This is a genomic window from Symbiobacterium turbinis, from assembly GCF_055383075.1.
In genome coordinates, this window is sequence record NZ_AP042433.1 from 2,575,345 (window position 1) to 2,801,931 (window position 226,587).

The 226,587-nt window shown below is 67.3% G+C and carries 233 protein-coding genes, 10 tRNA genes, 2 rRNA genes, 2 pseudogenes and 1 other annotated feature (2 of these 248 cut by a window edge); of the genes and pseudogenes, 51 read left to right on the forward strand and 196 right to left on the reverse strand.

Annotated features, from left to right (window positions below; translation table 11 throughout):
• Both ACZ45O_RS12305 and ACZ45O_RS12310 read right to left on the reverse strand, forming a co-directional pair.
• Positions 1-1,374, reverse strand: partial view of a long-chain-fatty-acid--CoA ligase gene (locus ACZ45O_RS12305; RefSeq protein WP_464853339.1) — the 5' portion only. The gene continues 294 nt to the left of window position 1, outside the view; only the first 1,374 of its 1,668 coding nucleotides appear in the window; the start codon lies at positions 1,372-1,374; its stop codon lies off the left edge, out of view.
• Positions 1,375-1,601: 227 nt separating this feature from the next.
• Complete coding sequence (locus ACZ45O_RS12310; protein ID WP_464857739.1) at positions 1,602-1,988, reverse strand: DUF362 domain-containing protein; 387 nt, start codon at positions 1,986-1,988, stop codon at positions 1,602-1,604.
• A gap of 187 nt (positions 1,989-2,175) precedes the next feature.
• On the opposite strand from ACZ45O_RS12310, the gene ACZ45O_RS12315 reads away from it, so the two are divergent.
• Entirely contained in the window at positions 2,176-2,700 is a 525-nt protein-coding gene (locus ACZ45O_RS12315) for a DoxX family membrane protein (protein WP_464853340.1), read from the forward strand.
• 65 nt (positions 2,701-2,765) lie between these two features.
• Here the strand turns inward: ACZ45O_RS12315 and argF are convergent, their stop codons facing one another.
• The 3 genes from argF to ACZ45O_RS12330 form a co-directional block, all read right to left on the reverse strand.
• Positions 2,766-3,695: an ornithine carbamoyltransferase gene (gene argF, locus ACZ45O_RS12320; RefSeq protein WP_464857741.1), complete on the reverse strand. Its 930-nt coding sequence runs from the start codon at positions 3,693-3,695 to the stop codon at positions 2,766-2,768.
• A gap of 124 nt (positions 3,696-3,819) precedes the next feature.
• Entirely contained in the window at positions 3,820-4,662 is an 843-nt protein-coding gene (locus ACZ45O_RS12325; RefSeq protein ID WP_464853342.1) for a hypothetical protein, read from the reverse strand.
• Positions 4,663-4,674: 12 nt separating this feature from the next.
• Positions 4,675-5,262: a hypothetical protein gene (locus ACZ45O_RS12330; RefSeq protein WP_464853344.1), complete on the reverse strand. Its 588-nt coding sequence runs from the start codon at positions 5,260-5,262 to the stop codon at positions 4,675-4,677.
• Between the two features lie 251 nt (positions 5,263-5,513).
• Between ACZ45O_RS12330 and ACZ45O_RS12335 the strand changes: the two genes are divergently transcribed.
• The 3 genes from ACZ45O_RS12335 (at position 5,514) to ACZ45O_RS12345 (ending at position 8,323) form a co-directional block, all read left to right on the forward strand.
• Positions 5,514-6,389, forward strand: coding sequence for an ABC transporter permease (locus ACZ45O_RS12335; RefSeq protein WP_464853345.1), 876 nt, complete (start codon positions 5,514-5,516; stop codon positions 6,387-6,389).
• Positions 6,386-7,189: an ABC transporter ATP-binding protein gene (locus tag ACZ45O_RS12340; RefSeq protein ID WP_464853347.1), complete on the forward strand. Its 804-nt coding sequence runs from the start codon at positions 6,386-6,388 to the stop codon at positions 7,187-7,189. The genes ACZ45O_RS12335 and ACZ45O_RS12340 overlap by 4 nt, the downstream gene beginning before the upstream one ends.
• A gap of 72 nt (positions 7,190-7,261) precedes the next feature.
• A complete protein-coding gene (locus ACZ45O_RS12345; protein ID WP_464853348.1) occupies positions 7,262-8,323 on the forward strand; it encodes an ABC transporter substrate-binding protein in 1,062 nt (353 codons plus the stop codon).
• A gap of 70 nt (positions 8,324-8,393) precedes the next feature.
• On the opposite strand, the gene ACZ45O_RS12350 is transcribed toward ACZ45O_RS12345, so the two are convergent.
• The 3 genes from ACZ45O_RS12350 to ACZ45O_RS12360 are packed head-to-tail and all read right to left on the reverse strand — an operon-like array spanning position 8,394 to position 12,110.
• Positions 8,394-9,641, reverse strand: coding sequence for a serpin family protein (locus tag ACZ45O_RS12350; RefSeq protein WP_464853350.1), 1,248 nt, complete (start codon positions 9,639-9,641; stop codon positions 8,394-8,396).
• 11 nt (positions 9,642-9,652) lie between these two features.
• The gene (locus tag ACZ45O_RS12355; RefSeq protein WP_464853352.1) at positions 9,653-10,888 is read right to left on the reverse strand and encodes a serpin family protein; all 1,236 of its coding nucleotides are present in this window, start codon (positions 10,886-10,888) and stop codon (positions 9,653-9,655) included.
• Between the two features lie 13 nt (positions 10,889-10,901).
• Entirely contained in the window at positions 10,902-12,110 is a 1,209-nt protein-coding gene (locus ACZ45O_RS12360; RefSeq protein ID WP_464853354.1) for a serpin family protein, read from the reverse strand.
• Between the two features lie 132 nt (positions 12,111-12,242).
• Between ACZ45O_RS12360 and ACZ45O_RS12365 the strand changes: the two genes are divergently transcribed.
• Positions 12,243-12,728: a DinB family protein gene (locus ACZ45O_RS12365; protein ID WP_464853355.1), complete on the forward strand. Its 486-nt coding sequence runs from the start codon at positions 12,243-12,245 to the stop codon at positions 12,726-12,728.
• A 68-nt stretch (positions 12,729-12,796) separates the two neighbouring features.
• Here ACZ45O_RS12365 and ACZ45O_RS12370 read toward each other — a convergent pair whose 3' ends face one another.
• Positions 12,797-13,225 (reverse strand): BphX family protein, encoded by a 429-nt coding sequence (locus ACZ45O_RS12370; RefSeq protein ID WP_464853356.1) that lies wholly within the window; start codon positions 13,223-13,225, stop codon positions 12,797-12,799.
• A 139-nt stretch (positions 13,226-13,364) separates the two neighbouring features.
• Positions 13,365-13,868, reverse strand: coding sequence for a VUT family protein (locus tag ACZ45O_RS12375; protein WP_464853357.1), 504 nt, complete (start codon positions 13,866-13,868; stop codon positions 13,365-13,367).
• Positions 13,869-13,974: 106 nt separating this feature from the next.
• Between ACZ45O_RS12375 and ACZ45O_RS12380 the strand changes: the two genes are divergently transcribed.
• Genes ACZ45O_RS12380 through ACZ45O_RS12395 form a run of 4 tightly spaced genes read left to right on the forward strand, consistent with a single transcriptional unit; the run spans position 13,975 to position 16,015 of the window.
• A complete protein-coding gene (locus ACZ45O_RS12380) occupies positions 13,975-14,514 on the forward strand; it encodes an RNA polymerase sigma factor (protein ID WP_464853358.1) in 540 nt (179 codons plus the stop codon).
• Complete coding sequence (locus ACZ45O_RS12385; protein WP_464853360.1) at positions 14,505-14,948, forward strand: anti-sigma factor family protein; 444 nt, start codon at positions 14,505-14,507, stop codon at positions 14,946-14,948. The genes ACZ45O_RS12380 and ACZ45O_RS12385 overlap by 10 nt, the downstream gene beginning before the upstream one ends.
• Before the next feature lie 22 nt (positions 14,949-14,970).
• Positions 14,971-15,702 (forward strand): hypothetical protein, encoded by a 732-nt coding sequence (locus ACZ45O_RS12390; RefSeq protein WP_464853362.1) that lies wholly within the window; start codon positions 14,971-14,973, stop codon positions 15,700-15,702.
• Between the two features lies 1 nt (position 15,703).
• Complete coding sequence (locus ACZ45O_RS12395; protein WP_464853364.1) at positions 15,704-16,015, forward strand: spore germination protein GerW family protein; 312 nt, start codon at positions 15,704-15,706, stop codon at positions 16,013-16,015.
• Between the two features lie 92 nt (positions 16,016-16,107).
• Here the strand turns inward: ACZ45O_RS12395 and leuB are convergent, their stop codons facing one another.
• Entirely contained in the window at positions 16,108-17,214 is a 1,107-nt protein-coding gene (leuB, locus tag ACZ45O_RS12400; protein WP_464853366.1) for a 3-isopropylmalate dehydrogenase, read from the reverse strand.
• 50 nt (positions 17,215-17,264) lie between these two features.
• The gene (locus tag ACZ45O_RS12405) at positions 17,265-17,657 is read right to left on the reverse strand and encodes a thioesterase family protein (RefSeq protein ID WP_464853368.1); all 393 of its coding nucleotides are present in this window, start codon (positions 17,655-17,657) and stop codon (positions 17,265-17,267) included.
• Between the two features lie 71 nt (positions 17,658-17,728).
• On the opposite strand from ACZ45O_RS12405, the gene ACZ45O_RS12410 reads away from it, so the two are divergent.
• Positions 17,729-18,265, forward strand: a complete 537-nt coding sequence (locus ACZ45O_RS12410; protein ID WP_464853370.1) for a class I SAM-dependent methyltransferase — start codon at positions 17,729-17,731, stop codon at positions 18,263-18,265.
• Positions 18,266-18,290: 25 nt separating this feature from the next.
• Here the strand turns inward: ACZ45O_RS12410 and ACZ45O_RS12415 are convergent, their stop codons facing one another.
• The 58 genes and pseudogenes from ACZ45O_RS12415 to ACZ45O_RS12700 form a co-directional block, all read right to left on the reverse strand.
• Complete coding sequence (locus tag ACZ45O_RS12415) at positions 18,291-18,875, reverse strand: thymidine kinase (protein ID WP_464853372.1); 585 nt, start codon at positions 18,873-18,875, stop codon at positions 18,291-18,293.
• A gap of 83 nt (positions 18,876-18,958) precedes the next feature.
• Positions 18,959-19,723: an N-acetylmuramoyl-L-alanine amidase gene (locus ACZ45O_RS12420; protein WP_464853374.1), complete on the reverse strand. Its 765-nt coding sequence runs from the start codon at positions 19,721-19,723 to the stop codon at positions 18,959-18,961.
• A 108-nt stretch (positions 19,724-19,831) separates the two neighbouring features.
• Positions 19,832-20,227 (reverse strand): 30S ribosomal protein S9, encoded by a 396-nt coding sequence (gene rpsI, locus ACZ45O_RS12425; RefSeq protein ID WP_464853376.1) that lies wholly within the window; start codon positions 20,225-20,227, stop codon positions 19,832-19,834.
• A gap of 22 nt (positions 20,228-20,249) precedes the next feature.
• Positions 20,250-20,681 (reverse strand): 50S ribosomal protein L13, encoded by a 432-nt coding sequence (rplM, locus tag ACZ45O_RS12430; RefSeq protein ID WP_464853378.1) that lies wholly within the window; start codon positions 20,679-20,681, stop codon positions 20,250-20,252.
• 183 nt (positions 20,682-20,864) lie between these two features.
• Positions 20,865-21,668 carry a tRNA pseudouridine(38-40) synthase TruA gene (gene truA / locus ACZ45O_RS12435; protein ID WP_464853380.1) on the reverse strand — a complete coding sequence of 268 codons (804 nt, stop codon included), beginning with the start codon at positions 21,666-21,668 and terminating at the stop codon, positions 20,865-20,867.
• A gap of 22 nt (positions 21,669-21,690) precedes the next feature.
• Positions 21,691-22,497: an energy-coupling factor transporter transmembrane component T family protein gene (locus ACZ45O_RS12440; protein ID WP_464853382.1), complete on the reverse strand. Its 807-nt coding sequence runs from the start codon at positions 22,495-22,497 to the stop codon at positions 21,691-21,693.
• Positions 22,494-23,360 carry an energy-coupling factor transporter ATPase gene (locus ACZ45O_RS12445; RefSeq protein WP_464853383.1) on the reverse strand — a complete coding sequence of 289 codons (867 nt, stop codon included), beginning with the start codon at positions 23,358-23,360 and terminating at the stop codon, positions 22,494-22,496. Before ACZ45O_RS12445 ends, ACZ45O_RS12440 begins: the two co-directional genes overlap by 4 nt.
• A complete protein-coding gene (locus tag ACZ45O_RS12450; RefSeq protein WP_464853385.1) occupies positions 23,336-24,199 on the reverse strand; it encodes an energy-coupling factor transporter ATPase in 864 nt (287 codons plus the stop codon). Before ACZ45O_RS12450 ends, ACZ45O_RS12445 begins: the two co-directional genes overlap by 25 nt.
• 71 nt (positions 24,200-24,270) lie before the next feature.
• Positions 24,271-24,612: a 50S ribosomal protein L17 gene (gene rplQ, locus ACZ45O_RS12455; protein WP_464853387.1), complete on the reverse strand. Its 342-nt coding sequence runs from the start codon at positions 24,610-24,612 to the stop codon at positions 24,271-24,273.
• A gap of 46 nt (positions 24,613-24,658) precedes the next feature.
• Positions 24,659-25,606: a DNA-directed RNA polymerase subunit alpha gene (locus ACZ45O_RS12460; RefSeq protein WP_464853389.1), complete on the reverse strand. Its 948-nt coding sequence runs from the start codon at positions 25,604-25,606 to the stop codon at positions 24,659-24,661.
• A gap of 110 nt (positions 25,607-25,716) precedes the next feature.
• The gene (rpsD, locus tag ACZ45O_RS12465; protein WP_464853391.1) at positions 25,717-26,343 is read right to left on the reverse strand and encodes a 30S ribosomal protein S4; all 627 of its coding nucleotides are present in this window, start codon (positions 26,341-26,343) and stop codon (positions 25,717-25,719) included.
• 23 nt (positions 26,344-26,366) lie between these two features.
• Positions 26,367-26,756, reverse strand: a complete 390-nt coding sequence (gene rpsK, locus ACZ45O_RS12470; RefSeq protein ID WP_464853392.1) for a 30S ribosomal protein S11 — start codon at positions 26,754-26,756, stop codon at positions 26,367-26,369.
• Between the two features lie 16 nt (positions 26,757-26,772).
• The gene (gene rpsM, locus ACZ45O_RS12475) at positions 26,773-27,147 is read right to left on the reverse strand and encodes a 30S ribosomal protein S13 (protein ID WP_464853394.1); all 375 of its coding nucleotides are present in this window, start codon (positions 27,145-27,147) and stop codon (positions 26,773-26,775) included.
• Positions 27,148-27,460: 313 nt separating this feature from the next.
• Positions 27,461-27,574, reverse strand: a complete 114-nt coding sequence (gene rpmJ / locus ACZ45O_RS12480) for a 50S ribosomal protein L36 (protein WP_011197166.1) — start codon at positions 27,572-27,574, stop codon at positions 27,461-27,463.
• 114 nt (positions 27,575-27,688) lie between these two features.
• A complete protein-coding gene (infA, locus tag ACZ45O_RS12485; protein WP_011197167.1) occupies positions 27,689-27,907 on the reverse strand; it encodes a translation initiation factor IF-1 in 219 nt (72 codons plus the stop codon).
• Between the two features lie 9 nt (positions 27,908-27,916).
• Complete coding sequence (locus tag ACZ45O_RS12490; protein WP_464853396.1) at positions 27,917-28,207, reverse strand: KOW domain-containing RNA-binding protein; 291 nt, start codon at positions 28,205-28,207, stop codon at positions 27,917-27,919.
• A gap of 214 nt (positions 28,208-28,421) precedes the next feature.
• Positions 28,422-29,072 (reverse strand): adenylate kinase, encoded by a 651-nt coding sequence (locus ACZ45O_RS12495; protein ID WP_464853398.1) that lies wholly within the window; start codon positions 29,070-29,072, stop codon positions 28,422-28,424.
• Positions 29,073-29,181: 109 nt separating this feature from the next.
• Positions 29,182-30,447 carry a preprotein translocase subunit SecY gene (secY, locus tag ACZ45O_RS12500; RefSeq protein ID WP_464857743.1) on the reverse strand — a complete coding sequence of 422 codons (1,266 nt, stop codon included), beginning with the start codon at positions 30,445-30,447 and terminating at the stop codon, positions 29,182-29,184.
• 11 nt (positions 30,448-30,458) lie between these two features.
• Complete coding sequence (gene rplO, locus ACZ45O_RS12505) at positions 30,459-30,926, reverse strand: 50S ribosomal protein L15 (RefSeq protein WP_464853400.1); 468 nt, start codon at positions 30,924-30,926, stop codon at positions 30,459-30,461.
• Between the two features lie 84 nt (positions 30,927-31,010).
• A complete protein-coding gene (gene rpmD, locus ACZ45O_RS12510; RefSeq protein WP_464853401.1) occupies positions 31,011-31,193 on the reverse strand; it encodes a 50S ribosomal protein L30 in 183 nt (60 codons plus the stop codon).
• A gap of 14 nt (positions 31,194-31,207) precedes the next feature.
• Positions 31,208-31,708 carry a 30S ribosomal protein S5 gene (gene rpsE / locus ACZ45O_RS12515; RefSeq protein WP_464853402.1) on the reverse strand — a complete coding sequence of 167 codons (501 nt, stop codon included), beginning with the start codon at positions 31,706-31,708 and terminating at the stop codon, positions 31,208-31,210.
• Between the two features lie 22 nt (positions 31,709-31,730).
• Complete coding sequence (gene rplR, locus ACZ45O_RS12520) at positions 31,731-32,102, reverse strand: 50S ribosomal protein L18 (protein WP_464853404.1); 372 nt, start codon at positions 32,100-32,102, stop codon at positions 31,731-31,733.
• A gap of 14 nt (positions 32,103-32,116) precedes the next feature.
• The gene (gene rplF / locus ACZ45O_RS12525) at positions 32,117-32,653 is read right to left on the reverse strand and encodes a 50S ribosomal protein L6 (protein WP_464853405.1); all 537 of its coding nucleotides are present in this window, start codon (positions 32,651-32,653) and stop codon (positions 32,117-32,119) included.
• A gap of 16 nt (positions 32,654-32,669) precedes the next feature.
• A complete protein-coding gene (gene rpsH, locus ACZ45O_RS12530; protein ID WP_464853407.1) occupies positions 32,670-33,068 on the reverse strand; it encodes a 30S ribosomal protein S8 in 399 nt (132 codons plus the stop codon).
• 166 nt (positions 33,069-33,234) lie between these two features.
• Positions 33,235-33,420 (reverse strand): type Z 30S ribosomal protein S14, encoded by a 186-nt coding sequence (locus tag ACZ45O_RS12535; protein ID WP_464853409.1) that lies wholly within the window; start codon positions 33,418-33,420, stop codon positions 33,235-33,237.
• Positions 33,421-33,432: 12 nt separating this feature from the next.
• A complete protein-coding gene (rplE, locus tag ACZ45O_RS12540) occupies positions 33,433-33,975 on the reverse strand; it encodes a 50S ribosomal protein L5 (protein ID WP_464853411.1) in 543 nt (180 codons plus the stop codon).
• A gap of 44 nt (positions 33,976-34,019) precedes the next feature.
• A pseudogene (gene rplX / locus ACZ45O_RS12545) lies at positions 34,020-34,277 on the reverse strand (50S ribosomal protein L24); the annotation flags it as partial.
• Between the two features lie 18 nt (positions 34,278-34,295).
• Positions 34,296-34,664 carry a 50S ribosomal protein L14 gene (gene rplN, locus ACZ45O_RS12550; protein ID WP_464853413.1) on the reverse strand — a complete coding sequence of 123 codons (369 nt, stop codon included), beginning with the start codon at positions 34,662-34,664 and terminating at the stop codon, positions 34,296-34,298.
• A gap of 67 nt (positions 34,665-34,731) precedes the next feature.
• Positions 34,732-34,998 (reverse strand): 30S ribosomal protein S17, encoded by a 267-nt coding sequence (gene rpsQ / locus ACZ45O_RS12555; RefSeq protein WP_464853414.1) that lies wholly within the window; start codon positions 34,996-34,998, stop codon positions 34,732-34,734.
• Complete coding sequence (rpmC, locus tag ACZ45O_RS12560; protein ID WP_464853416.1) at positions 34,995-35,216, reverse strand: 50S ribosomal protein L29; 222 nt, start codon at positions 35,214-35,216, stop codon at positions 34,995-34,997. Before rpmC ends, rpsQ begins: the two co-directional genes overlap by 4 nt.
• Positions 35,206-35,673, reverse strand: a complete 468-nt coding sequence (rplP, locus tag ACZ45O_RS12565; RefSeq protein WP_464853418.1) for a 50S ribosomal protein L16 — start codon at positions 35,671-35,673, stop codon at positions 35,206-35,208. The genes rpmC and rplP overlap by 11 nt, the downstream gene beginning before the upstream one ends.
• A 3-nt stretch (positions 35,674-35,676) precedes the next feature.
• Positions 35,677-36,462, reverse strand: a complete 786-nt coding sequence (gene rpsC, locus ACZ45O_RS12570) for a 30S ribosomal protein S3 (protein ID WP_464853419.1) — start codon at positions 36,460-36,462, stop codon at positions 35,677-35,679.
• A 2-nt stretch (positions 36,463-36,464) separates the two neighbouring features.
• A complete protein-coding gene (rplV, locus tag ACZ45O_RS12575) occupies positions 36,465-36,806 on the reverse strand; it encodes a 50S ribosomal protein L22 (RefSeq protein ID WP_464853421.1) in 342 nt (113 codons plus the stop codon).
• A gap of 41 nt (positions 36,807-36,847) precedes the next feature.
• On the reverse strand, positions 36,848-37,129 hold the full coding sequence (gene rpsS, locus ACZ45O_RS12580; RefSeq protein WP_464853423.1) for a 30S ribosomal protein S19: 282 nt from the start codon (positions 37,127-37,129) through the stop codon (positions 36,848-36,850).
• An 18-nt stretch (positions 37,130-37,147) separates the two neighbouring features.
• A complete protein-coding gene (gene rplB / locus ACZ45O_RS12585) occupies positions 37,148-37,981 on the reverse strand; it encodes a 50S ribosomal protein L2 (RefSeq protein WP_464853424.1) in 834 nt (277 codons plus the stop codon).
• Between the two features lie 12 nt (positions 37,982-37,993).
• Positions 37,994-38,281 (reverse strand): 50S ribosomal protein L23, encoded by a 288-nt coding sequence (rplW, locus tag ACZ45O_RS12590; protein ID WP_464857745.1) that lies wholly within the window; start codon positions 38,279-38,281, stop codon positions 37,994-37,996.
• Positions 38,278-38,901, reverse strand: coding sequence for a 50S ribosomal protein L4 (gene rplD, locus ACZ45O_RS12595; RefSeq protein WP_464853426.1), 624 nt, complete (start codon positions 38,899-38,901; stop codon positions 38,278-38,280). Before rplD ends, rplW begins: the two co-directional genes overlap by 4 nt.
• Positions 38,902-38,924: 23 nt before the next feature.
• The gene (gene rplC / locus ACZ45O_RS12600) at positions 38,925-39,569 is read right to left on the reverse strand and encodes a 50S ribosomal protein L3 (protein WP_464853428.1); all 645 of its coding nucleotides are present in this window, start codon (positions 39,567-39,569) and stop codon (positions 38,925-38,927) included.
• Between the two features lie 173 nt (positions 39,570-39,742).
• The gene (gene rpsJ / locus ACZ45O_RS12605) at positions 39,743-40,051 is read right to left on the reverse strand and encodes a 30S ribosomal protein S10 (protein WP_464853429.1); all 309 of its coding nucleotides are present in this window, start codon (positions 40,049-40,051) and stop codon (positions 39,743-39,745) included.
• 111 nt (positions 40,052-40,162) lie between these two features.
• Complete coding sequence (gene tuf / locus ACZ45O_RS12610) at positions 40,163-41,350, reverse strand: elongation factor Tu (protein WP_464853430.1); 1,188 nt, start codon at positions 41,348-41,350, stop codon at positions 40,163-40,165.
• A gap of 39 nt (positions 41,351-41,389) precedes the next feature.
• A complete protein-coding gene (gene fusA / locus ACZ45O_RS12615) occupies positions 41,390-43,474 on the reverse strand; it encodes an elongation factor G (protein WP_464853431.1) in 2,085 nt (694 codons plus the stop codon).
• A 38-nt stretch (positions 43,475-43,512) separates the two neighbouring features.
• The gene (gene rpsG / locus ACZ45O_RS12620; protein ID WP_464853432.1) at positions 43,513-43,983 is read right to left on the reverse strand and encodes a 30S ribosomal protein S7; all 471 of its coding nucleotides are present in this window, start codon (positions 43,981-43,983) and stop codon (positions 43,513-43,515) included.
• Positions 43,984-44,097: 114 nt separating this feature from the next.
• Positions 44,098-44,475 (reverse strand): 30S ribosomal protein S12, encoded by a 378-nt coding sequence (gene rpsL / locus ACZ45O_RS12625; RefSeq protein WP_464853434.1) that lies wholly within the window; start codon positions 44,473-44,475, stop codon positions 44,098-44,100.
• A 48-nt stretch (positions 44,476-44,523) separates the two neighbouring features.
• Complete coding sequence (locus ACZ45O_RS12630) at positions 44,524-44,775, reverse strand: ribosomal L7Ae/L30e/S12e/Gadd45 family protein (protein WP_464853436.1); 252 nt, start codon at positions 44,773-44,775, stop codon at positions 44,524-44,526.
• Positions 44,776-44,909: 134 nt separating this feature from the next.
• Positions 44,910-45,512 carry a class I SAM-dependent methyltransferase gene (locus tag ACZ45O_RS12635; RefSeq protein WP_464853437.1) on the reverse strand — a complete coding sequence of 201 codons (603 nt, stop codon included), beginning with the start codon at positions 45,510-45,512 and terminating at the stop codon, positions 44,910-44,912.
• Positions 45,513-45,707: 195 nt separating this feature from the next.
• Positions 45,708-46,229 carry a Uma2 family endonuclease gene (locus ACZ45O_RS12640; protein ID WP_464853439.1) on the reverse strand — a complete coding sequence of 174 codons (522 nt, stop codon included), beginning with the start codon at positions 46,227-46,229 and terminating at the stop codon, positions 45,708-45,710.
• 178 nt (positions 46,230-46,407) lie between these two features.
• A complete protein-coding gene (rpoC, locus tag ACZ45O_RS12645; RefSeq protein ID WP_464853441.1) occupies positions 46,408-49,947 on the reverse strand; it encodes a DNA-directed RNA polymerase subunit beta' in 3,540 nt (1,179 codons plus the stop codon).
• A 16-nt stretch (positions 49,948-49,963) separates the two neighbouring features.
• Positions 49,964-53,716: a DNA-directed RNA polymerase subunit beta gene (rpoB, locus tag ACZ45O_RS12650; RefSeq protein ID WP_464853443.1), complete on the reverse strand. Its 3,753-nt coding sequence runs from the start codon at positions 53,714-53,716 to the stop codon at positions 49,964-49,966.
• 476 nt (positions 53,717-54,192) lie between these two features.
• A complete protein-coding gene (rplL, locus tag ACZ45O_RS12655) occupies positions 54,193-54,573 on the reverse strand; it encodes a 50S ribosomal protein L7/L12 (protein WP_464853445.1) in 381 nt (126 codons plus the stop codon).
• A 54-nt stretch (positions 54,574-54,627) separates the two neighbouring features.
• On the reverse strand, positions 54,628-55,167 hold the full coding sequence (gene rplJ, locus ACZ45O_RS12660) for a 50S ribosomal protein L10 (protein WP_464853447.1): 540 nt from the start codon (positions 55,165-55,167) through the stop codon (positions 54,628-54,630).
• A gap of 18 nt (positions 55,168-55,185) precedes the next feature.
• Positions 55,186-55,352, reverse strand: a sequence feature (ribosomal protein L10 leader region).
• 61 nt (positions 55,353-55,413) lie between these two features.
• A complete protein-coding gene (locus tag ACZ45O_RS12665) occupies positions 55,414-55,548 on the reverse strand; it encodes a hypothetical protein (RefSeq protein WP_464853449.1) in 135 nt (44 codons plus the stop codon).
• A 190-nt stretch (positions 55,549-55,738) separates the two neighbouring features.
• The gene (rplA, locus tag ACZ45O_RS12670; RefSeq protein WP_464853450.1) at positions 55,739-56,449 is read right to left on the reverse strand and encodes a 50S ribosomal protein L1; all 711 of its coding nucleotides are present in this window, start codon (positions 56,447-56,449) and stop codon (positions 55,739-55,741) included.
• Between the two features lie 76 nt (positions 56,450-56,525).
• The gene (gene rplK / locus ACZ45O_RS12675; RefSeq protein WP_464853451.1) at positions 56,526-56,948 is read right to left on the reverse strand and encodes a 50S ribosomal protein L11; all 423 of its coding nucleotides are present in this window, start codon (positions 56,946-56,948) and stop codon (positions 56,526-56,528) included.
• Positions 56,949-57,096: 148 nt separating this feature from the next.
• On the reverse strand, positions 57,097-57,627 hold the full coding sequence (gene nusG, locus ACZ45O_RS12680; protein WP_464853453.1) for a transcription termination/antitermination protein NusG: 531 nt from the start codon (positions 57,625-57,627) through the stop codon (positions 57,097-57,099).
• 52 nt (positions 57,628-57,679) lie between these two features.
• Positions 57,680-57,862, reverse strand: a complete 183-nt coding sequence (gene secE, locus ACZ45O_RS12685) for a preprotein translocase subunit SecE (RefSeq protein WP_464853455.1) — start codon at positions 57,860-57,862, stop codon at positions 57,680-57,682.
• Positions 57,863-58,047: 185 nt separating this feature from the next.
• Positions 58,048-58,123: transfer RNA gene (locus ACZ45O_RS12690), tRNA-Trp, on the reverse strand.
• 42 nt (positions 58,124-58,165) lie between these two features.
• Positions 58,166-58,330, reverse strand: a complete 165-nt coding sequence (gene rpmG / locus ACZ45O_RS12695; RefSeq protein WP_464853457.1) for a 50S ribosomal protein L33 — start codon at positions 58,328-58,330, stop codon at positions 58,166-58,168.
• Positions 58,331-58,473: 143 nt separating this feature from the next.
• A tRNA-Met gene (locus ACZ45O_RS12700) sits at positions 58,474-58,550 on the reverse strand.
• Between the two features lie 256 nt (positions 58,551-58,806).
• Between ACZ45O_RS12700 and fdhD the strand changes: the two genes are divergently transcribed.
• A complete protein-coding gene (gene fdhD, locus ACZ45O_RS12705; protein ID WP_464853458.1) occupies positions 58,807-59,523 on the forward strand; it encodes a formate dehydrogenase accessory sulfurtransferase FdhD in 717 nt (238 codons plus the stop codon).
• 20 nt (positions 59,524-59,543) lie between these two features.
• The gene (locus ACZ45O_RS12710) at positions 59,544-61,469 is read left to right on the forward strand and encodes a cache domain-containing protein (RefSeq protein ID WP_464853459.1); all 1,926 of its coding nucleotides are present in this window, start codon (positions 59,544-59,546) and stop codon (positions 61,467-61,469) included.
• A 95-nt stretch (positions 61,470-61,564) separates the two neighbouring features.
• On the opposite strand, the gene ACZ45O_RS12715 is transcribed toward ACZ45O_RS12710, so the two are convergent.
• Entirely contained in the window at positions 61,565-62,203 is a 639-nt protein-coding gene (locus tag ACZ45O_RS12715) for a response regulator (protein ID WP_464853461.1), read from the reverse strand.
• Positions 62,169-63,251 (reverse strand): sensor histidine kinase, encoded by a 1,083-nt coding sequence (locus tag ACZ45O_RS12720; RefSeq protein ID WP_464853463.1) that lies wholly within the window; start codon positions 63,249-63,251, stop codon positions 62,169-62,171. The genes ACZ45O_RS12715 and ACZ45O_RS12720 overlap by 35 nt, the downstream gene beginning before the upstream one ends.
• A 222-nt stretch (positions 63,252-63,473) precedes the next feature.
• On the opposite strand from ACZ45O_RS12720, the gene ACZ45O_RS12725 reads away from it, so the two are divergent.
• The 8 genes from ACZ45O_RS12725 (at position 63,474) to ACZ45O_RS12760 (ending at position 71,288) form a co-directional block, all read left to right on the forward strand.
• Positions 63,474-64,163 carry a formate dehydrogenase accessory sulfurtransferase FdhD gene (locus ACZ45O_RS12725; protein ID WP_464853465.1) on the forward strand — a complete coding sequence of 230 codons (690 nt, stop codon included), beginning with the start codon at positions 63,474-63,476 and terminating at the stop codon, positions 64,161-64,163.
• Positions 64,160-64,744 (forward strand): hypothetical protein, encoded by a 585-nt coding sequence (locus ACZ45O_RS12730; RefSeq protein ID WP_464853467.1) that lies wholly within the window; start codon positions 64,160-64,162, stop codon positions 64,742-64,744. Before ACZ45O_RS12725 ends, ACZ45O_RS12730 begins: the two co-directional genes overlap by 4 nt.
• Positions 64,745-64,756: 12 nt before the next feature.
• The gene (gene fdnG, locus ACZ45O_RS12735; RefSeq protein WP_464853469.1) at positions 64,757-67,225 is read left to right on the forward strand and encodes a formate dehydrogenase-N subunit alpha; all 2,469 of its coding nucleotides are present in this window, start codon (positions 64,757-64,759) and stop codon (positions 67,223-67,225) included.
• 6 nt (positions 67,226-67,231) lie between these two features.
• Complete coding sequence (locus tag ACZ45O_RS12740; RefSeq protein ID WP_464853471.1) at positions 67,232-68,107, forward strand: 4Fe-4S dicluster domain-containing protein; 876 nt, start codon at positions 67,232-67,234, stop codon at positions 68,105-68,107.
• A gap of 15 nt (positions 68,108-68,122) precedes the next feature.
• A complete protein-coding gene (locus tag ACZ45O_RS12745; protein ID WP_464853473.1) occupies positions 68,123-68,842 on the forward strand; it encodes a formate dehydrogenase subunit gamma in 720 nt (239 codons plus the stop codon).
• A 108-nt stretch (positions 68,843-68,950) separates the two neighbouring features.
• Entirely contained in the window at positions 68,951-69,745 is a 795-nt protein-coding gene (locus ACZ45O_RS12750) for a formate dehydrogenase accessory protein FdhE (RefSeq protein WP_464853475.1), read from the forward strand.
• Positions 69,742-70,926 (forward strand): SLBB domain-containing protein, encoded by a 1,185-nt coding sequence (locus ACZ45O_RS12755; RefSeq protein ID WP_464853477.1) that lies wholly within the window; start codon positions 69,742-69,744, stop codon positions 70,924-70,926. Before ACZ45O_RS12750 ends, ACZ45O_RS12755 begins: the two co-directional genes overlap by 4 nt.
• A 215-nt stretch (positions 70,927-71,141) precedes the next feature.
• On the forward strand, positions 71,142-71,288 hold the full coding sequence (locus ACZ45O_RS12760) for a hypothetical protein (RefSeq protein WP_464853478.1): 147 nt from the start codon (positions 71,142-71,144) through the stop codon (positions 71,286-71,288).
• A 90-nt stretch (positions 71,289-71,378) separates the two neighbouring features.
• On the opposite strand, the gene ACZ45O_RS12765 is transcribed toward ACZ45O_RS12760, so the two are convergent.
• Positions 71,379-71,516: a hypothetical protein gene (locus ACZ45O_RS12765; protein ID WP_464853480.1), complete on the reverse strand. Its 138-nt coding sequence runs from the start codon at positions 71,514-71,516 to the stop codon at positions 71,379-71,381.
• A gap of 164 nt (positions 71,517-71,680) precedes the next feature.
• Positions 71,681-72,541, reverse strand: coding sequence for an alpha/beta fold hydrolase (locus tag ACZ45O_RS12770; RefSeq protein ID WP_464853482.1), 861 nt, complete (start codon positions 72,539-72,541; stop codon positions 71,681-71,683).
• Positions 72,542-72,732: 191 nt separating this feature from the next.
• Here ACZ45O_RS12770 and ACZ45O_RS12775 point away from each other — a divergent pair, with 191 nt between their 5' ends.
• Positions 72,733-73,293, forward strand: a complete 561-nt coding sequence (locus ACZ45O_RS12775; RefSeq protein ID WP_464853484.1) for a thioredoxin family protein — start codon at positions 72,733-72,735, stop codon at positions 73,291-73,293.
• Positions 73,294-73,374: 81 nt separating this feature from the next.
• Here the strand turns inward: ACZ45O_RS12775 and ACZ45O_RS12780 are convergent, their stop codons facing one another.
• A complete protein-coding gene (locus tag ACZ45O_RS12780; protein WP_464853485.1) occupies positions 73,375-74,130 on the reverse strand; it encodes a 2-hydroxyacid dehydrogenase in 756 nt (251 codons plus the stop codon).
• Positions 74,131-74,455: 325 nt separating this feature from the next.
• On the opposite strand from ACZ45O_RS12780, the gene ACZ45O_RS12785 reads away from it, so the two are divergent.
• The 3 genes from ACZ45O_RS12785 (at position 74,456) to ACZ45O_RS12795 (ending at position 76,953) form a co-directional block, all read left to right on the forward strand.
• Complete coding sequence (locus tag ACZ45O_RS12785; RefSeq protein WP_464853487.1) at positions 74,456-74,980, forward strand: V4R domain-containing protein; 525 nt, start codon at positions 74,456-74,458, stop codon at positions 74,978-74,980.
• Complete coding sequence (locus ACZ45O_RS12790; RefSeq protein ID WP_464853489.1) at positions 74,977-76,206, forward strand: sensor domain-containing diguanylate cyclase; 1,230 nt, start codon at positions 74,977-74,979, stop codon at positions 76,204-76,206. The genes ACZ45O_RS12785 and ACZ45O_RS12790 overlap by 4 nt, the downstream gene beginning before the upstream one ends.
• Before the next feature lie 63 nt (positions 76,207-76,269).
• Entirely contained in the window at positions 76,270-76,953 is a 684-nt protein-coding gene (locus ACZ45O_RS12795; RefSeq protein ID WP_464853490.1) for a DUF554 domain-containing protein, read from the forward strand.
• 470 nt (positions 76,954-77,423) lie between these two features.
• Here the strand turns inward: ACZ45O_RS12795 and ACZ45O_RS12800 are convergent.
• The 14 genes from ACZ45O_RS12800 to ACZ45O_RS12865 form a co-directional block, all read right to left on the reverse strand.
• Positions 77,424-77,499 (reverse strand) — tRNA-Thr (locus tag ACZ45O_RS12800).
• An 85-nt stretch (positions 77,500-77,584) separates the two neighbouring features.
• A complete protein-coding gene (locus ACZ45O_RS12805; protein WP_464853491.1) occupies positions 77,585-77,977 on the reverse strand; it encodes a hypothetical protein in 393 nt (130 codons plus the stop codon).
• 79 nt (positions 77,978-78,056) lie between these two features.
• Entirely contained in the window at positions 78,057-78,719 is a 663-nt protein-coding gene (gene sigH / locus ACZ45O_RS12810; RefSeq protein WP_464853493.1) for an RNA polymerase sporulation sigma factor SigH, read from the reverse strand.
• Between the two features lie 341 nt (positions 78,720-79,060).
• Positions 79,061-79,864, reverse strand: coding sequence for a VanW family protein (locus ACZ45O_RS12815; RefSeq protein WP_464853495.1), 804 nt, complete (start codon positions 79,862-79,864; stop codon positions 79,061-79,063).
• A gap of 71 nt (positions 79,865-79,935) precedes the next feature.
• Positions 79,936-80,676 carry a 23S rRNA (guanosine(2251)-2'-O)-methyltransferase RlmB gene (gene rlmB, locus ACZ45O_RS12820; protein ID WP_464853497.1) on the reverse strand — a complete coding sequence of 247 codons (741 nt, stop codon included), beginning with the start codon at positions 80,674-80,676 and terminating at the stop codon, positions 79,936-79,938.
• A 20-nt stretch (positions 80,677-80,696) separates the two neighbouring features.
• The gene (locus ACZ45O_RS12825) at positions 80,697-81,200 is read right to left on the reverse strand and encodes a dihydrofolate reductase (RefSeq protein WP_464853498.1); all 504 of its coding nucleotides are present in this window, start codon (positions 81,198-81,200) and stop codon (positions 80,697-80,699) included.
• Positions 81,197-82,048, reverse strand: coding sequence for a thymidylate synthase (locus tag ACZ45O_RS12830; RefSeq protein WP_464853500.1), 852 nt, complete (start codon positions 82,046-82,048; stop codon positions 81,197-81,199). Before ACZ45O_RS12830 ends, ACZ45O_RS12825 begins: the two co-directional genes overlap by 4 nt.
• Before the next feature lie 91 nt (positions 82,049-82,139).
• On the reverse strand, positions 82,140-82,532 hold the full coding sequence (locus ACZ45O_RS12835; RefSeq protein WP_464853501.1) for a Mini-ribonuclease 3: 393 nt from the start codon (positions 82,530-82,532) through the stop codon (positions 82,140-82,142).
• Positions 82,529-83,938, reverse strand: coding sequence for a cysteine--tRNA ligase (gene cysS, locus ACZ45O_RS12840; RefSeq protein ID WP_464857747.1), 1,410 nt, complete (start codon positions 83,936-83,938; stop codon positions 82,529-82,531). The genes ACZ45O_RS12835 and cysS overlap by 4 nt, the downstream gene beginning before the upstream one ends.
• On the reverse strand, positions 83,922-84,614 hold the full coding sequence (cysE, locus tag ACZ45O_RS12845; protein ID WP_464853503.1) for a serine O-acetyltransferase: 693 nt from the start codon (positions 84,612-84,614) through the stop codon (positions 83,922-83,924). Before cysE ends, cysS begins: the two co-directional genes overlap by 17 nt.
• Before the next feature lie 376 nt (positions 84,615-84,990).
• Positions 84,991-85,464: a 2-C-methyl-D-erythritol 2,4-cyclodiphosphate synthase gene (gene ispF, locus ACZ45O_RS12850; RefSeq protein ID WP_464857749.1), complete on the reverse strand. Its 474-nt coding sequence runs from the start codon at positions 85,462-85,464 to the stop codon at positions 84,991-84,993.
• A 2-nt stretch (positions 85,465-85,466) separates the two neighbouring features.
• The gene (gene ispD, locus ACZ45O_RS12855) at positions 85,467-86,168 is read right to left on the reverse strand and encodes a 2-C-methyl-D-erythritol 4-phosphate cytidylyltransferase (protein WP_464853504.1); all 702 of its coding nucleotides are present in this window, start codon (positions 86,166-86,168) and stop codon (positions 85,467-85,469) included.
• A complete protein-coding gene (locus ACZ45O_RS12860; RefSeq protein ID WP_464853506.1) occupies positions 86,165-87,271 on the reverse strand; it encodes a PIN/TRAM domain-containing protein in 1,107 nt (368 codons plus the stop codon). The genes ispD and ACZ45O_RS12860 overlap by 4 nt, the downstream gene beginning before the upstream one ends.
• 136 nt (positions 87,272-87,407) lie before the next feature.
• Positions 87,408-87,887: a CarD family transcriptional regulator gene (locus tag ACZ45O_RS12865; protein ID WP_464853507.1), complete on the reverse strand. Its 480-nt coding sequence runs from the start codon at positions 87,885-87,887 to the stop codon at positions 87,408-87,410.
• A 224-nt stretch (positions 87,888-88,111) separates the two neighbouring features.
• Here ACZ45O_RS12865 and ACZ45O_RS12870 point away from each other — a divergent pair.
• Positions 88,112-88,187 (forward strand) — tRNA-Ala (locus ACZ45O_RS12870).
• Positions 88,188-88,376: 189 nt separating this feature from the next.
• A complete protein-coding gene (locus ACZ45O_RS12875) occupies positions 88,377-88,775 on the forward strand; it encodes a nucleoside triphosphate pyrophosphohydrolase family protein (protein WP_464857751.1) in 399 nt (132 codons plus the stop codon).
• Positions 88,776-88,835: 60 nt separating this feature from the next.
• On the opposite strand, the gene disA is transcribed toward ACZ45O_RS12875, so the two are convergent.
• From disA to ACZ45O_RS12930, 11 genes are all read right to left on the reverse strand, one after another.
• On the reverse strand, positions 88,836-89,891 hold the full coding sequence (disA, locus tag ACZ45O_RS12880; RefSeq protein ID WP_464853509.1) for a DNA integrity scanning diadenylate cyclase DisA: 1,056 nt from the start codon (positions 89,889-89,891) through the stop codon (positions 88,836-88,838).
• Between the two features lie 24 nt (positions 89,892-89,915).
• Entirely contained in the window at positions 89,916-91,286 is a 1,371-nt protein-coding gene (radA, locus tag ACZ45O_RS12885; RefSeq protein WP_464853511.1) for a DNA repair protein RadA, read from the reverse strand.
• Between the two features lie 165 nt (positions 91,287-91,451).
• Positions 91,452-92,516 (reverse strand): bifunctional 3-deoxy-7-phosphoheptulonate synthase/chorismate mutase, encoded by a 1,065-nt coding sequence (locus ACZ45O_RS12890; RefSeq protein ID WP_464853512.1) that lies wholly within the window; start codon positions 92,514-92,516, stop codon positions 91,452-91,454.
• Positions 92,517-92,934: 418 nt separating this feature from the next.
• Positions 92,935-93,153, reverse strand: coding sequence for a putative Se/S carrier protein (locus ACZ45O_RS12895; protein WP_464853513.1), 219 nt, complete (start codon positions 93,151-93,153; stop codon positions 92,935-92,937).
• 5 nt (positions 93,154-93,158) lie between these two features.
• Positions 93,159-94,328, reverse strand: coding sequence for an aminotransferase class V-fold PLP-dependent enzyme (locus ACZ45O_RS12900; protein ID WP_464853515.1), 1,170 nt, complete (start codon positions 94,326-94,328; stop codon positions 93,159-93,161).
• The gene (yedE, locus tag ACZ45O_RS12905) at positions 94,325-95,452 is read right to left on the reverse strand and encodes a YedE family putative selenium transporter (protein WP_464853516.1); all 1,128 of its coding nucleotides are present in this window, start codon (positions 95,450-95,452) and stop codon (positions 94,325-94,327) included. The genes ACZ45O_RS12900 and yedE overlap by 4 nt, the downstream gene beginning before the upstream one ends.
• A gap of 139 nt (positions 95,453-95,591) precedes the next feature.
• A complete protein-coding gene (locus tag ACZ45O_RS12910) occupies positions 95,592-98,093 on the reverse strand; it encodes an ATP-dependent Clp protease ATP-binding subunit (RefSeq protein ID WP_464853517.1) in 2,502 nt (833 codons plus the stop codon).
• A 41-nt stretch (positions 98,094-98,134) separates the two neighbouring features.
• Positions 98,135-99,196 carry a protein arginine kinase gene (locus ACZ45O_RS12915; RefSeq protein WP_464853519.1) on the reverse strand — a complete coding sequence of 354 codons (1,062 nt, stop codon included), beginning with the start codon at positions 99,194-99,196 and terminating at the stop codon, positions 98,135-98,137.
• Entirely contained in the window at positions 99,183-99,725 is a 543-nt protein-coding gene (locus tag ACZ45O_RS12920) for a UvrB/UvrC motif-containing protein (RefSeq protein WP_464853521.1), read from the reverse strand. The genes ACZ45O_RS12915 and ACZ45O_RS12920 overlap by 14 nt, the downstream gene beginning before the upstream one ends.
• 13 nt (positions 99,726-99,738) lie before the next feature.
• Positions 99,739-100,194, reverse strand: coding sequence for a CtsR family transcriptional regulator (locus tag ACZ45O_RS12925; protein WP_464853523.1), 456 nt, complete (start codon positions 100,192-100,194; stop codon positions 99,739-99,741).
• 191 nt (positions 100,195-100,385) lie between these two features.
• Positions 100,386-101,558: a class I SAM-dependent rRNA methyltransferase gene (locus ACZ45O_RS12930; protein WP_464853524.1), complete on the reverse strand. Its 1,173-nt coding sequence runs from the start codon at positions 101,556-101,558 to the stop codon at positions 100,386-100,388.
• Between the two features lie 119 nt (positions 101,559-101,677).
• Here ACZ45O_RS12930 and ACZ45O_RS12935 point away from each other — a divergent pair, with 119 nt between their 5' ends.
• Together ACZ45O_RS12935 and ACZ45O_RS12940 are read left to right on the forward strand one after the other, a co-directional pair.
• Positions 101,678-101,929: a hypothetical protein gene (locus ACZ45O_RS12935; protein ID WP_464853526.1), complete on the forward strand. Its 252-nt coding sequence runs from the start codon at positions 101,678-101,680 to the stop codon at positions 101,927-101,929.
• The gene (locus tag ACZ45O_RS12940; protein WP_464853527.1) at positions 101,916-102,743 is read left to right on the forward strand and encodes a hypothetical protein; all 828 of its coding nucleotides are present in this window, start codon (positions 101,916-101,918) and stop codon (positions 102,741-102,743) included. Before ACZ45O_RS12935 ends, ACZ45O_RS12940 begins: the two co-directional genes overlap by 14 nt.
• Positions 102,744-102,759: 16 nt before the next feature.
• On the opposite strand, the gene fusA (ACZ45O_RS12945) is transcribed toward ACZ45O_RS12940, so the two are convergent.
• The 15 genes from fusA (ACZ45O_RS12945) to ACZ45O_RS13015 form a co-directional block, all read right to left on the reverse strand.
• Positions 102,760-104,847: an elongation factor G gene (gene fusA, locus ACZ45O_RS12945; protein WP_464853528.1), complete on the reverse strand. Its 2,088-nt coding sequence runs from the start codon at positions 104,845-104,847 to the stop codon at positions 102,760-102,762.
• A 312-nt stretch (positions 104,848-105,159) separates the two neighbouring features.
• Entirely contained in the window at positions 105,160-105,816 is a 657-nt protein-coding gene (gene ppaX, locus ACZ45O_RS12950) for a pyrophosphatase PpaX (RefSeq protein WP_464853530.1), read from the reverse strand.
• A 119-nt stretch (positions 105,817-105,935) separates the two neighbouring features.
• Positions 105,936-106,385 (reverse strand): 4Fe-4S binding protein, encoded by a 450-nt coding sequence (locus tag ACZ45O_RS12955; RefSeq protein ID WP_464853532.1) that lies wholly within the window; start codon positions 106,383-106,385, stop codon positions 105,936-105,938.
• A gap of 23 nt (positions 106,386-106,408) precedes the next feature.
• Entirely contained in the window at positions 106,409-107,032 is a 624-nt protein-coding gene (locus ACZ45O_RS12960) for a hypothetical protein (protein WP_464853533.1), read from the reverse strand.
• A gap of 24 nt (positions 107,033-107,056) precedes the next feature.
• Complete coding sequence (locus tag ACZ45O_RS12965; protein ID WP_464853535.1) at positions 107,057-107,995, reverse strand: c-type cytochrome; 939 nt, start codon at positions 107,993-107,995, stop codon at positions 107,057-107,059.
• 29 nt (positions 107,996-108,024) lie between these two features.
• On the reverse strand, positions 108,025-108,189 hold the full coding sequence (locus ACZ45O_RS12970; protein ID WP_464853537.1) for a hypothetical protein: 165 nt from the start codon (positions 108,187-108,189) through the stop codon (positions 108,025-108,027).
• Positions 108,190-108,207: 18 nt separating this feature from the next.
• Positions 108,208-108,741, reverse strand: coding sequence for a QcrA and Rieske domain-containing protein (locus ACZ45O_RS12975; protein ID WP_464853539.1), 534 nt, complete (start codon positions 108,739-108,741; stop codon positions 108,208-108,210).
• Between the two features lie 47 nt (positions 108,742-108,788).
• On the reverse strand, positions 108,789-109,550 hold the full coding sequence (locus tag ACZ45O_RS12980) for a menaquinol-cytochrome C reductase (protein ID WP_464853541.1): 762 nt from the start codon (positions 109,548-109,550) through the stop codon (positions 108,789-108,791).
• Positions 109,551-109,563: 13 nt separating this feature from the next.
• The gene (gene extP, locus ACZ45O_RS12985) at positions 109,564-110,343 is read right to left on the reverse strand and encodes a selenite/tellurite reduction operon b-type cytochrome ExtP (protein ID WP_464853543.1); all 780 of its coding nucleotides are present in this window, start codon (positions 110,341-110,343) and stop codon (positions 109,564-109,566) included.
• 231 nt (positions 110,344-110,574) lie between these two features.
• Entirely contained in the window at positions 110,575-111,801 is a 1,227-nt protein-coding gene (locus ACZ45O_RS12990; protein WP_464853544.1) for a 4Fe-4S dicluster domain-containing protein, read from the reverse strand.
• A gap of 66 nt (positions 111,802-111,867) precedes the next feature.
• Positions 111,868-112,029: a hypothetical protein gene (locus ACZ45O_RS12995; protein WP_464853545.1), complete on the reverse strand. Its 162-nt coding sequence runs from the start codon at positions 112,027-112,029 to the stop codon at positions 111,868-111,870.
• 13 nt (positions 112,030-112,042) lie between these two features.
• The gene (locus ACZ45O_RS13000; protein WP_464853547.1) at positions 112,043-112,228 is read right to left on the reverse strand and encodes a hypothetical protein; all 186 of its coding nucleotides are present in this window, start codon (positions 112,226-112,228) and stop codon (positions 112,043-112,045) included.
• A 24-nt stretch (positions 112,229-112,252) separates the two neighbouring features.
• Entirely contained in the window at positions 112,253-113,215 is a 963-nt protein-coding gene (locus ACZ45O_RS13005) for a cbb3-type cytochrome c oxidase subunit II (protein WP_464853548.1), read from the reverse strand.
• Between the two features lie 17 nt (positions 113,216-113,232).
• Entirely contained in the window at positions 113,233-114,636 is a 1,404-nt protein-coding gene (locus ACZ45O_RS13010) for a cbb3-type cytochrome c oxidase subunit I (RefSeq protein ID WP_464853550.1), read from the reverse strand.
• A 40-nt stretch (positions 114,637-114,676) separates the two neighbouring features.
• Positions 114,677-115,282, reverse strand: a complete 606-nt coding sequence (locus ACZ45O_RS13015; protein ID WP_464853551.1) for a hypothetical protein — start codon at positions 115,280-115,282, stop codon at positions 114,677-114,679.
• Positions 115,283-115,621: 339 nt separating this feature from the next.
• Between ACZ45O_RS13015 and ACZ45O_RS13020 the strand changes: the two genes are divergently transcribed.
• The gene (locus tag ACZ45O_RS13020; protein ID WP_464853553.1) at positions 115,622-115,993 is read left to right on the forward strand and encodes a cupredoxin domain-containing protein; all 372 of its coding nucleotides are present in this window, start codon (positions 115,622-115,624) and stop codon (positions 115,991-115,993) included.
• A 242-nt stretch (positions 115,994-116,235) separates the two neighbouring features.
• Here the strand turns inward: ACZ45O_RS13020 and ACZ45O_RS13025 are convergent.
• Positions 116,236-116,311 (reverse strand) — tRNA-Ala (locus tag ACZ45O_RS13025).
• 129 nt (positions 116,312-116,440) lie between these two features.
• On the opposite strand from ACZ45O_RS13025, the gene ACZ45O_RS13030 reads away from it, so the two are divergent.
• Positions 116,441-116,671, forward strand: coding sequence for a hypothetical protein (locus ACZ45O_RS13030; RefSeq protein WP_464853554.1), 231 nt, complete (start codon positions 116,441-116,443; stop codon positions 116,669-116,671).
• A 23-nt stretch (positions 116,672-116,694) separates the two neighbouring features.
• Here ACZ45O_RS13030 and greA read toward each other — a convergent pair whose 3' ends face one another.
• The 3 genes from greA to ACZ45O_RS13045 all read right to left on the reverse strand — a co-directional run bounded on the left by greA (position 116,695) and on the right by ACZ45O_RS13045 (position 119,813).
• On the reverse strand, positions 116,695-117,168 hold the full coding sequence (gene greA, locus ACZ45O_RS13035; RefSeq protein ID WP_464853556.1) for a transcription elongation factor GreA: 474 nt from the start codon (positions 117,166-117,168) through the stop codon (positions 116,695-116,697).
• Positions 117,169-117,384: 216 nt separating this feature from the next.
• A complete protein-coding gene (gene dusB / locus ACZ45O_RS13040; protein ID WP_464853557.1) occupies positions 117,385-118,422 on the reverse strand; it encodes a tRNA dihydrouridine synthase DusB in 1,038 nt (345 codons plus the stop codon).
• 68 nt (positions 118,423-118,490) lie between these two features.
• A complete protein-coding gene (locus tag ACZ45O_RS13045; protein WP_464853559.1) occupies positions 118,491-119,813 on the reverse strand; it encodes an alpha/beta hydrolase in 1,323 nt (440 codons plus the stop codon).
• 158 nt (positions 119,814-119,971) lie between these two features.
• On the opposite strand from ACZ45O_RS13045, the gene ACZ45O_RS13050 reads away from it, so the two are divergent.
• On the forward strand, positions 119,972-120,646 hold the full coding sequence (locus ACZ45O_RS13050; protein WP_464853561.1) for a metal-dependent hydrolase: 675 nt from the start codon (positions 119,972-119,974) through the stop codon (positions 120,644-120,646).
• A 65-nt stretch (positions 120,647-120,711) separates the two neighbouring features.
• On the opposite strand, the gene ACZ45O_RS13055 is transcribed toward ACZ45O_RS13050, so the two are convergent.
• From ACZ45O_RS13055 to ACZ45O_RS13065, 3 genes are all read right to left on the reverse strand, one after another.
• The gene (locus tag ACZ45O_RS13055; RefSeq protein WP_464853563.1) at positions 120,712-121,611 is read right to left on the reverse strand and encodes a DegV family protein; all 900 of its coding nucleotides are present in this window, start codon (positions 121,609-121,611) and stop codon (positions 120,712-120,714) included.
• A gap of 182 nt (positions 121,612-121,793) precedes the next feature.
• Complete coding sequence (locus ACZ45O_RS13060) at positions 121,794-122,459, reverse strand: response regulator (protein ID WP_464853565.1); 666 nt, start codon at positions 122,457-122,459, stop codon at positions 121,794-121,796.
• Between the two features lie 13 nt (positions 122,460-122,472).
• Positions 122,473-124,473 carry a sensor histidine kinase gene (locus ACZ45O_RS13065; RefSeq protein ID WP_464853567.1) on the reverse strand — a complete coding sequence of 667 codons (2,001 nt, stop codon included), beginning with the start codon at positions 124,471-124,473 and terminating at the stop codon, positions 122,473-122,475.
• A gap of 326 nt (positions 124,474-124,799) precedes the next feature.
• Between ACZ45O_RS13065 and acnA the strand changes: the two genes are divergently transcribed.
• A complete protein-coding gene (acnA, locus tag ACZ45O_RS13070) occupies positions 124,800-127,472 on the forward strand; it encodes an aconitate hydratase AcnA (RefSeq protein WP_464853568.1) in 2,673 nt (890 codons plus the stop codon).
• A 436-nt stretch (positions 127,473-127,908) separates the two neighbouring features.
• Positions 127,909-129,660 (forward strand): S-layer homology domain-containing protein, encoded by a 1,752-nt coding sequence (locus tag ACZ45O_RS13075; protein ID WP_464853569.1) that lies wholly within the window; start codon positions 127,909-127,911, stop codon positions 129,658-129,660.
• Positions 129,661-129,751: 91 nt separating this feature from the next.
• On the opposite strand, the gene ACZ45O_RS13080 is transcribed toward ACZ45O_RS13075, so the two are convergent.
• Complete coding sequence (locus ACZ45O_RS13080; RefSeq protein ID WP_464853571.1) at positions 129,752-130,084, reverse strand: hypothetical protein; 333 nt, start codon at positions 130,082-130,084, stop codon at positions 129,752-129,754.
• 191 nt (positions 130,085-130,275) lie between these two features.
• On the opposite strand from ACZ45O_RS13080, the gene ACZ45O_RS13085 reads away from it, so the two are divergent.
• The 3 genes from ACZ45O_RS13085 to nifJ all read left to right on the forward strand — a co-directional run bounded on the left by ACZ45O_RS13085 (position 130,276) and on the right by nifJ (position 136,412).
• Positions 130,276-130,977, forward strand: a complete 702-nt coding sequence (locus ACZ45O_RS13085; protein ID WP_464853573.1) for a DUF2161 domain-containing phosphodiesterase — start codon at positions 130,276-130,278, stop codon at positions 130,975-130,977.
• 89 nt (positions 130,978-131,066) lie between these two features.
• Positions 131,067-132,674 carry a gamma-glutamyltransferase family protein gene (locus ACZ45O_RS13090; protein WP_464853574.1) on the forward strand — a complete coding sequence of 536 codons (1,608 nt, stop codon included), beginning with the start codon at positions 131,067-131,069 and terminating at the stop codon, positions 132,672-132,674.
• Positions 132,675-132,857: 183 nt separating this feature from the next.
• A complete protein-coding gene (gene nifJ, locus ACZ45O_RS13095; protein WP_464853575.1) occupies positions 132,858-136,412 on the forward strand; it encodes a pyruvate:ferredoxin (flavodoxin) oxidoreductase in 3,555 nt (1,184 codons plus the stop codon).
• A gap of 115 nt (positions 136,413-136,527) precedes the next feature.
• Here the strand turns inward: nifJ and ACZ45O_RS13100 are convergent, their stop codons facing one another.
• The 3 genes from ACZ45O_RS13100 to ACZ45O_RS13110 all read right to left on the reverse strand — a co-directional run bounded on the left by ACZ45O_RS13100 (position 136,528) and on the right by ACZ45O_RS13110 (position 142,178).
• Positions 136,528-139,968, reverse strand: a complete 3,441-nt coding sequence (locus ACZ45O_RS13100; protein ID WP_464853577.1) for an S-layer homology domain-containing protein — start codon at positions 139,966-139,968, stop codon at positions 136,528-136,530.
• A 234-nt stretch (positions 139,969-140,202) separates the two neighbouring features.
• The gene (locus tag ACZ45O_RS13105) at positions 140,203-140,622 is read right to left on the reverse strand and encodes an EVE domain-containing protein (RefSeq protein WP_464853579.1); all 420 of its coding nucleotides are present in this window, start codon (positions 140,620-140,622) and stop codon (positions 140,203-140,205) included.
• Positions 140,623-140,648: 26 nt separating this feature from the next.
• Positions 140,649-142,178 (reverse strand): N-acyl-D-amino-acid deacylase family protein, encoded by a 1,530-nt coding sequence (locus ACZ45O_RS13110; RefSeq protein ID WP_464853580.1) that lies wholly within the window; start codon positions 142,176-142,178, stop codon positions 140,649-140,651.
• A 231-nt stretch (positions 142,179-142,409) separates the two neighbouring features.
• Between ACZ45O_RS13110 and ACZ45O_RS13115 the strand changes: the two genes are divergently transcribed.
• The 3 genes from ACZ45O_RS13115 (at position 142,410) to ACZ45O_RS13125 (ending at position 144,562) form a co-directional block, all read left to right on the forward strand.
• Positions 142,410-142,706 (forward strand): RNA recognition motif domain-containing protein, encoded by a 297-nt coding sequence (locus ACZ45O_RS13115; RefSeq protein WP_464853581.1) that lies wholly within the window; start codon positions 142,410-142,412, stop codon positions 142,704-142,706.
• A 182-nt stretch (positions 142,707-142,888) separates the two neighbouring features.
• A complete protein-coding gene (rodA, locus tag ACZ45O_RS13120; protein WP_464853583.1) occupies positions 142,889-143,992 on the forward strand; it encodes a rod shape-determining protein RodA in 1,104 nt (367 codons plus the stop codon).
• A 24-nt stretch (positions 143,993-144,016) separates the two neighbouring features.
• A complete protein-coding gene (locus tag ACZ45O_RS13125; protein ID WP_464853585.1) occupies positions 144,017-144,562 on the forward strand; it encodes a hypothetical protein in 546 nt (181 codons plus the stop codon).
• Positions 144,563-144,673: 111 nt separating this feature from the next.
• Here ACZ45O_RS13125 and sdhB read toward each other — a convergent pair whose 3' ends face one another.
• Genes sdhB through ACZ45O_RS13140 form a run of 3 tightly spaced genes read right to left on the reverse strand, consistent with a single transcriptional unit; the run spans position 144,674 to position 147,880 of the window.
• The gene (gene sdhB / locus ACZ45O_RS13130) at positions 144,674-145,426 is read right to left on the reverse strand and encodes a succinate dehydrogenase iron-sulfur subunit (protein ID WP_464853586.1); all 753 of its coding nucleotides are present in this window, start codon (positions 145,424-145,426) and stop codon (positions 144,674-144,676) included.
• A gap of 15 nt (positions 145,427-145,441) precedes the next feature.
• A complete protein-coding gene (gene sdhA / locus ACZ45O_RS13135) occupies positions 145,442-147,220 on the reverse strand; it encodes a succinate dehydrogenase flavoprotein subunit (protein ID WP_464853588.1) in 1,779 nt (592 codons plus the stop codon).
• A 12-nt stretch (positions 147,221-147,232) separates the two neighbouring features.
• Positions 147,233-147,880, reverse strand: a complete 648-nt coding sequence (locus tag ACZ45O_RS13140) for a succinate dehydrogenase cytochrome b558 subunit (protein WP_464853590.1) — start codon at positions 147,878-147,880, stop codon at positions 147,233-147,235.
• A gap of 355 nt (positions 147,881-148,235) precedes the next feature.
• Between ACZ45O_RS13140 and ACZ45O_RS13145 the strand changes: the two genes are divergently transcribed.
• Positions 148,236-148,937 carry a hypothetical protein gene (locus ACZ45O_RS13145; protein ID WP_464853591.1) on the forward strand — a complete coding sequence of 234 codons (702 nt, stop codon included), beginning with the start codon at positions 148,236-148,238 and terminating at the stop codon, positions 148,935-148,937.
• Positions 148,938-150,235: 1,298 nt separating this feature from the next.
• Here ACZ45O_RS13145 and ACZ45O_RS13150 read toward each other — a convergent pair.
• Both ACZ45O_RS13150 and ACZ45O_RS13155 read right to left on the reverse strand, forming a co-directional pair.
• The gene (locus tag ACZ45O_RS13150; protein WP_464857753.1) at positions 150,236-151,411 is read right to left on the reverse strand and encodes a pyridoxal-phosphate-dependent aminotransferase family protein; all 1,176 of its coding nucleotides are present in this window, start codon (positions 151,409-151,411) and stop codon (positions 150,236-150,238) included.
• 57 nt (positions 151,412-151,468) lie between these two features.
• Positions 151,469-151,945, reverse strand: coding sequence for a bifunctional nuclease family protein (locus ACZ45O_RS13155; protein ID WP_464853593.1), 477 nt, complete (start codon positions 151,943-151,945; stop codon positions 151,469-151,471).
• Positions 151,946-152,105: 160 nt separating this feature from the next.
• Here ACZ45O_RS13155 and ACZ45O_RS13160 point away from each other — a divergent pair, with 160 nt between their 5' ends.
• Positions 152,106-152,876, forward strand: a complete 771-nt coding sequence (locus ACZ45O_RS13160) for a molybdenum cofactor biosynthesis protein MoaE (RefSeq protein ID WP_464857755.1) — start codon at positions 152,106-152,108, stop codon at positions 152,874-152,876.
• 62 nt (positions 152,877-152,938) lie between these two features.
• Here the strand turns inward: ACZ45O_RS13160 and ACZ45O_RS13165 are convergent, their stop codons facing one another.
• The 23 genes from ACZ45O_RS13165 to mobB form a co-directional block, all read right to left on the reverse strand.
• Positions 152,939-155,032 carry a hypothetical protein gene (locus ACZ45O_RS13165; protein ID WP_464853595.1) on the reverse strand — a complete coding sequence of 698 codons (2,094 nt, stop codon included), beginning with the start codon at positions 155,030-155,032 and terminating at the stop codon, positions 152,939-152,941.
• A gap of 84 nt (positions 155,033-155,116) precedes the next feature.
• Positions 155,117-155,923: a type III pantothenate kinase gene (locus ACZ45O_RS13170; RefSeq protein ID WP_464853597.1), complete on the reverse strand. Its 807-nt coding sequence runs from the start codon at positions 155,921-155,923 to the stop codon at positions 155,117-155,119.
• Between the two features lie 4 nt (positions 155,924-155,927).
• A complete protein-coding gene (locus ACZ45O_RS13175) occupies positions 155,928-156,722 on the reverse strand; it encodes a type III pantothenate kinase (RefSeq protein WP_464853599.1) in 795 nt (264 codons plus the stop codon).
• Between the two features lie 300 nt (positions 156,723-157,022).
• Positions 157,023-157,892 carry a carboxylating nicotinate-nucleotide diphosphorylase gene (gene nadC, locus ACZ45O_RS13180; RefSeq protein WP_464853601.1) on the reverse strand — a complete coding sequence of 290 codons (870 nt, stop codon included), beginning with the start codon at positions 157,890-157,892 and terminating at the stop codon, positions 157,023-157,025.
• Between the two features lie 58 nt (positions 157,893-157,950).
• Positions 157,951-158,478, reverse strand: a complete 528-nt coding sequence (folK, locus tag ACZ45O_RS13185) for a 2-amino-4-hydroxy-6-hydroxymethyldihydropteridine diphosphokinase (RefSeq protein ID WP_464853603.1) — start codon at positions 158,476-158,478, stop codon at positions 157,951-157,953.
• The gene (folB, locus tag ACZ45O_RS13190) at positions 158,475-158,840 is read right to left on the reverse strand and encodes a dihydroneopterin aldolase (RefSeq protein ID WP_464853604.1); all 366 of its coding nucleotides are present in this window, start codon (positions 158,838-158,840) and stop codon (positions 158,475-158,477) included. The genes folK and folB overlap by 4 nt, the downstream gene beginning before the upstream one ends.
• Before the next feature lie 8 nt (positions 158,841-158,848).
• Positions 158,849-159,691, reverse strand: coding sequence for a dihydropteroate synthase (folP, locus tag ACZ45O_RS13195; protein WP_464853606.1), 843 nt, complete (start codon positions 159,689-159,691; stop codon positions 158,849-158,851).
• A 101-nt stretch (positions 159,692-159,792) separates the two neighbouring features.
• A complete protein-coding gene (locus ACZ45O_RS13200; protein WP_464853608.1) occupies positions 159,793-161,463 on the reverse strand; it encodes a formate--tetrahydrofolate ligase in 1,671 nt (556 codons plus the stop codon).
• Positions 161,464-161,497: 34 nt separating this feature from the next.
• Positions 161,498-162,145, reverse strand: coding sequence for a cyclodeaminase/cyclohydrolase family protein (locus tag ACZ45O_RS13205; RefSeq protein ID WP_464853610.1), 648 nt, complete (start codon positions 162,143-162,145; stop codon positions 161,498-161,500).
• A gap of 9 nt (positions 162,146-162,154) precedes the next feature.
• Positions 162,155-163,432 (reverse strand): imidazolonepropionase, encoded by a 1,278-nt coding sequence (gene hutI, locus ACZ45O_RS13210; RefSeq protein WP_464853612.1) that lies wholly within the window; start codon positions 163,430-163,432, stop codon positions 162,155-162,157.
• 41 nt (positions 163,433-163,473) lie between these two features.
• On the reverse strand, positions 163,474-164,373 hold the full coding sequence (ftcD, locus tag ACZ45O_RS13215) for a glutamate formimidoyltransferase (protein ID WP_464853614.1): 900 nt from the start codon (positions 164,371-164,373) through the stop codon (positions 163,474-163,476).
• 32 nt (positions 164,374-164,405) lie between these two features.
• Complete coding sequence (gene hutU, locus ACZ45O_RS13220) at positions 164,406-166,055, reverse strand: urocanate hydratase (protein ID WP_464853615.1); 1,650 nt, start codon at positions 166,053-166,055, stop codon at positions 164,406-164,408.
• A gap of 27 nt (positions 166,056-166,082) precedes the next feature.
• Positions 166,083-167,606, reverse strand: a complete 1,524-nt coding sequence (gene hutH / locus ACZ45O_RS13225; protein ID WP_464853617.1) for a histidine ammonia-lyase — start codon at positions 167,604-167,606, stop codon at positions 166,083-166,085.
• Between the two features lie 465 nt (positions 167,607-168,071).
• Positions 168,072-169,358 (reverse strand): EF-P 5-aminopentanol modification-associated protein YfmH, encoded by a 1,287-nt coding sequence (gene yfmH / locus ACZ45O_RS13230; RefSeq protein ID WP_464853619.1) that lies wholly within the window; start codon positions 169,356-169,358, stop codon positions 168,072-168,074.
• Positions 169,359-169,361: 3 nt separating this feature from the next.
• On the reverse strand, positions 169,362-170,645 hold the full coding sequence (gene yfmF / locus ACZ45O_RS13235; RefSeq protein ID WP_464853620.1) for an EF-P 5-aminopentanol modification-associated protein YfmF: 1,284 nt from the start codon (positions 170,643-170,645) through the stop codon (positions 169,362-169,364).
• 21 nt (positions 170,646-170,666) lie between these two features.
• A complete protein-coding gene (locus ACZ45O_RS13240; protein WP_464853622.1) occupies positions 170,667-171,113 on the reverse strand; it encodes an NUDIX hydrolase in 447 nt (148 codons plus the stop codon).
• 63 nt (positions 171,114-171,176) lie between these two features.
• Positions 171,177-173,057, reverse strand: coding sequence for an ATP-dependent zinc metalloprotease FtsH (gene ftsH, locus ACZ45O_RS13245; RefSeq protein WP_464853624.1), 1,881 nt, complete (start codon positions 173,055-173,057; stop codon positions 171,177-171,179).
• Between the two features lie 157 nt (positions 173,058-173,214).
• Positions 173,215-174,657 carry a tRNA lysidine(34) synthetase TilS gene (gene tilS, locus ACZ45O_RS13250; protein WP_464853625.1) on the reverse strand — a complete coding sequence of 481 codons (1,443 nt, stop codon included), beginning with the start codon at positions 174,655-174,657 and terminating at the stop codon, positions 173,215-173,217.
• A 114-nt stretch (positions 174,658-174,771) separates the two neighbouring features.
• Positions 174,772-177,081, reverse strand: coding sequence for a SpoIIE family protein phosphatase (locus ACZ45O_RS13255; protein WP_464853626.1), 2,310 nt, complete (start codon positions 177,079-177,081; stop codon positions 174,772-174,774).
• A 153-nt stretch (positions 177,082-177,234) separates the two neighbouring features.
• A tRNA-Glu gene (locus ACZ45O_RS13260) sits at positions 177,235-177,310 on the reverse strand.
• Positions 177,311-177,387: 77 nt separating this feature from the next.
• A complete protein-coding gene (locus ACZ45O_RS13265) occupies positions 177,388-178,635 on the reverse strand; it encodes a molybdopterin molybdotransferase MoeA (RefSeq protein WP_464853627.1) in 1,248 nt (415 codons plus the stop codon).
• Positions 178,636-178,647: 12 nt separating this feature from the next.
• Positions 178,648-178,845 carry a twin-arginine translocase TatA/TatE family subunit gene (gene tatA / locus ACZ45O_RS13270; RefSeq protein WP_464853628.1) on the reverse strand — a complete coding sequence of 66 codons (198 nt, stop codon included), beginning with the start codon at positions 178,843-178,845 and terminating at the stop codon, positions 178,648-178,650.
• Positions 178,846-178,857: 12 nt separating this feature from the next.
• On the reverse strand, positions 178,858-179,346 hold the full coding sequence (mobB, locus tag ACZ45O_RS13275; RefSeq protein WP_464853630.1) for a molybdopterin-guanine dinucleotide biosynthesis protein B: 489 nt from the start codon (positions 179,344-179,346) through the stop codon (positions 178,858-178,860).
• A gap of 179 nt (positions 179,347-179,525) precedes the next feature.
• On the opposite strand from mobB, the gene ACZ45O_RS13280 reads away from it, so the two are divergent.
• A complete protein-coding gene (locus tag ACZ45O_RS13280; RefSeq protein WP_464853632.1) occupies positions 179,526-179,690 on the forward strand; it encodes a hypothetical protein in 165 nt (54 codons plus the stop codon).
• 66 nt (positions 179,691-179,756) lie between these two features.
• On the opposite strand, the gene ACZ45O_RS13285 is transcribed toward ACZ45O_RS13280, so the two are convergent.
• Positions 179,757-180,566 (reverse strand): ABC transporter permease, encoded by an 810-nt coding sequence (locus tag ACZ45O_RS13285; RefSeq protein WP_464853634.1) that lies wholly within the window; start codon positions 180,564-180,566, stop codon positions 179,757-179,759.
• Between the two features lie 2 nt (positions 180,567-180,568).
• The gene (locus tag ACZ45O_RS13290) at positions 180,569-181,339 is read right to left on the reverse strand and encodes an ABC transporter permease (protein ID WP_464853635.1); all 771 of its coding nucleotides are present in this window, start codon (positions 181,337-181,339) and stop codon (positions 180,569-180,571) included.
• 144 nt (positions 181,340-181,483) lie between these two features.
• On the opposite strand from ACZ45O_RS13290, the gene ACZ45O_RS13295 reads away from it, so the two are divergent.
• The 5 genes and pseudogenes from ACZ45O_RS13295 to ACZ45O_RS13315 all read left to right on the forward strand — a co-directional run bounded on the left by ACZ45O_RS13295 (position 181,484) and on the right by ACZ45O_RS13315 (position 186,928).
• Complete coding sequence (locus ACZ45O_RS13295; RefSeq protein ID WP_464853637.1) at positions 181,484-181,948, forward strand: chemotaxis protein CheX; 465 nt, start codon at positions 181,484-181,486, stop codon at positions 181,946-181,948.
• 29 nt (positions 181,949-181,977) lie between these two features.
• Positions 181,978-182,406 (forward strand): CBS domain-containing protein, encoded by a 429-nt coding sequence (locus ACZ45O_RS13300; RefSeq protein WP_464853639.1) that lies wholly within the window; start codon positions 181,978-181,980, stop codon positions 182,404-182,406.
• A 287-nt stretch (positions 182,407-182,693) separates the two neighbouring features.
• Positions 182,694-183,251, forward strand: a complete 558-nt coding sequence (locus tag ACZ45O_RS13305) for an NADH-quinone oxidoreductase subunit NuoE family protein (RefSeq protein WP_464853641.1) — start codon at positions 182,694-182,696, stop codon at positions 183,249-183,251.
• A complete protein-coding gene (locus ACZ45O_RS13310; RefSeq protein WP_464853643.1) occupies positions 183,248-185,158 on the forward strand; it encodes an NADH-ubiquinone oxidoreductase-F iron-sulfur binding region domain-containing protein in 1,911 nt (636 codons plus the stop codon). The genes ACZ45O_RS13305 and ACZ45O_RS13310 overlap by 4 nt, the downstream gene beginning before the upstream one ends.
• A gap of 8 nt (positions 185,159-185,166) precedes the next feature.
• Positions 185,167-186,928 (forward strand): annotated as a pseudogene (locus ACZ45O_RS13315) (NADH-dependent [FeFe] hydrogenase, group A6).
• 342 nt (positions 186,929-187,270) lie between these two features.
• On the opposite strand, the gene ACZ45O_RS13320 reads toward ACZ45O_RS13315, so the two are convergent.
• From ACZ45O_RS13320 to ACZ45O_RS13345, 6 genes are all read right to left on the reverse strand, one after another.
• Positions 187,271-188,080, reverse strand: coding sequence for a CPBP family intramembrane glutamic endopeptidase (locus ACZ45O_RS13320; protein WP_464853645.1), 810 nt, complete (start codon positions 188,078-188,080; stop codon positions 187,271-187,273).
• A gap of 12 nt (positions 188,081-188,092) precedes the next feature.
• The gene (locus tag ACZ45O_RS13325; protein WP_464853647.1) at positions 188,093-190,021 is read right to left on the reverse strand and encodes an FtsX-like permease family protein; all 1,929 of its coding nucleotides are present in this window, start codon (positions 190,019-190,021) and stop codon (positions 188,093-188,095) included.
• Positions 189,996-190,772 carry an ABC transporter ATP-binding protein gene (locus ACZ45O_RS13330; protein ID WP_464853648.1) on the reverse strand — a complete coding sequence of 259 codons (777 nt, stop codon included), beginning with the start codon at positions 190,770-190,772 and terminating at the stop codon, positions 189,996-189,998. Before ACZ45O_RS13330 ends, ACZ45O_RS13325 begins: the two co-directional genes overlap by 26 nt.
• A 310-nt stretch (positions 190,773-191,082) precedes the next feature.
• The gene (locus ACZ45O_RS13335) at positions 191,083-192,195 is read right to left on the reverse strand and encodes a sensor histidine kinase (RefSeq protein WP_464853650.1); all 1,113 of its coding nucleotides are present in this window, start codon (positions 192,193-192,195) and stop codon (positions 191,083-191,085) included.
• A 1-nt stretch (position 192,196) separates the two neighbouring features.
• Positions 192,197-192,880 (reverse strand): response regulator transcription factor, encoded by a 684-nt coding sequence (locus tag ACZ45O_RS13340; RefSeq protein ID WP_464857757.1) that lies wholly within the window; start codon positions 192,878-192,880, stop codon positions 192,197-192,199.
• A gap of 23 nt (positions 192,881-192,903) precedes the next feature.
• On the reverse strand, positions 192,904-193,908 hold the full coding sequence (locus tag ACZ45O_RS13345) for a 2-hydroxyacid dehydrogenase (RefSeq protein ID WP_464853652.1): 1,005 nt from the start codon (positions 193,906-193,908) through the stop codon (positions 192,904-192,906).
• A 165-nt stretch (positions 193,909-194,073) separates the two neighbouring features.
• On the opposite strand from ACZ45O_RS13345, the gene ACZ45O_RS13350 reads away from it, so the two are divergent.
• From ACZ45O_RS13350 to ACZ45O_RS13360, 3 genes are all read left to right on the forward strand, one after another.
• On the forward strand, positions 194,074-194,592 hold the full coding sequence (locus tag ACZ45O_RS13350; RefSeq protein ID WP_464853654.1) for a histidine phosphatase family protein: 519 nt from the start codon (positions 194,074-194,076) through the stop codon (positions 194,590-194,592).
• Between the two features lie 125 nt (positions 194,593-194,717).
• Positions 194,718-196,292 (forward strand): 4-hydroxyphenylacetate 3-hydroxylase N-terminal domain-containing protein, encoded by a 1,575-nt coding sequence (locus tag ACZ45O_RS13355; protein ID WP_464853656.1) that lies wholly within the window; start codon positions 194,718-194,720, stop codon positions 196,290-196,292.
• 15 nt (positions 196,293-196,307) lie between these two features.
• Complete coding sequence (locus ACZ45O_RS13360) at positions 196,308-197,276, forward strand: catechol 2,3-dioxygenase (RefSeq protein ID WP_464853658.1); 969 nt, start codon at positions 196,308-196,310, stop codon at positions 197,274-197,276.
• 81 nt (positions 197,277-197,357) lie between these two features.
• Here ACZ45O_RS13360 and ACZ45O_RS13365 read toward each other — a convergent pair whose 3' ends face one another.
• Positions 197,358-197,927, reverse strand: coding sequence for a restriction endonuclease (locus ACZ45O_RS13365; RefSeq protein WP_464853659.1), 570 nt, complete (start codon positions 197,925-197,927; stop codon positions 197,358-197,360).
• A 194-nt stretch (positions 197,928-198,121) separates the two neighbouring features.
• On the opposite strand from ACZ45O_RS13365, the gene ACZ45O_RS13370 reads away from it, so the two are divergent.
• The gene (locus ACZ45O_RS13370) at positions 198,122-199,741 is read left to right on the forward strand and encodes an Eco57I restriction-modification methylase domain-containing protein (RefSeq protein ID WP_464853660.1); all 1,620 of its coding nucleotides are present in this window, start codon (positions 198,122-198,124) and stop codon (positions 199,739-199,741) included.
• Here ACZ45O_RS13370 and ACZ45O_RS13375 read toward each other — a convergent pair.
• The 33 genes from ACZ45O_RS13375 to ACZ45O_RS13535 all read right to left on the reverse strand — a co-directional run.
• On the reverse strand, positions 199,714-201,513 hold the full coding sequence (locus tag ACZ45O_RS13375) for a methyl-accepting chemotaxis protein (RefSeq protein WP_464853661.1): 1,800 nt from the start codon (positions 201,511-201,513) through the stop codon (positions 199,714-199,716). The genes ACZ45O_RS13370 and ACZ45O_RS13375 overlap by 28 nt on opposite strands.
• Before the next feature lie 307 nt (positions 201,514-201,820).
• A tRNA-Leu gene (locus tag ACZ45O_RS13380) sits at positions 201,821-201,907 on the reverse strand.
• Between the two features lie 97 nt (positions 201,908-202,004).
• Positions 202,005-202,367: a septum formation initiator family protein gene (locus ACZ45O_RS13385; RefSeq protein ID WP_464853662.1), complete on the reverse strand. Its 363-nt coding sequence runs from the start codon at positions 202,365-202,367 to the stop codon at positions 202,005-202,007.
• A complete protein-coding gene (locus ACZ45O_RS13390) occupies positions 202,364-202,597 on the reverse strand; it encodes a sigma factor-like helix-turn-helix DNA-binding protein (protein WP_464853663.1) in 234 nt (77 codons plus the stop codon). Before ACZ45O_RS13390 ends, ACZ45O_RS13385 begins: the two co-directional genes overlap by 4 nt.
• A gap of 143 nt (positions 202,598-202,740) precedes the next feature.
• Positions 202,741-203,259: a spore cortex biosynthesis protein YabQ gene (gene yabQ / locus ACZ45O_RS13395; RefSeq protein WP_464857759.1), complete on the reverse strand. Its 519-nt coding sequence runs from the start codon at positions 203,257-203,259 to the stop codon at positions 202,741-202,743.
• A gap of 47 nt (positions 203,260-203,306) precedes the next feature.
• Positions 203,307-203,642, reverse strand: a complete 336-nt coding sequence (gene yabP / locus ACZ45O_RS13400) for a sporulation protein YabP (RefSeq protein WP_464853665.1) — start codon at positions 203,640-203,642, stop codon at positions 203,307-203,309.
• A gap of 118 nt (positions 203,643-203,760) precedes the next feature.
• Entirely contained in the window at positions 203,761-204,054 is a 294-nt protein-coding gene (locus tag ACZ45O_RS13405) for an RNA-binding S4 domain-containing protein (protein WP_464853667.1), read from the reverse strand.
• A gap of 61 nt (positions 204,055-204,115) precedes the next feature.
• Positions 204,116-204,385, reverse strand: coding sequence for an HU family DNA-binding protein (locus tag ACZ45O_RS13410; protein WP_011197343.1), 270 nt, complete (start codon positions 204,383-204,385; stop codon positions 204,116-204,118).
• 89 nt (positions 204,386-204,474) lie between these two features.
• Positions 204,475-205,575 (reverse strand): nucleoside triphosphate pyrophosphohydrolase, encoded by a 1,101-nt coding sequence (mazG, locus tag ACZ45O_RS13415; protein WP_464853668.1) that lies wholly within the window; start codon positions 205,573-205,575, stop codon positions 204,475-204,477.
• A gap of 14 nt (positions 205,576-205,589) precedes the next feature.
• Positions 205,590-207,200 carry a putative polysaccharide biosynthesis protein gene (locus ACZ45O_RS13420; RefSeq protein WP_464853670.1) on the reverse strand — a complete coding sequence of 537 codons (1,611 nt, stop codon included), beginning with the start codon at positions 207,198-207,200 and terminating at the stop codon, positions 205,590-205,592.
• 11 nt (positions 207,201-207,211) lie between these two features.
• The gene (locus ACZ45O_RS13425; RefSeq protein WP_464853672.1) at positions 207,212-208,885 is read right to left on the reverse strand and encodes a putative polysaccharide biosynthesis protein; all 1,674 of its coding nucleotides are present in this window, start codon (positions 208,883-208,885) and stop codon (positions 207,212-207,214) included.
• 148 nt (positions 208,886-209,033) lie between these two features.
• Complete coding sequence (spoVT, locus tag ACZ45O_RS13430; protein WP_464853674.1) at positions 209,034-209,594, reverse strand: stage V sporulation protein T; 561 nt, start codon at positions 209,592-209,594, stop codon at positions 209,034-209,036.
• A gap of 204 nt (positions 209,595-209,798) precedes the next feature.
• Positions 209,799-213,497, reverse strand: a complete 3,699-nt coding sequence (mfd, locus tag ACZ45O_RS13435) for a transcription-repair coupling factor (protein ID WP_464853676.1) — start codon at positions 213,495-213,497, stop codon at positions 209,799-209,801.
• Between the two features lie 159 nt (positions 213,498-213,656).
• On the reverse strand, positions 213,657-214,136 hold the full coding sequence (locus ACZ45O_RS13440; RefSeq protein ID WP_464853678.1) for a nucleoside recognition domain-containing protein: 480 nt from the start codon (positions 214,134-214,136) through the stop codon (positions 213,657-213,659).
• A complete protein-coding gene (locus tag ACZ45O_RS13445; protein WP_464857761.1) occupies positions 214,133-214,564 on the reverse strand; it encodes a nucleoside recognition domain-containing protein in 432 nt (143 codons plus the stop codon). The genes ACZ45O_RS13440 and ACZ45O_RS13445 overlap by 4 nt, the downstream gene beginning before the upstream one ends.
• 23 nt (positions 214,565-214,587) lie before the next feature.
• A complete protein-coding gene (pth, locus tag ACZ45O_RS13450; RefSeq protein WP_464853680.1) occupies positions 214,588-215,157 on the reverse strand; it encodes an aminoacyl-tRNA hydrolase in 570 nt (189 codons plus the stop codon).
• A 125-nt stretch (positions 215,158-215,282) separates the two neighbouring features.
• Positions 215,283-216,248, reverse strand: coding sequence for a ribose-phosphate diphosphokinase (locus ACZ45O_RS13455; RefSeq protein ID WP_464853682.1), 966 nt, complete (start codon positions 216,246-216,248; stop codon positions 215,283-215,285).
• 2 nt (positions 216,249-216,250) lie between these two features.
• Positions 216,251-217,666, reverse strand: a complete 1,416-nt coding sequence (gene glmU, locus ACZ45O_RS13460) for a bifunctional UDP-N-acetylglucosamine diphosphorylase/glucosamine-1-phosphate N-acetyltransferase GlmU (protein ID WP_464853683.1) — start codon at positions 217,664-217,666, stop codon at positions 216,251-216,253.
• Positions 217,667-217,777: 111 nt separating this feature from the next.
• A complete protein-coding gene (locus tag ACZ45O_RS13465) occupies positions 217,778-218,332 on the reverse strand; it encodes a SpoVG family protein (RefSeq protein WP_464853685.1) in 555 nt (184 codons plus the stop codon).
• Positions 218,333-218,528: 196 nt separating this feature from the next.
• Complete coding sequence (locus ACZ45O_RS13470; RefSeq protein WP_464853687.1) at positions 218,529-218,759, reverse strand: hypothetical protein; 231 nt, start codon at positions 218,757-218,759, stop codon at positions 218,529-218,531.
• 12 nt (positions 218,760-218,771) lie between these two features.
• Positions 218,772-220,004, reverse strand: a complete 1,233-nt coding sequence (ilvA, locus tag ACZ45O_RS13475) for a threonine ammonia-lyase (protein WP_464853689.1) — start codon at positions 220,002-220,004, stop codon at positions 218,772-218,774.
• 7 nt (positions 220,005-220,011) lie between these two features.
• A complete protein-coding gene (purR, locus tag ACZ45O_RS13480; protein WP_464853690.1) occupies positions 220,012-220,827 on the reverse strand; it encodes a pur operon repressor in 816 nt (271 codons plus the stop codon).
• A 42-nt stretch (positions 220,828-220,869) separates the two neighbouring features.
• Positions 220,870-221,625 (reverse strand): NTP transferase domain-containing protein, encoded by a 756-nt coding sequence (locus ACZ45O_RS13485; protein WP_464853691.1) that lies wholly within the window; start codon positions 221,623-221,625, stop codon positions 220,870-220,872.
• A 97-nt stretch (positions 221,626-221,722) separates the two neighbouring features.
• On the reverse strand, positions 221,723-222,574 hold the full coding sequence (gene ispE / locus ACZ45O_RS13490; RefSeq protein WP_464853693.1) for a 4-(cytidine 5'-diphospho)-2-C-methyl-D-erythritol kinase: 852 nt from the start codon (positions 222,572-222,574) through the stop codon (positions 221,723-221,725).
• 68 nt (positions 222,575-222,642) lie between these two features.
• Positions 222,643-222,921: a Veg family protein gene (locus ACZ45O_RS13495; RefSeq protein WP_464853694.1), complete on the reverse strand. Its 279-nt coding sequence runs from the start codon at positions 222,919-222,921 to the stop codon at positions 222,643-222,645.
• A gap of 176 nt (positions 222,922-223,097) precedes the next feature.
• Positions 223,098-223,577 (reverse strand): ribonuclease H-like YkuK family protein, encoded by a 480-nt coding sequence (locus tag ACZ45O_RS13500; protein ID WP_464853695.1) that lies wholly within the window; start codon positions 223,575-223,577, stop codon positions 223,098-223,100.
• Positions 223,564-224,445, reverse strand: coding sequence for a 16S rRNA (adenine(1518)-N(6)/adenine(1519)-N(6))-dimethyltransferase RsmA (rsmA, locus tag ACZ45O_RS13505; RefSeq protein ID WP_464853696.1), 882 nt, complete (start codon positions 224,443-224,445; stop codon positions 223,564-223,566). Before rsmA ends, ACZ45O_RS13500 begins: the two co-directional genes overlap by 14 nt.
• Positions 224,446-224,510: 65 nt before the next feature.
• The gene (locus tag ACZ45O_RS13510; RefSeq protein ID WP_464853697.1) at positions 224,511-225,509 is read right to left on the reverse strand and encodes a ubiquitin-like domain-containing protein; all 999 of its coding nucleotides are present in this window, start codon (positions 225,507-225,509) and stop codon (positions 224,511-224,513) included.
• A gap of 136 nt (positions 225,510-225,645) precedes the next feature.
• Positions 225,646-225,721 (reverse strand) — tRNA-Arg (locus ACZ45O_RS13515).
• Between the two features lie 114 nt (positions 225,722-225,835).
• Positions 225,836-225,911, reverse strand: a tRNA-Glu gene (locus ACZ45O_RS13520).
• 6 nt (positions 225,912-225,917) lie between these two features.
• Positions 225,918-225,992: transfer RNA gene (locus tag ACZ45O_RS13525), tRNA-Val, on the reverse strand.
• A 66-nt stretch (positions 225,993-226,058) separates the two neighbouring features.
• A 5S ribosomal RNA gene (gene rrf / locus ACZ45O_RS13530) occupies positions 226,059-226,166 on the reverse strand.
• Between the two features lie 56 nt (positions 226,167-226,222).
• Positions 226,223-226,587, reverse strand: a 23S ribosomal RNA gene (locus ACZ45O_RS13535) (it continues 2,988 nt past the right edge of the window).

Consider the following 226,587-nt stretch of genomic DNA (forward strand, 5'->3'; position numbering starts at 1 on the left):
GTTGAAGCCGCCGGCGATGATCATGTCCTTCTTGCGGTCGGCGATATAGAAGTAGCCCTCCTCGTCCATGCGGGCCATGTCCCCGGTGTGCAGCCAGCCGTTCCGCAGGGCCTCGGCCGTGGCCTCCGGCAGGTTCCAGTACCCCTTCATGACCTGCGGGCCCCGCACCAGGAGCTCACCCACCTCGCCGACCGGCACGTCCTCGCCGGTTTCGGGGTCCACGATGCGGCACTCCGTATCCGGCCACGGCAGGCCGATCGACCCCTCCTTCCGCCGGCCCCAGATGGGGTTGGCGTGGGTTACCGGCGACGCCTCCGTGAGCCCGTAGCCCTCCACCAGCCGGCCGCCGGTCAGCCGCTCGAACTCGGACTGCACCTCCACCGGCAGCGGCGCGGCGCCCGAGATGCAGGCCTCAATGGAATCCAGCCGGTACTTCGCCACGTCGGGCACGTTGTTGAGGGCAACGTACATCGTGGGAGCGCCGGGGAAGATGGAGGGACGGTACTTCTGGATGAGCTTCAGCGCCTCGCGGGGCTCGAACTTGGGCTGCAGGACCATCGTTCCGCCCATGTGAATCGTGAAGTTCATCAAGGTGGTCATGCCGTAGACGTGAAAGAAGGGCAGCGAGGCCAGGGTGACCAGCTCGGGACCGCGCCTGGCCCGGTAGAGCCAGGCCTCGGTCTGGATCACGTTGGCGACCAGGTTGCGGTGCGTGAGCATGCAGCCCTTGGCCAGGCCGGTAGTGGCGCCGGTGTACTGAAGCAGGGCCAGGTCTTCCCGCGGGTCGACCGGCACCGGCTCCGCGAGCGGCTCGGCATCCAGGAGGCGCGCCCACGGCAGCGCACCCTTCCGGTAGTCGATGCGGGGCGGCTTCAGCTTCAGCGGGGCGATCCACCGGAGCGGCGCCGGCATGTAGTCCTGCATCCCCGTATACACCACGTGCTCCAGGTTCAGCTGGTTCACTTTCGGGTACGCCAGGTCGATGGCAATCATGATCCTGGCGCCGCTGTCGGTCACCTGGTGCCTGAGCTCGCGGGGCATGTAGAGCGGGTTGACCTGCACCACGATGGCGCCGGCCATCAGCGCGCCGTAATAGGCGATCACCGCCTGCGGGCAGTTGGGCAGCATGATGGCCACGCGGTCGCCCTTCTGCACGCCGAGCCGGATCAGCCCTGCGGCGAGGCGGCGGGCCTGCTCATGCAGCTGGCGGTAGGTCAGCCGCGCCCCGTAGAACACCGTCGCCGTCGCGTCGCCGTGCCTTGCAGCGGTCCGCGCCAGCAGGTCGTAAAGGGCCATATCTTCGTACACAAGCTCAGGCGGGACCTCGGGCGGATAGGCCTTCAGCCAGGGCTTTGCGGCGTATCCGTTCGACACTTCCTCCCCTCCCCCTCACGTGCTGTTCCGGTTCCCCCACGGAGGACTGAATGAATGGCCATTCATCCTGTGGGCCATTGTATTCTGAATGTCCTCCCATAACTCCTCCTTTCGTTCTATGCAAAGACTAGTTATTTTTCTCACATTCAGTTATTTGTTCGGGACACAAAATAAGCCGGCCCTTCTGCAAGGCCGGCTGACACAATTTATGCCGAGATAGTTTTCAATTAATTAATCCTGGGGCAAGCGGAAAGACAATAACGGCATCCTAGACAGATGGAGAGGTCGAGCCGCCAGACGTTGCCCTCGTACGTGAGCGCGCCGGACGGGCAGGCCGCCACGCACACCAGGCACTGGCCGCACGGGCGCCTCTCCTCTTCGGGTTCGGCGGGGAGCTGGGAACGCTTGGGTGCGAGCAATTTAATGAATGACAGTAATCCGGCGATGGTGGTCACCCCCAGCTGCATCTCCTGCAATGAGGGTAACATACCCCCGAACTGGCAGCCATGAGCGAAAATCACCGCGATGGCAGTAGGGTCCGGACCCGGGTCAACCCGGTGCTGCGGTCGAGCCGCGGCCCTCGGAACGGTACCGGTCTGACGCTCAGGGGACATTTCGTCACCCAGAGATAGCACCAAAGTACTACCCGCACAATAATCAAATCGAAGGATGGCGGAGACCCGCGCCCCGATGCTACAGTGTGGCTGTAAGAAGTTCGAAAGAAACCTGAGGACGACTTGCAACACACCGTCAGATTTCTATCATGCCTTGTGTGTTATTCATAGGGAGGAGAAGAAAATTATGACCGAGTACTTCAAGGGCGCCAAGGGCTCCTGGATTTGGCTCGTGATCCGTCTGTACGTCGGTTACCAGTGGCTGACCGCCGGCTGGGGCAAGATCGTGAACGGCTTCGACGCCTCCGGCTTCCTGAAGGGGGCCATCGCCAAGGCTGTACCTGCCAGCGAGGGCGCCAAGCCCGTCGTTCAGGGCTGGTGGGCGGCCTTCCTGGAGAACTTTGCGCTTCCCAACGTGGGCCTGTTCAACTTCCTGGTCCCCTGGGGCGAGTTCCTGGTGGGCCTGGCGCTGATCGTCGGCTTCGCCACCATCTTCGCCGCCGTGATGGGCATGGTGATGAACTTCGCCTTCATCCTCAGCGGCACCATCAGCAGCAACCCCAACCTGCTCATCCTCGAATTCGTCCTGGTTGCCCTGGGCGGCGCCTACGCCGGCTATATCGGTGTGGACTACTGGTTCCGTCCGATGTTCCGCAACCTCCTCTCCCGGATCACCGGCGGGGAGGCCGCCACGGCCAAGGCAACAGTCTAGTGCCATATACGTCGAGCAGCCAGCACGGCCACCGTGCTGGCTGCTTGCTTTCTGTTGTAGCCGGCCTAAGCCATCGTGAGGGTCATGATCGCCTTCTGGGCGTGCAGGCGGTTCTCGGCCTCGTCGAACACCGCGGACTGCGGGCCGTCGATCACCTCTGCCGCGACCTCCTCGCCCCGGTGGGCAGGGAGGCAGTGCATGAAGATCGCCTCCGGCGCCGCGTGGCGCATCAGCTCCGCCGTCACCTGGTAGCCGGCGAAGGCCGCCTTCCGCTTCTCGGCCTCGTCCTCCTGGCCCATGCTCGCCCACACGTCGGTGTAAACGACGTGCGCCCCCGACACCGCCACGACCGGGTCGGTGACCACCTCGACCTTGCCGCCGTGCTGGGCCGCCGTCATCTGCGCCCGGAGGACCCGGGCCGGACCGGGCTTGTAGCCTTCGGGGCTGGCAACGACCACGTGCATGCCGAACTTGGCGCCGCCGTCCATCAGGCTGTGGGCCATGTTGTTGCCGTCGCCCACGTAGGCCAGCTTCAGCCCCTCCAGGCGGCCGAACCGCTCCAGAATCGTCAGCAGGTCGGCCACCACCTGGCAGGGGTGCTCCTCGTCGGTCAGGCCGTTGATCACCGGGATGGTCGCCCACTCGGCCAGCTCCACCACCTCCTGGTGGGAGAAGGTGCGGATCATGATGCCGTCGAGGTAGCGGCTCATCACCCTGGCCGTATCCGCGATCGACTCCCCGCGCCGCACCTGCAGGTCCTGAGCCGAGAGGAAGAGCCCCTGGCCCCCCAGCTGCCGGATGCCCACCTCAAAGGAGAGCCGCGTGCGGGTCGAGGGCTTGGCAAAGTACATGCCCAACTGTTTCCCCTTCAGCGGCTCGTCCCGGATGCCTGCTTTCAGGCGGGCCTTCTGCCACTGGGCCAGTTCCAGCACCTCTGCAAGTTCGTCCCGGCTCCAGTCATGGAGCGAGATAAAGTCCCTCCCTTTCAGGGTCATCACCCTCACGTACACGCGCCCCCTTCCTCGATTGGAAAAGAGTGTAGCGCATATCTATGCAGATTGCAAGCATAAAAATACACGGCGCACCCCGGAAAGTGCGCCGTGAAATCGCGAATCCACCTTAATGAGGTCCCCAGGGGCCGCGCACTGTCTTGCCGTACACCACCCGGCGCCTCCCCCGCCCCGGGCCCGACGGCCGGATGGTCCGCATGCGATTCAGTTCAAGCCACAGCAGCACAGCGGCCGGCACCGCCGACACCACCAGCAGCCCCAACTGGCTGTACGTCAGTCCCAGCACGGTCCGGCCCAGGTAGAGCCCAATGTGCACGCCCGCCACCAGCCAGACGGACTGGGTCTGCAGGAAGAGCAGGCTCAGCAGGACGGAGAAGGCAAGGCCCGCCAGTCCCCCGAAGTGCGCCCGGATGGCCGGGTCCGGCCAGCCCAGGCCGAACATCGCGGTCAGGACCACCCAGACCACGGGCGCCGCCAGGGCCAGGATGAGCACATCCCTGCCCGACAGGTCCTGCTGAAACCGGGAGATCGCGATGCCCCGCAGGGCGAGCTCGACGCCGAAGAGGGCCGCCGACATCAGGGCGGCCCGCAGCAGCGGCGCCGCGGCCAGGTTGAGCTCCGGCGCGCGGCCCCACCCGCCGATCAGGAAGGCCACTCCGGCGAGGGCCAGCCCCCCGGCCAGACCGGGCAGCAGCCAGAAGCCGGCCGCCGGGGTGAGTCTGAGCCCGGCGTTGTCGGACTTCCAGCCCCAGCGCCAGTTGACGTAGGTCAGGGCGCCGATGATCGGCACCACGGCGTGGCTGATGCCCAGGACCCACTGCCTGGCGGCGGGCGCCAGATCGAGAAGCCCGAAGAGCGTCACGATCGTGTCGGCCAGCATCTGCAGGAGGGTGATGAGCAGCAGGAAGCCGCCCACCGTCCAGACGGAGGACCAGAACCTGTTCGGGGGCATGGCGCTCCTCCTCTACTCCGTACTCGTCCCGGCGCCGGGCGGGCTGATCAGCCGGATCAGTTCCGCCGCGGGGAACCCGACGGCGGCGGGGTGAATCCGGCTTGCCACGAACGATTCCAGCTCGTCCCACTGCACCAGGGTCGCCTCGGGATCGGTCCCCAGGCATCGGGCCGGACCGGCGGTGAACACCACCACAGGCTCCAGGGCGATGCCCCGGGCGTGGCCGCTGAAGGCCAGCCGGTCGCAGAAGAGCCGGGCCCTGCGGTCCGGCCGGCCCAGATCCACCTTTCCCCCTGCGCCCCGCCACTCGCCCTTCGGCCCCGGGGCGATGTCGCCGGCCCAGTGCAGGGCGCTCATGACCAGCGCCCGGCCGGGACCGACGAGGCAGAGATCGGCCGACAGGAAGCCCAGGGTGGGCCGCACCACCAGCACGGCCCGGTCGCCCAGGTCCATACTTGACAGCCGCTCGGTCAGAAGGCGGAGCCCCACGCCTTCCTCCAGTTCGGCCACCTGCCGGGCGAAGGCGGAAAGGGGCGCCGTCAGCCTGTGCCGCCACTTGCGCGGCTTCGTCTCGGGAATGGCTCCAATGCGCTTGACCATGGAATTAGTATAACTTGTCTCGCCTGCCACAGCCAACCTTGAGCCGATTGCCCGTTTCCTATTGACACACTTCATCTTGGTAAAGTATCATAATCCCCAAGTCTGTAGACTTGCATAGCGTTTCGCTGTAAGGGCACAAGTCGAGGATACACCTTCACCACGCCGGAACTTCAACCCTGGGCCGCCCGCGTCTTCGGGGGGCCTTCTCAATTTCCGAACCCGAAAGTGCGTTCCCGATGGGAGGCGTCATCATGGAATTCGTCCTCAACTTTCTGCTGCCGGTCCTCCAACAAGGCCTGGTCTGGGGGCTGGTCGCCCTCGGGGTCTGGATGACCTTCCGGGTGGTGAACGTTCCGGACCTGACGGTGGACGGCACCCTGACCACGGGCGCGGCCACGGCGGCCCGCCTGCTGACGATGGGCGTCCACCCGGTGGCCGCCACCCTCGCCGGGTTCTTCACCGGGGCCGCGGGCGGCGCGATCACGGGACTCATCCACACCCGCCTGCGCGTGCAGCCGCTCCTGGCCAGCATCATCACCATGACGGGACTTTACTCAGTCAACCTGCGCATCATGGGGCGCTCCAACATCGCCCTCTTCACGCTGGAGACCCTGGTGCCGGACAACCCCTGGGGGAAGCTGGCCCTGTTCGCCGCCACCGCCGCGCTGCTGGTGCTCCTGATGAACCTCTTCTTCCGCACCGAGCTCGGGCTCTCGCTGAGGGCGACGGGCGATAACGACGGCATGGTCCGCATGCTCGGGGTCAGCAGCGACAGCATGCGGCTCCTGGCCTTCACGCTCTCCAACGGCATCGTGGGGCTGGGCGGCGCCCTCGTGGCCCAGTACAGCGGCTTCGCGGACGCCCAGATGGGCATCGGCACCATCGTGGCGGCCCTGGCGGCGCTCATCATCGGCGAGGCGCTCTTCGGCGCCCCCACCGTCTTCCGGGCCACCATTTCTGCGCTGCTGGGCTCCATCATCTACCGGACCATCTTCGCGCTGGCCCTGCGGGCCGGCTTCCAGGCCAGCGACCTGAAGCTGGTCACCGCCGCACTCGTCGTGCTGGCCCTCTCCATCCCGCACATCAAGCGGACGGTGCGGCTGCCGGAAGGGAGTGAAGCCAGGTGACCGGTCTGACCATCGAAGGCGTGCACAAGACCTTCTTCCCGGGCACCGTCAACGAGGTCAGGGCGCTGCGCGGCATCGATCTCACCCTGGAGCCCGGCGAGTTCGTCACCGTCGTGGGCTCCAACGGGGCCGGGAAGTCGACCCTGCTCAACTCGGTGGCCGGGGTGATTGCGCCGGACCGCGGCCGTATCCTGCTGGGGGGCGTCGACGTCACCCGCCAAAGCGAGGTGCAGCGCGCCGCCCGCATCGGGCGGGTGCTGCAGAACCCGCTGGCCGGCACCGCCCCGAGCCTGACGGTGGCCGAGAACCTCGCCCTGGCCGCTGCGCGCGGCCGCTCCCGGGGCCTGCGCTGGGCCCTTACGGCGGCCAAGCGCAGACAGTTTGCGGAGGAGCTGGCCCAGCTGGGCCTCGGCCTGGAGAACCGCCTGAACGACAAGGTCGGGCTGCTCTCGGGCGGCCAGCGCCAGGCCCTGAGCCTGCTGATGGCCACCCTGCAGCGGCCGGACATCCTGCTGCTCGACGAGCACACCGCGGCCCTGGATCCGCGGGCGGCGGCGCTCATCGCCGACCTGACCAACCGCTGGGTGCGGCAGCACCGCCTGACCACCCTGATGATCACGCACAACCTGGAGCAGGCCATCCGCCTCGGCGACCGGCTGGTGATGATGCACGAGGGGCGCATCCTCTTCACCGTCGGCGGCGCCGAGAAGCAGGGTCTGACCATCGACGGGCTGCGCCAGGCCTTCGAGCGGGTGCGGGGCGAGGAGTTTACCTACGACCGGGCCGTGCTGGCCAACTAGGCGGCTCCCCCTGTCAGGAGGGGTTCGCATACAGAGAGAAGGATGGAACGCAACAGAGGAGGGCGATCTGCCGTGCGTCGCGTACTAGCGGTTCTTCTGACCGCCGCGCTCGTGCTGGCCGGGTGTGGCGGTGGCGGTGGGTCCACGACCCAACCGCAGGGTCCCAGCGGTTCCCCTTCCGGGACGACCAGTTCCCCGTCCGATTCCGGCAGCTCCGGTTCCGAAACGGCTGCTGAGCCGATCAAGATCGGCCTCACGCAGATCGTGGAGCACCCGGCCCTGGACGCCACCCGTCAGGGCATCATCGACGGGCTGCGGGAGGCCGGGTATGAGGACGGCAAGGAGATCGTAATCGACTTCCAGTCGGCTCAGGGCGAGCAGCCCCTGGCACAGCAGATCGCGGAGAAGTTCGTCGCCGACAAGAAGGACCTGATCATCGCCATCGCCACGCCGAGCGCGCAGGCCGCGGTGAATGCCACCAAGAACAACCCGATCCCGATCGTGTTCAGCGCCGTCACCGACCCCCTCAGCGCCGGCCTGGTGGCTGACCTGGAGAAGCCCGGCGCCCACGTCACCGGAACCTCCGACCTGGTGCCGGTGAAGATCCAGATGGAGCTGTTCGACCGGCTGGGCCTCGACGTGACCAATGTCGGCATCATCTACAACGCCGGCGAGGCCAACTCCGTGGCCCTGATGAACGACATCCGGGTCGCTGCGGACGAGCTGGGCCTGAACATCGTGGAAGCGACGGTGGCCAACGCCGCGGAGGTGCAGCAGGCGGCCCAGTCGCTGGTGGGCCGGGTCGACGGGCTCTACCTCATCACCGACAACACCCTCGCGCAGGGGGTCATGGCGGTGATCGACGTGGCCAACAGCAACAAGATCCCTGCCATCTCGTCGGTGGACAGCTACGTGAACCAGGGCGCCCTGGCCACCTTCGGCCTCGACTACTACCGGCACGGCCTGCTGACCGCCCAGGTGGTCGTCGACGTACTGGAGGGCAAGAATCCGGGCGAGCTGCCGGTGCGCTACAACGAGGACCTGAGCCTGATCATCAACACCAGGACGGTGGAGACGCTCGGCCTCGACATTCCGGCGGCGGTGCTGGAGGAGGCCCAGAAGATCGGCGACTAGGAGAGACGACGAAGAAAAGGCGCTCCCCCTGGCCCGGAATGGGCCGGGGGAGCGCTGTTTTTTCCGCTGTCTACGACGGGTCCAGGATCGCGCCCATAAACAGCGTGACGCCGGTGCGGTCGTCCCGGATCGCCAGGAGGAAGGGCCTGTCCAGCACCACCTCAGGGGGTGCGGCAAGCGGCGCGCTGCCGGCCCTCATTTCCACGGCGGTGGCGCCGACCGCCTCGGTGCCCTTCTCGTGGATCTCCAGGTAGGTCTTCTGGATCACCCGGTCCACGTACAGCGGCTCAGGGGTGTCCAGCAGCCCGCTGAAATCCGCCTGCTCGGCGTCGAACGCCCGCTCCATGCCCAGCGCGCGGAGAGGATCCTGAAGTTCGTGGGCGTCCTCCAGCCGCACCTTCGGCAAGGCCAGCCGGATCCGTTCCTCCGCCATTCCGTCGATCCACCCCCGGAACCGCCCGGGGGTGAGCCCCTCCACGAAGCCGTCCCACTCGTCCGGCATGAAGGCGTAGAGCGCCAGGTCGCCCTCGCCGTAGGGCAGCCGCACCCCCACCAGCCCATCTTCCGCCAGGTAGCCGAAGGTCTCCGTCTGGCGCATGAACGGAACCTGCACCACGCTGCCGTCCGGCCGGTGGAAGGGCCCGGGTTCCGTGCGGTCGGGGTTGAACGGCTCCTGCCACTCGCCCTTGAAGTAGAGAGCGTTCACCAGCACCATGCGGGTGTCCTCGGAGGTCTTGTCGATCAACGCGGGGATGCGATCCCGGGTCCGGCGCGCCACCCAGCGGTTGATGGCCTCGGCCGCCTGTGGCCTGCCGAACTCGGTCTCGTACAGCTCCGCACCGTAATGCTCCCGGGCCACCTCCCGGAAGGCCGGCACCACCTCGAACCCCTTGTGGTACCAGACGGCGTTGGCCGTGGTGAGCTCCACCTGCTCGCCGGGATGGGCCATGATACCCCACACGTCCCGCATGGCCTCGTTCACGGCGCCGGTGTCCGCCTCCCCGTACCCCAGGGCGGCGAGCATCTCCCGCTGCGTCTCGCCCCGGGCGCCGTTGGCGGTCAGGCTGAGGATCACCTGGGCGCTGACGGGCGACAGGAACAGGTTCTCACCCGGCCGGTCCGCGTACACCGCCTGGAGCAGCCCGATCCCGAAGCGGTCGGCAGCCTCCGCCAGGGCCGGGTCCACCGACTCCGGCCGGGGAGGCGCCGCGGCCAGGCCCTGGCCACCGGGCAGCAGGCCGCCGCAGCCCTGGAGCAGGAGCCCGGCCAGCAGCACGGCGGGCAGGATGAGCCGCTTACGCATGGCTGACATCCGCATGCAGCACCCCCCTACGACGGATCCACGATCGCGCCCAGGAAGAGGGTCACGCCGGTCCGGTCGTCCCGGATCGCCAGCAGGAACGGCCTGTTCAGCACCACCTCGGGCGGTTGTTCGGCCGGGGCGCTGGTCAGGGTCACGCCCACGCCGGTGGCGGCCGCGGCCTCGGTCCCCTCCTCGTGGATCTCCAGGAAGGTCTTCTGGATCACCCGGCTGATGTAGAGCTCCGGGCCCTCCGTGAACAGGCCGCCCAGGTCAGCCTGGCCGGGGGTGAACGCCCGCTCCATGCCCATCGCCGCCAGCGGCTCCTTCAGCTCCGCCTGATCGGTGAGCTTCACCTTGGGCATGGCGAGGCGGATCTCCCGCAGGCCCATCCCGGCGATCCACTCCGCATAGCGCTCGGGGGTCAGCCCCTCCACAAAGCCTTCCCACGCGTCCGGCATGAAGGCATAAAGGGCCAGGTCGCCCTCGCCGTAGGGCAGCCGCACGCCCACCAGCCCCTCCTCCGCCAGGTAGCCGAAGGTGGCCGTCTGGTGCATGAAGGGGACCTGCACGCTCCGGCCGTCCGGCAGGGTGAAGGGGCGGTCATGGGTGCGGTGGGGATCGAAGGGCTTCTGCCACTCGCCCTTGAAGTACAGGGCGTTGACGAGCCACATCACGTCGTCGGGCCGCGTCTGGTCGACCAGCCGCGGGATGCGGCCGCGGGTCTGATCCGACACCCAGCGGTTGATGGCCTCCGCCGCGGCCGGCTCCCCGAAGATGGTCTCGTTCACCTGCGCCCCGTACCGCTGCGCGGCCACTTCCAGGAAGGCCGGGGCCACCGCCATGCCCTTCTGGTGCCAGATGGCGTTGGCGGCGCTCAGCTCGACCCCCTTGCCGGGGTGGGCCAGGATGCCCCGCAAATCGCGGATGGCCTGGTTGACCGCGTCCAGATCCATGCCCGCGTACCCCAGGGCCTCCAGCATTTCCTGCCGGGTCTCGCCCCGGGCGCCGTTGGCCGTGAGGCTGAGGATGATCTGGGCGCTGGCGGGCGACAGGAAGAGGTTCTCGCTCTGCCGCTCAGCGTGCACCGCCTGGAGCAGGTGGATCCCGAACCGGTCCTTGGCCTGCGCCAGGCCCGGGTCTACCGCCTCCGGCCGGGGAGGCGGCGCCGCCATGCCCGTGCCTCCCGGGCCGCCGGCGCCGGGCAGTGCGCCGCCGCAGCCGGTCAGAAAGAAGCCCACGAGCAGAAGCGTGAGCAACTTCATCGTACGCACCTCCTTACACCGGGTCCGTCACGGCCCCCAGGAAGAGCAGGGCGCCGCTCTCGTCGTCGCAGATCGCCAGCAGAAACGGGCGGTCGACCTCCACCAGCGGCAGCCGGGCGCTCTCCCGCATGGCCACTCCGGTGGCGGCCGCCGCCTCCGTCCCCTCCTCGTTGACCTCCATGAACGTCTTCTGAACCACATCCGATATCTCCACGCCGCGCCGGCCCTCGCCGAAGATGCCCGTGAAGTCGGCCTGGCTCCCATCGAACGCCCGCACCAGCCCCAGGGCCTGCAGCGGCTCGTTCAGCTCGTGGGTCGCCTCCAGCTTGAACTTCGGCACCCGCACCAGCCCGTGCTGGGGGGCAAAGCCTTCCATGATCTCGGCCCAGGCCTCGGGCGTCAGGTCGGCGAGAAAGCTGTCCAGGTCATCGGGCACAAAGAGGTACATCGCCACCCGGCCTTCGCCGTAGGGGAGCCGCACGCCCCGCACCGTGCGTTCGCTGCCTTCCGCCTGCCCGGTTGCCAGCACCTCCCACTCGCCGTCCCGCTCCATGAAGAAAACGGTGCGTTCGGCGCCACTTGCCGTGGTGAAAGTGCCGCCCCGGGTCTGCTGCGGGTCGAAGGCCTCGCTCCACGCCCCCTTGAAGTAGAGGGCATTGGCCAGCACCATGACGGTGTTGCGGCTGGTCTCCTCAAATAGTTTCTCAATCTTACCCCTGGTCTGTTCAGCCGTCCAGTCGTTGATCTTGTCCGTGCCGGCCCGTGTGCCAAACTCGGCCTCGTCCACCGCCGCGCCGTAGTACTTCCCGGCCAGGTCGACGAAGGCCTCCTCCACCGCCACGTCCGGGCGGTGCCATACGGCGTTGGCCAGGTTGACCTCCACCTTCGGGTCCGGCCGGGTGAGCACCGCGTGCAAGGCGCGGTTGCCCGCCTGGATCTCGTCGGGCGTCAGCCCGTCCAGCCGCAGGGCCTGCCAGAACTCCGCCTGGGTCTCGCCCCGTGCTCCGGCCCCGGTCAGGCTGAGCACCACGCTCGCGCTCACGGGGGAGAGCAGGGCGTTCTCGCCGGTGTAGACCTCCTTCAACAGGTCGATCCCGAACGCCACCGTGGCCTGACCCACGCGCGGGTCCACCTCCGGCAGTTCGGCGGCCGGGTTCGGCGCCAGGCCGCCGCAGCCGGCCAGTAGGGCCGTCAGCAGCAGCGCGCTTGCCATCCGTCTCATGGGGTCATCACCTCCTACCCCTCAGACGTGCGCACAGCGGCCCGCCGTTTCAGCGGAGGGTGCGCGCAGGCTGAACCGCCGCCGTGCGCCCTTCGTTTATCTGGGTAAGTACGATAAGGAGGGGATCGTGCAGTGCTCACCAGCCTCGCCGACTTCGCCCGCTACTTTGAGTCGGTCCGCGGCCGCACCCTCTCGTTCATCCAGGCGGTTCCGGCCGACCAGATCGACTTCGCCCCCCGCCCCGGCAAGTTCTCCTTTGGCGACCTGATCCGCCACATCGCCGCCACGGAGCGGATGTTCGTGGACGGCGTCCTCGACGGACACTGGCGCTACCCCGGCCACGCCCGTGAGCTCGGCCCCACCAAGGAGGAGGCCGTCGACCACCTGGTGCGCACCCATGCGGAGGCGATGGCCAGACTGCAGGCGGCCGACCCCGGCGTGTTGAAAATGAGACGCACCACGCCCTTCGGCATGGCCGTGAGCGCGTGGCGCCTGCTGATGACGATGACCGAGCACGAGATTCACCACCGGTCGCAGATCGGGCAGTACCTGGTCCTCCTCGGCATGGAGCCGCCCCAGGTGTTTGGCCGGAGACTGGAGGAGTTGTTGCAACAGTGACCGCCGGCGGTCCGGCTCCCCCACGAAGAACCCCGAAGGCGGCTCCGCCTTCGGGGCTTCCGATGTTTTCAGCTTGCCCGCTTCAGGGGCTTCACCGCCGTCAGGTGCCGCCGGCAGGTGACCAGGGCGTGCCGGCCCACCAGGGCGATGGCCCCGTGCAGCAGCGCGAAGGCCACCAGGGCGAGCGGATGGCCGTAGCCGCGCAGCGCCAGGTAAATGTTGAGCACCAGGCCGGCGATCAGCTCCACCCAGATGACCAGCTTGACCAGCTCCCGGTTCAGATGCGGCCGGCTGGCCCCACGCAGCAGGAAGACGCCCAGCACCGCCACGATGGCGCCGATGAAGAAGACGCCGTCCGCCAGCACCCGCTGCCCGCCCGGCTCCAGGCTCAGCCCGATGGTCGGGATGGCATAGGAGAGCAGCAGCGGGTTGAACAGAAAGGCCATGGCCAGGTACAGGGCCCCCACCCCGTACATCCAGCCGCTCAGGTAGCGCATCCCCCACATCCCCCTCAACTTCGCGCAAAAGTTTGTCTCTTAACTATAGCAGAAGAATCTTGCGATGTCGAGAGGAAAATAGGGCGAACGCCCTAGACCGTTCGCCCTATACGCGGGTGATGCCACCCAGACCCATGGATTACCGCTCCTGGGTCTGCGCCCGGCGCCAAAACAGCCGGTTCAGGACCAGGGCCCACACGTAGCCGCCGGCGACCTTGGCGAGGATCTGGCCGGCCACGATCACCGGCATCAAGGTTCCGAAGGCAACGAACGTGAAGACGACGGAATCCACCGTGGAAGAGACGACGTTGGAGCCGTTCACCCGCCACAGCTTGGGCCGGTGGCGCAGCAGGTGGTACACGATGGTGTCCGCCGCGCCGGAGGCCGCAAAGGCCGCAAACGAGGCGAGGGCGATGCGGCCGGCGTCGCGGTTGAGCAGCCAGGAAAGCACCGACCCGGACAGGATGAGCAGGGCCATCTTGCCCCACAGGTTCTTCCCTTCCCACCGCTCGTGCAGGGCGTCGCGGGTGGTGATGTCCAGGCCGATGAAGACGAACGAGTTGATGATGCTGGCGTAAGGGCCGAAGTAGGCCACGGAGAGGTTGGCGGCGACGATGGCCGCCAGGTACAGGGCAACAAGCATGCTGTGTCTGTCTCCTTCGGAAATGTCGGTATGCCTGCCGCACAACTGAAACTTTCTGCGGCGCCCCATGGTATTGGAGAGTAGAGGGGCGGAGGGAGGCTCGCAGATGGACCGCGACGCGTCGATCATCCAGCTGTGCCGGCAGGGTCACAGGGCGGGCTTCGCCCGCCTGGTGGAAGCCTACCAGGAGAGAGTCTACCGCACTGCATACACCTTCGTCCAGCACCGGGAGGATGCGCAGGACCTGACCCAGGAGGTGTTCCTGCGCACGGTGCGGGCGATTGACTCCCTGGACAGCTCCCGCCCCCTCTGGCCCTGGCTCCGGCGGGTGACCACCAATCTGGCCCTGACCTACCTGAAGCAGCGGAAGGGCCACCTGTCGCTGGGCGAGTTGCCGGAGGCCGCGCTCCCCACAAGCGGCCCCTCCGAACCCTCCTGGACCCGGGTGGACCTTCAGCGAGCCATGGCCGAGCTTCCTCCGCTCTGGCGCATGGTCCTCACCCTGAGGCACCAGGAGGACCTCACCTACGACGAGATCGCCCGGCTGCTGGAGCTGCCTGTGGGCACCGTGAAGACGTACCTGTTCCGGGCCCGGCGGGCGCTGCGGGCCCGGCTGGGCAGCGAGGGGGGAGACGGATGGCGCTGATGCGCTGCGATGAGGAACTGATCCAGCTCTATGTCGACGGCGTCCTGCACCCGGCCGAGGCGGCCCTGGTCGAGGCGCACCTGCAGGAGTGCCGGGCCTGCCGGCGCCAGGCGGGCTTCTACAAGAGCCTGTACTGGGACCTGGGCCGCGCGGCGGGCCTCGCGCCCGAGCCCCCGCAGGAGCCGGAGGCCCTTGCTGACCTGCTGCTGGCCGAGCACCGGCGCGGAGAGGAGCCCGAGGCGCCGCCGGCGACGACCTGGGATTTCGCCACGCTGTGGCTGAGGGCCAACCCGGCCTTCACCAGACCCGCCAGGGCGGTCAGCAGCCTGGGCCACATCGGGGCAGAGGGATTGCGGCGGGCTGAAGGGCTGCGGGAAGGGCTGCGGCGGCCGGGGAAGTGGCCCCGGTGGCTGTGGCGGAAGGGAGGCGGTTGACCTGCTGACGATCGCGGGAGCAGTGGGCGCGGCGCTGCTCCGGATTCTGCTCGTGCTCCTGGGGCTGGCCGTGCTCGTCGTCCTCCTCCTGCTCTTCGTCCCCTTCGACGTGCGCCTGCGGGCGGACTCGGAGTTGGCGGCCGACGGCTGGGAGAGCCGGCTGACCGGCCGGGCGGATGTGAGCTTCCGCCTCCGCTGGGGCCTGCTGTTCCTGACGGGCCGCGGGGTCTGGACAGAGGACGGGATGCAGTGGTCAGCGCTCCGACTGATGGGACTCCCACTCCGCGGCAGCCGGAAGGGCGCCGGCCGGAAGGCCGGCGGACCGGAGGCAGGGAAACCGGAGGGCGGGCAGCACGGCCGGGAATCCGGACGAAAGCGGCGCCGATCCCCACGGGCCGACCCCGCCCTCGTGCTGACCATCGCCCGCGAGGCGGTGCGCCTGCCCGGCCGCCTCTGGCGCTCGCTCGGCGTCCGCCTGACGGCCGAGGCCACCTACGGCTTCCCCGATCCCTCGCTGACAGGCTTCTGTGAGGCGGTCCGCTGGAGCACCGGCCTCGGGCGCTCCCTGCACCTCACCCCCGACTTTCAGCGCCCTTGTCTGATCGGGCGGGGCGAGCTGACCGGGCGACTCTACGGCTTCCGGCTGCTGGCCATCGCCTGGCAGGTGGTGCGCCAGCCGGCGATCTGGAACCATCTCGTGAGCAAGATCCGATTCAGGCCCCTGCGACGAATTCTACTGGGAGGAGGAGTCTGATATGGCTTTGGAGATGATGGCCCCTCTGCTGGAGACCCTCGAGAAGCACCTGCACACCAGGACGATCTTCGGCGAGCCGATGACGGTGGGCAACGTGACCCTGATTCCGGTGATGGACCTGACCTTCGGCTTCGGCGCCGGCGGCGGCGAGGGCCGCGATGACAAGCACGGCGGCTCGGGCCAGGGCGGCGGCGGCGGCGCCCGCCTGGCCGCCAAGGCAGTTATGTCTCGGTCCTGCCGCTGGGCCGGGGCATGGCCATCGACAAGATCGTCGACGCGATTCCCGGCATCCTGGAGAAGGTCGGGCCGGTGAACGTGAAGGTGCAGTCCGGGAAGAAGGAAGAGAAAAAGGACGGGGAGGAATAAGCACTGGGGTCCACCCGCAGGGGTGGACCCTCTCGCGCGTTATCCCACCCGCCTGGCGACCTCCGCCGCCATGGCGGCGGTGCCGAGGACGGCGGTGCCGGGCACCGTGATGTCGCCGGTGCGGAAGCCCTCCTCCAGCACCTCGGCCACCGCCCGCTCCACGGCCAGGGCCGCCTGCTCCTGGCCCAGCGAGTACCGGAGCAGCATGGCGCCGCACAGGATGGCCGCCAGGGGATTGGCCCGGTCCTGGCCGGCGATGTCCGGCGCAGAGCCGTGGATGGGCTCGTAGAAGCCCTTGGGCAGGTCGTGCCGGTTCCGGGCCGCGCCCAGCGAGGCCGAGGGGAGCAGCCCGATGGAGCCGGTGAGCATGGCCGCCTCGTCAGAGAGGAAGTCGCCGAACAAGTTGGAGGCCAGCATCACGTCGAAGTCGCCGGGGCGCCGCAGGATCTGCATGGCGGCGTTGTCCGCCAGGAGATGTTCCACCTCTACGTCGGGGAACTCCCGGGCAACCTCGTCGACCACGGTGCGCCACAGCCGGCCGGCCTCCATCACGTTGGCCTTGTCCACCGAGGTGAGCTTCCTCCTCCGCCCCCGGGCGATCTCGAAGCCCATGCGCGCAATGCGGGCGATCTCGGCGTCGGTGTAGACCTCGGTGTTCACGCCCCGGCGGGTGCCGTCGGGCAGCGTCGTGATGCCCCGGGGCTCGCCAAAGTAGATGCCGCCCACCAGCTCGCGCACGATGATGAAGTCGACCCCGCCGCCAATGATGTCGTTCTTCAGGGGCGAAGCGTCCTTCAGCGGCGGGTAGAGCAGGATGGGCCGCAGGTTCGCATACAGGTCGTAGCGCTTGCGAATGGCCAGCAGACCCGCCTCGGGGCGCAAGTCCCACGGGAGCCCCTCGTACTGGGGGCCGCCCACGGCGCCGAAGAGGATGGCGTCGGCCCGGTCGCAGGCGTCGCGCGTTTCGTCGGGAAAGGGAGTTCCCACGGCATCGTACGCGGCTCCGCCCACCAGGTGGTCCGAAAACTCCAGGCGGAATCCGTGGGCAGCCGCTGCTGCCTGCAGTACCGTCACTGCTCCCCGGGTGACCTCGGGACCGATGCCGTCACCGGGGAGACAGGCAATGTGGTAGGTAGGCTGAGCCAAGACTGGAACACCTCCGAGTGGTTTGGAGGAAGTTTAGCACGTTAAAGCGTTCAAGACAACTCCTTTTCCCGCGCCCGCTGGAGAAACTTCGCCGCGCGGACGATGAACCGCTCGTGGGTGCCGCTGCCGATCTGCTCCCGGTCGTCGAAGGCTTCAACCCGGAACACCAGGCGACGCCCGTCCACCCGCTCCAGCACCGCGGTGGCCCGCACCGTCATCCCCGGCGGCGTGGCAGCCAGGTGCTGCACGTCGACCCGGGTGCCCACGGTGGTCTCGCCTTCGGCCAGGTGCGGCTCGACCGCCCTGGCTGCCGCCTGCTCCATCAGCGCGATCATCATCGGCGTCGCAAAGACCTCGACCGCGCCGCTGCCGACGGCCTGGGCGCAGTTATCCGGGGTCACCGCCATCTTGGCCTCTGCCCTGAGACCTGGGCTAAGCGACATGGAATCTCCTCCCGTGCTTCCCTGCTTGCTGGTTTCGTCCAAACTCCAGACAGGCGAAGGAGTGATGCGCGGTGGCCCACCCGTTCGACCCGTCCCTGATCCTGCGCCATCTGGACCTTCCCCGCTGTACCGCCCTGGCCGACGTGGGCTGCGGCACGGGCCGGTTCGCGTTGCCGGCGGCGGCGGCGCTGCCCCCGGGAGGGGTGGTGTACGGCATCGACATCAGCGAGGAGATGCTGGAGCGCCTGCGCCGGCGGGCGCGAGAGCACGGGCTCGGCAACATCCTGCCCGTCCTGGCCGAGGAGGCCGACGAGTGGCCGGTGCCCACGGAGTCGTGCAGCGCCGCACTGATCGCCGACGTGTACCACGAGGTCGATCCGGCCTCGATGTTCATCGGCGAGGTCAAGCGCATCCTGCAGCCCGGCGGCATCTGCCTGCTGGTGGACTGGAAGCCGGAGGCGACCCCGGAGGGGCCGCCCCTGGACGTTCGGCTGGACCCGCAGGACGTCATCCTCGAGTTCACCGCCGCAGGCTTCCGGTTCCTGGAAAGCTGCGATGTGGGGCCGTACTGCTACGGGCTGAAGTTCGTCAAGCCGCCGCGCGGGTGAGCCCGCGGGCAACCCCGCCGCGCGCTCAGCACTCGCCCCGCGCCCGGCGGCCCTCGAGCCAGCACTTGCGGCAGCGTGCCTCGTACCGCTCGCCGCCGCCCACCGCCACGTCCTGGGTCTTCACGGTGAGCGAGAAGGGCTTCGTGGCCGGCTCGCCGCAGACCACGCAGACGCCGTACACGGACGTGATGCTGTCCGCCAGGGCCAGCAGCTGGGGCATGCAGCCGAAGGGCTTGCCCTCGGACGTCTGCGAGAGCCCGGCCACGATGACGTAGTGGCCGCGGTTGGCCAGCTCCTGCACGATGTCCACCAGCGACTGGTCGTAAAACTGCGCCTCGTCGATGGCGATCACGTCCGGTTTGTGCATCTCGGCATACCAGAGGATCTCCAGCGGGCTGTCGGTGTGAATCGCCTCAAACCGCAGCCCGTCGTGCGTCACGATCACCTCGTCGTCGGTGAACCGCCTGGCCATGCGCGGCTGAAAGACGACGGCGGTCCGCTTGGCCAGGATGTAGGTCCGCACCCGCCGGATGAGTTCCGTCGTCTTGCCGGCATACATGGTGCCCGAGGTGATGACATCGATCCAACCATAGTTGAGATTCCGGTGCAACGTCGGCGCCTCCCCTGGCTGCTACGGTTCCTACAGGGGTTTCGAGGCGCCGACCGGCGATTCCTCCGCCCAGCCATGAATCTTTAGGACCCGGGGCGGGAAGGGCTCGGGTCCGCCGGGTTTTCTGGTGCGACGTCGGGCTGGCGGGCGATGTGCTCGCGATAGGCCTCGATGCCCTCGGCGATCGCCAGGGCGAGCGTCCGCTGATACTCCGGCTGCTGCAGCTTCTCCCGCTCTGCGCCGTTGGAGAGGAAACCCATCTCCACGATGGCCGCGGGCACCTCGGTGGTGCGGAGCACGTAGTAGTCGCCCGGCAGCGCGTAGCGGGTGGTGTCCGTCCGCTCCCGCAGCCGGTTCTGGATGGAGATGGCGAGGGTCTTCCCCGCCGGCGAGCCGCCCTTCTGGTAGAAGGTCTGCGCCCCCCAGCAGTTGCAGCGGTCCTGGTTCGCGTGCACCGACACGAACAGGTCGGCCCCGTGCTCCGCCACCAGAGCCACCCGCTGCCGCAGGTCCTCCCGGACCGTGCGCGAGAAGTGGGTGTCATCCGTGCGGGTCAGAATCACCCGCGCGCCCCGCTCCTCCAACAGTGCCTTCAGTTCCTGGCTCACCTGCAGGGTGAGGTCCTTCTCCTTCACGCCGCCCACCACCGCCCCCGGATCCCACCCGCCGTGGCCCGGGTCAACCACGATCACCATGCCCGCCAGCGGGCCTGGCGGCGTCTCGGGGGCCTCAGGCTCACCCCCGGGCCTGGCGGTTCGCTCCCCCGCCCAAAGCGGCCACAGCGCTGCCAGCACGACGACAGCGGCCAGGCCGATCAGCACGACCTGAGCCAGCGGAAACCTGCGCACGTTCCTCCCCCCCTACGGAGGAAGGGTATGCGCCGGCTTGTCTGACATGCTGGTCCGGGGAAGCAGAAAAACAGCCCGTGGCGACGCTCGCCACGGGCCTGTCCGCTATTAGCGCTTGGAGAACTGCGGAGCCTTGCGGGCCTTCTTCAGGCCGTACTTCTTGCGTTCCTTCATCCGCGGGTCGCGGGTCAGGAAGCCGGCCTGCTTCAGGGCCGGGCGGAACTCAGGGTCCGCCTTCAGCAGGGCCCGGGAGATGGCGTGCCGGCAGGCGCCGGCCTGGCCGGAGATTCCGCCGCCGACCACGTTCAGGTACACGTCGAACTTGCCGGTCGTGCCGGTCACGGTGAAGGGGCTCTCCACCAGCATCTGCAGGGTCTGGAGACCGAAGTATTCAGAAAGGGAGCGGCCGTTCACCACGAAGTTGCCGGTGCCGGGCACCAGACGGGCCCGGGCAACGGCCTTCTTGCGGCGGCCGGTACCCCAGTACTGCGTCACGGTCGACATCGATCAACACGCCTCCTTTCGATTAGATCTCGAGCGGCTCGGGCTTCTGTGCCGCATGCGGGTGCTCCGGCCCCGCGTAGACCTTCAGCTTGCGGTACATCTGCCGGCCCAGCCGGTTGTGGGGAAGCATGCCTTTGATGGCGAGCTCGAGAACGCGCACCGGCCGCTTCGCGATCATCTGCTCGAAGGAGATGGCCTTCTGACCGCCCGGGTAGCCGGAATGGCGGTAGTAGATCTTGTCTGTGTACTTCTTGCCGGTGACCTTGATCTTCTCAGCATTCACGATAATGACATAATCGCCGCAGTCCACGTGCGGGGTGAAAGTGGGCTTATGCTTGCCGCGCAGAATGGCGGCCACCTGGCTGGCCAACCGCCCGAGAGTCTTGCCCTCAGCGTCGACCACGTACCACTTCCGCTCAACATTCTGCGGATTGGCCATGAACGTCGTTCTCACGGGGTTCCCTCCTACGGAATGGGTCATTGAGGGTGAATCTATGGAATCGGTCGGCGCCTGGCGTACACGCCCTACTCGGGGAAAAGGCGTGAGGTCCAGGTCGCTCCTGGTTTCAACCTCTTCTTTCCTTTCGGATGTGGCGAGGTCAACGCTCCTTAGTATACATTGGCGGCTGAACCACTGTCAAGGCTCCAAATCCGCGTCCGGCGCGGTCTCGCGGGCCCACGGCGGGCGGACGGGGCCGTCGCCGTACACCACCTCTTCCAGGCAGAGCCCGTGGGGCGGCAGGGTCCTCCCGGCATCCCGCCGGTCGCCGGTCCGCAGCGCCTGTTCCACCCTGGCGATGGTGCGCCGGCCGGCGCCCACCTCCAGCAGTGTGCCGGCGATGATCCGCACCATGTTGTAGAGGAAGCCGTCCGCCGCGATGTCCATGTGGAGGAAGGGCGGCTCCTCTGTCAGGGTCAGCCGGGTGATGGTCCGCACCGACGTGCGGGCCGACCCGCCGGTCGCCCGGAACGCGGCGAAGTCATGCCGGCCCACCAGCAGCGCCGCCGCTTCACGCATTGCGGCCACGTTCACAGGCCGCGGCCAGTGGTAGCTGTACAGGCGGGCCAGGGGGAGCCGGTGCGGGGAGATGCAGAACGTGTACCGGTACCGCTTCTCCCGGGCCCAGTACCGGGCGTGGAACTCGGGGGGCACCGCCTCCGCCGCGACCACAGCGATGTCGTCAGGGAGGTGGCTGTTGACGGCCGCAGGCCAGCGCTCGATGGGAATCGCCGCGCGGGTGTGCAGGTGCACCACCTGGCCCCGGGCGTGGACACCGGCGTCGGTGCGGCCGGCCGCCGCGCCGATGCGCAGCTCCGGCTCGCCGGTGACGCTTCTCAGGGCCTCCTCCAGCCGCTGCTGAACGGTGATGCCGTTGGGCTGCCGCTGAAAGCCGGCGTAGGCCGTGCCGTCGTATGCGAGGATGAGCTTTATCGACCGCATCGCGCACCTCCCCTGTGGGACGTTACCCGACGCCGGTAACCCGCATCCCGAGAATCAGCGCCACGAAGCCGACCAGCACCGCGAGGGCCACGCCGTCGCGCGCGGCGAAGGTCAGCTCCCGCATGCGGGTCCTCCCCTCGCCGCCCCGGTAGCCCCGGGCCTCCATGGCGGTGGCCAGCTCGTCGGCCCGCCGGAAGGCGGCCACGAACAGGGGCACCAGCACGGGCACGAGACTCCGCACCCGCGAGACGACGGAACCCGTGGCGAAGCTGGCGCCGCGCGCCTGCTGCGCCCGCATGATCCGGTCGGCCTCCTCCGCCAGGGTGGGGATGAAGCGCAGCGCAATGGTCATCATGAGTGCCAGTTCGTGGGCGGGAACGCCGATGGGCCTCAGCGGCCGCAGCATCATCTCCAGCCCGTCGGTCAGCCGGATCGGCGACGTGGTCAGGGTGAGAATCGACGCGATGGTCACCAGCAGGATCAGCCGGGTGGAGGTCACGCCCACGAGCCTCAGCCCTTCCCGCGTGGCGACCAGGGGGCCGATGCGGAACAGCTCCTCCCCCGGCGTCAGAAACAGGTTGAAGAGCGCGGTGATCACCAGGAAGATGAGAATGGGCCTCAGGCCCCGGAAAATCTGTTTCAGGGGCACCTGCCCCAGCGCCACCATCGCCAGGGTGAACAGGACAGTCGCGAGGTAGCCCGGCCAGGCCCGGGGCAGGAAGATGGCCACCGACAGGAGGAACACCCCGGTGATCTTCACCCGCGGATCAAGCCTGTGCAGGAGCGAGTTTCCCGGGTAGTATTGCCCGATGGTCACCTGGAAGCTCACAGGCCCTGCGCCTCCTTCCTGCCCACCAGAACGGCCTTGATGGCGGCCACGGCCTCGTCCATCGTCACCACGTCGGGCGGCAGGGGCCAGCCCCGCTCACGGAGCTTGTCGGCCAGCACGACGGCCGCGGGCACGCCGAGGCCGATGGCCTCAAGCTCGGCCCGCCGGGCGAAGAGCTCCCGCGGCGTGCCCAGCATGTGGACCCGCCCCCGGTGCATCACCAGCACCTTGTCCGCGTACTCGGCCACGTCGTCCATCGAGTGGGACACCAGCACGACCGTCATGCCCATCTCCGGGAACCGGCCCACCAGGTTCAGGATCTCCCTGCGCCCCTGGGGGTCGAGGCCAGCCGTGGGCTCGTCCAGGATCAGCACCCGGGGCTCCATGGCCAGCACGCCGGCCAGGGCCACACGGCGGGCCTGGCCTCCCGAGAGGCCGAAGGGCGACCGGTCCTTCATCTCCTTGGGAAGCCCGACCCGCTCCAGGGCCGTCATCACCCGCCGCTCCACCTCTTCGGCATCGAGCTGCATGTTGCGCGGCCCGAAGGCGACGTCCTCGAAGATCGTCTCACCGAACAACTGGTGTTCCGGGTACTGAAAGACCAGGCCCACCCGCTGCCGCACCTTGCGCAGGTCCGTCTTCCGGTCCGACAGGTCGAGACCGTCGACCAGGACCCGGCCCGAAGTGGGCCGCAGCAGGCCGTTCATGTGCTGGATCAGGGTCGACTTCCCCGATCCCGTGGGGCCAATGATGCCCCAGAACTCGCCGTCGGGAATGGTGAGCGAGACGTCTTCCAGCGCCTTCCATTCAAACGGGGTCCCAGGCTGATAGATGTGGCTTACGGCCTCGAATACAATTGGCATAGCGCCTCCACCAGCTCATCCAGCGTAAGTATCGTTTCCGGAACCGGCACCCCCTCCGCGCGCAGCCGCTCGGCGGCCAGCACGGCCGGGGGCACGTCCAGCCGCAGGGCCCGCAGCCGGTCGGCCTGGCTGAAGACCTCGCGCGGGGTGCCGACCATCTGTACCTTGCCGTCGGCCATCACCATCACCCGGTCGGCAACGGCCGCCTCCTCCATGAAGTGGGTGATCCAGACCACGGCCATGTCCAGTTCACGGTTGAGGCGGCGCACCACCGCCAGCACCTCCGCCCGCCCCGACGGGTCGAGCATCGCCGTGGGCTCGTCCAGCACGAGGCAGGCGGGCCGCAGGGCCAGGGCGCCGGCAATGGCCACCCGCTGCTTCTGGCCGCCCGAAAGCAGGTGCGGCGACCGCTCCCGGTGGGCGGTCATGCCGACGGCCTCCAGGGCCTGCGCCACGCGGGCGCGGATCTCGGCCGGGGGCAGCCCCTGGTTCTCGGGGCCGAAAGCGACGTCCTCCTCCACCACCGCCGCGACGATCTGGTTGTCGGGGTTCTGGAATACCATGCCCACCCGGTCGCGAATCTGCCAGAGGTTCTGTTCCTCCCGGGTGTCCAGGCCGTCCACCAGCACCCGGCCCGAGCGCGGAAGCAAGAGGGCATTCAGATGCCTCGCCAGGGTGGACTTGCCCGAACCGTTCATGCCGAGAATGGCCAGGAACTCGCCCCGGCGAACCTCGGCGTCGACACCGTCGAGGGCCAGCCTGACCGGCGGGGCCTCGGCGGCCTCCTCACGGCCGTAGGCGTAGGAGACCCCCTCGATGACGATGTAAGGGTTGGCCACGGCGCATCGCCCCTCCCGCTTCGCTGAAACGCCCGAGCGCTCTCGCGCCCGGGCGTTTCGCACCAGTTGGTTTAGACCAGTTCGAGAATCGCCATGGGGGCCGCATCGCCCTTCCGAACGCCGGTCCTGATCACCCGGGTGTAGCCGCCGTTGCGATCGGCGTACCGGGGTGCAATCTGGTTGAACAGCTTGGTCACGACCGACTCGTCGTAGATGTAGGCGAGGGCCTGCCGACGGGCGTGCAGATCGCCACGCTTGGCCAGGGTGATCATCTCCTCGGCGATGGGCTGAACCGCCTTCGCCTTGCCCTCGGTCGTCTCGATGCGCTCCTTCTCGAACAGGGCCGTCACCACGGCCCGGAACAAGGCCTTTCGGGCGGAGCTGTCCCGGCCGAGCTTCTGATATTTGGCCATTTCCCTCATTCACCCCTATCCTGTCCAGATCAAAAGCGCCTCGGGGCTAGTCGTCAGGTTGCCGCAGCGAAAGGCCGAAGGCCGCCAGCTTGGTCTTGACCTCTTCCAACGACTTCTTGCCCAGGTTGCGGACCTTCATCATCTCTTCGTCGGTCTTCGCGGTCAACTCCGCGATGGTGTTGATACCCGCCCGCTTCAGGCAGTTGTAAGACCGCACCGACAGATCGAGCTCTTCGATGGTCATCTCCATCAGCTTGTTGCGCTCGTCGTCTTCCTTCTCCTGCATGACCTCGATCTCGTCGGCGTCCTCGGTCAGCCCGATGAAGAGCTCCAGGTGCTCCTTGAGGATCTTCGCCGCCCAGGAGCAGGCCTCGTCAGGCCGCACGGCCCCGTTGGTCCAGACCTCCAGGGTCAGCTTGTCGAAGTTCGTCTTGTTGCCGACGCGGGTGTGCTCGATGGTGTAGTTCACCCGGCGGATCGGAGAGAAGATCGAGTCCACGGGGATCACGCCGATCGGCATGTCCGGGGTCTTGTTCTGGTCGGCCGGCACGTAGCCCCGCCCCTTGCCCACGGTGATTTCGGCGATGAGCCGGCCGCCCTTGTCAAGGGTGGCGATGTGCAGGTCCGGGTTGAGGATCTCCACATCGGCGTCCGTATGAATATCCCCCGCGGTGACGACGCCTTCACCTTCCGCCTGGAGGCGCAGGACCTTGGGTTCGTCGCTGTGCACCTTCAGCGAAAGCTGCTTGAGGTTGAGGATGATGTCGGTCACATCCTCGACCACACCGGGGAGCGTGGAAAACTCATGCAGCACGCCGTCGATCTTCACAGATGTAACTGCGGCGCCCGGCAGCGAAGAGAGCAGAATCCGCCGCAGCGAATTGCCAAGGGTGATGCCGTAGCCGCGCTCCAGAGGTTCCACCACGAACTTGCCGTAGCTGTTGTCCTCGGCCAGCACCACGGTCTCAATCTTGGGCTTTTCCATTCCGATCATCTGGTAGATACCCCCAATTCCCTGTCTCACTCGTGTGAGCGCCCTACGCCACCGCCCAAGAACCCAGCTCTGCCCACCATCTGCGGCCTACGCCACAGCCGGCGCGACCGTTACCGGGAGTAGTACTCGACAATGAGCTGCTCCTGCACCGGCGTGTCGATCTCCTCGCGATTGGGCAGCCGGACCACGGTGCCCCGCATGGCCTCGTGATCGACCGACAGCCAGGCTGGCACCGTGCGGGTGGCGGCCGCGGCGGCGAGCTCCTTGATCCGCTTGTGGTCGCGGGAGCCCTCGCGCACGGCGATGACATCGCCCTCACGCACCAGGTAAGAGGGGATATTGACCTTGCGGCCGTTGACCTCGATGTGCGAATGCTTCACGATCTGGCGGGCTTCCGCACGGCTGGCCCCAAAGCCCATCCGGTAGACGATGTTGTCCAGACGGCGCTCCAGGGTCTGCAGGAGCACTTCGCCGGTGACGCCCTTCTTGCGCACCGCCATGTCGAAGTAGCGCTCGAACTGCTTCTCCATCACGCCGTAGAACCGGCGGGCCTTCTGCTTCTCACGCAGCTGCAGAGCGTACTCGGACGGCTTGCGCCGCGAGACGCCGTGCTGCCCGGGCGGCGCGGGCCGCTTCACGACCGGGCACTTGTCGGTGTAGCACTTCTCGCCTTTCAGGTAGAGCTTAACGCCCTCACGCCGGCAAAGCCGGCAGACGGCACCAGTGTATCGCGCCATTGGTTAGTTCTCCCCTCCTCGTCCTACACGCGGCGCCGCTTCGGCGGACGGCAGCCATTGTGGGGAATCGGGGTCACGTCCTTGATCGTCGTGACCTCCAGGCCGGCGGCCTGCAGCTGGCGGATGGCCGCCTCGCGGCCGGAACCCGGCCCCTTAACCATCACTTCGACCTCACGCACGCCGTGCTCCATGGCATCCTTGGCCGCCTTCTCGGCCGCCATCTGCGCGGCGAACGGGGTGGACTTCCGGGACCCCTTGAAGCCCATGGCGCCGGAAGTCGCCCAGGCCAGCGCGTTGCCATGCACGTCGGTGATGGTGACAATCGTGTTGTTAAAGGTAGAACGGATGTGGGCCACGCCCTTATCTACGTTCTTCCGCTCCCTCCGCTTCACGCGGGCAGTGCGCTTCGCCATTCAGACGTGTCCCTCCTTACCTTGCCTTCTTCTTGCCGGCAACCGTGCGCCGCGGGCCCTTCCGGGTGCGGGCGTTCGTCTTGGTGCGCTGCCCGCGCACAGGCAGACCGCGCCGGTGGCGCAGACCCCGGTAGGAGCCGATCTCGATCAGCCGCTTGATGTTGAGCTGAACCTCGCGCTGAAGGTCGCCCTCGACCCGATACTCATGGTCAATGACCTCGCGAAGCTTGGCCACCTGCTCCTCGGTCAGGTCGCGCACGCGAGTGTCCGGATCAATGCCGGTCTTCTGCAGGATCTCACGAGAAAGCGACCAGCCGATGCCGTAGATATACGGCAGGGCGGCCTCAATGCGCTTGTCACGAGGCAGGTCGACACCTGCAATACGCGCCATGCTGCTGAAATACCCTCCTCATTCGAAAGACCAAGGTGTTGGACGAAATTGCACGACCCGTCCCAAACGGACAACTCCGCAGGAAATGTGGCGAGGGAAGAGGGACCTCGGCCACCAGCCGCTCCCTGAGGGGAAGCCGCCGGGTTCCAGTTCGGGTTTTGCACGCCTCCCGGCAGTGTCCGAACCTCGAGCCCATGCGTAAACGCCGGTGCTCCCCCTGCGGCCGCAGGGGGCGCGCCAGCCAAAAGTGAGCAAGACTTGTCTGGTTCCCGGCTTCCGGCAGCTGTCCACCGCGCCGGGCGTGTCAGTGGGACTATCCCTGCTTCTGCTTATGCTTGGGATTCTCGCAGATCACCATCACGTGACCGTGCCGCTTGATGACCTTGCACTTCTCGCAGATCGGCTTCACCGATGGGCGAACCTTCACGAGCAGCCCCTCCTCTCTTCGCGCGCTCGTTTGGCCCGAAACGGTCCAGGTCAAGCGCAGGGATGCAGACCAATGCAGGATTGGTGTAAAGGGTGAACGGCTGCGAACAGCCGACTATTTGTACCGGTATACGATTCTACCACGAGTCAGGTCGTAAGGCGATAGTTCAACCGTGACGCGGTCTCCAGGGAGTATCCGGATAAAGTGCATCCTAATCTTTCCCGACACATGTGCCAGTACCCGATGCCCATTGGGCAGCTCCACGCGGAACATGGCGTTGGGCAGATTCTCGACGACGGTGCCCTCAACCTCAATGACGTCGTCCTTGGACATACGCCGGTTCTAAACCCCCTCGCAGACTCTCGCAGGAATGGTCTCCAGGGCTTTGGCAATCTGCTCGTCGGTGACCTTGGCGCCTCGTTCCAGTCGGAGAGCCAGAGAGGCATCCGCCCAGCCGAGTACCTCTAGGTGCCGCCGATTCTTCACTTTGGGACGGGATACCGGGCGGCGCTGGCCGTTGGCCACGGCCACGAACCGCTCATCCAGCACCCGCACCACGACGTAACACGTTCCCAGGTCGCGTCCGGCCAGAGATCGCACGATAGCGCCGGGCCTTAGACCCGGTTGATCCACGTTCGTGCACCTCCGTCATCACTCTCGCAAGTGGGGCTTACACGGTGAAAGGCCAATACCATTATTATAGCACAGAACCGGGTGATTATTCCTCGGATGTTGGTAAGCTTCGCCGGTCCATGCGCTCCCAGCCGATTGCCAGGATAGCACCGCAGCGCCGCGTTTTCAAGCGCGGCCTGCGTTGCAGCCCGCCGCGGCGCCACCCGGCACAGGCTCATCGCGAAGCCCTGACGGCCTCCTTGATGGCAGCCGTGACCTGCTCCATGGGCTGGTCTCCCTGCACGGTGCGCACCAGCCCCCGCTCCTGGTAGAACTGGAGCAGCGGCGCCGTCTGGGAGTGGTACAGGTTCAGGCGCACCGCAACCTTCTCGGCCTGATCGTCGCTGCGCTGGTACAGCTCGCCGCCGCACTTGTCGCAGCGACCGGCCTCCCGGGGCGGGTTGAACCGCACGTGGTAGGTGGCGCCGCAGGAGCGGCACACCCGTCGACCCACCGCACGCTCGACCAGCAGCTCGTCCGGCACGTCGATGTTGATGACGGCGTCAAGCGAGAGGCCCAGCTCCGCCAGCATGCCGTCCAGCGCCCTGGCCTGCTCGGGGGTACGCGGATACCCGTCGAGGATGAACCCCTTCTTACAGTCGGGCTGCGCGAGCCGGTCCCGGACCATGCCGTTGGTCACGTCATCCGGCACATACTTGCCAGCATCCACATACTCCTTGGCCAGCTTGCCGAGGGGGGTCCCCTGGCTCATGTTCGCCCGGAAGATGTCGCCGGTGGAGATGTGTGGAATGCCTTCCTGCTCCGCCAGCAGCACGGCCTGGGTGCCCTTGCCCGCTCCCGGCGGTCCCATCAGAATAATGTGCATCCCCTTACCTCACTTTCACGGACGCGGGGCGCAGGCGGCTGATCCGCGAGGACCGGCGACGTCCCCGCGGCGGGGGACGGCCCGGTCCTCTGCGCACCCAGCGTATCACCTAGCTTCGCATGAATCCCTGGTAATGCCGCATCACGAGCTGCGCCTCGATCTGCTTCGTCGTCTCCAGCGCAACGCTGACCACGATGAGCAGCGAGGAGCCGCCGATGTACGCATTCTGAACGCCGGCGAGGCCCATCAAGGTGATCGGCAGGATGGTCACCGTCGCCAGGAACAGGCCGCCCACCAGCGTGAGCCGGCTGGAAACCCGCTCCAGGTACTCGGCCGTGGGTCGGCCCGGGCGGTAGCCCGGAATGAACCCGCCGTTCTTCTTGAGGTTGTCAGCGACGTTCTCAGGGTTGAAGGTAATGGCCGTGTAGAAGTAGGTGAAGAAGATGATCAGGAGCGCGTTGATCAGCATGAACCACCACGAACTCATGTCGTAGTGCTGCGCCACCCAGCGGCCGAAGGTCGAGTTCGGGAAGAACCCGGCGATCGTGCTGGGGAAGTACATCAGCGACGAGGCGAAGATCAAGGGAATCACGCCCGCCTGGTTGATGCGGATGGGCAGGTGCGTGCGCTGCCCGCCGTACACCCGCCTGCCGACCACGCGCTTGGCATACTCCACCGGAATCTTCCGTACGCCTTCGTTGATGATGACCACGAAGACCACCATGATGAGGGCGATCACAGCCACCAGCAGAGGCTGGAAGATGTTGTGCTGGCCGAGCCGGAGCAGCTGGATCTCACCGCTGATGGAGTAGGGCAGCCGCGAGACGATGTTCGCGAAGATGATCAGCGAGATGCCGTTGCCGATGCCCTTCTCGGTGATCTCCTCGCCGATCCACATCACCAGCGCGGTGCCGGCGGTCAGGCTGACCATGATCACGAAGAGGGTCGTCCAGCTGTTGTTGTAGAAGGCGCCCGCGTTCCGCAGGGCCATCCCGATGCCGAAGGCCTGAACGAGGCCCAGCACCACCGCCCCGTAGCGCACGTACTGCTGGATCTTCTTCCGGCCCTCCTCGCCCTCCTTCTGCAGCTCCTCCAGCCGCGGAATCACGACTGTCAAGAGCTGCATGATGATGGACGAGTTGATGTACGGCGTGACGCCCATCGCGACGATGGCGAACTTGGCGAAAGCGCCGCCGGCGAAGATGTCAAAGAACTGGAAGAGACCCGCGCCGAAAAGGGCGGACAGCGTCTCCAGGTCGACCCCAGGGACGGGAATATGCGCGCAGATTCGGATGACCACCAGCATCCCGATGGTGAAGAGCAGTCTTTTCCTCAGCCCGGGCACGCGCATCGAATTGCGCAGCGTCTCCAGCATTGCCATGGCTGTTACTTCACCTCTTCGGTGGCTTCTCCGATAACCTCAACCTTTCCGCCCGCGGCCTCGATCTTCTGCCGGGCCGACGCGCTCACCTTGTGCGCCCGAACGGTCAGCGCCTTGGTGAGCTCGCCCGTGCCCAGGATCTTGACGCCCTTCACGGCATTCTTGCAGACCCGCGTCTCCTCCAGCAGCTCGGGGGTCACGACGGTGCCGGCGTCAAACCGCTCCAGGTCGGCCACGTTGACGACCTCGTACGTCACCTTGAACGGGGCGTTGGAGAACCCCCGCTTGGGCAGGCGACGCAGGAGGGGCATCTGGCCGCCCTCGAAGCCGGGGCGCACGCCGCCGCCGGACCGGGACTTCTGGCCCTTGTGACCCCTGCCGGACGTCTTCCCGTGCCCGGAACCGATGCCGCGGCCCAGACGCTTGCGCTCCTGCCGGGCGCCGGGGTTGGGAGCCAGCTCATGCAGTTTCATGCGTGTGTCACCTCAATTCGTCTGGGCTGTTGCGGGGGCGCCGGCAGGGACCGGCGCCAACCCGGGAGAGTTCCTCAGGCGACCCTACCCCTCCTGCACCTCAACCAGGTGCGCGATGCGGGCAATCATGCCGCGCACGGCGGGGTTGTCGGGCCGCTCCACAGTCGCGTTCAGCTTGGTCAGGCCCAGGGACTTGCAGGTGGCCACCACCCGCTTGTTCCGCCCGGCCAGACCCTTCTTCAGGGTGATCTTCAGCGTGCCAGCCACGTCTCATCCCTCCTCTAACCGAGGATCTGCTCGACGGGCTTGCCGCGCAGCTTGGCGACTTCCTCCGCGCTCTTCAGCTGGCGCAGCCCCTCAATCGTGGCGAGCACCTGGTTGGCCGCATTGTTGGAGCCCAGGCTCTTGGTGAGGATGTCACGCACACCGGCTGCCTCCAGCACGGCACGAACTGCGCCGCCGGCGATAACGCCCGTACCTTCGGAGGCCGGCTTCAAGAGCACCTTCCCGGCGCCAAACCGGCCGATGACCTCATGGGGAATGGTGGTCCCGGTCAGCGGAACCGTAATCATCCGCTTCTTGGCGTCCTCAGTCCCCTTGCGCACAGCCTCGGGGATCTCGGCCGCCTTGCCCAGACCTGCGCCCACGCGGCCGTTGCCGTCGCCGACGACCACCACGGCGGAGAAGCTCATGCGCCGACCGCCCTTGACGGTCTTGGCCACGCGCCGCAGATCCACCATCTTCTCTTTCAGTTCGCCCTGATTGCTCTCGTTGCGAGCCACGATCGTGTTTCCCTCCCTCGACTTAGAACTCCAGGCCGGCTTCACGGGCGGCCTCGGCGAGGGCGGCAACCCGGCCGTGGTACAGGTACCCGGCCCGGTCGAAGACCACCTTCGTCACGCCGGCAGCCAGCGCCCGCTTCGCGACGACTTCGCCTACGATCGCGGCGGCGGCCTTGTTGCCACCGCTGCCCTCGAGCCGGCCCTTCACCTCGGGGTCGAGGGTGGAGGCAGAAACCAGGGTCCTGCCGACCGTGTCGTCTATGACCTGAGCGTAGATGTTATGGTTGGAACGGAAGACGTTAAGCCGCGGCCGCTCGGGCGTGCCGTGGACGGTCTTCCGCACACGCAGCTGGCGCTTCCGCCGCGCCTTGTTGCGATCCTGCTTCTTGATCATCCTCGGTCACCCCCTTACTTGCCGGCCTTGCCTTCCTTGCGCCTGATATGCTCACCGGCGTACTTGATGCCCTTGCCCAGATACGGCTCGGGCGGCCGTACAGCCCGAATGTCCGCCGCCACCTGGCCGACCAGCTCCTTGTCGATGCCGCTCACGACGACCTGGTTGGGAGCCGGAACCTGAAACTCGATGCCAGCAGGCGGATCGAACACCACCGGGTGCGAATAGCCGACCGACAGCGTCAGCTTGTTCCCGGTCTTCGCGGCGCGGTAGCCGGTGCCCACCAGCTCCAGCGCCCGGGTATAGCCATTCGTCACACCCTCGACCATGTTGGCGATCAGGGTGCGGGTCAGGCCATGCAGCGCCTTGTGCTCCCGCTCATCTGAAGGACGGGACACACGGAGGGCGCCGTTCTCAATCGTGATGCTCATTGCAGGGTTGATCTCACGGGAGAGCTCACCCTTGGGCCCCTTGACGCGCACCAGGTTGCCCTCCACGGTGACCTCCACCCCCGCGGGAATCTCGATGGGAGCCTTGCCAATGCGAGACACGGCAGCACCTCCTTCCTTACCAGACGTAGCAGAGAACCTCGCCGCCGAGGCCCTCCTGGCGGGCCTGCTTGTCGGTCATGACGCCCTTCGAGGTGGACAGGATGGCGATCCCCAGACCGCCGAGCACCCGGGGAATCTGATCGCGCTTGGCGTACACCCGGAGGCCGGGCCGGGAAATCCGCCGCAGACCCGAAATGACCTTCGTCTTATTGGGACCGTACTTCAGGTAGATCCGGATCACGCCCTGGTGACCGTTGTCGATCCACTCGAAGTCACGGATAAAGCCTTCATCCTTCAAGATCTGTACGATGGCCTTCTTCATCTTCGATCCGGGAACATCGACACGGTCGTGGTAGGCCGTGTTGGCGTTCCGGATGCGGGTCAGAAGGTCAGCAATCGGATCGGAGACGACCATGCTCACTTTTCCTCCTTTCACAATCGGGCGGTTGGAGTCGGATCTGCGAGGGGATTCCCCTCACACCGCCGGCGCGGAGGTATTTCACTCGCCGGCTGAACCCACCGGGCCTCCGGGCGCGGCCCTCGGCGCTACCGGTGCCCAACTCCCCTTCCCGATTCTCCGCTTACCAGCTCGCCTTGCGAACGCCGGGGATCTGGCCCTCGTGCGCCAGCCTGCGGAAGCAGTGCCGGCAGATGCCGAACTTCCGCATGTACGCCCGGGGACGGCCGCAAAGCTTGCAGCGGTTGTAGGTCCGCACCTTGAACTTCTGCGGACGCGCCGCCTTGACCCTCAGGGAAGTCTTTGCCACTCTCGTCCCTCCTTAGCGCTCAGCGAAGGGCATGCCCAGACCTTTCAGCAAGGCCTTTGCCTCTTCGTCGGTCTTCGCCGTTGTGACGATGATCACGTCCATGCCGCGAATCTTGTCAATCTTGTCATAGTCGATCTCCGGAAACAGGAGCTGCTCCTTCAGACCGAGAGCGTAGTTCCCGCGGCCGTCAAAGGACTTGGACGAGACGCCGCGGAAGTCGCGCACACGGGGCAGCGCAACGTAGATCAGCTTCTCCAGGAAGTCCCACATGCGCTCGCCCCGCAGGGTCACCTTGCAGCCAATGGGCATTCCCGTTCGAATCTTGAAGGATGCGATGGACTTCTTCGCCCGCGTGATGATCGGCCGCTGGCCGGTGATTGCGGCAATGTCGGCGACGGCGGCGTCCAGCGCCTTGGCGTTCTGCACGGCCTCGCCAAGGCCGACGTTGACGACAATCTTCTCCAGCCGGGGGACCATCATGACGTTCTTGTAGTTGAACTGCTTTTGAAGCGCAGGAGCGACTTCCTCCTGGTACTTCGTCTTCAGGTTGGCCAAGTGCCACAAGCCTCCTTTCTAGAGCCGCCGCCGGGCTAGCCCTGTTTCTTCGCCTTCTTCGCTTCGATCTTCGCCAGCGACATCACGTTCGAGGCGTGAATCGGCGCCTCCACCTCGATGATGCCGCCCTGCGGATTCTTGGCAGAAGGCTTGGTGTGCTTCTTGACCATGTTCACGCCCTCGACCACCACGCGGTTCGTCTTGGGGAACACCCGCAGGACCTTTCCCTGCTTGCCCTTGTCCTTACCGCTGATGACGACGACGACTTCATCTTTCCTCACGTGTACCTTGCCGTTATGCATCTTGCTACCCCCTCCCGGCTACAGGACCTCAGGAGCCAGGGAGATGATCTTCATGAACTCCCGGTCGCGCAGCTCGCGCGCCACCGGGCCGAAGATGCGGGTGCCCCGGGGCTCCTTGTCGTCCTTCAGGATTACGGCAGCGTTTTCGTCGAAGCGAATATAGGAACCGTCCTCGCGGCGCAGCCCCTTGCGGGTGCGCACCACGACGGCCCGCACGATGTCGCCCTTCTTCACCACGCCGCCCGGGCTGGCCTCTTTCACCGAGCAGACGATCACATCGCCGATGTTGGCGTACCGCCGCCAGGAGCCGCCGAGGACCTTGATGCACTGGAGTTCCTTGGCGCCGGTGTTGTCGGCGACCCCCAGGCGGGTCTGAACCTGAATCACGGCCGAACCTCCTCTCGTAAGCTAGCCGGTTTCCCCTCAGTTGAGGACCTGGCTAACCGGCCCTCTGCTAGTAAACCTTGGCGGCCTCGATGATCTCGACCACGCGCCAGCGCTTGTCCTTGGAGAGCGGCCGGGTCTCCATGATCCGGACCTTGTCGCCCACCTTGCACTGGTTGTGCTCGTCGTGGGCCTTGAAGGTCTTGGTCCGGCGGATGCGCTTCTTGTACAGCGGGTGCTGGACCAGCGTCTCGACGGCGACCACGACGGTCTTGTCCATCTTATCGCTGGTGACCACACCGACGCGGGTCTTGCGGAGATTGCGCTCTGCGGTCATGCCCTAACCTCCCCCTGGGCCTTGGCCTGCTCGAGCTCGCGCTCGCGGATGATGGTCTTGCACTGTGCGATGGCCCTGCGCACCTCGCGAATGCGGGCGGTGTTCTCGAGATTGTTGACCGCCAACTGGAACCGGAGGTTAAAGAGCTCCTCCTTGAGCTCAGCCACCTTGGCGCGAATCTCCTCGGTGGACATTTCGCGGATTTCCTTAACCTTCATTGGCTTCACCACCCGTCTCAGCAGCGGCAGCCGTGACGGCCTTCTCCCGCTTCACGAACTTGCACTTGATGGGCAGCTTGTGCGCTGCAAGCCGCATGGCCTCCTGCGCGACTTCCTCGGACACGCCGGCCAGCTCGAAGAGGATGCGGCCCGGCTTGACGACGGCGACCCACGTCTCGGGGGCGCCCTTACCGGAGCCCATGCGCACCTCGGCGGGCTTGCGGGTCAGCGCCTTGTGGGGGAAGATCTTGATCCAAACCTTACCGCCGCGCTTGATGAAACGGGTCATGGCGACACGGGCGGCCTCGATCTGCCGGTCGGTGATGAAAGCGGCCTCCAGGGCCTGCAGACCGTAGTCGCCGAACACAACCTCATTGCCGGCCTTGGACCGGCCCTTGTGCAGCTTCGCCACCGCCTTGTGGGGGCGGCGCCACTTCACGCGCTTCGGTGCGAGCACTGGCTATTGCCCCCCTTCCCGATTGACAGGCTTCGGGCCGGCCTCGATCGCAGCCCGCTCCAGGGCCGCCCGCTCCTCACGGCTCAGCCGCTGGCCGCCGCGACCGCGCCCGCCGCGCCGGCCGCGCTCACGCCGATCACGCCGGTCGCTGGCTGCGGCCTTCTGCGCGGCCTCGCCGACGTACATCCACACCTTGACGCCGATCTTGCCGAAGGTGGTGTCGGCCTCCGCGAAGCCGTAGTCGATGTCCGCCCGGAGGGTGTGCAGGGGCACGGTGCCCTCCCAGGCACGCTCCGTGCGGGCGATCTCCGCACCGCCGATGCGGCCGCTAATGATGATGCGCACGCCCTGGGCGCCCAGCCGCATGGCCCGCTGGATCGCCTGCTTCATGGCGCGGCGGAAGGACATGCGCTTCTCGAGCTGCTGCGCGATGGACTCCGCCACCAGCTGCGCATCGAGCTCGGCCACGCGGATCTCCTTCACGTCCAGGGAGATCTGCTTGCCGGTCATCTCGGCGAGCCGGTTCTGCAGCTCGGCAATGCCCTGCCCCTGGCGGCCGATCACCATGCCCGGCTTGGCGGTGTGCGCGGTGATGCGGATACGGTTCGCCGCCCGCTCGATCTCGATGCGGGAAATGCCCGCAGCGTAGAGCGTCTTCTTGATGTAATTCCGGATCTTGACGTCCTCCACCAGCAGATCGCTGAAGTTCCGCTTGTCCGCATACCAGCGGGTGTCCCAGCCCTTCACGATGCCAATGCGGAGGCCCTTCGGGTGTACTTTCTGACCCACTGCTACTTAGCCTCCTTTTCCTTCACCATCACGGTGATGTGGGAGGTGCGCTTCAGGATCGGGAACGCCTGGCCCCGCGCGCGCGGACGATAGCGCTTCAGCGTGGGACCCTGATCGACGTACGCCTGGGAGATGATCAGGTTATCCCTGTTCAGGTTGAAATTGTGCTCGGCGTTAGCCGCGGCGCTGGCGATGACCTTGGCAACGGGCTCGCTGGCCCGCTTCGGAACGAACTTGAGAAGCGCGAGCGCCTCGTTCACACTCTTGCCCCGAACGAGATCGATCACCACACGCACCTTACGCGGGGCAATGCGAACGTAGCGAGCGCTGGCCTTGACTTCCACGTGCGTTTACCTCCTTCACTCAGACTTCCAAGGGTTAGATGCTACCGCACACGGCTGGACCTCTCGTCCCCACCGTGACCCCTGAAGGTCCGGGTCGGAGCGAACTCACCCAGCTTGTGGCCAACCATCTCCTCGGTGATGTACACCGGGACATGGGTCTTGCCGTTGTGGACCGCGATCGTGTGGCCGACCATCTCCGGGAAGATGGTGCAGTCACGGGCCCACGTCTTGAAGACCTTCTTCTCGCCCTTGGCTTCCATGGCGAGGATCTTCTTCTCAACAGAAGGGTCAATGTACGGACCCTTTTTGAGCGAACGACCCATTCAGCTTACACCCCTTCCCTACTTCTTGCGGCGGCTGACGATCAGCCGGTCAGACTTCTTCTTGGTCTTGCGGGTCTTGTAGCCCAGCGTCGGCTTGCCCCACGGGGTGACCGGGCTCGGCATGCCGATCGGAGACCGGCCTTCACCACCGCCGTGCGGGTGGTCGACCGGGTTCATCACGACGCCGCGCACAGACGGGCGGAAGCCCATGTGACGCCGGCGGCCGGCCTTGCCGATGACGATGTTCTCGTGCTCGACGTTGCCCACCTGACCGATGGTGGCCCGGCAGGCGAGGAGCACCTTGCGCTGCTCGCCCGACGGCAGACGGAGCAGGGCGTAGCCGCCCTCCTTCGCCATGATCTGGGCGGAGGCGCCGGCGGAGCGGACCAGCTGCCCGCCGCGGCCGGGATACAGCTCGACGTTGTGCACGACGGAGCCAACCGGGATGTTCTCCAGCGGCAGGGCGTTGCCCACCTTGATGTCGGCGTCGGGGCCGGAGACGATGGTGTCGCCGACGTTCAGGCCGACGGGGTGGAGAATATACCGCTTGGCGCCGTTGGCGTAGACCACCAGCGCGATGCGGCAGGTGCGGTTCGGGTCGTACTCGATGGAGACCACCTTGGCGGGGATCCCATCGAACTCGTTGCGCTTGAAGTCGATAATCCGGTACATCCGCTTGTGGCCACCACCGCGATGACGGACGGTGATGCGCCCATAGACGTTGCGCCCGCCCTTCCTGGTGAGGCGCTGCAGCAGGGACTTCTCGGGCCGCTTGCTGGTCAGCTCCTCAAAGGTGGACCGCGTCATCTGGCGGATACCCGGGGAAGTGGGCTTATAATGCTTGATTCCCATCGTGTACCCTCCTTACAGGCCCTCGAAGATCTGGATGCTGTCGCCTTCCTTGAGCTGCACGATCGCCTTCTTCCAGTCGGAACGGCGCCCGATGTACTTGCCCTGGCGGCGCAGCTTGCCCCGCATGCGCATCGTGTTCACACGGGTGACCGTCACGCCGAAGATCTCCTCGATCGCCTGCTTGATCTGCGTCTTATTCGCGTCCAGGCGGACCTTGAAGGCGTACTTGCCCTCACTCATCTTGGCCACGCTCTTCTCGGTGATGAGCGGCTTGAGGATGATGTCGCGAGCCTCCATCAGCCCAGCACCTCCTCAACCTTGGCCACGGCGTCCTGGGTGAGCACGAGCTTGCTGGCCGCAAGCACCTCGTAGGCGTTCAGGTTGCGGGCAGCGTTGGCGCGCACGCCGGGAATGTTCCGGGCCGACTTGTAAATGTTGGTGTCCTCCTCCGCCGTCACGATGAAGGCCTTGCCCTCGACGTTCAGGTTCTTCAGCAGGGCGGCCACCTCGCGGGTCTTCGGAGCCTCCAACTCGAAGGAATCAACGACGATGAGTTCCCCGTTCTTCACCTTGGCGCTCAGGGCCTGGCGCAGAGCGGCCCGGCGCATCTTCTTGGGCATCGTCCAGCCAAACTCGCGGGTGCGCGGACCGAAGACCACGCCGCCCTTCCGCCACAGGGGCGACCGAATCGAACCATGACGGGCCCGCCCGGTGCCCTTCTGGCGCCACGGCTTCCGGCCGCCGCCCCGCACCTCGGCGCGGGTCTTGGTGTGGGAGGTACCCTGACGCTGATTGGCGAGGTACATCTGCACGACCTCGTGCAGGAGACCAGGATTGACCTCGGCCCCAAACACGGCGTCCGAAAGGGTGATCTCCCCGACGGTGGCGCCTTCCTTATTGTAAACGGCCACTTTCGGCATGTTAGCTCCTCCTTTCGGCACGACTACTGGGCCTTGACCTTGGCCGCCTTCACAGAGTCGCGGATGGTGATCAGGGAACCTTTGGCACCGGGAACAGCGCCCTTGATGAGGATCAGGTTCTTCTCGGGATCCACCTTCACGACGCGCAGGCCCTGAATCGTGACCCGCTCGCCGCCCATCCGGCCGGGAAGCTTGCGGCCCTTCGGCACGCGGCCCCAGGCGCGCTGCCCCAGCGAACCGGGACTCCGATGATATTTCGAGCCGTGGGACATGAAGCCGCGGGAGAAGTTCCACCGCTTAATGCCGCCGGCAAAGCCCTTACCACGAGAGATGCCGGTGACATCGACCAGCTCGCCCTCGGCAAAGATGTCGGCCTTAATGACGTCGCCCACGTTGAGCGACTCGATGTCGTCCAGGCGGAACTCCCGCAGGTAGCGGGTCGCCTTCACCTGGTGCTTTTCAAAATGCCCCTTCAAGGGCTTGTTTACGAGCGTCTCACGAATCTCACCGAAGCCGAGCTGAACGGCGTCGTAGCCGTCGGTCGCCGTCGTCTTCTTCTGCACGACGACGCAGGGCCCGGCCTCGATCACGGTGACGGGAATGACCTTCCCGTCGGGGGCGAAGATCTGGGTCATGCCCAGCTTCTTGCCCAGAATGCCCTTCTTCACAAAAGCCACCTCCACATCAGTGGTCGCAAGGATCCGAAGGCGGTCGGGGTCGGGGCGACCCCGCACGGCAGAGCCTTACGGCCCGGCCGCACCTGGCAGGCACTGTCGGTCCCGGCGACATGATCGATCACCGCAGGTCTGCCCGCCTGCCGGGGAGCAGCTGCTCTCCCGTCTTAGAGCTTGATCTCGATATCGACGCCGGCTGGCAGATCCAGCTTCATAAGGGCCTCGACGGTCTTCGAGCCGGGCTCCACAATATCGATCAGCCGCTTGTGGGTGCGCATCTCGAACTGCTCACGGATATCCTTCTCGCCGTTGGGCGCGGTCAGGATCGTGTAGATGTTCTTCTCCGTCGGCAGCGGAATGGGGCCGCTGACGGTCGCGCCGGTGCGGGTCGCCGTCTCAACGATCTTCGCAGCGGAGCTGTCGAGGATCTTGTGGTCGAAGGCCCGCAGCCTGATGCGGATCTTCTGGTTGGCCACGATGACTTCCCTCCTCTTTCGGGGACGTTCCTGTTCCCGAATCACCCGGGGCCGAAACCGGGGGGCGGGCGATGCGCCCGCCCCCCGGGCAAGGCCCACCTATGCCGTTGACTACTCGTTGACCTTGGTAACCCGGCCGGAAGCCACGGTGCGGCCGCCCTCACGAACGGCGAACCGGAGACCCTCTTCGATGGCGATCGGGTGGATCAGCTCGACGGAGATCTCCACGTTGTCACCAGGCATGACCATCTCAACGCCATCGGGCAGCTTGATGGTGCCGGTGACGTCGGTGGTCCGGAAGTAGAACTGCGGGCGGTAGCCGTTGAAGAAGGGGGAGTGCCGGCCGCCCTCTTCCTTGGTCAGCACGTAGATGGCGCCGGAGAACTTGGTGTGCGGCTTGATGGAGCCGGGCTTCGCCAGCACCTGGCCGCGCTCGACCTCCCGCTTCTCGATACCGCGGAGCAGGGCGCCCACGTTGTCGCCGGCCATGACCTCGTCCAGCAGCTTGCGGAACATCTCGAGGCCGGTGACGACGGTGGTCTTGCTCTCGTCGCGCAGACCGACGATCTCGACCTGGTCGCCGACCTTGCAGGTGCCGCGCTCGACGCGACCGGTCACGACGGTGCCGCGGCCGGTGATGGTGAAGACGTCCTCGATGGGCATCAGGAAGGGCTTGTCGGCGTCGCGCTCGGGGGTCGGGATGTAGTTGTCAACAGCCTCCATGAGCTCCTCGATGGACTTGACCCACTTGGGATCGCCCTCGAGGGCCTTCAGGGCCGAGCCGCGGATGAAGGGGATGTCGTCGCCGGGGAACTCGTACTGGTTCAGCAGCTCGCGAACCTCCAGCTCCACCAGCTCGAGCAGCTCCTCGTCGTCGACCATGTCGCACTTGTTGAGGAAGACCACGATGGCGGGCACGCCCACCTGGCGGGCGAGCAGGATGTGCTCACGGGTCTGCGGCATGGGGCCGTCAGCCGCGGAGACGACCAGGATGGCGCCGTCCATCTGCGCCGCGCCGGTGATCATGTTCTTGACGTAGTCGGCGTGGCCCGGGCAGTCGACGTGGGCGTAGTGCCGGTTCTCGGTCTCGTACTCCACGTGGGAGGTGTTGATGGTGATGCCGCGCTCCCGCTCCTCGGGGGCCTTGTCGATCGAAGCGTAGTCGATGAACTGGGCGCTGCCCTTCTCAGCGAGAACCTTGGTGATCGCCGCAGTGGTGGTGGTCTTACCGTGGTCAACGTGGCCAATGGTGCCGATGTTCACGTGCGGCTTGGTGCGCTCAAACCTCTGCTTACCCATGAGCGGATACTCCTCCTTACAAACCGTACTGTTGAGGGTTTATGCCTTGCCCTGGGCCTTCTCGATGATCGGCTTGGCCACGTTCGGAGGGACTTCCTCGTAGTGGTCAAACTGCATCGAGTAGACACCACGGCCCTGGGTCCGGGAACGAAGATCGGTCGCGTAGCCGAACATCTCGGCCAGGGGCACCTGCGCCCGGATGACCTGGGCGTTTGCACGGGCCTCCATGCCTTCGATGCGGCCACGGCGGGCGTTCAGGTCGCCGATCACGTCGCCCATGTACTCCTCCGGCACGGTCACCTCGACCTTCATGTAGGGCTCGAGAAGGACCGGCTCGGCCTTCTGGGCGGCTGCCTTGAATGCCATGGAACCGGCGATCTTGAAGGCCGCCTCCGAGGAGTCGACCTCGTGGTACGAGCCGAAGACCAGCTCGACCTTGACATCGATGACCGGGAAGCCGGCGAGGACGCCGTTTTGCATGGCCTCCTTGATACCCTGCTCCACCGGCCCGATGTACTCCTTCGGAATGACGCCGCCGACGATCTTGTTCTCGAAGACGAAGCCGGAACCAGGCTCGGCGGGCTCCAGGTTAATGACGGCGTGACCGTACTGGCCGCGGCCGCCCGACTGGCGGACGAACCGCCCTTCCACGTTCTCCACGCGGGCCTTGATCGTCTCGCGGTAGGAGACCTGGGGCTTGCCGACGTTCACGCCCACCTTGAACTCCCGCTGCAGCCGGTCGACGATGATCTCCAGGTGCAGCTCGCCCATGCCGGCGATGATGGTCTGCCCGGTCTCCGGATCGGTGTACATCCGGAAGGTCGGGTCCTCCTCCGCCAGCTTCAGGAGGGCGGTGCTCAGCTTATCCTGGTCCGCCTTGGTCTTGGGCTCCACCGCCAGCTGGATGACCGGCTCGGGGAACTCCATCGACTCCAGGATGACCGGCGCGTCCGGGGTGCACAGCGTGTCGCCGGTGGAGGTGTCCTTCAGGCCGACCACTGCGGCGATGTCGCCCGTCTCGACCAGTTCGACCTCCTCCCGGTGGTTTGCGTGCATCCGCATCAGACGGCCGACGCGCTCCCGCTTGCCCTTGGTCACATTCAGCACGTAAGAGCCGGCGTGGAGTTGCCCGGAGTAGACCCGGAAGAAGCAGAGCTTGCCGACATACGGGTCGGTGATGACCTTGAACGCGAGGGCGGAGAACGGCTCGCTGTCGTCGGCCTTGCGCTCGATGGGCTCGCCGGTCTCGGCGTCAACCCCCTGAATGGGCGGGACGTCCAGCGGCGACGGCATGTAGTCGATCACCGCATCGAGCATCGGCTGCACGCCCTTGTTCTTGTAGGAAGAGCCGCAGCAGACCGGCGAAATCTTGCACTCCACGGTCAGCTTGCGCAGCGCAGCCTTGATCTCCTCAACCGTCAGCTCCTCGCCATTCAGGTACTTCTCCATCAGGGCGTCATCCGCCTCAGTCGCCGCCTCAATCAGCTTGGTGCGGTACTGCTCCACCAACTCCTGCATGTCCTCGGGAACCGGCTCCTCACGGATGTCCTTGCCCAGATCGTCGTAGTACATGATGGCGACGTTGCGGACCAGATCGACAATCCCACGGAACGTGTCCTCCGCGCCGATGGGAAGCTGAATGGGCACGGGCCTCGCGCCCAGGCGTTCCTTCATCATCTGGACGACCCGGAAGAAATCCGCGCCGATGGTGTCCATCTTGTTGACGTAGGCCATACGGGGCACCCCGTACTTATCGGCCTGCCGCCAAACTGTCTCGGACTGCGGCTCCACGCCACCCTTCGCGCAGAAGACAGCCACCGCACCGTCCAGCACGCGGAGGGACCGCTCAACCTCCACCGTGAAGTCCACGTGGCCGGGCGTGTCGATGATGTTAATCCGGTGGTCCTTCCAGCTACACGTCGTAGCAGCGGACTGAATCGTGATGCCGCGCTCCTGCTCCTGCACCATGAAGTCCATGGTGGCGGCGCCCTCGTGGGTTTCACCCAGCTTGTGGGTCCGACCGGTGTAGAACAGGATGCGCTCGGTCGTCGTCGTCTTGCCGGCGTCGATATGCGCCATGATGCCAATGTTGCGGAGCCTATCCAGCGATACCTGCCGAGACATCAGACACCCCCCTTTGCGTCGGAATGCGCTTCAAACCGCTACCAGCGATAGTGAGCGAAGGGCTTGTTGGCCTCAGCCATCCTGTGGACCTCTTCGCGCTTCTTCACCGCACCGCCGGTGTTGTTGTAGGCGTCGACCAGCTCCGCGGCCAGCCGCTCCTCCATCGTGCGCTCCCCACGCGCGCGCGCAAAGTTGACCAGCCAACGGATGCCCAGTGCCTGGCGCCGCTCGGGGCGCACTTCCATCGGCACCTGGTAAGTCGCACCGCCGACCCGGCGAGACCGGGTCTCAACAACCGGCATGATGTTCTTCAGCGCGCCCTCCAGCACTTCCATCGGCTCCTTGCCGAGTTTGGCGCTGGCCCGGTCCAAAGCGTTGTAGAAGATGCGCTGTGCCAGACCCTTCTTGCCGTCAAGCATGATCTTGTTGATGACTCGGCTGACCAGTTCCGAGTTGTAAATCGGATCCGGCAGCACCTCTCGCTTCGGTACGTGACCGCGACGCGGCATGCGAATACCCCTTTCTTTCCACTAACTCTGGGCGGCGAGTCGGGGAGCTGCGCCAGGCAGCCCGTCCACCTGCTTCACCGGAGGGTGCCGGTTACTCTCCCCGCCCCCGGCTTGTTACTTCGCCTTGGCCTTCTTGGCGCCGTACTTGGAACGGCCCTGCGCCCGGTTGGCGACACCCGCAGCATCCAGGGCGCCGCGGACGATGTGGTACCGAACGCCCGGCAGGTCCTTCACACGGCCGCCGCGCACGAGCACCACGGAGTGCTCCTGCAGGTTGTGGCCGATGCCCGGAATGTACGCCGTGACCTCGATGTTGTTGGACAGGCGCACACGGGCGATCTTCCGCAGAGCCGAGTTCGGCTTCTTGGGCGTGGTGGTCTTCACAACGGTGCAGACCCCCCGCTTGAAGGGATTGCCCTTGAGCGCCGGCGAGTCGGACTTCTCACGCATCCGCTTGCGGCCCTGACGGACAAGCTGGTTGATGGTCGGCACAGAACGCACCTCCTTCCGGGATATGCTGGTCGAGAGAGGGGTGGCCGGCTAGCCCTCCAGGATTGCGGCGGCGGCAGCGCCCACCTCAATCCCGCAGGCCTTGCCCAACACCACCATCGATTCAACCTCCTGAATCTCGAGGCCCTTCTCCTTTGCAGCGTCGAGGACCTTGCGGAGCACATGCTCCTCGGCATCCTGCGCCACAAACACCAGGCGGGCCTGGCCCTTTTCGATGGCCTTCACAGTCTGTTTGGTTCCGATGGTCTTCTTACTGGCGGCTTTCAAGCGCTCCAAACTCATCGCCCCAGAAACCTCCTGCTCAGGCACACTTTCATATTGTACTCAGGGCGCTGACGCGAGTCAAGAAAAACCCGCGCAGATTCAACATCTGCGGGCTCTTACGCGCGCAGCCTCCCTTATTCGTCCATTTTCGGTCAGTCCTCCCGCCTGGCCCGCAGCACCCGGTACCCGGCCCTGCGCGCCACGTCCGTCACGTTGCCGAACAGCTCCTCCAGCTTGCGCTTCATGCTGGGGGCCCCCTGTTTGTTCTGCACCACGACCCAGAGCGAGCCGCCCGGCTTCAGCGCGGCGCAGGCCTCCTCCAGGAGCCGATAGACGGTGGCCTTTCCGGCGCGGATCGGCGGGTTGGTCAGGATGGTGTCGAAGGCCATGCCCGCCACGGGCGCCAAACCGTCGCCCACCCGCACCTCCGCGTTGGCGATGCCGTTGGCGGCGAGATTGCGCCGCGCCAGCTCGGCTGCCCGTTCGTTGACATCCACCATATAAATGTAGCCTTTCGGCGCCAACCGCGCCGCCACCGTGCCGATGGGCCCGTACCCGCAGCCCAGGTCCAGCACCGTGTCGCCCTGGCCGATCTGCATCGCTTCTATTAATAGAAGGGATCCGAAATCAACCCGCTCCCGGGAGAAGACCCCGGCGTCGGTCACGAAGCGAAACGCCATCCCCCGCAGCGTGGCGTCGAAGCTTGTCTCCTCGTGGGCCGCGCTCGGCCGCTCGGTATAGTAGTGCTCGCTCACGGGGGCCTCCTCCCTCTGACAACAGCGCCCTGCGCGCCGGTCGTTCCGGGCGTCGCAGGGTCTGTGGCTGCTCTCCGGCGAAAATGCAGAGCAATGGTACCGGAAAATGCCGCGAAAGGCAAGGGCGCGCGCCGGTGCGACCATCGAAAAGGAGGCCGCGCTGATTGAGGCGGCGAAGATCGGCACGGAGGGGGCCTAGCAGAAGATCCGGTTCAGAGCCAGGCGGAAACCGAGCGGAGACTCCACCGCATCACCGGGTCCCAGCCGCTCCGATGCGACGTGACGCCCGCCTGTAAGGAGGCGTTGCACAAGCCACCGCTTCGCAGGGGCGACAATCCAGAACTCCGGAACACCCGCGGCTTCGTAGACGCCCTTCTTGTGCTCGAGAGTGCGCCCTTCGTCCTGCGAAAGCACCTCCACCACCAGGGCCGGCGCCCCATAGACGCCGTCGTCCCGGATCATGCGCGTGTCGGTGATCACCATCAGATCAGGTTGGAAGATGTCCTCAGTCCCCAGATGGAGATCAAATGGAGCAAAGAAGACTTCCCCTGTCCCCTGCGGGAGGGCGGCCTGGATCCCCAGAAAAAGGTTTCGCAGGACCGTCTGGTGTGCGCGTGACGCCGGAGGCGTCAGCGTAACCCTCCCGCCGATCAGCTCGCCGTGAAACTCGCCCAGAAGCCGCCACTCCCGGGCGGTTAGCGGTTCCTTCCGCCGCACGCGCCATCCCCCCCGAGCGTTCTTCCATCGCAGAGTGTACCACGAGCACCCCGTACATTTCCATCTCGGGTCGGCGACGCAGCGTCCGGAACCCCTCGGGAAGTTTGGGCAGATCCGCTGTACGGGAGCCCCGCAATAGGAGGGCCCGACTGCCTCACGGCAGCCGGGCCTTCTCGCTTTAGTCGTCGGCGCCCTCAAGCTGCTCGGCGTACACGTCGTCCTCGGTGTACACCTTGATGTTGCGGTACCGGCCCATGCCGGTGCCGGCAGGGATCAGCTTGCCGATGATGACGTTCTCCTTCAGGCCGAGCAGCGGGTCCCGCTTGCCCTTGATCGCCGCGTCGGTCAACACGCGGGTCGTCTCCTGGAAGGAGGCCGCCGAGAGGAACGACTCGGTGGCAAGCGACGCCTTGGTGATGCCCAGCAGCATCGGACGGGCTACGGCGGGCTGGCCGCCCTCCATGATCACGCGCTCGTTCTCGTCCTCGAAGTCGAAGATGTCGATGAAGCCGCCCGGCAGCAGCTCGGTATCGCCGGGATCCTCCACCTTCACCTTCCGCAGCATCTGCCGCACCATGACCTCGATGTGCTTATCGTTGATGTCCACGCCCTGCAGGTTGTAGACCTTCTGCACCTCGCGCAGCAGGTAGCGCTGCACGCCGCGCAGGCCCTTCACCCGCAGCAGGTCGTGGGGGTTCACCGAACCCTCGGTCAGCTCGTCTCCGGCCTCCACGATCTGCCCCGGACGCACCTTCACGCGGGCGCCGTATGGGATGGAGTAGGTCATCGACTCGCCGTCCTCCGAGGTGATGGTGATCTCGCGCCGGCCCTTGTGCTCGCTGATGGAGACCTCGCCGTCCAGCTCGGCGATGACCGCCTGCCCCTTCGGCTTGCGGGCCTCGAAGAGCTCCTCCACACGGGGGAGACCCTGCGTGATGTCGTCGCCGGCCACGCCGCCGGTGTGGAAGGTGCGCATGGTGAGCTGGGTGCCAGGCTCGCCGATGGACTGGGCGGCGATGATGCCGACCGCCTCGCCGACGTCCACCAGCCGGCCGGTGGCCAGGTTCCGCCCGTAGCAGGCCCGGCACACGCCGTACCGCGTGCGGCAGGTGAGCACGGAGCGGATGGTAACCTCCTTGATGCCGGCCGCCAGGATCTGCTCGGCCAGATCCTCGTCGATCATCTCGTTGGCGTAGACGATGATCTCGCCGGTCTCCGGATGCACGACGTCGTTCAGCGCCACGCGGCCGACGATGTGCGGCGTGAGGGGCTCGACCACGTTGCCGAACTGGTCGACCTCCTCCGTCCACGTCATGCCGGCGGTGGTGCCGCAGTCGTCCTCCCGCACGATCACGTCCTGCGCCACGTCCACCAGGCGGCGGGTCAGGTAGCCCGAGTCCGCGGTGCGCAGGGCGGTGTCGGCCAGACCCTTGCGGGTGCCGTGGGTGGAGAGGAAGTACTCCAGCACGGTCAGGCCCTCGCGGAAGTTCGCCTTCACCGGCAGCTCCACGATCTTGCCCGACGGGTCGGCCATCAGGCCGCGCATGCCCGCCAGCTGCGTGATCTGCGAGATGTTGCCTCGGGCGCCGGACTTCATCATCATGTTGACCGGGTTGAAGTCTTCCATGCTGTCCACCAGCGTCTTGGTCACCTGGTCCTTGGCTTCAGACCAGATGGCGATGACCCGCTGGTAGCGCTCGTCGTTGGTGATCAGGCCGCGCCGGTAGTTGCGCTCGACCTGCTCCACGTCCTTCTCGGCCCGCCGCAGGATCTCGTCCTTGTCGCCGGGCACGCGGATGTCGGAGATGGCGATGGTGGAGCCGGCCTTGGTGGCGTACTCGAACCCGATCTCCTTGATCTTGTCGGCCTGCTCCGCCGTCTTGACGGTGCCCAGCCGGCGGTAGGCCATATCGATGATCTTGCCCATCCACTTCTTCTCGACGGTCTCGTTGATGTACCGGAGCTTCGGGTGCAGGACCTCGTTGAAGATCATCCGGCCGACCGTCGTCTTGATGCGCTTGCCGGAGGCGTTGTTCCAGTTGTCCGGGTGCTCCCACCACTCCTCCGAGTACGGCTCCAGGTGCGCCGGGGGCGTGGGGAAGCGGATCTCCACCCAGTCGTGCAGTTCCACCAGCCCGTCCTGGTAAGCCATGAGCGCCTCATGCGGATGGGAGAAGCGCATCTTGGGCTCGCTTTCGGACTTCGGCAAGGTCAGGTAGTAGGAGCCCAGCAGCATATCCTTCGACGGGGTGATGACCGGCGCGCCGTCCTTCGGGTTCAGGATGTTGTGCGCGGCCAGCATGAGGACGCGGGCCTCGGCCTGCGCCTCAGCCGACAGCGGCACGTGCACCGCCATCTGGTCGCCGTCGAAGTCGGCGTTGTACGCCGTGCAGACCAGCGGGTGGATCTGGATGGCGCGGCCCTCCACCAGCACCGGCTCGAAGGCCTGAATGCCCAGGCGGTGCAGGGTCGGAGCCCGGTTGAGCATCACCGGGTGCTCCCGGATGACCTCTTCCAGCACGTCCCAGACCTCGGGCCGCATGCGCTCCACCATGCGCTTGGCGCTCTTGATGTTGTGCGCATGCCCGTCGTTGACCAGCTTCTTCATGACGAAGGGCTTGAACAGCTCCAGGGCCATCTCTTTGGGCAGGCCGCACTGGTGCAGCTTCAGGTGCGGGCCCACCACGATGACCGAACGGCCCGAGTAGTCCACCCGCTTGCCCAGCAGGTTCTGGCGGAAGCGGCCCTGCTTGCCCTTCAGCATGTCAGACAGCGACTTCAGCGGCCGGTTGCCCGGACCGGTCACCGGGCGGCCCCGGCGGCCGTTGTCGATGAGGGCATCGACAGCCTCCTGCAGCATGCGCTTCTCGTTGCGCACGATGATGTCCGGCGCCCCCAGGTCCAGGAGCCGCTTCAGCCGGTTGTTCCGGTTGATCACCCGGCGGTAGAGGTCGTTCAGATCCGAGGTGGCGAACCGGCCGCCGTCCAGCTGCACCATCGGGCGCAGGTCCGGGGGGATGACGGGGATGACCTCGAGGATCATCCACTCGGGCCGGTTGCCCGACTTCCGGAAGGCCTCCACCACCTCGAGGCGGCGGGTCGCCCGGATCTTTCGCTGACCCGAGACAGTCTTCACCTCGTGCCGCAGCTCCGCCGCCATCTTGTCGAGGTCGAGCTTCTCCAGGAGCACCTTCACGGCCTCCGCGCCCATACCCGCCTTGAACGCGTCGCCGTACTTCTCCCGGTACTCCCGGTACTCGTTCTCCGTCAGCAGCTGCTTCTCCATCAGCGGCGTGTCGCCGGGATCGGTCACGATGTACGAGGCGAAGTAGAGCACCTTCTCCAGCGCCCGGGGGCTGATGTCGAGAATCAGCCCCATGCGGGACGGAATACCCTTGAAGTACCAGATGTGCGAGACGGGCGCGGCCAGCTCGATGTGGCCCATGCGCTCGCGCCGCACCTTGGCCCGGGTCACCTCGACGCCGCAGCGGTCGCAGACGATGCCCTTGTACCGGACCCGCTTGTACTTGCCGCAATGGCACTCCCAGTCGCGGGTCGGCCCGAAGATCTTCTCGCAGAACAGCCCCTCGCGCTCCGGGCGCAGCGTCCGGTAGTTGATGGTCTCCGGCTTCTTCACCTCACCGCGAGACCACTGCCGAATGCGTTCAGGAGAGGCCAGGCCGATACGAATGGAGTCAAAATAGTTGACATCGAGCATCGATCAGCACCCTCCCCTACTCATCTTCGTCCTCGAAGTCGGCGGGCAGCCGGCGGCGGGCACGGCCGCGGTAGACGCCGTCGAGCTCGTCATCGCCCTCGTCGAACAGGACGTCCTCCTCCAGATCCTGCTCGTCGTCAGCCAGCGCGCCCCGCACGCCGGCCACATCGCCCGGCACCGCAACGGGGTTCTTCAGGGCGCCGGCCACCTTCTCCAACTCCTCCGGATCGAGGGGGGCGTCGATGTCCTCGACGTCTTCCTCCTCCTCGGCCTCGGCTTCAGGCTCCTGCTCCGCCTCACCGGACTCCTGGCCCTGCTGCGGCTCGGGCGTATTCTTCGCCAGCTCCGCGCCGCCCAGGGTCGGAATCTCCAGGTCGCGGTCGGAGAGGTCCATCTCGTCGTCCAGCTCGCGGAGCTCGATCTCCTGGCCCTGCTCGTTCAGCACCTTGACGTCGAGCCCCAGGGACTGCAGCTCCTTGATGAGCACCTTGAACGACTCGGGCACGCCCGGCTCCGGCACGTTCTCGCCCTTCACGATGGCCTCGTAGGTCTTCACGCGCCCGACCACATCGTCGGACTTGACCGTCAGCAGCTCCTGCAGGGTGTAGGCCGCGCCGTAGGCCTCCAGGGCCCAGACCTCCATCTCGCCGAACCGCTGGCCCCCGAACTGGGCCTTGCCGCCCAGCGGCTGCTGCGTGACCAGGGAGTAGGGGCCCGTGGACCGGGCGTGAATCTTGTCGTCCACCAGGTGGTGCAGCTTCAGCATGTACTTGTAGCCGACCGTCACCTCGTTGTCCAGCGGCTCGCCGGTCTTGCCGTCGTAGAGCACCGTCTTGCCGTCGGGAGGCAGGTGGGCCTTCAGCAGCATCTCGCGGATGTCCTGCTCGTTGGCGCCGTCGAAGACCGGGCTCGCCACGTACATGCCCAGCTCCTTCGCCGCCCAGCCCAGGTGGATCTCCATGATCTGGCCGATGTTCATGCGGGAAGGCACGCCCAGCGGCGTCAGGATGATCTCGATCGGCGTGCCGTCGGGCAGGAAGGGCATATCCTCCTCGGGCACGATGATCGAGATGACGCCCTTGTTCCCGTGGCGGCCAGCCATCTTGTCGCCCTGGCTGATCTTGCGCTTCTGGGCGATGTAGACCCGCACCAGCTCGTTCACGCCGGGGGAGAGCTCATCCCCGTTCTCACGGGTGAAGACCTTCACGTCGACGACGATGCCCGACTCGCCGTGCGGGACGCGGAGCGAGGTGTCGCGCACCTCGCGCGCCTTCTCGCCGAAGATCGCCCGCAGCAGGCGCTCCTCAGCCGTAAGCTCGGTCTCGCCCTTGGGCGTGACCTTGCCGACCAGGATGTCGCCGGGCCGGACCTCGGCGCCGATGCGGATGATGCCCCGCTCGTCGAGGTCCTTCAGGACGTCCTCACCCACATTGGGGATGTCGCGGGTGATCTCCTCGGGACCCAGCTTGGTATCGCGCGCCTCGCACTCGTGCTCCTCGATGTGGATCGAGGTGAAGATATCCTCACGCACCAGGCGCTCGTTGATGATGATGGCGTCCTCGTAGTTGTAGCCCTCCCAGCACATGTAGGCGATGAGGACGTTGCGGCCCAGGGCCAGCTCGCCCTGGTCGGTGGACGGGCCGTCCGCCAGCACGTCGCCCTTGCGCACCCGGTCGCCGGCGCGCACGATGGGCTTCTGGTTCATGCAGGTGCCCTGGTTGGACCGCACGAACTTGGTCAGCTTGTACTTCTTGACCTGCATGTCGTCGTACTGCACGACGATCTCCGACGAGGTCGCCCGCAGCACGATGCCGTCGTTCTCCGCGATGACGCAGACGCCCGAGTCCCAGGCCGAGCGGTACTCCATGCCGGTGCCCACGAACGGCGCCTCCGTGCGCAGGAGCGGCACGGCCTGCCGCTGCATGTTGGAGCCCATCAGGGCGCGCGACGCGTCGTCGTTCTCCAGGAACGGGATGAGCGCCGTGGCGATGGACACCACCTGCTTGGGCGAGACGTCCATGTAGTCCACCTGATTGGGCGGAACCTGCAGGATCTCGTCCCGGTAGCGGCAGGTGACCCGGTCGCGGACGAAGGTGCCGTCCGGGTTGAGCGGCTCGTTGGCCTGCGCCACGATGTTCTCGTCTTCCTCGTCCGCGGTGAGGTAGACGATCTCGTCGGTCACCCGGCCGGTCTCCTGGTCGACCTTGCGGTACGGCGTCTCGATGAAGCCGTACTCGTTGATGCGGGCATACGTCGCCAGCGCGCCGATCAGGCCGATGTTCGGGCCTTCCGGCGTCTCAATGGGGCACATGCGCCCGTAGTGCGACGTGTGCACGTCGCGCACCTCGTAGCCGGCCCGCTCCCGGGAGAGGCCGCCGGGGCCCAGGGCGGAGAGGCGGCGCTTGTTGGTCAGCTCGGCCAGCGGGTTGGTCTGGTCCATGAACTGCGAGAGCTGCGAGGAGCCGAAGAACTCCTTCACCGCAGCCACCACCGGCCGGATGTTGATCAGCGCCTGCGGGGTGATGATGTCGACGTCCTGAATGGTCATGCGCTCCTTGACCACCCGCTCCATGCGGGCCAGGCCGATGCGGAACTGGTTCTGCAGCAGCTCGCCGACGGAGCGCACGCGGCGGTTGCCCAGATGGTCGATGTCATCGACGCTGCCCAGGCCCTTGAAGAGGCAGACCATATAGTTGACCACGGCGACGATGTCCTGCCGCTCGATGGTCTTGACCTTCATATCAGGCTGGCCGTTGGAGACCACCCGCACGAGCCCGCCGTCGCGCAGCCGCACGGTCAGCGCGTCGATGCCGGCTGCGTCGATCTTCTCGGCCAGCCGCTTGTCGATCTGCACGCCGGCCTCGGCCAGAATCTCGCCGGTCTCGGGATGGACCACCCGGTCCACGGTGGACGTCCCGACCAGCCGGCGCTTCAAGGCCAGCTTCTTGTTCAGCCGGTACCGGCCGACGTTCAGCAGGTCGTAGCGCTTCGGCTCGAAGAAGAGCGTCTCCAGCAGCTGGCGCGCATTGTCGGCCGCGGGCGGCTCGCCCGGCCGCAGCCGCTTGTAGATCTCGATGAGCGCCTCATCTTCCGACTCGGTGCCGTCCTTCTCCAGGGTGCGGCGGATGTACTCCGAATCGCCCAGGACGTCGATGATCTCCTGGTCAGAACCGTAACCCAGAGCGCGCAGGAGGACGGTCGCCGGAAGCTTGCGGGTCCGATCGACGCGGACGTAGAGCACGTCGTTGGCGTCGGACTCGAACTCCAGCCAGGCGCCCCGGTTGGGGATCATGGTCGCGAAGAACAGCTTCTTGCCCGAGGGGTCGATCTGCTCCGAGAAGTAGACCCCGGGCGAACGGACGAGCTGGGAAACGATGACCCGCTCTGCGCCGTTGATAATGAAAGTGCCGGTGGGTGTCATGAGCGGGAAGTCACCCATGAACACCTCCTGCTCCTTTACCTCGCCGGTCTCCTTGTTGATGAGACGGACCCGGACGCGCAGCGGAGCGGCGTAGGTGACGTCCCGCTCCTTGCACTCCTCGATCGAGTACTTCGGTTCGCCCAAGCTGTAATCGATGAACTCCAGCACCAGGTTGCCCGTGAAGTCCTGAATGGGCGAGATGTCACGGAACATCTCCTGCAGGCCCTCGCGCAGGAACCACTGATAGGAGTTGCGCTGCAGCTCGATCAGGTTCGGCATTTCGAGAACCTCGTCGATCCTGGCGAAGCTCAGCCGCTGTCTCCTGCCAGCTTGCACGATCTTCGGCATGCGGTCTAGGCCTCCTCGCTCCTGTTTGGTGGCCATCAAGAAGCTCCCCGTCTGGAAGTGCCCACCGCGGAAGCGCTCGATGTATCATCAACTCTCCCGCCGATTTCAGATTCCCGGCAGGAGAAACCCTACCCGACTACGAAAAAGAAAAAGGCAATCGCTGACCAACGGTCGCCCTTGGTCGGCGTTTCCAGGACGCCATTCTTTATTCGTATCCCGGAAACCGCGGTTTATGCATGTATCTGGCGAACTTTCCGCCCGCTGCCACCATGGGCAGGGAGCGGTAAGCCGTCCCGTCCACACTTTGATGGCAAGTTATCATGTTACCACGACAGGGAACACCTGTCAAGGGAAGTCCAATCTGCGGGCAGGACCGCCAGGTTCTGCCCGTGTTTATCATTCTGCAAAGAAGCTGAGGGTTGGAGCCGCGCGCCTGCTGCGCTGGCTCCAACCCTCCTTTCCGGGAGTGATCTCCCTTACTTGACCTCGACCTCGGCGCCGGCTTCCTTGAGCTTCTCGGCAACGGCGTCGGCATCGGCCTTGGAGACCTTCTCCTTGACCGGCTTCGGCGCGTTGTCGACCAGGTCCTTGGCCTCCTTCAGGCCCAGGCCGGTGATCTCGCGCACGGCCTTGATAACGGCGATCTTGTTGCCGCCGGCGGCCTTCAGGATGACGTCGAACTCGGTCTTCTCCTCAGCAGCCGGGGCAGCGGCGCCGGCAGCGGCAGGGGCAGCGGCGACGGCCACCGGAGCGGCCGCGGTCACGCCAAAGGTCTCCTCGAACAGCTCCTTCAGTTCCTTCAGCTCCAGGGCGGTCATGCCCTTGATGATCTCGATAACCTCAGCAGCCTTGGACATGTGGGGAACCTCCTTAAATTTGCATCAAAATTTGATTCCGAACCAAACCTCGGCCTAGGCCTCGGCGCCCTCCAGCTGGCGGATGCGCGCATCGAGGGCGTAGGCGAAGCTGGACAGAAGCCCGTTGATCGCCCCGGCCACCCCCTGCAGCGGCGCCTGGATGCCGCCCAGCACCTGGGCGAGCAGCTCGTCGCGGCTGGGCAGGTCGGCCAGTTGCTTCACGCCGTCCGCATCGAGGACCTTCCCCTCGAGGATGCCGGCCTTCATGACGAACTTCGGGTCGCGCTCCCGCGCGAAGAACTCGCGGATCTTCTTCGCGCCCGACGCCTCGTCCTCATACGAGAATGCCAGGGTCGTCGGCCCGACCAGGTACGAGTCAAGCCCTTCGATGCCCAGCTCCCGGGCGGCGATGGCGATCAGGGTGTTCTTAGCCACCTTCAGCTCGACCCCGGCCTCCTTGAGCTCCCGGCGCAGCTTGGTCACCTGGGCGACGTTCAGCCCCTTGTTGTCGGCGAGCACGACGCTCTTGGCGTTGGTGATCGCCTCCTTCAGGGCCGCCACCGCCTGCTGCTTCTCGGGACGGATGGTGCGCACGTCTGTTCACCCCCTTACCGGAACATGAAGAAAGACCCCCGACCATAGCCAGTCGGAGGTCTGTGGTATACATTACCCAGACGCGCACGCCCACGGGGGACGCGACTTCCGACCTCGGCGGGCTGGCGATGCGCCACTTAGGCCTGTACGGCACCTGCTGTCTACGGTCGATATGGAGTTCAGGCACATCGAAGAGTATACCCGCGCTGGGGCCTGGCGTCAAGGGTTATCTTGTATGACCGGTGCTTACGCCTGCTCGCGCTCCAGCATCTCCTCCAGACGGATCTTCTCCTGGAGCAGGATGCGCCGCTCAGAAGGCGAGGCCTTCAGCCACCGGTCCACCAGGTTCTCCAGCCGCTGCCGAATCTCGCGCTCGTCCATCGTGCCTTCTCACCTCCTGCCACGGTTGCTGCAAGGCAATTTTGTATATAGTTTCGCCTCGGCTGTATCCTATAGTATCTCTCAGATGTCACACTTGCAATACACTATCGACCTTATTCGACATAGACCCTGACGGGCACAAGAGAGGGGTCCGCCCCGTTGAGGGCAGACCCCGTCGGCTCCGTGATCGTTACTTCTCGACCGCAGTGGCGGTCAGGCGGGCCGGATTGACCTTGATGCCGGGGCCCATCGTCGCGGAGATGGTCACCGACTTCATGTACTGCCCCTTCGCCGCGGCCGGCCGGGCCCGGAGCAGGGCGTCCGTGAGCGCCCGGAAGTTGGCGGCGAGCCGCTCGACGTCGAAGGAGGCCTTCCCGATGGGCGCGGCCACGATGCCGGCCTTGTCGGTGCGGTACTCCACCTTACCGGCCTTGATCTCCTTGATGGCGTTGGCCACGTCGAAGGTCACCGTTCCCGTCTTCGGGTTGGGCATGAGGCCGCGGGGACCCAGGATGCGGCCCAGCCGGCCCACCACGCTCATCATGTCAGGGGTGGCCACGGCGACGTCGAAGTCGAGCCAGCCCTCCTGAATCTTGGCGGCGATATCCTCCGCGCCGACGATGTCGGCGCCGGCCTCCTCGGCCTCCTTCGCCTTCTCGCCCTTGGCGAAGACGAGCACCTTCACGTCCTTGCCCGTGCCACCCGGCAGCACGACGGCGCCGCGGATCTGCTGGTCCGCGTGGCGAACGTCGACGCCCAGGCGGTAGGCGACCTCAATCGTCTCGTCGAACTTGGCCGTGGCGGTCTTCTTGACCAGCTCCAGGGCCTCGATGGGATCATACAGCTTATTGCGGTCGACCAGCTCCGCCGCACTGCGGTACTTCTTACCATGCTTCGGCATTGCGTTCTTCCTCCTTGTGGTTAGAGAGCGTTCGGCTGCCGTCAGAAAGCAGCCTCCCACAAGCCAAGGCCGTGCTCTACTCGGCGTCGACGCCCATGGAACGGGCGGTGCCGCGCACCATGCGCTTGGCGGCCTCCAGATCGGTGGCGTTCAGGTCGGGCATCTTGATCTTGGCGATCTCCTCGACCTGGGCGTCGGTCAGCTTGCCGACCTTCTGCGCCTTGGGGTTTCCGGAGGCGGTCTCAATGCCTAGCGCCTTCTTGATGAGAACGGCGGTGGGCGGGGTCTTCAGGATGAAGGAGAAGGAGCGGTCCTCGTACACGGTGATCTCCACCGGAATGACGAGACCGGCCTGGTCCTTGGTCCGCTCGTTGTACTCCTTGCAGAAGCCCATGATGTTGACGCCGTGCTGACCCAGAGCCGGGCCGACGGGCGGCGCCGGGGTCGCTTTCCCCGCTGGCAGCGCCAGCTTGATCACCGCTGTGACCTTCTTCGCCACGATGATTCCTCCTTAGAAGATGTGGTACGGCGGGCGCCGCGGAGGGCGCCCTCCCACTGCGGACCAAGGCCCGCACACCAAAGGGTCGCGCTTCATGCGCGACCGCATTGATACTAGCACAAAGCGGGGGCAATGGGAATGGGCCAGCTCAAATCTCCTCGATCTGGCTGAAATCCACTTCCACCGGGGTCTCGCGGCCGAACATCGTGACCAGCACACGCGCCTTGCCCCTCTCGGGGAAGAGCTCCTTGATCACGCCGGTATGGTCCTTGAAGGGCCCGGCGACCACCCGCACGGGCTGGTCGATCTCGTAGTCGACCACCACGCTGGCCGGCTTCCCCTCCTCGCTGCGGCCGAGGATGGCCTCGACCTCCTCGGGGGTGAGGGGAATCGGCTTGTTGCCCGACCCCACGAAGCCCGTCACTCCCGGGGTGTTGCGCACGACGTACCAGGAGTCGTCGCTCATCACCATCTCCACGAGCACATACCCCGGGAAGACCTTCCGCTTCACCTTCTTCTGTTTGCCATCCTTGATCTCGATCTCGTCCTCCATGGGGACCAGGACGCGGAAGATCTTCTCCTGCATCTCCATGGACTCGACACGCTTCTCCAGGTTGGTCTTCACCTTGTTCTCGTACCCGGAGTAGGTGTGGACGACATACCAGTGTCTCTGTTCCATGAGCCGGGGAGCGGGAGACGCCCCCCACCACCTGCCTTTGCGTACTTGGGGCCTAGCTGAAGAGCAGCCTCATCAGCCAGTCCACCCCGAGATCCCAGATAAACAGAAACCCGGCCACCAGCGCGACCATGGTCACCACGATCCCGGTCGCCTTGGCGACGCGCTCCCGGGAGGGCCAGACGACCTTCCGGAGTTCGCCGACCACCTCGCGCAGGTACGTACGAATGCCTTCCATGATCACGACCACCTTCGCCGAGAAAGTGCCCCAACACAAATAAAACCTGGCAGCACGACCAGTGTAGAAGATTGTAACACGGGCGTGTCCCGCTTGTAAAGCGCGCCCGGGCAGTTTCTGACCCGAGCCGCGAACTCCCCTGAAGCGCAGAACCGCCGTACCGGTTCCCGGTGCGGCGGTTCAGTTGGCAGGGGCGGCAGGACTCGAACCCGCAACCTACGGTTTTGGAGACCGTTGCTCTACCAGTTGAGCTACGCCCCTGTATGGGCCGAGCGCGCATGGCGTCGGCACAATTGCTCGGGCTTAGCGGGTCTCGCGATGGAGGGTGTGGTGCCCGCACGTCGGGCAGAACTTCTTCAGTTCGAGCCGACCCGAGTCGTTCTTCTTATTCTTATAGGTAGAGTAGTTCCGGTTCTTGCAGTCGGTGCAGGCCATCGTAATAATGACCCGAGCGCCAGCCTTCGCCACGTTGCGCCACCTCCATTCCGCGAGGCACTCACCATGCCAATATAAGTTACCACGGCGTCAACTCCGTGTCAACAGTGGGGCACAGGGATTTCAGCATCCATCAGCAGGACCGGAGAGGCTTGCCTCTCCGGTCCTGCGCCTTCTGGTTGCGGGGGAGGGATTTGAACCCTCGACCTCCGGGTTATGAGCCCGACGAGCTACCTGACTGCTCCACCCCGCGGTGTTGTCGCCTGGAACACTTGTAATTCTACCCGATGCGCCCGGGGCTGTCAAGCCTGTGACCGTCTGACATTATCATCCATCCCGCGCGGGCGGCGACCTGCCCGGTAGCTGGGCCTGCGGAGACTTGCGGCGCGCCGGGGAAGGTGTGAACATATCTGAATGCGAACATATGTGTAACGGAAAGGCCGCGCGAAATGCCGGGCGGCCCGCGACCGCCGAAGGGAGACTGGCCACCAATGCGACCGCCCTATCCGATGCCCTCCGAGCGTCAGACGGCGCTCTTTCTGAATGGGCGCGAACTGCTCCGCATTCAGACCACCCCGGTCGACCTCGAAGACTGGGTGCTGGGCTTCCTGTACAGCGAGTCCCTCATCGACGCGCCGGCCGACCTGCGCGCCGTGCGGGTCGATCTGGCGATTCCCGCGGTGTACGCCGCCATCGACCCCGCGCGCATGCCCGAGGCCTGCCGCGTTGCGGCGCGCTATCAGCGGAGCCGACCGGGCCGGGTCGTCGCCGTGGATGCCGATGCCCACCGCCCCGCGCCCGCGGCCGTTTCCCACAGCCTGGCGGTCTCCCGGATCCAGCTGGCCGGCTGGATGCGCCAGCTGCAGGCCTCCGCCCCCCTCTACGCGGCCACCGGCGGCATGCACGCTGCGGCCGTCGTGCACGTGCCTACCGACGTCCTGCTGATACGCGAGGACATCGGGCGGCACAATGCCGTCGACAAGGCCCTCGGCGCCGCGCTGCGGGCAGGCTGGCCGCCGGAGGAGGCCGTGCTGCTCGCGACCGGCCGGATCTCCCATGAAATGTGCCGGAAGGTCGCCCGCGCCGGCATCGGTATCGCGGCATCGCTCTCTGCCGCCACCGACCAGGCCATCGGCCTGGCCGAGGAGCTCGCCATCGACCTGGCCGGTTACGCGAAGAGCCCCGACCGGCTGGTGGTTTACACCGCCGTGGGGCGCATCCGCTGACGTGGAAGGAGGTGCGCGCCGTGCGAGCGCCCTGGCTCCGCCGGTTCCGCAACCGCATCCTCGTGCTCGTGGCCGCCGCCTCGCTGGTGCCCGCCGCCCTGCTGCTGGGGAACAGCCTATTCCTCAACGGCCTGGTGCACCAGCAGATGCACCGCGAGGTCGATGAAGCCCTGAGCCTCGCGATCAATCTGGAACAGGCCCTGATCGACGCCAGCCTCACCCGCATGCGCGACCGCGCCGTCGCCCTGGCCTCTCACCCCGCCGTGGTGGAGGCCCTCACCGCCGGAGCGGATCCCCGCCCCATCCTCGACGAGTTCCAGCGGGCGCTGCCCGGGGCAGACCTGATCTCGGTGGTCGGCCCCGACGCCCGGGTGGTCGCCCGCGCCGGGTCGCAGGCCGCCGGCGAACGGCTGCGCTACGGCGGCCTGGTGGACCTGGCGCTCTCTTCCGGAACGCCGGTCCACTCGGCGGTGGTGATCACCCCGGAGGAGCTGGCCGGCGAACCGGCGGGAATTCAGGCGCAGGTGCGCATGCCCGTCATCGAAACCCCCGGGTCGGAGGACGCCCGCACCGGCCAGATGCTGGAGGAGGCGCTCGCCCTCGTGGGCGCCGCCCCGGTGCTGGGCGGCGAGGGGCAGGTCCTCGGGGCCGTTCTGGTGAGCGACATCCTCAACAACGACCATGCGATCGTCGATGAGGTGCTCCAGCGCTCGACCCACGGCCTCAGGGTGGACGCCTCCATCGCGCTGGACGGCATCCGGGTGACGACGACGGTGCCTGCGGTGGGCGGCGGACGGGCCGTGGGCACGCTGTACTCCGACGTGGTGATGGAGCGGCTCCGCGCCGGTCAGGAGTACAGGGGACGGGCCCTGGTGGGCGGCTGGCAGTGGCAGCGCACGATCTACGTGCCCCTCAGGGATCCCTCCGGCCAGGTGATCGCCGCGCCGTTCGTCGGCGTTCCCGAGGCCGCCTTCGCCGAGCTGGCGCGGACGACCTCCATCTCCACCGGCGTGGCGCTGATCTTCGCCCTCCTGTCGGTCGCGGGGCCGCTCATGGTGGCCCACCGCTTCGCCGACCGCATGCGGCAGCGCGACGAGGGGCTCGCCGCCCTGGCCGGGGAGGTCCAGACCGCGGGCTCGGCCCTGGCGCGTGACGGCCGGCAGGCGGCGGCGGCCGCCGCCGACGCCCAGTCCGCGGCGGAGGAGGTCCTCCGCTCCACGGAACAGGCGGGCGAGAGCACGGGCCAGGCCCGCGGGCGCATGCGGGACCTGGAGGTCACCCTGGCTCGGGTCAACGCCGGCACCGACGAGCAGACCCGCACACTCCGGCACGCCGGCCGCATCGTCGCGCTGGTGAGCCAGGCGGTGCAGGAGTCCCGCTCCTCCTTCAACGCCGTGCTGGACGCCCTGCGGGCGGTGATGGCCGCGGCCCAGCAGGGGCGGCAGGACGTGCTGCGCGCCGCCGGCGCGCTGGAGCTGATGCGGCTGGAGGCCGAGCCGGCCGAGTCCGCCGACGGCGCGGCCCGCCTCGACCGGCTCGTCGGCGACCTGCAGCAGGCCCAGCGAGCGGTGGCCGACTGCGACGGCGCGCTGCAGGAGATCGTCGCCCGCATCGACGAGGCGACCGAACGCCTCTGGGACCTCGCCGCGATCATGAACGAGAGCGGGGCGCGGGCCGGGGCGGTGAGCCAGCAGATGTCCGACCTGACGCAGGTGGCCGAGGAGACCGCCGAGCGGTTGCGGGCCACCACCGACGCGGCACGCCAGGTTATCGACGCCGTGGAGGCGGTGGCGGAGGGCATCGGCGCGGGCGTCAGCCTCGCCCGCCGCACCAAGGCCCACGTGGATGCGGCGGCAGAAGCCAATCGGCGCCTGGACGGTGCGGCGGAGCGCCTCCAGGAGCTGGCCCGCGCACTGGCCGAGGCCGCCGGCCAGCCCCCGCAGTGACGCCGCCGGGGCATGCCCCGGCCCAGGCCCCGAAGCGCGCGCCGAGGGCCCGGTCCTCCTGGGACCGGGCCCTCGCTCTGTCTCTTCGGCCGTCATCAGATCCAGCCGTTCTTCGACGCGACCATCGCCGCCTCCACCCGGTTCTTCACGCCCATGCGCCTCAGGGCATCGGCCAGGTACCCCTTCACGGTCTTCTCGCTGAGGAACATCCGCTCCGCGATCTCCCGGTTGGTGTAGCCCTGGGCCACCAGGCGGATGATGTTCAGCTGCTGCCGGTTGAGGGGGATCCTGTCCTCCTCCCGCTCCGGCGACGGCGAACGCATCTGCTGCATCAGGTGGCCCACCACCTTGGGATCCATCGCCACCTCGCCGCGCGCGACCGCGCGGATCGACCGCTTCAGGTCCATGCCGAGCACGTCCTTCACCACGTACCCGCGGGCTCCCGCGCGCACCGCCCCCAGCACCAGGTCCCTGTCGTTGAACGTCGTCAGCATGAGCACGGCCACCTCGGGCATCTCCTCCTGGAGCTGCCGGCAGACCTCGACGCCGTCCACGTCGGGCAGGCGGGCGTCCAGCACCACCACGTCGGGGCGCAGATTCCTGGCCAGAGCGATGGCCTCATGCCCTCCGGCCGCCTCGCCCACCACCTCCATGTCCTCCTCGCGGGAGAGCAGCGACTTCAGGCCCTCGCGCAGCAGTTCATGGTCGTCGACGATCAGGACGCGAATGGACATGCGTGACCACCCCTTTCAGCGGGACCGAAGCCCTGACGAGCAAGCCGCCTTCATCGCCGCCCACCAGCTCCAGCTGGCCCCCCAGCCTGGCCACCCGCTCACGCATACCTCGGACGCCAAATCTTCCTTGTTTCTCAATATCAGTGCTATTCTTTATCCCCACGCCGTTATCCTGCACCACCAGCGTCACAACCGACGGTTCGAAGCGCAGCGCGACGATGATGGCGCTTCCCCGGCTGTGCTTGCGGGCGTTGTTGAGGGCCTCCTGCGCCACCTTGAACAGGGCGTCCTCCACCCCGGCCGGCAGGGCCCGGGGAGTGCCCGCGACCGTCAGCCGCGTGGTGAAGCCGTCGCCCTCCGCCGCCGCGAGCAGCCGGCGCAGGCCGCCCTGCAGCCCGCCCTCGGCCAGCTCCGACGCCCGCAGGGCGTAAATCGCCTCCCGGGTCTGGGCGGCGGCCTCGGCCGCGAGCTGCTTCAACCGCTCCAGCTCCCCGCGCAGCGGATCGCCGGGCTCCAGGTCTCCCATCAGCCAGTCCAGCTTCAGGGCCAGCAGGAAGCTGGTCTGGGCGGCCCGGTCGTGCAGATCCTGGGCGATCCGGTTCCGCTCGGTGAGCACCAGGTGCCGCTGCTCCGCGTCGTCCAGCTCCCCGCGCAGCTCGGCGAGCCGCCGGGTCTGGCTGCGGTACTGCTCCAGGGCCTCCCGCGCCCGCCTTGCGGCCCGCTCGGCCTTCTGGGCGAGGCGAGCCCGCTCCGCTGCCGCCTCCAGCAGCCTGCCGCCCACTGCGCCCAGCAGCCTGACGGCCGCCGCGTCACCGCATCCGTCCACAGCCAGCTCCAGGCCGCCGGCGAGCGGAACGCAGACCTCGCCGCGGACGTCGGCCCCCTCGGGGCAGCGGGCCAGCCAGCCCGGCCGCCCTGCACGCCTCACCCCGGCCGCGCCGCAGCCGAGCGCCTCCGCGGCCACCCGGGCGATGGCCGCAGCCAGCTCCGTTTCCGAGCCGGTGGCCGGAAGACCGCTCACCGCCGCGGCCAGCCGCTCCGTCAGCACGGACCACACCTCCTATAGTGCCAATTGCGGATGCCATACCGAGGCCGACTACTTACGAACAGGTTCCGAACAGCCACCCGAACTGCCCCGAACAGCCGGTGCAAGAGCCGCCCAGCGGCTCGTTCATTTTTGTGCACAAAGCGTATAACATGTATTCTACAAAACTTTTTGCTGTCCGAGCGCTCCGCAACCCCGAGGGAACCCGGAAAGGGAGGTGACCACATGGCCGCCACCGCCTCCGTGCAGGCACACGTAGCGGCTCCGGTCGAACGGCCGACCACGCTCTTCGTGAACGGGCAGGCGTGGCTGACCGTGCAGACCACCCCGCAGGACCTCGCCGACTGGGCGGTGGGCCGGCTCTGCGGCGAGGGGCTGATCGCCGGACCCGAGGAGATCCGCGCGCTGACCGTCGACGAGGCGGGGCAGCGCGTGCTGGCCAGCCTCTGGCGCACCCGCCACGCTTCACCGCTCTCGCCCGTCGCGCCGGGGCCGCGGGTCACCGCGGCGCAGCTGGTCGGCTGGATGCACGAGATGCTCCGGCAGGCGCCGCTCTACCGGGCCACCGGCGGCATGCACGTGGCCATGGCTGTGCGGGCGGACACGGGTGAGCAGATCGTCCGCGAGGACATCGGCCGGCACCAGGCCGTGGACAAGGTGCTCGGCGCGGCCTGGCTGGCCGGGTGGCCGCCGGCTCAGGTGGTGGTGCTCACCTCTGGCCGGATCTCCGCCGAGATGTGCGGCCGGGTTGCGCGCTTCGGCGCCCCGGTCTGCGCGTCTCGCACCGCCGCCACCGACCAGGCCTGGGCCCTGGCGACCAAACTGGGAATGGACCTCGTGGGTTACGTGAGGACAGCGGTCAGTCTCATTGTGTACACAACCGGAAACCACGTGGCAAGGAGGATCGAAGCATGAACCTGAACCGCCGTGCGTTCCTCAGGCTCACGGGCGTGTCAGCGGCCAGCGCGGCCGTGCTGCTCTTCGCCGAGGAGCGGGAGGCCCTGGCGCAGGACCTCAAAGAGTCCCGCATCGCCAGAGCCAAGGAGGTTCCCAGCGTCTGCCCGCACTGCTCGGTCGGGTGCGGCATGATCGGCTACGTGCGGGAGGGGCAGCTGCTCCAGCTGGAGGGCAACCCCGACAGCCCCATCAGCGAGGGCTCGCTCTGCCCCAAGGGCGCGGCCAGCATGCAGTTCGCCTACGACGGCGTGGGCAGGCCCAACCCGCTCCGGCAGCTCACCGCCAAGATCCGCCGGCCCGGCTCCGACCGCTGGGAAGAGATCGGCATCGAGGAGGCGCTCGACCGCATCGCCCAGCGCATCAAGGAGACCCGGGACGAGGGCTTCGTCCACAAGAACGCCGACGGCCTCGTGGTGAACCGGGCGGAGTCCATCGCCCACATCGGTTCGGCCTGTATCGACAACGAGGAGTGCTACCTCATCACCAAGCTGATGCGGGCCCTGGGCGTGGTGTACCTCGAGCACCACGCGCGCATATGACACTCCTCCACCGTGCCCGGTCTGGGCACTTCATTCGGCCGCGGCGCCATGACCACGGCGCTGTGGGACGTCACCAACGCTGACGTCGTCGTCTTCATGGGCTCCAACGCCGCCGAGAACCACCCCATCGCCTTCAAGTGGTTCCTGCGGGCCAAGCAGAAGGGCGCGACGGTCATCTGCGTCGATCCCCGGTACAACCGCACGGCCTCCAAGGCCGACTGGTGGATCCCCTTCCGCTCGGGCACCGACACCGCCGTGCTTGGCGGCCTGATCAACTACGCCATTACCCACGGCAAGTTCCACCGGGACTACGTGGTCAAGTACACCAACGCCTCGTTCCTGGTCCACCCCGACTTCCGGTTCGACGACGGCCTGTTCTCCGGCTGGGACCCCGAAACGGGCAAGTACGACCAGTCCACCTGGGCCTTCCAGACGGGCCCCGACGGCAAGCCCCTTCAGGACCCGACGCTGGAGCACCCGCAGTGCGTCTTCCAGCACATCAAGCGGATCTATTCCGAGTACACCCCGGAGAAGGTCTCGGAGATCAGCGGCATTCCGGTGGAGGACTTCATCAAGTTCGCCGAGATCGTCTGCTCCACCGGCGTCCCGGGCAAGTCGGCCGTGTTCGTCTACGCCATGGGCTGGACCCAGCACACCAAGGGCGTGCAGAACATCCGGACCAACACCATCCTGCAGATGCTGCTGGGCAACATCGGCGTGGCCGGCGGCGGCATCGCGGCCCTGCGTGGCCATGCCAACGTGCAGGGCGCCACCGACCTGGCGGTGCTCTACCACGACCTGCCCGGCTACCTCGGCCAGCCCACTGAAGGCCACCGGACGCTGCAGGAGTTCCTGGACAAGACCACGGCGAAGAACAGCTACTGGGAGAACAAGCCCAAGTTCATGGTCTCGCTGCTGAAGGCCTGGTGGGGCCAGCACGCGACGGCCGCCAACGACTACTGCTACGACTACCTGCCGAAGATGGCCGCCGGCGAGACCTACAGCCACTACGACATCTTCCAGTCCATCCTCGACGGCCGGGTGAAGGGGCTCATCGTCGTGGGCCAGAACCCGGCAGTGGGCTCGGCCAACGCCCGCAAGGTGCAGGCCGCCCTGGCCAAGCTGGACTGGCTGGTGGTCTCGGACCTCTTCCTCAATGAGACCTCGGAGTTCTGGAAGCTGGAGGGCATGAACCCGGCCGAGATCCAGACCGAGGTGATCATGCTCCCCGCCGCCGGCCCGCTGGAGAAGGAAGGCTCCTTCACCAACACCCACCGGCTGATCCAGTGGAAGCACAAGATGATCGAGCCGATGGGCGAGTCCCACTCCGACGGCTGGTACATGGTGCAGATCGGCAAGCGGCTGAAGAAGCTCTACGAGGGCTCCACCGAGGTGAAGGACCTGCCCATCCGGCACCTGGTCTGGGACTACGACGACCCCAACAACCCGGACGAGTTCGACCACATCAAGGTGCTGAAGGAGATCAACGGCTACGACGTGACCACCGGCGCGCCGGTCTCCGGCTTCGGGGCCCTGAAGGACGACGGCACCACGGCCTGCGGCTGCTGGATTTACTCGGGCATCTACCCCGAGGAGGGCGTCAACAAGGCCGACGCCCGGCTGCGGGCGGCGCCCAACCGGCCCGACGGCTGGACCGAGGCGAAGGAGGACGGCTCGGCCGACTACCTGCACCTGGGCTGGGCCTTCGCCTGGCCTGCCAACCGGCGGGTCATCTACAACCGGGCCTCCGCGGACCCCGAAGGCCGGCCCTGGTCGAAGGTGCCGCTGGTCTGGTGGGATGAGGCCGAGCAGAAGTGGGTCGGCGTGGACGTGCCCGACATGCTGCCCGTCGCGCCCGGTGCGGTGCACGCCCTGAACGTCCCCGGCGACACGCCGTTCATCATGAAGCCCTGGGGCGCCGGCGCCATCTGGGGGCCGCTGCCTGACGGCCCGATCCCGGTCCACTACGAGCCCAGGGAGTCGCCCGCGCCGAACCTGCTCTATCGCAAACAGGGCACCATCCCCACGATGAAGATCTACGACTCCGAGTTCGACGTCTGGGGCGACCCCGAGCGGTTCCCGTACGTCGCGACCACCTACCGGCTCACCGAGCACCTCACTTCCGGCGTCATGACCCGCACCCTGCCCTACCTGGCCGAGGCCTTCCCCCGCCACTTCTGCGAGATCCCCCGGGAGCTGGCGCAGCGGGAGGGCATCCGGAACGGCGACTGGGTCGAGGTCGAGAGCGCCCGCGGCAAGGTGCGGGTGCAGGCCATGGTCACCAACCGGCTGCGGCCGCTGCGCATCGGCGGCCGGGAGACCTTCCTGATCGGCCTGCCGATTCACTGGGGCCCCAACTCGGGCCACGTGCAGGGCGACATCACCAACACCCTGACGCCCCAGGCGGTGGACGTCAACGTCCAGATCCAGGAGTCGAAGGTGTTCCTCGCCAACTTGCGCAAGGTTGCGGTAGGGGGGTAAAGCCACATGGGTCGCGCAGCAACATGGGACACCTGGCGGCCTGATCCGTCCGATGCCCGGCAGCACGTCGCCATGCTGGTCGACACCTCCGAGTGCATCGGCTGCAAGGGCTGCGAGGTCGCCTGCAAGCAGTGGAACCAGAACGAGGTCCGCATCAACCAGGATCCGGGCACGTACCAGAGCCACCCGGCCCTGGACGCGGAGACCTGGACGGTGATCCGGTTCTTCGAGACCGAAGAAGAGAACGGCATGTCCAAGTGGCTCATGCAGAAGCACAGCTGCATGCACTGCACAGAGGCGGGCTGCGTCACCGCCTGCCCCACCGACGCCCTCCAGTACGGCGACTACGGCGTGGTGACGCTGAACCAGAACGCGTGCATCGGCTGCGGCTACTGCGAGCCGGCCTGCCCGTTCGACGCCATCTTCGTCGACCGCACAGCCTGGGGCCAGCGGGCGCAGAAGGCAGGCAAGTGCACCTTCTGCTACGACCGCATCGCCCACGGCATGCAGCCGGCCTGCGTGGCCACCTGCCCCACCGACTGCATCAAGTACGGCGACCGCGAAGCCCTCATCGCGTGGGGCCGGGAGCGGGTGGCCCAGCTTCAGGCCATGGGCTACAAGAACGCCAACCTCTATGGCGTAGACGAGATGCGCGGACTCCACCACCTCTATGTGCTGCTGGAGCCGCCCGAGGCCTACGGCCTGCCGGTGGAGCCCGAACTGTCGCCTGTGCTGCGGCTGTGGAAGTACGGCCTGCAGCCCATCGGCAAGGCAGTGCTGGGCGTCGGCCTCTTCGGCCTCGTGGTCAACTGGCTCGCCGCCCGGCGGGTCTTCAAGGGCGGCCTGTCGCCGCAGGAAGCGGCCGAATCCATGCACGACTAGAGGGGGGGATTTCACGTGGCGCGCAGAGGCGGAAGCATCAAGAAGTTCTCCAGGGTCCAGGTGCTCTTCCACTGGCTCTACAGCGGCTCGTGGATCATCCTCGCCCTCACGGGCATCGCCTTCCTGTGGCGCGGGGACCCCACGGAGCCGGCCGCGGGCCTGGGCCCGCTCCTGCAGGGCAGCGTCGGGCAGACGCTCCGGCTCGTCCACCGGGTCGCCGCCATCGGGCTCATGACCTCGCCCCTGGTGTGGCTCCTGGGCGACCCGAAATCCGTGTGGCCTGACCTGAAGGAACTCTTCAGCTTCGGCAAGAATGACCTGAAGTACATGCTGATCGCCCCGCTCTACTACACCACCGGCAGGGGCCAGCTGCCGCCGCAGGGCAAGTTCAACGGGGGCCACAAGGTCAACTTCTACGTGGTCTTCACCACCTACTTCACCTTCATCGGCTCCGGCCTGGTGATGTGGTTCGGCCGGGGCGCGGTGAGTGACCAGGCGTTCCACACGGCCCAGCTCATCCACTCGCTCAGCTTCTGGCTGGGGTCGGGCCTGTTCCTGCTCCACCTGTACCTGACCGCCATCCACCCGTTCACCCGCCGCTCGCTCTCGGCCATGGTCGACGGCTGGATGGAACTCCAGTACGCCAGGCTGGATCACAGCGAGTGGGTCGAGCGGGAGGTGCGCAGCGGCACCGCCCAGATTCGGGACGCCGAGCGGCCGGCCGCGGCGCGCTGACCGCGGCTCGCAGGCCAGGCCAGCAAAACAGTGGCCCACGCCGCCCCCAGCGCGCTGGGGGCGGTTTCACCTTCACCGCGGGGCTCTTGCCCGATCAGGAGGGAGTAGATGATGCAGTCGCTGGAGTTCCTGCGCGCCTGGCGCGAGCGGGCGCGCCGCTGGGAGGGACAGCTGCCCGAACCTGAGCGCCTTCCGCCTGCAGCCGAGGCCGAGGCCGCCCTCAATCGAGGCGAGCCGCTGATCAACCTGGTAGAGCCGCCCATCGACCCCGACCGCTTCGCCGCCATGCTGACGGAACTGGCCGCCCTCTATGCCGAGGGCCGGGACGAGGCCCGCCCCCTGGCCGAGGGGCTGGCCGCGGCCTCACCCGCCCAGCGCCGCGAGCTGGCGGAGGCCCTGCTGAGCGGCGGCGACGCAGCGGCCTGGGCGGACCGCCTGGGCGTCGAGGAGGACATGCTGCTGGCCCTGGGCGGCCTGGCCCTGCAGCCCTTCATGGCCCGCTTCGCCCGGGCGCTGCGCTCCATCGCCCCCCTGCGGGGGTGGCGGCGCATCCAGTGCCCGGTGTGCGGCGCCGCGCCCGACCTTTGCCGCATCGACCCCGACAACATCCGCCACCTGCACTGCCCGCAGTGCGACACGCAGTGGGAGCACCACCGGCTCACCTGCGCCGTCTGCGGCACCGACGACGTGCGCCAGGTCAGCATCCTCACCCTGGCCGAGCTGGAGCCGTGGCGGGTGGAGGTCTGCGACCGCTGCGGCGGCTACATCAAGACCCTGGACCAGCGGCACGGCGGCCACCTGGCCATGCCCCAGATCGACCTCTATCTCGAAGATGCCCGCACCCTGCAGCTGGACCTGCTGGCCGAGCAGGAGGGGTACAGGCGGGGAGGGCGCGCCCAGTGACGCACCTCCTCACCGAACCGTCCCAGCAGGGGCGCGAGGGCCTGGACGCCTACCGGGCGCGCGGCGGCTACGCCGGGCTTCTTGAGGCGCGGGCGCGGGGCGGCGCCTGGATCCTGGAGCAGGTGGCGGAGGCAGGCCTCAGGGGCCGGGGCGGCACCGGCGACGGCCGCCCCATCGGCCAGAAATGGCAGCGGGTCGCGGCAGCCCAGGTACGCGAGCGGTTCGTGGTGGCCAACGGCGCCGAGTCACAGGCCGTCAGCCAGAAGGACCGGCACCTGCTCAGCCGCTTCCCCCACCGGGTGCTGGAGGGGCTGCTGATCGCCGCCGCGGCCCTGGGCGCCCGGCAGGCTTGGCTGTATGTGCGAGGAGACTCGCCGGAGGCCCTGGCCGGGGCACGGGAAGCAGTGGCAGAGGCGGAAGCTGCCGGCCTGCTGGCCGGGGTGACGGTGACGGTGCAGCCCTCGGCGCCCACGGCGGTGTCGGGGGAGGAGACCGCCATTCTGGATGCCCTGGAAGGGCTGGAGGGCTACCCCCAGCCGAAGCCGCCCAGGCCCGAGGAGATCGGCCTGAGGGGTCGGCCGACCCTGGTGCAGAACGTGGAGAGCCTGGCGGCCGTGGCCGCGCTGTTCCGGCTGGGGCCGGCCCGCATCCGGTCCGCGGGCACCCGCACCTGCCCGGGCACCGCCCTCTTCACCGTCACCGGCGCCGTGGAGAGCCCGGGCGTGTACGAGGTGCCCCACGGCACCCTGCTGGCGGAGTTGCTGACTCGGGCCGGGGCGCCGCCCCGGGAGGAGATCCTGGCCGTGCTGCCCGGCGGGCTGGGCTCCGGGCCGCTCAGACCCGACGAGCTGGACGTGCCCCTCACCTACGAGGACCTGGTGGCCCTGGGCACCACCATGGGCACCTCCGCGGTGATCGTCTTCCGCAAGGCTGACGCGTCGCTGCCCGCCCTGGTGCGGGAGAACGTGGCCCTGCTGGGCCAGGGCTCCTGCGGCCAGTGCCGGGGCTGCAAGGAGGGCCATCGGGAACTCTCGCGCGCCCTGGAGGCGGGTGATCTGGCCGAGGCCCGTCGGCGGGCCGAGGTTCTGCTCCACGGGCGGGGCAACTGCGCGCTGCCCTCCGGGACGGCCCGCTTCGCGCTGCGGGCCCTGCAGGAGTTCCCTGCCGCCGACTGGCAGTAGTGCCAACGCACCGGGGTCTACGTGCCGGCATACCGCGCGGCAAGCAGATGGGTCCGCGGATTCCTGCGGTTCCACAGTACGGAAGTCCCGGCGGTCTATGGCGCAAGCAGACAGATAGAATTGAGCCGTTATGTGACTACCTCCGCAACGGGCCCGGGGTGTAAGCTGAAGGTGGATCACCAGCAACCCGGGTGCCGGAGAGTGGAGGGAGGACCATGCTCAGGCAGACACACCGCGAGTACCTGAGGGCGTTCCGGAGAAGCACATGGCTCACACGGCTCAACCTGCTCTACCTGGCGGTGGTGCCTGCCTTCCTGGTGGGCTCCCTGATCTACCTGGTCTGGGTTTACCTGACGGTCTAGGGTGTAGGGCCTGTCCTGCAGGGCTGGCCGGAAACAGGGGTTGGAAGACCCCGGGGCTGACTCTCTGCCCCGGGGTCTTTCTGTGCGTCTCTAGTACTGGCCCTGGCCCTGCCCGGCCATGCCGGACTGGTTCTGGTTCTGGTTCTGGTTCTGGTTCTGGTTCTGGTTCCGATTCCGGTTGCGGGCCGCCTGGTTCGGGCCGCCCGCCTGGTTCTGCATGCCGTCCATCGGCGCAGTCGCTCCGGCCCCTGCGCCTGCACCTGCCTGCGCGCGCGAATTAGCCTTCCGATCTTCTGCCATGACTGTGCCCCTTTCGCTACTTGGTTCGGGCTTACTATGCGTCGGGACCAGCCCGCTTATGCGCCGAACCAAAAGCGCGTCCCCGCCACCGCCTACCGCAGCTTCCGCTCCAGGTACGAGCAGAGCGCCGCGGCGAACTCTTCGGGGCGTTCCTTCTGCGGCCAGTGCTTGCACCCCTCCATCAGATACAGCTCACAATCGGGAATCCGTTTGCTCGCCGCGATAGCCCCCTGCACGGGCACGGCGGGATCCCCGGTGCCGTGAACGAGGAGGGTGGGCGCCTGGATAGACTCCAGCTGACCAAACAGGTCAGTCCGCACGCCGGTGGGTGTGATCTCGCTCCGCTGAAAAGAGACGAAGGGCCAGCCTGCGCCAGGCTCGGCCATGGCCTTCTGCACCTTGGTCACCAGGTCGTCGGTCACCTTGGCGGGATCCCCGAAGAGGCTGTAGCTCAACGTCCACTTGATGAATGACGGGTACCTAGCCGTCCAGGCATACATGTTCTCGTTGAGTTTCGTCCGGGTATACCAATAGGTGAGGCGGTGCCAGGGCAGGCGGTCGAACAGGCCCCACGCACAGACGGGTACCAGCGCCTTGATAAGATCCGGGTGCTTCAGGGCCATGTTGAAACATATTCCACCCCCCAGCGAGAGGCCGACCAGGACAACAGGTTCGCGCGCGAACGCGCCGATAACCCCCCTGGCAACGCTGGTGTAGAACGCCAGCGAGTACTCGCCGGCATACCGATCGCTCGCGCCGTACCCGGGCAGGTCCGGCGCGATCACCCGGTATCGGTGTGCGAGCAGGGGAATGACCTCGGCCCACGAGAGCAGCGCCGAATCCACGCCGGCGCCGTGCAGCAGGATGATCGTCTCGGGACCGCTGCCGGCGCAGTAACAGGTGATCCCCAGGCCATCGACGGTGATCCGCCTTGTCTCAAACCCGTGTGCCATGCGTTACCGCCTCCTACTGTCTCCCGGCGCCGGCTGCCGCGGGCACCGAAACCGTTCTTCCTGCAAACAGTTCGTTCTGCGCACAATCCGATCCTGCTGCGCATCTCAGGGCGCTCCATCCCTACCGCACCACGCACGTCCCCGGCGGCGTCTTAATACCAAACAGCCCGTGTAACTGGGGAGGGGTGTGTGTGCCGGTCATTTCGCCGGAACGGTTCGCGACAGGGCTCACGTGGGGGGAGTACCTGGCCGGGGCGACGGAGCACAAGGAGCGTCGCCAGGAGGTCTACGAGGCCGTCACCTTCACGGCGGAGCAGCGCGCGGCCCTCGAGCGGCTGCGCCCGCTGGAGCTGAAGGTGCTGGTGCTCGAGGAGTACTGGTGCGGCGACGCCGCCCGGACGGGCCCGCTGCTGGCCCGGTTTGCGGAGGAGGCGGGCATGGAGGCGCGCTGGTTCTTCCGCGACCAGAACCTGGACATCATGGACCAGTACCTGGAGAACGGAACGTCCCGCGCCATCCCCTGTTTCGTCTTCATGGACCGCGATCTGGAGTACCTCACGCACTGGGGGAGCCGCCCCCGTGCCGTAAAGGAGGCGGTGCGGCACCTGCTCCCGCTGCCGCCCCAGGGGGACCCGGCCCGCCCGGCGGCCTTCGAGCGCTTCGTGGCGGCGCTCTCCGCGGCCTACGACCAGGTGATGCCGCACGGGGTGGTTGACGAGTTGCTCGAATACGTGAACGGGGCCCTGAAGTAGGGCCGTGCCGCACGCCGGCGACGGGCCGGCGCACACGGACGCAGGGACCAGGCGACTGCCGCCTGGTCCCTGCGCGCTTGCCTATGAACGTCTCTCGAGCACTTCGGGATTGACGGGCGTCGGCGGCGTGCCGCCGATGACGCCGGCCACCAGGTTCTCGGCTGCCAGCGTCGCCATGCGCACGCGGGTGGCGATGCTGGCGCTGCCGGCGTGCGGACAGGCCACGACGTTGTCCAGGCTCAGGAGCGGGTGGTCGACGGGGACCGGGTCCGTCTCGAAGACGTCCAGCCCGGCGGCCCAGATCTGCCCCGTCTTCAGGGCGTCGTACAGCGCCGCCTCGTCCACGACGCCGCCCCGTGCGGTGTTGACCAGCACAGCGGTGGGCTTCATCAGGCCCAGCTCCCGCCTGCCGATCATCCCGCGGGTCTCAGGGGTCAGGTTGACGTGCAGGGAAACGAAGTCCGACTCCCGGAGCAGGTCGTCCAGGGCGCGGTACTCCGCCCCCAGCTCCGCCTCGGCGGGGATCGGCTTCACATCATAATACAGCACCTTCATGTTGAAGCCCCGGGCGCGCCGGGCCACCGCCTGCCCGATGCGGCCGAAACCCACCACGCCCAGCGTGGCGCCGAACACATCCTGACCGGTCATGAACATCGGGGACCAAATCTTCCACCCGCCGGCCCGCACCAGCCTGTCGCCCTCGGGTATACGGCGGGCGGCGGCCAGCATCAGGCCCCAGGCGAGGTCGGCCGAGGTCTCGGTGAGCACGCCCGGCGTGTTGGTCACCAGCACGCCGCGCGCCGTGCAGTCGGCCACGTTGATGTTGTCGGTATTCACATTCTGCGGCGATCAGTTTCACGGCTTCGTCGGGAATGCGGCGCGTGATGTACACCCTGGGCTTCACAGGCCTCGCCCCTTTCTGTACATGAGGGCCAAACGGACCTTTCCGCCACGGCCCCTGCTCCTGAATCCGTTGCTGCATGAAGGTACGCCAGTGCCAAAATTTGCTCTGAGACTACTATAACATTTCAGCCCGCCGCGGGAACATGGCGGGTGGCGGGCCGCGATCACGCGATTCTTTGGAGCAGGGATTTTGCGACTTTTGTAAAACTAAGACCTTAGAGCTCTTCTCACCCGACGCGACACAGCGAGGAGGGTGACCATGCAGCAGGGCAGACGCGGCTTTTCCTGGGAAATGATCGGAGACCTGGCACTGGGACGCCCCAACTTGGGACCCACCACCCGGCTGGAGATCTATCGGCTCATGCAGTTCAGTCTGCGCCATGTGCTGGAGGAGCAGTTGGGCACGGAGATGGCCGACCGGCTGTTCCGGGAGGCCGGAAAGACCGCAGGCCAGGCGTTTGCCGACCGGCTGCTGGGGCCGCTGACGTCGCTCTCAGACTACGTGCGCAGGCTGCAGACCACCTTCCGTGAGTACGGCATCGGAATCGTGCGCATTGAGGAGGCCGACCTGTCGAAGGGCCGGTTCGTGTTCACCGTTGAAGAAGACATGGACTGCTCGGGCCTGCCCGAGATGGACATGGAGATCTGCAAGTTCGACGAGGGTTTCCTCGCCGGCATCCTCGAACGTTCCACGGGCCGCCCGTACCGGGTGACCGAGGTGGACTGCTGGTGCACGGGGGAGCGGATCTGCCGGTTCGTCGCTGAGGTGGTGACGGAGCCATGACCGACACCCCCTCGCTGGATCAGGCTGTGGAAGCGCTGCACAGGGTGCTTTCCGATCCCCAGGCCAGCCCGCTGCCGCCGCCCGAGCTGCGGGGCCACCCGGGGTTCACCACCCTCTACCAGGAGCTGAGCGCCCTGCGCACCCACCTGACGCACATCTGCCACGGCGACCTGAGCCACACCATACACGAGCGGGGGCCGCTCTCGAGCTGCCTGAAGTCGCTGCAGGCGAGGCTCCGCCACCTGACCTGGCAGGTGCAGATGATTGCGGCCGGCGACTTCACGCAGCGCGTGGAGTTCCTCGGGGAGTTTTCCACGGCGTTCAACCAGATGACCGAGGCCCTCGCCCGGGCGAAGACCGACCTGGAGCGGAGCGAGGCGCGCTACCGCCTGCTCGCCGAGCACGCGGCGGACGTGATCGTCACGCTCGATCGCGAGGGGCGGTTTGTCTACGTCAGCCCCTCCGTCTTTAACCTGCTCGGTTACACGCCAGAGCAGCTGACCGGCCGCCCCCTCTCCGACATCACCGCACAGGAGGGATGTCCCCGCCCCGGCACGGTGGTCGAGCTGACCATCCGCCGTCAGGACGGTTCGACCCGGTGGGCGGAGGTCAGCACCGCCGCCCTGCCGGAGGACCCCGGCGACGGGGCGGTGCTGGTCTGCGTCTTCCGCGATATCTCGGAACGGAAGCGGCTCGAGACCGATTTGAAGCAGTTGGCCACCACCGACGGTCTGACCGGGGCCTACAACCGGCGCTTCTTCGTCGAGATCTGCCAGCAGGAGCTGCTGCAGGCCGGCCGCCGCTTCCGCCCCACCTCCCTGCTTCTCATGGACATCGACCACTTCAAGCGGGTCAACGACCGCTTCGGCCACGCCGCCGGCGACCAGGTGCTGCGCCGGGTCGTAGAGACCGGCCGCAGCACGCTGCGGTCCGAGGACGTGATCGGCCGCATCGGCGGCGACGAGTTTGCCGTGCTCTTGCCCTCCACCACCCTGGAGCAGGCCGCGAAGGTGGCGGAGCGGCTCCGCTCGACCTACGAGCAGCTGGCAGTTCCGACGCGCAGCGGCACCGTCACGTTCACGGTGAGCTGCGGCGTGGCCGAGTGGAAACCGCACTTTCAGACGGTGGAGGAGCTGCTCCAGCGGGCCGACTGTGCCCTGTACATGGCGAAGAACGCCGGCCGCAACTGTGTCCGTACGGAGGAGGCATGTCCCGGCCGGTCATAGCAGGATCCAGAGGCGCGAGGCCGAAACTGTACTCTGCTAAAGTGTAAACGGGAGGCAGTAAATGTGGTCGGTCTCGGCACCCTGGCAAATGTAGGCGCAGTTCTTCTGGGAGGGGCCCTGGGGAGCCTGGTGATCCCGCAGGTGCCCGAGGCGATGCGCACGAGCACCATGAAGGCCCTGGGCCTCGCCGTGGTGCTCATCGGCTTGAAGATGGCCTGGGAGACCCAGAGCATCCTGCTCGTGGTGGTCTCGCTGGCGCTGGGGACGATGCTGGGGGAGTGGCTGCAGATCGAGGACCGGCTGCAGGCATGGGCGAAGCGGCTGGAGCGCTGGCCCATCACCCAGCGGGGCGGCTTCGCGAAGGGCTTCGTGCAGGCCTCGCTGCTGTTCTGCACGGGCGCTATGGCCATCACCGGCGCCCTGGAGGACGGCCTGCGCGGCGACCCTTCCATCCTCTACGCCAAGTCCATCCTGGACGGCGTGGCCTCCATCATGTTCGGCTCGGTGATGGGCGTCGGCGTCATGTTCGCGGCGATTCCCGTGCTCGTCTACCAAGGGCTGCTCACCTTGGGCGCCTCGGCCATCAGCGGGTTTCTCACGGAGGGGATGATCCGGGAGATCAGCGCCACCGGCGGCCTCATGGTGGCGGCGATCGGCTTCAACCTCATGGGCGCGGCAGAGATCCGCATCGGCAACCTGCTGCCGGGGCTGGTCATCGTGGCTGTGCTCGCGGGGGTGTTCCTGTAGCGCGGGCTGCTGCAAAGCCGGGTGCGGCGTGTCCGCACCCGGCTTTAGGTGTGTCTGCGCCTCTGTGCTGCACTGCGCGCCCTCCACCTCAACCCTTCTCACATCACCTGGCAGATGATCACAGCGCCGCCCAACTGCGGCCATTTGCGACTTCTCCCCCACGCCAGGTCGAAATCCGCCGTACTTCTCCCATGCTCACTCCGTGAGCGGCAGAGGAAGGCAAGCAAGGAACAAGCGGATCATGAGAGGCGTCGTCGGCGTCCTGGGTGCTGACAGCGCCGTTCCCGAGCATGAACGAGCGCCAGCACGCCCACAGCTGATGGGCCAGCCCTGAGATCATCCAGGAAATCCTTGATGGCAAACTGAAAGACCACCTTCCCAAGAAAGGTGGTCACCTTCTTCAGAAAAGGAGGTCGCCACGCCCACCCGAGAAAGGCAGGCGTGGCGGTGTCCCTTGTGGCTGTATGTCTTGGAGCTGGCGACAGGAATCGAACCTGCAACCGCCTGATTACAAATCAGGTGCTCTGCCAGTTGAGCTACGCCAGCGTAACGCAGCGCTTATCATAGCACATTTCGCGCCCAGTTGCAATCCGACTGCGATGTACGGAGGGCTGGTGCCCTCCTGGTCGGGCTAGCAGCCGCAAGCCTTGCGGCGCCCGAAGATGGGTAGTGCCGGCGTTTGTATCGGCGGTGTGTTGATCGTGGCGATGCAGGGCGGGTGCCCCGGCAGGATCTTCTTCACCGGACAGCTGACCACGTTGATGGCCTGGCCGGGCGTGCGGAAGCTGACAGGGGTGCAGTCAACGGTCACGCTGCCGATCGGGATGAGACGCCGCCTGCGCCGACGCCGCCGGCGGCCCCGGCCCCAGTCCCCATCCCAGTCGTCCCAGTCGTGCCGATCGTGCCGATCGTGCCGGTCGTGCCCGTGGCCGCTCCGGTCCCGGCCGCTGCAGCCGCAGTCCCGGTCATCCTCCAGGTCAGTGCACAGGTCGGAGAACCGGTCGCCGTCGTCATGCCATGTCATCCTCTCCCCTCCTTCCCTCCTTCCAGCGTATGACAGACGCCCCGGCCTTGACATAAAAGAAAAAGGCCGCCGCTGCGGCCTAATCGCGCCCTCTCTCCAATCCCTGATTGCGGTTCTCCAGGTACCGCTCCAGCTTCCGCTTGACCCGCTGCAGAGCGTTGTCGATCGACTTCACATGCCGATTCAGTTCTACGGCAATCTCGTGGTACGACTTGCCATCGAGGTAGCTCATCAGCACCTTCCATTCCAGGTCGCTGAGGATCTCCTCCATCTTCCCCTCGATGTCCCCGAACTCCTCACGGCTGATGATCAGCTCCTCGGGGTCCGTCACCTTGGAGCCCGAGATCACATCCAGCAGGGTTCGGTCGGAGTCGTCGTCGTAGATCGGCTTGTTCAACGACACGTAGGAGTTAAGGGGGATGTGCTTCTGGCGCGTGGCCGTCTTAATGGCGGTAATAATCTGCCGGGTAATGCAGAGTTCTGCAAACGCACGGAACGAGGAGAGCTTGTCCGCCCGAAAGTCCCGGATGGCCTTGTAAAGGCCGATCATGCCTTCCTGCGTGATATCATCACGGTCGGCACCGATCAGAAAGTAGGAGCGAGCCTTGGCCCGCACGAAGTTCTTGTACTTATTAATAAGATACTCCAGCGCCTCCGTCGACCCCTCACGGGCGAACTCCACAATTTCTTCGTCCATCATGGAGTCGTAGTCGTGATACACGCGCTGCGGTGTCGCCGTCATGAGCCGTCCCCCTCTCAATTCAATCCTAACACAACTGAAGACTACGTTTGATTACGGCGACTACCCAACGGCTGTCGCTGCACCTATGTTCCGGATTGGAAGAGCGGCCCTTTTCACCCCTTGTCCGTCTGTGACACTCCTATCCCGGATTATACTCGTTGGCGCGAGATAACGTCAAGGCAACACGCCCGGTAAACTGCCCCGTCAGCCTGACTTTTCGGCGAACCGCAGCAGGGTTTTCTCTCGCGATGTCGAATAGGTGTGGGTAACGCCTTTATCTTTTTGCTGGCTAAAATATTGTCTTATCACAAACGGGTGGCCGCCGCGCGGCCACCCGCCTTTTATTCGCCGGTGCCCACGCGCACCCGCCCGGGCTTGGGCAGGTAGACGTCGTGGGAGACCAGCTCCCGCCGGGCATCCGGGCCGTCGCCCGTCACCCGGTATATGCGCACCTCGACGCCGAAATACCCCTCATCCTCCACCACCCGCCGGCCCCGGGGGAGCCCCGGGTCTGCCACCTCCACCAGATCCGGCGGCAGGAAGCGCAGGTACTCCTCCTCCAACCGGATGGGCCCCCCGGCGGGAGGGCGGGTGCTGTGCAGGATCACCTCCACCCGCGGCACGTCCCCGGGCGTCACCCGGGCGACGATCCGCACCGGGCCCTCCAGGCTGTTGCGGAAGCGGAAATCCAGCTGCCCCCAGACCACGGTGGCGTCGCGCCCGGGGCCCACGTACTGCAGCGGGCGGTCGTGGTGGTAGCGCTCCTCCACCTTGAGGCCGGCCAGCAGCACGGCGTTGTAGAGCGTCGACGTGACCTGGCAGATGCCCCCGCCGTAGCCCAGCACGTACTCACCCTGGTAGATCTCATTCGCCAGCGCCCAGCCGTGCGCGGGGTCCCGCGGGCCGACCACCTGGTTGAACGAGAAGACCTCGCCGGGCTGCAGCACAGTCCCGTCGATGCGGGCGGCCGCCAGGGCGACGTTCCGCACCCGCCCCGGCTCCAGGTTCACGATGGGCGTCTGGAACCGCGCGAGAACAAAGCCCTGCTCCCGGGCAGGAGCTTGCACGTGCTCATGAGCGGCCGGTGCCCGCTCCCGGGCAGCAGCGGGCCTGGCTGCCCCCGGGCAGGCAGCCCACAGCGCCACGAACAGAAGCAGGGCCGCCCGGATCCGGCGGCCCGCGATCGTGCGGCGGCGGATGGCTGTTCCCCCTCTTCTCAGACCTGGGCGCTGCGCTGGCGGCGAATCTCGTAGAGCAGAATGGCCCCGGCCACCGCGGCGTTCAGCGACGTCACGTGGCCCAGCATGGGCAGGCGCACCGTGAAATCGCACTTCTCGCCGACCAGCCGGCTCATGCCCCTGCCTTCACTGCCGATGACCACCGCCAGCGGCCCGGTGAGCCGGGCTTCGTAGTAGAGGTCATCGGCGTCCTGGTGGGTGCCCACCACCCAGTAGCCCCGCTCCTTTAGCGCATCCAGGGTCCGGGCGATGTTGGTCACCCGGGCCACCGGCACGTACTCCACGGCGCCGGCAGACACCTTGGCCACCGTCTCGGTCAGCCCCACGGCCCGGCGCTCCGGAATGATCACACCGTGCACGCCTGCGGCGTCGGCGGTGCGCAGGAGCGAGCCCAGGTTCTGCGGATCCTCGATGCCGTCCAGGACGAGGAGCAGGCCATCCTCGCCCGAGGTGGCCGCCCGCTCCAGCACCTCGTCCAGGTCGTAGTAGCGTTGCGCAGCGGCGAGCGCGATAACCCCCTGGTGATTCCGGCCCCGGGCCATGGCGTCCAGCCGCTCCCGGGCCACCTCCTGCACGATGATCCCCTGGCGCCGCGCCAGCGCCACGACCTCCCGGATCGAGCCCTCGCGGGCCCCTTTGGCCACCAGGATCCGGTTGATCGTGCGTCCGGACCGCAGCGCCTCCAGCACGGGGTTCCGTCCTTCGATCTGTCCAGACACGGGCTCAGTCTCCTTCGGGTTCAGTCTGCCCGCCCCGATCCGCGCGGATGTGCCGCCCGGCGGTAGTGTTCGACCACGAAGTCGTACGGATTCGCCGTATCCCGCGGGTACGCCGTCCGCCCGATGAGCTCCCATTCCGCCTCCGCCCACTCGGGAAAGAAGGCGTCGCCCCCGAAGTCGTGGTCGATGCGGGTGAGGATCATCTCGTCCGCGTGCGGCAGAAGCTGCCGGTACAGATCGGCGCCGCCGATCACATACAGCGGCCGGGAATCCTGCAGCACCTCGGCCAGGCTGTGGCGCACCTCGCAGCCGGGGGCCCGGAAGTCCGGGTCCCGGGTCAGCACGATGTTGGTCCGGCCCTTCAGCGGGCCGCCGATCGACTCGTAGGTCTTCCGCCCCATCACCACCACCTTGCCCATGGTGGTGCGGCGGAAGTGGCGCATGTCGGCCGGCAGGCGCCAGGGCAGGCGGCCATCGCGGCCGATCACCCGGTTGCGGTCCATCGCCGCCACGAGGATGATCATGTCGACAGCTCCCCGCGGATCGGCGGGTGGTGCTTGTAGTCCACCAGCTTGATGTCGTCCATGGTGAACTGGTCGATCTCCCTCACTTCCGGGTTCAGCCAGAGCTTCGGCAGCGGGTACGGCTCGCGGGTGAGCTGCAGCCGCACCTGATCCACCAGGTTGCGGTAGATGTGCACGTCGTTCAGATAATGGGTGAACGTGCCCACCTGCAGCCCGGTCACCTGCGCCACCATGTGCATCAGCAGCGCGTAGCTCGCGATGTTGAACGGCACCCCCAGGAACAGGTCGGCGCTGCGCTGCCACAGGGCCAGGTGCAGCTTGCCGTCCTTTACTTGGAACTGGAAGGGCCCGTGGCAGGGCGGCAGAGCCATGTCGTCCAGGTCGGCCACGTTCCAGGGGTTCACGATCAGGCGGCGGGAGTTGGGATTGGGCCGCTCGGGATCGACGGCGATCTGTCGAATCTGGTCGATAACCCAGGCGATCTGGTCGTACGTCTTCCCGTTGGCCCCCTCCCAGGCCCGCCACTGCTTGCCGTAGATGGGCCCGAGCACGCCGCCGTTGCGCGCGGCGTCCTTGTCCCAGATGTGGCAGCCCCGCTCGTGCAGAAACTCCAGGTCGGTGCGGCCCGCCAGGAACCAGAGCAGCTCCGCCTTCACGGAGTTGAAATACAGCTTCTTGGTGGTCAGGGCGGGAAACCCCTCCGCCAGATCGTGTTTCAGCATGCGCCCGAAAACGCCCACCGTGCCCATGCCAGTCCGGTTGGGCGTCCAGCGGCCCTCGCGAATCTCCTGCTCGTTCTCCTCCAGGATCTCCCGGCAGAGATTCAGGTATTGGATCTCGATGTTCAAGCCCCCAACCCCCCGCTCAGTAAACTTTCCCCTACTAGTTCCGTGAAGAGGCCCCCGGTTCCTCCGGGGGCCTGTGCAGAATCAGGGCAGACTACGGCTCACGCTCCACAAAGGCGGCGGCAGCCTGCAGGATTTCGGCCAGCCGCTCCTGCTGGCCGGCCAGGTGCAGGTAACCCAGCAGGGCCTCAAAGCCGGTGGAGGCGGCGTACTCCGCCGGATCGGCGGACTTCGGGGCCGCATGCCCCTTCGCATTGCGGCCCCGGCGCACCACGTCCTGCTCCTGCTGGCTGAGTTGGGGCATGAGGTGGGCCAGGATGGCCGCCTGGGCCGTTGCCCGCACGTAGCGCAGGGCGTGCCGGTGCAGGTCGTTCACCCGCACGTGGCCCAGCTCCAGCAGCCGTTCCCGCACGAAGGCCTCGTACAGGGCGTCGCCCAGGTAGGCCAGGGTCAGGGGCGGGAGGGTGAGAGGGTTCGCCAGCCTCATGCGCGCCTCCACCTGACGCCCTGCGGGGTGTCCTCAAGAATGATGCCCATGGCCTTCAGCTGGTCGCGGATCCGGTCGGCCTCCGCGAAGTTGCGGGCCTTCCGGGCCTCCTGCCGGGCGGCGATCAAGGCCTCGATCTCGGCGTCCAGCTCATCCTGCGCCTGTTCCCGCTCCAGGAGGCCCAGCACTCCGGCCAGCTCCCGGAGCAGGGCGAGGCCGCCCTCGGCCAACTCCTTCGCGGCGCCGGGCTTCACCCGGCTGTTGAGTTCCCGGCTCAGGTCGAAGATGACGGCCAGGCCCTCCGCCGTGTTGAAGTCGTCGTCCATGGCGGCGATGAACCGGTCGCGCGCGGTGGCGAGGTCAGCGAACTCCGCCTGCTCCTCCGCGTTCATTTCGGCGCGGGGCGCCGTGCGGGCCAGGTGCTCCAGGTTCGCGACGGTGTTGTAGAGCCGCTCCAGGGCCCGGCGGGTGTCATCCACCAGCTGGTCGCTGAAGGAGAGCTGGGTCCGGTAGTGCGCCGACAGCAAAAACATGCGGATCACTTCGCCGTCGTAGCGCTTCAGGATGTCCCGCACGGTGAAGAAGTTGCCCAGCGACTTGGACATCTTGGCGCCGTCGATCATCAGGTGGGCGTTGTGCATCCAGTACCGGGCGAAGGGCTTGCCCGTCACCGCCTCCGACTGCGCGATCTCGTTCTCGTGGTGCGGGAAGGTGAGGTCCTCCCCGCCGGCGTGGATGTCGATCGTGTCGCCCAGGTACTTCCGGGCCATGGCCGAGCACTCGATGTGCCAGCCGGGGCGGCCCGCTCCCCACGGCGCCGGCCAGGCCGGCTCTCCGGGCTTCTGGCCCTTCCACAGGGCGAAGTCGAACGGGTGCTCCTTGCGGTCGTCCGGATCGACCCGCTCCGACGCCCCGGCGACAAGTTCCTCCAAATTCTTGTGCGACAGCTTGCCGTAGTCGGGACTTGTCGTCACCCGGAAATACACGTCGCCGCCTTCGACAACGTAGGCATGGCCCTTGTCGATCAGTTGCTGAATCATGGCGATTTGCTCGTCGATGAGCTCGGTGGCCCGGGGATGGACGTCGGCGCGGCGCACTCCCAGGGCGCCGGCATCCGCAAAGTAGGCCTCAATCATCTCCTCGGCCAGTTCTGCGACGCTGATTCCCCGCTCCCGGGCGCGCTTGATCATGCGGTCGTCGATGTCGGTGAAGTTCTGGACGAAGGTCACCTCGAAGCCCCGGTACTCCAGGTACCGGCGAACGGTGTCGAATACGACGAAGTTGCGGGCGTTGCCGATGTGAAAGAAGTCGTAGACGGTCGGCCCGCAGTTGTAGAAGCGGACCTTGCCCGGCTCGATGGGGACGAAGTCCTCCTTCTTCCTGGTCAGGTCATTGTAGATGCGGATGCCCATGAGCCAAACCCTCCTGTGCTCTGCGCAGCGCGCGGTTCTCTTCCTCCAGCCGCTCGATGCGCTGGGTCAGCTTGTCGATCTGCCGCTGCATCTGGTCGAACATGTTCGCCACCGGGTCGGGCATGTGGATCATGTCCAGTTGGTCCGTGCGCACGCCGTTCTGCACGACGACCCGCCCCGGGTTGCCCACCACGGTGGAGTTGGGCGGAACCTCCCGCAGCACCACCGCGCCGGCGCCGATCCGGCTGTTGGCGCCCACCGTGAACGAGCCCAGAATGCGGGCGCCGGTGCCGATCACCACGCCGTCCTGAATCGTCGGGTGCCGCTTGCCCTTCTCCTTCCCGGTACCGCCCAGGGTCACGCCCTGGTAGATCGTCACGTTGTTGCCGACCTCCGCCGTCTCGCCGATGACGACGCCGGCGCCGTGGTCGATGAATACGCCCTCCCCGATCTTCGCGCCGGGGTGGATCTCAATCAGGGTGAAGAACCGGGAGATCTGCGAGATCACACGGGCCATCAGCTTGAAGTTGCGCCGCCAGAGCCAGTGTGCCACGCGGTGGGCCCAGATCGCCTTGAGGCCCGGATAGCAGAGGAGCACCTCCAGCACGGACCGCGCCGCCGGGTCCCGCTCCATGACAGCCTGAATGTCCCGACGAATCTGCTTCAGCACCTCGCTCCCTCCCCCGGAACAACTGAATGCCCGCCTCTGTTCGGCCAGAGGCGGGCACTACCCGCGGTTCCACTCTGATTGGGCGCACACAGGCGCCCCGCTCATTTCGGGTGCCAGCACACCCTGTGCCTGATAACGGTGGCCTTCCGTGGGCGCCTAGCGGCCGCGGCGCACCGGCCGCGCCCGTTCGGACCCCGGCTCCCGGGCGCATTTTCCCTGCGCTCGCCCGTCCTCCGCTTCCAGCCTGGGCGGTGGCTCTCTGTGCAGGCTCCTGCAGGTACTTCTCCCGTTCACTGCCTTTACGTTTGCTCTGATTTTACGGGGCAGCCTTCCAGATGTCAAGCCGGCGCATCCATATGTCAAGCCGGTGGATGGATCAGCGCTCGGCGATGAGGGCCACCGCGTAGGCCGCCATCCCCTCCTCGCGGCCGACAAAGCCCATGCGCTCGTTGGTCGTGGCCTTTATGCTGACCCGGCGCGGCTCCACGTCCAGCACGGCGCTGATCCGCTCCCGCATCGCCTCCACGTGGGGGCCGATCTTCGGCCGCTCGGCCACGACGGTGATGTCGCAGTTCACGGGCCGGTACCCCTCCGCGGCCAGCAGGGCAACCACCCGGCGGAGCAGCTCCAGGGAGTCGGCCCCCTCGTAAGCCGGGTCGGTCGGGGGGAAGTGCCGGCCGATGTCGCCCAGGCCGGCGGCGCCCAACAGGGCGTCCATCAGGGCGTGCAGCACCACATCCGCATCGGAGTGGCCCTCCAGCCCCCGCTCGCTGGGAATCGTCACGCCGCCCAGCACCAGCGGCCTCCCGGGGACCAGCCGGTGCACGTCGTAGCCGAAACCGATCAACATGTTCACGCATCTCCCTCCAGCAGCGCCTCCGCCACCCGGAAGTCGCCGGGCGTGGTCAGCTTCAGGTTGGTCGGGCGGCCCCGGTAGACCCGGACGGGAACGCCGATGCGCTCCACCAGCGACGCGTCATCGGTGCCCACGAAGCCGTCGGCCATCGCCCGGTGGAAGGCCCGCACCAGAACGTCGGCCCAGAAGACCTGAGGCGTCTGCACCGCCCAGAGCGTCGCCCGGTCGGGGGTGGCCACCACCACACCGTCCGGCCCCACCTGCTTGATGGTGTCCTGCACCGGCACGGCGACCACCTGCGCCGGGCAGGTGGCCGCGGCCCGCAGCACCCCCTCCAGCACGTCGGGGGTCAGCAGCGGCCGGGCGGCGTCGTGCACCGCCACGATGCGGGGCCGGGAGTGGACCGCCTGCAGGGCTGCCCACACCGAATCCTGCCGCTCGGCGCCCCCCTTCACGATGCGCGCCACCTTCGGCATGTCGCCCACCAGCGCCCGGGTGGCCTCCACGTCGCCGGCGGCGATGACGATCTCATCGACCAGCGGGCACCGGATGAACAGCCGGACGGTGCGCACCAGCACCGGCTCGCCGCGGAGGGGGAGGAACTGCTTGGCAGCTCCTCCCCCCATGCGCCTTCCCGATCCCGCCGCGGGGATGATCACACTGACGGGCACCTGCAGCCCGCCTGCCTCAATACTCACGGCGCCACCTTCTCCACCGTCATCTTCGGCTTGGCAAAGATCATGCGGCCGGCCGCGGTCTGGATGACCGACGTGACCAGCACCTCGATCGTCTCCCCGATGTAGCGCTTGCCGCCGTCCACCACGATCATGGTGCCGTCATCCAGGTAGCCCACGCCCTGGCCCGGTTCCTTCCCGTCTTTCACCACGGAGACGGTCATGTCCTCCCCGGGCAGGACGATCGGCTTCAGGGCATTGGCCAGCTCGTTGATGTTCAGCACCTGCACGCCCTGCAGCCCCGCGACCTTGTTCAGGTTGAAGTCGTTGGTGACCACCACGCCGCCCAGCATCTGCGCCAGCTTGATCAGCTTGATGTCCACCTCGGCGGCGTCGATCTCACCTTCGTAGATGCGCACATCCGCATCCGACTGCTTCTGAATCTGATTCAGGATGTCGAGGCCGCGGCGGCCCCGGTTGCGCTTCAGCACATCCGGCGAGTCCGCGATGTGGCGCAGTTCCTCGAGGACGACGGACGGCACGACCAGCGGCCCCTCCAGGAAGCCGGCCTCGACGATGTCCGCAATGCGGCCGTCGATGATGACCGAGGTGTCGAGGATCTTGGGGCGGCTGATCCCCCGGTATTCCTGGGTCTTGTTCGCCTGGGCGGCCGCCGCGTGCTCCTTCCTCGCTGACCGGCTGAACATGGCGGCCAGGGCCTCGCCCACCTCCTCCCGCTTGCGGGTGGTCACCGTCATGCCCAGGTAGCCGAAGATCACCGCGCTGAGAACCGAAATCACGCCGCCGAACAGCGGAATCTTCCCCGTGAAGACACCCAGGAGGGCCGCAATCAACAGCCCGCTTATGAGTCCAACAAATCCGAGTATGATGTCTATGAATGAAGTGCGAGCCAGCCGACCTTCCAACCAGGTTACGAATGGATAGAGCACGAACCCCACCAGACCGCCTACAAGACTGCCGACAGCAAAGAAGAGCAGGGTGAACCCCCAGTGCTCGGGAACCGAGAGCAGCAAGGCGACGCTTTCTCTCCAGAGAAATGTCGAGCCGAAACCGCTCAGGATGCCCGCGACGGTCAGCACGATCCGCAGGTTCTTTCTCAACACCATTCACCCCCTTCTGCAAATTGGGAGGCGCCAGCTGCAGAACAGCACCCCCCTGTTTATGGGACGAATGAGAAAGGGTGCAGGTTCGCACCCTGACCTGGTCCGATGACAAAAGGGGCGCCGGACACCCGGCGCCGCCTCACTGGGCGAGAACGCGATCCAGGAGTGAGCTGGCCTGCTCCAGCTCGAGGTCTCTGATCAGCACGATCTCGGACAGGAGGATTTGCCGGGCGTTGTCCAGCATCTTGCGTTCCCCGGTAGAGAGCCCCTTCTCCCGGTCTCTCTGTGAAAGCGTGCGGACGACCTCTGCCAGGGCGAAAATATCGCCGCTGCGGATTTTCTCCATGTTCATGCGGTAGCGGTGGTTCCAGTTCTTCACCGGCTGGTCCGTGCGGGACCTCAGCACCTCCAGCACCTGCTGGAAGACCTGCTCAGACATGACCTCGCGCAGCCCCGTACTCTGCGGGCTGTCGCAGGGCACCAGCACCTGCATGTCGGAAACCGGCAGGCGCAGCACGTAATAGCGCTTCCGCTCCCCCAGCACCTCTCGGTCCTCAATCGCCTCAATGATGCCGGCGCCGTGCATGGGGTAGACTACCTTATCGCCCACCTGGAACAACGCATCACCCCCACCTGCTCCCGCACCCCACTCACGAGGAAACCTCCACCTGTGCTGAGCTTACCAGACGCGCACAACCTTTGTCAAGAAAAGTTTAATTATATGATACTCTGTTTGCATATGTCAATGTTCGCGTGAACTATCTGACAACCGTTGCCTGAACAAATAAGCGCTGATTTGACTTGACGCCCTGCAGCGGCGCACCGTACAATGGGATGCGTAACGGGGCTATAGCTCAGTTGGGAGAGCGCGTGAATCGCACTCACGAGGTCAGGGGTTCGAATCCCCTTAGCTCCACCAAACCGAGGGCGGAGGCAAGCCCCTCCGCCCTTAAGCATTGCCGGCCAGAGCGCCTGCCAGGGTTTGCCAGATGGTGTCGTTTGTCCCTGTCGTGTCCCTTTGCTACAATAGAACCAAGCCAGGATCCGTCAACCGGCTTCGGCTTTGCGCACCCCTGACCCGCGACGGGACTGAGAGGTGAGTCTGTGGATGAAGGACCTGCTGTGTGACCAGTTTCAGAATACGGTGAGCGAGTACCTCATCCGCCACCGCAGCGTGCTGGATATCATGGCGAAGTACCAGGAGTCCAACGCCCGCGTGAACCGGGCGCTCACGAAATCGGTGACTTCCTGCGGCTGTGTGGAGATCCACGCGACCCGACAGCGGTACCCCGCTGACGCAACGCTGGAGCAACTTCGCGATCATTCCATGGATCATGTGGACGGCAAGCTCTGCGACCACTGCCGCGAGGTGCTCGAAGCCGAGTTGGGCAACAACCTGTTCTACCTCGCCGCGCTCTGCAATGTGTTCGACCTCAACCTGTATGACGTGCTCCTGAAGGAGCACAAGAAGCTGACCGCCCTGGGAATCTACAACTTCGCCGACTGATTCTCCGCGTGATAATGAGAAGAGGCCCGAGCGTGGATGCTCGGGCTTTTTTCGTCGCCTTTACAACTGCCGCTCGAGGGTGAACTGCGCCCGCAGCCGGCGCAGCCCCTCCTGGATCGCGCGGGCCCGCACCTCGCCGATGCCCTCCACGTCGTCCAGCTCCTCCAGCGTCGCGCTCAGCACCCGCTGCAGCCTGCCGAAGCGGCCGACCAGGTTCTCGATGACGGCGGCCGGCAGGCGGGGGATGCGCCGGAGCAGCCGGTAGCCCCGGGGCCCGATGGGGCTCTCCAGGGCGCCTGCTCCCAGGAGGCGCGCGATCGCCCCGAGGTCTTGCAGCTCCTCGAACGGCCACTCAGCCATCTGGTCCCGCAGGGCCGCCGCGTGGCCGGCGTCGTCGGAGCTCGCGTAGTCGCGGATGATCAGCAGCCCCTCCGCCGCCACGCCCGCGATCAGCTCCTCCAGCTGCATCGCCACCAAACGCCCCTCGGTGCCCAGCTCGGCGATGTATCGCTCGATCTCGGCCCCGATGCGCAGCACCATCTCCGTGCGCTGCACCACCAGGGCCACGTCGAGCACGCTCACCATATCGTCCAGCTCCAGGGCGGAGAGACGGGCGACCGCCTGCTCCCGGACCAGCTTGTACTTCTCCAGGGTCTGCAGGGCCTGGTTCGCCTTGGCCAGGATCACCGGGAAGTCCCGCAGGATGTACTTCACCGGCCCCTTGTAAAGGGTGATCAGGTCCCGGCGCTGCGAGATCGAGATCACCAGTTCGCCGGTCTGCCTGGCCACCCGCTCCGCCGTGCGGTGCCGGGTGCCGGTCTCGCTGCTGACGATGGACGGGTCGGGTACCAGCATGGCATTGGCGTAGAGGATGCGCCGAGCATCGCGGGTGAGGATGATCGCCCCGTCCATCTTCGCCAGCTCGTACAGCCGCGTGGGGGTGAACTCGCAGTCCAGCCGGAAGCCGCCGTCCACCAGGGCCATGACCTCCGGCGAATCGCCGACCACAATCAGCGACCCGGTCTTGGCCAGCAGGATGGACTCCAGCCCCTCCCGCAGGGCGGTGCCGGGTGCGAGCTGCTGCAGAACGTGCCAGAAGCCGCCCCTGTCCTCCATCCCCGCACCTCCCCTGCGCCGGGGTCAGCGGCTCAGGGCCGCCTCAAGCCCTTCCATCACCGTCTCCACCCCAACCAATTCCAGATCGGTCCTAATGGATAGGCTACGAAGGTTGGCCTGCGGTAATACCATGCGGTCAAAACCCATCTTCTCGGCCTCCCGGATGCGCTGGTCGATCCGGGACACCGCACGCACCTCGCCGGCCAGCCCCACCTCCCCCACGACCACCGTGCGCGCGTCGGGCGGCTGGTCGCGGAAGCTGGAGGCCAGCGCCACCGCGAGGGCCAGATCGATGGCCGGTTCGGCCAGGCGCACCCCGCCGGCCACCTTCACGTAGGCGTCGTGGTTTCCCAGCAGGAGGCCCACCCGCTTCTCCAGGACCGCGATGATCAGCTGCAGCCGGTTGAGGTCGATGCCCTCTGCGGTCCGGCGCGGCGTCACGAACGTGGACGCGCTCACCAGGGCCTGTACCTCCACCAGGAGCGGCCGGGTTCCCTCCATCGCCGGGAGCACCACCGAGCCCGCCACCTCCAGCGGCCGCTCCGAGAGGAAGAGCTGAGAGGCGTTGCCCACCGGCACCAGCCCCGTGTCGCGCATCTCGAAGATGCCGATCTCATTGGTCGAGCCGAACCGGTTCTTCACCGCCCGCAGAATCCGGAAGCTGGCGTGCCTGTCCCCTTCGAAGTAGAGCACCGTATCCACGATGTGCTCCAGCACCCGCGGGCCGGCCAGAGAGCCCTCCTTCGTGACGTGTCCCACGATGAAAACGGCAATGTTCTGCCCCTTCGCCACCCTGAGCAGCTGGGCGGCGCACTCCCGCACCTGGCTCACGGAGCCCGGGGCCGAAGGCAGGTCGGGCCGGAACACCGTCTGGATGGAGTCGACGATGAGCAGGCTGGGCGCTACCTGCGCTGCGTGGTGCGCGATGGCCTCCAGGTTGGTTTCGGCCAGTACCAGAAGGCGCGGGTGCAGGGTGCCCAGGCGGTCAGCCCGCAGCCGGATCTGCCGGGCGGACTCCTCGCCCGAGACGTAGAGGACGGAGCCGTGCTGCTCGGCCACCCGGGCGGCCAGCTGCAGCAGGATCGTCGACTTGCCGATGCCCGGGTCTCCGCCCACGAGCACGAAGGAGCCCGGCACGATGCCGCCCCCGAGCACGCGGTCCAGTTCGTCCACGCCCGTCACCAGCCGCTGCGCGTCCTCTGTCTCCACCTCACCGATCGCCACCGGCGGCTCACCCTGGCCCAGGCCCGGCGAGAGCGAGCCGCGCCCGCCGGATCCGGCGGCGGGCTCCTCCACCATGCTGTTCCAGGTGCCACAGCCGGGACACCGCCCCATCCACCGCGGCGATTCATAGCCGCACTCCTGGCAGAAGAAGGCGCTCCTGGACTTTGCCACACTCATGGCCTCCTCGTCATCCTCAGTCCGGGTCTTGTTTCGAAACCGAACCGGGTCCCTCCTGCAACCGGGGATGCATCCGGGATCCTGACCTCAAGAACAGGGGCTGTCCGCCGGTCCGACAGCGGACCGGAGAACAGCCCCGAAAGCCACGTATGGATCGGGTCAACCCTGGAAAGACTCCTGCTCCCGGCGGGAGGCGGCGAGGATCGCACCCCAGATGGCCTCTACGTCCCCCCTGGCCAGTTCGCCTCCGGCCAGGCCGACCAGCCGGTCGAGCAGGGCGTGCTCCCGGTCCTCCTGCAGGACCGGCAGCCCGGCGGCGGCCTTGATTCTCCCCACCTGACGCACCGCCTCCATGCGGCGCAGGAGCAGCTGCAGGATGCGCCGGTCAAGCCGGTCGATCTCTGCGCGGCACGCCTCCATGCTCTCCAGGGCGGTGGCCGGGAGCAGTTCCAGATCGGCCATGACCCGGCGGAACTCGGCGAAGGTCAGCTGCTGCTGCGCGTCCGAGAGCGCATGGTCGGGGTCGGGGTGCACCTCGATCATCAGCCCGTCCATCCCAGCTGCGAGGGCGGCGCGGGAAAGCGCCGGGATCAGGTCCCGCCGGCCCGCAGCATGGCTGGGGTCGATGATCACCGGCAGCCCCGAGCGCTGCCGGGCGACAATCGCAGAGCTCAGGTCCAGGGTGTTGCGGGTTGCCGTCTCAAACGTCCGGATCCCCCGCTCACAGAGGATCACCTGGTCGTTGCCGGAGTCGAGAATGTACTCGGCCGCGGAGAGCCACTCCTCCACGGTGGCGCTCAGCCCCCGCTTCAGCATCACCGGCTTGCCGGCCCGCCCCACCTGCTTCAGCAGGGCGAAGTTCTGCATGTTGCGCGAGCCCACCTGGAGCACGTCGGCATACTCGGCCACCAGATCGATCTGCGCGGTGTCCATGACCTCGGTCACCACCGGCAGCCCCGTCTCTGCACGGGCGACGGCCAGTAGCCGCAGCCCCTCCTCTCCCAGTCCCTGGAACGAGCGCGGCGACGTGCGGGGCTTGAACGCGCCGCCCCTGAGGGCGGTGGCGCCCGCGGCCTTCACCGCCCTGGCGGCGGCGACAATCTGCTCCTCGCTCTCCACACTGCACGGCCCCGCGATGATCACCGGGCGGCCTGAGCCCAGCCCAAGGCCTGCAAACCGTCCGGTCACCTCGCGCTTCGCCCTCGCAGTCAGACCTTCGACCATGCTCATCCGCCTCCTTCACTGGAATAAAAAATGCTCCCGCCCCGGTAAGGGACGAGAGCACGACTCCCGTGGTACCACCCTTCTGAGCCGCCGAATGCGGCGACCCACTCTGATTGCAGGTGCGGAAGAGTGAGCCTCTTCGACACCGCCCCCTCGTAACGGTGGGAGAACCGGCCGGGCCTACTGGGCCGCGGAGCGCTGCGGCCGTTCAGCTGGCAGCTCCGGAGTGAACTTCGGCGGGGACCTCCATAGCGGCGCTTCCAGTCTGCGGCGCCGCCTCCCTGAATGGCCTTCCTTCCGCCTACTTTACTCTTTCATCGCTGTTTCATATTGAAGCTCATTCTAGCCGCTCTCGGCAGACTCGTCAAGAGGGAACTTCAAGCTTGTCCGGCAATCGGCATCCGCTGACCGGGCGCGCTCAAAGCTGGTGCAGCCCCGCTGTCTCCACCCCGCCCTCAGCCAGCAGCTCCTCCGCCCGCTCGCGGTCCGCCCATGCAAGGCGCAGGGCGAAGCCGCAGTCGCTGGAGAACTGCCGCGGCGTGGGGATGAGCCGGACCGCCAGCCCCCCGGCCTTCAGCACCTTCTCCGCCTTCAGGGCCATCGAGGTCGTGTGGAAAAGCACCACGCCGTAGTCCACGCCCGTCACGCCCCTTCGGCGATCCGCCGGACGGCGGCGATCGTGCGGTCGATCTGCTCCGGGGTGTTGAACGGACCCGGCGAGAGCCGCACCGTTCCCGTCGGGAACGTGCCGATGGTCCTGTGGGCCGCCGGCGCGCAGTGAAGCCCCACGCGCGTGAGGATCCCGAACTCGTCGTCCAGCCGGCCGCCGACCTCCGATACCGTGCGTCCCTCTACGGTGAAGGAGACCACCGCAACCCGCTGGCTGAAGTCGGCCGTGCCGAAGAGCCGCACTCCGGGGATGGCCGAGAGCCCCTCCCACAGCTGCCGGGCCAGCTCCCGCTCCCACCGGCCCACCGCCTCTGGGCCGCCCAGGTCGGCCAGGGCCTCCAGCCCCGCCCCGAGCCCGGCGATGCCCACGAAGTTGATCGTGCCGGCCTCGAACCGGTCCGGCAGGTCCGGCGGCTGCCGCTCCATGGCCGACCGCGAACCCGTGCCCCCCTGCACCAGGGGGCGCATCTCGGCCGCGTTCACCCGCTCGCCGAGGATCAGGCCGCCGGTGCCGGTGGGGCCCAGCAGTCCCTTGTGCCCCGTGAAGGCCAGGAGGTCGATCCCCATGGCCGCCATGTCGATCGGGACGGATCCCGCGCTCTGGGCCGCGTCCACCAGCACCAGGGCGCCGGCCCGGTGCGCCAGCTCGGCGGCCTCGGCCACCGGGCAGAGCGTGCCGGTCACGTTGCTGGCATGGTTCAGGGCCACCATCCGAGTCGGGCCCGCCGCCACCACCCGGGCGAAGGCCTCCAGGTCCAGCCGGCCCGTCGCGTCGCAGGGGGCGACCACCACCTCGACGCCCAGCTCCTCCAGGTCCCTGAGCGGCCGCATCACCGCGTTGTGCTCCATGCCCGTGCAGACCACCCGGTCGCCGGGCGAGAGCAGGCCGCCCAGGGCCAGGTTGACGGCAAAGGTGGCGTTGTGGGTGAAGATCACCCGCAACGGATCAGGCGCCCCGAAGAGCTGTGCCACCGCCTCGCGCACCGCGTAGACCCGCCGGCTGGCCGCCAGCGAAAGCCGGTGCCCGGAGCGGCCGGGGTTTCCGGCCTCGTCCTCCAGGCACGCGACCATCGCCCGCCCTACCGCCTCCGGCTTGGGCCACGAGGTGGCGGCGTTGTCCAGGTAGATCAGGTCTCTGTTCATGCCGCAGACCGGGACTGGTCTTCACTCGCGGACACATCCCGCATGGTAAAGCCCAGAATGACCACGATCACCAGGCCGATGATCACCGCCGCAGGACCGTAGGGCGAGGGGCCCGCGGCCGAGCTGGCCAGGTTGAAGTTGTGCGCCATGGCAGCGCCGGTCAGCAGGCCGAAGGTGAAAACGGCCGCGTCGGTGTCGCCCTCGCCAGACAGGAAGAGCTGACGGCCGGGGCAGCCGCCGCCCAGCGCAAAGGCCAGGCCCGACAGCAGCATGCCCATGAAGTTCCAGAGCCCGTCCGTGTGGGCGATGGGCTGGCCCGCGAAGCCGGGGTTGAACTGCCCCAGGGCCAGGTTGGTCACGCCGGCGGATATGATCAGGGCAATGACGCCCACGAACAGCTTGCTGTCACGGATCATGAAGAGATTTCGAAATGCCCCCACCGAGCAGAAGCGGCTCCGCTGCCCCAGGAAACCGATGACCAGGGCAGCCAGGAGCGAGATCCACCAGACGGCGTGCTGCGAGCCGGGGCCGCTGGCGCTGAAGAAGATCGGGCCGACCGGGTTCCCGTCGGCGTCGCGCCCGAAGAGCGGCGCCGCCAGCAGGAGCACCAGGAGGCCGACCATCGCCGCCGGCATGATCCAGCCGGTGACCGGCGCCATCGGCCGGCTCTTGCCGAGGCTGTAACCCCGGCGCAGGAAGAAGGTCGCTGCCCAGATGCCCGCGGCGAAGCCGAGAATACCCACGATGGCGTTCCAGTCGCCGCCGCCGATGCGAAGGAAGGCCCGCCACGGGCAGCCCAGGAAGACCAGTGCGCCGATGGCGGCGATGATGCCCATGATGTACCGCACCAGCGGCGAGGCACCGCCCCGGGCGCGCCACTCGCCCGCGCTCACCGCGGCGATGGTCGCACCCAGCACCATGCCGATGATCTCGGGCCGGATGTACTGCACGGCCGCCGCCCGGTGCAGCCCCAGGGCGCCTGCGATGTCGCGGGTGAAACAGGCGACGCACACGCCCATGTTCCCGGGGTTGCCCAGCTTCACCAATACGGGCGCGAGGATACCAACCACAATTCCGGTGAGGGTCACGCCCCACCTCCCTGCCAGGAACCGATTCAACGCCACAACTATTCCGCCTCCCTAACGTGATAATTGGTAGTGGTCTTCGACGTTGGACATTGAATTCCTTCCAGGGACATGGCAGCGCCGGTCACCCCCTGCGGGGTGACCGGCGCCTGCCGGGAAAGACCGATCTGTGCCTGCCCTATTCCTCCGTCGTCTTGCCGCTGGCCACGCCCACCGACTCGGCCGAGGGCTCGGTGCGCTTGAACGTGAGCTTGCCGTCCTCGCCCGCGTCCACGTGCACCTGCTCGCCGTACTTGAACGGCTTCCGGAGCAGCTCCTCCGAGAGCGGGTCCTCCAGCAGCCGCTGGATGGCCCGGCGCAGCGGACGGGCGCCGTACTTCTGGTCGTAACCCTCGGCAACCAGCACCTCCAGGGCGGCATTGGAGATCGTCAGGTCCACGCCGTGCTCCTTGAGCCGGTCGGCGACCTTCTTCACTTCCAGGTTGACGATCTGCTTCAGGTGATCCTTGTTCAGGCTGTGGAAGATAATGATCTCGTCCAGCCGGTTGATGAACTCGGGCCGGAAGAGCCGCTTCACCTCGTCCATCACCCGGCTCTTCATCCGCTCGTGCTGCTCCCTTTCGTCCTCATGAACGGTGAAGCCCAGCTGCCGTTCGCCGGCGATGGCCTGCGCGCCGGCGTTGGAGGTCATGATGATCACCGTGTTCCGGAAGTCCACGGTGCGCCCCTTGGCCTCGGTCAGCCGGCCGTCCTCCAGCACCTGGAGCAGAATGTTGAAGACCTCGGGGTGCGCCTTCTCGATCTCATCCAACAGCACCACGGAGTACGGCCGCCGCCGGACGGCCTCGGTCAGCTGGCCGCCCTCGTCGTAGCCCACGTACCCGGGAGGGGCGCCCACCAGGCGGGAGGTGGTGTGCCGCTCCATATACTCCGACATGTCGATGCGGATCATCGCATCCTCGTCGCCGAAGAGCGCCTCCGCCAGCGCCCGGGCCAGGTGGGTCTTGCCCGTGCCCGTGGGGCCCAGGAAGATGAAGGAGCCGATGGGCCGCTTGGGATCCTTCAGCCCGGAGCGGGCACGGCGGATGGCCCGGGCCACCGCGGCCACGGCCTCCTCCTGGCCCACCACCTTCTCGTGCAGGATCTTTTCGAGGTTCAGGAGGCGCTGCGACTCGTCGATGGTCAGCTTCGTGGCCGGAATGCCCGTCCACTGCGAGACGATGTGGGCAATGTCCTCCTCCGTCACCGTCGACTTGGAGGTTACCTTCTTCTGCTGCCACTCGTTCTTCTGCCGCTCCAGCTCTTCCTTCAACTTGGTCTCCTTGTCGCGCAGGCGGGCGGCCTTCTCGAACTCCTGCCCCTGAACGGCGGCCTCCTTCTCCTTGCGCACCTCCTCCAGCTTATCCTCCAGCTCCTTCAGGTCGGGAGGCGCCACGAAGGTGGAGAGCCGCACCCGGGAGGCGGCCTCGTCGATCAGGTCGACGGCCTTGTCCGGCAGGAACCGGTCGGTGACGAAGCGGTCGGAGAGCCGCACCGCGGCCTCGATGGCCGCATCGGTGATCTCGACCCGGTGATGGGCCTCGTACCGGTCCCGCAGCCCCTTCAGGATCTGGATCGCGTCCTCGGGGGACGGCTCCTCGACCATCACCGGCTGGAAGCGGCGCTCCAGGGCGGCGTCCTTCTCCACGTGCTTGCGGTACTCGTCGATGGTGGTCGCGCCGATGGCCTGGAGCTCGCCGCGGGCCAGGGCCGGCTTCAGGATGTTGGAGGCGTCGATCGCGCCCTCCGCGGCGCCGGCGCCGATGATGGTATGCAGCTCGTCGATGAAGAGGATGACGTTGCCGGCGTTGCGGATCTCCTCCATGACCTTCTTCAGCCGCTCCTCGAACTCGCCCCGGTACTTGGAACCGGCCACCAGCGAGGCAAGGTCCAGCGCCACGACCCGCTTATCCTTCAGGATCTCCGGCACCCGCCCGTCCGCGATGCGCTGGGCCAGCCCTTCGGCGATGGCGGTCTTGCCCACGCCGGGCTCGCCGATCAGGACCGGGTTGTTCTTCGTGCGGCGGGAGAGAATCTGGATCACCCGCTCGATCTCCTTCTCCCGGCCGATCACCGGATCCAGCTTGCCGTCGCGCGCCATCTGGTTCAGGTCGCGGCCGAACTGGTCCAGGGTGGAAGTGGAGGTCTTCGCCCCCTTCACCTTCGCAGAACCGGGCGCGGACGAACCCGCGGGCGGATGGGGCACCCCGCCGAGCAGGTGGATCACCTGGTTGCGCACCCGCTCCAGGTCGGCGCCCAGATTCTGCAGCACCTGCGCGGCGACGCCCTCGCCCTCCCGGATCAGGCCCAGGAGAATGTGCTCCGTGCCCACGTAATTGTGGCCCAGGAGCCGCGCCTCCTCGATGGCCAGCTCCACCATCACCTTCTTGGCGCGCGGCGTGAAGCCGATCTCGCCGCGAGACGAAGCGGAGCCCTTGCCGATCATCTTCTCGACCTCGGCCCGCACCTGCTCGAGCTGAATCCCCAGGGCCTGGAGCGCCTTGGCGGCGATGCCCTCGCCCTCCCGGATCAGCCCGAGGAGCAGGTGCTCTGTACCGACGTAATCGTAATTCAAACGCCGGGCCTCGTCCTGGGCCAGCACGATCACCCGCTGCGCCCGTTCCGTATAACGGCTGAACATGCGTCACTTACCCCCTATCCATCTGTCTATTCCATCTCCGGTCAGCCCGCCAGCCGCGCCCGGATGAGCGCAGCCCGCTTCACGTCGCGCTCCAGCGGGTTCAGCTCACGCCCCGCCTGGCGCTGCAGGAAGGCCGGCTGCATCGCCACCAGCAGCTCGTTGAGGATGCGGTAGTCGATCGGCGGAACGACCCCCAGCGCGATGCCCAACCGCACGTCCGAGAGCAGCCGCATCGCCTCCTCCGACGTGATCATCCGCGCGTTGGTGAGGATGCCGTAGGCGCGGGAGACCCGGTCCTCAATCTGCAGCCGCATCTCGCCGTACAGGTGGCGGCGGGCCTGCTGCTCAGTATCAATCACCGTCCGCGCGATGGCTTCGAGGTTGGCGACAATCTCCTCCTCGGCCTTCCCGAGGGAGGTCTGGTTGGAGATCTGGAAGATCTGGCCGGCTGCCTCGGTGCCCTCGCCGTAGAGGCCGCGCACCACCAGCCCGAGCTGCGAGAGGTTGTGGAAGAGCCGCCCGGCCTGCTGCGTGAGCACCAGCGCGGGCAGGTGCATCATCACAGATGCCCTGAGGCCCGTGCCCACGTTGGTCGGGCAGGCCGTGAGGTACCCAAGCTGCTCGTCGAAGGCGTACTGAAGGCGCTGCTCCAGGGCGTCGTCCACCTGCGAGGCCATCCGCCAGGCCTCCTGAAGCTGCAGCCCGGGGGCCAGCACCTGGATGCGCAGGTGGTCCTCCTCGTTCACCATGATCGAGATGGACTCGTCCTCGGAGATGGCCACGGCCTTGGCCATGACCTCCTTGGACTGCTGCGGGCTGATCAGGTGCTTGTCGACGAGGATCTGCCGGTCCAGGGGCGTGGTGTCGGCCAGCCGGTGCAGCTCCACCTTGGAGGGGAAGCCCACGAGGTTGATCTCGCGGACGCCGGCCTCCGCCGCCTGCAGCAGCCGCTCTGTGTCCTTCTCCGTCATCCGCTGGGGGAAGGGCAGGTCGTCCAGGTTGCGGGCCAGCCGGATCCGGGAGGAGAGCACCACGTCGGCGTGCGGACCGGTCCCCTCCATCCAACGGCTTGCCGCGCGCGATACCAGTTCATTCCACCCCACCATCATCACCCCCTGCTGCGATCTCCGCTTCCAGGGCCCGAATCTGGTCCCGAATCCGGGCGGCGTCCTCGTACCGCTCGCTCTGCACGGCGCTCTGGAGCTGCGCGCGCAGCATCTTCAGGTCGCGCCGCTTCCGGGCCAGGCCTCCGGTGCGCTTCGGCACCTTTCCGCCGTGTGACACGTTGCCCTGTATGCGCTTGATCAGCGGCATCAGCTGCTGCTCCATCTCCTGGTAGCACCGGGGGCAGCCCAGAAGGCCGCTCTGGGCGAACTGGCTGTACGTCATGCCGCAGTGCCGGCACGTCGGCTCAGCCTTCAGCTGGGGCTTCCCGCTGCCCGCCCCGGGCAGCGTCTGCCCCAGGAAAGAGCTGAGCAGTTGCTGCATGGAGAGGTTGGGGAAAGAAAAACCGGGCAGGGTGCCCGCCTCGCGGGCGCACTCGACACACAGGTGGGACTCCTGTTTCTTCCCGTTGGTGACCAGCGTCTGGTGCACTGTGGCCTCACGCTGGCCGCATCGCTCGCACAGCATGGGACCCACCTCCTCAGAAGCGCAGAATGGCCGTGAGCATTGCCTTCAACAGATTAGCCCGCACGGTGTCCCGGACGGGCAGCTCCAGCCCCAGGACCTCACGCCGCATGGCGACCTCCATCATCGCCGCCTCGCGCTCGTCGATAATCCCTTCCTCCCGCAGCCGCTCGACGATGTCGAGGGCCTCGTTCTGACTGAGCGAATCCCCGATCTGCCGCTGTATCAGATCCCGCAGGTCTTCGGGGCTCTCAATGTTCAGGCGGATGATGCGGATGTAACCCCCGCCCCCGCGCCGGCTCTCCACCAGGTAGCCCCGTTCGGGGGTGAATCGGGTGGTCAGCACGTAGTTGATCTGCGACGGTGCGCAGTCAAACAGGGCGGCCAGCATGGCCCGCTGCACCTCCAGGATCTCCGTCCTGCGCAGGTGCTCCTTCAGGTAGCGTTCGATCTTGTCGGCCAGGTTGGCCATCAGTCGCTCACCCCCTGACCTTGTTTGACCTTTCTACCTTCCACTTTACCCGGTGGCGGGCAGACGGGCAAGTGCAACCTGAAACGAATTGGGGGCCTCTACGGCAGTTTTCCCAGGTGCGGTCTTCCAGAGACCTCCTCTGACGTTATTTGACGTTTGTGCTGGCCGCGAGGGAACGGCCGCGGCCCGAATCAGATGACTTCGTAAATGTGGCACTTCAGATAGTGGCTCTCGTCGTATCCCACGACGATGGGGTGGTCGACGGCCTGGGCCCGCTCCTCCACCAGCCGGAGGCGGCGGCGGGCATCAAACGCCGCATCGGCCACCACGGCCTTGAACAGGTCCGGGGTCATGTGGTACGAGCAGGAGCAGGTGACGAGGAAACCGCCCTCCTCCAGCATGCGCATGGCCCGCAGGTTGATCTCCTTGTAGCCCCGCACCGCGCCCTCCAGCGCAGCCTTGTTCTTGGCGAACGCGGGCGGGTCCAGCACGATGACGTCGAACCGCTCCTTGCGCGACTCCATCTGCCGAAGTATGTCGAAAGCGTTGCCGACCTGGAACCGAATCCTGTCGCTCAGGCCGTTGCGCGCGGCGTTCTGCTCTGCGGCGGCGATGGCCTCGGCCGAGGCGTCCACGGCGATGACCTCCCGCGCGCCGGCGGCCGCGGCGTTCAGGGCGAAGCCCCCGACGTTGCAGAAGCAGTCGAGCACGCGCCCGCCCTCCGCATAGAGACGCACGGCGCGGCGGTTCTCCCGCTGGTCCAGGAAGTAGCCGGTCTTCTGCCCCTCCGCCACGTCCACCGCGATCTCGAGCCCGTTTTCGACAATCGTGATGTTCGGGTCGAACTCGCCCCGCAGGAAGCCCTTTCGCTCCTCCAGCCCTTCCAGGCGGCGCACCGGCACATCGTTGCGCTCGTAGATCCCGCGGGGGCGCAGCAGTTCGTCAAGAATACCGACTATTTCCGGCAGCCACCTGTCGATGCCGAGAGCGAGCGTCTGCACCACCAGGATGTCGCCAAACTTGTCCACGATGAGCCCCGGCAGGAAGTCGGCCTCGCCGAAGACGACCCTGCAGGCTCCCGTGTCCGGCAGGAGCCGCTGCCTGTAGGCCCAGGCCCGCTCGATCCTCCGCCGGAAGAACTCCCGGTCGACGGGCTCGTCCCGGGTGGTCAGCATCCGCACGATGATCTGCGACGCGGGGTTGATGTAGCCCCTGCCCAGAAACCGGCCCCGGAAATCCACCACGGTCACCACGTCTCCGGGTGCGAACTCGCCCCGTATCTCCTCCACATCGCTCTGAAAAATCCAGGGGTGCCCCGCCCACACGCGCCGGTGGCGCGTCCTGGCGAGCTGCACAACCGCCATTGTACGACTCCCCTCTTCAAACTGGTTCAGCACTATCGTAGCGTTAGCCTGCCCGGCGCGCCAGCGCGACATGGAAGGGGGCGCGGACGGGCAGACTAGCCGGCGAGGGGGCGATCAAGATGGGGCGCAGAGATGAACCCGGCGCCGTCAGCGCCTCGGTGACCGGCACCCACGCGACAGGCCACCACCTGAACGAGGCGGCCGAGCGCGGTGAGGTCGCGACCGACGTCCCGATGGAGGGCCTGGTCTGGATTGAGCAGGAGGATCAGCGAAAGCAGAACATGACCCGGAAAGGGGACATGCGGAAGGCGACGGCTGCGCCGGACCGCCCGCATCCCCCGGGGAGGCCGGGATTCGGTGGCCGGCAATAGGACTGGCGGAAGGCGGAGGCCCCGGGTGCAGGCCTCCGCCTTCGTCGCCGCGGCGGTCGCGGCCTTGGCGGCGTTCGGGGGCGTCGCCCCATCAGCCCTGGCGGCGTTCCCGGCAGCCACCCCGGCGGTTGCGGGCACGATGCCCGCGGCCGGCCTCCCGATTCCGGCGGACTGGATTCCCCCGCTCCAGGCCGTGGCCGGCCTCAGGCTCGGCCTCAGCGTGCCCGCCGGGCCCGAGGGTGCGCCGCTGCCGCTTCACGCCACGCATCTGGATCACCGCCCGGTCATCGCCCTGCTGCTCGACCGGCTGGCCGCTTCCCGGCTGGCGGCCGGGGCGGCCACGCCGTCTCCCGGGGGCGGCGTGCTCCACATCGCCCTCCGCAGCGGCGCCCCGCTGGCGGTGCACCCCGCAGGCAACTGCCCGGAGCCTCCCGGCGGAACGGGCCACGGGTTCGTCTGCCCGCCGTCGGAGACGGACGTGATCCTCCGCCTGGGGGACGGCCGGGCGGTGCGGCTGCACAACCCCTGGATGGCCGCCTGGCTCCAGGCGGGCTGGCGCGCGCACGTCCCCGTCGGCGAGCCCCGGCTGCTTGACCGCGCGGCGGCCATCGCCCTGGCCAGAGAACAAAGCCGCCTGCCCATGTGGCAGGCGAGCTTTGTCGATGCGTATCCGGTTGAACGGCTCGGGGAGACCGAGGTGCGGCCGGCGTGGCTCCTGGAGGCGGAACTCCCCGCCGGCCAGCGCATCCGGCTGGTCCTGGACGCCCGCACCGGCGAGGTGCTGCGCCTGGTCCAGCAGGAGGCCCTGGAGTAGGACGCGCGGCCCCTGTCTACTCCGCCTCCTCCTTGCGGGCCGCCTCCGCGGCCTCGATGACGGCCTTGGCCACCTGGGCCGGGGCCTCCTCGTAATGGTCGAACTCCATCGTGAACTGGCCGCGGCCCTGGGTCATGGACCGCAGGTCGATGGCGTAGCGGTGCAGCTCGGCCAGCGGCGCCATCGCCTTGATGATCTGCTTGCCGTCGGGGGTCGGCTCCATGCCCGCGATCCGGCCCCGCTTCTTGTTGAGGTCGCCCATGATGTCGCCCATGTAGGATTCCGGCACGATGACCTCGAGCCGCATGATCGGCTCCAGGAGCACCGGCCTGGCGTTCATAAACGCCTGGCGGAACGCGTTGCGGGCAGCGATCTTGAAGGCCATTTCGGAGGAGTCCACTTCATGATACGAGCCGTCCAGCAGCGTGCAACGGATGCCCGTCACGGGGTAGCCAGCCAGCACGCCCTCGGCCATGGTCTCCTGGACGCCCTTGTCCACGGCCGGGCGGTAGTTGAGCGGAATGGCGCCGGCGAAGATCTTGTCGACGAACTCGTATTCGCCCTCGTAAAGCGGCTCGATCTCGATCTTGCAGTGGCCGTACTGGCCCCGGCCGCCAGTCTGCTTCTTGTGCTTGTACTCGCCCTCGGCCTTGCCGCGGATGGTCTCCTTGTAGGCGACCTTCGGCTCGCTCAGGACGGCGTCCGCGCCGAACTTCCGCTTCAGCCGCTCCATCATCACGTCGACGTGCGTCTCGCCCAGGCCGGAGATGATGGTCTCGGCCGTCACCGGGTCGCGGTGCACGGTGAAGGTCGCGTCCTCCTCGGCCAGCCGCTGCAGGCCCGAACCGATCTTGTCCTCGTCGCCCTTGGCCTTCGGGCTCACCGCGACGGAGTAGACCGGCTTGGGGAAGTCCACGGGCTCCAGGATCATGGGGTTGGCCTCGTCGCCCAGCGAGTCGTTGGTCTGCGTGACGGCCAGCTTCGCGACGGCGACGATGTCGCCGGGTCCGGCTTCGTTCACCTGCACCTGCCCCTTGCCCTTGGGGATGAACATGTGGCTGAGCTTCTCGCTGCGGCCCTGCGTGATGTTGTAGACCGTCTGGTCATTGGCGACCTTGCCGTTGAAGATGCGCATGATCGTCATGCGGCCGACGAACGGGTCGGCGGTGGTCTTGAAGACCAGGGCGCTGAAGGGCTGGTCGTCGCCGATCGGCCGGGTCACCGGCTCGCCGTCGGGCGTCTCGCCCACCAGTTCGCCGCGGTCGGCCGGCGACGGCGCGTACTCGACGATGGCGTCCATCAGGGTGCTGACGCCGACGTTCTTGGCGGCGGCGGCCACGAACACCGGGATGATGTCGCCCTTGCCCACGCCGAGCCTGAGACCCGTCTGCAGCTCCTCCTGGGAGAGTTCGCCCTCCTCCAGGAACTTCATGGTCAGGTCGTCGTCAGCCTCGGCGGCCAGCTCCATCAGCTTCTCGCGGATCTCCGCGATCTGCCCCTCGAGCTCGGCGGGCACGGCCTCCTCCTTCACCTGCTTGCCGGAGAAGACGTAGGCCTTCTGCTGCACGACGTCGACGACGCCGGTGAAGTTCGCCTCGGCGCCGATGGGCAGCTGGAACGGCACGACGCCCCGGCCCCAGGCCTCTTCCAGGGCGCTGAGGGTCTTCTGGAAGTTGGCGTTCTCCCGGTCCATCTTGTTGATCACGATCATCCGGGAGACCCCGGCCTTCACGGCGTGCTCCCAGGTCAGCTCCGAGCCCACCTCGATGCCCGCCACGGCGTCCACCAGCAGGAGGGCCGTCTCGACCACCCGCAGGGCGGCCTTGACCTCGCCCACAAAATCAAAATACCCGGGAGTGTCCAGCAGGTTGAACTTGTGGTCCTTCCACTCCAGCGGCGCAATGCCCATGGAGATGGAGACCTTCCGCCGGATCTCCTCGGGATCATGATCCATCACCGTATTGCCATCATCTACGCGCCCCAGCCGATCCGTCGCCCCAGCGTTGAAAAGCATGGCCTCAGCCAGGGACGTCTTCCCGGCCCCGCCATGGGCAATGAGGGCAACGTTCCGCACCTTTTCAACAGCAAATCTTCTCAACTCCATCTCCTCCTCAACGGTTGATGGAACTGCGCTCAGCCGGGGGGCCCCAGGCGAAACGGTTCGGATTTGCAGGCGGTGACGCAGGGGCTAAACGCGCACCGCCGTGCGGTGCGCTTCCCAGTGGGCTGGGCGCCAGGTGAACCTCGCGAACACGAAAACGGGTCCGATAGACTTGCAACTTCGACCTGTCCGAAGGTGTCTCCTTCTGCCAGGGCCAATCTTGTCCGAAAGCGCTACCGGTTACTGTAGATACTTTGCCACCGCCCTTCCAACAGTACACATTCTCCCCAACTTTGACCTCGGTTATGGGACCGGTCAGGCGGGCGCCGCACCAGAAAGCACCACGGACACCAGGTCGGCCGGACGTTCCAGCCAGTAGTCCGGCTCCCCGGCCGCCAGAGCATCCCGGTTCACCGCCCAGCCCACGGCTGCGGTCCGGCACCCGGCGGCCCGGCCGCACCGGAGATCCAGGAGGGAATCGCCCACCATCAGCACCTGCGGCCCCGGGGCAACCCCCAGAAGTTCCAGGGCCCGCAGGGCGGGATCCGGCTCCGGCTTGTGCCGCTCCGTCTGGTCCACCCCCACCACCACGGGGAAGTGCTCCTCCAGGCCGCACACTGAGAGGCCCCGGCGGGCCAGGTCCGTGTACTTGGACGTCACGACGGCCAGGGGCACCCCCGCTTCCTGCAGCGCCGCAACGGCTTCGTTCATGCCGGGGAAACGGCGCACCAGCCGGTCGTGCTGGCTCCGATTAAACTTGCGGTAGGCCTCGGTGAGGGCATCGGCCCGCCCCGGGTCGAAGCGGGCCAGGGTCGTGCGCAGGGGCTCGCCGAAGTACGGGTAAACCTCCTCGGGAGAGACCTCAAGTCCCAGCCAGGTCCGCAGGACGTGTTGAAACGAAGTCACGATCAGGTGGTTCGTGTCGATCAGGGTGCCGTCCAGGTCGAACAGGACGGCGTCAAAATTCAACAAATCGGTCTCCCTCCCTGAAACAGGATTCGACTCTGATGGCGCCAACCCCTTCGACTGATCGACGACGGAATATGGAAGAAGGAGCCCTCGGCGTCGAGGGCTCCCGTTCCCTTTCAGACCTATGCTCTTCCCTCCGCGGCGGCGATGGGATGCAGCTCATCCGGCGCCAGGACGACGATCGCGCCCTTGGCGCAGACCTCCTCGCACTCCTTGCAGCCGACGCAGGCGTTCGGCCGGGTCAGCACAGCCGTACCGAAGAACTGGCCGTCCCCCGCCAGCTCCAGGCAGTCAAACGGGCAGATCTGCACGCAGAAGTCGCAGCCGGAGCAGGAGACGGGGTCGATGACCGGCTTCGGCCAGTCGGCCCGCTTCGCGATGCGGGGCTTGTAAACGCCGAACTCGTCCGCAATCGCCATCACCGGGCAACTGCGCACACAGGCGTCGCAGTCGATGCAGAGCTTCGGGTCGATGTAGTGCAGCTGCTTCCGCTCACCGCTGATCGCCTCGGTCGGGCAGACAGCCACGCAGGCGGTGCAGCCGATGCACTTCTCGTCGATATAGTGCGGCACGGTTCTCCCTCCTTTGGGGGGCGCTAGCCGGTCTCCGGCAGGCGCCCTTCTCGGAGAAGGCGCGTGATCCGGTAGCGCAGCGGCCTGCTCACCGCCGGACCGGGGCTCAGGGTCTCAACGAACCCGGCCAGCGCTTCGGGGTTGAGCACCGGAACCCCGTCTTCCTGCTGGTCCTCGGGGGCGCGCATACGGGAGAGGAGCACCAGCGGCACCACCGGCAGGTCGGCCGCGTCGGGCCACCCGCTCAGCTCGGCCCGCACCCAGCCGGCGCACTGCCGCGCCCGGTCCGCCGCAACCGACAGCCGGCGCTGGGCCCGGGCCGAACGCGCCGGGCCGGGCGAGTGCTCCACGCACACGGCCAGCAGCCCCGCGGGGCCGACCAGCAGGTAATCCGGCCGCTCACCGGGGGCAGCCGACCAGTCGGTAATGATCCATTCGGGCTCCAGGCCCTTCAGGGACTCCTCCACGCCCCGCTGCCCCGAACTCTGCTGCAGGCGGGCGATGGCCAGTGAACCCGCCACGCCGAAGAGGAAGATCCCGAAGGTGGCGAACATGTTCCAAATGCGCATGCCCGTCACCTCGGCGGCCCGGAAGAGGCTCCCGACCATGAAGGCGATCAAGAGCAGCGTGATCAGGTACCCCCGCACGGGCTCACCCCCCATCTCCCGGCGCTACTTCAGCCCCAGCAGGTATTCCGCGATGATCGAGATCTCCTCGTCGGTCAGCCGGTCCTCGAACGCGGGCATGTAGTACGGCCCCTCAGAGACGACCCGCTCGCTCAGGTCGATCTCCGTGCGGGTGATCGCCCGATTCTGGCTCCAGTAGATGGGCATCCGCTCGTCGTGCGGCATTGCGTTGGGCCCGCTGGCCCGCTTGATCCACTCCTCCAGGAACTCCTGGTCGATGCCCCAGGAGCCAAGCTGGCTGAGGTCAGGACCGATGTATGCGCCCTTGCTGCCGATGACATGGCAGGTCAGGCACTGGGTCTTGCCGAGATCCCGGAGCAGCGCCTTGGCGGCGACGTTGACCTCCTCGGGGACGTCGGCGTCCGGCAGCGGGATCACGCCGGTCTCATCGGGATCCAGGTCGCCCGGCGGAATCGGCGCCTTGGTGGAGTCGCCGACCATGTACCACTGAGACCCCGTGGGATCATCGTACATGATGAACAGGGTGAGGGCCTTCACGGCCTCCTCATCCAGCGGGCCGCCGTGCTGCTTCAGTTGGGCGGGCATCTCGGTGTAGGACATCCACGCGTCCTTGCCCTCAGGCGTCTTCACCCGCACCCACTGGTAGTGGTCGGCGTTGCCGGGGCGGCCCCTGGCGATGGTGTCGTAGATGTAGTTGTAGATCTCCTTGCCGGCCGGGGACTCAGGGTCAACCCGGAACTCGGCCCGGTTCAGCGGCATACCCACGACGCCCTCGCCGTACGGCCCGTGGCACTGCACGCAGTTCTCCGCGTAGAGCTGGGCGCCCTTCAGCACGTACTCCTCGTGCTGCCGGTACTCCGCGGTCGCCATGCGGAACGGCTCCCGCACGCCGGTGCCCAGCAGCAGGAGGGCCAGAGCCAGCGAGAGCAGTGTGATGACCTTGTACTTTCTCTCGTTACGCACAAGCGGTGAACTCCTTTCCGGGCACCGTTCTAGTAGTCGCCGATCCAGCGCTGGATGAAGTAGACGGCGGCAATCGCGCCGAGGAACAGGGTCAAGACGATCAGGAGTTCAGTCGCTTCCGAGACCTTCACCCCGTGGTACCACGGGGTCGGGATCGGCGAGGCGTAGCCCAGCAGGTGGGTGTTGTTGAACATGGGACTGGCCTCCTCCCCCTAGATCTTCACGGCGTGCTCGGGTTCGTGCCGCACCCGCTCGGTGATCTTGCCGGTGTCAACCAGCACCGTGCCGTCGGGCTGAACGATGACCTCCATCATGTCCAGCGGACGGGGGGCGGGACCGGCGATGTTCTGACCGGTGATCTCGTAGACCGAGGCGTGGCACGGGCACATGAACTTCTTCTGCGCCGCGTTCCAGGGAACGGTGCAGCCCAGGTGGACGCACTTCCAGTAGAGGGCCATCAGCCCGTCCTCGGTGCGGGTCAGGTAGTACTTGCCGTCCCGCACCATCACCACGTCGCCGATCTCCATCTCATGGGCCTTCACCGGGGCGGGCACAATGCCGCCGAAGCCGGACAGCTTGATCGGCCAGAACATGCCGCCGGCGCCGGCAGCTGCCAGACCGAACATCGCCCCGATGGTGGCAAACATTGAAGTGCGCAGAAGCTGGCGGCGGGTCATGCCGTCCGCCGAAGGGCCGGAGGCGGGCGGAGCCGCCGCCGCGGCGCGGACCTGATTCTCAGCGGCCATGGAAGATCACCCTTTCCCAGCGGTTTGTCATCGGCGGCGAGGCCGGCCTACTGCGGGGGCTGCAGTTCCCACGGCCAGACCAGGTGCATCGACTCGCCCCGGAAGAACGTGCCAATCGCGGAAAGCACGATGAACGAAGTGAAGAAGAAGGTGTAGAGCGCGATCATCACTTCGCGGGTGTTGGCCTGGTAACGCCGCTTCACGATGACCGCGAGCACCCAGGGAATGCCGATCATCAGCACCAGCGGGATGAAGATCGACCCGACCCACGAGACCGCCGCGGTCGGCAGGCCGGTCTGCTCCAGCAGATAGGTGACGGTGGCGGAGATCCGGTAGGATCCCTCGGGCATGCCCGGCAGGCGCACCACCTCGTCCACCAGCACCAGCGCGATCTCGATGACCGCCGTATAGATGGCGGAGAAGATGGTGATGGGCAGCCCCTTCTTCGTCGAGAACCAGATACCCGTGCCCCGCCGGTCGCGGTCGATGTACGGGATCATGGCCAGCAGCACCAGCGCGGCTCCGGGCACGATCACGCCCGCCAGCGCGGGGTCCATGTGCAGGAGCAGCTCCTGCAGCCCCAGGAAGTACCACGGCGCCTTGGCCGGGTTGGGCGTCTTGTCGGGGTTGGCCATGTCCATGAGCGGCGCGTCGACGAAGGTGGCCATGAGCGCGAACGCCAGGATCATGGTGATGGCCATGATCGCCTCGATCGAGACGAGGAAGGGCCAGGTGTAGACCATCTCTTCCTTCTGACGGGGTTTCACCTTGGGGCCCGTCTGCTGATACTTCTCCGGCGCCTCAGCCATCCGAGCTCCCTCCCTACTCATTCGTCTCGCCGGCGGCCAGCGCCAGCTCCTCCTGCTCCTCCTCATCCTCGTCGTACGGGATGGGGGTGGAGATGCCGCCGTCCTTGCGGATGCGCCAGAAGTGCACCGCCATCAGCGCGATGCAGGCGAGCGGAAGCAGAATCACGTGCAGGGTGTACCAGCGCACCAGCGTGGAAGGACCGATGTCGTAGCCGTCCAGCAGCGCCATCTGCACGTAGCTGCCGATGACGGGCGTCACTTTCGCCATGTTGGAGCCGACCTGAATGGCCCAGTAGGCGAGCTGGTCCCAGGGCAGCAGGTAGCCCGTGAACGAAAGCAGTACGGTGATCAGGAAGAGGACGACGCCGATCACCCAGTTGAACTCCCGGGGCGGCTTGTACGAACCCGTGTAGAAGACCCGCGTCATGTGCAGCCAGACGGCGATCACCATGCCGTGGGCCGCCCACCGGTGAAGATTGCGGGCAAACGGACCGAAGATGACGTCGGTGTCCAGCGCCTTCATCGACTCGTAGGCGCCGGGCACGGCCGGCACATAGTAGAACATCAGCCAGACGCCCGTCACGGTCAGCATCAGGAACATGAGCAGGGACAGCCCGCCCAGGCCCCAGGTGTAGCTCACACGCACCGCGCGCCGCGGCACCTTCACCGGGTGCAGATGCAGCACGACGCTGTTGAGAATGACCAGGACCTGATTGCGCGGGGTGTCCGGGTACTCATTCCGGTAGATGGACTTGTAGAGCGTCGTGTTCTTGAATCTGGCCCACAGACTCACCGAACCAGCACCTCCCCATTATCGGAAGCCAGCGACCCGGAATCCAGCCAGCCACACTGCGCAACAGCATACATTATAGCCGCAATTCGGCTTGACAGGCAACATAAAACCGTCGCAAGAGCTTTTATTGCGTGTCAGAAAATATGCGCCCATGCCGCCCCCCGGTACCCATGCAGGGAAAATGATAGTCCCTTTTATCTAGTCGGACGGGCAAGCCATAGCGCATTGGGATCAGTAGACCACGTGCACAGTGTCGAAGCTGGCCTCCGCCCCGCTCCCCTCCCCGACCACGCGCACGGTAAAGCGGTGCGTGCCCACGACCCTTTCGGTGGGGTGCACCCTGAGGGTCACCGATGCCCGCTCGCCGGGAGCCAGGTGAATGTCAGACCGCTCCAGGGCCGCCCAGTTTTCCGGCAGCCCCTCCACGTACAGCCGGAAGGTATCGCCCCTGTCGCCGAGGTTGATGACCGAGACGGCCATCACGCTGCCGCTGCTGACCGGGCCCCCGGCGGCCAGCACCTGGCGGTGGTTCTTCGCCACGACCAGGTCGACCAGCGGCCGCGTGGCCAGCATGTAGGCCGAAAGCCCGCCCAGGATCAGGGTCAGCGTCAGCGGCAGCACCAGACGGGGGGCGAGCAGCCGCACGTTCTGCCACAGACGGCCCCGGTCCCTGAGGGCCACAGCCCGCTCGCCGGATCCGATGGTGAAGTTGAGGACCCGGGGCACCTTCCGGGCCTGGGAGACCAGCGCGCAGGCGTCGAGGCAGTCGCCGCAGACGACGCAGTGCTTCTGCTCCGCCGTGCGCGGGTCCACCCCCATGTGGCAGATCTCGGCGCAGAGGCCGCAGGTGGCGCAGATGTCGCGGTGGCCGGGCAGGTTGATCACCTGCAGGTGCATCGTCTCCGCGTTGGAGATGATGGACTGCAGGTGGCCGTACGGGCAGACGATCCGGCACACGTTCGTGCGCCACCACGCCATTGCCATGGTGAAGAAGAGCCCGAAGCCGAGGATGAAGAGGCTCGGGCCGAGGGGCGCCTGCCCGGCCGCGTACCGGGCCAGAAGCGCCCGCCCGTCGCTGAAATAGCTCCAGACGACAAATGCCCCGAAAAGGCTGATGACCGCGGAAAGCAGGGTGCTGCCGATGCGCCCGAAGCGCCGGTCCCAGCTGCGGGTCAGCTCGTTGAACAGGTTCTGCGGGCACACCCACCCGCAGAAGACCCGGCCGAACAGCAGGCTCGCGGCGATGATGAAGTAGATGACCGTCACCAGCAGCATGAAGAAGACGAAGGTGTGTTTCACCCACAGTCGGGTGCCGAACAGGTAGAGCGACATGCTCGGCACATCAAACCGGAAGAGGTTCACGAATGGTGAGAGAATCAGCAAGGCGAGCACGGCCAGCTGCGCCGCGCGCCGGTACCGGCGGATGACCGTCTTCACCTTGCCGAGGCGGCTCTTCATCTCCATCCCCCTCCGAAGGTGAGCCAGACCCCCTCGCCCCGCGGCGAGGGGGTTGGCGTGCACGCGCTAGAAGCCCGTCGGACTGTTGGGCCCGAAGCGCAGGTTGGCGGCGATGTAATACACGAAGAAGAGAGCGATCACGCCATAGACGAGCAGCAGGAACTTGGGCACCGGCGGGGCCCCGTGACCGTGTTCCGCCTCGGTCTGCGGCCGAGTCTCCTCAGACATGCTCCTACCTCCCTCAGCGCGCGATGGGCTTGTCATCCTCGACGTACTTGTACTTCACGTCCTCGTTCATGCTGGTGCTGCCCGACAGGAAGGCCCAGTACATCACGACTGCAACCAGAGCCCACAGCGCCAGCACAGCGATCAGCAGGAATCCGCTGGAAACACTCAGATCGCCGAACCGGGTCCACTCCATATCCATGGCGGGTTCCCCCTTCCCCCGCGTCTACTCCTGAGTTCCCAGCCACTTGATGTAGGTGGTCAGGGCCCAGCGGTCCTCGTCGGAGAGGCCGTTCACCCGCCAGGCGGGCATGCCGGAGCCGGAGCCATCCTCCTTCAGCGTGCCTTCCGAGATCACCCAGAAGATGAACTGCTCGGAATGGACCTTGCCTGCCTCGTACCAGTTGGTGGGGTAGGGCGGGCTGCCCCAGCCGTCTTCTGCGGTCATGCCCCGCATGTCTGCCCCGTGGCACTGCAGGCAGCCGTTGGCCTCGATCAGCTCCTCAGCCCGGGCGAGCACGGCCGCGTCGTCGATGGAGTACGGGTTCACGACGTCGCGGTACTCGTCGGGCAGGATGTCGTCGGTGGCTGCCAGGATGTCAGGCCCGGGGTACTTCGCCAGGGTCTCGATCGGCACCGCCCAGTCGCGCAGGACAAGCAGGTACTCGGCCAGCGCGTCCAGCTCATCCGGCGGCAGGTGGGCGTAGGAAGGCATGATTGAGTTGGGCTCGGTCGAGCGCGGGTCGATCAGATGAGCGATGTGCCACTCCTTGGAAGGCAGCCGGTGGCCGACGTACTTCAGGTCGGGACCGGTCCGCTGCGAACCCAGCAGGGCCGGGTTGTCGTTGCCGTAGTCTTCCGGACGGGTCGGCCGGCCCCCGACGACCCTGCCGTCATCCAGCGTGACGGCCGGCGCCTGGAACGCGGCGTCGTGGTCAAGCGTACGGACCTGCTGGGTGTGGCAGTACCAGCAGCCCTCGCGGATGTAGATCTCGCGCCCGCGTGCGACCTGGGGGCTGATCTGTGACCCATCGGCGTACATGCCCGAGTAGCGGGGCGACGAAGGCGACGCAGCGTAAAGGTCTTCCTGCATGAGCGGCACCGCCACGGTAATCACCACCGCGAAGCTCAGGAGCAGGAAGGCACCGAGACCAAGCAGCGCAGCGTTTCGCTCGAACTTGTTGCCCATGGAAGCGCACCCCCTCCCTATACACCGGCGACGATGGACCCGGCCTCAGCAGAATCGGCGCTGAACTGGCGGCCGGCGGTCGCCGTCTTGAAGATGTTGAAGATGAACAGGAGCTGAGCGCCGAGGATCATGGCCCCGCCCACGGCCCGCGCGATGTTGAAGGGCCGCTGGTTGATCACGGAGGCGATGAAATTGGCCGACTGGTTCGCCGCCCAGTCAGAACCCTGCACCAGCCCGCCGATGGTCAGGGAGACGAAGAACAGGGTAAAGCCGATCAGGGAGAGCCAGAAGTGCCAGTCCATGAGCTTGGCCGACCAGATCTCCCGGTTGATCAGCCGGGGCAGGGCGTAATAGATCGTGGCAAACATGATGAACGAGAAGGTGCCGACCAGCGCCAGGTGTGCGTGGCCCACGACCCAGTTGGTGAAGTGGACGATGGAGCTCACCGAACGCAGGGACTGCATCGGCCCCTGGAAGCAGGTGATGAAGTAGAAGACCATGGCGCTCACGGTGAACTTCAGCGGCACGGACTCCTTGAGGGCGCCCCAGCGGCCGTTCATCGTGCCGTAGAAGTTGGTGAGAACGGTCCAGACCGGGATGATCAGACAGACGGAGAAGGCAATGGCGACGGTCTGAAGCCAGTACGGCACCGGGCCGTTGACCAGGTGGTGGGCCCCCGTGGGACCGTAGACGAACATGAGCATCCAGAAGCCGATCATGGAGAGCTTATGGCTCCAGACCGGGTTGCCCGTCAGTTTCGGCAGCAGGTAGTAGACGGCGCCGACGCCGATGGGCGTGAACCAGTAGCCCAGGATGTTGTGGCCGTAGAACCAGTTGACCACCGCGTCATTCACACCGGTGATGGGGTTGTTGGGGAGGAGGAACTGGTTGCCGACGATGTAGATCACCGGCGTGGTGACCACGGCGCCCAGCATGTACCAGGCGGTGACGTACAGCTCCTTCTCCTTGCGGTTGGCAAACGTCATGAGCACGTTCAGGAAGACCAGCGCAAAGAGCACGACCGTCAGGATCTTCAGGACCCACGTCGACTCGGCGTACTCCCGGCCCATGTTCATGCCCATGAGCAGGGTCACGGCGTAGCCGGTCATCAGCAGGTTGTAGAAGAGCACGGTGAAGTTGCCCAGCCGCTCGCTCCACAGCGGGGTGCCGGCAAGACGAGGAACCATGTAAAAGAGCGTCGCAAAGTAGGCACCGCTGAGCCAGCCAAAGAGCACCAGGTTGGTGTGCACGGGCCGCACCCGGCCGAAGGTGAAGTACTCGAGCACGGGAACGTTCTTCACCAGGTCCGGGACGACCAGGAGCACGGCGGCAAAGAGTCCGAAACTCATGCCGATGGCCATCCAGATGACCGCGGTGTAGAAGAAGTTCCGGCTGGCGGATCCTTCTACGTTGCTGAACATCATCTATCTCCTCCCCTGTTCAGAAGTGGGACATGGGAACCTAAAGCCGTGCGCTCGGCGGCAGCCGGAGGATGGCGAACAGCACCCCGGCCGTGAAGAAGAACGCCAGGATGCCCATGGCCGCGAAGGGAACCCACATCAGACGCTGCTCACCGGGCCGCTCAGCCCGGAACGCCGTCCACTCGGGCGGGTCGCCGTTCCGGAGCACCGCGTACTTGACGGACTCGCCCATGTTCAGCACCCCGGATCGCCGGGCCAGGAAGTACACCCCGCCCCAGAACGCGCCGAAGACCACCAGGGTGCCCAGCAGCTGCTGGGTGGCCAGCCGCCCGAACGCCGCATCCCCCACCTGGCGCTCCACCGTGCCGATGGCCGCCGCGTGAAACCCTCCGGCGACCAGGATCAGCAGGCCGGCGGCGAGCAGCCACCTCCCCCAGCGGTAGCCCCGCCAGCGCCAGCGCGCCGGTACCAGGCCCAGCACGCCCAGCAGCCCGGCGAAGCCCAGCACCAGGGCGATGCCGCCGTAGATCCCCATCAGGTCGCTTTCCCCGCCGCTCAGGTGCGAAGCCGCCGCCTGCCCCGGCAGGAGGAACAGCCCGAGCAGCGCCGCCAGCACGGCCGTGCCCGGAGAACGTGCCCATCTCACACGAGACCGCCCCCATTACTTCGGTCCTCGTTATGTTTATGTAGAAACATAATTTGAACCTGAATGTGTTGAATATGGCCGCCGACGGGACTTGCCACGGCAGCCGGACCGTGCTATCATTCCTTCTGGTTGTCTGACTCGTCCGAAAACACTGCGCCTACAGGGTTTTCGGCCGCTATTTTACCATGACTGGCACTAAAGTCGTATGCGAGATAGTCCTTAGGGTCTAGACCCTATCTACTTACTTCGTCCAATAACCCCAGTACATTGCGCGTCCGATTGGCCGCTGTTGACACGTTTGGCATGATATTGCGCAGGAAAGGGAGTGAAACTTCAGCTATGCGGAAGCTCATGACGCTTCTTGTGGTTGGGCTGCTGTCCCTGGGCGTTCTGGCCGGCTGCGGGGGCGGCGGCAGCGGCGACGCGATCGAAATGACGGTCGAGATGGGCATCAACGGTGAAATGAAATTCACGCCCGACGTGATCCAGGCCAAGAAGGGCGACACCCTCAAGATCACCCTGGTGAACAAGGACCCGGCCGTTAACCACAACTTCCTCATTCCCGCTCTGAACGTGAACTCCGGCCAGATCCCGCCCGGCCAGACGTCGACCATTGAGGTCAAGATCACCCAGTCCGGCGAGCACGACATCATCTGCGACGTGCCCGGTCACCGGGAGGCCGGCATGGTCGGCAAGCTGATCGTGGAGTAGGCTGATTCCTGAATAGCGTGGAGCCCGGCGCTAGCTGCGCCGGGCTCCACTTGTCCTGCTGTTTTTCATCTGGTTGGGACTGCGCCGTTTCCTGACCACGAACATGGCCCATGTCATCCCCAAGCGGGCGTTCGCGAGCGGGACGCGCAGGAGTTTCTGCGCGCGGCGGCCGCCCACTGGCACGCCTCCGAACAGACATGAGCGCGTGAAAAAGGACCGGGCAAACGCCCGGTCCGTGACTTTGGTGGAGCTGAAGGGACTCGAACCCTCGACCTTCGCCTTGCAAAGGCGCTGCTCTCCCAGCTGAGCTACAGCCCCGATAACCGCTTAGCTATTGTACCCGTGAGAGCCGCCGATTGTCAACGCACACCTGCTTCCAGGGGGCGTTGATCTTACCACCCGCAGAGGACCCGGGCCGGGGCAGACTAAGCGCGGGAGGCGATGTTCATGCCGCGACCGCTTCACGATCTGAAACAGCCGCAGATCGGCCCCGGCGCCGGCGACCTGGGCCAGTCGGCCTACGAGGCCAGCCTGCGGGATAGCGCGGGGCCGGAAGCAGGGCCGCAGTACGAGGCCACGGTTCGGCCGTGGGAGAGGCCCGAACCGCTGAATCCGCCGCCCGGGCAGAAGCGGAGGGGCGGACCCACCTTGTCACTGGGCAGCGAGGTCAGAGACTGAGCGGGGGGCCGTGTGCCCCCCACTTACTTGATCGCGAGTATTTCGTACCGGATAACCCCATCGGGCGCATCCACCGCGACCACGGTGCCCACCCTCTGCCCGATGATCGCGCGGCCAACCGGGGACTCGTTGGAAATCCGGTTATTCGAAGGGTCGGCCTCCGTGGTGCCCACGATCGTATACGTAAGCTCGTCGCCGTATTCCAGGTCCTTCAGCACCACGGTGCTGCCGACCACCACAACCTCCTGCTCACCGACAGGCTCATCGATCACGCGCGCGTTCCGCAGCATCTTTTCCAGCACCAGAATGCGCCCTTCGATGAAGGCCTGTTCATTCTTGGCGTCCTCGTACTCGGAGTTCTCGGAGATGTCGCCGTACTCGCGGGCCTGCTTGATGCGCTCTGCGACCTCCAGACGCTTCACGGTGCGGAGGTAGAGCAGCTCTTGCTCAAGCTGCTTCAGACCGTCCAGGGATAGGAGCACCTCTTTCTCGGCCATGCGGTTCTCCCCTTTACACCTGACAACTACACTACGACGCCGTAGTGGTGGGAAGCTCGTTGTGGTACGGATGTATACGACTCCGAGCGGCCGCAGTATGCCCGGGGGACCTCGTCCCCTGCTGCGACGAAGCACCGCGGGGCCGGGACTCTGCCCGGCCTTCCGCAGTGCTCCACTCCACTGGCCAATTCATTATACGTAGCCCACAATGCAATGTCAACTTAACAATCTGACGCTTCCGGCCCGGTAGGCCTCTGCCCGTTCCAGGTAGCCCAGGAGCAGGGAGCGCAGCTCCTCCGGCCGCTCCGCCTGGTTGATGGCCGCGCGGACCTCCGCCGATCCATGGAGCCCCTTCAGGTACCAGGCAGCGTGCTTTCGCATCTCCCGCACCGCCAGGAATTCGCCCCTGTAGGCGATCATCAGTTCCAGATGGCGGAGCGCGGTCTCCACGCGTTCGCGCACGTCGGGTTCCGGCAGAAGCTCGCCCGTCTGCAGATAGTGCAGCGTGCGGCTGAAGACCCAGGGGTTCCCGAGGGCGCCGCGGCCCACCGCCAGACCGGCCACGCCGCTGGTTCGTATCCGCTCCGCGGCGTCCCTGGGGTCGGAGATGTCGCCGTTGCCCAGCACCGGCACCGACACGGCCCGGGCCACGGCGGCGATCACATCCCAGTCGGCCCGGCCCGAGTAGTGCTGCTCCCGGGTGCGGCCGTGCACCGTGATCATCTGCGCACCGGCCTCCTCCACCCGCTGCGCGACCTCCACGGCATTGATCGAACGGGCATCCCAGCCGATGCGCATCTTCACGGTCACAGGCAGCGGCGCGACGGCCCGCACCACCTGCCGCACGATCTCCTGGGCCACCTCGGGCTCCTTCAGGAGCGAGGAGCCGCCCCGGCCCTTCGTCACCTTCGGAGCCGGGCAGCCCATGTTGATGTCGATCAGGTCCGGCTGCTCCAGCTCCACCACGCGCACCGCGGCGCGCGCCATCGTGTCGGGGTCCGCCCCGAAGATCTGCACGCCGGCCGGACGCTCATCGTCCATCAGCTGAATCATCTCCCGGGTGCGCCTGCTGTCGTACAGGAGCGCCTTGTCGCTGACGAACTCGGTGACGACAAGGCCGCAGCCGTGCTCCTTGCAGAGGCGGCGAAAGGGCCAGTTGGTGACGCCGGCCATGGGCGCCAGGGCCAGCGGCCGCTCGATGGTCAGCTCTCCCAGTCGGATTGGCTTCAGCAGCGGCTCAGACAACCCTCTCACCCCCAAGAAGAACATCGGTGGCGGGGTTTATTATACCCACGGCACGCCGATCGGTCTATGTCACCTGCTCAGACCAGGGGGAGCATGACGGCAGCCGTCCACCCGATGACCACCGCATTCACCAGCGCGACGCTCACGGCGGGAAAGCGCAGCACGGCCAGGGCGCAGTTCAGGGCCTCCATGACCACCAGCACCGCCAGGGCCACGGGAATGACCGCAGGAAGAGACGCGGGCGGGTTGGGCAGCACCCCCGCCCCCACCCAGGTGGCGGCCATCAGCAGTTTCGCCACGAGGCCCAGCAGGAAGCCTCCGGGCGACGGCCCCCCGGCCACGGCCCGCTTCAGCCGCTCCTCCTGCACGGCATACAGCCAGTAAACCACACCGACGGCAATCAGTGGCAGGATTCTGGGCATCGTCGGTACAAAATAGGTCACATTCTGGTGAATCACCGGCACCAGCGCGCCGAGAAACGCGAGGGCCACGGCCAGGCCGCGCAGCAAGGCAGCCAGCACCGTCTCGGCCCCGCCGATCGAAAGCCCGCCGAACTCGCGCGGCCAGAGCGCGCGGAAAAGCAGGAGAACGGCGGCTGCAACCAGGAAATAGGGTACCATGTAGTCCAGCACAGCGATACCCAGCCAGGGCAGCCGCAGGTAGACCGAGGCCAGCACGGCGCTGAGCAGGGAAACCGCCACCGCGGCAAGGCCGGTGGCCAGGCCGATGCCGCGCTGGCGCCGGCCGCCGTGCCGGGGGTTCGGCCGCACCAGCGCAGCGACGGCCGGCATCGCGCCGAGCCCGCCCGCCAGCGCCAGCAGCAGCCAGCCCAGCGGCCGGGGCGAAGGGCCCGTTTCCGGCGGCGCCGCGCCGAACGCCTGCGACAGCCGGTCTGCCGCCTCGTCCGCGGCCCGGGCGTACATGGCGGCCAGGGGGTTCCGCGCGGCCGGATAATCCAGCAGGTTGGCAGGGGCCTCAGCTGGCAGGGGGTCCACAGAGGTGGGGGACAGGCCGGCGGTGGAGTGGCCGAGCAGCCCCACCCGGCCGGGTTCGGCCCGCCCGGTGGCGACCAGCTCATCGATCAGCCGGGCTGCGGCCGCACCGGGGTCTGCCAGAGGCCCGGTGTGGGCCCCGTGGCCGGGCAGGTCGGGAATGTAGGCATCGAACCCGCGGCGGGCCAGCGCGTAACCCCAGTGCTGCATCAGCTCCTTGCTGCCCCCGAAGCCGTGCAGCACGATGACGGCCCCCCGGGGCTCTCCCACCGCCGCGACGTGCAGCGCGGGGCTGCCCGCCAGCACCTCCTCCGCCACAGCCAGATCGGCCTGGCTGCGCGCCACCATCCACTGTGCTCCGAGTACCACTGCGAGCGCCAGTACGACCCACCACGCCCTGCGAATCATGCTCTGCTCCCCCAGCTCGCGGTATTGCCGTGCCTTAAGTGTTAGGGTATATTCGTATTCTTCCTTCCATATACGCCGGTTAATCCCCTGCTCGCGGCGCCCGGGCGGCGCCGCCGGCAGGTCACCATTCAGGCAAAGCTCTTCAGGGAGGCGATTGTATGCGGATCCGGTACCTGGGACACGCGGCGTTCGAGATCACCGACGGTCGGTGGAACCTGCTGATCGATCCGTTCATCACGGGCAATCCGGTCTGCCCCGTAAAGGCGGAGGAGCTGAACCCCAATTACATCCTGGTCACGCACCTGCACGACGACCACGTGGGCGATGCGGTGGCCATCGCCAAGCGCACGGGCGCGACGATCATCACCAGCGCCGATGCCGCGTACACCCTGGCTGACCAGGGCGTGCAGGTCGCCGACATGGCCCTGGGCGGGAAGCGGCGGTTTGACTTCGGGCTGGTCCGCATGACCCTGGCCTACCACGGCTTCGGCCCGACCGGCGGCCACGCCTGCGGTTTTGTCATCCACCTGGGCGGCAAGCGCATCTACCACGCGGGCGACACCGCGCTGTTCAGCGACATGAAGCTGCTGAACGGCGTCATCGAGGCCCCCGGCATCGACGTGGCCATGCTGCCCATCGGCGACCACTACACCATGGGCCCGGAAGACGCGGCCGTCGCGGTGGAGTGGATCCGGCCCAGGGCGGTCATCCCGATGCACTGGGGCACCTTCCCCGTTCTGGTGCAGGATCCGTCCGATTTTGCGGCCCGCGTCCGCGAGTCGCGCCTCGCCGAGCCCGTTGTGCTCCGGCCCGGCGAGAGCTACACTCTGTAAACATGGGAACGGCCGCCCCGGCGCAGGGCGGCCTCTCACTTTCATGCGGCCGGTCAGGCCGTCTTTCAGTCGGCTGCAACGACGTCCCGCCCCACGAAGGGGAGCACCCCGGGGAAGTAGGCCACGCCGACGGCGTCGGGGCCCACGTGGGCGCCGAGGCTGGGGTTGACGTGCAGGTGCTGGAACCAGATCACCTCGAGCCGGCTTCTGAGCAGCGAGACCAGATGGGCGATCTGGTCGGGGCAATGGCCTTCGAGCACCATCACGCTCACCTCGCCCCCCTCGCCCACGTCGTCGATGATGCGGTGGGCGATCATCTCGACCGCCCGCCGGAACGACCGGGCCTTGCCGGCGGCGATGTAGGTGCCCGTGGACTTGTCCACGGTGACGATGGGGCGAATGCCCAGCAGGCTGCCCACGGCCCCGGCCACCCGGCCGAGCCGCCCGCCCTTGCGCAGGTAGTCCAGCTTGTCGATCGTGAAGTAGAGGTGCGAGCGCTCGTTCACGGCGCGCAGGGTCTCGCAGATCGCCGCGACGGGCAGGCCCTGCCCGGCCATCCCGGCCGCGACCAGCACCTGCAGGGCCATCTCGCCCGAGAGGGTTCCCGTGTCCAGCAGGGTGATGTCGAGCTCCGGCACCAGCGCCCGGGCGGCGCTGGCGGCGTTGTAGGAGCCCGAGAGGCCGCTGGAAAGGTGCAGCGACAGGATGGGCAGCCCCGCCTCCGCCGCCCGCCGGTAGGCGGCCACATAGTCGCCCACAGCCGGCTGTGAGGTGGTCGGGAACTCGCCCCGCTCCCGCAGACGCTGATAGAAGGCGGCGGGGGTCATGCTGACGCCGCTCTGGTAACTCTCGTCCCCGAAGTGGACCGTCAGCGGAACAACGTGCAGGCCGTGCTGCGCAATCAAGTCTTCCGGCAGGTCGACTCCCCCATCCACCACGAGGGTGCAGGAGCGATTCTGGGTCATGGCGGTTCCTCCTCACCAGGGCGGCAGCCGGCGAAAGAGCCGGTGCGCCCACTCTCTGCACCCAGCGTACCTCTTATGGGGAGTGCGGCGCATCTGCCCGCAGGTCCGATCCCAGGGCATAGATTTTGGCGCCGCGGAGCGCGGCGCCTCTGCCTTAAGGCATAGTCGGGACCAGGCGGCGACTAGACCAAATTGAGCTCCTGAGCCAGCAAAATGGCCTGCACCCGATCGCGCGCCCCCAGCTTGGCGAAGATGGCGCGCACGTGGTGCTTCACGGTGCCCTGCCCGATGAAGAGCTTCTCGGCGATGTCCTGGTTGGAAGCGCCCGAGGCCATCAGGCGCAGGACCTCGGTCTCCCGCTCCGTCAGCGGCTCGGCCAGCGGCTGCGGTTTCGGCCGGCTGGCCTTCATGGAGGAGAGCCGGCTGAACTCCTTCAGCACGCGCGTGGTGATCTGCGGCTGGAGCAGCGACTCCCCCTGCGCCACGATGCGAATCGCCTGCGAGAGCTCCTCGTACTCGGCGTCCTTCAAGAGATACCCCCGCGCGCCGGCGGCGATCCCTTCAAAAATGTATTCGTCATCGTCGAACGTGGTCAGGATGATCACCCCGGCGGCGCTTCCCCTGCGCGTGAGCTCCCGGGTCGCCGCAACCCCGTCCATCACGGGCATGCGCACGTCCATCAGAATCACGTCCGGATTGACCTCAGCCGCCACCCGCAGCGCCTCCTCGCCGTCGCCGGCTTCGCCGACCACCTCCATGTCGGGGTTCCGGTTGAGCAGCGCCGCAAGCCCCCGCCTGAGCAGGGACTGGTCGTCCACGATCATGATGCGGATCTTTCCCTGGTCCATATGGCTCCCCCCGTCAGAGACCGATCGGCAAGCTCAATAATACCTGAAAACCGCCCTCGCTGCGCGGACCGGCCCAGAACTCGCCGCTCAGGGCCTGCGCGCGCTCCCTGAGGCCCACCAGGCCGAAGCCTGACCGGACCGGCTCCTCGTGTTCGGTCCGGCCGAGGTCGTCGTTCACCACCCGCAGCGTGACCCGGTCGGGCAGCTGGGTCAGGGTGATCTCCACCCGCGTGGCCCGCGCGTGCTTCTGGATGTTGGTCAGGCTCTCCTGCACGGTGCGGAAGACCGTCATGCGCGCGGCCGTGGAGAGGTCGCTCCCGCCGCCGTCCACCCGGAAGATTACCGGGGTGCCGGTGGCCTGCATCCAGCGGGTCACCAGCTCCTGAATGGCCCTGGGCAGCGGGCGGTCGAAGCGGTCCAGGGTCTCCACCATCTCCTGGCTGGAGCGCATGGCGGCCCTGATCACCTCCAGGGCGCTGCGCACGTGCGCCAGCGCGGTCGCCGGCTCCTCATCCGCCAGCGCCTCCGCGTTCTGCAGGTCCACGATCACGGTCGTCAGGTGGTGACCGAGCCCGTCATGGATCTCACGGGCCATCCGCACACGCTCCCGGGCGATGGCCACCCGGCGGGCCTCCACCAGCCGGGCCTCCAGCTGGCGGTTGACCTCGCGCAGCTGCTGCGTGTAGTGAATCGCCCGGGTGCGGGCCTCCAGCTGAAGCCGGGTCATCTCAGCCATGACCGCGGCGAAGAAGTACGTCACGCCGAAGGCCACCGTCAGCGAAAGCGGCGATACGGCCCCTCCGCTGCCGGAAAGCAGCAGGGAGGCGCCGGTCAGCAGGGTGGGGAAGGCCACCGCCGCCACGACCCCCCGCGACCCGCCCGGGCTCAGAAAGACCATCTGCGCCGACACGACCAGGAACAGCTGGTTCATCAAGGGCTCCTGGGTTGTCCAGACCAGTAGCAGAATCAGCACGGCCTGCACCACCACAAACAGGGCGCGCCACGCGTACGGCACGGGTTTCACGGAGGCGCCGGCGTACGCGCCCAGCAGCATGAGGGTCAGCAGCAGCACCCGCCACCAGTGCGGGTCCCCGTCGACCAGCTGCGCGGCGAGCATGACCCCGGCGGTCACGGTGATCACGCCGGCGTTCCAGATGTGGTATACCCGGATCGGATCCGTGAGCTGCAGAGACATCTTCGGCTCAGGCGGGCCGGTGAAGCGGCCCGGGGCGTCGGCGTCGTCCAGGTCGGCTCCGGCCTGCCCGGGACGCAGGGTGCGAACGGCCGACCGCACCTCTCCCAGCACGGCTTTCGCCTCCAGCCGAGCCGCCCTCACCGCGTCACGGGCGGGCGGTCCGGCCTCCGCCATGGCCTGAAGGTCGGCCTCCAGCCTGGAGAGGCGCGTGACCAGGTGGGCATGAATCGTCTGGGCCAGCCGTTCCCGCTCCTCGCTCTCCGCCCGGTGCTCCACCGTCTGGTCGTACTCCCGCAGCACCTGATGGCGCTGGTTCACGCCGTCCAGGAGCTGCCGGGCCAGCCGTCCCTCCCGCTCCTGCTGCAGCATCGTCAGCGTCACCAGGGCGGCGAACACCAGGTAGAGGAGATACATGCCGATGCTGACGACCATGCTGGCTCCGGGCTCGCCGGGAGGCGTGATGGCGAGGTAAAGCGCCAGCCAGAGCGCGGCCAGGGTGCCCACGAAAGGGGCCCAGCGCCTGACCGGAATCAGGTAGACGGCCTGCACGGCGACCACGGCGAAGAGAAACCGCGTGAGGCCGCCGTCCAGCGCGTAGATGGCCGCCACCAGCATGGCCTGCGCCAGCAGATAGAGCTCGTGCCTCGTTCCCCTGCGCCAGGCGGTGGCGGTGGGGCGGATGCGCGACCAAACCGCCAGATACACCAGGCCGAGAGCTATGCCGGTGAGGCGCGCCCACACCGCCCTCTCCGCCGCCTCCCCGGAGAGCCACGAGAGGGCCGGCAGGAAGGCCAGCATCAGGGCGGCAAACAGGTTCACGGGATGGGGATACCCGGTGCGAAACAGTCGGTCCAGCCAGCCTACGATTCGCCCCTGAACAGCTTCCATACCCATATTGTATACCTCTCCCGGGTTCTTACACCACCCGGCCCGCCGTCAGCCGGCCCGTTTTATAACCTCATAACTACGCGGCATAGGGCTATCGATTTACTGCTCCGAAAGATTGTTCTAGAATAGGACCGAAGGCTATTCGTTTCCCTCTGGTATGCACCCGAATACCCACCCTTCTCCGGTACCAACGGCGGTGCCCGCCGGAGGCCACGAGCTGCACGCCATTATTGCGATAGAGGAAGAGAGGTGCCTACATGTCTCGCACGGATACGTTCAAGGCCAAGTCCACGTTCGATACCGGTTCGGGAACGGCGGTCATCTACCGCCTGTCGGCGCTGGAGCAGGCCGGCCTGGTGAAGCTGGACCGGCTGCCCTTCTCCGTGCGCATCCTGCTGGAGAATCTGCTGCGCAACCTCGACGGGTTCCTGGTCACCGAGGAGGACGTGCGGACGCTCGCCGCCTGGAACCCCCGCAAGCTTCCCCGCAAGGAGATCCCGTTCATCCCCTCCCGGGTCGTGCTGCAGGACTTCACCGGCGTGCCGGTGGTGGCGGACCTCGCCGCGATGCGCGACGCCATGGTGAAGCTGGGCGGCCGCGCCGATCAGATCAACCCGCTGGTCCCCGTGGATCTGGTAATCGACCACTCCGTTCAGGTCGACGCCTTCGCCGCGGAGTGGGCCTATAAGTTCAACGTGGAAATGGAGTTCAAGCGGAACCGGGAGCGCTACGTCTTCCTGAAGTGGGCGCAGAAGGCCTTCCGCAACTTCCGCGCCGTGCCGCCCGGCATGGGCATCGTCCACCAGGTGAACCTGGAGTACCTCTCCCCGTGCGTCGCCCTGCGCGAGGAGGGGGGCGAGTTGGTCGCCCTGCCCGACACGGTGGTCGGCACCGACTCCCACACCACCATGATCAACGGCCTGGGCGTGCTTGGCTGGGGCGTGGGCGGCATTGAGGCCGAGGCGGCCATGCTGGGCCAGCCCTCCTACATGCTGGTTCCCGAGGTCATCGGCTTCAAGCTGACCGGCCGCCTGCCCGAAGGCGCCACGGCCACCGACCTGGTGCTCACCGTCACCCAGATGCTGCGCCAGAAGGGCGTGGTGGAGAAGTTCGTCGAGTTCTACGGCCCCGGCCTCTCCAACCTGTCCCTCGCGGACCGGGCGACCATCGCCAACATGGCGCCGGAGTACGGTGCCACGATGGGCTTCTTCCCGGTCGACGAGATCACGCTCGACTATCTCCGCCAGACCGGCCGCGACGAGGCGCATGTGGAGATGGTCAGGCGCTACCTGCAGGAGCAGGGGCTCTTCCGGACCGACGCCACGCCGGACCCCGAGTTCACCGACACGCTGGAGCTGGACCTCTCCACGGTGGAGCCCTCGCTGGCCGGGCCCAGGCGCCCGCAGGACCGGGTGCTGCTCAGCGGCGTGAAGCGCGCCTTCCGCGAGAGCTTCGCCGAGCAGATCAACAAGGGCGGCGGGGTCGCCGTGGCCACCAAGACCGGCGTCCAGCACGGCTCGGTCGCGATCGCCGCCATCACCTCCTGCACCAACACCTCCAACCCCGCCGTGATGATCGGCGCCGGCCTGGTCGCCCAGAAGGCCGTCGCCAGGGGGCTTGCGCGCAAGCCCTGGGTGAAGACCTCGCTGGCCCCGGGCTCCCGGGTGGTGACCGACTACCTGAAGGCGGCGGGCCTCATGGATTCGCTGGAGGCCCTGGGCTTCCACGTGGTGGGCTACGGCTGCACCACCTGCATCGGCAACTCCGGCAGCCTGCCCGAGGATGTGGCGGAGGACATCACCGCCAATGACCTGGTGGTCTCGGCCGTCATCTCGGGCAACCGCAACTTCGAGGGCCGGGTCAACCCGCTGGTCAAGGCCAACTTCCTGGCATCGCCCATGCTGGTGGTGGCCTACGCCCTGGCCGGCACGGTCGACATCGACCTGAAGAACGATCCCATCGGGCATGACCAGGAGGGCAACCCGGTCTACCTGAGGGACATCTGGCCCACCAACGAGGAGATTCAGTCGGCCATTGCGAAGGCCATCACGCCGGAGATGTTCAAGCAGCAGTACGCCAAGGTCTTCGACGGCGACGAGAACTGGCAGCAGCTGGATGCCCCCAGCGGCGAGCTCTTCGCCTGGGATCCCGACTCCACCTACATCCAGCAGCCGCCCTACTTCGCCGGCATGGAGCTGACTCCCCCGCCTGTGAAGGACATCGAGGGCGCCCGGGTGCTGGCCCTGCTGGGCGACTCCATCACCACCGACCACATCTCGCCGGCCGGCGCCATCGCCATCGACAGCCCCGCGGCCAAGTACCTGATGGAACGCGGCGTCGACCCGGTGGACTTCAACTCCTACGGCTCCCGCCGCGGCAACCACGAGGTCATGCAGCGGGGCACCTTCGCCAACATCCGGCTGCGCAACGCCCTGGCCGACGGCAAGGAGGGCGGCTACACCAAGTATCTGCCCACCGGCGAGATCATGCCCATCTGGGACGCCGCCGTGAAGTACATGGAGGCGGGCACCCCGCTGGTCGTGCTGGCCGGCAAGGATTACGGCATGGGCTCCTCCCGCGACTGGGCGGCGAAGGGCGTCATGCTCCAGGGCGTGAAGGCCGTCATCGCCGAGAGCTTCGAGCGCATCCACCGCTCCAACCTCATCGGCATGGGTGTGCTGCCGCTCCAGTTCCGGGAGGGCGAGAACGCCGCCTCGCTGGGCCTCGACGGCACCGAGGAGATCGCCATCTCGGGCATCAGCGGCGAGCTCACCCCGCGCCAGACCTTCCAGGTGACCGCCCGCAAGGCCGACGGCCGGGAGATTCGGTTCAGCGTCATCTCCCGCCTCGACACGGCCGTCGAGATCGAGTACTACAAGAACGGCGGCGTGCTCCAGACGGTCCTGCGGCGGCTGGCTGCCGAGAAGTAGGGCGTGTGTAGCAGACTGACAGCATGTCTCAGTAATACGTGAAGACTTACCACCCAGATTGGTGCGGGGCGGCATGCACGGCCCGCACCTGGGGCAGGGCCGATCGACTGCCCGGGGGAGTGAGTGGGAGGGGGCGAGGCCCCCTCCCTCTTTGGTCAACGACACGCACGGCCGCCCCGGCAGCAAATCACCCCCGCGGGTGACCCCGGGGGTGATAGACACAGAATCTTCTCTCGACTAGTATGGAATGACATCCAGGGGTGAGTGAACTGCCCGGGGCCAACCGCCACTGCGGTCAGAACCGAATGAGCCGGAAGCGAACAGGCCCTGCGACAGCGGCGACGGGGCCCGGTCAAACCCGGTCACGCAATCTCCCGGTGCGCATAGGGTGCAGATTGGAGTTTGCCGCTCACTCCGAAAGGAGCTGGTCTGACCCATGAAGCGTCGGTTCCGCTGGTTCGCGTGGTTCCTGACCCTCATCCTGCTGCTGCCCGCTCAGGTGTGGGCCGCCTCGCCCCCCGGGGGCCTCCCGCAACTGCCCCCCTTTCCGATCGACCCGCCCATCCTGCCTGCGTTCCTTCCCGACCTGTCCGTCACGGTCTCAGGGCCCGACGAACTCACGCAGGGCCAATCCTTCACGGGGCTTGTCACCCTCACCGTCGCCAATAACGGACTGGGCAGCGTTCGGGGCAACGACGACGGCGACAACGAGGGCTACCTGATCGACCTCGAGCTGGTACAGGGAGATACGCGGATCCACCTCACCCGCATCACCGCCACACCCAGCATAGACGCCCAGCAGACCGCGCAGCTGACGCCCGAGGGCACGATCCCGTTCACTGTGCCGGCCGGAACGTACTGCCTGACGGCGGTCATCGACCCCACCGACGCGGTGGCGGAAGTTGACGAGACCAACAACACAGACTGCGTGGAAGTCGAGGTCAAGCGGTGGCTGTGGCTGCCCATCGATCCGCCCATCATCATCCTGCAGGCTGATCTCACCGTGACCCTGACGGCGCCCGGCGAGATTCCCCGGGGCACCCCGCTGAGCAGCGTGGCCCAGGTCACGGTCACCAATGAGGGGGTCCTGAACGCGCCCGGAAACACGGACGCTCAGGATGGCTGGGAAATTGCATTCGTGCTCTCCACCGCCAACGACCTCACCGTGGAGTACGGTGATGAATCGCCTGACTACAGGGACGGCGCCGTGCTCCCTGGCGGCCGGATTACCACCACGCCGGACCTGGGTCCTGGGGAATCGATCTCCCTCCCGGCGCAGGGGACGATCCCGTGGGACACCCCGCCGGGCACGTACTGCCTGGGCGTCATCGTTGACCCGGCCAAGCGCGTGCCCGAGTCCGACGAGAATAACAACACGTTCTGCCGCACCGTCGTGATCACGACCGACCCCGACCGCGCCGAGCCCCCGCCCGCCGATCCGCCGGCTCCCCCGCCTGATCCGCCCGCAGATCCCCCTGCAGACCCGCCCACCGATCCTCCCTCCGATCCGCCGGCGGACCCGCCTGCTGATCCTCCCGCAGACCCGCCGGCCGATCCGCCCGCAGATCCTCCTGCAGAGCCGCCGGCCGATTTCCCGCCGGGGCTGCCCACCATCTGCACCATCCAGCGGTTCAGCGATCTGCCCATGGCGCACCCGGCCTGCGCGGCGGTCTCCGTCCTGGTGGGCGCGGGGATCATCGACGGCTACGAAGACGGCACGTTCCGCCCCGACCGGCCGGTCACCCGGGCCGAGTTCGCCAAGATGTTCATCCTGACCAAGGGGCTGGCGCCCCAGCCCGGAGCGGCGCTGCCCTTCGGCGACACGGACGGGCACTGGGCGGCGACCATGGGCTTCCTGGCGGCGGCGGTGGCTGACGGGGCCCTCGACGGCTTCCCCGACGGCACCTTCCGGCCCGATGAGCTGGTCACCCGGGCCCAGGGCGTGAAGATCGTCACCGCCAACCTGATCGACGTCCCCCGGCCCCCGGAAGGCAGCATGCCCGCAGATGTCACGACCGATCTCTGGTATGAGCCCTACGTACGCGCAGGGCTGGACTTCCGGCTGATGGGCGAGCAGGCCCACTACCCCGTCTTCGCCGCTTCGACCTTCGCGGGTGACACGCCCATGACGCGGGCCGAGGCGGCCAAGCTGCTCGCCAACCTGTTCGGTTTGCTGGGACAAGAGTGAACCGGCGGCGCACCCCCGGCACAGCGCGCCGGAAATGCCCGCGGGGGCAGGTCGGTCTGGCCGACCTGCCCCCGCAGCGCGCACGCGAACCCTAACAGAACGGAACGCCGAAGACCGCGGGAACGCCCGTGGCGAAGGGCTTGCCGAACGGGCTCACCACCGGGGCGGCCGGGAACGGGAAGACCTTGCCGAAGGCCGGCACGCCGAAGGGATACGTAGCGGGGAAGACGGTGGGCGCGACCGGCGTGGGAAGCGGCACCGGGACCCCCGCGGTGAACGGCTTCGCGACCGGCGTTCCCAGCGGCTTGCCGAAGGTGGTCGGCCCGGGAAGGGGAATGCCCTTGCCAACCGGGCTCCACGCCTTCGTCAGCAACGGCGGCGAGGGGCAGGTGAGCCCGGGAATGGGAAAGCCTCCGAAAAACACGCGCATACCTCCTGCACGGTGAGACGGCTGGGTATTGCAACTCCCTTTATGCTATGCCTCGTTATCCGGGGCGGTCCCGCCCGGCGTGGTTCCGCCCCGCGGGAGCGCGCTTGCGCGGGCGGGCAGGATTTGCCGTGCTGCTTCAGGAATTACCGCAGGAGGATCACGGCTCATGAGGAGGCCTCGCCAGGATGACCAGCCGCACCGAGCGCGACCTGTACCCGCCCGTGAAGGCCCTGTTGGAAGACCTGGGCTTCACGGTGCGGGGTGAGGTCAATGGCTGCGATGTGGTCGCCGTGCGCGGTGAGGACCTCGTCATCGTCGAGCTGAAGCGCGCGGTCAATCTGGCCCTCTTGCTCCAGGCGGTCGACCGCCTGCGGCTCACCGACGCCGTGTACCTGGCGGTGGAGGCCCCGCGGCGCGCCCGGGGCAACCGCCGCTGGACCCAGGTGCAGCACCTCTGCAGGCGGCTGGGCCTCGGTCTGATCACCGTGCATTTCGCCGGCGCCGAGCCCGTGGCGGCCGTACAGTTCGATCCGGAACCCTGGCGCCCCCGCCCGAAAGCCCGGGAGCGGGCGGCGCTCCTTCGCGAGTTTCAGCGGCGCTCCGGGGACTTCAACGTCGGCGGAACCACCCGCGCTCCCGTCATCACCGCCTACCGCCAGGACGCCCTGCGCGTCGCCGCGCATCTGGCCGAGCACGGCCCGTCCGCGGTGAAGGCGATCCGCGCGGCGACCGGCGTGCATTCAGCCGGGCCGCTGCTCCAGCGCAACTACTACGGCTGGTTTGAGCGGATCGCCCGCGGGGTGTACCGGCTTTCGCCGGCAGGCGAGGAGGCGCTGCGCACCTATGCGCACGTCGTGTCGAAACTGACCGGGGATTCCCCCGGGTGAGATCCGCTGGTCAGCCTTGCCTTTGACAGGCGCGAGCGCCGGTTGATACGCTCATACCTGATAACCACACGCGTGAAGGGGATGGGGCTATGCGCTTCGATCCGCTCGATTACCCGTATCCTTCCAGGCGAAACTGTGTGTTTGCCACCCGCGGCATGGTCGCGACCTCGCAGCCCCTGGCCGCGCAGGCGGGGCTGTCGATCCTCCAGCAGGGCGGAAACGCCATCGACGCCGCCATTGCCACCGCCGCGGCGCTCACGGTGGTGGAGCCCACCTCCAATGGGCTCGGTTCCGACGCCTTCGCCCTCATCTGGACCGGCGGGAAGCTCCACGGCCTCAACAGCAGCGGCCCCGCCCCGCGGAGCCTCAGCCTCGATGCCTTGAAGCGGGCCGGGCTCCGGGAGATGCCCCGCCACGGGCTCACGCCTGCGATGGTGCCCGGGGCCCCGGCTGCATGGGTGGAGCTGAACCGCCGCTTCGGCCGCCTGCCCCTGCAGCAGGTCCTCGCCCCGGCAGCTGAATACGCGGAGCGCGGGTACCCCATCTCGCCCACCCTCGGCCGCAACTGGCAGGCGGCATTTGAGAGCTACCGCCGGAACCTGACCGGGGAGGAGTTCCGCGGCTGGTTCGACACCTTCGCCCCTGGGGGGCGCGCGCCCGCCGTCGGTGAGGTCTGGCGCTCGCCGGGCCACGCGCGCACCCTGCGGCTCATCGGCGAGACGGCCGGCGAGGCCTTCTACCGGGGCGAGCTGGCCGAGCGCATCGCCGCTTTCGCCGCCCGGCACGGCGGCTACATCACGCAGGCGGACCTCGCCTCCTTCAGCCCGGAGTGGGTGGAGCCGCTCCGGGTGCACTACCGCGGCTACGACGTGTGGGAGCTTCCGCCCAACGGGCAGGGGCTCGTGGCCCTGCTCGCGCTGAACATCCTGAAGGGGTTTACCTTCGGCGCGCGGGAGGACGTGGAGACTTACCACCTGCAGATCGAGGCCATGAAGCTCGCCTTTGCCGACGGCCTGCGGTTCATCGCCGATCCCCGTGCGATGGACGTCACCGCCCGTGACCTGCTCTCCGACGCCTACGCCGAGGAGCGGCGCCGGCTGATCGGCCGCACCGCGCTGGAGCCCGCGCCCGGCCGGCCGCCGCGCGGCGGCACCGTCTACCTGGCGGCCGCGGACGCGGAAGGCAACATGGTCTCGTACATCCAGTCCAACTACATGGGCTTCGGCTGCGGCGTCGTCATCCCCGACACCGGCATCGCTCTGAACAACCGGGGCCATACCTTCAGCCTCGACCCCGCCCACCCCAACTGCCTGGAGCCCGGCAAGCGGCCGTATAACACCATCATCCCTGGCTTCCTGACCCGCGACGGCGAGGCCGTCGGCCCCTTCGGCGTAATGGGCGGGTTCATGCAGCCCCAGGGGCACGTGCAGGTGATCACCAACACCATCGACTTCGGTATGAACCCCCAGGCCGCGCTGGATGCGCCCCGCTGGCGCTGGGTAGAAGGGCGGTCGGTGGAGATGGAGCATTCGGTTCCCCCGCACATTGTGGACGCGCTCGCCCGCCGGGGCCACGCGGTGCGCTGGGCCCTGGGCTCCGAGGGGTTCGGCCGCGGACAGATCATCTGGCGGATGCCGGACGGCGTGCTCGTCGGCGCGACCGAGCCGCGCACGGATGGCCACGTGGCGGCCTGGTAGGCGCGCATCCGTCTATTGCCCTAGGGCGGAGCAAGCACTGCCTCCGCACTTTGGTCCATGGATCATGCTCGAAATGGGGACTTTGTTGCCCTGTTAGACCAAAGTCCGCTCACGATACAATAATGTAGGTTAGGCAGCATGACGGCTGCAAGCGATGCAGCCTGTAGATAGGAGTGTGAGACGATGCCCAGGAAAGTGACGATTGACGGCAACGAGGCTGCAGCATACGTCGCTTACCGAACGAACGAAGTCATCGCGATCTATCCGATCACGCCGTCTTCCCCGATGGGCGAGTTCGCCGACGCTTGGGCAGCGGCGGGCGTGAAGAACCTGTGGGGCACGGTGCCGCAGGTGCAGGAGATGCAGTCTGAAGGCGGCGCCGCCGGCGCGATTCACGGCGCGCTGCAGGCCGGCGCTCTGGCGACCACCTTCACCGCTTCCCAGGGCCTGCTGCTCATGATCCCCAACATGTACAAGATTGCCGGCGAGCTGACCCCGACCGTGTTCCACATCGCGGCCCGGGCCATCGCCACGCAGGGCCTGTCCATCTTCGGCGACCACTCCGACGTCATGGCGGCCCGCCAGACCGGCTGGGCGATGCTCTTCAGCAACAACGTCCAGGAGGTCATGGACTTCGCCCTGATCGCCCAGGCTGCCACGCTGAAGGCCCGCGTTCCCTTCGTGCATGCGTTCGACGGCTTCCGCACCTCGCACGAGGTCTCGAAGATCGAACTGCTGCCGGAGTCCACTATCCGGGCCATGATCGACGACGAGCTGGTGAAGGCCCACCGGGCCCGCGCCCTGACGCCCGACCGCCCAGTCATGCGCGGCACGGCCCAGAACCCCGACGTCTACTTCCAGGCCCGCGAGGTGTCCAACCCGTACTACCTGGCCACGCCCGGCATCGTCCAGGAGTGCATGGACCAGCTGTACGAACTGACCGGCCGCCGGTACCACCTGTTTGACTACGTCGGCGCGCCGGACGCGGACCGGATCATCGTGCTGATGGGCTCCGGCGCCGAGGCGGTCGAGGAGACCGTGAACTACCTGAACGCCCGCGGCGAGAAGGTCGGTCTCATCAAGGTCCGGCTCTTCCGGCCCTTCGCCGCCGACGCCCTCCTGAAGGCCATTCCCGAGAGCGTGAAGGCCATCGCCGTCCTCGACCGGACCAAGGAACCCGGTTCCGCGGGCGAGCCGCTCTACCAGGATGTGCTGACGGCGCTCTCCACCGCGGTGATGACCGGCGAGCGCGCCAGCCTGCCCATCGTGGTCGGCGGTCGTTACGGCCTGGGCTCCAAGGAGTTCACGCCGGCGATGATCAAGGGCGTCTTCGATGAGCTCAAGAAAGAGCGGCCCAAGAACGGGTTCACCGTCGGCATCGTCGATGACCAGACCAACACCCACATCGAATACGATCCCAGCTTCTCCACCGAGGCCGACGACGTCTTCCGGGCCATGTTCTGGGGCCTGGGCTCCGACGGCACGGTGGGCGCCAACAAGAACACCATCAAGATCATCGGTGAGGAGACCGACTACTACGCCCAGGGTTACTTCGTCTACGACTCGAAGAAGTCCGGCGGCATCACCATCTCCCACCTGCGCTTCGGCCCGCGGCCCATTCAGTCCACGTACCAGATTCAGCGGGCGAACTTCGTCGCGATCCACCAGTTTGTGTTCGTCGAGAAGTACCCGGTGCTGGATGCCGCCATGCCGGGGGCCACGGTCCTCCTGAACTCGCCCTACCCGGCGGACGAGGTCTGGAACCACCTGCCGCGGTCGTTCCAGCAGCAGGTGGTGGACAAAGGCCTGAAGCTCTACGCCATCAACGCGGACGAGGTGGCCCGCGCGACGGGCATGGGCCGGCGCATCAACACCATCATGCAGACCTGCTTCTTCGCCATCTCCGGCGTGCTGCCCAAGGAAGAGGCCATCGCCAAGATCAAGGGCGCGATCGAGAAGACCTACAGCGCGAAGGGCGAGGCCGTGGTGCAGAAGAACTTCGCTGCCGTCGACGCCGCCGTGGCGCACCTGCACCCGGTGAAGATCGGCGAGGTGAACAGCACCATCGACCTGCGTCCGCCGGTGCCGCCTGCGGCCCCGGAGTTCGTGCAGAAGGTGACGGCCGAGATGATCGCCAACCGCGGCGACAACCTGCCCACCTCCGCGCTGCCTGACGACGGCACCTTCCCGACCGGCACCACCCAGTGGGAGAAGCGGTCCATCGGTCTCGAAGTGCCCGTCTGGGATCCGGATCTCTGCATCCAGTGCGGCAAGTGCGTGCTCGTCTGCCCGCACGCCGTGATCCGTGCCAAGGTGGCCAACGAGGCGGATCTGGCCGATGCTCCCGAGGGCTTCAAGCACATGCCCGCCCGCTTCCGCGAGCTGCCGGGCAAGCGGTACACCATCCAGGTCTCCACCGAGGACTGCACCGGCTGCGCCCTCTGCGTGGAAGCCTGCCCCGCCAAGAGCAAGCAGGATCCGAGCCACAAGGCCATCAACATGACCGACATTCTGACCGCCCGCGAGCAGACCGAGGGCCACTGGGACTTCTTCCTCTCCCTGCCCGACGTCACCGAGACGCAGCTGCCGTTCACCAACGTGCGCAACGTGCAGCTCGCCCGGCCGCTGTTCGAGTTCTCCGGCGCCTGCGCGGGCTGCGGCGAGACCCCGTACCTGAAGCTGATCTCGCAGCTTTTCGGCGACCGTGCGATCATCGCCAACGCCACCGGCTGCTCCTCCATCTACGGCGGCAACCTGCCCACCACTCCGTGGGCCCAGGACAGCGAGGGGCGCGGCCCCGCCTGGTCCAACTCGCTGTTCGAGGACAACGCCGAGTTCGGTCTGGGCATGCGGCTGGCGGTCGACAAGCAGGCCACCATGGCGGCGGAGCTGGTCGACGCGCTGCGTGAGCAAATCGGGGCAGATCTCGCCGACGCCCTGCTGGACGCCGATCAGTCCGACCTCTCCGGCATCGAAGCCCAGCGCGAGCGGGTGGCCGCGCTGAAGGAGCGGCTGGCGACGATCGACGACCCGCGGGCGCGGCAGCTCGAGCCGCTGGCCGACTACCTGGTGAAGAAGTCGGTCTGGATCGTCGGCGGTGACGGCTGGGCCTACGACATCGGCTTCGGCGGGCTCGACCACGTCATCGCCTCGGGCAAGAACGTCAACATCCTCGTGCTCGACACCGAGGTGTACTCCAACACCGGCGGGCAGGCCTCCAAGTCCACACCGCTGGGTGCGGTGGCCAAGTTCGCGGCAGGCGGCAAGCCGGTGGGCAAGAAGGATCTGGGCATGATCGCCATGCAGTACGGCAACGTGTACGTCGCGCAGGTGGCGATGGGCTACAACGACGCCCAGGTGCTCCGGGCCTTCCGCGAGGCCGAGTCCTTCGACGGCCCGTCGATCATCATCGCCTACAGCCACTGCATCGCACACGGCATCGACATGGCCAAGGGACTGAACCAGCAGAAGCTGGCCGTCGAGTCCGGCCACTGGCCCGTCTACCGCTACGACCCGCGCCTCGCCGACGAGGGCAAGAACCCCTTCCAGCTCGACTGCCCGGCCCCGAAGGTGCCGCTGGAGGACTACATTTACAACGAGACCCGCTATGCGCAGCTCCGCAAGTTCAACCCGGAGGCCGCGCAGGAGCTCCTCCGGCAGGCCCAGGAAGAGGTGGCCGCCAGGCGGCGCCGGTACGAGCACCTGGCCAAGATGGACCTGTCCTCCTCGGCCGACTAGCGCGACCGGCGAGCACACACAGGCTGAGACTCAGGCTCAATAAAGGAGCAGGGCGTGACCGCACGCCCTGCTCCTTTTCTGTGTCTTCTCCGGGTCGGCTCCGTGCCGGCCGGCGCTAACCGCCGTTCCGGTCCCGCCGCTGGACCGCAAGCTCGGTGACCACATCGCCACGGACCTTCAGCTGGACCCGGTCGCCCCTGCGGGGCTCACCCAGCCCGATCTTCTCGCCGCCCAGGGTGAGTGCGGCCTCTTCGGCCAGGAGCAGCGTCCGCTCCTGCCGGTTGTTGATCCGCACGGTGATCACCCGCCCGTCGACGGCCTCCAGGGTACCCGTGAGCTGCGAGGTGCGGGGCCGCTCCTCCACCAGCACCCGGTCCGCGACACCGCCCACCACCTGGATGCGCAGCCTGTCGCCCGCCTGCAGGTCGTCCAGGTCGACGCGCCGGCCGCCGCGGCTGTAGGCGGTGTTGTCATCCAGCCGGATCCGCCGCTCCCCTTCGCCGGTGTACACCAGCAGGCTGGGCTGGAAGTCTATGGAGACCTGGTAGACCGCCAGAAGCTGGCCGGTCACCTCCTCGGGCTCGGTCTCCAGCGCCTGGATGGCCGTGGCCTGCCCCTCCACCACGGTGACGGTCACCAGATCGCCCTTCTGCAGGTCGTCCAGCCGGATGCGCTGCTCGCCGCGCCGGATGGACACGTCGGAGGCCAGCGGGATGTTCCGGATGCCGGACTCCGTCTCCACGTCGATGCTGGACTGGAACGTGATGGAGAACGGGTAGATCTCGACGATGCGCCCGGTGATCTCCTCGGTCGCCGGACCCCGCTCGGTCACGGAGACCTCGGTGCCGACGCCGTCCACCACCATGACGGTCACCTGATCGCCGATCCGCAGGTCCTCCAGCTGCTGGCGCCCGTGGCTGATCTTCACGTCAGGGGCCAACGGGATGGTGCGGCTCTCCCGGCCGCTCTTCACGACGATGCGCGAGGTGAAGTCGATCGACACGGCGTGGATCGCCTCGATCGTACCCGTCACCTGCTCGACGACGGGGCCGCGCGCCTGGACCCGGATCTCGGTGCCGACGCCGTCCACCATCCGGATGACCAGCTCATCTCCCGGGCGCAGCTCCTCCAGCCGGAGCCGGGTGTTGCCGTGGCGGATGGAGACATCGTCCGCCAGGCTGATGCGCTTGGTCCCCTCGGCCGTCTTCACCGTCAGCCGCGCCTTCTGGGTGCGCGTGGCCGGCTCGACCCGCTCCAGGGTGCCCCGCACCTCCTCGACCAGCGGACCGCGGGCCTGAATGCTGATCTCGGTGCCGATGTCGTCGACCACCGTAACCGTGACCTCATCGCCGACCCGCAGGTCCTCCAGCTTCAGCTGCTGGCGCCCGTGGCTGATCTTCACGTCAGGCGCCAGCGGGATGGTGCGGCTCTCCCGGCCCCTCTTCACGACGATGCGCGAGGTGAAGTCGATCGACACGGCGTGGATCGCCTCGATCGTACCCGTCACCTGCTCGACGACGGGGCCGCGCGCCTGGACCCGGATCTCGGTGCCAATGCCGTCCACCGTCCGGATGACCAGCTCATCTCCCGGGCGCAGCTCCTCCAACCGGAGCCGGTTGTTCCCGTGGCGGATGGAGACGTCGTCCGCCAGGCTGATGCGCTTGGTCCCCTCGGCCGTCTTCACCGTCAGCCGCGCCTTCTGGGTGCGCGTGGCCGGCTCGACCTTCTCCAGGGTGCCCCGCACCTCCTCGACCAGCGGCCCGCGGCTCTTGATGGTCATCTCGGTGCCGATGCCGTCCACGACCTTGAGGGTGACCTCATCGCCGATGCGCAGGTCCTCCACCTGCAGCCGCCGGCTGCCGTGGCGGATCACGACGTCGGTGGCCAGGGTCACCGTCCGGGTCGTCTTGCCGGTGTTCAGGGTGACCTTCGGCCCGGAGGTCCGGGTGGCCGGCACGATCTGCTCGATCTTGCCCGTCACCTCTTCGACCAGCGGGCCCCGCGAGAGGACGCGCACCTCCTCGGCGGCGCCGTTGACCAGTCGGACCTGCACCTCATCGCCCGCCCGCAGGTCGGCCACCGTCAGCCTGCTGTTGCCGTGCCGGATGACCGCGTTCTTGGCCAGGGTCACCGTGCGGGTGCGGCCGTCGTCGGTGCGAATGCGCAGGCGCGCCTCGCTGTTCTTCGTCGCCGGGTGAATCGTCAGGATCTCGCCGCGGACGGTCTCCTCAGTGCGGACGGGCTTGTCGACCGTGATGCGGATGGCGACGCCCCCGGCCAGCCGGACCGTGACCTCATCGCCCTTCTCCAGGTCCGTGAGCTCCACCCGGTGGCCCTCCCGGGTGATGACCGCCCCCGGCGCCACCGTCACGGTGCGGGTGGTGTTTCCGACCTTGATGTCGATCGACGCCAGGAAGGAGACCGAGAAGGGCCTGACGGCGACGATGGTGCCCTTGATCTGGTTCTGATTGGCGGAGCCGGACCCGCGCTCGGTCACGTCGATGGCGATGACCACGCCGGCGACCACGTCGACCTTCACCTTGTCGCCGACCCGCAGCTGATCCAGCTTCAGCGAGCGGCCGTTGTGGGAGGCCGTGACCTGCGGCGCCAGCGGGTAGGTCTGCTCCCGGCCGCCGCTGCGCTTCAGCACCAGCAGGCCGAGCCCGCCGGCCATCTCAGACGGCAGGTAAATGGCGCTGATCTCCCCCGTGACATCGGTGACGCCGGGCAGGCTGACCGGCGCGTGGGCGATGACCATCAGCACCCGGTCGCTGTCGTCGAGCACCACCGACACGCGGGCCCCGCGCGGCAGGTCGTCCAGATCGGCCGGCCGCTCATCCAGGAAGACCGGCGCGTCCTCGGCCACCCGCAGCGTCTGGTTGCGGCCCTGCACCGTCAGGGTAATCGTCAGGTCCCGCTCGCTGGCCCGCACCAGGTCGCCCGCCAGGAAGCCCGGGCGGAACCGGCCCAGCTCGCCCAGCTGCCGGTCGGTGCGGGAGAGCAGCGCGGCGGCCTGGGCACGGGTCAGCGGTTCGTTGGGACGGAAGGTGCCGTCGGGGAAGCCCAGCACCAGCTCGTGGTCCACGGCCGTGGCCACGTAGCCCACCAGCGAGGCCGGAACCAGGTCGCCGTCCCGGAACGGCAGGCTCTCCGTCATCTTGGCCTGTGCCTCGGCTTCGTACCCCAGGGCGCGGACCAGGAGCACGGAGACCCAGAGCCGGGTCGCGTCCTCGTTGGGCCGCAAAAGCCCGTCCTCAGCCACGGGCATGATCTCGTAGTCGACCGCCACGGCGATATACGGCCGGGCCCAGTCGGGAATGTTGTCGCGGTCGGTGTAGGGAAGCAGCTCGCGTATGCGGCTCTCGCTCAGCCTGTGAATCTCATCCTCGAGCCCCATCAGCCGCACGGCCACCGTCACAGCCTGCGCCCGTGTCAGCGGCGCGCCGGGCTGAAAGAGGCCGTCCCCGACGCCCCTCATCAGGCCCTTGGCGTGCATCTCCACCACGTAGGGCCAGGCCCAGTCGTCATCGGGAACGTCCAGGAAGCGGAAACCCAAACCGAAACTCCTTGCTGCTGCCGGAGACGGTGCCGCCCCCAGCAGGAGCGCGAATGCGAGAATGAGGCTCAGCAACCTTCGCATCCGCACAGAACCCCTCCTCTCGTTGCACCGTTCACCATCAATACAGACGATTCGAGGCGGGGCCTGCGTTTCAGGGGGTCGTGTGCGGAAACTTGCACAACGAGAACCGGGAGTGGGGCACAGCCCTCTCCCGGTTGCACGCGCCGGTCGCTACTGCTGCGGCTCGGTCTCTCCCATCTCGTGCAGCCACGCCCACTGCTCCGGCGTCACGGGCATCACCGAGAGGCGCGACTGGCGCACCAGGGCCCAGTCGGCAAAGCGGGGGTCCGCCTTGACGGCCGCCAGGGTCACCGGCGCCCGGAACCGGTAGAGGGGCTCGACATCCACCGCGACCCAGCGGTCCTCCTCGGCCGTCGGGTCGCGGTAGGGCTCGCTGACGATGCGCCCGACGCCCACGATCGCGCGCTGGTTGCCGGTGTGGTAGAACAGGAACAGGTCGCCGGGCCGCATCGCCCGCATGTGCTTGGCCGCCGCCGCGTTGCGCACCCCGTCCCAGTAATCGCGCTTCTCCCGCACCAGGTCGTCATAGCTGTACACTTCGGGTTCGGTCTTCATCAGCCAGTAAGCCATCCCCACAGCCTCCTCTCGACCTGCCTTCATTCTTCACCCCGCCGGATGATCCGCCCGTGGCGCCCCCCGATCCACTCGCCTTCCTCGACGACCACATGGCCGTTGACCAGCACGTAATGGATGCCTTCCGGGTACTCCTGCGGGCTCAGCCAGGTCGTCCGGTCGGCGATGGCATCCGGATCAAACACAACGATGTCGGCATACTGTCCGGGCTTCAGGTACCCCCGGCTCGTAAGGCCCAGTTCGTCCGCCACCTGGCCGGTGGACTTGCGCACCGCCTGCTCCAGGGTCAGCACCTTGCGGGCGCGTACCAGCTCCTCGAACAACTGCGGGTACGTACCGTACGAGCGGCGGTGAAAGGCATAACCACGCGCCTCCTCCGCCGTGGCCAGTTTGGGCTGGGCCTCACCGTCGGTGGAGACCACAGACCAGTCAGCCGCATAGAACCGGTGCATCGCGCGCTCGCTGGAAACCAGGGCCACAATCCGCGTGGAGGGGAAACGTGCCTGAAACCCCCGGGTCGCCTCGGCCTCCGGCAGGCCCAGCCTGGCTGCCGCCTCGGCCACCGTGAGGCCCTGCAGTTCCTCCGGCACGCCGTCAACAATCAGCAGGTGCTCCGGCGGCAGGGCGCCGGCCCACTCCGAGAGCGGCCTGTTCACCGCGTAGTCCGGCGCCCGGTAGGGATAGACGTCGGCGAACACCCGCTGGCCGGACGCGCGGGCCTCCTCGATCAGCCTGACAACCTCGTCCTCCTTCTCCCAGTTCCAGTAGTGCACGATTTTCAGGTGGGAAAGGTTGACGGGAACGCCTGCCAGCCGGCCGATCTCCAGGGCCTCCCGGATCGCCTCCACCACGGCGTCGCCCTCGCTGCGCACGTGGGTGGAGTAGATGCCGCCGAACGGCGCGGTTTCGGCGACCAGCGCCGCCACCTCATCCGTTGCGGCGAAGGACCCCGGCTGGTACTCCAGCCCGGTGGAGAGGCCGAAGGCCCCGTCCTCCATGCCCTGGCGCACGAGCCGCTTCATGTCGTCCAGCTGCGCTTCGCTGGCCGGCCCCTGCGCCCACCCCATCACGTAGCCCCGCACAGAACCCTGCCCCAGGAACGTGCCGTAGTTTACGCCCGTCCCCTCCGCTTCCAGCTGCGAGAGGAACCCGCCAATATCGACCGGCGAGCGGCCGTCCACCCCGCCGAACTCGGTGGTGATGCCCTGCATCAGGGAGGCCCTGGCGTCCCGCTCGATGAACGGGTTCAGCAGGTCGTCGTGGGTGTGCGAGTGGGGATTGATGAAGCCGGGCGCGACCACCAGGCCCGCCGCGTCGATGACCCGGTTCGCTTCCCAGGGGCCGATGTCGCCCACGGCGACGATGCGGTCGCCATCTATGGCCACATCGCCGCGGTATCCGGGCGCGCCGGTGCCGTCGACCAGGGTGCCGCCCGCGATCACCAGTTCATATACTGTGGGGGTGACCTCCACCGCCGGCGGGTCATCCGCCCCGCCGCCGGGCGGCTGGGCGCCGATGCTGCCGCCATCGCCCGGCCCCGCGCCGGGGTTCACCGGAGGTGCGGAACAACTGACGAGGAGCATAAGTCCAAGAAGCGCAGCGACCAGCCTCGGCACCACGGCTCTCCCTCCCACTTGGGTGATTTTACTTTACCCAAAGGGTGCACCGTGGTCAAACCCTCTTGCACGCCGACCAGCCCTACGTGTAAACTGAATAAAGCATCGCGACGCTGCCCCGGGGGCAGCGGCTGCGATAAATTCACAGAGACGGGAGTACGAGAGCAGATGGCCAAGACCCTTTATTTCGGTAACCTGCCGTGGGCCGCCACCAGCGACGACCTGCACAACGCCGTGTCGCAATATTGCGAGGTCATCTCCGCTCGCATCGTCACAGATCGCGAGACCGGTCGCAGTCGCGGGTTCGGGTTTGTTGAGGTGCCCGATGAGGCAGCTCAGCTGGTTATCGAGGCCCTGAACGGCGCAGAATGGGCGGGTCGCCCGCTTACCGTCAACGAGGCGCGGCCCCGGGACGGCGGTCGGGGCAACATTGGCCTGCCGACGCCGAAGAAGGTACAGCCGTAACTACTCGTCAATAACCGTGCCACCTGCGGGTGGCACTTTTTTTGGGCTGGGGGGCCTTGCCGCCCCTCCCATTTTGTTCACCGGCGGCAAGAAGAAACCAAGAGGGGATTGACCCGGTCCAACCGAATGGTATACCGCTGTAGGGGGTGTTCGCACTGTACTGGCACGGCCGCTTCTGGAGAATGATCGATTGGCCGCTCTTCATCATCGTCCTCGCCATCGCCGGGATCGGCTTCGTCGTGATCTCCAGCGCCGCGCCGAGCTACGAGGTCAAGGCGGATCTCATCAAGCAGGCGGCCGCGCTCGTCATGGGCATCTTCGCCTGGGCCATCCTGCTGTTGCTGGACTACAACGAGCTGCGCGCCCTCTACTGGTGGATCTACGGCTTCAACGTGGCCATGCTGTTCGCCGTTGTCCTCTTCGGCGTCGAGGTCATGGGCAACAAGAACTGGATAGACCTTGGCGTGATCATGGTCCAGCCGTCGGAACTCGGCAAGGTGCTCCTGATCATCACCCTGGCGAAGCAGCTCGACAGCATGGAGCGGCTGGAGGCCTGGTGGCATCTGGGTCCTCCGATCCTGCACGTGCTTCCCGTGCTGGGCGCGGTGGTCCTGCAGAAGGACCTGGGCACTGCCCTGGTGTTCGCCGTGATCGGCGTCGTCATGGTCTACGGGCGCGGTTTTCCCGGCAGGAAGCTCCTGGCCGCGGGCGTGCTGGTGGCCGGGCTGGTGGTCGGCTCCGTCTGGAGCCACTACACCTATGGCACCGTCTTTCCGCTGAACATCAACCCGGGGCAGTGGGACCGCATCGACGCCTTCCTGTACCCGGAGAAGGATCCCCAGGGGTCCGGGTGGCAGGTGCTCCAGTCCAAGATGGCCATCGCCAGCGGCGACATCTGGGGCAAGGGGTACAAGCAGGGGGAGTACCAGCAGAACGGCTGGCTTCCCTTCCCCCACACCGACTTCGTCTTCGCCGCGCTGGTTGAGGAGTGGGGCTTTGTCGGCGGCACCGTGCTGCTGGGCCTGTACGCGCTCCTGTTCCTGCGGCTGGCCATCATCGCGTTTTCGGCCAACGACCGGTACGGCACCCTGCTCGTCGTCGGCGTGGCCGCCCTGTTCGGCGCCCACGTGCTGGAGAACGTCGGCATGACCATGGGGCTGATGCCGGTCACCGGCATCCCGCTGCCCTTCGTCAGCTATGGCCCCACCGCCCTGTTGGCGAACATGGCTGCCATCGGCCTGGTCCAGAGCGTGGCAGCCCGGCGGGAGCCGCTGCCGTATGACTGATGAAGGAGAGGGTTGGCTTTGGCCTTGCCTGACTGGATTCGCGGCATGCTGCTGCGACCGGCCGAGACCTTTGCGCAGGCGCAGACACAGATGCGCTACGCGTACATCTGGATTCTGCTCTCGGTCTTCACGATTGAAGCAGTGATGCTGATCTACCACCCGGCCATCCGGTCAGCCGTGCCGTCGGTGCCGGCCGGGGCGCTCCTCTTCAACCTGCTCAACCTGATGCTGATGCTCTTCGCCGTCCAGGTAGCGCTCCTGTTCTGGAGCAGCCGGTTTTTCGGCTGGCACATTCAGGTTCAGGAAGCGATGAAATACACGGGGCTCATCTGGGTGCTGTTCCTGGTCGAGGACATCGTGACCTTCGTCCCCTACCTCACGCAGCGGGACATGCTGGTGCTCTGGGCCTCGCTCCCGTTCCTCCTCTGGCGCATCGGGGCGCAGACGGCAGGGGTGCACCGCATCTCGGGCCTCTCCCGGGCCCGTGCCCTGGCCCTCGTGCTCACTGCCACGCTGCCGTGGAACCTTCCGTTGCTCTACCTGAACTGGAGCACGCTCATGGCGCAGTAAGAAGCGGGTTCGCCGCCTCACCGTGGGCCGGCGAACCCGCTTCTTCCTGGCTCCCTGACCTTCTTGCTCCGCACGCCTGCTTCTTCGGGCAGGCGCCTTCGGACAGGCGCCTTATTGCCCGAACATCTTCTTGAACGAGTACACCGTGACCTGCCGCTGAATGTCGGCGATCGACGTGGTGAGCGGGATGCCCTTCGGGCAGGCCCGCACGCAGTTCTGGGCGCTGCCGCACTCCATCACGCCGCCCGGGCCCATCAGGGCCTCCAGCCGCTCGTGCGCGTGCATCTTGCCTGTGGGGTGGGCGTTGAAGAGGCGGGCCTGCGAGATCGGCGCGGGGCCAATGAAATCGGTCCCTTCGTTGTAGTTCGGGCACGCCTCCATGCAGCAGCCGCAGGTCATGCACTCCGAGAGCTTATACATCCACTCCTGGTCGGCAGGCGACTGGCGCGGCCCCGGCCCGAGCTCGTGCGTGCCGTCGATGGGAATCCAGGCGCGTACCCGCTTCAGGGCGTCGAACATGCGCTGGCGGTCCACCATGAGGTCCCGCACCAGGGGGAACGACTTCAGCGGCTCGACGGTGATCGGCTGCGTCAGATTGTCGACCAGCGCGGAGCAGGCCTGCCGGGCCTTGCCGTTGATCACCATGGAGCAGGCGCCGCAGACCTCCTCCAGGCAGTTGGAATCCCAGACCACCGGCGTGGTGCGCTTGCCCTCGGCGTTGACCGGGTTCCGCTGAATCTCCATCAGGCAGGCGATAACGTTCATACCGGGACGGTACGGGATGCGGAACTCCTCCCAGTAGAAGGGCTTGTCGGGTGCCTCCTGACGCCTGATGCGCAGTTCGATGAACTTCTGATCGGCCACGGTTCCCGTACCCCCTTACTTCGATGTGTAGTCCCGCTTGCGGGGCTGAATGTGCGTCACGTCCACCGGCCGGTAGCTCAGCTCGGGCCCGGAGTCGGTGTGGCGCGCGATGGTGGTCTTCAGCCAGTTCTCATCGTCGCGTTCGGGAAACTCGGGCTTGTAGTGCGCCCCGCGGGACTCGTTCCGGGCCAGGGCGCCCTTGGTGATGACTTCCGCCAAGACGAGCATGCCGTGGAGCCACCGGGTGAACACAGCCGGCTGGTTGGAGTGGCTGCCGGTGTCGGGCACGCCGATTCGCTCGTAGCGCTCCTTGAATTCGTTGATCTTCGCCAGCGTCTCCTCCAGCCGGGCGTTATAGCGCACCACCGTCACGTTGTCGGTCATGATCTGGCCCAACTCGTCGGCCAGCACATAGGGGTTCTCGGGACCGTCCATGCGCAGGATGCGCTGATACTGGGCCTCGGCCTCCCGCACCGCCGCCTCGAAGATGGAGTCGGGCAGCTCCTCGGCCGGGGTGGCGTCCAGGCCGAGGATGTACTTCACGGCCGCAGGGCCGGTCACCATGCCGTCGAAGACGCAGGAGACCAGGGAGTTGGCCCCGAGCCGGTTGGCGCCGTGGTGCTGGAACGAGGCCTCACCGGCGGCGTAGAGCCCGGGGATGTTGGTCATGAAGCTCTTCGGGCTGTCGAGGTCCATGTCGTTGTTGGCCTTCTTCTCGTAGCCCGCCCACAGGCCGCCCATGGTGTAGTGGACGCCGGGGAAGATCTTCATCGGCACCTTGGTCGCGTCATCGCCGACGAACTTCTTGTACATGTCGATCAGGTTGCCGATGCGCCGGCGCAGGGTCTCAGCCGGGATGTGGCTCACATCCAGGTAGACCATGTTCTTGCCGTCGACGCCGAGTTTCTGGTTGACGCAGACGTCGAAGATCTCGCGGGTGGCAATGTCGCGCGGCACCAGGTTGCCGTACTTCGGGTACTTCTCCTCGAGGAAGTACCACGGCTTGCCGTCCTTGTACGTCCAGACGCGGCCGCCCTCGCCGCGGATCGACTCCGACATGAGCCGCAGCTTGTCGTCGCCGGGGATGGCGGTGGGATGCACCTGGATCATCTCGCCGTTGGCGTACCAGGCGCCCTGCTGGTAGACAATCGCCTGGGCGGAACCCGTGTTGATCACCGAGTTGGTGGACTTGCCGAAGATCATGCCGATGCCGCCCGTGGCCATGATGACCGCGTCCGACTTGAAGGCCCGGAACTCCATGGTGGTCAGGTTCTGGGCCGTACAGCCGACCACCCGGCCCTCGTGCAGCACCAGGCCGGTGAAGTCCCAGCCCTCCCACTTGGTGACCCGGCCTTCCACCTCGTGGCGGCGCACCTGCTCGTCCAGGGCATAGAGCAGCTGCTGCCCGGTGGAGCCGCCGGAGAACGCCGTGCGGTGGTACAGGGTGCCGCCGAAGCGACGGAAGTCGATCAGCCCTTCCGGCGTGCGGTTGAAGGGCACGCCCATCCGGTCGAAGAGGTAGATGATGCCGGGCGCAGCCTCACACATCGCCTTGACCGGCGGCTGGTCGGCCAGGAAGTCGCCGCCGTAGATGGTGTCGTCGAAGTGAATCCACGGGGAGTCGCCCTCACCCTTGGTGTTGACGGCGCCGTTGATGCCCCCCTGCGCGCACACGGAGTGGGAACGCTTGACGGGGACCAGGGAGATCAGATCGACGTGGAACCCGGCCTCAGCAGCCTTGATGACCGCCATGAGTCCAGCCAGACCGCCGCCAACGACAATCAGATTGCGCACAACCGTTCCCTCCTACATGCGGAATGCGAACAGGGCGGTGAGGCCCATTGCCGAGACGAGCACGAACAGCAGATTCGTGACCAGGCTGGAGACCCGCTGGCTGCGGGGGCCGATGGTAATTCCCCACGTGATGAGGAAGGTGTAGAGGCCGTTGGCGAAGTGGTATGCCGCGGCCACAATGCCAATGCCATAGACCACCTTCGCGAGCGGGCTCGCGAAGGCCTCGGCCACGGTGAAGTAGTCGGGCAGACCGGGCATGGCGGTACCCACATCGTACTTGCCCAGGGCCTTCTGGACCCGGAAGTGCCAGATGTGGTACGTAACGAAGAATAGGGTTATGATGCCGGTGATGCGCTGCCACAGGAACGCCCAGTTCCGGCCATAGCTGTACTGCGAAACGTTGTGCCGCGCGTCGGCTGCGATCCAGATGCCGTAAATGGCATGGAAGTAAAGCGGCAGGAAAATGCCAAAGATCTCAATCAGCAGGATGAACGGCAGCGAGTTGATCGACAGCACGACCTGGTTGTAGGCCTCGGGCCCCTGTATGGCCCTGGAGTTCTCGAATAGGTGGAACACCAGGAAGAGGCCCACGGGCACAACACCGGCCAGCGAGTGAAGCCGCCGAAGCAAGAAATGGTTGCGTCTCACGAACTCTCGCATACCCTGGTACGCTCCTTCCCCCACTTGCTCTTGTCAGAAACCCCCGTCCAATCCATACTGGACCATACCCCTTCGCACCACAGGTTGTAGTCCGAAAGTGCCGTAACCTGTAGACGGAAATCATTGTAGTCCTACGTACAAAGTACTGTCAACGTTCTGAAAGGCTATTGCTGGCAGCAATCACGGTCATAAGCGACGCTTATGCAACGAGTGACATTTTGTTCAATTCGGCACAAGGCTTGCGCCAGGCTGATCCTGTCGCCCGACCGAACTCGACGGACGCCTCAGGTTGATGCATCCGGTATTCATGACCCTTATTTTGGACTGTTGTGCTTTCAATAGGGGAGGGAATTGCTTGTTCGACAAACTGCGCTTTTTCGTTTCAGGCGGGACGGAACACCTGATTCCCCTCACGCACTTGACCAGGCTGCAGGAGGCCGTGGAGTTCATCGGCGCCGAGGCGTTTCCCCTGTTCATGCGGCTGGGCGCGGTGGACGCGATGCAGCTCCAGCCAGTGCGGGCCGGGGTGCTGCTGGACGAAACCGAGCGCATCGGCCGTCAGATCGCCGAGCAGCAGGTGCCCACGCTTGCCTTCCGCTCGGCCTCAGGCGCCGCCCTGGGCGCATTCTTTGGCGGGCAGGAGGAGACGACAGTCGCCCATTCCGAAAACGCCCTGGTCAGCCTCACACCCCGGGGCATTCGGATCGCGCTCCGCCAGTTCCCGCCCCCCGTCGGATTCCGCTCCGTTCCGGGACTGGAGCGCGGCTGGTTTGCCTGCTTCTTCGCCGCGCTGCAGTTCACGGTTGACGGCGTTCAGGGGCTCAGAACCCCGGAAATGGGCGGCTCCGGCGCGCCCGTAATCCTGCCCGAGCTGCCGCCCCTGCCACCGGTCACCCGCTGGCACCAGGCCTTCGTCGCCGGCCGACCCGACGTGGCGGAGGCCCGGTTCACGTTCACCCCCGCGGCAGAGGTCTTCCGGGACGTCCTCCACGCCCTCACCGCCGCCACCCAGGAGGCCTTGCGGCTGCGGCGGCCGCTGCAGATCGAGTTGATGTGAGCTTATGTGAGCTGATGTGCGCAAACGGGGGCCCGACGCTGGCGTGAGCTTGGCTCCGGCCATCCCCTGTTCCAGCGCTGGCCCAACGTCCTGCGTTAGCCCGCCATTCAACTCCGTCCCGGAGTCCCGCCGCCGTCCAGCCCCTGTCTGCCATTCAACCCCGTTCCACAGTCCCGCCGCCTCCAGCCCCTGCTCGCCATTCACCCCCGTCCCGGAGTCCCGCCGCCGTCCAGCCCAGCGTCCGGCGCCGGGCCAACGTTCGGCGCCGCCTTCCCGCCGCCCGTTGCAGGGTTGACTGTGAGCCGACCCGCGGGATTCCCACGCGAACGAAAGTGCACTTTCCGACAGGCGTTGTGCCGCAAGGGTTTTCAGGGACTCACTCTCTGGGCCCTTCCCGCACTCGGCCTACAGGAAAGTGCACTTTCTTGCCATGGCCCACCAGCAAGCCAACCGACACTCTCACCCTGCACGTTCGACTGGCCGCCGGCGCATCCGCCGTTTGCACGGAGCTCTCTCCCCACCGCCGCTCGGTGCAGACTCGACCTGCGGCCACCGACCACCCGACCGTGTTGCCACATGCCTCTTTCACCACCTCCTCCTTGGCGCTGCCTCCGCTGGAACGAATGTGTACTTTCCTCAAGTCCTTGTCCCACAAGCCCTCCCAGACCCGCGGCCCTTGTACCCCGCATGCCACCCGGACTTCACGAAAGTGCACATTGTTACCAACCCCCAAGGCAACAAGACCGCCGAGCCTCCCCAGATCCATCTGCTGCTTTTCCGCAACGCCACCCTAGCCCGGCAACCATCCCGGCCCCCCGCGCTGCCTCCACTGGAACGAAGGTGCACTTTCCCCAAGTCCTTGTCCCACAAGCGCTCACAGACCCCTGGGCGCTGTACCCCGCATGCCACCCGGACTTCACGAAAGTGCACATTGTTTCCAACGCACAGAGCAACCACGCCGCTGGAGCCTCCCTCGATCCAACGGCGCCCGGCTGCATCGCCTCTTCCCTCCGCCCGCCGACAGCCCCTCCACGGCGCCCGGCTGCCTTTCCAACCCAGCCCCGCGCCCGGCGCCGCCTCCACCGGAACGAATGTGCACTTTCCTCAAGTCCTTGTCCCACAAGCTCTCCCAGACCCGCGGCCCCTGTACCCCGCATGCCCCCCGGACTTCACAAACTGCACAGTGCCCAAAACCCCCAGGGCAACCAGACCGCCACAGCCCAACCCCCCACCACTCACGGCCCAAAAAAGCGGCTCCCCGGCACAGCCGGAGAGCCGCCTGAAGAACCATCCCAAGATTACCGCTTGTACACCTCGCGGGCAGCCGCGACCGCCGCTCCCCGCTCGCACCGGTATCCCTGCTCCGCCAGGGCCGTCTCCAGGGCGCTCAGCAACGTGATCACCGGCGCCGGGTTGGCGTTCACACCCATCAGCCCCACGCGCCACACCCTGCCGGCCAGGGGGCCGAAGCCGCCGGAGATCTCGATGTTCTGCTCCAGCAGCCGGCGGCGGATCGCCAGGTCGTCGATCCCCTCCGGGATGTTGATCACGTTCAGCATCGGCAGCCGCTTGCCCTTGGTGAAGAGCGTGAGCCCCATCGCCTCCAGGCCGGCGACGAACGCCTCGTGCGCCTTGCGGTGCCGGGCGAAGCGGGCCTCCAGCCCCTCCTCCAGTACGATCCGCAGGGCCTCCCGCATGGCGTAGATCATCGTGATCGGGCCGGTGTGGTGGAACACCCGGGTGTTAGCCTTGCCGTCGCCCCAGTAGGCGAAGAGCAGACTCAGGTCCAGGTACCACGACTGACACTTGGTCTTGCGGCTGGTCACGAACTCCACCGCCCGGGGGCTGAAGGTGACCGGCGAGAGTCCGGGAGGAGCGCCCAGGCACTTCTGCGAGCAGGAGGCCGCCGCGTCCACGCCCCATTCGTCGATCTTCACCGGCATGCCGCCCAGCGAGGTCACGCAGTCGATGGCGATGAGCGCGCCGTAGCGGTGCGCGATCTCGGCCACCGGCGCGATCTCCTGCTCCGCGCCGGTCGAGGTCTCCGCGTGCACCAGGGCCACAAGCTTGGCCGGCTTGCGCCGCAGCTCCTCCTCAAACCGCTCCGGGGGGATCGCCTCGCCCAGGGGCGCCTCAATCACCCGCACGTTGGCCCCCGTCCGTGAGGCCACCTCGGCCATCCGCTGGCCGAAGTAGCCGATGATGCCGACGACCACGTCATCCCCCGGCTCCAGCAGGTTGACCATCATCGTCTCGATGCCGGCCGAACCCGTGGCCGAGATGGGCACCGTGTGGTGATTCTGCGTCTGGTAGACCTCACGCAGCCACCCCATGGTCTCATCCATGATCTCCAGGAAAGCGGGATCCAGGTGACCGATGACCGGCGTGGCCATCGCCCGCAGGATCCGCGGGTCGACGTTGGAAGGTCCGGGTCCCATCAGGAGTCGCTCAGGCGGGTTCAACTCTCCGAGCATACGCTGCACTCCAGTTCCCTCCTTGGCAGATGCCTCGTTCAAAGAAGTTCCGCCCTGCTAGTGCAGGACGGGTTCGCTTCCCTCATCATCATTCTCTGCCAACTGCAAACGCGCCTCTCGCTCTGCCAATTCTTTCTCGTCGAGCCCGGCCTCCTCCAGCACTTTCTCCTCCGCCATGATCGGCACTTTCAGCCGGAGCGCCAGGGCGAGCGCGTCGCTGGGGCGGCTGTCGATCGTCAACTCCCGGCCGTCGGCCGTGCGCAGCTCGAGGTTGGCATAAAACGTCCGGTCGCGGTAATCGCAGATCACCACACGGGTCAGCGTTGCTCCCAGGGCCTCCATCACCTGGAGGGTCAGTTCATGGGTCAGCGGGCGGGGCGTCCTGATCCCTTCAGCTTCCAGTGCGATGGCCCGGCCCTCCAGCAGACCCACTTCCATGACCAGCAGTCGCTTCAAGGCCGCCGCACGCAGCACCAGAACCACGGTTGCCGTATGCTCGATCATTGCCACACTCATGAGGTCCACGCCAACCATATGGAGTGCCCCCCTTCCCAAGTTTAAGTATACGCCACCCGGTGCCCGGTGGAAAGCCGCGGGTCCTCCAGGTGGAGACCGGGTGGACGGGCTCTCCGCCGCTGGTCTATACTGTAGGCAAATAACAGCGTTCCCGGGGAGGGTTCCCAGGTTGATAACGGTGAAACTCTTCGCGGCAGCGGCCGATGCCGTGGGCCGGCGCACCCTGGAAGGCGACTGGGCCGGACGGACCGCCGCGCAGCTCCTGGAGATCCTTTCGCAGCAGTATCCGAACCTCTCCCGCCTCACCCCGGTTCTCTCCGTGGCCGTCAACCGTGAGTATGTCTCGGAGGACCGGGTGCTGGCCGACGGCGACGAGGTGGCGCTCATCCCCCCGGTCAGCGGCGGCGCCGAAACCAGCGGTGCGGAAGCCGACAGTGCAGAAGCCAACAGCGCAGAAGCCAACAGCGCAGAAGTCGACGGTGCAGAAGCCGGCGGGCAGCCGCTCTTCGAAGTCACCGCGGCGCCCCTTTCGGCCGATGAGGTCGCCGCCCGGGTGACCAACCCGTATTCGGGCGCGACCCTGGTCTTCGTCGGCACGGTGCGGGAATGGACCCGGGGCCGGCGCACTGTCCACCTGGAGTACGAGGCCTACGCCGAAATGGCCGTGGCGCAAATGGAGCAGATTGGTCAGGAGATCGCCGAACGCTGGCCCGGCGCCCGGGTCGCGATCGTGCACAGGGTGGGCAAGCTGGAGATCGGCGAGGCCAGCGTGGTCATCGCCGTGGCCACCCCCCACCGGGCCGACGCCTTCGAGGCCTGCCGGCACGCCATCGAGCGGCTGAAGCAGATCGTCCCGATCTGGAAGAAAGAGGTCTGGGAGGATGGCGAGGCCTGGGTCGGCAGCCAGGTGGGCCCTGACTGGATGCGCGGCGAGGAAAAGGATGATTGATGGCCGCCCATGCCGGGCGCACACAGAAAACAGCCTGCACAGCGTGGTGCAGGCTGTTTTCGCTATCGCAGGGTCCACCCGCCGTCGTGGCGGAAGTGGATGCAGAGGAGCCCGCCCTCGCAGAAACTGGCGCCCCCGCCGGTGAGCGAGGCGGTGAGGCCGCGGTCGCCCAGCACGATGATGCCGCGGGCCGGCCGCTCCGCGCCCGGCGTGTGCATCACCCGCAGCGAGAGCAGCATGTTGCGGTTGATCTCCTCCTCCAGCGCGTCTGCCGGCACCCACCGGCCGCCCTCCTGGCGGTAGGCGATCAGCACGGCCGTCCGGTCAGAACGGCCCAGCAGCAGGAGCCGCTTCTCCTGCCCCGCCTGAACGATCTGCGCGCCTTCCCACTGGGTGACCACGCCGTTATAGGTCTTCACCAACTCAGCCTGCCCGGGGGCGTGAATCAAGGCCATGTGCATGCCGTTCGGGCTGGGCGGCAGGCCGACCACCTTCGTGTTCTCGCCCACGTCGAAGACGCGGATCCCCAGGGAGCCGTCGGGGTCCACCAGCTCGCTGAGCCGCGCGCCAGGCAGGGCCGCAGGATCGACCTGCGCGAGGAACTCGGCCATCTGGCTCGCGGCCCACACCAGGTCCTCCTCGGCGTGCGGGCGCGTGAGCTCGCCCACGTAGTGGGTGAGCAGCGGCAGCGAGTGCAGCCGGCCGTCGACCCAGGTCAGGTGGTGGCACCGGCCGGGGCCCTGACACACCGCTACCCGCGGCTCCTCGCCGTCCTCCAGCAGGACGGCAAACTGCGGGTGCGACTCCGTCTCCCAGGAAATCGTGATCCCGTCGGACGCCACCTCTGCGATGTTCCAGTACGGGGCTCGGGTCACGTAGCCCAGCCAGTCAGCCGCGTACCGCCAGTCGTTCCCCGCGTCCAGCCGGAGCAGGTAGATGCCGCGGCTGGCCGTTTCGCTCTCCTCCTGGCCGGCCGACTCGTCCACCACCAGCAGCATCGCGGGATTGCCCCGGTGCGCCATGGCCCGCACCGACTCCACCGTGCCGGGAAGGGCGAGCGCCCGGGTCATGGGCACACCGCCGCCGGCCCGGAACTGGACCAGGTTGTAATAACGCCCCTTCAGGTACTCGCCCGGCGCGGGCACGGTCAGCAGGTTCACCGACAGCCCGCGCCCCTCATCCGAGAGTGTGCGCGAGCCTGCCGGGAGGCGGGCCGTGAAGCTGTCGGACCAGCCGTCCTCCAGCTCCCGGGTAAGCTTCGCCTTCGCCAGCTCCCAGGCGGCCTCCGCCGCCTGCTGGCGCGAGTGGCTCACCAGGGCCGTCACCGCCTCGGGGCAGTCGCCCTCGCGCCGGCATCGCCGGAGCGGGTCGGCGGCGATGTCCAGGAGCGCAAACGCGTCGAAGCGCGACTCATCCACCAGCGAAAAACCGCCGTCCCACTTCAGGAAGACCTCCGGCGCCAGGTGAAGCGAACCGTCCTCCGGATCGAAGACCGGCTCCCACTGTCCCCGCTCCACCGTGGCCTGCAGGGCGCCGTCCGCGGCGGCGAGCCTTACCGGGCCGTAAGTCCCCTCCATTCCCGCAAAGGCGTCGGCCACAAGCTCAAAGGGCCCCCCGGCGGGGCCGGCAAAATGCGCGATGTAGCCGCTGCGCTCGCCTTCCTGCAAGACGAGGGTGATCTGCCGCGTACCGGGCACGTCGTACAGATGCGCGGCGGCCAGCCGGCCCGCAGGCAGCGGCGAGAGCTCAAAGGCGCGCGCTGAACTGCCGGACCGCACCTGAACCGCGATCCGGTCGATCTCATCCACGAGGGTCCGCCCGGGCAGCGACAGCGCGTACAGGTGAATCCCCGCGCCCAGGTCCGTATGGCGCACCATTGCCTCCACGCCGGGCCGCGGGGAGGCCGCCCACTCCTCGTCGCTGATCTGGAAGGACTCCGGGCGTTCCAGCAGGCCCAGCAGCGTGCGCACCGCGTTCTCCCCGGCTGTGCGGCGCTGCGCGCTGGATGCGGTGCCGTCAAACGCCGCCGCCGTGCGGTGGCGAAGCTGTTCAAGCGTGGGAACTTCCTCCTGCGGCGGCGCCTCCTTCGCGCAGCCGGTCAGAATGAGCATCAGGGCGGCGAGCACGCAGGCCGCCCGCGTTCGCAAACTGGACATGGGGTACCTCCGATGACTGGATTGCGTTGTGTACCGCTACGCCACTGTTTCGCCCGAACGCGGGCCCTTTCCTTCCCAGGTGCCCTACGCCTCCGCCGCTGCTTCCGGCCAATTCAGTTCATACATCCGCCGAATCCCCTGCAGGGTCAGGTGCGGGTCGACCAGCTGGATGGTCCGGCTCTCCGCCGCCACCATGGCGGCCAGGCCCCCCGTCGCCACCACCACGGGATCGGGCCCCCCGGGCGCGAGCTCCCGGGACAGGCGGCGCACCAGGCCGTCGGCCAGGCCGGCAAACCCGAACAGTATGCCCGACTGCATGCTGGCGACCACGTTCCGGCCGATCACCGACTTCGGCCGCTGAATCTCCACCCGCTGCAGCAGGGCCGTGCGGCGCGTCAGCGCCTCGGCGGCCGTGCGTATGCCGGGCGCGATCACCCCGCCCAGGTACTCGCCCGCCGCGCTGACGCACTCCAGTTTGGTGGCGGTGCCGAAGTCCACGACGATGACCGGCCGCCCCTGAGGGCGCCCGTAAATCTCCCAGCCCGCCACAGCGTTGACCAACCGGTCGGTGCCCAGGGCAGAGGGGTTGTCGTACCGGATGGCCGGCAGGCTCCGGAGGTCGCTGGACAGCTCCTTCAGCTCCACCTTCAGGTACCGTTCCACCGCCCGGCTCAGGATCGGGTTGAGGGGCGGCACCACCGAGGCCATTGCCGCGCAGGTGATATCCCCCGGCGTGTGGCCGTCCCGCTCCAGCAGATGGATCAGGCGCAGCCCGTATTCGTCCCAGGTCGCCGAGCGGTTGGCGGCCATCCGCCACGTGGTGATCAACTCGTCCTCCAGGAAGAGCCCTGCGGTGATGTTCGTGTTCCCGATGTCCACGGCCAACAGCATGGCGCTACCTTCCTCCCCGGGCGTGGGCTTGGTGCCGTTCGTAGATGATGCGCAGTCCGGTCAGCGTGAGGAACGGGTCGTAGTGCTGGATGCTCTCACACTCGTCGATGAGGAGCTCGGCCTGTTCGCCCGTCGCGACGACCTTGCACCCCTGCCCCTGCGGATCCAGCTCCGCGGCCATGCGCGCCACCAGCTCGTCCACCAGGCTGGCAAAACCGAAGATGATGCCCGACTGCATGGCGTGAATCGTGTTCCGGGCCAGGGCCCCGTGCGGGCGCACCAGTTCCACCCGGGGCAGCTTGGCGGCAAACTGGAACAGCGCGTCCGCCGAGACCACGATCCCGGGCGCGATCACACCGCCCAGGTACTCTCCCCGGGCGGAGATGGCGTCGAGGATGATCGCGGTGCCGAAGTCCACCACGATCAGCGGACCGCCGTACTGCTCGAAGGCGGCCACCGCGCCCACAATCCGGTCCGCCCCCACCTCGCGCGGGTTATCGTACCGGATCATCATGCCGGTGCGGACGCCCGGCCCGACCACCAGCGGCTTCAGGCTGAAGTACTTCTGGCACATCCACTCCAGGGTGGGGATCAGCGGCGGAACCGACGACGAGATGGCGGCCGCCTTGATCTGGTCGGGTGAAAACCCGACGCGCGCCATCAGCTGTGTGAACAGCAGCCCATACTCGTCGAGCGTTCTGCGCGGGTCGGTGGCCACGGTCCACTCCGCCACCAGCTTCTGCTCCTGGAACACGCCCGCCACCATGAAGGTGTTGCCCACGTCTAAGGCCAACAGCACCCGTGTGCGACCTCCCCGGTAGCCGGCCCGCCATCTGCGCGGGTCCGGCTCCACAAAAACTCATGGACGATTATAACATGACTGTTTGCGGCCCGGGTCAACGACCCGGGCCGCATGCCAACCGCTATGCAGTTCGGAGTCGATAACCCCAGCACCTCCACGGGGAGAGACTCGGAAGTCCCCTCCGCCCCCTGGCGGCCCGTTCTCCGTTCTTGCGGGTAAGGCCCGCCGCCGTCCCGCCTGGGGGTTCGGTCCCTTCCTGTGCCTTAAGTATAATCGATCTTCAGTCCCCGTGACCAGTCAATCTTCAGGTTTCTTCTTCCAAGCGCTGTGGTCGCCAATTGACAGACTGAGAGGCAGGGCCTTCGCCGAATGCGCAAGGTGGCAGACGCTGATGATGTCAACGCCCGTCTTCGCGATCTCGATCAGGTGGGCGGCGTCGCTGGAACCGCAGGCCTCCACCACCGCCTTGCCGTCGGCCAGCTCCACAGCCCGCTTGAGGGTCTCGGGCTCCACGCTGCCGAGTGCGAGGATGTCCGCGCCGGCATCCAGCCCCTCCTGCACCTGCTCCAGCGTCGACACCTCCACCGCCACGCGGGTCGTCGGCGGGGCGCTCTTCCGGGCGGCGACCACCGCCTCCCGCACGCCGCCCGCCAGCACCAGGTGGCCGGCCCGGATCAGGATGGCATCGCCCAGCCCGTGGGGCTGATTCTGCCCCCCGCCGATCCGCACGGCGTACTGCTCGATCAGGCGCAGACCGGGGGTGGTCTGCCAGCCTGCCACCAGCCGGGCGTGGTAGTACTTGATCGCATCGGCCAGGCGCCGGGTCGCCGTCGCGATGCCGCTCATCTTCTGCATCAGGTTGAGCGCCACGCGCTCGGCCGAGAGAATCGGCCGGGCCATCCCCGAAATGGAAGCCACGGCCGCACCGGCCGCGATCTCGCTCCCCTCGGGCGCCAGGGGCTCGTAAACCAGGGTCGGGTCAAGCGCCAGGAACGCCGCCCGGGCCACAGGGTGTCCGCACACAATGCCGTCCGCCCCTGCGACGATGGTGGCCGTACACCTGGCATCTGCCGGCACGACGGCAGACGTGGTCAGGTCGCCGGGACCCACGTCCTCCATGAGGGCCCTACGCACCAATTCCTCGACGGCAATTGGGTTCAGGCTCATTCAGCAGACCTCCTCGCCTTCACTTTCCGGCTGCGCCGGCTTGTCTTGCCCATTTGTTCTATTCTACCCCCTGAACCTGTTTCAGCAAAGAGGCACTGTCCCGCACCCTGACCACCGGCTGATCAGAGAGACCGGTGAGCCTCGCCTGCAGCCAGCCGCGCCCGATCCATGCCGGCTCCTCTTCCGTGCGCCAGACCTCCAGCAGCGGCGCGAGCACGAAGGCGCGCTCGTGCATGCGCGGGTGGGGCAGGGTCAGACGGGGGTCATCCAGCCGCGCATCGCCGTGCAGCAGGATATCGATGTCGATGGTGCGCGGCCCCCAGCGCACCGTGCGCACCCGCCCCAGGGCGCTCTCGATGGACTGCGTGAGCGCCAGCAGTCCGTACGGGTCCAGCTCCGTCTCGACGCAGGCAGCGCAGTTCAGAAAGTCCGGCTGGTCCGTGAGCCCCTGCGGAGCGGTCCGGTAAAGGCCGCTCACCGCCACCAGCCGGGTGCCCGGTCCGGAGGCCAGACGGCGCAGGGCCGACACCAGCTGCGCAGCCGGATCGCCGATATTCGCTCCGAGCGAAAGATAGGCAAGGGTCACGCTTCCCGCCTCCGCTGAATCTCCACCATCACGCCGCCCAGGGCGCCGGGAATCGGCGCCCTTGGCTTATGCACACGTATGGTCACGGCCTCTACGTTCGGGTACTGGGCCAGCACCTCGGCGGCCACCCGCTCGGCCACGGCCTCAATCAGCTTGAAGGTGCTGCCTTCCACGATCGCCTTCACCGTGCGGTAGACCTTCCCGTAGTTCACCGTCTGCCTGATGTCGTCGTCCCTGCCGGCGCCCCGCAGGTCCAGGCATAGCTCAGCGTCCACAAGGAACTCCTGCCCCAGGCGCGTCTCCTCGGGCAGCACACCGTGGTATGCGTAGAAGCGCATGCCCGTAATGACGATTCGATCCACGTCCGCCCTCACCCCTCAAAGCCGCCGCGGCCCGGCCGCACGATGGCGTCGGCCACCTGCGCCACCCGCTTCATCGCGCGCACGTCGTGCACCCGCAGGATATCTGCTCCGTTCGCAATGCAAATCGCCACCGCCGCCGCGGTGCCCTCCAGCCGATCCTCCGGCGGCAGCCCGCCCAGCACCTTCCCGATGGTCGACTTGCGGCTGACCCCCAGAAGCAACGGCCGGTTCAGCCCTCGCAGCTCGCCCAGCTTCTGGATGACCTCCAGGTTGTGCAGCGTCGTTTTGCCGAAGCCCACGCCGGGGTCGAGGATGATCAGCTCCTCGGGCAGCCCTGCCCCGGCGGCCAGCTCCAGCGACCGGCGGAAGAACGCCGCGATGTCGCCCATCAGATCCCGGTACGCGGTGCCGTTCTGGTTGTGCATCACCACCACGGGGCACTGCCAGCGGGCTGCAACCCGCACCATCTCCGGATCGCCCTGAAGCCCCCAGATATCGTTGAGCATGTCGGCCCCCGCCTCCAGGGCCGCCTCCGCGACCGCGGCCTTCTGGGTGTCCACCGAGATGAAGGCATCCGGCGCCGCCTTGCGCAGGGCCTCGATCACCGGCACGACCCGGCGCATCTCCTCCTCAGCCGCCACCGGCTGGTGGCCCGGCCGGGTCGACTCGCCGCCGACGTCGATGATGTCCGCTCCCTCCTGCAGCATCTGCAGGGCGCGGGCGACAGCCTGCTCCGGATCCACCCAGCGGCCGCCGTCAGAGAACGAATCCGGCGTCACGTTCAGAATGCCCATGATGAAGGAGCGCTTTCCCAACTCCAGCGAGCGGCCCCTGTAAGAAATCCGCCACATGGCTCACGTCACCTCGTCCTTAAACTGCGCGGAGGCCGGGGAGTGATTCGCCCCGGCCTCCGCTTCTCCCTGCAAGCGGGAGCAAACAGCCGTTTATCCCACTAGAACAGCCCGACGATCTCCCCGTCCTCGTGGACGTCGATCCCCTCTGCCGCGGGCACGGCGGGGAGCCCCGGCATGGTCATGATCTCGCCGGTCAGGGCCACCACGAAGCCCGCGCCGGCGCTGGGGCGCACCTCGCGCACGGTCAGCCGCCAGCCCGTGGGCGCCCCCAGCTTCTTCGGGTCGTCGGTGAAGGAGTACTGGGTCTTGGCGATGCAGACCGGCGCCCGGCCGAAGCCCTCCTTCTCCAGCTTCCGCAGCATGCGGCTGGCCTCCCGGCTGAAGTCCACGCCGTCGGCGCCGTAGATGCGGGTAGCGACCTTCTCGATCTTGGTCTTCAGGCTGTCGTCGTCCTCGTAGACGAAGCTGAAGCGGTTCGGCTCCTGGGCCAGCTCTACCACCCGGTGCGCCAGCTCGATGCCGCCCTCGCCCCCGCGGGCGTGTACGTCCGCCACCACCGCCGTGGCGCCGGCCTCCTCCACCAGCTCGCGCAGAAGGCGGATCTCGGCCTCGGTGTCGGCGGCGAAGCGGTTGATCGCGACCACTGCGGGCAGGCCGAACACCTCGGTCACGTTGCGGAGATGGCGCATGAGGTTGCTGCTGCCCTTCCGCAGGGCCTCCAGGTCCTCGCGGCTCAGCTCGTCCTTCTTCAGTCCGCCGTGCATCTTCAGCGAGCGGATGGTGGCCACGATCACCACGGCGTCCGGCCGCAGCCCCGACAGCCGGCACTTGATGTCGATGAACTTCTCCGCCCCCAGGTCCGCGCCGAACCCGGCCTCCGTGATGACGTAGTCGGCCAGCTTCAGGGCCAGGCGGGTGGCCGTGACGGTGTTGCAGCCGTGGGCGATGTTCGCGAAAGGCCCGCCGTGCACGAAAGCCGGGGTGTTCTCCAGGGTCTGCACCAGGTTGGGCTTGATGGCCTCCCGCAGCAGGGTCGCCATGGCCCCCTCCGCCTTCAGGTCGCGCGCCCGCACAGGGGCGCCGTCGTAGGTATACCCGACGATGATCTCGCCGCAGCGCCGCTTCAGGTCAGAGAGGTCCTCCGCCAGGCAGAGCGTGGCCATCACCTCGGACGCCGGGGTGATCATGAACTCCTCCTGGCGCGGGACGCCGCCGTTCTTGCCCCCCAGGCCCACGACCACCGAACGCAGCGCCCGGTCGTTCATGTCCATGACCCGCTTGAACGTGACCTGCCGGGGATCCAGCCCCAGCGCGTTCCCCTGGTGCAGGTGATTGTCGATCATCGCCGACAGCAGGTTGTTGGCCGACGTGACGGCGTGGAAGTCGCCGGTGAAGTGCAGGTTGACCTCGTCCATGGGCACGACCTGCGCATAGCCGCCCCCGGCTGCGCCGCCCTTCACGCCGAATGCCGGGCCCAGCGAGGGCTCGCGCAGCGCAATTGCCGCCCGCTTGCCAATGCGGGCCATCGCCTGGCCCAGGCCCACCGTCACCGTGGTCTTGCCCTCGCCGGCCGGGGTGGGGCTGATGGCGGTGACCAGAATCAGCTTGCCGTCGGGGTTCGACCTCACGCGCGGCCACACGTGCGAGGCCACCTTGGCCTTGTAGCGTCCGTACAGTTCCAGGTCATCCGGGCCCAGTCCGATTTGTTCCGCAACCTTCGTGATCGGTTCAAGCCGTGCACGCTGTGCAATTGCGATGTCGGAGAGCAAGGTCCGTTCCTCCTCCGCTGCTCACTCCGTTGGCCTACTGCTGCTTCAGGAACCGAACCACCGGATTCGGCGTGAGGGCGTGAAACGCCTGCAGCACCTCCTCCCGTTCCTCACGCATGCGCTCCACCTTGGCAATCGTCTCGTGCCTGAAGGCTTCGTCCTTGATGCCGTCGAGGTTGATCGCCACGTTCCAGAGGGCCCCCTCGAAGCCGGCCGAGGCCACCAGGAAGCCCACGCACCCATCGCTGACGGCATTGGGGTTGCCCTTGGCCACCACCGCCAGCGCGTGCCGCATCACCGCGAGGCAGTGCGCCATCGTCTCCAGCGGCGTGCGGGTCGCCTCGCGGTAGGCTGCCTGCACCGCCTTCCGGCGCTCCGCCTTCTCCTCCGGGGTGCCCCTGGGCAGGGCGAACGCGGCCATCACCTGGCTGAACGCCGCCTGGTCCTGGTCCGCCAGGTCAAGGAGCGCTTCGGCCTCCCGCCGGCCGGCCTCCTGCGCGGCGGCCATGTCCGCCTCAACCTCCTGGAACTTCTCCCGCCCCCGGGTCAGGCCCCCCACCATCGAGACCAGGCTCGCACCCATGGCCCCGGCCACGGCGGCCACCGCACCCCCGCCGGGGGCCGGCGTCGACGCCGCCACCTGCTCGCAGAACGCCGCGATCGTCTGTTCACCCGTGCGCATGCTTTGCCACTACCTCCTGATTACCCTTCCCTCGTCGACGATGAGCCGCCCCTGCTTCACAACCTGCGCCACCACGCCCATGCCCATGTGGTAAGGGATGTGCCAGTGGCTGGGGCACGACAGGATCACCACGTCAGCCAGTTTGCCCACCTCCAGCGATCCCACCTCGGCTTCCATGCCGATCGCGGCCGCGGCGTTGATGGTCGCCGCCGCAAGGGCCTCGCTGGGATTCAGCCCCATGTACATGCAGGCGAGCGTGATGACGAAGGGCATGGCGTAGGCCGGGCAGGAGCCCGGGTTGAAGTCGCTGGCCAGGGCCACCGTGCAGCCCAGCTCGATCATGCGCCGCGCCCGGGCATACGGCGCGTTCATCAGGCAGAACGACGTGCCCGGCAGGCAGACCGCCACCGTGCCCGCCTCCGCCAGACGGGCCAGCCCCTCGTCGGGGGTGTGCAGCAGGTGCTCGGCGCTGGCGGCGCCGAGTTCGGCCGCAAGCGCGGCCCCGCCCAGATCCGAGAGCTCGTCGGCGTGCACCTTCACGCCGAACCCCAGCTCCTTCGCCCGCTGCAGAATGCGCCGGGACTCCTCCACCGAGAAGACCCCGTGTTCGGTGAAGACGTCCGCGTACCGCGCCAGGCCCGGCTCCGCGGCCACCGCGGGCAGCATCTCCCCCACCAGCAGGTCGACGTACGCCTCCCTGCGGCTGCGGTACTCCGGCGGCACCTCGTGCGCGCCCATGAAGGTGGGCACGACGGTCAGCGGATGCCGGCGGGCCATCTCGCGGATCGCCCGCAGCTGCTTCAGCTCATCCGCCGTGCTGAGGCCGTATCCGGACTTCACCTCCACCGTGGTGGTGCCGTTCAGGGCCAGCAGGTCCAGCCGCGAGAGGCCCAGGTCCACCAGCTCGGCCTGGCTCGCCGCCCGGGTCGCCCGCACGGTCTGCAGGATGCCGCCGCCCCGGGCGGCCAGCTCCTGGTAAGTCGCCCCGCCCAGGCGAAGGGCGAACTCCTCTGCGCGGTCCCCTGCGAAGCAGAGGTGCGTGTGCGGGTCGACGAAGCCCGGGACGACCGCCCGCCCCCGGGCGTCGATGACCTGCGTGTCGGGGCCGGTCTCCACCGCAGCCAGCACCTCGTCTGCGGGTCCCACGGCCACGATGCGTCCGCCCCGGGCCGCCAGGGCGCCCCCGGGAATCGCGCCCGGGTCCTGCATGCGGTCGCCCCGCCGCGGGCCCCCGGCCATCGTCACCAGTTCCGCCGCGCCCACGATCAAGAGATCCACCGGCGTCATCGCATCACCCCACAGGCCGCTTTTCGATGCGGCAGTCGCTGTCACTCCATCAGCCGCTTTTCCAGCACCTGGTCGCTCTTGAAGCCCTCCAGCCTCAGGTAGTGGCGGACGACCCCTACCAGCGCGTCGACGGGCACCAGCCCAACTATCTCCGACCCCACCACCGGCACACCGTACCGCTCGGCCTCCAGCCGGATCAGCTCGAACGCCCGGTGCAGCGGCGTCTCCTTGAAGTTGACCATGTTCATGCTCACCTGCACCTGGTTCCGGTCCGCCAGGGGCACGGCGATGGCCTTGCAGTGCACGAGGCCGCCGCTGGAGCCGCGCACGGCCCGTGCGATCCTCCTGGCGATGGAGAGGTCCGACGTGCCGAGATTCACGTTGAAGGCGATGAGCGGCATGCGCGCTCCCACGGCGGTGCAGCCCGCGGTGGGGTGGATCCTGGCGGGACCGAAGTCCGGCTCTTTCGCCGGGTCGACGCCGATCTGCTCCCGCAGCCCCTCGAACTCGCCGCGGCGCACGTCGGCCAGATTGCGCCGCTCGGGGCGCGTGGCCGCCTCCTCGTACAGGAAGACGGGCACCCCCATGTTGCCCAGGGCCTCGCCCACCTGCCGGGCCAGGGCCACGCAGTCCTCCATGGTGCAGCCCGAGATGGGCACGAACGGGATGACGTCCACCGCGCCCATGCGCGGGTGGCTGCCCTGGTGGCGGTTCAGGTCGATCAGCCGGATGGCCGCCTCGGCCCCCCGGAGGGCGGCCCGCGCCACCGCCTCCGGCGACCCGATGAAGGTGATCACACAGCGGTTGTGATCGGCGTCGGCCGAAACCGAAAGCACCTTCACCCCCTGGGCCGCGATGGCCCCGGAGATGGCCTCGATGACCTCCGGCCGCCGCCCCTCGCTGAAGTTGGGCACACACTGAACGAGCGCATTCGGATTCAACGGACCGCCGCCTCCTCTCCTGGACTCCCCGCTCACTCGTGCATGGGCAGGCGGATGCCCCGCTCCCGGGCGACCTGCAGCGCCTTCGCGTAGCCGGCGTCCACGTGCCGCACCACGCCCATGCCCGGGTCGGTGGTCAGCACCCGCTCCAGCCGCTGCCTCGCCTCTTCCGTACCGTCGGCCACCACCACCATCCCCGCGTGCTGACTGTAGCCGATGCCCACACCGCCGCCGTGGTGGATGGAGACCCAGGTCGCGCCGGCAGCGGTGTTCACCAGCGCGTTGAGCAGCGGCCAGTCGGCGACGGCGTCGGAGCCGTCCTTCATCGCCTCGGTCTCCCGGTTGGGCGAGGCGACCGAGCCCGCATCCAGGTGGTCGCGCCCGATGACGATCGGGGCCTTCAGCTCGCCGCTCGCCACCATCTCATTGAACTTCAGCCCGGCCTTGACCCGCTCGCCGTAGCCGAGCCAGCAGATGCGGGCCGGCAGCCCCTGGAAGTGGACCTTCTTCTGCGCCATCTCCAGCCACCGGCGCAGGGACCGGTCCTCGGGGAACAGCTCCATGATCGCCCGGTCGGTCTTGTAGATGTCCTCCGGATCGCCCGAGAGCGCCACCCAGCGGAAGGGTCCCTTGCCCTCGCAGAACAGGGGCCGGATGAAGGCCGGCACGAAGCCCGGGAAGGCGAAGGCCTCCTCCAGCCCCGCCTCGTGCGCCTGCTGCCGGATGTTGTTGCCGTAATCGAAGACCACCGCCCCCGCCTTCTGCAGGTCCAGCATGGCCTGCACGTGCCGCACCATGGAGGCCTTCGCCCGGCGGATGTACTCCTCCGGGTCCGTCCGGCGCAGCTCCGCCGCCTGCTCCAGGGTGAGGCCGGCCGGGATGTAGCCATTCAGCGGGTCGTGGGCCGAGGTCTGGTCCGTCACCACGTCGGGCACCACGCCCCGGCGGACCAGCTCCGGGTAGACCTCCGCGGCGTTGCCCAGGAGGCCGATGGAGAGGGGCTCCCCCTTGTCCAAGGCGTCCCGGGCCCACGCCAGCGCCTCGTCCAGGCTGCGGGTCATCCGGTCCAGGTAGCGGTGGTCCAGCCGGCGCTGAATGCGGGCCTCGTCCACCTCCACGACGATGGCCACGCCCTCGTTCATCGTCACTGCCAGCGGCTGGGCTCCGCCCATGCCGCCCAGGCCCGCGGTGAGGGCCAGCCGCCCCTTCAGGCTGCCGCTGAAGTGCTGCCGGGCGGCCTCGGCGAAGGTCTCATACGTTCCCTGCAGGATGCCCTGCGTGCCGATGTAGATCCACGAGCCTGCGGTCATCTGCCCGAACATCATGAGCCCCTTGCGCTCCAGCTCCCAGAAGTGCTCCCAGGTGGCCCACCGGCCCACCAGGTTGGAGTTGGCGAGAAGCACGCGCGGGGCCATCCGGTGCGTGCGGAAAACTGCCACCGGCTTGCCGGACTGAATCAGGAGCGTCTCATCGTCCTCCAGAGTGCGCAGGGCCTTCACGATGGCGTCGAAGGCTTCCCACGAGCGGGCGGCCCTGCCGCTGCCGCCGTAGACCACCAGCTCCTCCGGCCGCTCGGCCACCTCGGGGTCCAGGTTGTTCATGAGCATGCGCAGGGCGGCCTCCTGCTGCCAGCCCTTGCACGAGAGCGCAGTGCCGCGCGGGGCGCGAACCGTCCGGGTCATCCCATATACCCCCTCGTTGAGCCTGCTCTACTCCAGCGGACCCACCACCGCCTCCACGGCGGCGACCAGTTCGCCGCTGTGGACCAGGTCCGCGAGGGTCTCGATGTCGGGCGCCAGCACCCTGTCCCCGTCCAGCGGGGCGACGCGCTCGCGCACAGCGTCGTAGACCGCGCGCGTGGCGGGGGCCAGCCGCTCCGGGCCCACGAACTCCACCGCCTGGGCGGCGCAGAGCAGCTCGATCGCCAGCACCCGGCGCACGTTGGCAATGACCTGCCGCGCCTTGCGGGCGGCCGTGGTTCCCATCGACACGTGGTCCTCCTGGTTGGCGCTGGACGGGATGGAGTCCACGCTTGCCGGATGCGCGAGCACCTTGTTCTCGCTCACCAGCGACGCCGCCGTGTACTGGGTGATCATCAGCCCCGAGTGCACCCCGCCGTTCCGGGTGAGGAAGGCCGGCAGGCCGGAAAGCTGCGGGTTGACCAGCCGCTCGATGCGCCGCTCAGAGATGTCGGCGAGTTCCGCGACGGCGATGGCCAGGTAGTCCATCGCCAGGGCGACCGGCTGGCCGTGGAAGTTGCCGCCGGAGATGACCTCGTCGCCGTCGGGGAACAGGAGCGGGTTGTCGGTGACGGCGTTCATCTCCCACTCGAGGATCTGCGCCACGTGCTCGAGGGCGGTGCGGCTGGCGCCGTGCACCTGCGGGATGCAGCGCAGGGTGTACGGGTCCTGGGTCCGCATCTGCCCGGGCCGGGTGGTCAGCCGAGAGCCCTCGGTCAGCCGGCGCAGGTTGCGGCCGGCCGCCTGCTGCCCCGCGTGGAGCCGAAGGGCCTGCACCCGCGCATCCCAGGCCGCGGGAATCGCCCCGAGCGCCTCGGCCGTGAGGGCCGCCGCGATATCGGCGGTCTTCAGGAGCACCTGCGCGTCGTGCAGGCCGAGGCTGCCCAGTGCGGTCATCGCCTGGGTGCCGTTGATCAGGGCGAGCCCCTCCTTGGCTGTCAGCGTCACCGGGCTCAGGCCGGCACGCTGGAGGGCCTCGGCCCCCGGCAGCCGCTCGCCGTCCACGATCGCCTCACCGAGCCCGATCAGGGGCAGGCACATGTGCGCGAGCGGCGCGAGGTCGCCGCTGGCACCCAGGGAACCCTGCTCGGGCACCACGGGGATGAGGCCCCGATTCAGGAAGGCCACCAGCAGCTCCAGGGTCTCCACACGAATTCCCGAGTGGCCGCGCGAGAGCGCCTGCGCGCGCAGGAGCAGCATGGCCCGCACCACCTCGGGCGCGAGCGGCTCGCCGACGGCGCAGGCGTGGCTCATCAGAAGATTGCGCTGCAGGGCCGCGGTCTGTTCGGCCGATATGGGGACGTCGCTGAATTTGCCAAAGCCGGTGGTGATGCCGTATACCGGCCGGCGCTCCCGCACCAGCCGCTCCACCATCGCGCTCCCCCTGGCTACCTGCTGCCGCACCCCCGGCGTGAGCACGACGCGCGCGCCGTGCCGGGCGACAGCCACGACTTCCGGGAGGGTTAAGTGGGCACCGAGTTCAACCGTTTCCATGAAATGACCTCCCGCACTAGCCTGCTCCCATTATAGGAAGCCCTAATCAGGGGAGGCAAACGACTACGCTGTCGCTTTAAACAAGTCAAGAGAATAAAAAAGGGAGCCAGCGTCCCGTGGGGGGAGGACGCTGGCTACGGCAAAGGGGAGGGTTGTCCTCAACCCGTGGGGGCAGGCTGAGGACCGGAACAAAGGAGGGTGAGCGGTGGGTGATCCTCGGGTCGACCGAACTGAATCGTTAGCTGCAACGAACCAGGTCGACTACTGCGTCGTCAGCGGCCGATTGGGGGATCAGCCACTGAACGTGGCCTCAGTCGACCCAAGTGATCGCCTACGTCTAGAGAATAACTCAGCGGAAAAGAATTGAACATCCAACCTTCGGACTCTAATAGTCTACACCTGGGACTACGCGGCGCAGCCGAGCATCCCCCGTCTGTGCTCTACCCCCTCATCGCCCACCGGCCGTTACGGCCTTGGAGAGATCACCGAGACGGCCGCCAGCCTCGCATCGAAGTGCTCCCGCAGCCGCGCGTTGGCCGCATCCACGGTCAGCGACTGCAGGGCGGGGATCCCGTCGAAGAGTCCGATCCCCTTGAAGAAGCCGTCGATGAACAGGTAGGAGAGCCCCTCCAGGTCGTTCATCAGGTTTAGGAGGCGGCCCATCAGCTTGCGGCGGGCCCGCTCGAAGTCGGCCTCCAGAATCCCCTCCGCCTGCGCCTCCGCGATCCCGGCCAGGAGCTGCGCCTCCAGCGCCTCGGGGTCGGGCGTCGGACCGCTCAGGTAGGTGTAGCCGAAGGTGACCTCCGGCGCGTGCCCGAAGCCGAAGCGCTGGTCGATCAGGCCGCTCTCGTAGAGCCGGGTGTAGAGCGGAGAGCCCCTGCCGACCAGGACGTCCAGCAGCATGGCGGTCAGCAGATCCCGCTCCAGCAGGGGCCGGCCCGTCAGCCCGACCTCCTTCTCCTTGAAGCCCAGCCGGAAGATCGGCTGGCTGACCACCAGTTCCTGGACCCGCCGCCGCTCGGCGATCTCCTGCGGCTCTTCAGGCAGCCGCCGCTCGATGGCCGCCTGGGCGGGGTAGTCGCGGCCGCCGAAGGCGGCCCGGGCCTGGTCCACCACGGCCTGCGGGTCCAGGTCGCCTGCGACGAAGAGCACCATGTTGGACGGGTGGTAGAAGACCCGGTGGCACAGGTAGAGCAGGTCCTGGTCGATCCGGCGGATGGAATCGACCGTGCCGGCGATGTCGAGCCGCACCGGGTGGCGCACGAACAGCGCCTCCATGAGGTTTGCGGAGGAGCGCCAGCCAGGGTCGTCCATGTACATCCGGATCTCCTGTTCGATGATGCCCTGCTCCCTGGCGACGGACTCGGGGGTGAAATAGGGCTCCTGTACAAAGCCGAGCAGCAGGTCGAGGCAGGCCGCGAAGTGGTCGGTCGTGGTGAAGTAGTACACGGTGTGGGTGTGGGTCGTGTAAGCGTTGACGTCGGCCCCCAGCTCCGCAAACCGGTCGGCCACGTTGCCGTCCGGCCCCTCGAACAGCTTGTGTTCCAGGAAGTGCGCGATGCCGTCGGGCACCTGCACCTCGCTGCCCGACTGCGGGTCGACAAAACAGCTGTCGACGGAGCCGTACTGCACGGCCACCCGGGCGGTGGCCTGCCGGAAGCCGGGCTTCACCAGCACGGCCACCGTAAGTCCGTTCTCCAGCCGCTCCGTGTAGAGCTCGTCGCGCAGGATGGGGTCAAACAGCCTCTCCACCGCTTACACTCCCCCTTCCTTCCCGGTGAGCACGTAGACCGTGTCGGGCGTGAAGTGGCGGGCGGCCTCCGCCACCTGCTCCCGGGTGACCCGGAGGTAGCGCGCCACCCGTTCGTCGATGGACAGGTCGCGGCCGGAGAAGACCTGGTCCACGGCCAGCTCGGCCATGGCGCCGGGGCTGTCCGCCGCGCTCAGCATGTCGTTCACCAAAGTGGCCTTCGTCATCTCCAGCTCCGCCTCCGTCACCTTCCCGTCCTGCAGCGCGCGGAGCTGTTCCAGCATGATCGCCTTACAGCGCTCGGCGGCGGCGAACTCCACGCCGGCATACATGTACCCCACGCCCTTCACCGTCTCGATGGCGGAGTAGGCAAAATAGGCCAGCGAGTTCTTCTCCCGCACCTCCTGAAAAAGCTTGGAATGGGAGAAGCCGCCCAGCACGCCGTTGGCCACCAGCATCGGGAAGTAGAGGTCATCGCGCAGGGTGATCCCGGTGCGGAAGCCTATGACCACGACGCCCTGGTTCACGTCCAGCCGGTCGACCACGTCGCGCACCGGCCGGTCGGGCCGGCGCTTCACCAGGGTGTCGGGGAACCGGCGCGCTCCGGCCGGCAGGGGCAGCCGCCGCGGCACCTCCTCCGCGAGCTGGTCGGGATCCACGTCGCCGAGGATGAAGATGTCCACCGGCGCCTCCGTCAGCACCCGGCGGTGGTGGGCCAGCAGGCCCTGCGGGGTGGCCCCCTCCAGGTCCTCCACCCGCCCGAGGCGGTGCAGCGCGAAGGGCTCGCCCTCGCACATTTCGGCGGTGCAGCGCACCATCGCGTAGCGCCGCTTGTCGTTGATGAGCCCCTCGATCATCTGCCGGAGATTGGTACGCTCCTGCTCCACGTAGTCGGGCTTGAACCCGTCGCCGACGATGAGCGGACGGGTGATCACGCTGGCCAGAACGTCCAGGCCCCTGGGAAGCAGCCCGTCCTCCCCGGGAATGTGCTGGTCACCCGCGACTTCGAGCCGGAAGATGATCGACTGCACCTCGCCCCGGCGGGCAACGTCGACCCCGAAGGAGGCGCCGTACAGCTCGTCCAGATGGCGCGAGAGCGACGCGGTGCTGGGGAAGTCGGCCGAGGCCCTGGCCAGCACCATCGGCAGCAGGGCGTTGTAGGTCACCGTCACCGGTTCCAGCGGCATGTGGAAGTAGATGTATACCGTAGTGGTCTTGAACTTCGTCGTCGGCTGCACATAGAGGTTCACCCCGTCCTGCAGGGGAAAGCGGGTGAAGCGATCCGCCACTCGGCATCCTCCTTCCGCACCCTAGTCTGCCCCGGCGCGGGGCGACTCTTCCTGCCGGTCCCAGTCGAGGCAGAGCTGCACCGCGTCGGTGACGTTGAGCCCGGCGAGCTCCGCCAGGCCGACCCAACGGGCGTCAGCCGCATCGTCTGCCGCGGCCAGCGTGCCCCCCTGTGGCCGGGCCGTGAAGTAATGCACCACATAGTGGTAGCGCACCCGCCCCGCCTCGTCGCGCTCGATCGCGTCGATGTAGCCCAGGTAGCGCTCAACGGCCACCTGCAGCCCGGTCTCTTCCTGCACCTCCCGCAGGAGGGCCTGCTCCACGGTCTCGCCCAGTTCCACCCGGCCGCCCGGCAGCCCCCAGTAGCCCTGCAGCGGCGGCGTCGCGCGCTGCACCAGCAGCAGCCTGTCGCCGTCCCGGATGAGGGCGTGGCAGGAAGGCATCGGGTAGCCCGCATATGCACGACCCATCGCACATCCCCTTCCCCTGTGAAAAACCCCCGCCATGTCCATGGCGGGGGCGTGAAGCCTTCATCAGAACGCGGGGGCCACCTGCGAGGTTCCGCCGCCAACCACCCGGGGCTTCTTGGGCTCCGGCTTGGGACGGGGCGGCAGCACCTCCGCCAGCAGCTCCTCCAGCTCCTTGCCCTCCAGGGTCTCCTTCTCCAGCAGAACCTCAGAGACCCGGTCGAGGGCGTCCTTGTGCTCGGTCAGAATGTCCAGCGCACGCTGGTAGGCGATATTGACGAAGTTGCGCACTTCCTGGTCGATCAGCCCGGCCACCTCTTCGGAGTAGTTGCGCAGCCGGGTCATGTCGCGGGCCAGGAAGACCTCGTCCTGCTTCTGGCCGTAGGTGAGAGGGCCGAGTTTCTCGCTCATGCCCCACTCGGTGACCATCCGGCGCGCCCACTGCGTCGTGCGCTCGATGTCGTCGTGGGCGCCGCTGGTGATCTCGCCGAAGGTGATCTCCTCCGCGGCCCGGCCGCCCAGGGCCATGGTCATGCGGTCGAGGATTTCCGACTTCGAGATGTTGTAGCGATCCTCCACCGGCAGGAACATGGTGTAGCCCATCGCCCGGCCCCGGGGGATGATCGTGATCTTGTGCAGCGGGTCCATGTGAGGAAGCATGTGGCCGACCACGGCGTGACCGGCCTCGTGGTAGGCGGTCACCCGCTTCTCCTTCTCGGAGATCACCCGCGACTTCCGCTCGGGGCCGCCCGCCAGCACGCGGTCGATGGCGTCCTCCACGTCGGCCATCGAGATCTTCTTCTTCCGCCGCCGCGCGGCCAGGAGCGCGGCTTCGTTCATCAGGTTGGCAATATCCGCGCCGGTGAACCCGGGGGTGCGCTTGGCCAGAATCTCAAGATCGACGTCCTGCTCCAGGGGCTTGCCCTTGGCGTGCACCTGGAAGATGGCGATCCGCCCCTTCAGGTCCGGCCGGTCGATGACGATCTGCCGGTCGAACCGGCCCGGCCGCAGCAGGGCCGGATCGAGCACGTCGGGCCGGTTGGTGGCCGCGATGATGATGATGCCCTCGTTGGCCGAGAACCCGTCCATCTCCACCAAGAGCTGGTTCAGCGTCTGCTCCCGCTCGTCGTGGCCGCCGCCGTACCCGGCGCCGCGCTGGCGGCCCACGGCGTCGATCTCGTCGATGAACACGATGCAGGGGGAGTTCTTCTTCGCCTGCTCAAACAGGTCGCGCACGCGGCTGGCGCCAACGCCGACGAACATCTCGACGAAGTCGGAGCCAGAGATCGAGAAGAACGGCACGCCTGCCTCGCCGGCGACCGCCTTGGCCAGCAGGGTCTTGCCGGTGCCGGGCGGTCCGTAGAGCAGCACGCCCTTGGGAATGCGCGCGCCCAGCTCCAGGTAGCGCTTCGGGTGCTTGAGGAAGTCGACGATCTCCGCGAGCTCCTCCTTCACCTCGTCGATGCCCGCGACGTCGTCGAAGGTCACCCGCTTGCGGTCGTCGGTCACGAGGCGCGCCCGGCTCTTGCCGAACTGCATCACCCGGTTTCCCGACCCCTGGGTCTGCTGCATGATGAAGAAGAACGCGAGAAGCACCAGCACGACCGGCACCAGGGTCTGCAGGAGCAGCGCCCAGATACCGGATGTATTGTCCTGCCTGAAGTCCAGCTTGATTTCAGGATGCTGCTGCAGCATCTCCACCAGCGGCGCCTGCGTGGACCCCGAAGGCAAGTCTACGGTAAACTTCTCGCCATTGATCAGTTCACCCTCAGCGTACGAGCCGCTCAGGGTAATGCTCTTCACTTCACCCTTCTGGATGTAAGTGACCAGGTCAGAATACACCAGTCGGGTGGTCTGCTGACTGGTTCCTCCCAGCTGGACGGCGATCGCCACCGAGATGACCAGAATCAGCATATAAAAGGCGAGACTGCGAAATAGCTTGTTCAAGTCTGCCGGGCCCCTCCTTCCGCAGGGCAATCGCCACAGGGTGTAGAGAGATAGTCCTTCCATTCATTGAGTCGGCTGTCGGGCCGAAAAAGATACTCGTTCAGTGTACCATATTCAATGGACCGGAGCAACCGCCGTGAGCGGGCGTCAGCAGGCGTCAGCTGCCACATCTGGTCGCCGACTGCCTGCGCAGGACCACCCTCAGTGCGACGCGCGCGTTCGCGTCGGGCCGGAACCGGCGGTCCCGCCTCACTCCGGGTACCCAGACTACAGTATCACCCGCAACCAGCAGCGGCAGACAATCCCGCTGCTCCCGCGGCACCTTGGCATCCACCAGGATATCCTGAAGCTTCTTCGAACCGTCCATTCCCACGGGCCAGAGCCGGTCGCCCGGCCGGCGCGTGCGCACGGCCAGGGGCCCCGGCAACCGGTCCAGGTCAAACCACTCTTCATCGGCCGGCATCGGCGCGGGCATGGCCGACACCGGAGCGGCCTCAGCCACCACCGTCACGCCGAGGGCCGGAATCGCCGTCTCGCCGGGCAGGGCTACCGGCCAGACCCGGTCGCGAACCTCGTCGCCCGGGTGCCCTCCGGCCCGCGCGAAACGGCAGCGGCCGTAGGCGACGGTCAGGCGTACGCCCTGCGGCAGGTCAAGCACGTGGCTGCCGTCGGTCCGCCCCGCCAGCTCCAGGGCACGGCTCACGGCAGCGATGCCGGGGCTGTACGCCGATCCGCTTGCACGCTGCACGGCCATGCGAATGACCCGGCGGGCCAGGGCCAGCGGCTCCTGCAGGAGGCGCGGCCCGTCCAGCTCAATAACCAGATTCCCTGGCGCCGCCTCGACTTCATGCCACCCGCAGCGGGCACAGGCCTCCCGCGCGAGCTCTGTCAGCAGCCGGTCCTCCTCCCGCAGCAGGTCGGCCGTCTGCGCGAGGTTGTCCACCACCGCCTCGCCGAAGCGCTCCGTCAGGGCGGGGAGAAGTTCCAGCCGGATACGGTTGCGCATGAAAGCGCTTTCCAGATTCGTGGCGTCCAGCCGGGGCCTGAGCCCGTGTGCGCGGCAGTAGTCCAGAATCTCCTGCCGGGAGACGGCGAGCAGCGGCCGGATGATGGAGACGCGGCCCTCCCGCCGCACCGGCGGAATGCCGGCGAGGCCGGTGGCGCCGCTGCCCCGCAGGAGCCGCATCAGCACCGTCTCCGCCTGGTCGTTCCGGTTGTGGCCCGTGGCGGCCCGCTGCGCCCCGATGGCCTCAGCCAGGCGCGCCAGCTCCGCGTACCTCCTCTGTCGGGCGTTGGCCTCCAGCGATCCGGGCAGGGCCTCCAGCTCGCCGGGGCGGAGAGCGACCGTGGTCAGGGGCAGCGCCAGCTTCCGGGCCAGGTCCGCGACGAACGCCGCATCTGCCCGCGACGCCTCGCCGCGCAGGCCGTGTTCCATGTGGAACAGGTGCAGCGAAAGCCGCCACTCAGGGGCCAGGCGGCACAGCACGTGCGTAAGCGCCAGGGAGTCAGGGCCCCCGGAGACGGCGACGATCACCCGATCGCCCGGCACAACCATCTGGTGCCGGAGCATATATTCACGCACCTGTGCGAGAAGCGGCACCCGGTCACCCCCTTCCACGCCAATCCCCGGCCGCGGTGCCGATTCGCGTTTCGACACCGGCCGGGGATTCCCTTCCAAACCCGGCGTGGCCTGTATTCCCAGAGTCTGCCCCCTTCACCGCCTGCGGGACCGCCCGGCGCGCGCTCCTGCGGGTCCGCCGCGGGGCGCGGTCTGCGCCGGCGCCCACTCGCCAGACGGCTTCGGCCGGGGCGGCGCCTCTGCCGCGCCGTCCACCAGCGAGACGCGGGCGGCCACCACGGTCAGGTCGTCCTCCGGGGCCGGGGCCAGCTCGAGGGCCCGGGCCAGCACCCGCTCGGCCACTTCCTCCGGATCCGCGCTCTCTTCCCGGCCCAGGAACTCCAGGAGCCAGCGCTCCTTGTCCTCCTCGTCGCGGGCCACCTCCAGAATGCCGTCGCTGACCATCACGATGAGGTCGCCATCCCCCAGCATCCGGCGCTCCGGCTCCACCTCCACCTCGGTGACGACGCCCGCGGGCAGCGCGGGGATGCGCACCACCGTTACGTCGCTGCCCCGTTTCACGAAGCTGGGCGCCGCCCCGACCTTGACGAACTCGGCCTGCCCGGTGGCGAGGTCGAGCACCGCCAGGTCCAGGGTGGCGAACGTATCTCCCGGCCCCCGGAGCAGGAGGACGGAATTGACCGTCTTCACGGCCGCATCGGCGTTGAACCCGGCGTCCAGCAGCTGCTGCAGCAGGCGGACGGATTCGCCGGACTGCACCGCCGCCTCGCGGCCGACGCCCATCCCGTCGCTCAGGGCCAACAGGAACCGGCCGCCCGAAAGAGGTCCGGTGACCGCGGAGTCGCCCGAGATGTGGACCCCCCGCTTGGGCATGCGCGCCACCGCCGCGGTGGCCCTGAAGACAGCGGGCATGCCGCGGTGGGGCCTGTCCCCCTCCGCGATCTCCTGGGCCATGCGGTCCAGCATGCGAGCGACGTTGTGGATGTACTCGCCTGCGATGGCCCTGCCCTCTTCCAGGCGGCGCGCAAGGGCACGGTCCGACCGGTCCAGATCGTGCAGGTGATTGAGCGTCACCGCCACCTGGGCGGGGTGGATGCAGCGCTGTTCCAGCGCGGCCGGCAGCGGGCTCAGCGGCAGGTGGCCCTGCTCCTCGATCTGCTGCCAGAGGTCGGCCAGCAGCTGCCGGGTCTCCGCCTCCTCCTTCTCCCAGCATTGCGCAAGCATGGAACACGACTGGCAGACCTGCTCGTTCAGCGTGCGCAGGCGGCGCTGAACGGCCGGCTCCGGCGACGTGCTCACCGCGGCCACCTGGGTGTAGGTGCGCTGAATCTCCTTCAACACCTGCGCCATGGCCCGCAGCCGCTCGCGCGCGCCGAGCACGGCGCCGTCCTCCTGCGGGGCGGCTTCGCGGGCGGGCGGCTCCCTGCGCTCGCTGCGCAGGGCCTGCGCGAGGCCGGCGACCCAGGCGGACGGCACCAGCCAGAACAGCACGGTGGCGGCGGCGGCCGACAGGACCATTGCCTCCAGTACGGCGCCCTGTCCCTGCGTCGCCATGCTGTAGGAGAGGAACCCGAGGGCATAGGCCAGTCCCACACCCGGCTTCTTCAGGTCGCGGAAGGCGCCGCCCAGAAAACCGGCGACCACGTAGGCCATGCCCTGGCTGTCCGACAGCGAAGGACCGGCCCACAGTCCCGCCCCGGGCGGGTTCGCCAGCACAGTGAGAAACGACGACATGCCGATCACCGCGCCGGCGGCGGCGCCCCAGCCCATGCCGCCCGCGTGGGCGCAGAGCAGCACGGCCAGCCCGGCGAACAGGCCGTGCAGCGAGAGCTGCCCCCACAGGGTCAGGTCCTGCAGTCCGGTGAAGGCAGAGGCCAGCAGGATGATGGCCGGGATCGGCAGGTCAAACGGAGCGCTCTCCTGGTACCGCCCCCGGGTCAGGTCGGCGACGGCCAGGGTGAAGATGAGCGCCAGCACGCCGGTGAGGCTGGCCCAGAACGTCAGCTGCACCGTGCCGGCCGCGGGGTCCTGGAAGAGCCCCTGCCCGGCGGCCACCGCGGAGGCGAGCACGGCCGCGATGAGCGGGCTGTGCTGGCGGCTCACCTGCGTGAGCCCGGCGAGCGCGTGCACCAGGCCGATGGACATGGCGGTGGTGGCGAAGACGGAGAGCGGCTGAACCAGGGCTGCGCCTCCCAGCAGCGCGAGGGCGACGGGCAGCGCGGCGAGGCCGCCGAACCCGGCTGCGCGCACTGCCATGTAGAAGGCGATGCCGAAGGGGGCCACGGGGCTGATGGGCTGCGCCCGGCCCATCAGGAACGCGAGAATGAGCCCCGCGTACAGCGGCGGATTCCAGGCCCGGACCAGGCGGCTCCGCAGCCATCCAGGGAAGCGCCGCGAGCCTCTCCCGGCCGGCTCGGCGCGGTCGGACGATGATCGGAAAGCCACACGATCACCCTCTGCAGGCGATGTTGCAGCATCCAGTGTACCGCATCGGCCCTGCCGGAATCTGTCGAAATTTGGCAGTCGCGCCCGCGATTTCCCCGGCGACGCGCAAAGCGCCCGGCGCTGGTCCGTGCCAGCGCCGGGCGCATTTCCGTGTGGTGACCCCAACGGGATTCGAACCCGTGCCGCCGCCGTGAAAGGGCGGTGTCCTAGGCCTCTAGACGATGGGGTCAACATCTGGAGGCTAGCTTAGCTTATCAAAGAATCCGGCACGGCGTCAAGTAGTTGACGAATTCCAGCGCGTCGGCATTATGCGTCGCCCCGCGGCTGCGGCACAAACACGTCCGCATCATCCTGCAGCAGCACGCGCACGCGGGTGCCCTCCGGCATCGGTCCGGCGTGCGCGGGAATGACCGCATAGGCGTTCGCGAAGCGCATCGAGCTCAGGACGCCGGCCCGCTGGGCCATGCTCGTGTCCAGCCGGATCTCCCCGTCCGGCCCGTTGTACGCCCTGGCCCGGAGGTACCGGGTGATCCCGGCCTTCTTCAGCACGGGCTGATCCAGCACCCCTTCGGCCGCGCGCAGGCCCAGGCGGCGCCGGCCCAGGAGGTGGTCCAGCACAGGGCGCACCAGCAGGTCGAAATCGGTGATCGCTGCGGCGGGGTTGCCGGAGAGACCAATGACCAGGCGGCCGTCCAGCACCGCCGCGCACACCGGCGTGCCGGGCTTGATGCTGACCCGCCAGAAGAGCTGCTCCGCGCCCATGACGGCCAGGGCTTCCCGCACGACGTCAAACCGGCCCACCGAGACCCCTCCGGTGGTCAGGAGCAGGTCGCAGCCGCTCGACTCCCGCAGCGTGCCCGCGATGACCTCGGTCACGTCGCGCGCAACGCCAAGCAGAATCGGAATGCCACCCGCGGCCCGCACCAGCGCGGCAACGCCGGGGCTGTTGGAGTTGCGGATCTGCCCCGGCCCCGGCGCCTCGTGCGGCGCCACCAGCTCATCGCCGGTGCTGAGGATCCCGACCCGGGGTCGGGCGAAGACGGGCACCTCCAGGATGCCGAGGGCCGCCAGCAGGTTGATCTCCTGCGGGCGGATCTGGTGCCCGGCCTCCAGGAGCAGCTCGCCTTCCTTTACATCCTCGCCGATCGGCGCCACGTTCTCCATGGGCGGCACGTGGCGGAAGATCCGCACCCCCTCGGGGGTGACCCGCACCTCCTCGAGGCGGATGACCGCGTCCGCGCCCGGAGGCACCGCGCCGCCGGTCATGATGGCCACCGTCGTGCCCGGCGCCAGCTCCGCCTCCTGCGGGTGCCCCGCGGGAATCACCCCGGCCAGCGGGAGGACGACGGGGTTCTCGCGCGTCGCAAGGCGCGTGTCTTCCGAGCGAACGGCGTATCCGTCCATGCCCGACCGGGGAAACGGGGGCAGGGACTCAGGCGCCCGCAGATCCTCAGCCAGAATAAGCCCCAGCGCGTCCTCCAGCGGCACCCGTTCGACCCGCCGGGGCGGCGCGCGGTGAATCAGCAGTTCACAGGCCTCCTCAACCCGTAGCATGCCGGTCCCTCCCTAGCTCTTCGTTTCCGCTCCCTCGGCCCCGCCGCCGGCCGCTCGGTCGTCATCACGAACGGCCTTCATGGAGTCCCGGAACTCCCGGATCGTCTGCCCGATCGACCTGCCGAGCTGCGGGAGCCTGGAAGGACCGAAAATGAGCAGGAGCACGATCACGATAAGGGCCAGTTCCATCGGCCCGATACGCTGTAGCATCTCATCCCCCTCCTACTGGCGGAGCAGACGCTCCTCCACGAAATCGGCGATCCCCGCGATGTCGTTCCAGTCAAACCGGGGAAGGCCGGTCTCGACCGGGAGGTCGCCGGCCACAGCCATCAGCGTGGGATCGTCCGCGCAGAGAAGCCGCCCCTCGTTGCGGGCGCTGCTGAAAATCTCGATCTTCGGGAACCGCTCCCGCTTGAACCCTTCGGTGACCACGAGGTCCACGGGCCCCAGCAGCGCGATGGCCTCCGCCGCGGAAAAACCGCCGTCGGGCACCGAACGAACCAGCCCGATCTGCCCGGGCCCGATGATGCAGACCGCCTTCGCCCCGGCCTGCCGGTGCCGCCAGGTGTCCTTTCCCTCATGGTCCATCTGGAAGCCGTGCACATCGTGCTTCAAGGTTCCCACCGACCAACCCCGGCGGGTCAGCTCTGCGACCAGCCGCTCCACCAGGGTGGTCTTGCCGCACTTCCCGCAGCCTACGATCGAGAGCACAGGGGGCCTGGCCATCATGAAACACTTCGCCTCCCGAGTCGCTGTCAGGATCATGATACCCTGAACAACCCCGGGGATCCATCGGGCGCGAGGCTATGACGGCGCGGCGCGGCGTAGCACAAAGTGTGGGGTCTTCGGCCAACCGGTGGTGCAAGCTAGGCGTGATGGGAGGTGAGCCAGTGTCGCGGAAAGGCCAGCGCAACCAGCGGTTGCAGGCCGGAAAGGCCAACCGCAAGGGCCGCGGCTTCCTGCCGAGCATGGAAGGCGCGGCTGCCGCGCAGTTCGACGGCCCCGAAGAAGCCAAGCGGAAGACGCTGCACGTGCCTGATCCCGCCGATCGCTGACAGAGAGCAGGAACCCCCGGCCGGCGCCGAGTCGCCGGCCGGGGGCCTCGCTTGCCTGTGGGCGGTTCAACTCCCCGTGCTGGTGTAGCGCCGGGTGCCGAACTTCCAGAAGCCGTAGGCGGCAGCGATGGCAGCCGCGCCCACCAGCGGCGTCGCCCAGGCCAGGAGCGGGATCGGCAGTTCGCCTGTCCGGCCCAGCAGCACATGCGCGGGGAAATAATTAATGAAGGCGAACGGCACCAGCACCGTAAGGACGAACTGAATGGCGCGGTGGTAGATGGAAACCGGGTAGTTGATGAGCTGTCGGGCCGGGTAGACCAGGCTCCAGTAGAAGGTGTAGGTGCGGGTCGTCCAGAAGGCCAGCGTCGCCACACAGAGCATCGCGGAGCCGAGAATCAGACCCCCGCCCAGGGCTGTGAGCAGCAGGTAGCCCAGCGAGGCAGCGGTCAGCCGGATGCCGGCCACCTTCACCGCGAACAGGAACGCGGCGATGGAGAAGACGAACTGCCCGAGCCCCGCGATGGGCGACTGGCTGCCCAGCACCGTGAGGAGCGGGTTGATCGGCCTCAGCAGCGCCCGGTCGTAGGTGCCCATGCGCACCTGGTCCTCGAAGCCGATCAGGCTCCAGAAGAACGATACGGCAAAGCCCCACGCCAGGATGGCCATGGCGTAGAGCAGGATAATCTCCTCAAACCGCCACCCGCCCACGGTCGTGAATCGCTGCGTCAGCCAGGCCAGCGCGATGAACTGCCCGGCGTAGGTCAGGACGATGCCGATGAGATGCGCGAAGAAGTTCACCCGGTACTGCATCTGCGACCGGGCCTGGGCCATGGCCATGCGGTAGTAGCAGGAAAGGTTATGCCCCAGGTCGCCCATCGCTATCCCCCCTGCATCGTCAGTTTCCGCTGTCCGGCCAGCCACATGGCGGCAAGCAGCCCGCAGCCAGCCAGAGCCCAGATGACCTGCAGCCCCAGCGCCTGCCACAGTTCCGGCCCCGTCAGGGTGCCCGCCAGGATGGCCGAGGGGACGAAGTACGTCCCGGCGAACGGCAGGTACGCAGCCAGGGCCCCGGCCCACGCGGGCAGGTAGTACAGCGGGATGAACTCCCCGGAGAACAGCGCGCTGGCCAGGTGCCAGATGTTCTCGGCCTCGTTGAACTGTACGGTCCACAGGGCGATCAGGGTCAGCGAGAGCTGGAAGCTCGCGGCGATCACCCAGCCCGTGAGGGCGCTGCCCAGGAAGAGAATGAGGGCGGTTGCGCCGGGTGCAGTCAGGCCGAAGGCGAACCAGATGACGATGTAGACCGGCAGCGACCGGAGCGTGCGGAAGAGCGACCGCCCCAGGAAATCGCCCAACACCCGCACCGGCAGGGGAACGGGCTTGATCAGCTCCAGCCCCACGTCGCCCATGCGGAACTTCTCGGCGATCTCCCAGGTAGGCAGAAAGCCGAGTTCAGAGAGAAAGCGGGCGGCGATGACGTATCGCATCTGCCGCTCCAGCGCGACGGGATCGTCCCGCAGGAGCGCGGTCCAGATTCCCGCGAAGAGCACGAACCAGATCAGGCTGGAGGCGATCCCCAGCCACCCCTCCACCTTGTAGGCCGCCTGCTGGCGGAATCCCTGCGCCACGAAGGCCGTGAACGCGCCCATCGGCGGCAAAGCCCCCCCCCTTCAGATTTGTCAGCCTTGATATCGACGTAATCGTTTCGCCGATGGTTCCGCTCCCCCCTTTCAGAAGGACTCTCTGTTCCCACTGTGGAAAGTTTCATTTATGCCGATACGGAGGTTCGCGCGATGAAGCCAGAAGTCATCAACGCCTTTCTGACTGCTGCTCGCCACAGTCTGTCCCAGGAGTTGCAGTCCGAGATCAAACGTGTAGGTCTCTTCGTGGACCCCGCGGAAAACGCGATCGATGAGGTCGTCGTCTACCTTTCTTTTGTCGGCCAGGTGCGAGGGACGATGCTGCTGGGGCTCGACCTGACCACCGCGCGGAAGATCGCTTCCACCATGGTCAGCGAACCGCTCACGGAACTGACGGAGATGGGGCTCTCCGCCCTGGCGGAACTGGGGAACCTGGTGGCAGGCGGCACGTGCATCGAGCTGGAGAAGCTGGGCCTGTCTGCGGACATCTCGCCGCCCACCATCATGATCGGCGCGCGCTCCCGCATCTCCACCCTCGGAATCAGCCGCATCGTTCTCCCCCTGGCTACCCGGCACGGCAGGCTCAACCTGCACGTGGCGGTAGACGTGGCGGCCTGATCGTGATGAACGAAGGAGTGTGCAGCCTGATGACCCTGGTGCGTGATGCCATGATCCAGGTCGAGCCGCTGTCCCCCAACGACCCGATCTTTATGGCGCTCCAGTCGATGCGGACGCAGGGGACCCCCTTCGTGCCCGTGGTGCGATCGGACGGTACGCTGTACGGGCTGGTCACGGAGGGCGACCTGATCCGCCTCATCTACCGCGCGACACGCGAGCGCAGCGAGTCGGTGCCGCACTGGATACGGGGCGCCGGCCGCCATGTGCTGATGGTGCAGTCGCTGCGGGAGGTAGTGACCCGGGAGCTGGACACCATCGGACCGGACAGCCCCCTGGAGGAGGCCGCCGAGCTGATGGTACAGAACCACCGCAAGGTGCTGCCGGTGCTGGTCGACGGCCGGCCGGTGGGCTACCTCCTGCGGTCCGCCGTCGTCGATCGCCTCATCGGAGAGCAATAGCCCTTTCGTTCATCACGGCGGCCCCCTCGCAGCGCGAGGGGGCCGCTTCCGATTTGCCCGGGTGCAGCGCGACTAGGCCCCCGCCATAGGGGGACTAGGGCTCAAGTGCTATACGCGCGCACTCTGGACAGCCCTCTCGTATCATGACACTTTGTAAATGGGATAACTAAAAGATAACCCTCCCATGTCCTTGTCGCACACCGTACGGTGATTTACCATCAAAGTGAGGTCGAGTTCGTGATTTCACAAACGAAGCCATCCCTGTTCTCGCAAAGGTGGTGTGCGTCATGACGTGTTCGGCTTGCAAGGGCATCACACCCGATGATCCCCGGTTTGCCGAACTGGATGCCTTCATCCAGGATGGGCATTCATCAGCCGACTTTCTCATCGCTGTGCTCCACCGGGCTCAGCAGCTCTTCGGCTATCTGCCCGAGGAGGTACAGCACCACGTGGCAGCCGCACTCGGTGTGCCTCCCAGCGAGGTCTACGGTGTGGTGACTTTCTACAACTACTTCACCCTCACGCCCGTGGGCAAGTACCCGATCAACGTCTGCATGGGTACGGCCTGCTACGTGCAGGGGGCCGGCCGCATTCTCGAGCTCTTCGAGAAGGAGCTGGGCATTCAGCCCGGGCAGGTCACCCCTGACGGGCTCTTCTCGCTGGACGTGTGCCGGTGCGTGGGCGCGTGCGGACTGGCGCCCGTCGTCACCGTCGCCGGCGAGGTACACGGCAAGCTCACCGAGAGCGACGCCCTGAAGCTCGTGGCGGAGCTGCGGGAGCGGGCCGCCGCCGACCAGGCGGAGGCCGGGGCCGCGGTCGCCACCGTGGGAGGTGAATCGCAGTGACCACCGTTCATACCCCTGAGCGGATCCGCTCCCTCGCAGACCTGGAAGCCGTGCGGGCTCTGCGGGCCGGCGACATCGCCCTGCGCCACGCCGAGGCCGTGAACCTCGCGGAGGCGCCCGAGGTCCAGATTCTCGTCTGCTCGGGCACGGGCTGCCAGTCGAACAAGTCCATGAGCACCGTGGAGGCCCTGCAGGCTGCCGTGGAGGAGCACGGTCTGACCGACCGGGTGAAGGTCGTGCCCGTGGGCTGCTTCGGCTTCTGCCGGGTGGGCCCGGTGGTCGTGATTCACCCCGGCCAGACCTTCTACTGCGAGGTCCGGCCGCAGCACGCGCCGTACATCATCCGCGATCACGTGCTGGGCGGCAAGCCCGTGCAGGCCCTGCTGTACGCCCCCAATCCCCGGGAGAAGCAGCGCATCGAGAAGATGATGGATCAGCCCTTCTACAAGGGGCAGCACCGCACCGCCCTCCGGAACTGCGGACTCATCAACCCCGAGTGCATCGAGGAGGCCATCGCGGGTGACCGCTACTTCGCCCTGGCCAAGGCAGTCCTGGAGATGACCCCGGCGCAGGTGATCGACGAGCTGAAGCGCTCGGGCCTGCGGGGCCGGGGCGGCGGCGGTTTCCCCACCGGCCGGAAGTGGGAGCTTGCGGCCGCCGTCGAGGGCGACACCAAGTACGTTCTCTGCAACGCCGACGAGGGCGACCCCGGCGCGTTCATGGACCGCTCGATCCTGGAGGGTGATCCCCATGCCATCCTCGAGGCCATGGCGATCGCGGGGTACGCCATCGGCGCACAGCACGGTTACATCTACGTCCGGGCCGAGTATCCGGTGGCGGTGCACCGCCTGGAGATCGCCATCCAGCAGGCCCGTGAGCGCGGCCTGCTTGGCGAGCGCATCTTCGGCACCGACTTCAGCTTCGACATCGACATCCGTCTGGGCGCCGGCGCCTTCGTCTGCGGCGAGGAGACGGCTCTGATCGCCTCGATCGAGGGCCAGCGCGGCCTGCCCCGGCCCCGGCCGCCCTACCCGGCCCAGAAGGGGCTGTGGGGTAAGCCCACGCTCAACAACAACGTCGAGACCTACGCCAACGTCCCGTACATCGTCCTTTACGGGGCCGAGGCGTTCCGCAGCGTGGGCACGCACGACTCGCCCGGCACCAAGGTCTTCGCCGTGGCCGGCAACGTGATGAACACCGGCCTGGTCGAGGTGCCCATGGGCACCACGCTCCGCGACATCGTCTACGGCATGGGCGGCGGCATCCCGAAGGGGCGGCCGTTCAAGGCGGCGCAGACCGGCGGTCCTTCCGGCGGCTGCATCCCCGCGCACATGCTGGATATCCCGATGGATTTCGAGTCGCTCACCGCGGCCGGGTCGATGATGGGTTCGGGCGGACTCATCGTCATGGACGATCTCTCCTGCATGGTGGACGTGGCCCGCTTCTACCTCCAGTTCACCCAGGACGAGTCCTGCGGCAAGTGCCCGCCCTGCCGCATCGGCACGAAGCGCATGCTGGAGATTCTGGACCGCATCGTCGAGGGCGAGGGCACCATGGAGGACCTGGACGAGCTGGAGCGGCTGGCGCAGGGCATCAAGTCCACCGCGCTGTGCGGCCTCGGGCAGACGGCGCCGAACCCGGTGCTCTCCACCCTGCGCTACTTCCGTGAGGAGTACGAGGCCCACGTCCGCGACAAGCACTGCCCGGCGGGCCGCTGCAAGGCGCTCACCGTGTTCCGCATCGACCAGGAGCTGTGCAAGGCGTGCAACCTCTGCGCCCGGAACTGCCCTGTCGACGCCATCAGCGGCGAGGTCCGCAAGCCCGAGACGTTCGTCATCGACCCCGAGCTCTGCATCAAGTGCGGCAACTGCGCCGTCGTCTGTAAGTTCAACGCGGTCGTACACTAAGGGGGGTGCTGCGCGTGATCAATCTGACCATCGACCGGCGCCCCGTCTCGGTTGAACCCGGAACCACGATTCTGGAGGCGGCGCGCCAGAACGGCATCCGCATTCCGACGCTCTGCTATCTGAAGGAGATCAACCAGATCGGGGCCTGCCGCATGTGCCTGGTGGAGGTGGAAGGGGCGCGCGGGCTGCAGACCGCCTGCACCGTGCCCTGCACCGAGGGGATGGTGGTCCGCACCAACACCCCGACGGTCCGCGAGGCCCGCAAGCTGGTCCTGGAGCTGCTGCTCTCCGACCACAACATCGAGTGCCCCACCTGCCTGCGTGCGTCCAACTGCGAACTCATGCAGCTGGCCCACGACCACGGCGTCAGCCAGATCCCGCTGCAGGGGGCTCACCACGAAGCGCACCTGGACGTGGGCTCCGGCGCCATCGCGGTGGACAGCTCCAAGTGCGTGCTCTGCCAGCGCTGCGTGGCCGTCTGCCGCGAGGTCCAGGGGGTTTCGGCCATCTCGGTCACCGGCCGCGGTTTCGAGTCGCGGGTCAGCCCGTTCTTCGACGTCTCGCTCAGCGAGGCGGCCTGCGCCCTGTGCGGCCAGTGCACCCTGGTCTGCCCCACAGGCGCCCTGACCGAGTTCGACGAGACCGAGGCCGTCTGGCGGGCCCTGCTCGATCCCAACAAGCACGTGGTCGTGCAGACCGCCCCGGCCATCCGGGTCTCCATCGGCGAGCCGTTCGGCCTCCCGCCCGGCTCGGTCTCCACCGGCCAGATGGTGGCGGGGCTGCGTCGGCTGGGCTTCGACCAGGTCTTCGACACCGTGTTCTCCGCAGACCTGACGATCATGGAAGAGGCGACCGAGCTGCATCCAGCGGCTCCAGAGCGGCGGTCCACTCCCGCTGATCACCTCCTGCTCGCCGGGCTGGATCAAGTACGCCGAGCACTTCTTCCCGGGCGTGCTGGAGAACCTCTCCTCCTGCAAGTCGCCGCAGCAGATGTTCGGCGCGCTGGCCAAGACCTACTACGCGGAGAAGAGCGGCATCGATCCGGCGAACATCGTCGTGGTCTCCATCATGCCGTGCACCGCCAAGAAGTACGAGGCCAACCGGCCCGAGATGAACTCCTCCGGGTACCAGGACGTCGACTACGTGCTGACCACCCGGGAGCTGGCCCGCATGTTCCGCCAGGCCGGCATCCACCTGCCCGACCTGCCGGAGGAGGAGTTTGACAGCCCCCTCGGCATCGGAACCGGCGCGGGCACCATCTTCGGCACCACCGGCGGCGTCATGGAGGCGGCCCTGCGCACCGCAGCCGCCTGGCTGGAGCCCGACAGCCCCTCGCCGAAGATCGAGTTCCAGGAGGTGCGGGGCATCCCGTTCCAGGTGCGCGAGGCCACGGTCTCGCTGAACGGCACGAGCCTCAACGTGGCCGTCGCCAACGGGCTCGCGGCCGCCGGCTGGCTGATGGAGCAGGTCTCCACCGGCCAGAAGGACTACCACTTCATCGAGATCATGGGCTGCCCGGGCGGCTGCATCGGCGGCGGCGGCCAGCCGATTCCCGCCAGGGGCCCCGAAGCCCTGGATGAGGTCCGGCTCGCGCGCATCGCCTCGCTCTACACCATCGACGAGCGCATGACGCTGCGCCGCTCCCACGAGAACCCGGCGATACAGCAGCTGTACGCCGAGTACCTCGAGAAGCCTGGCAGCGAGCGGGCCCACCAGCTCCTGCACACCCATTACCACGCAAGGGTTCCCGCCGGCGTTCGTCGCCGGTAGCATGCCAGACCAGACGCGGCAGAAGGCCCTCCCCGCGGGAAACCGCAGGGAGGGCCTTCTGCTTCGTGTGGCCGGCAGGTGACACAAAGCCCCCGGGCGCCTCCACAAGCGGACTGCGCGGGCGCTGCGGGACGAATGTGCACTTCCCTCAAACCCTCGTGCCACATGCGTTTCCGGCAACGAGTTCCCGCCAGCCCTGGTCCTGCCTGGCGTTCACGGAAATGCACATTCTTACCACCTGTACGCTGTGGTGGCGAGACACCCTTCGCCGGCCGTCAGGCCCCCAGGAGAAGGCACATCAGGGCGCCGCGCCCCTGGTCGCGTCTCCTGGCACACATGCCGTCAGGCTGCGCGTCGCACGTTCAGGGCCGGGCGGCTCCGGCGCATGCGCAGGAGCCAGAGGGCAGCCGCCAGGTATACCACGATCGTCGCGAGCCCGGTCTCCCCCACCAGGTACAGCCCGAGCGGCGCCGTCACCTGGAGCCCCTGGCCGACCAGCTCGTTCAGCGCGTTGTGCGCAGAGTGCATCAGCGAGATCGGCCAGACGCTTCCGGTGGAGAGCCGCAGCTCGCCCATGACCACGCTCAGAATCAGGACCATGAGCGTGAATGACAACACGTTCAGAACGGGGTTCCCCTCCGCCAGGTAGAGATCGGAGAGAAACATGACCGGGTAGTGAAACGCGGCCCAGGCCAAGCCACCGATCAGGTGGCCCCGCATCCGGCCGAAGGCCATCAGCCGGGGCACCAGGTAGCCCCGCCAGCCCAGCTCCTCGCCCAGGGAAAAGGTGAAGGTGTAGAAGGCCACCAGCACCAGGTAGTTCAGAATCAGGGAGAGACCCGACATTCCCGGCAGTGGTGCGTAGGTGGCGAGCCCTGTGGCGACGGCGGCCAGATAGCCGCTGCCCAGTGCGGCGATGGGCAGCAGGACGGCCGCGGCCCACGCCCGCACGCCGGCCCGGCCCAGGCCCAGGCGGCGCCACCCATTGCGGGTGTATCCGTCGCGGCCGATGAGCAACATCATCACCAGCGCAGCCAGGGTGGGGACGAACATCAGAAGCCGGTACCACGACATGACGACCACACCCACAGCCCCGCCCAGCACGAGCACGATGTAGAGGACCGCCTGTGCCCTGTCGTTCAGCCTCAGCATCCGGTGCCCCCCTCACGCGACCCGGGCGTTTCCGCCCGAGAGCGTGCGCCAGTAGAAGGCGTAGGTCACCGCGTAGTACAGGATGTACAGCCCCAGGTAGCAGAGGGCGACCAGCCACCCGTAATGCAGCACCGACCGCTGTACGAGGGTCCCCAGCGCCCTCATCGCAAAGGTCGAGTGCATCAGGCCGACCAGGAACGGCACGAAGAAGATGACCTGGGTCTGGCTCAGCGACACCCTGCGCAGCTCCGCCCGGCTCACGCCCAGGTGCTGCAGCCGCCTGAAGTGGCGCCGGTCCTCGTCCACTTCCGTGAAAAGCCGGAAGTAGAGCACGCTGCAACTGGTGGCGAAGAAGACCAGCGAGACGAAGACGCCCACGAACAGGGCGAGGCCCCAGCCCGAGACCGAGCGCTGGTACTCCGGAATGGCAGACGAGAAGAGGACGCCCTGGTCCAGGCTGTAGAAACGGCTGAGGAGGGCGTCCGCGGCCGCCGCGGCCTCCCGGCCGCGCCAGTGCGCCACATCCCACATCGTGACCCGGACCCGCTGCTCCTCCGCGCTGGCAGCCACGATCTGGTCGAACAGCGCGTCCGGCAGCACGAGGACGTGCCGGACCCCTCCGTTCTCATTCACCGGCAGGCCACTGAAATCGGGGGCCACGGCCAGCGAATAGATCTGCTCCCCCACGGCCAGCTCCCGCGGTTTGGGGTTCCAGTCTTGAATCGTGGGATCCAGGAGGGTGTACGGATGGGCCAGCAGGGCCCCGTCTCCCTCAACGTCAGGCAGCGGGCGCACCTGATCCGACCCCGGCGGCGTCTTGGAATAGAGGGAGTACGGAACCAGGAAGACGGAAAGGTCTGTGTCCAGCTCCCCACGCACTGTCACCAGATCGGTGCGCACCCATTCCCCCACGCCGTGCCGGCGCAGTTCCGCCTCCACCATCTCTGTCGCCGACTCGCCCCGGACCGGCTCGACCAGCTGGAAGGTCCGCGGGTGGCTGACCTGCGCCTCGTGCGCGAAGACCACCAGGAGCGTGTAGATCGTGCTCACGGCGGTGAGGATGACGGCGATGGCCACGGCCGTGTTGGCCAGCACCCGGGCGTTCTCCTGCAGCTTGAACTGCAGGTGACTGACGGTGAGGAAGGGCGACGTCCGGTAGTAGAAGCCCTCCCGCCGCCGGAGCCAGCTCAGCACGGCGATGCTGCCCTCCTGCATGAGGAAGACGGTGCCCAGGGAGACCATGATGGTCACCGGAACCACCCCGAGGATGATGGCGGTGGGTGACGGGGCGCTGGCCCAGGCGTACCCGAGCACCACGAGCAGGAGCCCCAGCAGGGCCTTCCACCACCGGAACGTGGGCGCCGCCCTGGGCTTGCGCTCGGCCCGGATCAGGTCGATCACCGTGCTGCGCACGATGTCGATCAGCGAGTAGACCGAGACGAATGCGAAGAAGGCGCCGAAGACGGCCAGTGTCTGCACCCAGACAGGCGGGCCCGCGTAGATGGGCAGCGCCTCCGGCAGCCGCAGGAGCACGCTTATCGCCATGAAGAACAGCCGCAGGAAGAGCAGGCCGAAGCCGAGCCCGATGGCCAGGGCCGCGGCCCCGATGAAGAGGCTCTCCCAGAGGACCACGGCCATCAGTTGCCCGCGCGTGACCCCCATCAGGCTCCAGAGGCCGAACTCCTTCTTGCGGGAGCGGACGAACGCCGCGTTGGAGGTCATGAGGAACAAGAAGGTGATACCGGCGATGAGCACCGAGGCCGCCCGGATGCCCTCGCTGACGCCCCAGGCGCCGGCGTAGTCCCCCTGTAGCTGCGGGTGCCGGGCCAGGGCGGTGTAGATGAAGTAGATCATCACCGCGAAGGCCGCGCTCCCCAGGTAAGCCAGGTAGCGTCCCCGGTTCCGCCAGACGTTTCTAGCCGCGATTTGCCAGAGGCTCACCCCGGCCACCTCCCATCAGCGACAGCACGTCCAGGATCTGCTGGAAGAAGGCCTCGCGGCTCTCGCCCCGGCGGATCTCGGTGTAGAGCTGGCCGTCCCGGATGAACTGGATGCGCTGGCAGTGGCTCGCCGCAAAGGCGTCATGGGTCACCATGACGATGGTCACCCCGGCCATGCTGTTGAGCATCACCAGGGTCTCCATCAGGTCCTTCGCAGACCGGGAATCCAGGTTGCCGGTGGGCTCGTCGGCCAGGATGACGGCCGGTTCGTGGATAATCGCCCGGGCCGCCGCCGCCCGCTGCTGCTGGCCGCCCGAGACCTCGTAGGGGTACTTGCCGAGAATGTCGTCGATCCCCAGCTGCGCCGCCAGCAGCCGGAGCCTCTCCTTGATGATGTTCACGGGCACCCTGTCGAGCACCAGCGGCAGCGCGATGTTCTCCCCGATGGTGAGGCTGTCCAGCAGGTTATAGTCCTGGAAGACGAAGCCCAGCCGCCGGCGGCGGAACAGCGCCAGTTTCTCGCCCCGCAGCTGGCCGACGTCGGTGCCCTCGATCGCCACGCTGCCCGAGGTCGGCCGGTCGATGGTGGCCAGCAGGTTCAGGAGGGTCGTCTTGCCGCTGCCCGACGGCCCCATAATGCCGAGGAACTCGCCCTTCCTCACCTGGAGGGAGAGGTTGTTGAGAGCGCGCGTGGCCACCTTGCCCCGGCCGCCGTACACCTTGGTGAGACCTTTGGCTTCGAGAACCAGCATCATGCTGCCTCCCCGTTCTACTGTTCAGGCTTCAGTGTAACGGTGCTGGCAGGGAACTTCCTTGGATTCACCTTTCAGTTCAGCATTTGAACCTTACGGTCTTGTCATGTGAGCCGTAAGCTACCCGGGCCCTGCGAGGGTGAGCACAGGGAATCAGCAGCTTGAGCAGAAGCAACACCTGGTGGCGCCGCAGCACAATCGGTGGACAGGGGAGACCGGCATGATTGATGTGTGCGGACACCAGGCGGAGCAGGCAGCCGCGTACGCAATCGGGGACTGGGACCGGATGTGACCCCAAAGTAGCCTGACCTTACGGCTCCGTCACATCAGTCAGGATGTCCCGCACGCCGGCGAATAGAGTCTGCGGGGCGGCGATGCGGAGCCGCACCGTTGTGCCCTTTCCCGGGGCCGAATCCAGACTCAGCTCGTGCCCCAGCCGCCGGCACACCTCACGGGCCAGGTAGAGCCCCATCCCCGTCGCCTGCGGGAAGGCGCGTCCGTTCAGCCCGGTGAAGAAGGGGTCGAAGACCCGGCCCAGGTCCTCCGGCGGAATCCCGACGCCGTTGTCGGCGATCTCCAGCACCACATCGGCGCCCTCCCGGCGCAGGCGGAAGAGCACCCGGCCCTCCTCATCGCCCTCCGGAGGCCGGGCTGCGTACTTCAGGGCGTTGCTCAGCACCTGCTCCAGCACGAAGCGCAGCCACTTGCGGTCGCTCTCCACAAGCCAGGGTCGCCCGGAATCCCCCTCAGCGCGCACCTGGGGGTAAACCCGCCGCGCGATGAACTCCCGCTTGTGGTCGTTGACGACCCGCCGCACCAGAGCCTCCAGGTCCAGCCGCTCGGCACGCAGGTCCCCGGCAAAGTCCTGAAGGCGCACGGTGTTCAGCAGCATCTGCAGCGAATGCTGGAGCCGCTGGTTCTCCTCCGCCACGCTGGCCGCCAGGGCCCTGGCCTCCTCCGGCCACCCGTCCGGCTGGGCCCGCTGCAGGAGCAGATCCACCACCGAGACCGGGGTCTTCATGTGGTGCGCCCACTGGGTCACCAGGCTGACATTCTTCTGCCCCCGCTCCCGTTCGGCGGCCAGTTCGCCGCTCAGCCGGCCGTACATGCGGCTCCATGCCTCGGCCAGCAACTCCCCCTCCTTCGTCTGCGGGGCGGGCAGCACCGCGAGCTCCGCAATCGGCTCCTTCCCCGACAGCCCGGCCAGGTGGCTGTAAAAGGGGGCCAGCCGCTGATACTCCCACCAGAGGAAGAGCACGAGCCCCACCAGCCCGAGAAGCAGGATGTAGAGCAGGTTCACGAACTGCAGGCTCGCGCCGGAGAGCATCAGGTCCAGCTGAACCACCACCAGGGCCAGGACGGCGAAGGCCACGTAGACCACGATGTAGGCGATCCGGTCCCGAAGGAACTGCGAGAAGCGCACCTCACTCCCCCCCGCCCGGGTTCAGCCGGTAGCCCTGGCCCCGCTTGGTCTCGATCATGTCGGCGAGTCCCAGATCCTCCAGCCGGCGGCGCACCCGCGTCACGTTCACCGTGAGGGTGTTGTCGTCGACGAACTCGGTGTCGTCCCAGAGCTCCTCCAGGAGCGTCTCCCGGCTGACAATCTCGCCCGCCCGCCGGGCCAGGCACCAGAGCAGCCGGAACTCCTTCGGGCTCAGCTCCACCGCCCGGTCTCCCCGGCTGACCCGGTTCGTCGCGCGGTCGAGCAGCAGCGGCCCGGCGCTGAGCAGGTCGGCCTCGCCGCCGGCAGCGTACTCCCCGTAAGCCCGGCGGATGGCCGCCTTTACCTTGGCGAGGGCCAGCTCCAGGTTGAAGGGCTTGGTGATGTAGTCGTCTGCCCCGTGCTCGATGGCACGCACCTGGTCCATCTGATCCGAGCGCGCGGAGATGAACAGGATGGGCACCCGCGAGACGGTGCGAATCTGCCGGCACCAGTAGTAGCCGTCGTAGCGGGGCAGGTTGATGTCCAGGAGCACCACGTCGGGCCTGGCCTCCACAAATTCCGCTTTGATGTTGGCGTAGTCGCGCGCCAGCACGACGTCGTACCCATAGCGGACAAACTCGTCGGCCAGAATGGACGCGATCTTCTCATCGTCCTCGACGATCATGATGCGAAAACGGCGCCCCTCGGTCACGGCCACCTCTCCTTTCGCCACTGACGGAGCACCTCCGGGTTGACGGGGGTGGGCGGCTGCCGCCCCGTGAGGGCGGCCACCAGGTTTTCGGCCGCCAGCTCGGCCATCCGGGTGCGGGTGCGCACCGAGGCTGAACCGATGTGCGGCACCGCCGTCACGTTAGGCAGCGAGAGCAGCGGGTGGTCGGGGGAAACCGGCTCCTCGTCGAACACGTCGAGCCCCGCGGCCCAGATGCGGCGGTCCCGCAGGGCCGCGTACAGGGCCCGCTCGTCCACCACCGGCCCGCGGGCGGCATTGACCAGCACCGCCGTAGGCTTCATCAGCGCCAGCTCCCGCGCGCCGATGAGCCCGCGGGTCTCGGGCGTCAGCGGCACGAGCACAACCACGAAGTCGGCCTCCCTGAGCAGGTCGTCCAGCTGCCGGTACGATGCCCCCACCTCTGCCTCGAAGGCGGGGTCAGGCCGCCGGTTGTGGTAAAGAATCCGCATGTCAAAGCCGCGGGCCCGCCGGGCCACCGCCTGACCGATGCGGCCGGCCCCAATGATCCCCAGCGTCGCGCCGTACACATCCTGGCCGGTCATGAACATCGGCGACCAGCCCTTCCACCGGCCCTCGAGGATGATGCGCTGCCCCTCGTACAGCCGGCGGGCGGCGGCGATCATCAGCCCGAAGGCCAGGTCGGCGGTGGTCTCCGTCAGCACCCCGGGCGTGTTGGTGATCAGCACGCCGCGCGCCGTCGCCGCCGCCACATCGATGTTGTCGTAGCCCACCGCCATGTTGGCGTACACGCGGCAGCGCGGGGCTTCGTCCATGAGCGGCCCGTCGATCCGATGCATGCCGACGATCAGTGCGCCATCGGACTCCCGAAGCGCGCGCACCAACTCATCCTGCGGCATGGGCTCCTCCTCGTGATCCCAGGTGTGCACCTCGCACGCGGTGCGCAAGATAACCTGTGCCGCTTCGGGAACTCGCCGTGTGACCAGGACGCGCGGTTTCGTCATGCCTCATGCCTCCCTGAGACAGATTGCGGGGCGATCCTCTCCGTACTTCGTTCAGTTCTCGCTTTTTCATCACGCAGGGAACTGTCTCCCTGCAGCGAGCGTCCTATGCTCGTCATATGGAAACACGTCCGGGAAGCGGTGAATTCGACTGTGAAGGTTGGCCTGGTGAGACATTTTCGGGTGAAACATGCCTACCCCAAGGCGTGGGTGACGCCCGACGAGGTTGCAGATTGGTTTCATGGCTATGACAGCGCCGATATTGAATACGGCCACGTCGATCTGAGCGGCGGCAACTGGAAGCACTGCTTCTGCAGCGACCTCCCCAGGGCCATCAAGACCGCCCGGGCGATCTTTCCGGGTGAGATCATCATCCTGAAAGAGTTACGTGAAATCGAGCCGTACCCCTTTCGGGGCAACCGCATCAAGCTGCCTTTCCTCATCTGGGCCGTACTGGTCCGGATCGTCTGGTACTTCAAGTCGCACCCCAACGTGGAGAGCCGGCGCGCCGTGCGGGAGCGGGTGAGGCGCGTGGTCGACCTGGTGCTGCAATCCGGCAGCGACTCCCTGGTCGTCAGCCACGCCGCCCTCATGCCCTTCCTGCGCAGCGAGCTCAGGCGGCGCGGTTTCAGGGGCCCCTGGTTCGGCCACGCGGTCAACGGGCTGCTGTACGTGTTCGAACGGTAAGACGCTCTAAGCTGAGGCCACCACGCCACCCAGCGTGGTGGCTTTTTTCTTCTATCGCGCGGCCAATCCCCATACAATGCGACAAGCCTTGCCTGCCAAGGGCGCAGAAGGGAGGTCACCGCGCCATGAGCGTTCGTGCCGGCCCGACCCGGCCCCTCACGGGCGCTGAGTACCTGGAATCGGTTCGCGACGGCCGCGAGATCTGGGTGTACGGCGAGCGGGTGAAAGACATAACCGCACATCCTGCATTCCGCAACGCGACCCGCATGATCGCCCGCATGTACGACGCCCTGCACGACCCTGCGACCCGCGACGTGCTGACCACCGAAACCGACACCGGCTCCGGCGGTTACACGCACCGGTTCTTCCGGGCCCCCCGAAGCGCCGAAGACCTGGTGGCGGCGCGCGACGCCATTGCCGCCTGGGCCCGCATCTCCTACGGCTGGATGGGGCGCAGCCCCGACTACAAGGCGGCTTTCCTCGCCACACTGGGCGCCAACGCAGAGTTCTACGACCCCTACCAGGAGAACGCCCGCCGCTGGTACCGGGAAGCGCAGGAGAAGGTGCTCTACTTCAACCATGCCATCGTCAACCCGCCCGTAGACCGCAACAAGCCGCCCGAAGAGGTCAGCGACGTATACATGCACGTGGAGAAGGAGACCGACGCCGGCCTGATCGTCAGCGGCGCCAAGGTGGTGGCCACCGGCTCGGCCCTCACCCACTACAACTTCATCGCCCACTACGGCCCGCTGCCCATCGGGAAGAAGGAGTTCGCGCTTATCTTCGCCGTGCCGATGAACGCGCCCGGCGTGAAGCTGATCTCCCGGCCCTCCTACCAGATGATGGCCGAGGTGATGGGCAGCCCCTTCGACTACCCGCTCTCCAGCCGGCTGGACGAAAACGACGCCATCTTCATCTTCGACCGGGTGCTGGTCCCCTGGGAGAACGTGTTCGTCTACGGCGACATCGAGAAGGTCAACAACTTCTTCCCGCTCTCGGGCTTTGTCCCCCGGTTCACCTTCCACGGCTGCGTCCGCCTGGCCGTCAAGCTCGACTTCCTGGCCGGGCTGGCGCTGAAGGGGGTGGAGGCCACCGGCGCCGCAGGATTCCGGGGCGTGCAGGCCCAGGTCGGCGAGATCCTCGCCTGGCGCAACCTGTTCTGGGCCATCACCGACGCCATGGCCCGCAATCCCGATCCGTGGATCGGCGGGTACGTCCTGCCCAACACCGACTACGGCCTCGCCTACCGGGTGTTTGCCACCGTGGGCTACCCCCGCATCAAGGAGATCATCGAGCAGATCCTGGGCAGCGCCCTGATCTACCTGAACTCCCACGCCGTCGATTTCCAGACCCCGGAGATCCGGCCGTATCTCGACCGGTACGTGCGCGGGTCGGGCGGGTACGACGCCGTGGAGCGCGTGAAGCTCATGAAGCTGCTCTGGGACGCCATCGGCACGGAGTTCGGCGGCCGGCACGAGCTCTACGAGCGCAACTACGCCGGGAACCACGAGAACATCCGGATGGAGGTCCTCTTCACCGCCATGGCCACCGGCGCGGCCGAGCGCTACAAAGGCTTCGCGGAGCAGTGCATGGCGGAGTACGACCTGACCGGCTGGACCGTGCCCGACCTCATCAACCCGGATGACGTCAATCTTCACCTGCGCAGCCGCCGGGAGGCGCGGGTGGCTAAGAAGCCATGAAGGGAGTCGGTTGCGGTGAAGGAGCCCATCTTTGACGTCGCCCAGCTCGCCCACGTGGAGATCTACACGCCGAAGCCCGACGCGACGCTCTGGTTCTTCAAGGAGTTGCTGGGCATGGAGGAGACCTGCCGCGAGGGACAGTCCGTCTACCTGCGGGCCTACGAGGACTTCTACCACCACACCCTGAAGATCACCGAGCGGGACCGTCCGGGGCTGGGCCACGTTGCCTGGCGCACCTCGTCGCCCCAGGCGCTGCAGCGCCGGGTGGAGGCGCTGCAGGCGTGCGGCGCCGGACGGGGCTGGATTGACGGCGACCTGGGCCACGGCCCCGCCTTCCAGTTCGTCACGCCCGACGGCCACCCGATGGAACTGCTGTGGGAGGTGGAATACTACGAGGCGCCGCCCGAGAAGCAGACCGCGCTGAAGAACCGGCCCCAGAAGCGGCCCATCACCGGCGTGCCGGTGCGCCGCCTCGACCACGTGAACCTGCTCTGCAGCGACCCCACCCCAAACAAGGAGTTTATGATGGAGCAGCTGGGCTTCCGGCTCAGGGAGCACATCATCCTCAGCGACGGGTCGGAGGCCGGGGCCTGGCTCAGCGTCAGCCCGCTGGTCCACGAGTTGGCCTGCATGCGCGATCGCACCGGCTCGAAGGGCCGCCTGCATCACATCTGCTACTGGTACGGCTACCCGCAGCACCTCTCGGACATCGCCGACCTCTTCGCAGAGAACGACATCACCATCGAGGCCGGTCCCGGCAAGCACGGCATCAGCCAGGCCTACTTCATGTACGTGTTCGAGCCCGGCGGCAACCGCGTGGAGCTGTTCGGCGACGCCGGCTACCTCATCTTCGATCCCGACTGGAAGCCCGTCACCTGGCGGGAGGAAGAGCTGGACAAGGGCATCATCTGGTTCGGCTCGCCGCTCCCCGCCGAGTACTTCCTGTACGGCACCCCCGCCCCCGAGGAGGAGGCGGCAGACTAGTGCTGAAGGAGGCCACCACGGCAGCGCGTGGTGGCCTCCTGTTTTTCTGCGCAAGCGCCGGTTCACCGCCGGCCGGGCCGGTCAGCCCGCCCGCCCGTCCACTGCGAACAAGGCCGCGGTCGGCTGCGACGTCAGGACCATGAACTCCTGCAGCCGGGTGCGGTCGACCAGAATCACGTCTTCGGACTCGGCCTGCTCGCGGGCCTCCCCGGTGAACTCCCCTGTGCTCACGATCATCGCCCGCTCGCAGCCGTACAGCGCGCGCGCCGACTGCACGTTCAGCACAGGGTCAGCCTCCACCGGCTCGTCTGCGCGGTGCGCCTGCACGGCGATCCGCTGCTCGGTGGTCGGGTGCGTCAGCACCAGGTCGACGCCGTAGTTTCCCACCGGCGGGGTGAACTGCACGATGAAGCCTGCGGACCGGAAGAGGAACGCCAGGTACTGCAGGAACTCCTGGCTGTTCATCTGATCGATGGCGGCCAGGTCGGCGCTGCGGTACCGGGCTTCAACCTTGGCCCGGCGCCACTCGCCGATCCAGTACCGGATGGAATCGATGATCTTGTAGCAGATGAGCAGGCCGCCGAAGTACAGAAGCAGCGCCCAGCGCAGCTCCCAGAGCGCACGGCCCACCGGTTCAAGCCAGGCCCACACGCAGATTCCCTCCCTGGAGGCAGTAAATCCAATTCAAGCCTGTACCTTTCAAGTCATACCAAATTAAGGTTCGCCAGAATTCCCGGCAACTCCTTCTAAGCGCGCCTGTGTGCAGGCCGGGCCGCCGCAAGCCCACAGGAGATCGTCTTCCGCACGCCGAAAAGGAGGCCCAGGTAAGGGAAGGAGGCAGGCCTTTGTCCGGCAGTCTGTTCCTGCTGAAAGCCCGCGGCGCCTTCTACACAAGCCGGACCGCGGCGGATTATATGGTGCGCTGGGCCGTTCGCGGCCCCGCGGACGCCGTGCTGGAACCGTGCTTCGGCGAAGGGGCCTTCCTGGAGCCACTGGCTGAGGTGCTGGAGCCCGATCGGGTGTACGGCGCGGAGATCGACGAGGTCGCCTTCACCCGGGTGCTCCGCCGTGAGCTGCTCACAGCCGACCGGGCCCACCTGGGCGACTTCCTGGAGACCGAGCCGGGGCGGTCCCCCTTCCCGCGCGCGTTCAGCGCCGTCGTGGGCAACCCGCCGTACGTCCGGCTGCGCAGGCTGCCGAAGCCGGCGGCGGCGCGGGCGCTGGCAGTGGCCGAGGCGGTGATGGGCGAGCCCATGAGCCCCAGCGGCAGCCTCTGGATGCCCTTCGTGCTTCAGGCCTGCCGCTTCCTGGGCAGCGGGGGCCGGCTGGCGTTCGTCCTGCCCTACGAGCTGACCTACGTGCAGTACGCCAGGCCGCTGTGGCGTTACCTGAAGGGCCACTTCCGGCACCTGCGCTGCATCCGCGTGTACGACCGGCTCTTCCCGGACCTGTCGCAGGATGTCGTGCTGCTCCTCGCGGACGGGTTCGGGGGCGCGACCGACAGCGTCGCCTATGAGGCCTATGAAGACCTGGATGCCTTGCTGGACGGGCAACCGCTCCGCACGGCCCGGATCGCCGTCGCGGACGTGGTGGCGGGCGACCGTCCGTTTGTGAGGGCCCTGCTGGCGCCGGAGCTGACGGCCCTGCTTTCGTCGCGGCGGCTGGCCGACCGCCTCACACGGCTGGGGCGGGTGAGCCGCTTCTCCATCGGCTACGTCGCCGGCGACAAGCGGTTCTTCCACCTGTCCGCCGAGGAAGCCGAGGCGCGGGGGATTCCGCAGGACCACCTGCGGCCGGCGCTCACCAGCGGCCGCGAGCTCAGGGCCATCGGCATCTCCACCCGCTCTGTCCCCGAGGGGCGGCGGCTCTACCTGTACGACCCGCCGGCTCAGCGGGAAAGCCTGACCCCGGCCGACCTGCGCTACCTGGCTGAGGGCGCGGCCGCCGGGGTCCATCAGCGGTACAAGTGCCGGATCCGCGAGCCCTGGTACAAGGTGCCCGGGCTGGAGCAGCCTGACCTGCTGCTCTCCGTCTTCAGCGAAAGCCCCATCATGGTCTTGAACGACGGCGGCTTCCTCGCCTCCAACAGCCTCCTGTGCGGCCGCGTCGCCCGGGGCGTCGACCCGTCCCTGGTGGTCGCCTCGTGGTACAACAGCCTGACCTTACTCTCCTGTGAGATAGAGATCCACTCGCTGGGCGGCGGGGTGCTGATCCTCATCCCCGGAGAGGCCAACAAGGTGCTGGTGCCGCGCCTGCAGCAGGTCCCGGCGGGTCACCTTTCCGCCCTGGACCGGCTGCTGCGGACGCGCGACGGGCTGGAGGGCGCCTTTGCCCTGGGCGATGACGCGGTGCTGGAAGGAGAGCTGAAGCTAACGCGGCAGGAGGTGAACCTGATCCGCGAGGGCGTTGAGACCTTGCGGAGATGGCGAAAAGGCGTTCAGAAGGTGAAGCGCTGCAACTCCTGACGCAGCTCCTTCGCCATCTCGGCGAGGCTCCGGGCTGATGTGGCCACCTGCTCGGATGAGGCGGTCAGCTCTTCCACCGCGGCCGAAACCTCCTGCGCGGCGGCGGCGTTCTCACCGGAGACCTCGGCGATGTTGTGCACAATGGTTGTGACCTCGGCCGCGCTGGCCGCCATCTCCTCGGTGGCGGCGGTGCTCTCCTCGATCAGGGCCGCGACCTCGTCGAAGGTCCGGATCACCTTGCCCGAGTCGCTCCGGACCTTCTCCGCGGCCTCGGCGACGCCGCCCATCAGCTGCACGGCCGTCTTCAAGGTCGTCAGAATGTCGTTCAGCGCATGGCCCGCCTGGGCGGCCAGTTTGTTGCTGGCCCTGACCCGTTCTGTGCCGGCATCCATCGCCCTGACCGCTTCCGCCGTCCCGCTCTGGACCCGGGCAATCAGGTCGGCGATCTCCCGGGCCGAGGCGGCGGATTGCTCGGCCAGCTTGCGCACCTCTTCCGCCACGACGGCAAACCCCCGGCCGTGCGCTCCGGCGCGGGCCGCCTCGATGGCCGCGTTCAGGGCGAGCAGGTTGGTCTGGTCTGCAATGCCCGAAATGGCCTCCGTGATCGCGCCGATCTGACCGGAGATATGATCCAGCTGCTTGATGCGTTCGGCCGCTGCCTCCACCATGTCGCCGATCTCCTCAAGCTCGCTGAGGGTGCGCGCGACAACGTCCACCCCGGCCTGTGTCCGCTCAACGGCCTTGATGCCACGGTCCGCTGTGCCGGTAGCCGTAGTCGCCATCTCCTCCAGACTGGCGGCCATTTGCTTCACAAGCGTGTCGGCGCTCTGGACGCTTTCAGCCGTCTGACCGGCCCCTTCGGCGATCTGCCGGATGGAGTCGCGGAGCTGATCCATCAGCGCCCTGGCCTCGGCGGTTCCCCTGGCCTGCTCAGAGCTGCCCGCGGCGACCTGCGTGATCGCCTGCGCAGAGCTGGTCGCGGCCTGGGCCGCAGCGTCAGAGGCGGCGGAGAGCTGTTCCGAGGCATCCATGACCGTCTCCACGCCCTGGCTGATCTGCTGCAGCAACTCGCGCAGGTTTGCCGTCATCTCGCCCATCGCCCTCGCAATGTCGCCGACCGCACCGCCGGTTCCCGCCTCCAGGCGTTCGGTGACCAGGTTCCCGGCGGCAATCTGCCGCGCGGCATTCGCCAGCCGCTGCATCCCGGTTTTCGTAGTGCGGGCGGTCAGCAGAGACACGATCAGGATGCCGAGCAGACCGATCGCGAGCAGGACCAGGAGGGCCAGCTGCAGCTGAGCGGCTCTGCCCTCTGCGGCCGTCACGCGGTTCGCTGCATCGCGCTGCATCTCCGAAACGAGCTCTGCGCTGTGCGCGCTGATCGTCTCCAGGGCGGGCGCCAGCTCGTCCCGCCAGGCAGAGGCATCCGCCTGCAGACCCGCCCGGGTCGGCAGGGCGCCTGCGGCAGCATGGTACTTGTCGAGGTCCTTCCGCATCTGTTCGATGCGCGTCCGGGTCGATTCGGCGGTGGCCAGTTCGGCGAGGTCGTCCAGCCATCCCGTCAGTCGGGTGCGGGCCTCCTGCGCCCAAGCGAGGTGCCGCTCGTCTCCAGACAGGAAATACTCCCGCATGGCCCCGGCCTCGCGCAGCAGCTCCGCATGCACCTCCTGCGCGATCCCGGCCAGTTCCCGCTGCCGGTCCACTTCATTTAGTTCGCCGCGGACGTGTTGGAGCGCGAAAAACCCGAGCCCCCCCAGGGACAGAATGAAGACCATGATGAGCAGCGATGACAAGAGTAGACTTGAACCGCTCCTGAGCCGAGTGTTGAGCCCCATAGAGAAGTATGCCTCCCTCAGTGATCGTTGCTGCGGTGGCGCATACACAAGAGAGACGGCCGTCCGACTGGAAAGACCGTCCATCTGTGCGTCGTACGAACCACATTTTACGATAGTTAGCGGCGTTTCTCTAGCTGACTTGTAGAATTAGCAGCATTAGTTATTTTGTGCTATCGGGCAATAGGTAAGGCCGCACCAGACACGCAGACGGGCTGCAGGGACAATACCCTGCAGCCCTTCTCTCATCTGGTGCCCGAGGCGGGACTCGAACCCGCACGGCCGCGGCGGCCCCAGGATTTTAAGTCCCGTGCGTCTGCCATTCCGCCACTCGGGCCAGATCGCGTCAGTTCATCTTAGCACGTGCCGGCAGCCGATTTCAACCGACCATCTCCTGACAGCGCGGAAACAGGGCGCCGAACCGACGCCCTGGCTCAGTTCATTCCGGGAATGACCGTTTGATAGACCTGTTCATCCGGCCAGGTAAACCCCAGCTGCTTCGCCTTCAGCTCCATTGACTCGTCGCTGGTGACCCGCTCCAGCGTCTCCGACAGCCGCTGCTTCTTCTCCTGCAGCGCTTTCAGCTCGGCCTCCACCTGCGCCTGCACCTGCAGGGCCTGCTGCAGTTCCACCTTTGCCTCGTAGAGCTCCAGCGCCGCGAACGAGAGGACTGCTCCGACCGCGGTGATCAGCGCGCCGGTCAGCCAGTGCCACCGCAGGGGATTTCCCCTGACGCGCCGGCCTGGCTGTGACGCGGTCGCCGCCGAATCCGCCCTCCGCCTATGGGGAGTCCTCATTCTTCTTCCTCCCTGTCGGCGCTGTCAAACAGCCCCAGACTGTCGCCCGGCAGAACAATGACCACCTGGTAGCCCTTGGCCTTCGCCCGGTTGTACAAGGTCGCGACGGTGCTGGCTGCGAGCGAGAGGCGCCTGGCGACCTGCTCGTTGCTCCAGCCCATCTCTTTCAGCACCACAACCTGCCGCTCCCGGAAGCTCAGCCGTTCTGCTCCGCGGATTTCGATGTTCACTGCCGCGTCAGCCCCTGGCTACCAGTTATGCACAACCTGTGGATAGCCCTGTGTACAACCTGAGTACAACCTGGGTACAAGCTGTGTACGTTCTTATTACCTTCTTCGACAAACGGGAAACTCCTGCTCGAAGGGCCGAAACTTCATTTTCTTTGCCCCCGCAGCCAGCGCCTGAGCGCGCGCCGGACGCGCCGTTTGGTAAGCAGATAGTGGAGCCGCAGCCAGCGGTACGGCCCCCGGAGCTGCCGGGCCAGCCAGGATCCGGACCACTGCGCCCCGCGCTGCAGCAGCCCCGCCAGGGCCAGCAGCGGGAGCCAGAGCAGCCGGAGAAACAGCTCCCAGAGCAGGTGGAGCGCCCAGGCCACCGCGCGCAGGAGGCCGTCGGCCAGCCAGAGCACGGTCGGACTCGCGAGCGCGTAGTAGAGCAACAGGCCGATCAGGAGGCCGACCAGCACATAGAGCCGGTACTCGCCCCAGTTGCCCAGGAACAGGCCGGTGCCGACCATCGCCGTGGCCGCGCCCCAGAAAAGCAGATCCCCCAGGGCCGCCAGCAGCGGCCCTGGGCGCAGGAACCGCCTGACCGCCCTGAGCAGGTCGAACAGCAGGCCGACCCCGATGCCGCTGAGCACCGTCATGAAGAGCGCGTAGAACTGAAGCTCCATCCGCAGCACCGGACCGCCCCCTCGCCCCGACTGCCCGTGCCCATCCGCTACCTGAGCAGCCGCTCCAGGAATGACCGGCCGCGCGGCTGTCGGCCGCTCCGCTGCCGCGGGCTGGCGTACTGCAGGCCCGAGACAAAGCCCTCGATCTCGAACTCGCCCTTCTCCAGGTCCAGCTGCTTGATCTGCAGATCCTCACCCCGAATCGTCAGCAGCCCCATCTCCGTCTCCAGATTCACCTCTTCGTCGTCGAAGCTGTCCACGGCGACCACGCCGGTGATCTGCACCCGCTCCCGGTTGGCAATACTGAGGGAGTGGCTGCTTGCCGGCTGCTCGCCCATACCGGGGCTCCTGCCCTCCGTCCGGTACGGCGTCCGCTCCTCCACCTGTGACCGACCTCCTCTGCACCCCCCGAAACCGGGGAACCTGTCCCATCCCTATGCCGCACTCAGGTGCATTATGTAAGAAAAGGACCGCCCTTCCGGCGGTCCGCACGGCTCTCCGCTATTCAGGGTCGTCCTCCAGGTGGGGCAGAACGCTGTCGGGTTTGAACTCCTCCGAGACCACCTCGTAGAGCTCCCTTGCCTCCGCGGCGCGCACGTGCTCGCGCACCTCCACCACCCTCACCGTCAGCTGTCGCCGGCCGAAATCGATGAAGACCGTGTCCCCCGGCTTCACCTCGGTCCCGGCCTTGGCCGGTCTGCCGTTGATCTGCACCCGTCCGGCATCGCAGACCTCTTTCGCAAGCGTGCGCCGCTTAATGATCCGCGACACCTTCAGGAACTTGTCGATTCGCATGAAAACCGCTCCTTACACGAAGACCGGACCCCGTTGCAGGGTCCGGCCCAACCGTCTTGGCCTATACGCTCTCCTTCAGCTCCTTGCCCGGGCGGAAGGCAGGCACCTTGCCCGCAGGAATCTTGATCGGCTCACCGGTCTGGGGGTTGCGACCCGAACGGGCAGCCCGGTTGCGAACCTCAAACGTGCCGAAGCCGACGAGCGAGACCTTGTCTCCCTTCTTCAGGGCCTCCTTGATGGACTCCACAACCGCATTCAGCGCCTTCTCCGCATCCTTCTTGGTCAGACCGGACTTTTCGGCAACACTTGCGACCAGATCCTGCTTGTTCAAGAATCGGTCTCCCCTTTCGAGGTCAGAATTGGGTATGATTCCCGCTGAGCCGTATTCGGCGCAGGTTTGCGGAACTCCTTCCATTTCCTTTACGAGTGTCGTTGTTTTCCCCTATATTTTTTCCGAAGTTCGACCCGTTTGCCTTCTTCCCACAGCGCATCCATCTCCGAAAGGCCTACGTCGGCGGGATGCAGCCCCTTCGCGGCGAGCCGTTCTTCCACATACCGGAAGCGCTTCTCAAACTTGGCGTTCGCCCGGGTAAGGGCCACCTCTGGGTCGACCTTCAGCTTCCGGGCCAGATTGACCGCCGCAAACAGCAGGTCGCCCACCTCAGACTCCCGGTCGTCCGGTCCGGCCGCCAGCACCTCGTCCAGTTCCTCCCGCACCTTCTCCGCGGGCCCCCGGGCGTCGTCCCAGTCGAAGCCGACTGCGGCGGCCCGCTTCTGCAGTTCGCAGGCCCGGGAGAGCGCCGGCAGGGCCCGGGACACCCCGCTGACCACGGATTCAGCCCGCTGCCCGCCGCGCTCGGCCTGTTTGATGGCGTCCCACCGGCGGGTGACCTCCTCCGCCGTCTCCGCCGCCGCATCGCCGAACACGTGCGGGTGGCGGCGGATCAGCTTCTCGGTGATGCCCGCGATCACGTCCCGCATGTCGAAGCGGCCCGCCTCCCGGGCGATCTGCGCATGGAAGACCACCTGAAGGAGCACGTCGCCCAGTTCCTCGCACAGGTGGCCGGGGTCGCCTTCGTCGATGGCCTCCACCGCCTCGTAGGCCTCTTCCAGCATATAGCGCCGGAGCGACTCATGGGTCTGCTCCCGGTCCCAGGGGCAGCCATCCGGCGCGCGCAGCCGCGCCATCACGTCCACCAGCGGGTCCAGCGGCCACCGCCCCGGCGAAGCCTGCGCCAGAGGAGGCAGGAACAGGTCTATCCGGTATTCTCCCCACTTCTGCCCTGTCAAACCATCCAGGGCAATCTGGTGCACGCGCCCCTGGGCATGCACCTTCACCGGGTGCGAAGGGGGGAAATGCCGGCGCAGCGCGCGCTGCACGGCGCCCAGGCCGTCAGGCGGGATGTCGCGGATCACCAGGGGCAGGCCCGTGGGCCCGGCCCAGTCCTGCAGCCGTCCGGCTGAGCGCACCTCCAGCCCCTCCGCGAGATCGATCTGAAACATGCGCAGCAGGTCGTCCATAGCCGTGGTCCCCCTTATGTGTCGCGCAGCAGCCGCAATCGTGTAAGCCGGTCCACCATCGCGGGCGACATGCCCGGCACCAGCTCCAGGTCGGCCCGCCGAATCCCGCCCAGGGCCAGCAGGGCGAGGCCATAGACCAGCACGCCGACGGAGATGACCGCGAGCCCCGAGAGGCGCGCCCACCCGATGGCAGAGCGCAGCAGCGGGCTGACCCACACCAGCGCGACGGCCATCAGGGCCGAGGCGGTCAGCGGGCGGAGGATGTTCGCCCGGACCCCGAGCCCCAGGCCGAACCGGCGGCGCAGCGCCAGGAGGTTCAGTCCCGCCGACAGGAAGAAGCCCACGGTGGTCGCCCAGGCCGCCCCCTTGGCGCCCAGGGCCGGCACCCCGGTCCACCACCAGGTCAGCACGATCTTGACCAGCACGCCCAGAAGCTGGTTCCAAACCGAGAGCCAGATCAGGCCCAGCCCTTGTAGGATGCCCGACGACGTCTGCTGCAGCATGAGGAAAATCGTCGACCAGCCCAGCGGCGCCATCACGTAGTGGCCAGGGCCGGTGAAGAGCACGCCGTAGGCGTCGCGGCCTGCCGCCACCAGACCGATGGTGGCCGGAAGGCCGATCAGCCAGGTCAGCCGCATCGCGGCGGCCGAGCGGTGCCGGGCCTGCTCCACCCGCCCAAGGGCCATCGACTCGCTGATGGCCGGAATCAGCGAAACATACAGGGCCTGGGCGAAGATGATGGGCAGGTCCCGGAGCTGCGTCGCGTTGGTGATGTAGCTGAGGGCCCGCTTCGCCTCCGCGACATCGGTGCCGGCGTCGATGAGCCGGTTGGTGATGAGGGCCGTGTCCGCGAGCTGGGTCAGCGGCAGCACGGCGCCCAGGAAGGAGAGCGGCATGGCGATGGCGAGGATCTCGCGCATCAGCTGCCAGGTGCTCAGCTTCTCCCACGACTCCACCCCCGGGGCCACCGTCGTCCAGTTCTTCATGGGCCGATCACGCATGTAGATGTAGACCACGTAGACCAGCCCGAGAAACACGCCGACGGTGTTGCCCGCGTTGAAGGCGGCCGCCCCCAGGTTCAGCGCGATGGGGGTGAGCAGGAAAACGCCGGCGAGGCCGATGATGACGCGCCCCAGTTGCTCGATCACCATCGTCATCGCGGCGGGCCGCATCTGCTGCATGCCCTGGTAGAGCCCCCGCAGCGAGACCTCCAGGGTGACCATCAGGATCGCCGGGGCCAGCGCCAGGAAGCCGGGCGTGGCCTCAGGAAAGCCCTGCACCCGCGCCATCCACGGCGCCGCGAAGGCGAAGAGCAGGCTGAAGATCACCCCGCCGATGCCGAGCACGGTGCTGGAGAGGCGCACCACCCGCCTCGCCCCGCGCAGATCGCCCACCGCCAGCCGCTGCGAGACCAGGCGGGAGACGGCGACGTTCAGCCCGGTGGATGAGATGGCCAGGATGAGCATGTAGGGCGCGTTCGGCGGCGACACCATGGCGAGCCCGTCCTCACCCAGGGGTATCTGGGCGACGGGGCGGTAGAAGACGCCGAGTATGCGGGAGATGAGGGATCCTGCCGTGATCAGCAGGGCGCCTCGCACAAATCCCTCCGATCTGGTCTGCTGCAACGAATAACCCCCTATCGCAGGAGCCGGGTGCGGCCGAGGATAGCCACGAGCCGCGGCCCGAACCGGGGAATCGCGGCCACATCCCGGCGGTGCACACCACCCACCAGGAGCAGCGTCAGCCCGTATACCGCCGCCCCTGCGGCAATGGCCAGGAGAAGGCCCGGGTTTCCCGGCGGCACGTACGGTTGCATGAGCCGCAGCAAGCCGACCATGGCCAGGCTGGCCCCCAGCGGCTTCCAGAGCATGCTGCGGGTCTGGAGCGTCCGCCCCAGGTGCCGCTCCACATCCACCAGGTTCAGGGCCGCCGCCGCGCCGAAGCCGACGGCCGTGGCCCAGGCGGCCCCGGCGATGCCGTGAGGGCCTGTCCACAACGCAGTCAGCGCAATTTTGACCCCGGCCCCCAGCACAAAGTTCCGCACCGGCAGACCGATGCGCCCCATGCCCTGCAGCACGCCCGAGGTGGTCTGCTGCAGCATGATCGGGAAGACGGCCCAGGCCATGGCTTCCAGCGCCGGGCCGCCCGTGGGCGCGCCGTAGATCAGCCGGTAGATGCCCGTCGCCAGGGCCCAGATGCCCGCCTGCGCAGGGATGCCCAGGAGGAAGGTGATGCGGTACGCCTGCCGGGCCTTCCGGCGGGCGTCGGCGAGCCGGCCGAGGGCAGAGGCGCTGGCCAGGGCAGGCAGAACAGCGGTGTAGACGGCCGTCGAGATGATGGCCGGCAGGTTGGCGATCATGAAGACGTTGGTGAGCAGCCCGTACTGCTCCTGGGCGTCGATCCCGGTGACGCCCGCGGCGGAAAGAGCGCGGAAGACGAACAGTGCGTCGGCCATCATCATGAGCGGCACGACCGCCCCGACGATGGTGATCGGCGCCGCCACCGCGAAGATGCGGCCGTACAGCCTGAGGCCCCGGGGCAGCCGGTCCCTCCTGGCCGCACCGGGCGCCCGGGCAGCGTCCAGTGCGGGGCCGGACAGCGTCCCCGGCCCCTCCGCGGCCGCCTGCTCCGCGTGCCAGAGCGCCGGGCCCCTGCGCGCGGACAGGATCAGCATGTACACCAGGGCCGCAGCGGCGCCGAACACATCCCCCAGGTTGAACCCCGCCGCCCCCATGGGCACGGAGACCCGCACCAGTGCCCAGGTGAGCGCCGCGCCGGCGCCCACGCGCACCACCTGCTCGACGATCTGCGACACGGCGGTGGGGGTCATCTGCTGAAAACCCTGGAAGAGCCCCCGGTAGGCGGCCAGGACCGACGTGATGAAGAGGGCCGGGGCCATCGCCCGGAAGCCGGGGGCGGCCTCCAGCACCTCCGGTGAGATCGCCCGGGCGATCCACGGCGCCCCCAAGAAGAAGGCGGCCGCGCCCGCCAGCCCCAGGCCGGCCATCAAGGCCAGGGCCGAGCGGAACACCCGCCGGGCGCCGTGCGCATCGCCCAGAGCCATCCGCTCGGCTACCAGTCTGGCAATGCCCACGTTCAGGCCGACGGAGGTGAACGAAAGGACGATCTGGTAGGTGGTGACCGGCACCTGCGTCAGGCCGAGTCCCACCGCCCCGCCGCGCCCGTCAAACGGAGCGAAGATGCGGGCGACCAGCGGCTTGTACAGCAGTCCCAGGAGCCGGGTGATCAGGGTGGCCAGGGTGAGAACGAACGCCCCGTGCAGAAACGATTCGCCTTTGCGCGCCTGCATGCTTGCCCCCCTGTCGTCGGTTCCAGTGAGACCGCTTAATCTTTCCTATGGTATCTCACCAGAACCCTGCCGTAAAGGGCAGCGCCCCCCGGCACAGACAAAGACGTTCAGGAGCAGGCCAGCTGCTCCTGAACGGCGGGTTTCCCTGCTATTGCTCCATCTGTTTAGCGAGAAAACCGGCGGCGGTTTCCGCAAGCTTGATCTCCGTGTCGGTCATGGTGGCATCGGCCTCCCGTGAGCAGATGATCACGGCGCCGATGGGGTCGCCCCCGGCCACGATGGGGGCAACTACGTACACAGGGATGCGGTTCTCGTCCTCATCATCGCCGATGATCGATCCCCGCTGCTTGCCCTCACCTGCCCGGGTCACAACGATCGAGCGGCGCTCCTCCATGGATCGTTCCACAATCGAACCGATGGGCTTGTTGAGGAACTCCTTCTTGGGCGCTCCGGCTACGGCGATAATCGTGTCCCGGTCGGCAATCAGTGCAGTATGCCCGATAGCCTCGTAGAGAGAGTCGGCGTACTCCTTGGCGAACTCCCCCAGCTCCCCGATCGGCGAGTACTTCTTGAGGATCACTTCGCCATCGCGATCGACAAAGATCTCCAGGGGGTCGCCTTCCCGGATCCGAAGGGTTCTACGGATCTCTTTGGGGATGACAACCCGGCCCAGGTCATCGATGCGTCTGACTATGCCTGTGGCCTTCAAGTACAACCCTCCTCTGTAGGCAGCGACTTCGGCTCGACTGCCGATAGTATACGGCACCCCTTCCAGCCCCTATTCACATTTTGGCAGCCCCGCCCCACGGGGCGTTCCGGTGACAGTATATGCAGGATGTGGAATCACAGGCATCTCCTGCGCAGGCAATAGCGGCACCCGCCGGCTGCTGACGGGTGCCGCACTCGTAACGCCCTATCCGCGCGCCGCCGTCGGCGCCATCTCCTCGCGGAGCTGCTCCATGAGGAGCAGCAGCATGCGCAGCATCGACCGGGCGTCCAGGCCGTGCACCTTCACCCCGAAGCTCGTGGCCTTCAGGCTGCGCGGCGCCTCGATGCGGCCACGGAACTCCCCCCTGCGGTTGAGGAACACCAGCCTGTCGAAGGGAAACTGCCGCGCCGCCGACGGCAGGAACTTCACCGTCACCCGGTCCCGCATCTGCGCGATCGACGTGATGCCGAGCCGGTTGCAGTGCACCCTCAGCCGCGCGATGTCCAGCAGGTTCTTCACCGGGTCGGGCAGCGACCCGAACCGGTCGACCAACTCGTCGGCCACGTCCTCCACGTCGCCCAGCGAACGGATGGCGATAATCCGCTTGTAGGCGTCGATCTTCTGCCGGGCGTCGGGCACGTATTGGTCCGAGATGAAGGCGTCCACCTGCAGTTCGATGTTCGCCTGCACCTCCGGCTCGGGGGCCGGCTCGCCCTTCAGCTCCCGCACCGCCTCCTCCAGGAGCTGGGTGTAGAGGTCGAACCCCACGCTGATGATGAACCCGTGCTGCTCCGGCCCCAGGATGTTGCCGGCGCCGCGGATCTCCAGGTCGCGCATGGCGATCTTGAACCCGGAGCCCAGCTCCGTGAAGTCCTTGATGGCCCGCAGCCGCTTCTCCGAGGCCTCGGTGAGGACCTTGTCACGCTTGTACAGGAAGTAGGCGTACGCCAGCCGGTTGGAGCGGCCCACGCGCCCGCGGAGCTGGTACAGCTGGCTCAGCCCCATATGGTCGGCATCATCGACAATAATGGTGTTCACCTGCGGAATATCGATCCCGTTCTCGATGATGGTGGTGGCCACCAGCACGTCGTACTCGCCGTCCATGAAGTCCAGCAGGATCTGCTCCAGCCGGTCCTCCGGCATCTGCCCGTGTGCGACCGCAATCCGCGCCTCAGGCACCAGTTGGTGCAGGCGGGCAGCCACCTTGTCCAGGGTCTGGATGCGGTTGTGCACGAAGAAGACCTGCCCGCCACGGGAAAGCTCCCGCCCGATCGCATCCTGGATCAGCGCCTCGTCATACTCCGCGACGAACGTCTCCACCGGATACCGGTCCTCCGGCGGCGTGGTGATCACCGACATGTCCCGCATCCCCACCATCGCCATGTGCAGGGTGCGGGGAATCGGCGTCGCCGAAAGCGTCAGCACGTCGACGTTGGCCCGGAGCTGCTTGATCTTCTCCTTGTGCGCCACGCCGAAGCGCTGCTCCTCGTCCACGATGAGCAGCCCCAGGTCCTTGAACTTCACGTCGTCCGAGAGCAGCCGGTGCGTTCCGATGACCACGTCGATGCGCCCATCGGCCAGCCCTTTGATGATCTCGGCCTGCTCCCTCGGGCTCTTGAAGCGGTTGAGCACCGCCACGTTGATGGGGAAGCCCTCCATCCGGCTCTTGCAGGTGGCGTAGTGCTGCTGCGCCAGGATCGTGGTGGGAACCAGGAAGGCCACCTGCTTGCCGGCGGTCGCCGCCTTGAACGCCGCCCGCAGCGCCACCTCGGTCTTGCCGTAGCCCACGTCGCCCAGGAGCAGCCGGTCCATGGGCCGCGGCTTCTCCATGTCCGCCTTGATCTCCGCGATGGCGGTGAGCTGGTCCGGGGTCTCCTCGTAGGGGAAGGCGTCCTCAAACTCCCGCTGCCACACGGTGTCGGGCGGGAAGGCCGTGCCCGGCAGCGTCTCCCTGAGGGCCGCCAGCCTGAGCAGCTCCGCGGCCATCTCCCGGATCGACTCCTTGACCCGGCTCTTCACCTTGGCCCACTCGCCGCCGCCCAGCCGGTTGATCCGCGGCTCGTGCCCCTCCGCGCCGATGTACTTCTGGATCTGGTCCACCTGCTCGGTGGGGATCTTCAGACGGTCCGAGCCCTCGTACTGGATGACCAGGTAGTCCCGGGTCGAGCCCAGAATCGTCTCGGAGCGGACGCCAAGGTACCGGCCGATCCCGTGGGTGGCGTGCACCACGTAGTCGCCCACCTGCAGGTCCTGGTAGCTGGCGATGCGCGCGGCCTGCCGCCCGGAGGCCCCCGCCGTCCCGTGGACGCCCGCCCGGCGGCGCCGGCGCCGCTGGCGCCCCTGAATCTCCCGGTCGGTGACGACCACCAGCCGCTGCCCGGGCCACTGGAAGCCACCCTCCACGCTCCCCACGCCGACCCAGACGGCGCCGGGGAGCGGCACGGCGACCTGGCTGCCGGGCCCGCCCGCGCCGCTCTCCACGTCGGCCTCCTGCAGCAGCTCCCGGATGCGCCGCTGCCGCTCCTCCGTGCCCACCAGGATCACAATGCGGAAGCCCTGCTTCTTCCAGCGCTTCAGCTCCTCCTCGAAGAGCGGCCACTGCCCGTGGAACTCCTGCACCGCCGTGGCCGAGAGCCCCACCTCGTTGGCGGGCCGGATGCCGGGGAGACCCCGCCCCAGGGCGCTGAAGTAGATCGCGCTGCCCTGGCGGCACCGCTGGAAGAGCTCCTGGTAGCCCAGGTAGAGCCCCAGCTGGCCCGGCAGCAGATGGCCGCGCTCCATCATCGACGCCTGCCGATCCGCCTCGCGGCCGGCCACCTCCATGCTGGCGTCCCGAATCCGCGCCGGCTCATCGATGAGGATCAGCGGCCGCTCGGGAAAGTAGTCGATGAGCGTCTCCAGCTTGTCGTAGAAGAAGTTGGCGTATTGCTCCAGCCCGGGGAAGTAGATCTCCTCCTGAAGCTTGGCCAGGTGGCCCTCCACGCGGTCCTCCAGCTTCTGCGCGGCGTCCACCGCATCCAAGGGCAGCTTGGGCGCAGCCTTGCGCTTCCGCCTGCCGCCGGCCTTCTGGCCCTGATCGGCCTCCGCCTCCGCCTCGGCCGCCCGGGAGGCCGCCTCCCGCTCCTGAATGCGCCGAAGCCGGGCCACGGTCTCGGTCAGGTCCTTCCTGATCCGCTCGATGGCCCGCTCGATCCCGCCCTCCGGCAGGATGAACTCCCGGGCCGGCCCCACCGAGACCGAGTCCACCCGCTCCACCGTGCGCTGGGTCGCCGGGTCGAAGCGCCGGATCTCGTCGATCTCGTCGCCCCAGAAGGCCACCCGCAGGGGGTACTCGCCCGCCAGAGGGAAGAGGTCGACGATCTCGCCCCGCACCGCGACGTGCCCCTTGGACTCCACCATGTCCACCCGCTCGTACCCCTGCCGCACCAGGCGGGCCACCAGCGCATCCCGCCCGATCATCGACCCGGGCTCCAGCGTGAGCAGCGACTGCTGAAAGACCGCATGCGGCGTAAGGCTCCGGTAGAGCGCCGCAGCAGGCGCCACCACGATCAGGCTCTCGCCCCGCGCCAGCCGCTCCAGCACCGCCAGCCGCTGGCTCACCACCTCGGGTGAGTGCGCCATCACCTCGAAGGGCAGGTACTCCATCGGGGGGAAGAGCACCACGTCCTGATCCGGCAGCCAGGTTTCCAGGTCCTCGCGGAACCGCTCCGCCTGCTGAATCGTGGCGGTGATCACAAGGGCGGGCCGGCCCGTGCGCTCCCGGAGCGCGGCGAGGAACGCGCTCTTCATGGAGCCGGCCACTCCGTACACCATCTGCTCAGCAAAGCCCCGCCTGAGCCCTTCGTACAGCGAACTGAACTCCGGCGAGGCCTGAAGAACCTGAAGCAGCGTCTCACTGGACATAGGGAAACCTCCCGTAAAATGGCCGCCCGCCGCCGACGGAGCCGCCGGCGGCCTTCCCCAGACGCGGGGCACGGCGAGTAAGGGCTCTAACCCCGCATGCGGGGCTACAGCCCGGGTCGCTGCGCGGAAGTCTGACCTTCGGCACAGCAGCCTATGCGCCTAGCGGATTCGGGCATCGCTCTGCATCTGCGCCGCCACAGCGGCGGGCTGCAGCCAGGCCCGCGCCGCCAGCCAGCCGGCCACGGCCGCCGTGGCAAAGCGAATGGCCAGGAGCAGGAGACCGTTGGCCCCCACCGCGGCGAACAGCACCGTCTCCTCAAAGATGGCGTGGCAGATGCCCAGGAAGATGCACATGACGGTCAGTTCATCCCGGCTGAGCCGCCCCTCCCGCGCCGTCTGAATCAGGATGCCGGCGCCGTAGGTGAGGCCGATGCCGAGCCCGGCGGCGATGGGCAGTCCCGCTTCCCCGGGGAGCCGCAGCGGGCGGAGCACAGGCGCCATGTAGCGCGATGCCCGCGTCAGCCAGCCCCCGTCCTTCAGGAACTGGATGCCGATGAACAGCAGAACCAGCCACCAGAGCCGGGCAACTTCCAACACTCCGGAGAGCAGCCCTTCCCACAGCCACGTCAGCCACATCATGCCGCACCACCCCCAGGCAGCAGCCAGTTGAGCAGCAATGCCACAACCGCCATGGTGACGGTGCGGGTGAGCAGCACCCACCCGGCCCGGGCCCCGGCCTTGGCCACCAGGGCGGTCTCCGAAATGGCCGAGTGGTTGATCATCATCATCGCAGCCAGTATCGTCGTCTCCCGGGCGGGCAGCCCGAGGGCCACCGCAACGCCCAGACCGGCGTAAATGGTGGAAAGGTTGGCCGAAACCAGGGCCAGGGCCGCCTCACCCGACAGCCCGAAGATCCCCATCACCGGCTCCAGCCAGTCGGAAATGCGGCCCAGCCAGCCGCTTTTCTCCAGCACGTGGATGAGCATGACGGCCGGCACGATCACCTTGGCCAGTTCCCACAGCACCAGGAGGCCTGCCCGCGTTCCCCGCTTGACCGACGCAGCCACATCCAACGCGAATCCCTCTCTCGCTATGCATTATAACGGTTCATCGCCGCCAGAATGCCGTCGGTGAGGAAGCACTCCACCGCCTCGACCGCCCGCGGCAGCACGGCGGCCACCGCCGCGGCATCCTCGGCGCCGAACGGCGCCAGCACCCAGTCGGTGACCTCCCAGCCCGGCGCCGGGCGTCCGATCCCGATCTTCAGGCGGGGAAACTCCGTCGTGCCCAGCTCCGCGATGACGGACTTCACGCCGTTGTGCCCGCCCGCGCTGCCCTTGGCCCGCAGGCGAAGCCGCCCCACCTCCAGGTCCAGGTCGTCAAAGAGGACCAGGATGTCGGCAGGATTAACGCGATAGAAGCGGGCGGCCTGGGCCACCGACCGTCCGCTGAGGTTCATATAGGTGAGCGGTTTCAGCAGAAGTACCTTTTCGGCCTCCGGTCCCCAGCGCAGCTCGCCGTACAGCCCCTGAAAGCCGCGCTGCTCCACAGCCACCCCGTGCTTGCGGGCGAACGCGTCCAGCAGCATCCAGCCGATGTTGTGCCGGGTGGCGGCATACCGGGCGCCCGGGTTGCCGAGGCCGACGATGAGCTTTGCCATGCTCCCTGTCTCCTTACACGGGGGTCGATACGGTTTACTTTACCACAGTCCCCGTCCGCGGAAAACCGCGGACCATAAGGGAACGGCACCCCGGAGTGAACCGGGATGCCGTGGCGGGCCAATCGCTACAGCCGGGGCTCTTCTTCGAAGATCTTGGATACGGAGAGGTCTTCGTGAATGCGGATGATGGCCTTCCCCAGGAGCGGCGCCACGGAGACCACCCGAATCTTGTCCCCAAGCTTTTCAGTGTCCACCGGGATCGTGTCGGTGACCACGATCTCCTTGAAGGGGCTGGCCGCCAGCCGTTCGTAGGCCGGGCCGCTGAACACGGGGTGCGTGCAGGCGGCATAGACCTCGGTGGCCCCGCGCTCCAGCAGCGCCTGCGCACCGCTGACGATGGTGCCGGCCGTGTCGATCAGGTCGTCCACCATGATGGCCGCCTTGCCCTCGACGTTACCGATGATGTTCATCACTTCGGAGACGTTGGGCTCCGGCCGCCGCTTGTCGATGATCGCCAGCCCGACGCCCAGCCGCTCGGCCAGGTCCCGGGCCCGGGGCACCCCGCCGGTGTCGGGCGAGACCACCACGGCGTTCTTCAGGCCCTTGTTCCGGAAGTAGTTCGCAATAAGCGGGCCGGCGTGCAGGTGGTCCACCGGCGTGTCGAAGAAGCCCTGGATCTGCGCGGCGTGCAGGTCGATGGTGAGAAGGCGGCGGAAGCCCGCCATGGTGATCAGGTTCGCCATCAGCTTGGCCGTGATGGGCTCACGCCCCCTGGCCTTGCGGTCCTGCCTGGCGTAGGGGAAGTGGGGCACCACCGCGGTGATCCGGCGGGCGCTGGCCCGCCGGAGGGCATCGCCGATGACGAGCAGCTCCATCACGTTCTCGTTCACGGGATGGACCCCGGATTGGATGACGAAGCAGTCCGTTCCCCGCACCGACTCGTTGATGTCTACCCGGATCTCGCCGTTGGAGAAGCGGCCGACGTTCATGTTGCCGAGGCTGATCCCCATGTGTTCCGCAATCGCCCTGGCCAGTGGGAGGTTTGCGTTTCCGGAGAAAATCTTGAGCTTACGGTCACGGTACGATACCACGGCTAAACGCCCTCCCTCTTCTTCTTGCGCTGCCGCCAGGCCTCCTTCAGGCTGGCGGCGCGGCCTTCCTTGATGACCGCCTGCGCCCGTTCCACCACCAGCGCATCGGCCGGGATCTCGGTTCTCGGGCCCACCGTGGAGCCCGCAGCGATCAGCGCGCCATCTCCAACAGTGATCGGGGCGATGAGGTTGACGTTCGTGCCGATGAAGGCGCCGCTGCCGATCTCAGTCCTGAACTTCTCAACGCCGTTGTAGTTTGCGGTGATCGTGCCGGCGCCGATGTTGGCTCCGGCGCCGATGGCGGCATCTCCCAGATAGGCGTGGTGGTGGCACTTCACGCCACGGCCCACCTTCGCCTTCTTCAACTCGGCGTAGTTGCCGATCTCCGCTTCGCCCTCGAGCTCGCAGCCGGGGCGCAGGTGAGCCATGGGGCCGATGCGGCAGCCGGGGCCCACGTAGGACTCCTCGACGACCGACTGCTCCACCGTCGAGCCCGCCTCCACCGTCGAGGAGACGATGGTGGTCATCGGCCCGATCTTGCAGTTGGGGCCGATCACGGTCTTGCCGTGGATGAAGGTGAAGGGCCAGATCACCGTGTCGCGCCCGATCTCCACGTCCTCGTCGATGTAGGTCGCGTCGGGGTTGATGATGGTGACCCCGTTGCGCATGTGACGCTCGTTGATCAGCCTGCGCAGCCTTGCCTCGGCCCGGGCCAGCTCCACCCGGTCGTTGGGCGCCAGCGCCTCCTCCTCGGAAGCGGCCAGCAGGGCCTGCACCTTCTCCCCCTCCCGCAGCAGGATCTCCCACGCCTGGGGGAGGTAATACTCGCGCTGCGCGTTGTTCCGGTCGAGCCGGCGCAGGAGGGCCGTGAAGCCCTTCCGGCGGAACAGCGCGACGCCAGGCCAGATCTCCCGGATGCGCCGCTGCTCCGGCGTCGCGTCCTTGAATTCGACACTGCCCAGAAAAGCGCCCGTTTCCGGGTCGCGCAGAATCCGGCCCAGAGATCCGGGGTCAGCGACCTCGGCCGTCAGCAGCGTGACGGCCGCGTCGACCTCAGCGTGCGCCCGGATCAGCTTCTGAATCAGCTCTGGGCCGATGAACGGGTTGTCGCCGTACATCACCAGCACGTGGCCGCCCTCGGTCTCGTCGATCAGGTCGGCCGCCTGCAGAACGGCATGGCCCGTTCCCAGTTGCTCAGACTGCACGGCGTACCGCACGCGATCTCCCAGGTAGGCACGGATCCGCTCCTGCTGGTATCCGACGACGACCACGATGTCGTCCAGCCCGGCCCGCCGCATGTTGTCCACAATGTGGCCAATCATGGGCTTGCCTGCGATCGGGTGCATCACCTTGATAAGATCCGATTTCATCCGGGTTCCGTGGCCTGCAGCGAGCAAGATGGCGGTGATGTCCGACATGGGATCCCTCCCCCCGGTTCAATCCGCAGCCATTATACCACAGGCGACAGACGAAACAAGGAAAAATGGCCCGGCACATCCCCCTGTGCCGGGCCCGATCAGGCCCCTGGCCTAACCCTCACGCAGCGCCTCGCCCCCCACGGCGACCAGTTCCCGGTCCCCGGCGTCTTCCTGCGACGCCATGGCGCCCTCGTCGCACGACTCCCACGGCAGTTCAGGCTCTTCACTGCCGCTCTGCAGCGCGGGCGGCTGCCAGGCAGGCAACTGCGGGCTCCTCGGCTGTCCGGGGATCGGCTGTCCGACCGGCGGGTGCCCACCCAGCGGCTGCACGCCGTTCGGCTGCCCGACCGGCGCCGGGTCCGCGGCGATCTCCACCTCTCCGTCCAGGCCCTCCGGCGCCGCCACCTCGCTCTTCGCCATGGCGTCGTAAGCGCCGAGCACCGCGCTCTGAATCGCCTGCCGCATCTCCGCGGTGCAGGGGTAGACGATGTCGCGCCACGCCCCGTCCTTGTTCTTCCGGCTGGGCATGGAGACGAAGAGCCCCTTCGACCCCTCCACCACTTTCAAGTCCGTCACCGTCAGCACCCCGTCAAAGACGACCGTCACCAGGGCCTTGACCTTGCCTTCCCCCACGAGCTGGTTGATCCGGACGTTCGTGATCCTCATGCTTCAGTACCTCCCTACCGAGTCTGTGTGGAAGTAGTTCTCTGTTTTCCCAGGTTATTCCTCCCAGGCGGAGCGGAAAATACCGTGCAAATGTTCGCAGACTCGGCTGCCCGTTCCCGTTCAGGCGAACATACGCGAAGGAGGGAGGCCGAAGCCTCCCTCCTTCATCATCTCCCCTGTCCGGCACGACGCCCGGCTACTCCCCACTCTTCACGGGCTGCCGCCGATGCCGGAACTCGACGGCAGCAACCCCCGCTGCGGCGGACCCCAGCGCCAGCAACGTGAGGGCCAGCCCAATCAGCGGGATGTGGAGCCAGAGCGGCAGGCTGCCGCTCAGCAGCGCCACGACGACCGGGACCATGGCCACCGCGACCACGAGTCCGGCGGCCGCCACGTTCCGGAACCACCAGGCCGGCCGATGCGCCATCACTCACACCTCCTACCACTCGCTCGGACGATACGGCGGGATGATCCAAACGCGGTAACCTCTCGCCTTCAAGACGGCGAGAATCTCATCTACATGGCGGGCGTTGCGCGTCTCCAGGGACAGGTTGATCTCCACCTCGCCGATGGAAACCTTGCTGAGCCAGCGCTCGTGGTGCACATCAATCACGTTGGCGCCGGCCTGCGCCACGGTGGCGAGCAGCTGCTGCAGCCCGCCGGGCCGGTCAGGCACGAAGGTGGAGAGCCGGATGTACCGTCCCGCCTTCACGAGTCCGCGCTCGATGATGCGGGAGATGATGTTGACATCGATGTTCCCGCCCGACAGCACGACACAGACGGGCCCCTCCACGTCGGCGATCTTGTCGCCGAGGAGCGCGGCCATGCCCACCGCGCCGGCGCCCTCCACGATCACCTTTGCGCGCTCCAGGAGGTACAGGATCGACTGGGCGATCTCCTCCTCCTCGACCAGCACGATGTCGTCGACGTGCTCCCGAATGATCTGCCAGCACAGCTCGCCGGGCTGCTTGATGGCGATGCCGTCGGCGATGGTGTGCACCGAGTCGGTCGCCACCAGCTTCCCCTGCTGCTGGCTGAGGAAGACCGCCGGGGCGCCGGACGCCTGAACACCCACGACCCGCACGTCCGGCCGGCGGGACTTGACCGCCAGAGCGACGCCCGCCATCAGGCCGCCGCCGCCGATGGGCGCCACCACCGTCTTGACCTCGGGCAGGTCCTCCAGGATCTCCAGGGCCACCGTGCCCTGCCCGGCGATCGTGTACGGGTCATCGAAACCGTGCATGAACGTGTAGCCGTGCTCAGCCTGCAGCTCCAGCGCCTTCTGGTAGGCGTCGTCGTAGGTGTCGCCGTGCAGGACCACCTGCGCGCCGTAGTTCTGCGTTGCCTCCAGCTTTGAGATCGGGGCGCCCTCCGGCATGCAGATGACCGAGCGGATGCCCAGACTGCTGGCCGCCAGGGCCACGCCCTGGGCGTGATTGCCCGCTGACGCCGCGATGACGCCTCGGGCCTTCTCATCGTCCGTCAGCGAGTGGATCTTGTTCAGGGCCCCGCGCACCTTAAACGAACCGGCGCGCTGCAGGTTCTCGGCTTTCAGGTAGACCGGAAGCCCCAGTTGTGCGCTGATGCCGGGGCTCTGAAGAATGGGGGTCCGCTTGATGTGTCCTTCCAGCAGGGTGCGTGCCCGTTCAATGTCTGCGATGGTTACGGTCAAGCAAGGGTCACTCCTTCGACAGTCGATCGGCTGGAACCACACGAACCGTGCGCGCCACCTCGTCCACCTGCTCCAGCGTGAGCAGCGACACGTAGCGCTCCACCTGCTTGCGCCCCGGCTCTGCCGTGGCGACAAAGACGCCCACGCCCACCACTGTGGCGCCCATCTCGCCGGCCACGTCGACCATGGCACGGGCCGTCGCGCCCGCCTTCATGAAGTCGTCGACCACCAGCACCCGAGAGCCGCGCTGCAGGGCGCGCAGGCCGACGGTCATCGTGTGAATGCGGCGGGTGGAGCCGGAAATGTAGTGGAGCGTGACCGAGGGCCCCTCCGTCACCCGGCCCTCACGCCGGGCCACCACCATGGGCAGGCCTAAGGCGCGGGCCACCATGAGGGCCAGCGGAATCCCCTTGGTCTCCACGGTGAGCACCGCGTCGGGCGCCGCATCGATGAACCGCGCGGCCATGATGCCGCCGATCCGGGCGCTCCAGATCGGGTGGTTGATCAGATCGGTCATGTAGACGAAGCCGCCGGGCAGAATACGCGACGGATCGCTGAGGAGGCGGCAGAGCTCCAAAAGGGTCTCCTGCTCCTCCTCCCGGGAGGGCAGCGGCCAGTACTGCACCCCGCCGGCTGCGCCCGGATGGGTGCGCAGCAGGCCGGACCCGTCGGCCTCCAGGGCCTCCTTCACCAGGGCGAGATCCTCCGAAATGGTGGATTTGGCGGCACCGAACCGCTCGGTGAAGAAGCTCAGCGGCAGGAGCTCCCCCGGCCGCTCGGAGAGGAGTTTCATGATGGTCACCAGACGCTGGCTCCGAGTCATCCGATCGATGGATGCCACCCCCTGTCTGCCTGAGCAGGCCCGCTACTTCAGCACCGACTGCATGAGGGCGAGGTCGCTCGGTTTGTCCACGTCGATGCCCACTTCAGGCCAGGGGCAGACCACCACGGCCCCTTTGATGTCCAGCATGCGCGAGACCTTCTCCTCCAACTCCTTGAGGCTCAGGTTGCGCAGCAGCACGTAACGCAGGGTAAAGCCCCAGCCCAGCAGGCTGACCATCTTCAGCGGGCTCTTGCGGTAGTCCAGGAAGGCGCGGATCTTCGGCGCCACCCGCTGCACGATGGCGGGATTGACCAGAAACAGGTTCCCGCCGGTGAACGTGCCCTCCCGCAAGGTGACGTATGTACGCCGGACGTCGGGGAAGCGCGCCTCGGAAACCCCCCGCTCCACGATGGGATAGTACAGGTCGGCAGGCCGCTTCTCGCACAGGGCGATCAGGTCGTCCACAATCTGGCCGGTGAGCAGGGGAACGTCGCTGCCGACCACCAGGAACCGCTCGTCCGGCGGCAGCACCTTCACGGCCTCCAGCACGTTGTCCACGATGTGGCCGCGGCTGGGCACGAACTCCAGGTTCCGGCCGGACACGTGCGGCTCCACCTCGCCGGGCGGTGCGACGATCACGATGCGCCCGATCGACCTGGCCTCCTGCAAGGCGTCGATGACGTACTGGATCATGGGCTTGCCGTTGATCTCGACGAGCGCCTCGTTGGGCGCCGGGCTGACTTCCCGCAGCGGACCGCCGTTGGCGGCCCCGGCCAGGACGATGACGTGTACGGCCATGCCCTATCTCTCCCCAGTGCCAAGAAATATATACCGGAAACAAGCAGTCTGCTTCTCGGCGCGGCGGCCGAACTCCTGCCGGATCGCCGCAGAACCACTAGCCGACGGTGCGCACCAGCCACGCGCCCCTCGCCAGGGGACGGACCTGCCGGAGGAGCGCCTCGCCCGCCTCCCGGTGCGGCACCAGGCCCAGCACGGTCGGACCGGCCCCCGACATCACGGCCCCCAATGCGCCACCGGCCAGCATCGCTTCCTTCAGGCGGGCGATCTCCGGATGGCGGGGCAGCATCACCTGCTCGAACACGTTGCACAGCAATCTGCCGACCAGGGCTGCGTCGCCCCGGGCCAGGGCCTCTTCCATCGCCCCGGTGTCGGGGCGGGACGCCACCTCCGGAAGCTGGTCAAACCACTCGTATACCCGGCCGGTGGACTTGGCCACATCCGGCGTGGCCAGCACCATCCAGAGCGGTTCTGCCACCGCAATCGGGGTGATCCGCTCCCCGACGCCCTCCACCCGGGCAGACCGGGACCAGATGAAGAACGGGACATCAGATCCGAGGCGGATGGCCAACTCCGCCAGCTCCCGGTCCGAGAGCCCTGTCCCCCAGAGCCGGTTCAGGCCCACCAGCACGCCTGCGGCGTCGGTGGAGCCGCCCGCCAGCCCGGCGGCCACCGGAATCGCTTTCTGCAGCCGGATGACGGCGCCGCGCCGGCACCCCGTCGCCTCCCGGAGCAGCGCCGCGGCCCGGTAGGCCAGGTTCTCCTCCAGCCGGCCGGTTACGGGAGGCCGGCTCTCCAGGGAGATCCCCTCGTCCGCAGCCTCCAGGAACAGGCGGTCATGCAGCGAAATCGGCACCATGACCGAGCGGATATAGTGATACCCGTCCTCAGGCCGCCTCTCCAGCACATCCAGTGTAAGGTTCACCTTTGCGTGGCATTCGATCTGCATCCAGATTACCCTCCACACACCGAAAAAGCCAGGGATTCTCCCTGGCTCTGGTTCCGGTTCTATGCCGCTTAGCGGGACTGCGCCTCGAACTTGGTCTCCTTGCCGCTGGAGGAGCAGACGACCAGTTCCACGGTCTCCGTCAGCAAGTCCGCGTAGCTGTAGCTAACCCGGCGCACCGTATCAGCTTCGCACAGCCTGACGGTGAAGATGTTGGGGTATGTACCTTCAAGTACCCCTTCCCGCTCGATGATCTTCTTGCGGCCCTTATTGGCCTTCAGGCGGATCTTCTCCCCAACGTACGCCTCGAGATCCCGCTTGATGTCGACAAGAACGCTCCTGGAAGCCAATTGCCACCACACCTTCCCCGCTCAGTGGTCAATCCGCTGGCGCAATCATTCACGAGACTAGTATAGCAGCTCTGGCCCCTAGAGTCAAGGAAAATATCATTTTACTCGCCCGCGCACCCCGTGTCAAGTACTTCTGGTGAATGAACGCGCCGATTGTGCGCAAGAGGGGGGCGGCTTCACTTGGTGTAACGGTCTGCCACCTTGGAGGCGCCGTAGGAGTTGGGCTTGATCTCGGCGTGGAACCCGCTGCCCACGATCATGCCCACGACATCGCGGATCAACTCGCGGGTCTCGCCCTGCTCGCCGATATCCAGGTGGATCTCGACGTTCAGACCCGTCGCGCCGCAGGTGGACAGGCTCTGAGCAAGCCGCTCCGCGGCCGCAAGCGACAGCGCAGCCTCGTAGAAGATGCGCTGGCGGAGGCTGCGCATCTTGCGCTGCCGGCGCTTGCGGTAGTAGAACCGCGCGCCCTTGCCCTTCCGGTGAACGATGATCGCCGTCACGAAGCACAGGTCCGTGCGGGTGTGGGAATCCGTGCCGACGATCAGCCGGTACGAGCCGTGGGGCTCGTCGGCCATGAACGCCAGCAGATCCTCGATCAACTGGTCAAACGTGAGCGGTCCCCTGGTCGGGCTGTAGAATCTACCATCCTCCACAGGCGCTCCCCCCATCAGGTGCAAACAGCTTTCTCGCCACAGCCGCGAACTCCTCCAGTGACAGGCTCTCGCCCCGGCGGGACGGGTCAATGCCCGCCGCTTCCAGGGCGGCCTGCACCGTCGCCTTATCCATCCCCAGGGTTGTCAGCGCGTTCACCAGGCTCTTGCGCCGCTGTCCGAAGGCAGCCCGGACCACCTTGAAGAAATCTGTTGCCTCTGCGTCCACAGGCGGTTCGGGCCTGAGCCGCATGCTCACGACGGCGGAGTCCACATCGGGCTGCGGCATGAACGAGGCCCGGTTGACACGCAGCACAACCCGCGGCTCCGTGTAATATTGTACCGCGACGCTGAGGGCGCCATAGGTCTTCGAGCCAGGAGGCGAGACCATGCGGTCGGCCACCTCTTTCTGCACCATCACCACCACCTGCGTGAGCGGCAGCTCTTCCTCAAGAAGCCGCATGACCAGCGGCGTGGTGATGTAGTACGGCAGGTTCGCGACCACCTTGGCCTTCTGCCCCGGCGCCATTCTCTCCTCGAGCAGTTTATGTAAATCGACCCGGCCGGCGTCACCGTGTATGACCTCGACATTGGAGCTGGCCTTCTGCACCGTCTCCCGGAGCACCTGCACCAGCCCGCGGTCCAGCTCGATGCAGACCACGCGCCCCGCCCGTTCGGCCAGACGCTGCGTCAAGGTACCCAACCCAGGCCCGATCTCCAGCACCAAGTCATCCGGCTCCAGCGCGGCCGCAGCCACGATGGCGTCAAGCACCCTGCCGTCAACCAGGAAGTTCTGCCCCAGCCGGTGCTGCGGACGAAGGCCGTACTGGGCCATCAGCCGCTTCAGGACGCCCGGGTTCGCCAGGTCCATTAAATCGTCTCCTTACTGAAAGTGCGAGAAGCCAGAGGCCGTATCGGGCGGCCCCTGGCTCGTGTTCAGTCTCCCAAGACATAGACCGTGACCGGCCGCACACCCCAGGCCAGGGCCTCCTCCACCGTGTCGAAGCAGAGATCAATGCGGCTTCCCTTGATCGCTCCGCCGGTGTCCGCAGCCAGGGCCGGGCCGTACCCCTCCACATACAGGCGTGTGTACAGCGGAATCACGGTCGGGTCGACAGCCACGATGCCGCGCGCCGCCGGAATTCCCGTGTAGGTTAACCCATTGCCGTCGGGATTACTCTCCGGTCCCGGAGTGTAGCCTGTTGCGACCATCTCCATGACTTCAGTATAGCGGAACTGCTCACCGCCGCGGGAGACCACGCCGCCCGTGCCGTAGGCGATGATCCGTGGAGTCGGCTCCTCGATGATCGTCTCATTCACGACCTCGCTGGAGACTTCCTCGCCATCCTCGTACCGCACGACCCGCTCGATCCGCTTCCGCCCGGGCGCGCCGGCCTGAATGACCTCCTCGGTTCCCGCCAGCAGGCTGCCGTCGGGCCGCTCCACCGTCTCATAGGGAACCTCCGCTTCGGCCACCACCAGTTCCTCCGCCCGCCGGACGATGCGGACCTCCATGCCGGCAGTGATCGGCGCGGACTCCGGCACAGACAGCGAATCCAGCTCGCCCAGGCCGACCGACTGCTCAGCCAGAAGCTCCGCGACGGTGCGCGCAGCGGAATGCACCGTGCGCCGCTCGCCGCCGTCGATCAAGGTGACCGGAACGGCGCGGCGAATCGTCACGTCCACCTGGTCCGCGCCCGACAGCGGGGTGTCCAGCGGCGGCTCCACGACATCGTGCGGGCCGACGGTGATTCCGGCCTCAGCCAGGGCCTCGTCAAGGCTCGGAGAGAAGGTGACGAAGGTGACCGGCTGCTCCAGCCCCCGAACCGTCACCGTTTGCGGAGCGGGCCGTGCCAGCATGCCCAGCGCCGCTGCCAACAGCACGAGCGCCGCGGCGGCGGCCAGTACGCGGCCCCGTGCAGATCTCATGCGCATGCCCGCTCCCCCCTGTTCTGCCGTTCTGCCATAATAGTTCGCCCCTGCGGACCCCTATGCCTGCCAGGGACCGCTGGCAACTTCTGTACGGGACGCACGGCAAAGCCCGGTGATGATGAATCACCGGGCTTTGCGCTGGCGTGCCTACCAGGATTCGAACCTGGGGCCTCTTGCTCCGGAGGCAAGCGCTCTATCCACTGAGCTATAGGCACATTTGACCGGAAGTGAGGAGCGCCTTCGGCGGCACCTGCGGTGCCGGCCTGCAGGCGCCTGGAGAAACTCCGTGCGCTTTCGGAAGCGCCTTGCGGCGCTTCCTCCAAGCGCTTTGGTGACCCCAACGGGATTCGAACCCGTGCCGCCGCCGTGAAAGGGCGGTGTCCTAGGCCTCTAGACGATGGGGCCGGTTGTTGGTGGGCGGTACTGGGATCGAACCAGTGACCCCTTGCGTGTGAAGCAAGTGCTCTCCCGCTGAGCTAACCGCCCGGGTGAATGCGGTCGGCCTTCCCCCGGCGACTTGCCATCGCCGGGGGAGGCTTTCCGTCAAACTAGTTTGGGCAGCGACCTATTCTCCCCCTTGCGGAGTACCTTCGGCCCTGGAGGGCTTAACTTCCGTGTTCGGTATGGGAACGGGTGATCCCCTCCGGTATCGCCACCCAAAAACGCTGAGGTCTTACCCTCAAAACTGTACAGTGAACATGCGCTATAGCTGCAGCGAAATCAAGCCCTCGGCCGATTAGTACCGGTCTGCTCCACGACTTACGCCGCTTCCACTCCCGGCCTATCTACCTGGTCATCTTCCAGGGGCCTTACTCCCTTCACGGGATGGGAGATCTCATCTTCGGGTCGGCTTCGCACTTAGATGCTTTCAGCGCTTATCCGTTCCGGCCTTGGCTACCCAGCGGTGCCCCTGGCGGGACAACTGGTACACCAGCGGGCCGTCCACCCCGGTCCTCTCGTACTAGGGGCAGATCCCGTCAAATCTCCTGCGCCTGCGATGGATAGGGACCGAACTGTCTCACGACGTTCTGAACCCAGCTCGCGTACCGCTTTAATCGGCGAACAGCCGAACCCTTCGGAC

Coding starts and splice junctions, on each gene's coding strand:
- acnA (WP_464853568.1), top strand. CDS start 124,800: ATGTCTCGCACGGATACGTTCAAGGCCAAGTCCACGTTCGATACCGGT.
- ACZ45O_RS13045 (WP_464853559.1), bottom strand. CDS start 119,813: ATGATTCGCAGGGCGTGGTGGGTCGTACTGGCGCTCGCAGTGGTACTC.
- ACZ45O_RS12335 (WP_464853345.1), top strand. CDS start 5,514: ATGGAATTCGTCCTCAACTTTCTGCTGCCGGTCCTCCAACAAGGCCTG.
- ACZ45O_RS12360 (WP_464853354.1), bottom strand. CDS start 12,110: ATGAGACGGATGGCAAGCGCGCTGCTGCTGACGGCCCTACTGGCCGGC.
- rpoB (WP_464853443.1), bottom strand. CDS start 53,716: ATGCCGAAGATCGTGCAAGCTGGCAGGAGACAGCGGCTGAGCTTCGCC.
- mazG (WP_464853668.1), bottom strand. CDS start 205,575: ATGGACGACCTGCTGCGCATGTTTCAGATCGATCTCGCGGAGGGGCTG.
- ACZ45O_RS12835 (WP_464853501.1), bottom strand. CDS start 82,532: ATGAGGCTGGCGAACCCTCTCACCCTCCCGCCCCTGACCCTGGCCTAC.
- ACZ45O_RS13295 (WP_464853637.1), top strand. CDS start 181,484: ATGAAGCCAGAAGTCATCAACGCCTTTCTGACTGCTGCTCGCCACAGT.
- ACZ45O_RS13170 (WP_464853597.1), bottom strand. CDS start 155,923: ATGCTGTTGGCCGTGGACATCGGGAACACGAACATCACCGCAGGGCTC.
- purR (WP_464853690.1), bottom strand. CDS start 220,827: ATGACTCGGAGCCAGCGTCTGGTGACCATCATGAAACTCCTCTCCGAG.
- ACZ45O_RS13050 (WP_464853561.1), top strand. CDS start 119,972: ATGCGGATCCGGTACCTGGGACACGCGGCGTTCGAGATCACCGACGGT.
- secE (WP_464853455.1), bottom strand. CDS start 57,862: ATGGAAGGCATTCGTACGTACCTGCGCGAGGTGGTCGGCGAACTCCGG.
- ACZ45O_RS13205 (WP_464853610.1), bottom strand. CDS start 162,145: ATGCGCACGGGTGAACAGACGATCGCGGCGTTCTGCGAGCAGGTGGCG.
- ACZ45O_RS13375 (WP_464853661.1), bottom strand. CDS start 201,513: ATGGTCTTCATTCTGTCCCTGGGGGGGCTCGGGTTTTTCGCGCTCCAA.
- tuf (WP_464853430.1), bottom strand. CDS start 41,350: ATGGGTAAGCAGAGGTTTGAGCGCACCAAGCCGCACGTGAACATCGGC.
- ACZ45O_RS12630 (WP_464853436.1), bottom strand. CDS start 44,775: ATGAGTTTGGAGCGCTTGAAAGCCGCCAGTAAGAAGACCATCGGAACC.
- rodA (WP_464853583.1), top strand. CDS start 142,889: ATGATCGATTGGCCGCTCTTCATCATCGTCCTCGCCATCGCCGGGATC.
- ACZ45O_RS13330 (WP_464853648.1), bottom strand. CDS start 190,772: ATGCTGGTTCTCGAAGCCAAAGGTCTCACCAAGGTGTACGGCGGCCGG.
- ACZ45O_RS12405 (WP_464853368.1), bottom strand. CDS start 17,657: ATGTCGCTTAGCCCAGGTCTCAGGGCAGAGGCCAAGATGGCGGTGACC.
- rpsM (WP_464853394.1), bottom strand. CDS start 27,147: ATGGCGCGTATTGCAGGTGTCGACCTGCCTCGTGACAAGCGCATTGAG.
- ACZ45O_RS13345 (WP_464853652.1), bottom strand. CDS start 193,908: ATGACGAAACCGCGCGTCCTGGTCACACGGCGAGTTCCCGAAGCGGCA.
- ACZ45O_RS12315 (WP_464853340.1), top strand. CDS start 2,176: ATGACCGAGTACTTCAAGGGCGCCAAGGGCTCCTGGATTTGGCTCGTG.
- ACZ45O_RS12350 (WP_464853350.1), bottom strand. CDS start 9,641: ATGCGGATGTCAGCCATGCGTAAGCGGCTCATCCTGCCCGCCGTGCTG.
- ACZ45O_RS13385 (WP_464853662.1), bottom strand. CDS start 202,367: ATGAGGACTCCCCATAGGCGGAGGGCGGATTCGGCGGCGACCGCGTCA.
- glmU (WP_464853683.1), bottom strand. CDS start 217,666: ATGTCGGACATCACCGCCATCTTGCTCGCTGCAGGCCACGGAACCCGG.
- ACZ45O_RS13165 (WP_464853595.1), bottom strand. CDS start 155,032: ATGTCCAGTTTGCGAACGCGGGCGGCCTGCGTGCTCGCCGCCCTGATG.
- ACZ45O_RS13105 (WP_464853579.1), bottom strand. CDS start 140,622: ATGGCTTACTGGCTGATGAAGACCGAACCCGAAGTGTACAGCTATGAC.
- ACZ45O_RS12395 (WP_464853364.1), top strand. CDS start 15,704: ATGGCTTTGGAGATGATGGCCCCTCTGCTGGAGACCCTCGAGAAGCAC.
- ACZ45O_RS12930 (WP_464853524.1), bottom strand. CDS start 101,558: ATGGCGGTTGTGCAGCTCGCCAGGACGCGCCACCGGCGCGTGTGGGCG.
- ACZ45O_RS12330 (WP_464853344.1), bottom strand. CDS start 5,262: ATGGTCAAGCGCATTGGAGCCATTCCCGAGACGAAGCCGCGCAAGTGG.
- ACZ45O_RS13000 (WP_464853547.1), bottom strand. CDS start 112,228: ATGGATATGGAGTGGACCCGGTTCGGCGATCTGAGTGTTTCCAGCGGA.
- rpsQ (WP_464853414.1), bottom strand. CDS start 34,998: ATGACCGCAGAGCGCAATCTCCGCAAGACCCGCGTCGGTGTGGTCACC.
- ACZ45O_RS12730 (WP_464853467.1), top strand. CDS start 64,160: ATGAACCTGAACCGCCGTGCGTTCCTCAGGCTCACGGGCGTGTCAGCG.
- ACZ45O_RS13005 (WP_464853548.1), bottom strand. CDS start 113,215: ATGGGCAACAAGTTCGAGCGAAACGCTGCGCTGCTTGGTCTCGGTGCC.
- hutI (WP_464853612.1), bottom strand. CDS start 163,432: ATGACGCCGGTGGATCTCTTGATCGTGGGCGCGGCGGAACTGGTGACG.
- ACZ45O_RS12910 (WP_464853517.1), bottom strand. CDS start 98,093: ATGTTCAGCCGTTATACGGAACGGGCGCAGCGGGTGATCGTGCTGGCC.
- ACZ45O_RS13060 (WP_464853565.1), bottom strand. CDS start 122,459: ATGGACCAGGGAAAGATCCGCATCATGATCGTGGACGACCAGTCCCTG.
- ACZ45O_RS12995 (WP_464853545.1), bottom strand. CDS start 112,029: ATGTCTGAGGAGACTCGGCCGCAGACCGAGGCGGAACACGGTCACGGG.
- nifJ (WP_464853575.1), top strand. CDS start 132,858: ATGCCCAGGAAAGTGACGATTGACGGCAACGAGGCTGCAGCATACGTC.
- ACZ45O_RS13285 (WP_464853634.1), bottom strand. CDS start 180,566: ATGGGCGACCTGGGGCATAACCTTTCCTGCTACTACCGCATGGCCATG.
- ACZ45O_RS12375 (WP_464853357.1), bottom strand. CDS start 13,868: ATGCTTGTTGCCCTGTACCTGGCGGCCATCGTCGCCGCCAACCTCTCC.
- rpsH (WP_464853407.1), bottom strand. CDS start 33,068: ATGGTCGTCTCCGATCCGATTGCTGACCTTCTGACCCGCATCCGGAAC.
- ACZ45O_RS12770 (WP_464853482.1), bottom strand. CDS start 72,541: ATGGCACACGGGTTTGAGACAAGGCGGATCACCGTCGATGGCCTGGGG.
- ACZ45O_RS12665 (WP_464853449.1), bottom strand. CDS start 55,548: ATGGACGAGCGCGAGATTCGGCAGCGGCTGGAGAACCTGGTGGACCGG.
- rpsI (WP_464853376.1), bottom strand. CDS start 20,227: ATGTCGACCGTGACGCAGTACTGGGGTACCGGCCGCCGCAAGAAGGCC.
- fdhD (WP_464853458.1), top strand. CDS start 58,807: ATGCCCTCCGAGCGTCAGACGGCGCTCTTTCTGAATGGGCGCGAACTG.
- ispE (WP_464853693.1), bottom strand. CDS start 222,574: ATGCAGATCGAATGCCACGCAAAGGTGAACCTTACACTGGATGTGCTG.
- ACZ45O_RS12750 (WP_464853475.1), top strand. CDS start 68,951: ATGATGCAGTCGCTGGAGTTCCTGCGCGCCTGGCGCGAGCGGGCGCGC.
- ACZ45O_RS13320 (WP_464853645.1), bottom strand. CDS start 188,080: ATGCTGAGGCTGAACGACAGGGCACAGGCGGTCCTCTACATCGTGCTC.
- rplL (WP_464853445.1), bottom strand. CDS start 54,573: ATGTCCAAGGCTGCTGAGGTTATCGAGATCATCAAGGGCATGACCGCC.
- argF (WP_464857741.1), bottom strand. CDS start 3,695: ATGACCCTGAAAGGGAGGGACTTTATCTCGCTCCATGACTGGAGCCGG.
- rplR (WP_464853404.1), bottom strand. CDS start 32,102: ATGATCAAGAAGCAGGATCGCAACAAGGCGCGGCGGAAGCGCCAGCTG.
- fusA (WP_464853431.1), bottom strand. CDS start 43,474: ATGTCTCGGCAGGTATCGCTGGATAGGCTCCGCAACATTGGCATCATG.
- ACZ45O_RS13305 (WP_464853641.1), top strand. CDS start 182,694: ATGACGTGTTCGGCTTGCAAGGGCATCACACCCGATGATCCCCGGTTT.
- hutU (WP_464853615.1), bottom strand. CDS start 166,055: ATGACCCGGACGGTTCGCGCCCCGCGCGGCACTGCGCTCTCGTGCAAG.
- ACZ45O_RS12790 (WP_464853489.1), top strand. CDS start 74,977: ATGACCGACACCCCCTCGCTGGATCAGGCTGTGGAAGCGCTGCACAGG.
- secY (WP_464857743.1), bottom strand. CDS start 30,447: ATGCTGGAGACGCTGCGCAATTCGATGCGCGTGCCCGGGCTGAGGAAA.
- ACZ45O_RS12935 (WP_464853526.1), top strand. CDS start 101,678: ATGGGGCGCAGAGATGAACCCGGCGCCGTCAGCGCCTCGGTGACCGGC.
- ACZ45O_RS13265 (WP_464853627.1), bottom strand. CDS start 178,635: ATGCTACGGGTTGAGGAGGCCTGTGAACTGCTGATTCACCGCGCGCCG.
- ACZ45O_RS12355 (WP_464853352.1), bottom strand. CDS start 10,888: ATGAAGTTGCTCACGCTTCTGCTCGTGGGCTTCTTTCTGACCGGCTGC.
- ACZ45O_RS13140 (WP_464853590.1), bottom strand. CDS start 147,880: ATGCGAGAGTTCGTGAGACGCAACCATTTCTTGCTTCGGCGGCTTCAC.
- ACZ45O_RS13155 (WP_464853593.1), bottom strand. CDS start 151,945: ATGGTTGGCGTGGACCTCATGAGTGTGGCAATGATCGAGCATACGGCA.
- rsmA (WP_464853696.1), bottom strand. CDS start 224,445: ATGGACCTGGCGAACCCGGGCGTCCTGAAGCGGCTGATGGCCCAGTAC.
- ACZ45O_RS12325 (WP_464853342.1), bottom strand. CDS start 4,662: ATGCCCCCGAACAGGTTCTGGTCCTCCGTCTGGACGGTGGGCGGCTTC.
- ACZ45O_RS12975 (WP_464853539.1), bottom strand. CDS start 108,741: ATGGCCGCTGAGAATCAGGTCCGCGCCGCGGCGGCGGCTCCGCCCGCC.
- ACZ45O_RS12990 (WP_464853544.1), bottom strand. CDS start 111,801: ATGAAGAGCCGCCTCGGCAAGGTGAAGACGGTCATCCGCCGGTACCGG.
- ACZ45O_RS13355 (WP_464853656.1), top strand. CDS start 194,718: ATGAGCGTTCGTGCCGGCCCGACCCGGCCCCTCACGGGCGCTGAGTAC.
- ACZ45O_RS13470 (WP_464853687.1), bottom strand. CDS start 218,759: ATGGCGCATCGGCCGGCCTGGTGGTTCCGGAACGTGGCGGCCGCCGGA.
- ACZ45O_RS13075 (WP_464853569.1), top strand. CDS start 127,909: ATGAAGCGTCGGTTCCGCTGGTTCGCGTGGTTCCTGACCCTCATCCTG.
- rpsK (WP_464853392.1), bottom strand. CDS start 26,756: ATGGCGAAGCGCACTGCCCGCGTGAAGCGGAGGGAGCGGAAGAACGTA.
- ispF (WP_464857749.1), bottom strand. CDS start 85,464: ATGTTGATCGGTTTCGGCTACGACGTGCACCGGCTGGTCCCCGGGAGG.
- ACZ45O_RS13090 (WP_464853574.1), top strand. CDS start 131,067: ATGCGCTTCGATCCGCTCGATTACCCGTATCCTTCCAGGCGAAACTGT.
- mfd (WP_464853676.1), bottom strand. CDS start 213,497: ATGTCCAGTGAGACGCTGCTTCAGGTTCTTCAGGCCTCGCCGGAGTTC.
- rpoC (WP_464853441.1), bottom strand. CDS start 49,947: ATGCTCGATGTCAACTATTTTGACTCCATTCGTATCGGCCTGGCCTCT.
- ACZ45O_RS12920 (WP_464853521.1), bottom strand. CDS start 99,725: ATGCTGTGCGAGCGATGCGGCCAGCGTGAGGCCACAGTGCACCAGACG.
- rpsS (WP_464853423.1), bottom strand. CDS start 37,129: ATGGGTCGTTCGCTCAAAAAGGGTCCGTACATTGACCCTTCTGTTGAG.
- ACZ45O_RS13510 (WP_464853697.1), bottom strand. CDS start 225,509: ATGCGCATGAGATCTGCACGGGGCCGCGTACTGGCCGCCGCCGCGGCG.
- ACZ45O_RS12925 (WP_464853523.1), bottom strand. CDS start 100,194: ATGGCCAACCTGGCCGACAAGATCGAACGCTACCTGAAGGAGCACCTG.
- rpsD (WP_464853391.1), bottom strand. CDS start 26,343: ATGGCGCGATACACTGGTGCCGTCTGCCGGCTTTGCCGGCGTGAGGGC.
- ACZ45O_RS12725 (WP_464853465.1), top strand. CDS start 63,474: ATGGCCGCCACCGCCTCCGTGCAGGCACACGTAGCGGCTCCGGTCGAA.
- pth (WP_464853680.1), bottom strand. CDS start 215,157: ATGGCAAAGCTCATCGTCGGCCTCGGCAACCCGGGCGCCCGGTATGCC.
- ACZ45O_RS13440 (WP_464853678.1), bottom strand. CDS start 214,136: ATGATGTGGCTGACGTGGCTGTGGGAAGGGCTGCTCTCCGGAGTGTTG.
- ACZ45O_RS12385 (WP_464853360.1), top strand. CDS start 14,505: ATGGCGCTGATGCGCTGCGATGAGGAACTGATCCAGCTCTATGTCGAC.
- ACZ45O_RS12860 (WP_464853506.1), bottom strand. CDS start 87,271: ATGGTGTTGAGAAAGAACCTGCGGATCGTGCTGACCGTCGCGGGCATC.
- ACZ45O_RS12765 (WP_464853480.1), bottom strand. CDS start 71,516: ATGGACGGCATGCAGAACCAGGCGGGCGGCCCGAACCAGGCGGCCCGC.
- ACZ45O_RS13055 (WP_464853563.1), bottom strand. CDS start 121,611: ATGACCCAGAATCGCTCCTGCACCCTCGTGGTGGATGGGGGAGTCGAC.
- folP (WP_464853606.1), bottom strand. CDS start 159,691: ATGTGGCGGATTTCTTACAGGGGCCGCTCGCTGGAGTTGGGAAAGCGC.
- ACZ45O_RS13010 (WP_464853550.1), bottom strand. CDS start 114,636: ATGTTCAGCAACGTAGAAGGATCCGCCAGCCGGAACTTCTTCTACACC.
- tatA (WP_464853628.1), bottom strand. CDS start 178,845: ATGCTACAGCGTATCGGGCCGATGGAACTGGCCCTTATCGTGATCGTG.
- ACZ45O_RS13300 (WP_464853639.1), top strand. CDS start 181,978: ATGACCCTGGTGCGTGATGCCATGATCCAGGTCGAGCCGCTGTCCCCC.
- truA (WP_464853380.1), bottom strand. CDS start 21,668: ATGCGGTCGATAAAGCTCATCCTCGCATACGACGGCACGGCCTACGCC.
- ACZ45O_RS13020 (WP_464853553.1), top strand. CDS start 115,622: ATGCGGAAGCTCATGACGCTTCTTGTGGTTGGGCTGCTGTCCCTGGGC.
- ACZ45O_RS12890 (WP_464853512.1), bottom strand. CDS start 92,516: ATGGTCGAAGGTCTGACTGCGAGGGCGAAGCGCGAGGTGACCGGACGG.
- ACZ45O_RS12980 (WP_464853541.1), bottom strand. CDS start 109,550: ATGGCTGAGGCGCCGGAGAAGTATCAGCAGACGGGCCCCAAGGTGAAA.
- ACZ45O_RS13425 (WP_464853672.1), bottom strand. CDS start 208,885: ATGCAGGCGCGCAAAGGCGAATCGTTTCTGCACGGGGCGTTCGTTCTC.
- ACZ45O_RS12445 (WP_464853383.1), bottom strand. CDS start 23,360: ATGCCAATTGTATTCGAGGCCGTAAGCCACATCTATCAGCCTGGGACC.
- ACZ45O_RS13085 (WP_464853573.1), top strand. CDS start 130,276: ATGACCAGCCGCACCGAGCGCGACCTGTACCCGCCCGTGAAGGCCCTG.
- rpmC (WP_464853416.1), bottom strand. CDS start 35,216: ATGAAGGTTAAGGAAATCCGCGAAATGTCCACCGAGGAGATTCGCGCC.
- rpsG (WP_464853432.1), bottom strand. CDS start 43,983: ATGCCGCGTCGCGGTCACGTACCGAAGCGAGAGGTGCTGCCGGATCCG.
- sigH (WP_464853493.1), bottom strand. CDS start 78,719: ATGACGGCGACACCGCAGCGCGTGTATCACGACTACGACTCCATGATG.
- rplB (WP_464853424.1), bottom strand. CDS start 37,981: ATGGGAATCAAGCATTATAAGCCCACTTCCCCGGGTATCCGCCAGATG.
- ACZ45O_RS13115 (WP_464853581.1), top strand. CDS start 142,410: ATGGCCAAGACCCTTTATTTCGGTAACCTGCCGTGGGCCGCCACCAGC.
- nadC (WP_464853601.1), bottom strand. CDS start 157,892: ATGAGCCTGAACCCAATTGCCGTCGAGGAATTGGTGCGTAGGGCCCTC.
- ACZ45O_RS13405 (WP_464853667.1), bottom strand. CDS start 204,054: ATGCGAATCGACAAGTTCCTGAAGGTGTCGCGGATCATTAAGCGGCGC.
- ACZ45O_RS13240 (WP_464853622.1), bottom strand. CDS start 171,113: ATGGGTCGTGCATATGCGGGCTACCCGATGCCTTCCTGCCACGCCCTC.
- rplO (WP_464853400.1), bottom strand. CDS start 30,926: ATGAAACTGCATGAGCTGGCTCCCAACCCCGGCGCCCGGCAGGAGCGC.
- ACZ45O_RS12380 (WP_464853358.1), top strand. CDS start 13,975: ATGGACCGCGACGCGTCGATCATCCAGCTGTGCCGGCAGGGTCACAGG.
- fusA (WP_464853528.1), bottom strand. CDS start 104,847: ATGGAGTTGAGAAGATTTGCTGTTGAAAAGGTGCGGAACGTTGCCCTC.
- ACZ45O_RS12825 (WP_464853498.1), bottom strand. CDS start 81,200: ATGATCATCCTCGTGGCGGCGATGGACCGCAACCGGGTGATCGGCCGC.
- ACZ45O_RS13340 (WP_464857757.1), bottom strand. CDS start 192,880: ATGATCGTCGAGGACGATGAGAAGATCGCGTCCATTCTGGCCGACGAG.
- infA (WP_011197167.1), bottom strand. CDS start 27,907: ATGTCCAAGGACGACGTCATTGAGGTTGAGGGCACCGTCGTCGAGAAT.
- ACZ45O_RS12310 (WP_464857739.1), bottom strand. CDS start 1,988: ATGTCCCCTGAGCGTCAGACCGGTACCGTTCCGAGGGCCGCGGCTCGA.
- rplQ (WP_464853387.1), bottom strand. CDS start 24,612: ATGGCCAAATATCAGAAGCTCGGCCGGGACAGCTCCGCCCGAAAGGCC.
- ACZ45O_RS12970 (WP_464853537.1), bottom strand. CDS start 108,189: ATGTTCAACAACACCCACCTGCTGGGCTACGCCTCGCCGATCCCGACC.
- ACZ45O_RS13465 (WP_464853685.1), bottom strand. CDS start 218,332: ATGAGGATCACGAACGTCCGGATCAACCAGCTCGTGGGGGAAGGCAAG.
- ACZ45O_RS12740 (WP_464853471.1), top strand. CDS start 67,232: ATGGGTCGCGCAGCAACATGGGACACCTGGCGGCCTGATCCGTCCGAT.
- ACZ45O_RS12875 (WP_464857751.1), top strand. CDS start 88,377: ATGAAGGACCTGCTGTGTGACCAGTTTCAGAATACGGTGAGCGAGTAC.
- yabQ (WP_464857759.1), bottom strand. CDS start 203,259: ATGGAGCTTCAGTTCTACGCGCTCTTCATGACGGTGCTCAGCGGCATC.
- ACZ45O_RS12785 (WP_464853487.1), top strand. CDS start 74,456: ATGCAGCAGGGCAGACGCGGCTTTTCCTGGGAAATGATCGGAGACCTG.
- nusG (WP_464853453.1), bottom strand. CDS start 57,627: ATGGAACAGAGACACTGGTATGTCGTCCACACCTACTCCGGGTACGAG.
- ACZ45O_RS13030 (WP_464853554.1), top strand. CDS start 116,441: ATGCCGCGACCGCTTCACGATCTGAAACAGCCGCAGATCGGCCCCGGC.
- hutH (WP_464853617.1), bottom strand. CDS start 167,606: ATGGAAACGGTTGAACTCGGTGCCCACTTAACCCTCCCGGAAGTCGTG.
- ACZ45O_RS12370 (WP_464853356.1), bottom strand. CDS start 13,225: ATGCGCTACCTGAGCGGCTGGATGTACGGGGTGGGGGCCCTGTACCTG.
- disA (WP_464853509.1), bottom strand. CDS start 89,891: ATGGAGGACAGGGGCGGCTTCTGGCACGTTCTGCAGCAGCTCGCACCC.
- greA (WP_464853556.1), bottom strand. CDS start 117,168: ATGGCCGAGAAAGAGGTGCTCCTATCCCTGGACGGTCTGAAGCAGCTT.
- rplD (WP_464853426.1), bottom strand. CDS start 38,901: ATGCCGAAAGTGGCCGTTTACAATAAGGAAGGCGCCACCGTCGGGGAG.
- ACZ45O_RS12900 (WP_464853515.1), bottom strand. CDS start 94,328: ATGAACAGAGACCTGATCTACCTGGACAACGCCGCCACCTCGTGGCCC.
- rplA (WP_464853450.1), bottom strand. CDS start 56,449: ATGCCGAAGCATGGTAAGAAGTACCGCAGTGCGGCGGAGCTGGTCGAC.
- ACZ45O_RS13290 (WP_464853635.1), bottom strand. CDS start 181,339: ATGGGCGCGTTCACGGCCTTCGTGGCGCAGGGATTCCGCCAGCAGGCG.
- ACZ45O_RS13150 (WP_464857753.1), bottom strand. CDS start 151,411: ATGCTCGGAGAGTTGAACCCGCCTGAGCGACTCCTGATGGGACCCGGA.
- ACZ45O_RS12715 (WP_464853461.1), bottom strand. CDS start 62,203: ATGTCCATTCGCGTCCTGATCGTCGACGACCATGAACTGCTGCGCGAG.
- ACZ45O_RS12460 (WP_464853389.1), bottom strand. CDS start 25,606: ATGATCGGAATGGAAAAGCCCAAGATTGAGACCGTGGTGCTGGCCGAG.
- ACZ45O_RS12495 (WP_464853398.1), bottom strand. CDS start 29,072: ATGCACATTATTCTGATGGGACCGCCGGGAGCGGGCAAGGGCACCCAG.
- ACZ45O_RS12805 (WP_464853491.1), bottom strand. CDS start 77,977: ATGACATGGCATGACGACGGCGACCGGTTCTCCGACCTGTGCACTGAC.
- ACZ45O_RS12760 (WP_464853478.1), top strand. CDS start 71,142: ATGCTCAGGCAGACACACCGCGAGTACCTGAGGGCGTTCCGGAGAAGC.
- ACZ45O_RS13485 (WP_464853691.1), bottom strand. CDS start 221,625: ATGGCCGTACACGTCATCGTCCTGGCCGGGGCCGCCAACGGCGGTCCG.